This is a genomic window from Bacillus cereus group sp. MG9 (assembly GCF_040459995.1).
In the GTDB taxonomy this organism is placed as follows: Bacteria; Bacillota; Bacilli; order Bacillales; family Bacillaceae_G; genus Bacillus_A; species Bacillus_A mycoides.
Genome location: NZ_JARVHC010000001.1, coordinates 2966842 through 3197527 on the forward strand (window position 1 = coordinate 2966842; position 230686 = coordinate 3197527).

The following is a 230686-nucleotide window of genomic DNA, read 5'->3' on the forward strand; positions in this document are numbered from 1 at the left end:
ATGCATTTCATGTAAGTTTAAGTTATAAAATAAAGTATTTTTTTCATTTGTATTCAAACGTATTTACAATCAAAAATTAAATCATTTTAGAACTCGTTTAATAAACTCTGTTTTAGCTTTTGTGTATGCTTCTCTATCTTGGTTATATCTTTTAGCTAAATCTTGTTTCAGATTTGAATAATCATAAACTAATTGTGGATTTTCTCGTAAGCGGTTACGAAATAAAAGTTGTTGCTCCCATCGCTCAGTTCCTTTAACCATTAAATGCAGGTGAGCTACACGCCTATTATTCTTCACTTTCACAAAGAACCTTCTCCAAGGTCTTTCATCTAATTCCGGGCCTACATAATGCCAATCATATATAGACAATTTTGCTGAAATATCGAGCACTCTATCAAATGAGTCTGTTTCAGCCATTAGATCAATGATAGGTTTTGCAGGTAAACCAGGTATGGATGTACTTCCTATATGTATTACTTTGCTAATACCGAGAGGAGTAAGCAGTTCATAAAGTTGCTGTTCTTCACATCGTCCTTTATCTTGCCAATCAGGATTTGCATTAACTATCTCTACTGACTCATTCGCCCATACAGGCCAATCGTTCGGATTATCTTTTTTATCCACCCAACACATCCCCTTTCACGAACTTTTTGCTATATAAACGATTTTAAATTCATTTAAATACAACTACCGGATCATCAAAATTACTATTCTGAAATATAACATTCGCACATTCTTTCGGATTATGCTCATCTATATACATCTTACAAGCCGCATGATATCTGTTTATAAACATTTTCTCTGCTTCTTCATAACTTCCAAAAGCCTCAGTCTCGCGCTCTGCACCACGGTTTCTCGCAGTCTCAAAATCTGTATCTACGAAAATTTTATAGTCAAATAGATACTCAATTTCTTTTTTCAATAAAAATGTTCCATCTACTATTAGCACCATAGTTGGCGAGGCCACTAGCGGCGTATTATGTACAGGCATGTCCGTTATTAAGTTATGAGAAATCGTTTCATACTGTAAATTCCCGTTAGGTCCTAAAGGTTTTAATAGCCTTTCTTTGAAAGCTGTATAATCGTGTGCATCTTCATAATACCCTCTTGCAGACTCTTTTCCTTGTGCATAACGAATCACTCTCGGGTTATGAAAATCATCAATGCTGGTGCGTATTACTTGCACTCCCCGATTTTTCATTTCCTCTGCCAGTTCGTTTGCAAATGTTGTCTTTCCTGAAGCTGTTATACCATTTACTCCAACTCTTATTGGATGGGTTAATTTTAACGTTAAAATATGATCAGCAATTTCTTTCATGTATTGTTTTCGGAGCATGACATTCCCTCCTGTATGTTGTTTACATAATATAATTGCGGTAAATTAAATTTATCGCTATTTGTTGGTAAATCGATATATTAAAAAAATCGTTGAAATATTTTAAGTTATGATAGATATATTTTTATTGATTTATATTTTCCTTATTTCCCCTTAAAACCTCGATATAAAGCAGTCCGTAACTCTTGTTTGTATTCCTCAATTTCTGGCATATCCAACTCTTCAGCTAATCGGATGGCTAGTTCAATATCATATGGTACACGTACGAGTTGAATCGAAAAGCTTGCTGCTTCTTTTTCATTGTATGTTCCTTCAAAAATTAAATAGGAAGCTTGTGTAATTTCAAGTGGATTACCTACACTACCAGCATTACATAACGTTTTCCCTCTAAAATTTTGCACATACGCCTGATGAACGTCACCGTAACAAACGACATCTGGTTTTCTTTCCCCTTCTATATTCTCTGTGAGCTCACTATTTTCGAACATACTAATACACTCTTCTCTTGTTGCATGTGGTTGAATTCTTTCATACAAACTTCTCGGTGAAGCGTGGAACATACGAATCAGTTTCCCACTCATATAAAACTCGATTGAAAATGGTAAGCTTCTTAAATACTCATTTTGTTCTTCTGACAATTGTTTTTGATGCCATTTTAACGCTTCAAATTCAGTCGGTTTTGTAATGAAATCATCCCAGTTTCCCATTACGGTTCCTTCACATTCTTTACGAACGATTTCAATTACTTCGCTAGAATGCGGACCTTTTCCTACTAAATCTCCAAGACAAATAATACGTTCAATTCCTCTTAATTTAATATCTTTCAGTACTGATTCTAATGCCGGAATATTACCATGTATATCTGAAATTACCGCAATTTTATCCAAATGAATCCCTCCGTTATTTATTGTTTATTATATCCTCATGTTGTGATTGATACCATTTTGGAATATAAGATGAAAAATGATTATGATCTTCTATAATTCGGTTCAATCTTTCTTTCATATCCTCTACTAAATGTGGTGTAGTTCGGTTTGTCCATACGATATCCGCTGGGAATGTCATCGCTGCATATAATGAATACAGTTTCCAAAAGTGGATTGACGGATCGCCTCCGCAATAACCGTGAACTTGTCCAACCGCAAATGGTTTGCTTATTCTTGTAGTAAAAATCGCTACGTTATAAAAATCGTGTATTGGATCGCCAAAATCATATCCACTAAAATCGATAACGATAAATTCATTATTATGAATCATACTATTTGCTGGGTGGTAATCATCGTGTAAAAATGTGATAGGCCGATTTTTCAATAAGTCTTTATGATTTTCTACAAAGGTGAATACTGGCTTCAAATCCAGAAAATTCACCTCATAATCTGCTAATGCCTCTATGTACCTTTCATACTTATTCCACCTAAATATTTCCCATTTATTACTTGCACTTTCTCTTTCTATCGAGTGAATTCTCTTTAATATTTCCCCTGCTTTTCTTCCTGCATTATACTGTTCTTCCACCGATAGCTTGCTTAAGCTCTCTTCACCATTTACACCTTGGGTCCATTCAAATACTTGAACACATTTATTTAATCCCTCAAGTTTTATGAAATGAATTAACTTCGGCGTTGGAATATGTAATAACTCCAATTGTTTCATATACATATATTCTTCTTGTTTTCGTTCATAATTAGAAGAATCACACACTTTTACAAAATAAGTTTCTCGATTCTCTAGGTCAATTTTATACTTCTCTTCATGTGAAAAACCTTTTGTAATAGCTGTACATTTTACAATACGTGACCACTCTAGTTTTCTTTCTATCTCTCTTAACATTTCTTCCACAAAACTCACCTCTATCAATATACGAACAAACTACCTAACACTTCATACTCTCGTTTATTTTCCCCTTTAAACTCCACTGCAAATGGATATTCGCCATGATGCTTCAAACGTTCTAGTACTAGCCCTTCTCCAACTGGTTCACAAAACTGCACATGAACATCACCAAACGATACACTTTGACACTCAGCATTCCATTCTTCATTTTGTATGATTGAATTTGCAGTTAGCTGCATTACTTCTTTCCATTTCCGCACTGTTTCTCGAACATTTTTCACCGTATAATGAATCGTTTCAATTTCTTGTACTTTATTTTTATGTTCAGTGATCGTCCCTATTTTACGTAAATCGTTTCTTCTTTCTTCATCCGTTTCATTCCACTGTATAAAGAATGGTAATTTCGGTCCATTCTCTTCTTGCTTTACAAATAACATTTTCCATTCTAAAAGCCGGCCATCTTTTCTCATCCGTTTCCCTTCAAATGGTCCTATCGTATGTAAGCCGTGCTTACTAAATTTAACTGCTAGTTCTTCAATTGCATCTGTTCGAATTGCGATTTGTAGCATCCCTTCTCCATTTTTTAATTTCACCACTGTTTCTTGTACTAATGGATTTTCTGCTTCTTTCGCTTTTTCTTCATGCTGAACTGCTAAAAATTCTATATATGATAAATCAAAATAACATAAACTATTCCAAGTACCCCAAGTCGTATGCTCACCGCCTAATGCAGTATGAAATCCATGCTCCTGCATTTGTTTTGCCGCTTCCTCCGGTGTACAATGCACTGCGTGAACGAGATGATCAAATGCTAACATAGTCTTTCTCCCCTTTCTCTCCATCCTTTTATTGTATATTTTATTTTTCTTTCGTTCAATTCAAAAAACTTTAAAACCCAGTTGATTTATACGATTAATGTGTATTATAATAAAACAAATTTAATTATTGCTGATTGGAAAAACCAAAGGCACTTTTCTCATACGGGAAAAGTGTCTTTTTCATTTATTATTACAGGGGGATTATTTATGCAGAAATTAATTGTCTTTGCTATTATTGGATTTTTCGCTCAATTGATTGATGGCGCACTTGGTATGGCGTACGGGGTAACGTCTACCTCACTATTATTAATGTTTGGTATCGCACCAGCTGTAGCTTCCGCATCAGTTCATTTAGCTGAAGTCGTTACAACCGCCGCTTCTGGTGCATCTCATATCAAATTTGGAAACGTTGATAAATATACAGTTTCCAGACTTACATTACCAGGAGCAATTGGCGCATTTATTGGGGCATGTTTTTTAAGCAATTTACCTGGTGATGTAATTAAACCGTACATTTCCATATTTTTATTTACTTTAGGGGTTTATATTTTATTACGATTCATCATTCAAAAACAAATTGTTTCTTCAAATAAGCGTATGTCTACTAAACAACTTGTACCACTTGGCTTATTCGCTGGATTCGTCGATTCAACTGGCGGCGGTGGTTGGGGGCCGATTACGACACCTGTTCTTCTTGCAAGAGGAAATGAAGCTAGAAAAGTTATTGGATCTGTAGATACGAGTGAATTTCCTGTTTCACTCGCTGCAACGATTGGCTTTTTCATTTCACTTGGCTGGGAACAAGTAAGCTGGGTTTGGGTATTTGCCCTCATGCTTGGTGGTATTGTTGCCGCACCAATCGCCGCATGGTTAGTACGCATCGTTCCTTCTCATTTACTTGGCGTACTCGTTGGCGGACTTATTATCTTTACGAATATACGTACACTGCTTACTACATTTAAAGTAGATCCAACTATTATTTCACTTTCTTACGTTGCAGTTGGTCTTGTCGTTATTATATCTATTTTTATTGCTGTTCGTAATCATTCCAATCGTTCTAACGTATCGACAGCCGGCTATCCGAAAGATCAAAAACAAATGCTACCATAATTAATAATAATACCGCCCGATTTACTTCGAGCGGTATTTTTTATTTTTCTATTTTCCAATTGACCATCGTTTCAGTACTATTTACTCTTTTCATATGTAATTTCTCTAAGACACGAATAGAGCTATAATTATCAAGGAGTGTCTCCGCTATAATCATTTCCACTTCCCCTGTTTGAAAAGCCCATTTCATTAATTCACTAACTGCTTCTGTTGCATACCCTTTATTCCAATATTTCTCAATAAATCCGTAACCAATTTCTACCGTATGTTGCTCATTCGGTTTCCCTTTAAATCCTATATCACCTAGAACAACATCATCCTCTTTCCGAATAACATACCACGGTCCCCACGGTAATGAAGCCACATCTCGTTTCACATTTTCTATATGCCCTACAATATGTGGGCCACTATTGTATCCTTGATTATTCGCAATTTGAATCCATTCTTCTGTACACGGTACTATATGTAATCTTTCCGTTTCTAATTTCATAATGATATCCCCTTTTCAATTAAACAATACCTCAATTTTATCAGAAACAAAAAGAATATTCATTCTATTTATCGGATTTATACTTATTCTTTGAAACGAATTTAAGGAATAATCCCCTTTTAATAGTTATGTCGAATTATATTTTCTGAATTTTCTTTTAATTTTAAAGGGTTTTTCAATATTTTTTGCGAAACATTTGTATAACAATTTTTTCTTTGCTTATTGTTACATAAAAGTAGGTTCGGGTGGAGTTATGCAAGCGTTTCCTATACAATAACCGATATTTTTTGACTTTTCCTAACAAAATTCCTTGCAATATATTCAGAAAGTCATTACAATTGCCATATATTAAATATCTTAGCAATATATAAATCCTCATCAATCCGATGAGGTAGAGGTTGCGACTTTTAAAAGTAAAATGGACGAGACACAGCGAATGTCACTGACTCCGTTTGAAAGGAAAAGTTGCCGAAGTTTATATTTCTTCTCTGGAAATATGAGCTGGGGCTGTCTCCGAAAGGAACAGAACTGTCACGTTTACAAAATTACCGTGTAAACGTGGTGTGCTATCTTAACGGAAGGGTATGATGGGGTGGTTATTTGTGAAACGTTCCGCCTAATTCCTTTGGCGGTTTTTTGTATTTTTCTCCCCCGCTCCTTCCTAACCTACAAGAAAAGGAGTGTTGAACATGAATAGCGCAACAAATCAATCTACCTCTAAAACGCAAACTACACAAGGACAAGGTGAATTAAAACGCGGATTAAAATCTCGTCACCTTACGATGATTTCTCTCGGTGGTACAATTGGTACCGGATTATTTCTTGCCAGTGGTGGTGTTATCCATTCAGCTGGTCCTGGCGGTGCATTAGTCGCATATGCCGCAATTGGAATTATGGTTTATTTTTTAATGACAAGCTTAGCAGAACTCGCGGCTTACATGCCTGTTACTGGATCTTTTAGTACTTATGCAACAAAATTTGTTGATCCATCACTTGGTTTTGCACTTGGATGGAACTATTGGTATAACTGGGCGATTACGATTGCAGCTGAACTAGCGGCCGTAACATTAATTATGAAATTTTGGTTCCCAGATACCCCTTCTCTTATTTGGAGTGGACTTTGTTTAGCTATTATTTTTCTCTTAAACTATTTATCTGTTAAAGGTTTTGGTGAATCTGAATATTGGTTCGCACTTATTAAAGTAGTTACTATTATTATCTTTTTAATTGTCGGTTTTATGATGATTTTTGGAATTATGGGCGGCGAATCGGTCGGCTTTAAAAACTTCACTGTTGCAGATGCACCATTTAATGGCGGCATCATGGCAATTATCGGTGTATTTATGGCTGCTGGTTTCTCATTCCAAGGAACTGAATTATTAGGAGTAGCTGCTGGTGAAACTGCTGATCCAGAACGCAATATTCCAAAAGCAATTCGTTCTATCTTTTGGCGTATTATATTATTCTACATTTTAGCAATTCTCGTTATCGGTTTATTAATTCCTTATACGACTGATAGCCTTGCAGCAAGTGATGTTACAGTAAGTCCATTTACACTTGTATTTGAAAAAGCGGGCGTTGCCTTCGCTGCTTCTGTTATGAACGCTGTTATTTTAACTGCAGTACTTTCTGCTGGTAACTCTGGAATGTACGCATCAACTCGTATGCTTTGGGATTTAGCTCGCCAAGGAAAAGCACCAAAGTTCTTAGGAAAATTAGATAGCCGCGGTGTACCTGTTAACGCATTAATCGCAACATCAGTAGTTGGTAGCGTCGCTTTCATCGCTTCTTTATTCGGTGACGGTGTTGTATACATTTGGTTATTAAATGCTTCTGGGATGTCAGGATTTATTGCTTGGGTCGGGATTGCTATTAGTCATTACCGTTTCCGTAAAGCTTATATTGCACAAGGGAAAGATTTAAAAGATTTACCATATCAAGCGAAATGGTTCCCGTTCGGTCCAATCTTTGCATTTACACTTTGTGTTATCGTTATTTTAGGTCAAAACTACGGAGCATTTACAGGAGCATCTATCGACTGGAACGGTGTACTCGTTTCTTACATCGGTTTACCACTCTTCTTAGTACTATGGTTAGGCTATAAATTTACTAAGAAAACGAAAGTCATTCCACTTGATAAATGTGAACTGAAATAGAGTATAGCAAAACGAGCAAACAAATTTGTTTGCTCGTTTTTTTATTACAATTCCATTTACTTCCCTATTTCTTATCTTTTTGCAATAATAAAGTAAATACACTTAAAGGTTGGGATCACATGAACATTCGTATTACTGATGAAGCAAAAGCTGCTATACATAGACTAGAACGTGAAGACAAAAAGATCATTCGTATTAGAGGAACAATGACAAACTCTTGCAGCATTTTTGTTGATGTTGATTTAATTTGGGATACATATAATGCGGATGATGTTGTATATGAAGATGAACAGCTTATTATACAAATGGACTCATTCACGAAAGACTACACTGGTGGTACGTTAAAACTTGATTATAAAACAACTGGTTTTAGTATTACGACTCCAAGTGAGACGTTGGTGTATGGGTTGTCGATTAAAAAATAAACATTGTTTTTATCCGACCAATGGGGTGAAAAAATGGGTAAATATGTTCCGTTAAAATTTTTATTTAACGAAGAATTAGCAGAAAAAATGGCTGATTCTATTTCTAAACACGTTCCTAATTTCTCTAAAAAAAATTTTGTAGATTCCGTAACATATAAAGTTGAAAATTTAGAGTTAAAGCAACGTATAGAAGTAATAGCAGATGAATTACACAATGCATTACAAAAAGATTTTAATGAAGCAATACATATATTACTGAAAACATTAGGACCAGAAAATACAACAGAAGTCGGCACATTTACAAAGGGTTATATGTATATGCCTATCGCAAAATACGTTGAAAAATATGGACTTAACGATTTTGAATCCTCATTCAATGCAATGTATGAAATAACAAAAAGAAATACTGCTGAATATGCCATTCGTCCTTATCTTGAAAAATACCATGAAGGAACCTTGGACATATTGCAGCAATGGTTACGTGATGAAAACAGCCACATCAGGAGATTAGTTTCAGAAGGTACTAGACCAAGACTTCCTTGGGCAAAAAAAATAGGAGCTCTGAAAGGTGACTTCAGAAATAATTTAAAGCTTCTTGAGCCATTAATGAATGACCCTTCTAAGTATGTTCAAAAATCTGTAGCCAATCACATTAATGATATTACGAAAGAAGATAACGAACTCGTTTTTCAATGGTTGCGAGAATTACTCGATAAAAACCATCCTGTTAATCCTTGGATTATGAAACATGGATTAAGAACGGTAATAAAAAGTGGGACTTTGCCAAAAGATTTTTGTTTTTAAGTATTTGTAAAGAAAGCAACAATCTATATGAAAACAGCTAATAATAAAAACGTTTATACTTCATTTGGAAGTATAAACGTTTTTTCTTTTTTAAACATTAACCCTGCCTTAAAATCTTATGAAACATTTCCGGTTTATGTTGATCAAAAGCATCTATTAATTCTTTTCCAAATATCGTTATACTCTTCTCCCAAGGATGGCCTAAATACCCCCACTTAAAGTCCTTCTGAATAAAGAAATAATAATCTCCATTTGGAAAAATCGGGATTGTCCACTCATCAAATTCATTTCTATCAAACTTTAAATGTGGATTTACCCAGTAACATTCATGTTGCCAATCAAGTGCCATTATATATTCATCCGATACTGTATTCTCTTTAAAAACTAGTAATGCTTTTTCTTCCAGGTCGTCATATACATTTAAATCTACCGATTCTCCAAAGCAATGAGAAATATCATATGTCACAAAAGGACTTGGCACCTTAAATGATGGGAATATAGAAATACTTGGTGAAAACTCAAAATCACTATATACCCTATCCCATATTTGATCGCTCTCTTTGTCTGTAAACTTCATCCAATTTTTCATTAAACAACTGCCTTCCCTTATAATTCCAAAGGATTTTCACTCGATACTCCCGAATATATAAATAACCATTCTCGCAAGGAGCTAATTTATATGAATCTATTCGAACACGAAACATAAAACCGTTCCACTTTAATAAGAGGTCCTCCCTTTTTCTTTTCTTACTATATCATTTATTAACGAAATAGGAGGACAACAATATGAAACGTGATCCATTATTTTCAGCACTATTAGAAAGTGCAAAGACTAACTTTAGCGGCTGGGATTTCTCTTTCATTTCAGAAACTGGCCGTATGAATAGCGAGCCCCTATCATGGTCATACGGTAGCACTGCTTTCCAGCTTATGCAACGTGCAAAATCAATGCTAGATATGGGGACTGGTGGCGGAGAGTTTTTATCTATGTTACAACCGTTCCCGTCAACTATTTATGCGACTGAGGGCTATGCTCCGAATGTCCCAATTGCACGAAAGAAATTAGAACCTTTAGGAGTTATAGTCGTAGAAGTGACTGATGATACTGCTTTACCATTTCAAGATGGTCAGTTTGATTTAATTGTGAATCAACATGAATCCTATTCTGCTTCTGAAGTGAAAAGAAGTCTTTCCATCAATGGAACATTTCTTACACAACAAGTCGGTGGTCTTGATTGTGCGGAACTGAATGAGCAGTTTGGCACACCGCTGAATAGCGAATTTTCAAGTTGGTCACTCGAAACGGCATGTAGTGAATTGAGGAAAAATGGATTTACTATTTTAGAAGCGAAAGAAGAATTCCCTCTTCAGCGTTTTTATGATGTCGGTGCTGTTGTCTATTACTTGCAAGCAATTCCGTGGCAAATTCCTGATTTTACAGTAGAAAGCTATAACGAGGAATTATATCGCATACATGAGATTATCTTGCAAAAAGGATATTTCGATGTGAAGCAACACCGCTTTATTATTAAAGCAAATTATGAAGAGTAAAATTTGAATTAGCATTCCTTGTAAAAAGCCAAATTCCCATAAAGAATTTGGCTTTCTCTTCGTATTTTAACGTTTCTTCTCTTATTGAGAAACGAGATATTTTTCATATCGTTTTTTCGTATTATCTTCTATCAAAAGTGTAGTTTTGTAATCAATAATATTCCGATTATCATATATGAATATATGCTCTAAATTGTTGTCCTCACTTAATAATGTCGGTAAATATCTTTGCAAATTGCTAACTACACCTCTATTATCACCATCTAATATCCAATCAATTGACTTCCATTCTAATATACCTTCATGAGTGCTTACTGGCGTATCAATATGTACTCCATCTGGTAAATCAGCTAGGAATACATACATTCCTTCGCTACCCCGAGGTTCGTCTTTAACTTTAAAAATAACATTCCCTTTATACGTTACACTTGGAAGCTCTATTCCCGTTTCCTCAAAGGTTTCTCTAATGACTCCTTCGTATGGCGTTTCATACTCTTCTATTTTCCCTCCGACACCATTCCACATTCCCATTGTCGGCTTCTTGTTTCTATTTAGTAGAAGTATTCTATCTCCTTTTCTAATGAAGCAAATTGTGTACTTATACATACGATCATTTCCTTTCATTTACATCTTCTTTTGTAAGCAATTCATTTTCCACATGTGTTATTTGGCTTATTTTCACGTGAAAACACTCGCCTTATAATCCCTTACCACATAATATATAGTACAACTTTCATACGTAAACTCTTTACGTATGAAAGAATCCTTTTTAGAAAGGAGAATTCAAAATCGATAACATTAGTAGCGAATTTCTAAAACAATATTACGACAGCAACGTTTGGTTACATGGTACACACTGGTTCGGGGTTCCAATCTGCAAACTTCCTTCTGATCTCTTTTTGTATCAAGAAATATTATACGAATTAAAGCCTGATTTAATTATTGAATGCGGAACTTTTTACGGTGGTAGTGCACTGTTTTTAGCTTCTATGTTAGATTTAATTGGAAAAGGTCACGTACTTACTATCGATATAACTCCGCAACCAAATCGGCCATCCCATAATCGAATTACGTATTTAACAGCTTCATCTGTTTCTGTACAGGCCGTCCAATCAATATTAAGTATGCGCAAACCTGATGATGTGATTTTAGTTATTTTAGATTCTGATCATAGTAAAGAACATGTATCGAAAGAACTCTTACTTTATAAATCTATTGTAACCACTGGCAGTTACATTATTGTAGAAGATACAAGTATTAACGGAAATCCTCTCCTTCCTGATTGGGGCCCTGGCCCAATGGAAGCTGTGGAAGAGTTTTTAACTAAAAATAGCAATTTCATAATCGATGAATCTAAACATAAGTTTTTCATATCATTTAATCCAAAAGGTTTTTTAAAGAAGATAAAGTGAAACTTTAATAAGTGGGGTTTTGTGAATCCCCACTTATTTTATGATTTTCATTTTCGAAAAAGGATAGTACACAAATTCCACTTTTCCTATTATATTATCTTCTTCAATATATCCTAAACCATTTCGACTATCCTTACTTTGTTCACGATTGTCTCCCATTACAAATAACTTATTTGGCGGAATCTTTGTCTTTTGAAAATTATAAAACACTTGTGTATTGTTATATAAATCTTTATTTATATAAGGTTCATCTTGCTTTTTGTCATTTACGTATACAGTTCCATTCGTTATGTTAATTACGTCACCAGGAAGCCCTATTACACGTTTCACATAATATTTCGACTCATTCTCTTCCTTAATAATGACGATTTCTCCGTGCTGTAAGCTAGAAAAATGTACCGCAGCTTTATTTACAAATACGTAGTCTTCTTCATGTAAAGTTGGCTGCATTGATTTTCCTTCCACTTTACATAAAGTGAAAGACTGGTACGTTACTACTAGGACAAATATAAATAGTATGTACTTTCCCCAACCTCTCTTATTCTCCTCTTTCATATCCATTCCCACCTTATCAAAACACTTTTTAACTCAAAAATATATCACTGCACCTGTTCATTTGCGCAGTGATATACTACAATTTGAATTTTTTACTGTGCCTTACTCGGCTATTGTGTTACTGGGACTGGACTTACACCCGATCTCTGCGTTTTTAAATCAAAATATGCATCCAAAACCTCTTTACCAATTGCAGAATTAATACCTGATTTATCATTATTTACCCATGGCACAACAACAGAAAAAGCAACTTCCGGATCAGCATCATATGGCGCATACCCGGCGAGAGTTAAATTATAACATTTTTTTCGATAGTTGTTTTCATCTCTTCCAATATCACTTTCTCCACCGTACACTGTTTCTGCTGTCCCTGTTTTCCCAGCCGGTTTATAAGGTAATCCTTTAAAAGTTCCAGCACCGGTCCCATCTACCTCTTGGAAAACTCTTCTAAACCCTTCTTTCACATGATTTATATATGAAAGATCCATATCCACTCGATTTAACACGACTGGTTCCATCGATTGCATAACTTTCCCGACTTCCTCTGGTCTATTCGGTTGCTCTCTAATTTCTTGTACAATTTGTGGTTTCATTCGGTAACCACCATTTGCAATCGTTGACATATATTGCGCAAGCTGAAGCGGCGTATATGTATCATATTGTCCAATGGCGTAGTCAAGTAAAAAACCAGGTATATTATCTGTTCTACCCATTTGACCAATCGATTCATTTGGAAGGTCAATACCGGTTGGTACACCTAAACCAAATTGTCTAAAGTAATAGCGCATTTTATTGAATGTTTCTTGCCTAATATCTAACGGATTGTTTGGTACATAATCAATCCCCGCAATCTTTAACGCCGTATTAAACATGTAGACATTGGATGAAACTTGCAATGCTCTTAAATCATCAATATCTCCAAAGTCTTTCCACGATTTCTTCGGCTTCGAACTTCCTTTAAAGTACATTGGTGCATCAAAGAAATGCGTATATGGCTTAATAGCTTCTGTTTGATATCCCGCTAATACCGTAGCTCCTTTCACCGTTGATCCTAACTCGTAAGAACTTATCATCGTTCCTAAAGCGTAGTCTTCTATTTGAATCCCGCCATCTTTATTTACAATTTTCTTTCCTGCTAATGATAGAATTTGACCATTTTTCGGATTCATCATAACGACGAATGCACGATCCATCATCGGTTCAGAAGAATGAAATGCCCTTAAATTCCTTTCAAGACTTTCCTCCACCTTTTTCTGTAAATCCATATCAACTGTTAACATTAAATTATTTCCACTTTTTCCTTTTGTCACTTTTTCAGTCCGAATAATATTTCCAGCTTTATCCGTAATATTTTTAGACTGTTCTTTCGTTCCATGTAACACATCTTCGTATTGTTTTTCGATGTAACTCTTACCAATACGATCATTTCGGTTATAATCTCGCACTAAATAATAGTCTAATTGCTCCCTTGGTAATCCCTCATTCTCAGTAGAAACACTACCAAGTACAGAACGTAGTATTTTGTCATTTGGATATTCGCGCTCCCAATCCACAGTCGTATCTACGCCTGGCAAGCTCGATAATCCTTCACTCACTACTGCATATTCATTTTGACTTACATCTTTTTTGACGATTTGTGGCGTCATTTTATATCCCGCATTCATTTTGCTTTTAATTGCTAGTACTTCTATATCCTCTTTCGAAAGCTCGTTTAATTCTTCTTGTGTAATTCTTTCTCGTCTCAACTCTTCTACTTTCTTATCTAAGTCTTTCCCTTCTATTTCCTGTTTCCTAAATTTACTCTCATCTTCTTTCGTTACTTTTGTTGCTGCACGTTTTTCATTTAACTGCATCCAAAAATCTTTTTTATCTGTCTCTGTTAACTTGTCCATATCTTCTTGCGGCATTTCAATTAGCTTTGCTAAATTTCTTGCCACTATTAAAACCTCTTTTGAGTCCACTCCTTTCATCTTCGTATATGTAACAGTTCGTAACGGTTTATTATTTACAATAACTTTCCCTTCCCGGTCAAACATCTTCCCTCTCGGAACTGGAGTACTCACCGTTATATCTTCCTTTTTATTCACTTCATTTCGATACGTTTCTCCGTCGATGATTTGTACTTTACCTAATTGAATAATAATAGCTGAAAATAAAAGAAAAACGATAAAAAATAGTACATTTAACCGAAATGGAATATGAGTCTTTTTCTTTTTCGACTGTTTCTGTTTCTCCTTTTTCTGTCTCATTTTGCTCCCTCGCTTCATTCTATTAACATTTCTACGCATGAACCATTATGTATTAAATTTATTTATATGCTATATATAGAATTTTATATTAATTACAAAAGAAATAAAAGATTTAATTTTCAGTTTTCTATTTTATCATCCTATTTATTACCATTCCCCTTATACGCAATAACATGAATATAATTCATACAAAAAAACTGAGGTGGACATCATTCACCTCAGTTTCTTTACGAAAACAAAAACTTATTTAATCGAAGATAACCCTTTGGCAAATTCACCAATCTTATTTTGAAAAACAAAATCAAAATTGTATTCTTGCCCTGTTAACTCTTCATTTACTAAAATTGTTGTTGCGCCTATTTCTCTCTTTGCGATTTCTGGGAATGAAGCGACAGGCTGTACTTTGAGTGATGTTCCCATTACAAGAAGTACATCTGTTTCATATAAACGTTTGATCGCATTTTGATATTGAGGCAGTGTATCTCCGTATAAAACAACATCTGGATTTAGAATGAAATTACATTTTTCACAACGCGGCACTTCATGATCAATCATATATTGTAAATCATATCCCGCTTTACACTTCGGACAATGCGCAGTTTGAAGTGTTCCATGTAAATCAATTACATGTTTACTACCACCTACTTGATGCAAACCATCAATATTTTGCGTTAAAATCGTTATGTCTTTCCCTTGTTCTTCTAGCTCCGCTAAAAAGCGATGCCCTCGATTTGGTTTATATTGATGAAACGTATTAATTTGAAAGATTTCTTTATAATGCTTCCAAAACTCTTTCGGATTTCTATTATAATAGCCTCTCGACAAATACATCTCTACATTCGCATCAGCATATAATCCATTTGCTGAACGAAAATCTGGGATACCACTTTCCGTACTTGCACCAGCACCTGTTAACACTGTAATTTTCTTCGCTTTTTCTAAAATTGAACGTACTTCTTCAAATTGCACAAAAATCACCTCTAAGTATATTCCTAAACTTATTATACCAGTTGTTTACAATAGGTGTTGTACAATTCATTTTACTTACTTCATTGCATGAATTAACCCCCAACTTTTTGGGTGTAATTAAAGTTTCAAAGATAACTACTGTTCAATTAAGTCAACAATATACGTAGCATTCTTAGTAGCTAAAGCACTCTCACAATCAATTCTGGATTGTTTAGAGGTAGATTCAGTGAAAGGTGTGTCTAATGAGCAAATGACGATTTTTCAATTCATTTAGAAAGCAGCCAGAAGGCTGCTTTTCTTCATCGGTAGGCTTAGATAGTTATGGACTACTGGGAGCCTCTTAAGTTATACTTGTATAATATCAAAAATTAATAAGGGGTAATATTAACATTATGAAAGAAAAAAACGAACTTGTTCAAAGTATTCCTCAAACAGGATTTTTTGGGCATCCAAAAGGATTATTCTCTTTATTCTTCACTGAGTTTTGGGAAAGGTTTTCTCATTACGGAATGAGAGCTATTTTACTGTATTATATGTACTATTCAGTCGCAAAAGGTGGATTAGGAATTGAACAATCTACCGCAACCTCGATAATGGCAATTTACGGTTCCTTACTGTTCATGTCTAGTATTATCGGTGGATGGATATCGGATCGTTTATTTGGTCCAAGTAAAACCGTATTTTTTGGTGGCGTTTTAATTATGATTGGCCATCTTATTTTAGCTTTACCGGGTAGTAAAAGTGCGTTATTTATCTCTATGGTCTTCTTAGTTCTAGGAACAGGGTTGTTAAAGCCTAACATATCGAACATCGTAGGAAGTTTATACAGTGAAACAGATGCGCGTCGTGACTCAGGGTTCAGTATATTCTACATGGGTATTAACTTAGGTGCCTTACTTGCACCTTTAGTTGTCGGAACATTAGGTCAGCAATATAATTTCCACCTTGGTTTTGGAGTTGCGGCAATTGGTATGGCAATTGGGTTAGGGGTATTTGTTGGAACAAAACAGAAAAACCTTGGTCTAGTCGGTACGCAAGTACCTAATCCATTATCAGATTCGGAAAGAAAAAAGACTATTAAGTATTTCAGTGTTGGTCTAGTTGTATTAACATTGCTAGGTGTGGTTACAATTCCAACTGGGTTGTTAACTATAAATCGTTTTACATTCCTGATTAGTATCTTAGGGATTGTTATTCCAACCTATTATTTCATTTATATGTATCGTAGTCCTAAAACAACAAAAGTAGAGCAATCTCGTCTTCTTGCGTATATACCACTCTTTATTGCAGCTACAATATTTTGGTCTATACAAGAACAAGGTGCTATTATCTTAGCGACATACGCGGATCAACGAACTCAATTACAGTTCAATGGAATTACATTGCATTCCGCTTGGTTCCAATCATTAAGTCCAATCTTTATCGTAACGCTTGCCCCGATTTTTGCATGGGTTTGGATAAAGTTAGGCAAGAAGCAGCCTTCAACGGCAAAAAAATTCGCTATTGGATTGCTATTTGCAGGTTTATCATTCTTAGTTATGATTATTCCGGCTTTAATCAACGGTACTCACTCTTTAGTGAATCCTATGTGGTTAGTCCTTAGCTTCTTTTTAATTGTAATTGGAGAAGTTTGTTTATCTCCTTCAGGGTTATCAATAACGACGAAGCTGGCTCCAGCTGCTTTCTCTTCGCAAACCATGAGCTTATGGTTCTTATCAACTGCGTCTGCGCAAGCAATAAATGCCCAAGTTGTTAAACTGTATAATCCTGCAACAGAAGCAATTTACTTTGGTATTATTGGTGCTATCTCCATTTTAGTTAGCATCCTGCTGTTTACATTATCATCAAAAATCCAAAATTTCATGAAGGGACTTCAATAACGGTCTCTTATTGAAATGAACAAATACAAGTTTCTATGTGAAGAGTAGCCAAATGGGTTACTCTTTTTTGTAAAAGTTAGATAAATATCGCATTCTTACCGTACTTATATTTAAATTTATCAGTTTTGAAAAATCATAGTACAATTAACAATTCTGATGATTATCTCTTACCCAGTTATACTTTACTAATGGAAAAAATTCACTCTGTTTGTTTTACATAAAAATGGTGTGATATTTTTTATCACACCATTTTAAAATCATTACTTTGTATGTCTTTGAGTTTATCAGAACTTAACTTTTTATCCATTCATATAGACGAAAATTCTACATCATTAAGAAACTATTTAAAAAGTTTCCTTTTATTTGGAACAATTCCATATTTGTTAGAATACTCCCATTGCAACCTTTCTCTTTATATTCTATACTGCATCTTCAATTACAAAATACAAACACACAAAGAGGGCTGCATCAGCCCTCTTTAATTAACATGCTTTTTACTTAATGCGTCGCACCGCCGCACGCTACAATATCTACTTCCACTTCCGTCGTTACCTCGATTGCTAATTCTATCCCTTTACTAATAGTAGAAAGTGACATACTCGGTTGACCTGGATAGTTACTAGCTTGTTCTGGTAAAAACGGAATATGAACAAATCCACCTTTTATTTTCTTATCATGTTTCTCTAGTTCGTGCATGAGACCATAGAATAAATGATTACAAACGAATGTACCTGCAGTTTGTGAAACAGATGACGGTATACCTTCTTCGCGAAGTTTTTTGACGATTGCTTTCATCGGAAGTGTAGACCAATACGCGGTCGATCCTTCTTCTACAACCGGCATATCCACCGGCCTGTTCCCTTCATTATCAGCAATTCTAGCATCATCAATATTAATTGCTACACGCTCTATCGTAATATCTGGTCTGCCCCCAGCTTGTCCAATACATATAATAATGTCAGGTGTCAGTTCTTCTATATATGCTTTTAATATTTGTATTGATTTACGAAATACGGTTGGCACTTGTTTACTAATAATCTTGTACTCTCCGATTGTTTTTTCATGCAAACTTTTTGCGACTTCCCAAGCTGGGTTGATGCTTTCTCCGCCGAACGGATCAAATCCTGTTACTAATACTGTTTTCATAGTTTCACTCTCCTAATTAGAAACGATATACAAGGCCGTACATGATAAACATATTTATAATGAAAATGGAAAGAGCAATTGGTACTTGCGCCTTAATGACTGCATTCTTATCTTTCAATTCTAACAGCATCGCCGGAACGATGTTAAAGTTTGCTGCCATTGGAGTAAGCAATGTTCCGCAATATCCAGCAAACATACCGAGTGCTGCCATAATAGCTGGATTTCCTCCGTGCATTTGTACAATTAGAGGTAATCCGATTCCGCCAGTGATTACTGCAAACGCTGCGAATGCATTCCCCATTACGACTGTAAATAGCATCATTCCTAAACAATACGCCATAACAGCAACGAATGGATACTCTGTCGGTAACACTTGTCCGACTAAATCAGAAACAACTTGTCCAACGCCAGACTTCGCGAAAATACCGCCAAGTGCCGCTAACATTTGTGGTAAAATAACTGCCCAGCCAACAGCTTGTAATAACCTACTTCCTTCTTGAACAGGCGTTGTTATTTTCGCTTTTGTAATACGCATCGCTGCAATGAATGCGAGTAATGCCCCTAACGCTAATGCAACTAATGTTACTTTATCTGGATCAACAAGCGCGACATTTCCCCATTTAATTTTTCCTAACGTTAACGTACCGATAATTGTAAAAATAGGGATTAATATTGCAGGCATGAAAATTTTATTCTTTAATTTCTCAGCATGTTTCACACGTTCTTGTACTGGTACTTCTTTCTCCTCTGATTTTGTTACTTTATTTAATGAAGCTAACACGACCATAGTGAGCACAATACAGCCCGCATAAAATGAAGGTATTACATTTCCGAATAAAAATGTAACTGCAAACAATGCCCAAAATAAGCTAGAACCAAATCGGTTTGGATGTTCACGATCAAATGCAATACGAACAGCGATAAATGCAACGATGATACCTAATACATAATAAATTGTATCCATTGTTATGATGTTCATCTTATATAGCCTCCTTCTCTTGGTTTTCTTCTGCCTTCATTGTTTTCTCTATATACTTATCAAATCTTCTAAACCTAATCCAGCTCACAATAAGGGCAGATATCGCAGTTGGAATACCCCAAAGCGCCATATCCCATACACCGACATGCATACCTACTGAATCGAAGAACCCTTTCATTAATAAAATGGCACCAGTTGCGATAAAAATATCTTCTCCGAAAAACCAAGCTGTATTTTCCGCAGCTGCTGCATTTGCTTTTATCTTTTCTCTCAATTTTTCAGGGAGTTTACCATATTTACCTTGCGCAGCTCCTTCTGCCATTGGCGCAACAAGCGGTCTTACCGTTTGCGCATGACCACCAATATTTAGTCCAAGTGCTGCTGATGATTCTCTTATCGTAAAATATGACATTAATACTCTTCCAGTTGTTGCTCCTTTTGATTTCGTTATAAGTGCTTCTGCTCTTTCTTTTAATCCATAACGCTCTAAAATCCCAATTACCGGTAAAGTTAGTATGATTGGCATAGACATATATCTATTTTCTATGAAAAATTTACCGAACATGCTGATGACATCATAAAAACTTAATCCTGAAACCATCCCCGTAACAATACCCGCAACCATTACTACTAACAGTGTATTTAGCCTAAATAAAAATCCAACCGCAACAAGTAAAATTCCAATTAATTTCACCAATTTTAACACTTCCTCTCATATTTAATCCCGCTAATTAAAGTTTCACTTTATTTGGTGCGCATATAGAAATACCATTAAGTTCGAATGTTCTGTATATTTTTCCCGCAAATTGGACTGCTTTCTCTCCATCCCCGTGTAAACATATCGTTTGCGCTTGAACTGCTACTTTCCCCCCATTAACCGATTCTACATACCCTTCCTTCACCATTTGAAGTACTTGTTTTATCGCTTCATCTTCATTTTTTATAAGAGCATTTTCTTCTGTACGGCTCGTTAAAGTTCCATCCTGCTTATACGTGCGGTCAGCAAAAGCTTCTTGTACGAGAGTTATATTATATTTTTCTGTTGCCTTTATAAATGCCTCACTATTTGCTAATCCGTAAAGTAATAATCCAGGATTAATATGATAAATTGCCTTTGCGATTGCATCTGCAATTGCTGAATCAGTTGCCGCCATATTATATAAGGCACCGTGCGGTTTTACATGTTGCATTTTCCCTCCAGCAGCTTTAACAAATCCGTCTAATGCGCCAATTTGATATAAAACATAATCGTATACTTCACTTGCTGAAACGTTCATATTCCTTCTCCCAAATCCAATTAAATCAGGAAATCCAGGATGCGCCCCTATTGCTACGTTATGCTGCAGAGCTTTTTCAACCGTTTGCCGCATAACGGCCGGATCACCAGCATGAAAACCACAAGCAACGTTTATAGAGGAAACGAACGGAAGAATTTCATCATCATTCCCCATTTTATAAGCTCCAAAACTTTCTCCTAAATCACAGTTCAAATCGATTGTAGTCACGATGTTTTCCTCCTAATCTCAGCTTCGTAAAGCGATGAATTTATTTAATAGACTCATACTTGTTTCCTGCTTTATATATAATTGTGCAGCTTCTTCCATAGTTATTTTTTCAAAAGTTACATAGTCTCCTGGTTTCAGCTGCGCTAGAAGAGGTAAATCTACTGAAATTACATTTCCAATTCTCGGATAACCGCCTGTCGTTTGTCTATCCGCCATTAATATAATAGGCTGTCCACCATTTGGTACTTGAATTGTTCCGAATGTAACTGGGCTCGATAAAATTTCTATCTCTTCAACTCTATTTAAAACTTCTCCGTCAAGCCTATATCCCATGCGATCAGCATAATTGGACACTTTATACTCTTTCGTAAAAAATGACTTTATACTTTCTTCTGTAAATTGATCATATTCAAAGTCTGTTATAACGCGAAGAATAGGATGCTTCTTATATTTTGGTAAAGCATTGTTACAAATTGCCCACTTCGTTTTTATACGCCCTTCTTCTTGTAAATTTTGAATGAAACGACTCGCAACTTCTGCCCCTGTACCAATTTGAAAATAATCTCCCTTTTTCAGCATTCTCCCTTCAATACCGCCAAGAGCAGCACGTATGTAAGTACTTTTACTTCCCATCGTATGATCAATATTTATACCACCCGCAAAAGTCACATACGCCCTGCAACCGCTTTTCGCTTTTCCGAGACAAAGCATGCTTCCTTCTTCAGCTAATATGGGACGCCATAATGGAATGCGTTCTCCATTTAATAACGGTTCCATATCTGCTCCACCAATCGCGAGCAATGTCGTTTTCTTTATTAACAATTTAGGTCCCATTATTGTAATTTCGAGTCCCGCCTCATTCTCTTCATTACCTACTAACATATTAATCATCCTGAGCGCATTTTTATCCATAGCCCCGCCAACAGGTACACCGTATTGCTGATAATGAAATCGCCCTAAATCTTGGACTGTTGTAAACATTCCAGCATGTAAAACCTCTACATCCATTCTTTAGCCCCCTCAAGCGATACGTACTCTTCCTTTGTTATTGGTATAAAACGTAAATACATACCACTTTGAATATATGTTGGTGTTTCTTCTTTTGGATTAAATAGAGAAATAGGTGTTCGGCCGATAATATTCCAGCCTCCTGGTGTTTCAAGCGGATAAATACCCGTTTGATTTCCGCCAATCCCTACTGAGCCAGGAGCGATTTGTAACCGTGGTGTTTCTTTTCTAGGTGTTTCTAGTTCTTTCGGTAACCCTCCTAAATATGGGAACCCAGGTGTAAAACCTAACATATACACGAAATATGTTGTTTCACTATGTATTCGAATAATATCCTCTACTTGTAAGCCTTGATAATGCGCAACCTCTTCTAAATCAGGTCCATATTCTCCCCCGTAACACACTGGTATAGAAATATGTTTCTCATCTCGGTTTACTTCTTCTTTATATGAATCACACAGCTCCCGTATATACTGGCAAACATAATCATATGGTCTTATATTTCTATCATTTTTCATCCATACTTCGTACAAATTGTAGTACACCGCTAATGAAGTAAACGACGGAACGCATTCAACCATTCCTGCAAATGGATGCCGCCTTAGCGCTTGAAATAACCGTTGCACTTTTTCATATATATCCATCCCAATTTCTTCACCAAATGTAACAATAATTGCTTGATCCCCTAACGCAGAAAATTTCATCCCACTCCCTCTTTCTATGCCAAAAAGCCGAGTTCTTTCGAAATGCGGTATGCTGTTTCTTTCACTTTCGCAGTAAAATATGAAATGTTACTTTCGCTATACTCAATTGCTAATCCCGAAATACTAATGCCTGCTACAACCGTTCCATCACTTGCAAAAATTGGTGCTGCTATAGCCGCTGTATGATTTTCTAATTCAGAATAACTAATTGTGTACCCTTCTTTTTTCGCCATATGTAATACTTCTAACAAATGCTCCTTATTCACGATCGTCCCATCTGCAAACTGTTTTAAATCTATTTCCTCTACGTACTTTCTTTTCTCTTCCTCAGAAAAATACGATAATAAAATTCTCGGACATGCACCCGCATACAGTGGTGCTCTTCTTCCAACCGCCGTATAAACACGTACTGGCTGAACTCCCTCCATCTTCTCAACATAAATTGCGTCATTACCATCTTGAATAATTAAATTTACTGCTTGCCCTAAACTATCTCTAAGCTCTTTCATATAAGGTATCGCAATATTTCTTACGGATAACCTTTGTGAAACAAGTTGACCAAATCGTAAAAAAACGACTCCGAGACGATACTTTCCCTTTTCTGTTTTTTGTAAAAAGTCCATTTCTTCTAACGAGCCAATTAAACGATAAACAGATGTTTTCGGCATATTCGTAAGCTGAACCATCTCTGTTAAACTTAGCTCTTCATGCTCATAAAACAACTCTAAAATATCCATTGTCTTAACTGCCGTTTTATTTATACTCATCCTATCTCCTTTTTGTTCCGAATTTCGGAACTTAAATTCCGTTTTTCGAAACAACCATATAATTTAAAATTATAAAATATTCTTTCAATTCTATCAATATATTTTTCACAAACAAAAAAAGTATGGAAGAATATTTCTCCCATACTTTTACTTTACTTTATAACGCTCTCACTTGTTTCAATGGCCAGAAAACAGCTTGTCCTTTTCCGACAATTTCATCTTCTGAAATAAATCCAAACATACGACCATCTTTAGATACTTCACGATTATCTCCTAAAACAAACACTTGGCCCTCTGGCACTTTCGTTTTCCCTGTGATTTGTTCTAACGTAAAATCAGGAGTTAATACACGACCTGACGCCTTTTCTTTAAATTCTTTTAAATACGGTTCTTCCATCGCTTTTCCGTTTACATATAAAACATCATCTTTATACTCAACTGTATCACCTGGTAAACCAATTACTCGTTTTACTAAATCGTACCCTTCTTTTCCGTGGAAGACGATAACGTCAAAACGATCTAACCCGCTTATACTATAACCAATCTTATTCACGAGAACTCGCTCATTATTTTCTAAAGTTGGCATCATCGATTCACCTTGTACTAATGACGGCGTAAATAGCACCCCACGAACGATAAAGGCAATCGCAAGTGTAATACCTATCGTCTTAATCCATGAGATCAATTCTTTCTTCGTATTTGTCTTCATCGTCTCTCCTCTTTCTTACATACTTACTTTATTATTTCAACTAACTCTTGTACTAAATTTAGGTCAATTTCAGAAAAACATGACTTACCTTCTCTAACCGCTGTACCTACATGCGCCTGCGTAATTCCAGTTTCATCTAGCAATTGTTTTACATTCTTTTTCGTTACTCCGCTTCCGACAACAAGCTGTATATTCCCTTCACTTTCCTTTTGCATTGCTGCAAGAACCGGAATATTATCTACTACATTTCCTTGTCCGCCTGAAGTTAAAACGTGAGTAACTTTATTGAATTTCTTCAAAACTTTCATCGCTTCTACTGGATTTTCTGTATCATCTATCGCACGGTGATACGTTACATTTATTCCATCTACAACAGATAATAACTCTACTAATTTCTCTTCATCAACTTCATTTTGTTCATTTAACACACCTAATACAACACCAGCAGCTCCAAGATTTTGAGCAACTACAATATCTTCTTTCATCATTGCAATTTCTTCTTCCGTATATGTAAAAGACTTCGCATGCGGACGAATCATAACATGAACTGGTATTTGCACTGCTTCTACTGCTTTTTTTATAAAAGCATAGCTCGGTGTTAAACCACCTTCTGTATATGATGAAATGAGTTCAATTCGATTTCCACCAGCCTTTTCAATTCGCTTCACATCTTCTAAACAAGTTGCAATAACCTCTAGCATGAGATAACCTCTTTTCGTACTTTTTTCTTATTATACAGTAGGTGAAATAAGAAACATAGCATTCCACTATAAAACTATAAAAAGAAGAATGAAAAGAAAGATTTATTGAATTGATAATAAATATCATATATGTTATGTTTCCCTTAAAATTATACATTCTTATATCCTTATAAAAGGAAAGAAATATATGATTCTTACAAAAAAACGGTTCGTTATCTCTAGTTCATTTATTGTAATTGCATCACTTTGCGCGATTACTTTATTAACAAAACAAAATACAAAACTAGATTCCTCAACTTCAAGTATAGAAACAGAAACGATTACCCTTTCATCAAGCAATAAAGAAGAAACTCAAACCTTTCGTTCATCTTCATTTAATAACTCAACTGTATTCAGAGGCGATACTGGTACAGGCTTTGACTTTAGTGGCCAAGGTGACTTACATATTACAATTAAAAATACTAGTACAAACAGTTTTACCTATTCAATTAAATTCAAAGAAGATCGTTTAGTCAAACACACGTTACAGCCAAATGAAAGTGAATCCTTTCCTTTACGTTCACTCATCGCCAATCCTTTACCAGGTGAGTATTCATTATTTGCACATAATCAAGACGGTTCTGAAAGTAGTATGAATCTTGAAGTGCAGCCACAATAGAACAAAATAAAAAGGCTATCCTCTTATCAAAAGAATAGCCTTTTTATTTTGTAAAACGAGAATTCCCTCTTCTTTGAACAATGACATAATACATGGAATTATATCAACGATTCAACATAGAATACCGATTCACCGACAACGAAAAGCCTGTTCCTGAACGGAACAGACTTTATATTTCTTCATTACGACCGAAACGCCGCATCCGCCAGCATAGATAGTGTTGCATCATCCATCGGCGGATTGTGTAGTCCTGCTCTTACGTTTAAATAATAACGATGAAGCGGATTTTTTTCTGATAAACTTTTCGCCCCGACAATACGCATTGCTTTATCTACAATAGATATTGCCGCGTTCGTTACAACATATTTTGCAGCTGCTAGTTCGGCTTGCAATGATAATTTATCTTCTGCCTCATCGTATTTTTTCGCAATTTGATATAAAAAGACACGAGCTTGCATAAGCTCAAGTTCTAATTCTCCAACTAACCTTCTAACATTCGGTAATAAACTTATAGAATGATTTAAACTGTTTGGCTTGTATGATACCGCAAACTGAACTGCATAATTTCTTGCTGATTGTGCAATTCCTAAATAACATGCTGGTATATGTAGCAACCAGCCAATACCCTTAGCTTTAACTTTTGAACCCTTTATATCAGTGAAAAAGCGATCTGGTATCTCTACATTTTGTAAAACGAGATCATGGCTCGCAGTTCCTCGCATTGCGATGCTATCCCACGTTTCTTCAATTGTCACGCCTTGCGTATTCTTTGGAATGACAAACTCTCCGATATCTTCCTGGCCTTCAATACTTGCTGAAATGATAAAATAATCAAGTACTGGTGCCATTGTCGTAAACGTTTTTCTTCCATTTATAATCCACTTCTCACCTTTTTTGACAGCTAACGTCTCTGGTTTCCCGCCGCGAGTAGGACTACCTGTATTCGGCTCTGTCGCTGCTCGATTAAAAAGCGCACCATTACGTACTTCTTCACAAAACCAAGTGAACATTTCCTCATTCCAAGAACGATTTTCAGCTAATTCCTTTACAATGCCAAGGTGCCATCCAATCGATAATGCGGTAGCACCGCAGCCTTCTGCTATTTTCTCTTGAAATAAAACGAAGTCATATAAAGAAATCGCATTGCCTCCCAATTCTTTTGGCAACGTTAATTTCGTATATCCGATATCTTTCAAATTATTAATATTTTCATACGGAAATGATCCTAATTCACTTAGTTGATGCTCCCTTTCCATGAACTTCGGAATCAATTTATTTATTTGTTCAATAACTAAAGATTGTTCTTCTGTTTCAACAAATGAGAGTGCCATACATAATCTCCTTTATGTCCGATTCATAAACCGTTCATTTTGTCATTATGATTATATGAAGTTACTTCTCTATTGTTTCACTATTCCGATAAAAATACAATGCTTTTGAACAATAAGAAAAGTTCCTATAAAAAAGATAGGTTCTTTTCTTATATTAATCCCCTTTCAATGCCTTTAATGGCAAAGAGGTTACATATCCAATATACGAGCATAATTCTTTAAAAAAGAAAGGGATTTCTGTATCTAACGTTTTATACGCTGACGTTGGGGTTGGTGATGCATACGCTTCAATTTTAATATGTTTTGCAATTTTCATTGCACGTTTCATATGAAGTGGATCACTCACAATCGTATATGTGCGTATTCCGTTCTCTATTCCAACTTGCTTTGCATTCTTTAAATTGTCCTCTGTGAAAAGGGATTTTGTTTCAATTAGAATATCCTCTTCTTTCACACCATGTTTCAGTGCATACACTCTAGCAGTACGCGCTTCCTCAAGCTCTGCCTCAAACTTTGTACCACCTGTGAAAATAATCTTTTTAATATTACCGTTCTTATATAAGGAAATTGCATGATTAATTCTTTCTTTAAATACAGGAGATGGTTTTCCGTTCCATGAAGCTGCTCCCAGCACGATACCAGCATCTGTCTTCACACCATCATCTGTTTTAAAGCGATAACTCCAAATATCGTAAGCTGCATAACTTACATATAAAATAATAGAACAAATCATAAGCAAGAATACTTGCAAGATTCTTCTTTTCTTACTTTTCTTATTTTCTTTCATTTATAACTGCCTCCGTACATCATCCATACTTCTATATAAAAACGTATATATCAAATCATTTTGTTTGAATTTGTTTAAAAGAAGGAATTTTTCTTATCATATATATTCATTAAAGGGTTTTCATTTAAAATTGAGGATTATCAATTCATTTTTCGTTTGCGGTTTTCATTACATTTGTGTAATTTATAAGTTTATTACCATACAACTACATTGTAACGAATTTTTTATCATAATGGAATGATGAAACAAAAGAAGTAACTGTTTTGTAAGAAAAAAGGTATATTTTTCATCTTGACGATCAATACACCTTTCTTAATATGAATTATCGTTTTTCTTTATATGACTCTAATTTTTCTAATAACCTTTCCTTTACAGCTGGCCATTCATTTGCAATTACACTGTATACAACTGCATCTCTAACATGCCCACTCGGTAATTTTCTTTCGTTTCTAAGTACACCCTCTTTTACTGCGCCGAGTCTTTCAATTGCTCTTTGTGCTTTTTCATTTCGTGCATCCGTCTTAATTTGTACCCTCCGCATATGCAACTTTTCAAAAGCATATTGTAATAACATGTACTTACATTCCGTATTCATACTCGTACGTTGCACACTTGGGTCATACCACGTTTTCCCTAATTCCACCGTCTTATCTTCAACTGAAATGTTATATAAGCGTGTACTCCCTACTATTTCATTTGTCTTTTGATCAACAACAACAAATGGCAAATCCTTCCCTGCCCCATAAGCTTTTATCGCCTTTTGAACATATTGCTGCATATCTTGAACAGTATCCATTTTAGAGATTAAATACGCCCAAATATCTCGATTTCCTTCCACGATTGAAAACATTTTTTCGACATCATTGCTATCCATTAACCGTAACTTTGCTCTTTCGTGAATAATTTCCATTTGTAAGCCCCCTTTGTTGTAACTATATCACACTCCATTACCGTTATATTGTTATATAAGAACATATTTTTTTTTTTATGTTAAGGAACAAAATATATCTTTAAAATAAAAAATGCGATGCCTTTATTCAAGCATCGCACTCATAAATTGAATTGAAATTTACTTCTTTTCCATTACTGCAAAATAATTATTTTCACTATCTGCAAAATTAAATATTCTACCTGAAGGCATATTTACAATTTCTCCGACTGTAACGTTTTTGTTTACTAAATCACTATATAAACGATCGAATTCTTTTGAGAAGAACATTAAAGAAGGTGTGCCAAGATTTAACTCCGGCTGCATTTTAGCAATTAGCTCCTTATTATGGAGAATAATACTTGTTTCAGCTTCTTTAGTTGGAGCAATTTCAATCCATCGCATTCCTTGACCGTTATCTTCCTCTGAAATGACAATAAATCCTACTTTTTCTGTCCAGAATTCCTTCACTTCATCTTGGTTATTCACATATAACATGATTTGACCAACATTATTAATCATTTATTTTAACGCTCCTTTATAAACAATTTTTATTAAACTCCATACACTTATACCTAATTATCACCGAAAATAAAGTTGCGGTGCAAAAATCTATTTCAGCGACTCCAATCGCTCATTCAAACGATCCCAAGTTTCGGTGATACCTTGTAGCATGCCCATGTCCATAACGGTCTTAAGGGCTTCTTCGGAAACATATTCAGCACGGTTTATTAGCTTTGTCTTTCCACCTAAATCGATGAATTCCAATGTCATCTCGGTTGACGGCATAGAATCATTTACATTGCCTTCAGCATCTGAAAAGTAATCAGTGTAGACGATTTTCTCTGGCTCAATAATCTCTTTATAGACTGCTTTTCCCCATGATTCCATACCAAAAAATTGCTCCAAGTTCTGATTGACACACTTCATACAGTAGTGCCAAACGCCTCCCGAACGGAAGTCGACAGTGCATGCTGGAATTTCCCATCCCCTTGGCCCCCACCAGTGTTTCAAATGCTCTGCTTCTTTAAACATACTGAATACTAAATCACGCGGTGCATCGAAAACACGCTCCAGTACTAATATTCGATCGTTCTCTACTCTTGATACCATTGTATTGTTTGACATATTAATTCCTCCTTAAATATGAACTAATTTTATAACTTTTCCTTTTTTTGCAATTCCTTCAAATACTCATCTAAATTATCGAATCTCTCTTCCATCACACGCTTAAATGACTGCACCCAACAATCAAGTGCTTGGAAAGGCTCAGGTCGGAGCTTGTAAATCCGGCGATTAGCTTCAGCCTGCACTTCCACAATCCCTGTATCGCTTAACACTTTTAGGTGTTTCGAAGTTTGTGGTTGCCTTAATCCCAAATGTTCGGCGATTTCCCCAACGGTTAAGGGACCGTCACGCAAGAGTTCAACGATATTCATACGATTCGGTTCAGATAAAGCACTCAACGTCGTCATATTCACGCCCGGAATTTTCCCCGACATATCACTCACCTCGTTAAGTGATGGTCTCCGGTTATAACACATCAATATCATCACTAATATTATTTTCCTGTTGAATCGATTATAACCAAAGAGGAATATTCCCGTCAAGGAATATTCGAAAACTAAAGTAATACCACATCGTTACTTAATAATAAGAATGGATTAAAAACATTTCACAAACCTATGTTTTACGATAAAGTGATGCTTTAGTCAGTGGGTTTTGGAACGATTTTCGCGAAGGCTTTGTTTTTATTTGGTCCAAGAAAGCTTTAACACTTTTAATACTATTTAACGCTACAGTATTTTTTGTCACCTTTTTATTTGATAGTTTAGGCGTTTTATTGGTAGGTTCTTTCTACTTTCCACAAATTATCCCTTAAATTATATCAGTATAATTGTTATACTGAATATCGGAATATATTTAAGGAGTTGTTTTTATTTGTTAACTGTATTTATGTTTTTATTTTTGCTACTTTCTATTAGTGCGATAGTAGCTTTAGTGGTAGGTCTTATTAAGCCGGAAAAAGTGATCCGTTGGGGTGCTACTCGTACTCGCCCCCGGGTATTATTAATTACAGTACCTACTATTCTTGTTTCGTTTATATTCGCTAGTTATTTCGCTTCTAAATCTATTACACCGGAAGAAAAATTAGCTATGGATAAAAAAAGAGAAGAACAACTATTAGCTAAAGAGCAAGAAAAAAAGAAAAAAGCTGAAGAGAAAAAAATCCAGCAAGAAAACGAAAAGAAAGAAAAAAAGGCCCAAGAAGAAGCTGAAGATAAAGTAAAAAAAGAGGCTGAAGAACAACAAAAACAAGCCGAATTAGAAAAGAAAAAGCAAGAGCAACAAGAGAAGAAAGCTCAAGAAGAAGCTGAGGCTAAAGTTAAAAAAGAGGCTGAAGTACAACAAAAACTTGCTCAAATAGAGAAAGAAAAAGAACAACCCAAAACACCAGCTACTCCGAATGGCACTACAGCAGATGTAAATGGTGGCTCTTATTCGAAAGATGCGATTAAAACCACCCTTAATCGTTTAAATGATAATATTAATTCTTGGAAAACTATGAATGGTGGAAAGTTAAATACACATGATGTAGTAGCTATTAATAGTGATTTGAAATTTGTTCTTGAGCATGTTCAAGATTTAGAATCTGATATAGGTAGTAATAGTCAAATAGAACAATTTAAAAGGGCTATCAATGCTCATATCAATGCATTTGAACAAGGATCTGTAAATAACATTTCTAAGTTACTTATCCAAGCGAACGCTTTATAATAAAGAAGGACCCTTTATAGAAGGGTCCTTCTTTATTATAAATTTATCTCTTTAAAACTCAGAAATAACTGTTCCCACATTTATATAACACATGTATATTACTAATATTTTTATCACAAATATTAATTTTCAAATCTACTTTTTTTATAATTTTCCAGCTTTCCCCTTTTCATTCACTATACCCTTTTGATAATACTTTTTCTTTTTAAAGCAACAAATAAGCAATCGGCGTAATAATAAGCAACGTTAAAATCGTTCTTTGCACATATAGAATAATAAGCTCAGATACTTTTAACGGAATATCTGTTGATAATATACAAGGAATTGAAGCGGAGAAAAACAAAATAGATGATACCGAAACAACCGCAATAACAAACTTTGTCACAATTGGTGCACTTACAACTAAAAGAGAAGGTAAAAACATTTCTGCGATACCAACGGATGCCGCTTTAGCAGCTAGTTCTGCTTCTGGAAGCTGCAGTAACCATGTAAATGGATAGAAAATATAACTAATCCAATCAAATATTGGCGTAAACTTTGCTAAGACGATTCCAATTAGTCCTACTGACATAATCGATGGTAATATTCCCATCGTCATTATAAATCCGTCTTTTAAATTCACTGCGATATTTTTCATAATACTTGGCGCAGATTTCGATACTTCTAATGCATCTTCCCAAGCTCGCTCTAACATTTTCTCTTTATAAACGGGCTCTGGGAACCCTTCTTTCGTAATATATGTATCTGGTTTTCTACTAAGAGGCGGGATTCTTACGGTGATAGCGGTCACGATGAATGTTACAACAAGAGTAGTCCAAAAATAAACATTCCATAAATGCATAATGTCTAATGTTTTTGCGATGATGATCATAAATGTTGCGGATACTGTTGAAAAACCTGTAGCGATAATTGCTGCTTCTTTTGTCGTATACTTTCCTTCTTTATACACGCGATTCGTAATAAGAAGTGCAAGCGAATAACTCCCCACAAAGGAAGCGACCGCATCAATTGCTGACCGTCCTGGTGTTTTCCATAAAGGTCTCATAATTGGACGGCAAAACGTACCGATAAATTCAAGTAATCCGTACCCGACTAATAACGCTAAAAATGCCGAACCAATTGGTACGAGTAAACTTACTGATATAACTAACTTCTCATACAAAAACGGTCCAACATCTGGCGCAAAGAACCAAGCTGGTCCTACTTTCAAACAATATAATATGCCAAAAACAACACCAACTACTTTTAATAAAGAAAAACAAATGTCTACGATAGATGCATTCCACTTCTTCGTATAAAATGGATAAATCGCACCAATTACCATAACAAGCAGTGCATAATAAGGTACTACCGAAGGAACCGTAGCTCTTATCCACGATACGATATGATCAATCATAATAGACGAAGCACCGTTTATCGTAACTGGTACGAAAAACATAAACACACCTACTAAACTTGCGAGTATAAACCGAAGTATAATCCCCTTCTCTCGCCCTGTCTTAATTACATTACTTTTTAACTCAATTTCACTCAAAATTAGACACCTCCTATTATCTGAACATTCTGTATAATAACGTCGGATTCCTTCTTTTAATTCTGAATATTTAATCATGCAAAAAAGCCTATTTTGAAATATACAATCAAAATAAGCTTTTTCTATTACCTCTTATAATCATCCACAATTACTTGAATTACACGATAAGATTCTTCTGCCACTTTTTTATTACTATCCCTATTCGCATCATATGTAATTAACGCCTTCCAAAGCGCCCATCCTCTCGCCCTATTCCACGTTTCTTCATCTATGCGCAATACTTCTTTAAATACGTTTCTACTATTCTTATCAAAAAACGTCCATGCCATCGCTGCATCACAAGCAGGATCTCCTACTCCTAAAATACCAAAATCAATTACGGCACAAAGCTTTCCCTCTTTAACAAGTAAGTTCCCTGGCGCTACATCTCCATGAACCCAAACTGGTTTGCTATCCCATGTTGACCTAAGTGTTAAATCCCAAAGATGCTTTAATAATGTCTCATCAAAAACATCCTTATTATTTTCAATAGCCACTCTCGCTTCTTCATCGTATACAGATATAAGCCCGCCTCGGTAAAAATTATGTTCTCCAGCTATTGGCCCGTTACTCGCATCAATTGATTGTAACTCTATTAAAAACGAGCCTAAGTCCGCCGCAAATTCATCTAAGTCACGAACATTTTCTTTCGTGACTGTCTCTCCCTCGATCCACTTATTAATAGACCAAGGCCACGGATACTCTTCAGTCGGATTCCCTTTCGCAATTGGTGCAGAAATTTGTAAAGAAAGTCCCTTACTTAATATAGGTAACCAAGTGTTTTCTTTCTCTACTTGCGGTGCATATGCTACATCACTTGGTAATCTGACACTCATCTCGTCCCCTAAATGAAACGTTCTATTATCATGTCCGCTAAATTTTACCCGTTTCACTTCTAAGTGCGCCCATTCTGGAAATTGTGCCCCTATTAACCTTTTAACTAAATCAGCATTAATATGATTCATTTACTTCCCCCTTTATATACCTATCACGCGGATAAACGCGTTCTACCGTCATTTTCGTCTGTAACGTATTCAACATAATAACCTTGATTCTGTGCATTTTCATACAACGATTTGATTGCTTTTTGGTCTTTAGCGTAAACTGTGACGTATGTACAATCCGCAACTAGTAAAACTAATTCACACTTACTCTCTTTAAATTCTTCATATGTTTCAATATCTACTACTTCCTCTCCTTTTGGATACGCTTTTAAATCTGCAAAAATAACATAATATATATTGTCTTTAAATAATCTTTTCAAATCTGATCCTTCCACTATACTTGGTTCTTCTGGAAATAATGCCTCATCCAATCCACCACGTGCTACTAAGTATGACTCCTCACTCCCCACCCACCAATCAAATGAAGAAATATCAATCGGCTTTAACACTTTCCAAAGTAAATTATCATTTTCATTTGGAATATCTACTGTAATTCCTCTTTCATTTGTTTGCTCCTAGCTTATTTATTTTCGTTTTCATTCCATACATTATATACCTAATTCAACTACTATATTTTGTCGATACCTATGTAACTTGTATTTCACCGCGAAAAAACCGTCCCACTACTTATGAAACGGTTTCTTTCTACTTATATTTAAGTTTTCCATTCAATTATTGCACTGCGTTTTAAAATAATTTCTAATATGTTCAGCACATCAGCCATTCATTTTTAACACTCACTTCGACTTCACAAAATAATATAAAAACCACACCGCATGATTTTGTTCATCTGCAGCTATTCTGCGCAATAACTCTTTCATAGATGCATCTGCTGCTTCATCTGAAATTTCCAAGTAAAAATCTACGGTCTTTTGCTCATCTTGTATAGCGAACTCTAATCCCTGTAAGTACGTATTAGGACAATTTTCCGTAATCTGTGGTTTCGGCTGTCTGCCAGTTAAATTCGTATAGATTTGTACAAAATGATGAAAATGCCTTATTTCATCATTACGGATTTCAAGAATTTGTTTTTGTTCTACTTGATTTGGAGCCATGTTAGCTAATTTTGCATAGCAGCTTATAGCGCTATACTCTCCGTTTATAGCTTTTTCAATATCACTAATTAGCTTATCATTCTGTCTATACCAATCATCATAATTCGAATTATACATCGTATCCCCTCCATTATTTCGCATAACATTTTATGCATTTTGAAATAGTAGGAGCATGTATATATAAAGGGACAGCAAATACTAGTTCTTCACTCACCTTTAAAACATCGAAAAAGCCTATCTATCATTGAATTATTTCCCTATCGATTTCATCACAAAAAACCGTTTCACTACGAGTGAAACGGTTTTTATTTTTAAGCATTTAATTCCGTTTTATGCCCCTTTACTGCACTACGTTTTAAAGCTGTTCCAAGTATGATAACCATGCTTACTACACCAATCCAAACGAGTATAGTAAGAGGAGTATTCCAAGTTAACCCTTTCCCAAAGAAGAATATTTCTCGGAGACCTTCTATCATGAATCTCATTGGTAACCAAGAGTAAATCCAATCTTGATAAAACGAGGGCATCATTTCAGGCGCTAATGCTAATAGCGGTGCCCCAAAGAAAAGTAATAGAGCGAATATACCTATACCCTTTAGTCCAACTAATGAAAGCACCGCAGAAATCATTAAGAAGAAACAAAAAGAAGTAATGGATAAGAATAAAGCCGTATCCGTGAAATTCGGGATATTTAATCCTACCATTCCATCCGCAATCCATGTAAGACCAAATCCAATTACAAGTGTAGCAATTGCTCCTGTTACTATTTGTTTTAGTTTCAATACGAAGTTCTCTTTTCTTGTACCCACTTGCGTTTTACTTATCGCAATAAAGATAATTGCTGCGCTCGCTAAACTTGCAATCCATAACGGCTGGAATAAAGACATTGGCGAGTTACCGTTCGCACTATTTTTGCCGATTTCATTCACATTTGTCACTTTCTTCGTAATAGGTGTTACTACATTTGAAACTTGGTCTGCTGTTAATGTAGCTCCTTTTGCTTTCAATCCTTCTAATAGTTGTGTACGAACAGTATTGTTCATATTATCAACGATCGCATTTAACATTTGTCCTGCCATAGTTGATGCTGCTGTATTCATTCCTTGATTGATGAATATTTCTACCTCTGGCGAAGATGGCTGTGGTGTTCGTAATGATGCTTGTTTTGTGCTAAAGTCTTTCGGAATAACTAATGCTGCATAATAATCTTGATTATTTAAGCCTTTTTGAACTGCTTCTTTATTTTGCACTTCTACCCACTTTACCGCAGGTTCTTCCTCTGATTTTGATGTCTTTTTCATATTATCAACAATCGTTTGCCCCATATTCATCTTCGGTTGATTCGAAATTTCTACTCCTTGATCCTCATTTACAATTGCCATTGGTAAGTTTTTCGGCTTAGGTTGAACGGTTGGAAATAATGTTAATGAAAAAATAAAAACAACAAGTAGTGCAATAACTGGAGATAACAATAAAAGTTTGTTTTTAAACATTTTCTTTTCTCCTCCTTTAATTTGATTTATAATAACCAACAACGTGTTGTTTATTTATATTTGAATTATATGTTCGAGTTGAACCTTATACAATAATCAAAAATCGTGAATGTGTCGGTTATAAGACACATCCTTGAAATGTGTTGGCTAAAATTAAGGAGGGACATACTTTGCGCGATAGTAATTTAGATTTACGTGTTATTCGTACGAAAACTGCCATACGAAATGCATTAGTGGAATTAATTGAGGAAAAAGGTTTTGACGCCATTACAGTGAAAGATATTACTACGAAAGCAAACATAAATCGTGGTACATTTTATACACATTACCAAGATAAATTTGATTTAATGACAAAATGCCAAGAAGAAATTATGTATGAATTTTCTAGCATTGCTAAACAGAGATTACCGGAAGTTATTGCTGATCTTGGATCAAGCCCTTCCCCAACAATGCCATTTATACTTATCGCTTCTATTCTTGAATTTCTAAATGAAAATAGTGATTTTATGAAAGCTGTACTAAGCCCAAAAGGAGATTTATCTTTCCAAACGAAACTGAAAGACTTTATGTGGAAAACACTATTTGAAGATACGAATGGTCCTCTCATTAATAAGGAGAAGTTACTTGTCCCAAGCCAATACTTAGCTTCTTATATGGCATCTGCTCATATAGGTGTCATTCAACAATGGTTAAATAATGGACAAAAAGAAACACCTGAGGAGATTGCTCGTATTTTATCAACAATCGCAGTTCATGGACCTTTTTATGCGGCTGGTTTAAAGAAATAAGTCCGCTATATAATAAAAGATCATCCACTATAATAGCGGATGATCTTTTATTTCATTACAACACTTCAATATACCCTTCTGTTCCATGTACCCGAATTCGTTGTCCGTCTTTTATTAATTTCGTAGCATTCTCTACCCCGACGACTGCTGGTAATCCATATTCACGTGCAATAACTGCTCCATGTGTCATCAGTCCGCCAACTTCGGTGACTAACCCTTTTATAGACACAAACAATGGTGTCCATCCAGGGTCAGTAAAGGCAGTAACTAATATATCTCCATCTTCTAAATTCGCATCTTCCATATTTAAAATAACGCGTGCTCTCCCCTCAATCACTCCTGAAGAAACAGGCAAACCTACAATCGCGTCAGCCGGAAGATTTTCTCGTTTATATTTACCTGTAATGATTTCTCCATCAGACGTCATTACACGTGGAGGCGTTAGTTTTTCATATAATTTGTAATCATTTTTTTGTTTATGAATAAGCTCGTAATCTAGTTTTTTCGTGCGGACGACTTCGTGAAGTTCTTCAAAAGTTAGATAGTATATATCATCGACTACATGAATGACACCGCTCTGCACAAGTTGCTCGGCTTCTTTCAATATTGCCTGCTTATATATGAAATAGCGATTAATCATACCATATTTTGGATATTCACGATAACCGATAAAATTCCGGATGTTACGAATCATTCGCTTCGTCTCTTCTACTTTTTGTTTACCATCCGGCAAATGCTGCAATCGATCTACTAACTCCTCTTCTTTTTTCAAAGCTTCTTGCAACCCTTCTTCAAACTTCCGTTTACTAGCGCCAGCTTCAAAGTCTCTTATATTATTTAAAATCATTGGGATAATGGTTGTTGGCTTTTCACTCCAGCGCGTTTTCGTAATGTCGATTTCTCCGCTGCATCTCATTCCGTATTTATTTAGAAAAGTTAGAATGGCATCTCGAGCTTTTTCTCCGCCTTTAAATTGAACTAATTCATCTAAAAAGTTATCATTTTCTACATGTTGTAAATACGCAATAACTTCTGGATATGGCCGAATCACATCAGCAACATCTAGTAATGCTAGCCCCATTTCAGACGTAATATTATTTTGTACGGATTGAGAAAGTGTGTCTGCTGCATTCTTTTCGCCTAGCCATTGCTCCATTTTTTCATTGATCCATGTTGAAGCATCCATACCTGCCATAATGACAGCCATACTTTGCGGATGAAATAATATTTTTTTTAATTGCTGCATATCTTCCAAAATAAAATCAAGTACATTCACCCCTGATTTCGTTTGCATGTTTCGTTTTAACTCTTCGATTGATGCTTGATTCATTTTTATTAAATCCGTATCGATTGCTGGATTGTTTTCGATTTGTGGTTGTGAACTTACAGGTGGCCCACTTTTACGAATGCTCTTTTCTTTTTCATCATCTGGTAACAATGTAATAAAATCATCTCGCTCGATTACAGTCGTTAATGCATCTTTAATAAGCGGTTCCGAATTCCCTATCATATTTAATAAAAGTTCCCTACTAGTAGGCGAAGCCAACCTTTGTGCAACATCAACAAACAACCTTCCTCCAGCTTGAAACCTCTGTCCAAAAGATGTTAACTGGAATAAAGACATTCCTAATGGCTTCAAAGGATCGGTCATCATTTGCTGGTGACCAACCGATACATACACATGATTTTCCCCATCATTTACTTCTGGTATTGGATATAAAGTCGTGATCGGGCGACTTTGGACAATATAAAATGTATCATCCACTAAACACCATTCAATATCTTGCGGACAACCAAAATAAGCTTCAATCTGTCTTCCGATCTGTGCTAGTTGTAAAATTTGTTGTTCAGACAATGTTTGAATTTTTTGCTGAGCCGGCTCAATCTGTTTCGTCTCTGTTCCGCCCTTTTTTAAAGCATAAATAGCTAATTTTTTAGTTGCTATCACCTTTCCAGTAATTTCGCCTTCTTTTACTTTATAATTATCGGCAGAGACCAGTCCTGATACTAATGCCTCACCAAGTCCAAAACTGGCATCAATTGATACTACCTTTCGGTTAGAAGTAACCGGATCAGCAGTAAATAAAATTCCCGAAGCCTCAGGGAAAACCATTTTTTGAACGACAACACATATAGAAACTTGATTATGTTCAAAATCATTTTGCATGCGGTACATAACTGCTCGCTCTGTAAATAAAGAAGCCCAGCACTTTCTTACATGCTGCAAAATCGCTTCTTTACCGATAATATTTAAATACGTATCTTGTTGACCAGCAAATGAGGCATACGGTAAATCTTCAGCCGTAGCACTAGAACGCACGGCATACGCATGTTCATTTCCAAAACGTGAGAGATAATGAGCTACCGCTTCCACTACTTCAGAAGGGATTTCTACTGCCATAATGACTTCTCTAATCTTCTTACTAATTCCACCAATTTGAGCTCGCTCTTCCATTTTCAACTTTGTTAGCTGCTGCAACAAAGTTTGAAGCTCGTCATTTTGCTCGATGGCCTTTTCATACCCTACCGTTGTAACACAAAAACCTTCTGGCACTTGTATACCTTGAATGTTTGATAATGCTCCTAAATTCAATCCTTTTCCGCCAACGAGCGAAAGCTGCGTTTTTTCTATTTCCTGAAAATCGAGAACGAAAGAACTCATTTAACATCTCTCCTTACTGTGCATGTGTTCTTGATTGTAGCAGTAGTAAATAAGAATAAACAGTCTATTTCGAACGTGATTTACATGATATAATTAAGTTAGGAAGAGATATTCCTCCCCTCTAATTCACTTCAACTACATCACCAAACTTAAACATCCTTTGATTATGAAAAGCATCGGTACAAGTAATCGTCTTATTTAATGGATTTATATCAGCTACTGTTATGTAATTTTTATATAGATAGCCCTCTTTATAATATGTAAGTAAAACCTCTTCTTCACCTAAATATGAAATTAACAGCTTATTTTCAATCCTTTCTTTTGCATCTTGCGTTAAAATTGGACGCGGGACTTTTGTTTGCTCCTGTATCATTTCTTTAATACAGACGAACTGTTCTGGCATACTAGCAAACGGTTGCCACTTTACCATTCCTCTTCCTTTTGGCATATTAGCATTCTTCACGATTTGTGCCCTCCTAATAATGTGTTTCTATATCTTGCTGTTGCGACGCTTGTGTAAGAAATCCCACGTAAAATACTGTTCTTACCAAATCGTGTTCGAATTTCGTCCATCACCTTCGTTAATCGCATTTCTTTTTCTCTTTGTATAATGTTATCGAAAAGCGAAATTTGCTCTTCCCCTTCATTTATTAAATTTGTTAACGAAATACTTATCGATCGAATCGGCTCCCCTGTATGACGCTCGTATAAAAAATATGTACAAACATTGTAAATATCCATCGTTAAATTTGTTGCCCTATTTAACGTATGTGCTTTTTTTATTCCTCCTCCATATTCTTTGCTATATCCAACTGAAAAATGGATCGTTTGCGCGCATTTCTTTTCTCTTCTCAATCTGTAACAAACTTCTTCTATATGCTCTAATAAAATAACGATGAACTCTTCAATTGAATAATCACGAAATAATATTTGGCTTTTCGCTATAGATGTTGTCGCTGGAACATATTTCTCTGCTATTCTGCTAAAGTCAATCCCATTACCATGTAAATGTAATTCTTCCCCTATTACACCAAATGATTGTTTTAAATACTTCAACGGATACTGCGCTAAATCCCCAATCGTATGTATACCTTTTCGGTTCAATTTCATTTCAGTTTTATACGATATACCCCAAAATTTACTGAGCGGTCTAATACTCCATAACTTCTCGGGTATATCGTCATATGTCCAATACGCTATCCCATCTTTATTCTTTTTCGCTTCCACATCCATTGCTACTTTACTCAATAATAAGTTTGGACCGATACCAATCGTGCTTTCAATTCGCGTACGTTCATATATTTCTTGCTTGAACTTTAAGGCAAACTCGCATGGACTACTCGCAAATAAATGAATACTTGCGGTCATATCCATGAAAAATTCATCGATACTATATTGATGAAAATCTTCCGGCGCAACATACTGCAAAGCTAAACCTGTTATGTAAGTTGAACATTTCATATACGTATGCATAATTGGATTCACAATAATAATATCTGGCCGATTCGGTATTTCGTACAACCTTGCCATTTTCTTAATTCCTAACGCTTTTAATGGTGGTGTTGCTGCCAATACGATCGACCCACTCCGGTTTACATCTCCTACAACAGCCAATTTTGTATATCGTGGATCAAGTCCTTTTTTAATGCATGATACGCTTGCATAAAAGCTACGAAGATCTACACATAAAATAATGCGATTCGGTAAAAGAGAATAATCATACAAGGTTGTCACTCCTACTAAAAAGAACATTTGTTCTTATTATATACGAACTAACGTTCTTTTTGAAGGTATTTTCATGAAAATTTTGGTTAAAATACCCGTTATTAAAATCTTTTTAAGAAAAACTTAAAGAATTTCCCTCTATATTCATAAGAACTATTTTCTATACTCAAAAATGTAAATAGATAAAAGGAGAAACAACTGAATTCTTCGTGAATAAGCACCGTATTTTAGAACCCATTCTTTAGTATTCAAAAAAGCCCTGCATTTAAATAAATATTTCCATATTAGGAATACACTTACAATAAGGAAGACTTATTTCGAAAAAGAATACTATTTAGTAGTGCTTTTTTATAGAAAATAAAATATTATTGGTTATTTTCTCAACATTGTTTTTCTAGTTTTATCATTCAAATTTAGACACATATTTATCTAACCTACATAAACTAAAAGCGTATAATTGCATACTTTATCTATTTTTTATAACAATATCTCGAACGGACTATCATGAATCATAAATTTAATAAATCGGATACATTAATCTTTTTCAAGAAAGATTGTTTATCTGTGTTTCCCTTCTTTAAGAGAGACAGCAATTTTCCCTAATCGAATCTCTAATTACATAATTTTGTACGAGAAAGGAATTGAATTTATGCACAACTTTAATTTCATTTGTGAACAATTTGCTACAATACTTAAAGGGAAAAGTAAAATAAGTCATGTTGGTTGTTCGGTGTCTTTTCACCGCGATTTTAGAGTGCTTGTACAAGGAAAACCAAGTACCTATGTAGTCCCCGTCGGAGTAAGTTTTGAATCGTTGGATCAAAATGGTGATGCATTAAATTTAGGCGAAATCGCTGTTCTACAAGAAGAGATTCCTGCATTTATGAGATCCATTGTGCAACAAGGAATTATTGTTAGTGCTTTACATAATCACTGGCTGTACATGAATCCCTTAATTATGTACATTCATATCCAATCGGTAGAGCCCCCATTACATTTTGCAAAAAAGTTGGCGAATTCTTTTTTGTCCTTAAGTAGCTATCCTATCGCTAATAACGAGGGACATTAATTGGTGTTTGGGATGTATTTACATCTTATATTTCCCATATGTGTGAAGATAATAAAATCGTTTCACTTTGTACCCAAAAATAAAAAAGACTGCCTAACAAATTTTCAGATAGGCAGTTGTTCAAGTTAGTAAAATAAAGTATCGTACTGTTTTATAAACAAAAATATGTTAATCTACTTCAGCTTTATTTTCTCTTATTCATATATTCTTCTAAAGTTAGTTTTTCCTTGTATATTTTTTCAGCAACATCCCCTACATAGCGAATGTGCCAAGGTTCATACGCATAAACAGTTATATTTTCTTTTTCCTTCGGATAACGAATGATAAATCCCGCACGATGCGCATTTTCTTTCAGCCATTTCCCTTCCTTAGTCTTAGCAAACGATAGCTCTAGTTCATTATTTGCACTTTTTGAAGAAACATCCATCGTTAAGCCTGTTTGATGTTCGCTATGTCCCGTTTTTTCAAAAAAGGACTCCCTGTACGTTCAAGATATCGACTTTTGTTTACTTCATTGTTTTCGGCACTCTGCATCTAGACGGTATATCCATTGGCCACGGTAAGACTCTATTTCAAATCCACAAAAACTAGATTACCTGCACACTAAAAAGTATAGCGCACAGGTAATCTAGTTGTTTTTAAGATTAATAAAAAACTAATTTATTCTTTGAATTCTTCCATCAATAATAGGTTGAATTGGTTCTGTTGCTTGTTTTATATAATCTACTAATGCTTCAAAATCAGTTGGTCCTGTTTCAGCATCTTTCCCGTTTTTAAAGGACACAAATCCATCTCCTCCTGAAGCTAAAAATGCGTTCGCAACGACGCTGTAAGTTTTAGAAGGAATAATTTCTTCTCCATTTGTTAAGCGAATACTTGTTACTTTTTCTCCATTAGGCTTGTTCGCATCCCAAGTGTATTGGATCCCTGAAATTTGAAGCATTCTTGTTATGTCTTTTTGCCATTGTTGATTTAAAATATCACGAATGTCTTGACCCGTTAAATTTACTTTTATTAATTGATTTCCGAATGGTTGAATACCATATATCTCTCCCCATGTAATATCACCAGCATCTAAGTCATTACGAATACCACCAGGATTCATAAGAGCAATTTGGGATTGCATTGTTGTACGCTGGGCATCAGCAACTAAATTTCCGAGAGTAGATTCCCCAGACATATTTAGTTTGCGATCTAGTGGAGCAATAGATTTACCTACAACTTCATTGACAAGAGGTGCAATTTTTTCTTGATATTTCTCCATCTTCTTCTTTATTTTTTTATCAGGCTCTATGCCTTCATGGTAAGTTGTAACAATTTCTGCTTTCTTCTCAACAATATCTTGTGTCTTACGATCAATCTTTACATCAACATCAGCAAAAGCCATACCATAAGAATTTGCTTGTACGACAAGTTTATTATTAACAGTTCCATTTACATAGGTATGGCTATGCCCTCCAAAAATAACATCGACTTCTGGATCAGTCTCATTTGCTAATCGGACGATATCACCATTTGTTACGCCGTTCCCATCTGTTGTACCTCCGTTATGCGCAAGAACAACGATAGATTTAACGCCTAGTTTTTTTAATTGCTTTACGGATTTGTTAATAGCTTCAACTTCATCTGTAATTTCTACATTCTTTAGCATAGTAGGCATAACAAGGTTAGGAACATCTGTTGTTACGACTCCGATAAATCCAACAGGAACTCCTTGTACCTTTTTTATAGTAAATGGTGGTAAAAATAGACGACCGGTGGATTTATTATAGAAATTTGCGGCAACATATGGGAATTTTGCTCCTTTAAAATTCCCTGTTTTCTCATGGTATCCACCATAAATAAGACGGTGCATTTCTTCAACACCTTCATCAAATTCATGATTTCCTATGGTTCCAACATCAAATTTCAAATCATTTAGAAATTCAATCGTAGGTTCGTCTTGTAATAATGCTGAAACAGGAGTACTTGCTCCAACAACATCGCCAGCATGTACCTTTAATGTATTCGGATTTTGTTTTTCACGATCACGTAAATACGCCCCTAAATACTCAATTCCCCCTGCATCTTTATTGTTAATTTTTTTTACGGTGTCTATTTGCCCATGAAAATCGTTAATACCGAGCATTTGTACATCTATGTAGCGGTTTGGTTCTGTACTTGCTTGGGCTGAAGGCGCAGCAAATACACTAGTAAAAGTAACTGTACTTAATACTAAAGCAACTGGAATGATTTTTTTTAACATAAAATTTCTCTCCCCTAATTAAAATCTGACATAATACGATGTTATTTTAATATATTAAGAGAATTATTTCTATAAAAATTCTACTAATTATAAAAATTAATAAGATTTTATTATTTTCTGACAAAACACTCCTTCCTCAAAAATGTGAAGGTGTAAAACGACAATTTTAAGTGGGAGATGAATATTTGTAGGCTTAAGCCTACATTTTTTACTTAGGATATAAAGGCCCCCAATCAACTTAAGAAACTTCACTACACAAACAAGAAAATGTACATTTCTTTGTTTTGAGGATTATTCAAAATATTATCTTGATAGTAATGTAGCAATACACCTAAGAGACCTAAAAAAACTCTAATCAATAAATTTTAGCTGTTAAGAAGAATATTCAATTCGAAACTAATGAGTATTTATCAACTTAATATCTCAATATCAATATTTAAAAATGAACAGAAATTTCGTAATGGAAGATTACCGTGGTGCACTACTCCTAATTTAAAAAGATACTCCTGGATTTATCCAAGAGCATCTTTTATAAAGCTTTATTTTTACTTGTTTATAATTTATCGGTTAACAATTATATAGTTGTAATCAGTCCTTTAAAAATAATAGGAGTGCTTCATTAAATTCTTTGGCATGCGTTGCATTTAGCCCATGTGGACCACCCTTTATTAACGCTACTTTAGAATTAGGAATTGCTTCATGTGTTAACTTCCCACTATATTCAAATGGTACAGTTGCATCTGAATCACCATGAATAACAAGGGTAGGTATATTAACCTTGGCTAAATCGCCTCTGAAGTCTGTTTTGCTGAAAGCAGCGATACAATCTAGTGTTCCTTTAGGTGATGCACCCGCAGCGATATCCCTATTGTAAAGTCGAAATGGTTCACTAACTAAGTCAGTTCGATCTCCAGCAGCAAAAAATCCTTTCGTAAACTCATCAAGGAATGCTAGGCGATCACTTTTTACTCCATCTTCAAATCCTTGAATTGCTACATCATCTAATACACCCTCAGGATGATCTGCTGACTTGTAAAGGAATGGTGGTACAGCTCCTGCAAATACAGCCTTCTCTACTCTATTGGTTCCATATTTTCCAATATACCGAGCTACCTCGCCTCCACCCATAGAAAAACCAACAAGTGTGACATTTTGAAGCTCTAAATGTTCTAATAGTTGATGTAAATCAGAAGTAAAGGTATCATATTCATACCCTTCCCACGGCTGAGATGATTTTCCAAAGCCTCGACGATCATATGTTATAACTCTGTATCCAGCCTCAACAAGAGCGGGAACTTGGTATTCCCAAGATCGACCACTTAACGGCCAACCATGAATTAGTACAACTGGTTTTCCTATGCCATGATCCTCATAATATATCTCAATTGGTGCTTGATTTTCGGTTCCTACAGTAATTTTCGCCATTCTTCTACCTCCAAAAAATATTTTAATATATATCCTTTTCTTCAATAATCCGGATGAATCTCGTAACCTATTTATGCGTGTTTATGTTGTTAACTCTAAGCATGAAACTCTATTGTTCCAATGAATTCATTCTCTGTTTATGGAACAATTCCCCATCTAATAACTTTTTCATCACAAAATAATTGCTGAATATTCCTCATATTCAATTCTAGTAACAAAAATAGGTGACTATCAATACTGTTCTATCTATAGAATGTATAGGTAAAACCAATCAATTTTATGGTGAAAATAACTATAGTCACCATCTATCCGAATTATAGATAATTTAGAATTGATTAATGAATCGGTTTTCAAATACTATAAATTTGTATAGCGCTTCATATTCTGTGAATGCTGTTATAACTAATATTATCGTTCAGCTTAGTTACAAACTAATCGTAACAAACGAAGAAAATCATGATAATATTCGACTATTTAAACTTTCTTCGATTACTTAATTTTTAGGAGGAATACATAATGGCTGATCTCTATTCTCGTATTAACAAAGATGATGCTGTCGTTCTTTTAGTAGATCATCAAACTGGTCTTATGTCCGGGCTAGTACGTGACTATGGTGTTGATGAATTCAAGAACAATGTTTTAGCTCTTGCTCACACTGCTAAGTTTTTTGATTTACCAGTTATTTTAACAACAAGCTTTGAAAACGGACCTAACGGACCTTTAATGCAAGAATTGGTTGATCTCTTTCCTCACTCACAAAAAATAGCTCGACCTGGACAAATTAACGCATGGGATAATGATGATTTTGTAAAAGCAATCGAAGAAACTGGAAAAAAACAACTTATCATCGCGGGCGTAGTTACGGACGTTTGTGTTGCTTTCCCGGCACTTTCCGCTATAAAAGCTGGATATGAAGTATTTGCTGTTACTGATGCTTCAGGAACTTTCAGTAAACAAGTTGCACGCCATTATGTGCCAATACTCGTATGGCACATAATGGCGTGCAACTTATGAACTGGTTTAGCGTAGCTTGCGAATTACAACGCGATTGGCGCAACGATGTCGAAGGTTTTGGCAATTTGCTTGCTAGTAATCTTCCAGGCTATCAAAATATAATTGGAAGCTATATGGGAGCTCAGCGAGATCTTAGTAAACAAAATGCATAAATGTATTTCAAAGAAATAGCTTTAAATCACTTTCAAAAAAATGGATAGTATAAATTTAGTGCTGATTAAATCAGCACTCTCTTTTAAATTAAAAAGTATAGTAAAGCTTTTATTTTTACGATTACAGCTTATATTGACAGAAAATACATTACTTTCAAAATTTAATCTTAAATAATAAAAAAGGAGCGTTTTATTATGAGTAATTTAGAATTGTTAAACCCGGAGAACAGCGCCTTAATCTTGATTGATTTTCAGCCTCAAATGACTTTTGGTGTTGCAAGTATTGATAGACAAACATTAATTAATAACGTTATGCTGCTTGCTAAATCAGCAAAAACTTTTAACGTACCTACTATTCTTACTACAGTTGAAACACGCAGCTTTTCTGGTTATTTTTGGCCACAAATTCTTGACATATTCCCAAACCATGAAATTATAGAACGTAGTTCAATGAACTCTTGGGAAGATCCAAAATTTGTTGAGGCAGTTAAAGCAACAGGTAGAAAGAAATTAATATTTGCAGCACTTTGGACTGAAGTTTGCCTTGCATTCCCTGTGCTTGAAGCAATTAAAGCTGGATATGAGGTTTATGCAGTTGATGATGCTTCAGGTGGTACTAGTTTGACAGCGCATAACGCTGCTATGCCTCGTGTAGAACAAGCTGGTGCAATTCCAGTGACAGCGATTCAAGTTTTACTTGAATACCAACGCGACTGGGCACGCAAAGACACTTATGATGCTGTAATGGAAATTGTAAAGGAACACACTGGTGCTTATGGTCAAGGCGTAGAATACGCATATACTATGGTGCATGGCGCGCTTCCAAGCAGGAAAATATGAAACAAGAAGGAGTAGCTGTCGGAGAGACTCATACAGGGAACACGATGGATGCTGGCGATCCAGTAACAACGATTGTTACATGGGAAATTCAAGAAGGTAGAGAAAAACAGTTTGAAACATGGAGACATGAAATCGAAGCTGCTGCTACTAAATTCCCAGGGCATTTAGGCGTAAATCTAATAGTCCCCAATAACGAATCCAGGGAGTATACTGTTATTTTTCGTTTTGATACGTATGAGCATCTACGTGCTTGGCAAGAATCAGATGTTCGTCGAGATTTGTTAAAAACGGCAGAACAATTTCAAGCTACTAATCCAACTTACAAAACTGAAAGCAGTTTGGCTTATTGGTTTGTTACTCCGAAAACGCCAGTTCCACCGCCAAAATGGAAAATGTCTATTGTTACCCTTCTGGGTGTATGGCCTCTTAGCATGTTAGTTCCTAAAGTGATAGGACCTATAATAAAACATATGAATCCTATTATGTCAGCCTTTTTTGTTTCTGTATGTATAGTGTCCTTGCTATCATGGGTAGTTATGCCGATTTTCGGTAAATTATTTCATCCATGGTTACAAAATAATAGGAAGTAGACGAGGTGTGAACATGAATTTACCGGATATGATCTTATATAACGGAAAAATTACTACCCTTGATCCCTCTCAACCTGAGGTATCTGCTATCGCCATAACTGATGGTTTAATAACTGCAGTAGGTGGAGATGAGCTTCTTGATAGTGCCACAGAAAAAACAAAAAAAATAGACCTTAAAAGAAAGAGAGCTATTCCAGGCCTGAATGACTCTCATATACACGTTATTCGTGGCGGTCTTCATTATAATATGGAATTACGATGGGAAGGTGTCCCTTCACTTGCCATTGCTCTCGAAATGCTCAAAGAACAGGCAAGGCGTACACCTGCTCCTCAGTGGGTAAGAGTAGTTGGAGGTTGGTCTGAATTTCAATTTAAAGAGAGACGGCTGCCAACTTTGGAAGAGATTAATGCTGTTTCTGAAGACACACCTGTCTTTGTGCTACATCTTTACGATAGAGCACTTGTAAATCGTGCTGGGCTGCGTGCACTGGGATACACAAAAGATACCCCAGACCCTCCAGGCTGTTTAATTGAGCGGGATAAACAAGGTAATCCAACGGGCCTTTTAATTGCGAATCCTAACGCTTCTATTCTTTATTCAAGTTTGGGTAAAGCTCCAATACTTAATTTTGACGACCAGATTAATTCAACTCGCCATTTTATGCGCGAATTAAATAGATTAGGTATTACAAGTGCCATTGACGCAGGTGGTGGTTTCCAAAATTATCCTGATGATTACAAAGTTGTTGAACATTTAGCCGAGAAGGAACAATTAACTTTGCGTATTGCTTATAATCTATTTACGCAAAATCCTAATCATGAATATGAAGACTTTGCTTCATGGGCAAAAATTGTTTCTCCAGGTCAAGGAAATGATAAGTATAAAATGAATGGTGCCGGAGAAATGTTAGTATTCTCGGCAGCCGATTTTGAAAAATTTCAAATGCCACGGCCCGAACTAGCTATGATGATGGAAGCTGACTTAAAGAAAGTAATTTCTCTATTGGTAGAAAACCGTTGGCCATTTCGTTTACATGCAACTTATGACGAGTCAATAACACGTTTCTTAAATGTATTTGAGGAAGTCAACAAAGAAATTCCTTTTAATGGTCTACGATGGTGGTTTGACCATGCAGAAACAATCTCAGATCGCAGTATGGAACGTGCTAAGGCTTTAAATGGCGGTATTGCCATCCAAGACCGCATGGCTTTTCAAGGTGAATACTTTGTTGATTTATACGGAAAGGAAGCTGCAAAGCGTACTCCTCCGATTTATCGTATGTTAGACCTGGGTATACCAGTTGGTGCCGGTAGTGATGCAACCAGGGTTTCTAGCTATAATCCTTGGGTTGCTCTTTACTGGATGGTTGCCGGAAAAACCATTGGTGGTCTTTCGATATACGATGAAAAAAATAAACTTGATAGAAAAGTAGCCCTGGAATTATATTCAAAAGGAAGTGCATGGTTCTCTGGTGATGAAGGTAAAAAGGGAACCCTTGCAGTAGGTCAGTTTGCTGATATTGCTGTATTGTCTGCTGACTATTTTACTGTGCCAGAAGAAGAAATCAAAGACCTTGAATCATTACTCACCATTATGGGTGGGCAGGTTGTTTATGGAAATGATGAATTTAAAAATTTATCACCTGAATTGCCGCCAGCATCACCTGATTGGGCACCGACGGGAGTTTATGGTTATGGTGGTGCTAACCTAGCCCACACTATACTTTCTCACGATGCCCATGATCACAAGTTACATAGTTGCAGTAACCCTCTCCATCAACACACTCATACTGTAATAGGAAAAGATGGAACTAAATGGGGTATTGGTTGTACTTGCTTTGCTTTCTAAGTCAAAACCACCGGTATAATGCCGGTGGTTTTCTTTCTACAATAAGGGTTTGGAGCCGAAGACGGATCCAAATAGTATTGGTATTAAGATCATAATGGTAATATGGGCTCTATGTAGATTCGAAATAGCAGTATATGCCTAACGAAATCTATTACTATGCAATAAGACCGAATAGTTGATTGATTAACTTGATTTGTTTTTTGACAGACTTCTTTCCTTGCAAAGTTTGTCCTTTTTCCCTTAAGTAAAAGTCAATGGTATTCCCATTTGAATCGAATACACCACACATATAAATCCACTGCCCTTTGACTTTAATATAGGTCTTATCCCAAGAATTATGTATCATTTTTAATTCTCACACTATAATCATTATTGTTTCTATTATACTGATACTTTTTCAGGCTCATTTAACTTCTGCATAAAGATACGTGCTGCAAAACTTAAAAATTTATCATCAAAGTGAATAAGATTAATATCCTGACTTGGTGTCGGATCAGTAATACGAACCATGCTCAAATTATCATTATTAACAAAGTCAACCAGTGAAAGAGGTATTATGGCAACCCCATGTCCATTGTATACAAGGCTCAATAGAGAAATAGAAGATTTTGTTTCTATGTTTGCTTCAGATAAAGATAACCCTAAACTCTCAGAATATATCTTAATAGATTCACGACAACTACATGAAACCATTATTCTACTGAGCCCTGCTAATTCTCGAAAAGAAACAAATGATTTTTCATTCAAAGGATGGTTTTTTGGAATTACAAGGACGAGCTCTTCGCTATACAAAAGGGTGCTTGTTAATGTGTCTGGAATTTGAGCACTACGTGTGATCCCTAAATCAATATTTTTGTCAACGATTTGATTTACAGCAACTTCGGACTCTATAATTTTTACTACGATGTTGGGATAATGTTGTTGAAACTTCATAATATAAGGTGTTAAATAAGTGAGATCCTCTAATAAACCTCCTATAGTAATCACACCTCTTTTTACACCCTTTAATTCAAAAATTTCATTATAAACGTCATCAAATTGTTGCATGATAAATTTTCCTTTATCAAATAGCAGCTTACCCGCTTCAGTCATTTTGATCCCTCTTCCAACTCGATGAAACAAGGGTGTATCAAGTTCACCTTCTAAAACACGTATTTGTTGACTTAAAGTCGGCTGTGAAATACCTAGAACTTCCGCAGCTTTAGTAAAACTATTATTATTACAAACTTGAATAAAATACTCTAAATGACGTAATTCCATTCTTGATACCCACTCTCCGCTTTATGAAAGATTTATAATGAAAAGGATGATATGTATACGTTATACATAACAACTATCTTTCCTACTATATCAATTGCAATTACATGATTTATTCATTTTGTATTACAATAAATTTACTACCATTTATTAATTTTTCCTCCTATTTATTTAACTTATATTTAATTAGGATATTACTAAACAGAAATAATCTCCAAAAACTCACAATTCCTGTGCGTAATATCCTAACTTTTTCAACTGTTCAATTATCATTTTTTCTCCATATAGTCCAAACTACCAAATATTTGCCGAATCCCCTCTTTATGCTGAAGGAAAATAGTATCCATTAATTCACTACCTTCTAAAATAATTGACGCATACGTGACACGGCGGTCTTTAGGACATGGTTTTCACCTCTTCTTTTCCAACCTATCCACTACATACGTGATACTACTACTTGCAGGTAATATTTTGTCTCCAATTTTTTTATAGGCTGATTGCCTTTACTGTATAGTAGCTCAAGCAATGCAAAATTAGTTGGATTAAGTCCATAAATTTTTATATCCTTTTCAATACGCTTAGTAATTGACTGTACTGCCCTTGATAATATAACAAATAACTTTAAAGATAAGCTCTCATCGTTAATCACGCTCATAATTACCAATCCTTTACAAGTTATCTTGAATTCGAGATTCATTATATTATCGTCTAAATATTATGTCAATAATCCTTTTTAGTTTTATTACACCACTTATAATTTATTTCTCAACATGAGACATATGGAATTAGAAGAAAACAATTGTTAATATATAAGTATCTCAATTACGTTATTTCTTTTAAAGAGAGCTTGTTTTCTAACGCAAGTTCTCTTTTGTCATATTCTAAATTGAATCCGGACAAATTTCAGATGATGAGTCTGCCCCTGTATATAATATGGTTTTAAAAAAAAGATTAGAGCCCTCCTACAAGAAGGAGAACTCTAATCTTTCATATAAATATTCACCATTTTTATCATTGCGGGGACATCAAAACTTTAACTTGATGGGGATATGGCACTACCTCAATTAATAAATATTACTAACCATATACCTATGGTTAATATCTATCATATTTTTTATAAACAGGATTAATGAGATTTAAAAAAAGATTTCTTTTTCTTTACTCGTAATAAATCACCTGTCCATCCTTTAACTCGCATATAAAAATACATACCACCTGTTGTGAAAATAATAAATAAGAGAGCGATTAAATAGCTATATTTCCATTCTAGTTCAGGCATATATTTAAAATTCATCCCCCACAATGCTCCTAAGGCCGTCAAAGGCGTACTTACAGCAGTTAATACAGTAAGGGCTTTCATAATTTCATTCCCACGATGAGAAGAAACAACTTCTTGTAAATGAATCATCGTGTCTAATTCTTCTTGGTACTCTTTAACAAGTTGTAATCCACGCTCTAATTTTACGTGTGTTTGTTTATAACAAAGGGTGTTTGTTATGTTTTCTAACCAAGCTTCTTTCAGGCCTTGTAACACTTCTTGTATTAAGCGAAACACATGTGTGTTCATAAATAATTCATGACGAATATGATAAATTCTTTCTAAAACTGCTATGTTATTATGATGATAAAAATCCCATAATACATTTCTAAAATGGTTTTCAAAATAGTCAACCTCTCGCAAATAGTGAGATATAAACATTGATAAGATGGCACATAATCCTTCAACGGAACTATTACAATTTTTTATACCCATAGGGAAATTATGTATTAATTCTTGAAAATCCTCTTCCTCTTTTTCCTGGACCGTTATCAATATTCCATGAGCTACGAAATAATGAAGAAATTTTTGAATTTTGGCGTCCTTTTTATCTTGATCATATAAAAACGAACCATATACACAAGTTTGACTTGGTGATAACGTATAAACATATAATCCATTTTCACAAGGAGAACTTATTTTCTTTACAAATTGAGAGAAATAAGATGTTAAATCACGAGGGATTATAGAAGAAAGTTTTTCAAGCTCACTAGTTTTCACATGATACCAATTCCATTTCGGCATTTTTATGCATTCCATATTATTCTTCCTTTCTGAATAGTTTTATGTTTGATCGAATAATATCCGTAATATGAAATTTGTATGTAGGTATTCATGTCTTGGAGGAAAAGTTTTTAGATCATCTAAATTACAAACTAAATGGCATAGGAGGTCTTCTTCTGTTACAAGGAAGCCCCCCTATATATTAGTTATTTGTATTCTCAATTTTAAACATTTCCTCTATACAAGCACTTTTTATCTTTTCTTATTTATATGTGGAAAAGAAGCCACATAATTTGGCCGTCTATTCAACGAACTCCATTTCGGTCGTTATTATAATTTGGATTCATATGCAGATTGATTGGTGATGTCGTCAAATACTTGACTTCCAATCATATAGTATCCATGAAGTGCAGCCTCTTTCGAAGCGTCTACCATACGGAAAGAAGAAATTTCACCTTGCATTTTTTCAATTCGTTTTTTGTGGATATCTACTATTCCTCCTGTCCAAATAATAGTGTCATACTGGTCTAACTTAAATTGTTCTTGTAATACACGCATAACGTCTTGGAAGTGTGTATCCAACTCTTTTTGAATCAAAGTATCAACCTGACTTGTCTGAGGATTTTCTTCTCGACCCCCATATCCTTTTTCTAATATTTTTGGCATGTCGTTAATATGCAAGTGATTACTTTCACCCGCATGATTCTGTAGGATATTCTTAATATTTTTCAAAGGCTTGCTACATCCTAGTTCCGTCTCATAATGATTTAAAATGACATTCTGTTTCATATCTGTCATTTCTAATGTACGAAATCCACCATCAATAATTAAGATACGATCTCGTTCCTGAATGATTCCCTCTTTTAAGAAATAGGCATGTAAAGCGACCGGTTGCTGAAGAATCAAAGCATTTTTCACCGTAATATTAATAAATTTCCCATCAATTTGCACGGAATTTTCTTTTTTTAATACATTTTGTAATTGCTCATGCTGACTACCAAAACAAGTGACGGGAAGCCCGGTAACAACTAAAGGTAACACGACATTTTCTTTATAATCCTTTGCAATGCAACCAAATATTTGTTGTTTAAACCGTTCGCTTTCATAATAATTTTCTATTTCTTCGTCAAATGGAGGAAGAAATGAAGCGTCAGATTGATGTGCTTCATTTCCCATGTAGTATGCAAAGTCTAAGTCTATAAAACTTACCTTTGTTAAATCTTCACTTTCAGCATGATTAGGTACAGGGGCTAGTGTGGAAGCTTCACTCTTGATCGTCATCTCAGAATCTACATCCTGTCGATATGCCCGCTTGGTAAAGCCAATTCCTACATCAATCGCATACAGAGATTTCATACTTTTTTCCTCACTTTCTCTTTTTAGACTTAAATCTAGGCACTCTCTTCTTTCCCTTCTTTCATATATTTCTTTTCATTTTTCGTTTTTTCCCCGTCTATGTCCTTACTATTTTGATTTATTTCGTAATCCTTTTCATCTTTTTTCTTTTTGTTATTTTCGTTTTCTGTTAAATCTTTAATGGTAGAAATGACAACTGGTGTGGCTGTAAGCAGTTGTGGTAATGTTTGTTTTGCAACATTAGCTGCAGTTACAGAGAATTGTTTACTTGTCTCAGTTACCTTCTCCAATGTTTCCTTTATGTTTCCTTCTTGTAGTTTGTCTTTTACGCTTTTTCCTTTTGTTTGTATAGCTTTCCGATTTTCTTTTTTTAATAGGGAGACCATGACTCCGGTCATAATCCCAATCACAGCATATTTAAATATTGTATGTTTCATTTTCCTCATCCTTCTCTACTTTTATTTTCTTCAATGCTACAGCCTAAAATATAGTCTATTTCAATCTTTTCTTGAAATAGGAAATTAGCATTACCTTACCTATTTATCAGATGTTGCAATCTATTAGAGGGAATGATAGTTTTGCGGCTGCCTATCACTCGCCATTGGTGTTTCAGCTGTTACTAGGAGTAAAATTCTCCCTTGATCTAGTTTTTCTTCATATAAGTTAGCTTCCTCCTTCGACAACCCCATTTCTTCCATTTGATTTCGGAGTTCGTCCCCTTTTTTGGAGAAAAAGTTGATAATACTTGTGCCCAATCCTTGTTCTTTTACTCCAATCGTATTTGTGTTTGTATCATCCGCAATCCTTTTTGTTAGATGTTTTTCATGTGCTAAGACATAAATGTCATCTTGGCGAATCCCTTGCAATTCTAGCTCTTTTACTTTCATAACTACTTCCTGTTCATTTTGATATTCATGAACCACCGGTTTTCTTTCATTCTTATGCATGGTATCTTTCCTCCTTTAGATTTTTTATTTAGTTGTTATGTAATATGTAATACACCTATTTTAAAGATGTTAAACCTAAATTTTCAAAAAACTTAATACAATAGATTATTAATGTTTTTGAATATCAAAGCGATGTCACGAGAACTTTGCTTTAATAAAAGTGTTACAAATAACGATTTGTTTGGAAGGCAAGCCCCTTATTTTATAGAAAATTTCTATTTAGAAAAAGTTACAAAAGGAGTACAAGATATTTTTTTCGTTAATTAAATCAAAGGAAAATATAAAAACACTCCTTTTCAAAGAGTGCTTTTAAAAAACATATAACCTAATAAAAATGTTTCTATTTTGATTACAGAAAGAACGTCTTTATTAAAACATACGATTGCTAATTTAATTGCGATCTTCCTTGCACCCAAGCAGCAATATCATTTATAACATACTCAGGTATATTAGCAGGACTATAATATTCATCCGGCTTACTTATTTCCCCATCACCCTCTGTAAAGAAATGATTTAACTTTGGATATAGTCGATAATCAACGTTATCTCGTTCTTTTAATTGTTCTTTCCAAAGAGGAATTTCGATTTTTGATTGAACTTGATAGTCTCTTTCTCCTTGAATAATAAGAAGCGGTGTCTTTTGTTCTTTTGACATTTCTGCTGCTTTAATTTTCCGGATAGAATCCCAAAATACTGCTGATCCTAAGTAAAAATCTTTTGGGGGATTCTGACTAGAGAAATTGGGATCATTTAATAATTCAAATTGCGATTTGTAGAATTTATATTCCTCTAGGTTCATTGCTCCAATAGAAAAAAGGTACTCAAATTGATCTAAAACAACGTCTTGGATCGTACGAGCTGGCCCTCCCATTACAATTGCCCCAGCAATATTTTGATTTTGGTCTTTTTCAATCATTTTCGGAAGCATCATTCCACCTTGACTATGACCCAGAATATAAATTTGATTCTTATCTATTAGAGGCTCATTTTTAAGAAATTGAGTTACAAGAAGAGCATCATCTGTTGTCTCTTTATCAACTGTATAAAAGGGACTGAATTGTGTTTTCAACCCATGTTCATATGTTCGTTTATTATAGCGAAGGACAGCAATTCCCTTCGATGCAAGACCTTCAGCTAAATCGCGAAATGGTTTTAAAGCAAACGCTGTTTCATCCTGATCAGTTGCTCCAGATCCTTGAACAAGAATAACCGCTGGGAAAGGACCCTTTCCTTTTGGAACAGACAATGTTCCTGGTAATGGAAATGCACCACTTCCAACTACCACTTCTTTATCAACAAATGATTCAGGCTTACTATATGATGGACGCTCTGCAACAGGACTAAACGACATGCTGAGTTGAAAATCGTCTATTTTTCCAGATGGATCTAGTTTTATTAGTAAAGGTACAGTCATTTGTTCAAAAACTAATTGAATCTCCACATTTGTATGAACAGGATTTGTCTCTTTTTGTGTAACCTCTCCAATTTCTATAAAAGAACCTGCTTGTAATTGAACTGGCAGTCCCTCCCAATAGCTCTTCAACCATTCTTTGGATATTATTTTCTGTAATGACCTTGAGGTTAAATCAAATGCAGATTTATAATCTTCACTATTCATATGGCGAATAAATGAAAGAGTAGTAGATATAATAGGATTTTCATCATCACTATTGTCTACTTTTTTTATAGTTGTGTTTGCTTCCTTTAATTTCGAAATAAATTGGTGGTTAAACAGATAATTATATGTATCAGGATATAAGCTTGTTTTCAATACTTCCGTATTCCGTCCCTCATACAAACTTGAAGAACTCGTAAAATTTTCAGGTGAAATTACTTCCTCCGCATATGAGACTGAGGGAATTGTTATTGTACAAATTGCACTGACAAGTAATAACTTATTACTTATTCTTCTTTTCTTACCCATAATTATTGATTCTCCTTTCAAAATTAAAAATTTCTAATACAGTATGCCAATTATAAGGAAAATAAAAATTATCAAAGAGATTAATAATCTATTTTACGATCCCCCTCTCAAGTTAAAAAGCTATCATTAACAAACTTCAATAAAAAATGCCTTCCCCCTCTTTTTTTATCGTTGGATTTTCCAATGACCTAGAAGCACAGCGCTGAATTACATGTAACTGACCCATGGGATTCTCTATTCCAAAAGAAAAAAGCACCCCACTAGATGCTTTCTTTAATTGTTCTCACTATAATTTATTTAGATAATTCTCCTATTACTGTAAGATAAATTTATTCTAGTTCCTAAATCCCACTTATTTCTTAATTCACTCATACCAATATAACACCAAATAACCTACCATCAAAAAATAAAGAAAACAGGTTATTTAGCTATTCATTCCGTAAGCTTAATGCTCAAGTTAATCTTTTTTTCACACGGTTAAACTTTATTAAGAAAACCTTAAGGAATTTCCCTCTATATTTATAAGAATTTTTTTCTATACTGAATCATGTAAATGAACAAGAGGAGAAACGATCATGAAGAAATTTGTAATTTGCATACTAGGAATAGGCCTCCCTATATACTTACTACCTTTCATATTACGTGGAGATTTAGACAGATTTAATCCGATTGCTGAAGAAAAAAATGTATACGCTATTGCGGAGAGATATGACGTTCCAGATTACCATCATAAAGGAAGAGCTATGTACTCGCTAAAAGGTGTTGATGAATTAAGGAATGAGAAGGAATATAAAGTAGGAACGAACACTCCTAATGATTTTATAAGAAAAACTTACTTAAAAATTCATGTGAAAGGTAAGTATGTCTATTCCTACGACATTATTTCTGAAAAGGACATTCCGGAGAAAATAAGGGGACAATTGGAGATAGCAAATAAATAAAAGAGCCAATTCGTACGAGTTGGCTCTTTATTATCTCTCCCACCTACCGTTAGGCTATCTTCCTACACATGCTTGAGATGGGAGAATCCTTTCGGTAAATTTATTACATTCGCTATCATTGTTTTAATAACCATTCTTCAATTACTTTCACTGTTTCATCTTGTTGTGCTTTTGACGTAATTAAGCTCGCATTATCACCTTTTTGCTCACCATACATACCAAAATGAGCATGGTTTCCGCCTTTTATCATGTGCATAGTTGTATTCTTTGACATTAACTTTTTATTGTTCTCTATTTTTTCTACAGTTGCTAAAGCATCTACTTCCCCATAAATTGATAACATCGGAATTGATTTGGTAGAAAAATCATCTGCAGGATACGAACCTAAGAAAATGATCCCGTCTACCTTGTCTTCATGTTGAAAGGCATACTTAGAAATCATAGCTCCCCCCATTGAATGCCCCGCAACATACCATTTTTGAACTTCAGGATACTGTTCAATTACACTGTCTACCGCATTGATTCCAAGTATCGCTAAGTTTAATGGTAACTTAGGCATCACTACAAAATACCCATCTTTTGCAAGAGCTTCTCCTAAGTAACTATAAGCCTCAGCTTCTACTTTAGCTCCTTGATAAAAAATAACCCCTACTTTAGCATCTTTCGCTCCAAATACTATATTACCTTCATCTTTTTTATCATCTACTAACGACAAAGCCTCTTTCGTTTGTTTATAAGTAAACTGAGACCAAGTCAAAAACGTAATACTTCCTATAAGTAAAATACCTAGTAAAGAGTAAAGAACAATTTTCATCCACTTCTTCACATATATGCCCTCCCTAAGATGTGTATATTCTATATTCTATACTTTAAATTATCATTACTATACTTGTCGAATAATCTTAACTAATAAAGTGAAACTTTAATCAGTGGGGGTTTTGTTCATCCCCCACTGATTATTAGTTGAACCAATCGGGCTTTTACGGGCAGTTGATCCCCCACCTAACTTCTTTGCTTCCGCTGAATTTTGAGGTGGGGGTCTTACTGCCCGTTAATGCGGGATAAGTTTAGAAAAAATAATACAAGCCCTGAAATGCCGTTTTAACATAAATTCAATATATTATTTTAAAACGTAAGCTTCATAAGCTAAATAAAATTTTATAAAGAAAAAGCCGATTTCCTTATCGTATAGGAAATCGGCTTTTGGCTTAGTTATTGATTTAGTAATAAAAAATCACGATATGAAAATATTTTTATTTAATCACCTTTTTTTCAAATCTATATTACTTGAAAATTTCATCGAACGTTTTTTCAATTTTATCAGCATCCTTTGATATTGCTAAAAGGATATAATTATCTTTTGTTTTTAAGACACGTTTTTCTATTAAGAAATATTCTTCTGGAAGATAGTCTTTAAAACTTTTTGATTTTTTTTCAATTCTATTTGAAATTTTCTCTTTAATGCTTTCTACATTTTTCATATCTTTTATTTTAATCGCAGCAATTTCATCAGCTTTGATATTTGTAGGAGCAGTATATAGCACAAAACTTTCGACTTCATCAGCATTTATGTTATATAGCTTTTGAAGTTTTTTACTATCTCCTTCTTTCATTTCTTCTAAGTTAGTAACATGTTTAATTTTCTCCCCTATTTCTGTAGCTGAAAGGCTATTGACACTTTCTTTTTTTCCAAAACAACCACTTAAAGCTCCTAAGGTAATCGTACAAACAATAATAGTAATAACGAATTTTATATTAAAAGGTTTCAACAAATTTATCATTAGTTTAAATTCTCCTTTTCGTTTAGTTGGGTCAAACATTTAATTTGAACCAGGATTGTAACGATTTATATTTAATGAATACGGCCATTGACATAAATAATTTAAAGACGAGGATACTGCTCGTTATAGATAGGATATACATTAAATATAATCAATTCATTTATTCAGATAAATCATTTACGGATGCATCTTCAAAGAAAGTATTTCCATTATAAAGCACTAACATATCATTGATTTTATTTTTCTGTACCAACATTTTTAGACTATCTGTATAGTACCTAAGGTCGACTATATGGATTTCACTAAAATGCGGTAGTAAAAAAGGCAATAAAGAATTTGCATAAGAATCTTTAACAACTAATAATTTTTTCCCATTCGTATTATCAGTTTTTATTTTTATTAATGGATGATTCCCATTGAAAAATACAGTATATTTATCTTTTTTCTTAATGTTCTCCATTTCATAAAGCGATGTTGACGTTTTGCTTTCATCTATATACTCTACTTTATATTTGGTAGCTTTCTTTTGTTGATATAATTCAATACTATCAGGATCTATATTTTTAAAGCCTGCTTTTGAATATAGGGATCCATAAAAGCTATTTGTAATTTGTTTAATGTTGAATGAACCATCTTTATTAGGAGTAAAATTCATATTTTCACCTAGCTTTTGATAGGCATAATATGCACCTTTAGTAGTCCAATGATGATCAGTTTTATAATATATATATTCATCCTTTTTAGAGCTCAATACAGGATATACATCAATAAAGTTTATATCCTTATCTAAAGATTTTTTTACTTTATTAATATACGTAAGCTCATCACTATGAGAAACATAGTTTGGGAGTTTATTTTCTAAAATACTAGTTGCTGTAGGTACTAACATGACTTGCATTTTCACATTAGGATTTGCAAGATGAAAATCATTTATTGCTTCTATTTTGCTATTTACATCTTGTTCTTCAGGCTTACTAAACTTTTGAAGTAAAAAGCCATCTTTACCGATATACACACCATTATTCTCTTTCTTTCCTAGTGTGTAGTCCATATCAGATTTCACGTTTATCCAAAAGTCCCTGAATGCAAACTGATCAGAAATATATTTTTCGTAGCTAGAAGTGAACTTTTTTTCTATAAGATTTTGGAAAGAGAACGCCGGAAACTGTTCTAGCTTTCTATTCTCTTCATCTGAAAATGTTTTATTGGGAGTTAGTAAATTTACACTGAACATTCCCCCTATAAAGAGTGTCAATAACCCTGCCAATGTGTGTTTGTATATTTTTTCATACTGATTCAAGTAACTCACCCCTTTCAAACAAATACGATATCATTAAAACCTAAAGTATAAGAATGGATTATATGTGTCATTCACTAAATACGCCGTTGAAAGAACTGCTAGTATGACATACAAAACTGGAATGCCAATAGCACCTAGTAACTTCAGCTTTTCTCTAACATATACAATTGCCCTTTTTGGGAATGGTGTTGAACAACATGCAAGGACAATAAATAGTATAAAATTAGTTGTTAAATAATATAGAGTTTTATTATCCAAGAAAACGGATTGATTAAAGCCAAACATTGTTCCTATGAAATTCATTGCTACTGATAAGTTTTCAAATTCAAAAAATACCCATCCAATTAAAACAATGATAAGTGTATACACATGTCCGATAAAGCTCATTCTATTTTTAAGCCATTTTAAAAGAAATAGCTTTTCTAGTGTTACAAATAATCCAAAATACAATCCCCAAACAATAAAATTCCAGTTTGCTCCATGCCACAATCCTGTTAAGAACCAAACTATAAGTAAATTTCTAAGTTGCTTGATTAATCCAGTCCGATTTCCGCCGAAAGGAATATATACATACTCTCTAAACCATGAGCCTAACGATATGTGCCATCTACGCCAAAACTCAGTTACACTTTTTGATATATAGGGATAATTAAAGTTTTCTGGAAAATCAAACCCAAACATTTTGCCTAACCCTTGAGCCATAGCTGAATATCCTCTAAAGTCAAAATATATTTGGAAAGCAAAAGCAATAATCCCAATCCATGCTGTAAGGATCGTAAGTTCTGATATAGAAGTTGTTTTTACACTTGTCCAAAGAAGTCCTATATTATTAGCTAAAAGTACTTTTAACGCAAGGCCTCTAATAAACAATTCCATTCCTTCACCAAAACGATCAAATGTTACTTTTCTTTCTTGTAATTGTTTGTCAATATCACTGTATTTTACAATAGGTCCTGCAACAAGTTGAGGAAACATCGTAACATAAGTACCAAAAGAAATAATATTTTTTTGCGCTTGTACTTTCCCTAAATAAACATCAATCACATAAGACATCGTTTGGAAAGTATAGAATGAGATTCCCACCGGAAGAGGAAGCGTTTCGACCTGAATATTTAAATTGAAAAGAGTATTGATATTCTCTATTACGAAACCATAATATTTGAAGAATCCCAGTATTCCTAAATTTATTATTATGGAATTAATAAATATCGCTTTTGTAATCCCCTTTCTATCTCTATATTTATCTATAAGCACGCCATTAACATAGTCAAATATAGTAGAGAATATCATAATAACTATATAAACAGGCTCACCCCATGCATAAAAAATGAGACTGACGATAAATAATATAAAATTTCGAAGAACTTTAGGTGATACGTAATAAATAATAAGAGCTAATGGTAAGAACACGAAAAGAAAAGTTAAACTACTGAACACCATTGTTCTTTCACCTCCTACAATTATTTTTTCTTAAAAATTTACAGTCCTTACATAAGAACTGTAAATTTCAAATATAGATACTACTTAACAGAACCTTTCAATTGTTCAAGTAGCATCTTGTAATAATCAGCTTTAAAATGCACACCATCTTGATCATGTAAATCTTTGTTTTTTTCAAAGATTGGAGATAAATCGATGTACTCTGCTTTCTCAGCTTTTGCTAATTCTTTAAGTTTCTCGTTATATTCATCAATATGTTTATATTGTGGGTGTTCTTGTAATACCTTATCTGCAACTGGTGTAACAGATAAAAGGTGTATGCTTACATTTGGAAGTTTTTCTTTTATTTTTTGTATTAATTTGGAATAATTATCTATTGAAAACTTAACTGGATTGTCGATAGGTTTCCCCTCGAGATCCATAGGCATCAGTAAATCATTCGTTCCAAAACTCATAAAAATATGTTCAGGTTTTGTTTCTATTACTTTGTTAACATCTTCCTCTATAGCGATTGCTGTAACTTTCCCCTTGTCAGCCATAATATTTTTATCTTCGATTAATTCTTGATCAATCATTCCTTCAGTAATGGAATCTCCAAAGAATAAACTATTTTTAAAAATAGGTTTATACGCACTATCTTTCGATATTTTTTCATGCGTAGCATTTTGAGTAACCTTATTTGATGGTTTTTCAGTCTCGTTATTTACACAGGCTGCGGAGGTCAATGCAACGGCCCCCGTAAGTAGACAAACACATACTTTCTTTAACATTTCTATCTTCCTCTCAAGTCATTATTTCGTAAGCGATGGTGTATATAGCAATGCTATTTTTGTTTTCAATGCGAACCTTTCGTTTACAAAATATAGATTAATCGTTACAGGTAAAGATACGATGCAGATTATATAGATATAATTTAAAGAATCAACAGTTTGAAAATTAGTTATTAAATAACTTAACAGAAGAATAATTTGATGCTCATATTTCTGAGATTGAATATGAAATTTGATTGAAGAAAATATATTTAATAACCCATGAAATGGTTTATTAATGGTCGATTTCAAGGTAGGGAATATGTGTTGGTTTAAACAAAAAAGGAAGCGAATTATTGTAGCTAGCAATAGTTCACTTCCTTTTTGTATTAGCTATAAACATTAAACACATTAACAGTAATAACTTAATAATAAAAACGTTTTTGTTTATTTTAATTGATTTTTTAAATATTCTAACCAAATCGGGTAAAATTCAGATTTAAAATGGATGCCATCCTTAACATAGAGATCTGGATTATCTTTAAATATCGGAGACAAGTCGATAAAATTCACTTGTTCTTTCTTTGCTAACACTTTAAATCCTTCGTTAAAATCATTAATGTTTTTATAACGCTCTTCTTTTTGTGTACGTTCTGGTGTAACTGGTGTAATTGATAGGATATTTATTTTTGTATCAGGTAATTTTTCTTTTATTTTTTGAATCAGTTGAGAATATTGGGTTATTGCAGATTCTTTTGTTTCACTAAGATTACATAACCCAAGTAAAATAAATATATTTTTCGGTTTTTGATTAACTACTTGCTCTATATTTTTTTGAGCATCTCCAATTGATTTCCCTATACCACTTACAATGTTTTCTTCGTCTAATATATCAATATCATGAAGTCCATCTGTAATGGAATCCCCTAAAAATACACTTGATTTAAAAATAGATTTAAATGTCGAAGTATCTATATTAGACGAAGAGATGTGTTCTTTTTCAAAAGTGGTAGAAGAAGAGTCTATTTTAGAGACTGGACTAGTAATATCTCTCTGACTATCTGGATTTCCGCAAGCTGATAAAGCGATGATACCTATCAATGGGATTGTAATTATTTTTTTAATCATATACAATTTCCTTCCTTACAGTGCTTTTATTAGTAAAATTAGATAACATTTTTACTGATAAAAACCAATTTTTAAAGACAACCATGTATATACTATAAACGTTGATCTTTCTGGAAATTTAGACGAAAATGATCTGCATCATTGTATACACCAAATTCATACCCTTGCTCTTTATAAAATTTAATAATGTCAGGAAGTGCTTGTAATGTTTGCGCCTTTTCATGCATTAAAACAACTTCTACTTCTTCTGTTGTCTGTTTTTTTACATTTTCTATAATCTGAGTTGGATTATCTTTTAATTTCCAATCATTTGAGTCTACTGTCCAATCCCAAACTTTTATTGCTGCTTCTACAATTTGATTACGAATTTCCTCACCCTTTAATCCTGGTGCAGATCCATATGGTGGACGGACTAGTTTAGGAGTTGTGCCCGTAATATTATGGATAAGATCTAACGTTTCTTTCATCTCTGGTACAAATTGTCCCTTTTTGTATAGCTTATCACTATTATGTGTCATACTATGTGCACCAATATAATGTCCTTCTTTTACTGCTCGTTTTACATTTTCCTGAAAACCTGTATTTTGTAAATTACTACCTTGCATAAAAAATGTCGAAGCAACATTTTGCTCTTTTAGTACATCTAAAAATTTCCCAGTCAATTCGCTAGGACCGTCATCAAATGTTAAATAGACAACTTTTCCTACCGGTTTTCCATCAGGTCTTTTTTGTTTTGCTGGTGATGTTTCCTTTTTCTTTTCTTGTTGTTGCGTATTAACTTGTTTCATACTTTCATTAGCTACTCCCTTCGCTGGGATAGAGTGCCATTTTCCAATTAAAAAGAAAGTGAAAAAGGTCGTTGCTAAAACAACTCCTAGAGATATTATTACCTTAGTTAATCGACTTGTTTTTTTCTTACTTTGTGATTCTTTCATTATTTTTCGATCCTTTCCCTATTAATTTTCATATTCATTATTTATAAGGCTGAGCCTTTACTCGACTGAATCATTAGTTTCAACCGGTATCTACAATAAATAGATTAATAGAGACGGATAAAGATAAAATGCAGATAATGTCGAAATCAGTTAAAGAATAAAGTTAAGTTAATTCTTAAATTTGAAAACTGGATATACACCAAAAATAAAAAATGCTACTCTTCCTAATTAAGATTTAGAAAGAATAGTATTTTTCTATTTGCCTATTTTATTACATCGTAAAATAATTAATAATGCCATCCACAATTCCTTTTTGCGATTTTGCTTGGAATTCTTCTGAATTCATTCTTTTTTCATCACTCGCATTAGATGTAAACCCTAATTCTATTAGGATAGCCGGAGAAGGATTTTCTCGTAAGACAAGAAAATCACTGCCATGAACGCCTCTATCTCGGCTGTCTATATTTTGATCAAAAATAGCTTCTTGTACGATCTTAGCTAATTTTTTATCTTTCCTTTTATTAGATCCATAATGAGTTGTTATTCCTTTTACATTTGTATCCTCAAAAGCATCATGATGAATGCTAATATAAAGATCCGCCGCATGTTCTTTCACTACTTTGACACGCGCTTGCAATTCTTCCTTTTGTTTTGTTTCTGAAAGTAAACTCGCATCTTTTTCACGTGTTAATATAACTTTTGCATCCGTTCTTTCTTCTAATTCTTTCTTTATATTTTGTGCTACTTTTAAATTAAGCTCTTTTTCAATCGTTCCAAATTTCTTTCCTTTCGTCCCTCTATCTCCTCCACCATGCCCTGGATCAATTACAATTGTTTTTCCTCTTAATCGTAAATCCTCTTGTGATATATTTTTATGCCCCTTAGCATGTATGAAACTAACTCCTGTGCCCATTATTAATATTATAAATAAAAGCAATGTCGCTCTTTTTTTCATTTTAACAATCTCCTTATCAGCTTTTCATTCAGTTTCTAATGAAAATAGTAATGAATGCTGATAAAGATAAGATGCAGATAATGTCGATTTTGTTTAAAAATGATAAAAACGTGTAGAACGACAATTCTACACGTTTTTATTTAAATAGAAGAAAAATAATACTCCATCTTCTGTATTCGAAACACCATATTCCGCGCCATGCAGCTCTAATATATTTTTTGAAATAGCAAGGCCCAATCCTGTTCCGCCTTTGGAACGTTGACGAGACGTATCTCCTCGATAAAAACGATCCCATATTTTCTCTAAATGTTCTGGCGCGATATGAGCCCCTTTATTTTCTACACATACTTTTATACGTTCATTTTCTTCTAATGTAGAAATAATAATATTCTCATGTTCTGGTGTGTAACGAATCGCATTCGTAATAAAGTTAGTAACCACCTGTTCTATTCGATGTGGATTTGCAACTACCTCAATTTTAGAAAGTTGTTTATGGACATGTAATTGCTTAGCTGTTATATCCGAGGTTAATTGCTCACATATATAATCAATCATCTCATCAATATAGAAAACATCCATTTCCATTTTATACGTACCAGACTCGAATTTTGCTAACTCCAGCATATCAATAATGAGCATATCCATTTTATCTACTTCTTTTGACATTGCTTTAAAGTAATACTCCTTTTTATTACTAGCAACACCATCCTCCAAAATTGAAATACAGCTCTTCATAATACTTAAAGGTGTTTTTAACTCATGTGAAACACCAGCGATAAATTCTTTACGTGTATTTTCTAATTGCTTTTCTTTCTCTATATCTTGCTGCAATTGATTAATATACGAATGCAAAGCCTTAGAAAGTGTATTAATATTTTGTGATAAAGCACCTATTTCATCCTTTGTAGTAATAGGTATTGTCTCTGAGAAATCTAAACCAGCGATTTTTTTTGTAGTATCATTTATTTGTAATAGTGGTTTGGCAATTTTATTTGAATAATAGAACGATATCAAAACGATTAAAATCAAAACAAATATAATTAAATATACATAATAATCCTTTATCATTTGCACAGCTTCATCAACTGGCTGTAATGATGTCATAGCAAATATATAATTTACCTTACCATCTGCATCTATTGTTGGTTTGATTAATAGTTTATATTTAATATCATTTTCTTCATAATCCACTATTTCTGTAGAAGTAATATTATTTGGTTTTTGATTTAATATTAAATCAACCTGAAATTGTTTTATTCTATCTATTAACACACGATTTCCATAAATAGAGTTAGTTCCTACAGTACCCTCCGGTAACTGCACGTTCTTAATACTTCCTGCTAAATATAACTGTGAATTTCCTTTTGAAGATGCGACTTTTGGGCCATATAACCTCTCTGACAACTGCTTGTTCTCCAAACCAACATTCTTCTCTTTTATTGTTAACATCGCAGGGACTACTGCATCACCTTCCTGCACTCCATCGATAATAATATGATTCCCCTGTTCTAAACTATCTTTTATCCTTTGTATATCTTCTAAATTAACAAAACTATACAACGGTATCTGAATTAAACGTTCAGAAAAGGTCTTATTTTCGTTAGGATCTAACTGAATTTGTAAAGAAAAATCACTTGCATATTTTATATTCCCTACACTATCTAGCGTTGTAATCCATGTCGCATTATCTTGGTAGAAATTTCGTTCCAATTCTTGAATCCTTTTCGCGTCATCTCCAGCTTTTATATATGCCTTTTCAAAGGATTGAATATTCGTTTTAATATCATTAACTTTTCGATTCGAATAATATTGCTTAAAAAATATGGTTTGTCCAATAAAAATAGTCACTAAAATAAGTGTGCATAATGCCGTTGTTAATATAAATAACTTTAATACAATTCCTTTTTTCATACCTGTCCCTCAAATTTATAGCCAGTTCTAACAACGGTTACAATACAAGTCGCTTTTTGCCCTAATTTATGACGCAAATTACGGATATGACTATTAACAGTACGATCATCCCCAGCGAATTCATAACCCCAAATTTTAGTGATTAGTTGTTCTCTCGAAATTACAATCCCTTGATTTTGCATGAAATACGTTAATATTTCAAATTCTGTATGCGTCAGATTTATTTCTTCCTCATCTATATTTACTGTACGAGAAGGGAAATGTACATGGATACCACTACTAGTTAATGTGTCTTCCATAGATACATTAACAACAGTAGAAGTATATCGGCTTTCAATTAATCGTTTTGCTCTTGCCAATAAAATAGGAGGACTATATGGTTTTGTAACATAATCATCTGCTCCCAGTTCAAATCCGAGTAAGGTATCATCTTCATCCACCCGAGCCGTTAGCATAATAATAGGCACATTAGATTTCTTACGAATTCGCCGGCAGACCGCCCAACCATCTAATTCCGGTAACATAATGTCTAGAATAATTAAATGTACCTCATGTTCTTCAAATATAGATAATGCTTCTTTCCCATCAATCGCCTCTAAGACGTTATATCCTTCGTTTAGTAGGTAATCCTTCATTATTTCACGTAAAATATCTTCATCTTCTACAATTAAAATTGTTCTTTGCATATTTCATCTTCCCCACGATTAATTTTATTTTTATGAAGAAATAGTTCATTTTATATTTTAACCAATTAGAAATCTTTCACTATTTCTGTCACTACTAAATGCAACATAGTTATATCAAGATAACAGCATGCTGATATAAAGATAAAATGCAGAGATAACTGTAATTCTTCAGCAAATAATGAAACTCATCTTGAATCGAAAGATCCATACAAAAACGCCATCCTTTCTGTATATTTCTACAAACAGGATAGCGTTTTTTCATATTAAAGGTAGAATTATAAGGTAATATCAATTATACGTAATACTTAATATTTAATTGATATTAGAACTTATTACTTTATATTTATCTTCTTTTGCAACATCTATAATTGCATCAATTTTTTGTTGTTCATTATTCAGCTCATGTCCTTCGATCCAAACTTTATATCCTATTTCTCCCACTACTCCAACTTTAGTTATAACAACATCTAACTGTTTTTCTTTTTGAAAATATTCAATAGCAGTTGCCTTTGCTTTTTCTTGAGTTTTTGGAAATTCTTTGTCACTTAATGGATCTTTCGTTGTTAATGTAATGTAAGAGACAAAACCAATAATAATTAAAGTTATGGTAGAAAGTCCAACTAAAAATATTTTTTCATTCTTCTTCATCCTTGTCTATCTTTTTTTTTAAGATTAACATAGAATTTATCGTTTTTTAATAAATAAATATCGTATTTTACTATTTATTTATTGAAAATCTCTATAACTTAGACAAATATAAAAATCATTCCTCTAACTATCCTGATCTTTATCTCAATTAATCTATTAAATAATGTAGATTTATAAAAGAGGTTGATCATTATTAAAGAAATACAAAAATAAAAACCCCAATTTCTCTATATTAAAATCGAGAAATTGGGGTTTAGTTACTTAACAATATTTTTTATTTAAAACCAGTAACTGATTAATAATCCTGCTGATAATAAGAAGCCAAAAATCGTATTTGTCATCGCTGTTGATTTCATTGCGATGCGCATATACCCGGGATCCTTTGCTCCTTTTTGGAAGCTTTGAATAGCAGAGATTGGCTTTTTCAAACCTAGGAACATAACTAATGCCCAAGGGCTTATATAACCCATCAACACAATTACGGCAATCCATAAATAAGCAATTAAAAAGGCTACAGCTAGTGTTACCACTGCTTTTTCTCTCCCAAGGAGGATTACCAACGTCTTTCTTCCACCTTTAATATCTTCTTCGATATCTCGGATGTTATTCGACATGTTAATTGCACCTACTAAAATCCCAATTGGAATAGAAATCAATATACTTTCAATCGTTATAGTATTCGTTTGAATAAAGAAAGCAATGAGTACAAAACATGTCCCCATTAACAGTCCAGAAACTAATTCTCCAAATGGAGTGTACGCAATTGGTAATGGACCACCTGTATATAAATAGCCAACCGCCATCCCAATTAAACCAATGACGACTAACCACCAGCTGCTATTCATACAAATATAAATTCCAATAAATGCTGCTACTACATACAATAAAAGCGCAACTGTTAAAACATTTTTTGGTTTCAATCCATGACGGACAATTCCACCACCGATGCCAACAGAATCAGCGGTATCTAATCCACGTTTGAAATCATAGTACTCGTTAAATAAATTCGTTGCTATTTGCAAAGCTAAACATGCAACCATCATCGCAATAAATAAAAGCCAATGAATTTCTGCAACGTAAAGTGATGCCACTGTCCCTAAAATTACAGGAGAAAACGTCGCCGTTAATGTATGTGGGCGCGTCATCTTCCATATTAATTTAGCGGAACTAATTTCTTTTTCATTCCCCATAACTCTGTTCAATCTCCCTACATTTTAAGTATAAAATCACTAGAAGTATCTTTCTTTCTATTTCTTGATTCACATCCATTAATTATATCAAATAAATGATACCCCTTCTAACAAATCTAATAATAGTAAAGTGAAAAATTAAAAGTTGAATTACTATTAAGCTAACAAAACTAAATTTCTTTAAATGTGGTACCGTCACCTGCCCATCAACTTAAGAAAACAGATCCACCTTAAACGAAAAAATGAGCTTTTTTATTGCAAGTTAGGGCAAAACCTCATTCTGGAGGTAGCTCTATTTTCTTAGCTTGATAGCGATGTGATGTAAAATTAAGATTGTTCAAGTCGGAGCAAGGCACTCTATGATTGATTTCATTTTATAAGAAATCCACTGCAGAAAAAGAAAAATTTTATTTAGGAACTAATACCTCACATCCAAAAACAAGTGATACATGTACTAATTCTTATTTAATTTCATTTTTTATTAAGGCAGATTAAAAATGAATTAAAGGTGTGTGAAAAAACGGAGGAATTAAATCGAGTTTTAAACACTTCTGAAAAAATTCAGATAGATAATGAAAGTACATCAGATGTAGAACAATTATTAGACTGTTCTACTCCTTGTCAAAACGTCATAAATACTTCTGGGACAATTAGATTAACGGCCGGTACGAGTAATCCTTCATCAATTATTTTTCCAGAGCCATTACATGTTGGTGATACTTTCCCTGTAATTACAGATCCATTTTATTTAAAACTTAATGTTGCTCAATGTGATGCTCAAGCATCTGTAACTACTCCTTGTGGTGTTATAGAATGTAATGTTTCTGTATCTCAAATTACTGCAGTTGGAAATTTACCATTCTATTTTGGATTTCCAGCTCAATTTTTTCCATGTACAGGTCCAAGAACAGGATTTAGTGCATATTTAAATGATGTTGTACAAATAAACAATGTTCTTTGCTATAACTGTGATGGATCTTTACCTCTATTATGTGTAAATGGACTTTCACAAGTAAATGGTACAGCAACTTTAGTAAGCATTCGTCGAGATAGTTCTTATATATATTTTGATTTTAATGTGGAGATTGTTTTACCTGGTTGCTAAAAAATAAAAAGCACTTATCTTTTTTTGAAGTGACCCCCAAAATCGGAACACATATCAAAATACCTAAACCACCTGTTCCCTATATTCTTTAGGGGATAGGTCTTTTGATTTTTCTTGAATTCGCACATAATTGTAGTATTTTTAATTCCAAGTGTCTCTATAATGGTACGATTTGAATACCCATTCTTTTTCATTTGAATCACTTTCCACTTTATTTCTTCAGAGTAATGAACTCTTGTCTTCAAATGAAAAAGAATTCAAATTAACTCCACACAACACCTCGCCTCTCGTATTCCATTCTATATTCAACAGCAGCTGCAATTTTGGGACTTGCAAACCTTTCCGTGATCCAAAGACCTAAATCAATCCCTGAAGTAACTCCTCTTGCAGTAATAATATCGCCTTGATCCACAATTCTGTAATGAAGAAGTTCTGCCCCATATTGACTAATTTCACTCTGCGCCAAATGATGCATTGTTGCCTTTTTATCATTCAATATACCGGATGCAGCTAGTAACATACCTCCAGTACAAACTCCCGCAACAATCGTTCCTTCATTGTGCATCTCTCTAATCATTTTGGTCAAAGTTCCAATCTCTGCTTGCTTTCTCGCCCCATGTTCAGCTTTATGATTCCAGCCACCGCCGGGTACAATTAACAAATCTGGACGATTATCCATTCGTAAAAAATCATGTAGTTTAACCGTAACTCCAAACGAAGTAGTAACCTCTTGTTTTGGTTCACTAGAAACTAATTCAACCGTAAACGGAGCCCCTTCTTCTATCGCTCTTTTCAATACCTCAAAAGGTGCAAAGGAGACAAGCTCTCCGAATCCGTCAAACAATACAATTTGTATTTTCATTTTTAGAACACCTCATATGCTTTGTTTTATAAATCCCAAAAGAGAAGAAATGTTATCTACAAACTAAAACAATGAAGACAACCTTTCTCCCCTTACTCTATAAACTTTCAAATGTTCCTCTAATTCTCTCCCGTCACCTAATAGACTCATCGTCTTTTTAACGAAGTTCCAATTTAAACTACCGGATAACCATAGCAACGAAGAAAGTCTTTTATAATCATTTGAAGTTAAAATGTTATTAGCTTTATACCCTTCTAAAAATGCTCTAGCAACTTCCGGACATACTTTATGCGACTGTATTCCTTTCGTTCGAGAGTACCATTTTATTAAAAAGGCTAACCCTTCAATACGGTCAACATAACTAATAGATTCAAAATCTACAATTCCTTTTACCTGTTGACTTGAGCCCCATAAAACATTCAAAGGATTTAAGTCTGTTTGTACAATAAACTCTAATTCACTCGTATATGCGCAGTCTATATGATATTTAGCAAGATCTATATACTCCCGCAATTCCTTACATGCGCTTGTCTTGCTTTCTAACATATTAATAAACTCAACATACCCATCCAAATGAGATTTCTTCTGAAAAATCGCGCTTTGAAATGCACTAGAAATATCATGAACCTTTCTTGCTTCCTTTCCAAATGCTTCTGCGATAGCTTCTGTACAGAGTGTAATATGTTCTCCTTCAATCCAATTAGACAATATAAATCGGTATTGTTCATCATTCCAAGCGACTAATGTAAATGACTCCCCTGACCTATTTTTATTAATTTGCATAAAAAGGACTCCATGCTCGCGTAAATAATACGTAAAACGTACTTGCTCTATCAGTTGTTCGTTTGATAACGCCCCAAAAGCTGGATTGATTGTTCGCTTGCTATTGATAAACCGTGCGGAATATCGCTTTCCATTCACCATAATTTTATAGTGTAAATCTGTATTCCAGCTATTTTTATGTAGCTCTTCTTCCACTGCTAGTGAATGAATTTCTTTAAAACAATTTATTAATACGTCTTTTATTATGTGTTTCACCCTTTTTTCCTTTCATGTGAAAAAATTTTTATTACACGCTATTTTTTATGATTACTATCTCGATTACTCTAAAAAACCAAAATTTTATTCATTGTTAATTACCAATAGTGTTTTTTTTCTATATATAAATTTAATAGAGACAGACTACCATTCTAACTATATCATTCTTACATAATATTCTGCATTCGTTGAGATAGTTGTTGTAAACCAATGCAGTAGTGACTATGTATAGAAAAAGAGCCAATCCCCTATACGATAGAAGATTGGCTCTTTCCTTTATTTACTCCCCTGTTTCAGAAAATCGTTTCATACGTTCACCGATTTCATCGCGAACACGTTGAAATTCAGACCATTCTTTTCCTGCTGGATCATCGAATCCCCAGTGAACACGATTCACATGTGAAGGAGTAGATGGACACACAGCATCTGCATGACTACAAAGCGTAACGACTAAATCAGCGTTATTTAAAATATTTGAATCAATCATATCCGATGTTTGATTCGTTATATCGATATTTACTTCTTTCATCGCTTTAATAGCATTTGGATTTACTCCGTGTGCTTCAATTCCTGCAGAATATACATTCCACTTATCGCCTACATATTGTTTGCCCCATGCTTCTGCCATTTGGCTTCGGCATGAATTTCCTGTGCATAAGAAATAGATTGTCTTTTTGTTTTTCATGTTGTTTTCCGCCTTTATTTTTAAATTATACTGGTTGATCATTAAAATATTTACGCTTAAACCAAAAAGCAACGTTTACAAGTGCAATCATTACAGGTACTTCAACTAACGGCCCGATAACAGCTGCAAATGCCGCGCCTGAATGAATACCAAACACACCAACTGCTACAGCAATTGCTAACTCGAAGTTATTGCTACCTGCTGTAAATGCTAACGTTGTAGTCACCGGATAGTTTGCACCAATTTTTCTTCCCATAAAGAAAGAAACAAAAAACATTACAATAAAATAGATTAATAACGGAATTGCTATTCTTACTACATCTAATGGTACGCTAACAATCATTTCCCCTTTTAAAGAGAACATAACGATGATTGTAAATAATAATGCAAGTAATGTCAGTGGACTAATCTTCGGTATAAATACCTTTTCATACCACTGTCTTCCTTTTAACTTAACTAGTACAAAGCGTGTTAACATACCTGCTATAAAAGGAATTCCCAAATAGATAAATACTGATTTCGCTACTTCTATCATTGTAATATCGACAATAGCCCCTTCAATCCCTAACCATTCTGGAATTACTGTTACAAACACGTATGCATAAACGGAGAAGAATAACATTTGGAATACTGAGTTAAAAGCTACTAAACCTGCTGCATACTCTTTATCCCCATCAGCAAGGTCGTTCCAAACAATTACCATTGCAATACAACGTGCTAAACCAATCATAATGAGCCCGACCATGTATTCTGGCTTATCTGGAAGAAAAATAATTGCTAAAACAAACATAAGTACAGGACCAATAATCCAGTTTTGCACTAAAGATAAAACCAATACTTTTACATCTTTAAATACCCGGCCCATTTCCTCGTAACGAACTTTCGCCAACGGTGGATACATCATGACAATTAAACCAACAGCGAGCGGGATGGACGTCGTTCCAACTTGTAATGTATTTAGTCCGTCTACTACACTAGGAAACACAAACCCTAAACCAATCCCAACAGCCATAGCTAGAAAAATCCATAGTGTTAAATATCGATCTAGAAAAGATAAACGTTTCATTTTATTTTCCATCTCCTATTAACAACAAGAATTTTTTTCTACTACGTTAGAAGTCGTGCAACAAGATGGATCTTCAATTTTATGAACATCACTATGTGCTTTTGTATAAAAGAATTCCCACTCGTTCCCATCAGGATCCGTTACCCAAAACTTATCTTGAACCGCATAGCAACAAGTTGTATCCATCTCATCACGCGCAAAGAACCCTTCTTTTTCTAATCTTTCTTTATGAAATGTAATTTCTTCAGCTGTATCCACTTGGAAACCAAAATGATTTACCTGATTTCCCTTCACTTCATCTCGTACGTTTAGCGTAAAATTAAGTCCTGGCGTCTCTAATAAAAATTTTGCATAATCCATTTTCACCTTAACTGGTGACACACCAAATACCTTTTCGTAAAATTGAATAGACTTCTCTAAATCCGTAACATTTATACCAACGTGAACATATCTCATAGCTTATTCCTCCTCTTTAAATACTATTAATCAATTTTTTTTGATTAATAGTGCAAAATTTTAACAGCAACTACCTTTGCCTGTTTTTCTAAAGATACAGCATAATTCTTCTGATAATAAATTATTTACTTCCGCATCATTTAAATCATAATAACTCCACGTACCTTTTGTTTCTTTTACAATTAAACCTGCATCTAATAAAATCTTTAAATGATAGGACAACTTAGATTGCGTCATTTCAAAAATCTCTGTTAGATCACATACACAAGTCTGGCCCCGCTGGCAAAGTTCATACATAATCTCTAAACGCTTCTGATCCGCCAACGCTTTAAACTTTTTCTCATATAACTTAAAATCCAGTGCCACTGTAGTTTCCTCTCCCTTCATCAATTTTTTTTGATATTTATAGTATATACGCTGATTAATTTATTATGCAACTAATTAATCAATTTTTTTTGATTTACAAAAACCTCCTCACATCATATCTTTGCTACAACTAAAAAGGACCATAGCCTTTTCAAAAATAAAAAACTACGGTTCTTTTTACAACTTAATAGTTACAATGTTTCCGAGGAATAGAGTCTCTATAACTGTTTTAAATTTTAATTTGACCATTATAGCGTAGTGCCCCATCACCATCAAGCTAAGAAAAACAAATACCCCCAAATGAAAAAAATCGATATAACTCTTCGGCAAATAAAGATAACTCTTGTTTTTGGTACATATTCATAAAAAGCACGTCACCCTCTCTCATTAACATAAGAGAATAGTAATGTGCTTTTAATTTCAAAAATAGTCTAAATCCTTAAGTTGATCGTTATGGGGCGGGACCCCAATAAGAACGGTATCTAAAGTTGGATGAGAGGTGTTAGTTCCATTCCAAAGGCCTCAGCCGAAGATTAACTCAAGTACCGATTTCGGATGACCCCCATGTGATGAAGTTCGTGTCCTGCGATGCCGTACGCGAGGGCGCGCACCGTAATGCTTAGGTTGTTGGCTGTGCCCTTGCGGGTCCACGCCTCCGCCGGTAGCCCGCGCAGCAATGTGATCGTTGATTGCCGTACGGCCCGGTAGTCTTCGGCCAATTGCGCGGTTGTCCAGCTTCCGAAAGGAGGCATGAACAATTCCTGATCAAAACCAGTCAGAGGCGTCTGGTCCCCTCTTGCGAACCGGAGCAGGCGGTAGGTCATGACACGTTCCGAGTCTGCAATGTGGCCCACGACTTCTTTCAACGTCCATTTTCCTTCAGCATACCGATACACGTACTGGCTTTCGGTCAACGATGCCAGGAGCTCGGTCATTTGCTTTTCCTGGGCCAGCAGAATATCGATGATGTTACCGTCCGGTACCAAACGGATATATTCGCCGGAGTTCCCGGCGTATTCTTCTTCTGACGGTCTTTGATTCATGCGTAGTCACCTCTTATATGTAGATATAGAAAATTATAGCACTCGTCTATGTCTAATAAATTCGCGAAATGATAGAACTGTCCTTCTAATAATTGAGGATAAGCAACTATTTAGTTTGTCGGTCGCCACACTATCCTGATTCGTTAGCACAATAAGCAATGTTAATCAATAATGCATAAAAATTATCTGTTATACAATATTTCGAAGTTATTAATATATAAAGGTAACACCTTCTTTTTTAATTTAAAGATGGATTTTCAATTATATTTTGAAATGAATCGGAGTAAAACACACTAGTCTAACTACTTTTTTATAAACATCGTAACATTATTTCCCCCCATATTGCCATCAATTTGAGAAATGTATTCTTCTCAAAAATGAAAATCGACCTAAGATCCTATGGACAACTATGAAAGGATGAAATTTTCGTTTTGGGGATATTTCAGAAGTATAGCTTGATAGGTATGGGGTGGGACCCCATACAGTACGATTTTATTTCAAAGACACAACGATCTTACTACACACTGTTTATTTATCCCACACTCTCATCTGCTAGTATTACTATTTTTTATTACTAATGTTGCCGTTTCACTCGGATGGCTAAGAGGAAAATGATGGCCATATGGAACAAAATCAACCTTACCAAGATGCGATGGAGCAGAATAGCCTCTGTCATACTCCCCCCAAATAATGTGAAGATTATACTTTGTTACTTCATTGAAATCACCTTGATCGTTTTTCAGTAGTAAACTGTTAAGCTGAACCGTAGTATTTAAAATTCTAGGAGAAGTAAAACTGTTACTTATTTTTTCGATATAATGTTCAGGGATGCTCTCCATACTTTCAAACAAACCATTACTTAATAAATAACGCCCTATCAAATTAGTAGTTGCCAATTTTAATGTCCATTTGTTCATAAATTGGGGAACATTTAGCGATTTAGCATTTTTTTTAGCAACAGGTGGCTGAAGTAAAGTGATTGAATACTTCTTATCTATGTACTCTTGTACCAATGCTTCCAGAAGAATAAACGCACCAAATGAATGGCCAATTAGATGTGCACCATTAGTAGCTTTCTCCAATAACTTTTTCACTACATTCAAATAGATATCTAGAAGATTTTTCTCTTGTTTAAAAGGAGAACGTCCCAAACCTGGAAGATCCAAGATCCATACAGGTTGACCAGTTTTTTCATGAAGCTCTTGTGCTAAAGAAAATAAATCCTCTCCATCACTCAATAAACCATGTAATAAAATAAACGGTTTACCCTCTCCTTGTAATTGGTAAAGGGTAGTGTTATCGCATAATGTTCGTTTAAATAAATGATTATGCTGGCCATTTTGATACATCATTCGATAATCCAGATCAGCTACTACGGCAGGGGAAAATTTCATTACACTCGTCTTCTTAAACCAATCTCCTCCCATAATTTTTTTCGCTGAAACATTTGAAAATTTTCGTTTTGTAATAAAATTCAGTCCATCAGAAGGAATTTTTGTTATTTTACTTACTCCACTATTCATAATTGCTTTCATAAGTGGCATTGGGACAGAGATTTTTGGTGCCCTCATATTCATACTTTCCGACATAATACTTAATAATTCAGCAATGTTCTGATCGTGCTGTTTGTCTTCAACAAGTGTATATGTTTGAATAGTCGGTTGCTCCAATCTGAAAACCTGCACAATAAACTTCGCAAGCTCATCGTTTGAAATAAGTGGTAACCTATATCCCTTACCTCCAGGAATCACTGGCATGAGCCCTCTTCGCATACTCATCACAAGCAAACCTAATCCTGCTATCTGCTCTGTACTCCCTGTTTTACTACTACCGACTACAGTTGGCGGATTAATTACAGAAAGCGGATAACCTACTGCTGATGCCTGGTGACGGATATAAAGATCTGCTAAAAATTTTGTTCTCTCATATGGATTTTTCATTTTCAAATAATTGTTTCCTTCTTTAAACACATCAATTGCAATCTTGCTATTTTTATCATCAAAGGGACTCATATAACCTACAACATGAATAAATTGTTGCAAGCCCTTCAATTGATGAATACTTTTAGCTAATTCACTAATATGTTTGGCGCCATTTAAAAATACGGAAGCTGCCTCTTTACTTGTCACTTGAATATCCATGGGGCCTCCTGCGTGAATAATCACATCCGTTTTCAATATCCTCTCCTTATCTTCAGCACTTAGACCTAAATCTATTTTCGTCAAATCACCTTCAATAAAGTGCATAACTGCCTTTTTTAAGATGCCTCTTTCTTGAAAAAGGCGTGTTGCTTTACTTTTCGACCTCACTAAAAGAAGAATTTTAACATCCTCTTTGGCTAATTCTTTCACTAATTGCTTTCCAATAAAGCCTGTTCCACCAATTAAAAATACTGTTCTCATATAAAACCTCCTTTTTAGTACTATTCAGTACTAATTTGATGTAAAAAAAAAGCTTCTTTTATCGAAGCAAGTTAAATAAATGATCTGCTGTTTTCGTGATTACAGTTGCATCCTTCAATGTTTCTGAAATAAATAACGCTCCTTCAAGATTTGTAATAAAAAGTGATGCAACCTCATCAATATTAATCGTATTTCTGAATTCTCCATTCTCTACCCCTTGTTTAAGTAATAGAGAAACTTTCTTTTGTAATTCTGTAAAAAAAAGACCTATTTTTTCTTTTATTTGCGTGGCCTGTGTAGGACTTTGAATATAAAGAGTAATAAATGGACAGCTCCCCTTATACTCTCTCGACTGAACTCCTTGTGATAATTGCTTTAAAAACAGTTGGATACGATCTTCAACTAAAAATTGGTTCTGAGAAAGTACGTCATCAATTGCAGATTGATACATTCCAATCCAATAATCAACGACCCCTTCTAATAATACTTCCTTATTAGAAAAGTGATAATACACATTAGACTTTGAAACTTTGCTTACACGTACTAATTCATCCATACTTGTATAAGCAAACCCTTTTTCTAAAAATAATGTTGCAGCTACTTCAATCACACGTTTTTGATTCATTAATTTTACCTTTGTCATAACTAGAACTATATAGTACTAATTTAAATGTTGCAAGTATTTATGTTATTTAGAAAAAAGTTTGATTAAAAAAGTTCCACTAACATTGATTTTACTGCAAAAAAATCTTATTTTGAATAAAGTTGAACTGAACCCCGAAATTGTTAATTCACTATCGTCTAATAGGGGTCACCATACATACCCATCAACTTAAGAAAAAGAAATGCCCCCAAAACGAAAAAATGAGCGGCTTCTCAAAATAGCTATCTGTAGAGAAAGAAAATTTTAATTTAGGGGGATATGAAAATATTAGCTTGATGGGTATGAAGTAGTGCCCCTATAAACAAAATCCTCCAGAAACATCTAAAATTTGCCCTGTTACCCAGCGGCTATCAGAAGAAGCAAGGAATGCTACTACATCTGCAATATCTTCAACTTGCCCTATTCGTCCGAACACAGATGAATTCGTAGCAAAATTTCGTATTTCCGGATTATCTAGCAATTTCGCATTTATATCTGTCTTCGTATATCCAGGCATAATTGTATTCACTGTTATACCTCTTTCTCCAAGATGTTTAGCTAGAGGAAGTGTCATCGTATTTAGTGCACCTTTACTTAAACCATATGCAATGGACCCTGCAAAACCAAGTCTTACTTCAGCTGATGAAATGTTAATAACTCGCCCCTCCGCTCGTAATAACGGTAATGTTTGCTGAATTAAGAAGAACGGTGCTTTAATATTTACAGACATAATTTCATCAAAAACTTCTTCTGTCGTATTTTCAATTGTTCCTTGTGTACCTATCCCTGCATTGTTTACTAAAATATCAATCTCTGATGTACCAACTCTTATTTGTAATTCATTCTTCAATTGTTCTACTATCTTTTTGACACCATCAATTGAATTGAAATCCGCTTCAATTAAGAATGCCTTTCCTCCATTAGATTCAATCTCACTAATTGTTTCATCTGCAGCTGCTTTATTTCGGCCATAGTGAATTGCAACTAATGCACCGTCGTTTGCCAATCTCATCGCAATCGCACGACCAATACCGCGACTCGCCCCTGTTACTAACGCTACTTTCCCATCAAGATTCTTCATTTTTTCCACCCTTCCTAAATTTTCGTTTGATAAAGTGAAACTTTAATCAGTGGGGGTTTTCTTCATCCCCCACTGATTATCAGCCCTCACCAATCGGGCTTTTACAGGCAGTTAATCTCTCACCTAACCACTTTGCTCCAGCTGAATTTGGAGGTGGGAGTTTTACTGCCCGCAAATAGCGGGATAAAACCTATACTTATATTTCCATTCAAATACTACTAATTTTAAATATAGATTTATAGGTAATTTAGTTCGTTAACTTATGATATTATAGTTATAATTTGTGATTTACTTTAGAAAATAAAACGAGGAGGCTACACAATGCAAAACGCAGTAAAATTGGATGAAATTGATCATAAAATTATGAACTTGTTGTATGAAAATGCGAGAATTTCCGTTTCAGAAATAGGACGAATTATATCCATGACGCAACCTGCTGTAAAAGAACGCATTAACAAGCTTGAAGATCAAGGGGTTATAGCTGCTTACCGAACGAAATTTGAGCCTTCCAAAATTAATAAAAACATCCAAGCATTTATTATGTTCAAAACGAGTCAATGCTCTGATTTCATCCAATATTGTAATGCCGCTCCTGAAGTAACAGATTTATATCGAATTAGCGGGGAATTTAATTATATGATGAAAGTCATGAGCGATTCGATGGATTCTCTCGCTGCATTTTTAGACTCTTTAATGCAATTTGGATTATCATCTCCTTTAATTGTTTTAAAGAGTGAATTTGAAGAGAAATTGTCGTTCTGATAAGAGGGTACTAAGGTAGAAATATGAAGTGTATGTGGAAAAATTCTTTTATAATATAATAAAACCAGCCATAGGCTGGTTCTTTTTTCATTCAATTTCCTACTAAAAAATCCCGAGTATAATTCTCCTTCTTCCCTATCCTTGATTCTTCCGCGCCTCCCTAAACTCCTCCTTCACCTTCTCTAACAAACCTTCTTCTGTAATTAATCGATACGCTGTATTTGCTAGTGCTTTTGCCGATGTGATTAGCGCTTTATCTCCAAGTTCTGAACGTGCTGCTTCTCTAAATTCATTCGTATGCGCAATTAAATCGTCTGGACCGATTTTAATGTACGGATGAATTGTCGGTACGACTTGGCTTACGTTTCCTGCATCTGTTGAGCCAATTCCTACTCTTTCTTTACGGTTTACATCTTCACCTAGTAGTTCTAACTCTTCCGCTACGACGTCATTAAATGTTTTTGTTACGAGTAGTTCATCGATTTCATTTTGGAATTGATGAATTTTCACTTTTGTGCCTGTTGCTAACGCTGCCCCTTGTGCGATGTTTCTTACTTTCTCTGTTACTTCCGCACATCTTTTTCTCGTTGCTGCGCGGATGAAGAACCTTGCTGCGGCGTAGTCAGGAATAATATTAGGTGCTTTTCCGCCCTCAGTAATAACACCATGAATTCTCACATCTGACGGAAGTTGTTGGCGAAGTGCATTAATACCGTTATAAAGCTGGATAATCGCATCTAATGCGTTAATTCCTTCTTCTGGTGAGGCCGCTGCATGAGCTGTTTTTCCGTAAAAATGAAAATCAAGTGGATCGACCGCTAGTGATGGACTCGTTGGAGCTGTTTTTCCGCTCGGATGAATCATAAGCGCCGCATCAATGTTTTTAAATAAGCCAGCTTTCACATAACTCGATTTTGCGCTACCATTTGGCCCGCCCTCTTCTGCTGGTGTTCCGAACACGACAACTTCTCCGCCGATTTCCTCAAGCGTTTCTGATAACGCGATCGCTGCTGCAACGCTAATTGTTCCGATTAAATTGTGACCACACGCATGACCGAGTCCTGGTAAAGCGTCATACTCAGCTAAAAATGCGATAACTGGTCCTTGTTTCCCGGAACTTTTCCGCGCGATAAATCCTGTTTCATGACCAGCTATATTGTGCTGCAACTGAAATCCTGCGCTTCCTAACAACAAACTTAACGTTCTTGATGCGTAAAATTCTTGGTTACCAATCTCCGGATTCGCATGAATATTATGACTTGTTTCTATGTACTTTCCCTTATTTCTTTCTATACTCTCTTCAATTGTTTTTCTTTGTGACGTTACTCCTGTCGCTCCCATTTTTCTTCCTCCTTTTATTTTCACGTAAAAAAGCCTCTTTCTAAAAGATAGAAAGAGGCTTCTGTATATACAGTCAAAATGAGCTTCTTTCTTATCTTTCAAGTTACCTTGCTGGAATTGGCACAGTATTCATAAAGAATCCGCTGCCGAGGTGTCATAGGGCCAGTCCCTCAACCTCTCGTGATAAGAATTTTCATAAAATTGTATTAAATTATTTTCATTCTAAGTTCATTCCAGGCAAAAGTCAAGGAATTCCTATCTGAATTTACCGAATATCTAAAAACCCTTTTAATACGCCAATTGTTTCAGGTGCTTGTAATCTTGCACATATGTACGGAAATTCCATACTACCTTCAAACATCATTTGAGATGTAAGAGGTGCTCCTGCCCAAAAGATTTCATCATCGATTACGATAAACGGGAATGCTTTATTTTGTCTTTGTAACTTTACATTTTTTAACGGAACTGGTCCATCACTATACACTGTTATTTGCGCATTTGTACGCATTAACGCTTGCCAGACTCGCTTATCCACTTGCTTTGTACTTGGAAGTGAAATGATAATTTTTCGTTTTGCGGCTAAAATATCTTTCAATAACCCTTTCGGCTCTTCAAGATTCATTTCCATAAACCAGCGTAAACGTTTCGAAATTTTCCGCTCCCACAATTGTCTTGATGTCGTGCGATCATATACATCTCCGTGACGTTCTATATGAGCTGTTAATTGTGATAACGCTTGTTTTCTCGAAAGGTTTTTACGCATATAATGGCAATCTGATAATTGAATGAACTTCCCTCTCGCCCTTGTCACTGCAACGTTGACGAGGCGATGATTTTTATGGTCAAAGAATAACACGCCAGGTCGTTCTTGCGGATAACTATCAACCGTATCAAATATCATCATATCTCTTTCAGAACCTTGGAATTTATGAACCGTCGCCGCTAAAACTGGTATGTTTTGATATTTCGTTCTCTGCAACATTTCTCTAATGCACGTTGATAAAAAGCGGGACTGTGCCCTGTAAGGCGTAACTACACCGATAGATTGAACACCGTCTAACAATCCAATTAACATCATTTGGATCGCTACTAAACCAGACATAATATTAAAACGAGAACCGGAAGCAGCGTCTTTTAAAGAAAAGGCTCCCATTAAGCTCGTATCAAATAAAACACTCGCCTCATTTGCGAACGGTTGCAGTTTCGCAAGTTCTTTACGCTCTGAAACAGATGGATGATCGTACACTCTATTTTTATAAATAAATGAATTCGTAAACTTCGATATATCCGTATGCATACGTCTTTGCTCCTGCAGCATAAAAAGGTTCGGATGTGCTTCTGATTTATTTACAGAATCAACAATCCCTGCATGATAAAACATATCTTCACCGAGCCATTTTCGAACGAGTTCATGGTTCGCCATCGCAATCGGAGGTAACTGTAAAAAGTCACCACAAACGACAATACGTTTCCCAAGTGAAGCAGCTAATGCGATTTGCGGAACATAAGCCATACTTACTTCATCTACGACAACTAAATCAAATGTACGCTCATAAATAAGTGAATCAATTGCACATTTCGATAAAGTCGCACCGATTACTTTCGCATTTTCAATGTATTCTTTTTCTACTTCTTTAATTTTCGCTTTTTGCTTTCGAAGATCACTTTCAATCTCTTGTATACGCTTCTTATCAGCAGAAGTCGCTTTATATGATAAAATCTTTTCACGAAGATCTTGTCGTGTCTCTTCTAAATAGAGTCTTTCTTCTCCCCAAGATCCATTCGTCGTTTCAACTAACTTCGATGCAAGTAATGTTTCATGATTTCGTATATGTTCATGTTGACTATAACCGTAACGAACAATTTCTCCAGGCGTCCATTTCTTCTTCTTCTCAATTTGCTTCGTTACTTCACTCATTAATACGTCTACTGCCGCATTACTATGAGCTAACACAAGTATCGATTTTCCTTTTTGATAATGAGCAGAAATAATACGCGATAAATTGTACGACTTCCCTGTTCCAGGCGGTCCCCACACATACGTTGTCGGATTGTAAAATGAACGATACGCCAATTCATTTTTCGTATTTTTCATCTTTTCAATATGTTTCGGACTGCTCGTCCCATCAACAAGACGCTTTATACGATTACGTTTCAGCTTATCTTTATGTGCCTCTTTCAATCTCTCTTGCAGCTGCTCTAAAAGCTGCCACGGTTCACTATATAAAACCGCTTCTCTTATTTCACCTTGTATATAATCATTTAACTTCAGTTCTATTTCTAATCCATGTACAGATAATACTTCCCCCGTCGCTTCCTCACCATCGAACTCAATTCGAATTGGTGAACCTTCAGGTAAGCTTACTTCCGAAATAAGCTGAAATACGTATACTGTACTTTCATAATCTGTATATAAGAAACGACCGTTAATGATAGAAATTTTACTACCACCTATCGTCTTCCAATGTTTAATTTCATATGCTAATGCATAATGCCACTCTTTCATCGTTTCCGATAATGAAGGAGTTTGAGTAGTTGTATTCATAGTATAATCTCCTTCCTTCTCCCCAAACATACTTTCTCACTATACCATATTACACGTTAAAATTTGTAAGGTTTTTATCTTGCTTATTTTCTTAATTTTCAATATTATTTTATATATAATTTTCAGAAAGAAGGAGTGCACATGCCAGTCAGAAGAATTGAACACGTCGGACTTATGGTCGCAAACTTAGAAACATCTATATCATTTTATGAAGAAGTAGTCGGCTTACAGCTCATTAAACGGATGGGGCATCCAAACCCAGACTTAAAACTCGCTTTTTTAGGTGTAGAAGAATCAAAAGAAACGACACTCGAACTAATTGAAGGTTACAACTCTTCTCTTCCGGCAGAAGGAAAAGTGCATCACATTTGCTTTAAAGTAGATTCATTAGAAGATGAAATCAAGAGACTAGAAACCCACAAAGTAACGTTTTTACTAGGTGAAGAAATTGAAACATTACCAGATGGAACACGTTACATATTCTTCGCTGGTCCTGATGGGGAATGGATTGAGTTTTTTGAGACGGAGAGATAAAGTGAAACTTTAATCAGGTGGGTGTCCATTCCTCCTTTTTTATCCCACACCAATCGGGCTTTTGTGGGATAAAAAAGAGCCGGAATTTGGTCTTATCCCTGTCAAGTAGACAGTATTAAAAACCCCTTTAACCTGAAGACTCACCTAGATTAAAAAACAATCATTTTGTTAGGAGTAAGGAATGATAAATACAATCTATATTATTGTTTTTTGGATACTTATACTATTCCCAATCCTGTATGTAATCATGATAAAGCATTGGAATATAAAAGTAGTTGCCGTATTTATTGGAAGGATTCTATTAAGTATCGTCTTTTTCTTAAATGGAATGTATGTAGGACTGCAACGAAATTGGGCAGAGCCCCCTATGAAACAGAATGGGATTTCTTTATAAAGTCTTTATTAAATGGAAAAACTGATGCACTTATACACTTGTTACTTCTAATTATTATCGTTACTTTCGGCTTAATAATTATATTTCTTTCTTTACTGGGGTACCGCCCATAACCATCAAGCTAAGAAAAGCGAATACCCCAAAACGAAAAAAATGACCTGAATTCTCATAAATAACTGTTGTAGTGATATAAAATTTTCGTTTTAGGGATACTTCAAAATATTAGCTTGATGAACATGGGGACGAGCCACTAAAATACAATTCCGCTAGAAATTTCCGCTCTATATTCCCTTTTATTTATGATAGTTGATTAACAACACTTTCTAAAAATTTGTCTACCTCTTCTTTTGATGTATCCGGTGTATGATAACCAATCGTAAATGTAAGTCTCCCATTATAAAAGCTTGCACCCATTGAAAAGAATGGCGCATACATAATGGGTGATGTCATATACCCGTCCTCAGCTTGAACTTCACCAAACTGAATAGGTTCATCAGCGATCACCCCGAAATTTGTCAGTAACGGCAACGCCATCCCCATCTGTAAAGCCTGCTCGTATTGCTGATTATACATTTCCTTCACCACAGATAGCTTCATACCTGCCAGTAGCTCCATTCCTGCTGCTGAAGACAGACCTGGATTTTGAGACTTTATTTTATCCATTGATTGTTTAATTCGAACGAGAGTCTGATTAAATGATTCATTATCCTCCATTTTAATCACTGGCATTTCCATGCCGGATAAGTTGCAAATAGCACCAGTTGTATAATTAGGCAGATATCGACGTAAATCAATTGTTAAACCGATCATTTTTTCTGCGGTGCGAGGTTCTGCATACACAGTGAAATGTGATAAAGCTCGGAAGTAGGCAGTCATGATTACATCATTCAAGGTAGCCTGTTGTGCTTTTGTCCATTGGGTTAGACGTAGAGATTGCTCATGGCTCAACCGCCGTACAGACATTTGAGGGGATTTATTTTTGTTGGGTTGAGATGGAAAAGACCATAACGATGCCTGTTGTTCTTGGCTAGGACGATACGCGCTTTTTATGTCCGATATTCCAGCATATTTGAATACACGTGATTGATCTCGAAAACTCTCATTTCCCTCACCAAATTCCTTCATAATTTGATTCTTAGATTGTCCCAAGGAAAGTTGAGTATAAATTGCTCCAAGCAAATTAATATATTCCTTGACCCCTGCGCCATCTGAACATAGATGAGATAATTTCACAACTAACATATCTGTTGTAGTGCCTCGTAATAATTTTGTTTGAACCATAGGCCCCTGAATACGATCACCAGGTTCCTTAATAAAATCTATTGCCATTATTTCAAGTTCTTGATTATTTCCTTCTGCAAAAAGGCAAATAGGTGAGTTAGTGGCAGATGAATGTTCCTCCCAGTAAGGGATATCATTTTCTACAAACCGGCTGTTCAAAACCGGCTGCAATTGTAACGTTATCCTTACTGATTGTTCAAGTATTTCCTTTGATATACCTACAGGAAAATAAAGAACTGCATTAATTTGTTGATCTGCAGAATAAAGACCTAATACATAATTCATTCGATCTTGAGGTGTTACTGAAAACTTTCTTTGTTCCATAATTCCGTCCCCCTTTTAAGACTTTTTTTGCATAACCTTATTCTCCATATGGTTGTAAATTTTCTTCAAGAGTAAATAATTATTATTTTTTGAACTTTTCACAAAAGTATCTTTTCCGTACTGGTTCCATTCTTTTTACGGCTCTTTGTAGGTGATATAACCATTATTTTATTATTATTAACACTTCCTACCCCCCTCTTAAAATCAAACGTAAATCGATTTAGTTTATATATATACAAACATTTTACAATGATGTTTAGTAATTATCAATAAAACAAATATTTTTTTATGTCTGTTAATAAAAAACAATAATTTAATACGTTCAGGTGTTACTTCATAATAAAAGGTTGATGGGCATGGAGACCACCAACCTTTTATCATATTGCTTTAGATGTTTGTATTCATTATTACATTGTTTACAAATAACTCCTGTTTGCACTTGTATCACCTCATCATTTTCAAACTTCCAAACTAACTAGGTCTTCATAAAGTGAAACTTTAATCAGTGGGGGGTTTTGTTCATCCCCCACTGATTATTAGCCTTCCCAATCGGGCTTTTACGGGCAGCAGGGCTCCCACCTAACTTCTTTGTTCCAGCTGAATTTTGAGGTGGGAGTTTTACTGCCACACAAATAGCGGGATAAAAAAGGAGCCGGAATTTTGGCCCCTTTTTTCGCAAGTGCAGCAACGGTTTGAAGAACCGTAACCTTCAACCTAAAAATTTACCCAGATTAAGAAACAATCATTTTGTGAGGAGTAGAAAATGATGAATACAGTCTATATTTTTGTTTTTTAGATGAGTGTATTTCTTAACTTGATAGCGATGTAGCTGGCCCCCTTTTAGAATAGTAGAGTATAAACGTAAAAAAACTTCTAACAAATTTTGTTAGAAGTTTTTTAAAATACGTGATATTTTATTTATCAATATTTCTTCAGTCTTCATTATTGATTTCTATTGTGCCTGTTCTAGCACTAACCTTTAAAATATTTAATAGATTCTCAGGTGTCTTGATTTCCACTTCATATTCAAATTTAGATTGTGCTAAGTTGTCATCTTCTAATTCGAATTCTTTTTTTACATTAATAATTTCTCCATTTGTATGAGCTAAAGAAATTTCACGAACTTGTTTCTCTGTATAGTTTTCATTCTTTTTCGCATAATTGTAGCCCATACCATAATATCCACCAACAATAGCAATACCACTTACTAAAATAGCAATTACACTTATAATTATTTTCTTTTTATGTTTTAACATTTTCATCCACTCCTTAATAATTAATCATTTATTCCAAATCTTGCTTCAAGTACATTTTCTGCTTGCTCTAATTGATCTTCAAGTATATCTTGTTCTCTTTCTTGTATTTGATATTGTTCAACAGTTATCGTTCCAGCGTGAAAATCTGCTTCTAGCTGATCATCAGATAGATCTATCTTGTCATCTAATTGGTCAATTTCTTTTTTTGCTGCTAAGTACGTATTTAAGTTATCTTCTTTTGCTCCAACTGGTTTCGTGTTATTTGCCTTTTCTACAATAGATGTGACTTCGTTTTTGAAATCTTGTGTTTGCTTAGTATCATTCATAGCAGGCCCTGTTTTGTTTGGTTCTTGTTGTAGTTGAGCACCTTCTTTTTGTAATTTATCATTTTCCACTTTCAGTTGTTGTATTTCTGTATCGTTATCAGCTTGAGTAGAACAAGCTGTTAAGAATAAACAAGACATTGCTCCAATCATCATCCATTTTCCCATTATGTTCTCCTCCCTTTACATGTGCACCTTATCCATGTCCTTATATTACTGAACAAACATTAAAGGAAGATTAATGTGCAAAAAAATAAAGTGAAACTTTAATCAGCCCTCACCAATCGGGCTTTTACGGGCAGCCCGACTCCCACCTAACTCTCTCGCATTCGCCGAATTTTGAGGTAGGAGTCTTACTGCCCGTTAATGCGGGATAAAATGATATAATTAAATAGTTTCTAATCTTTCTTTAATGTTTCGGAATTATAGTGATACATATAAATAAGAAGAAAAGGAGAATGTTAATGCGAGTTCTTATTGTCGAAGATGAAAAAGACTTACAAAATATATTGGTAAAACGATTAAATGCAGAATATTATAGTGTCGATGGATGTGGGAATGGAGAAGATGCTTTGGATTATATAAGCATGGCTACCTACGATTTGATTGTGCTTGACATTATGATTCCCGGAATAGATGGTTTACAAGTATTACAAAGATTACGTGCGGACAATAATACAACTCCTGTCTTGCTTCTTACAGCTAAAGATACAATTGATGATCGCGTAACAGGACTCGACTTAGGTGCGGACGATTATTTAGTAAAGCCCTTTGCTTTTGATGAGCTGTTAGCAAGAATTCGAGTGTTGATGCGAAGAAAAACAGGAAATACATCTAATGTGTTTGAAATCGCTGACCTAGTGGTGGATTGCAATATGCATAAAGTAACAAGAGGAGGTCAAGTTATCAATCTTTCCAGTAAAGAATTTGCTATTTTAGAATATATGATTCGTAAGAAAGAAGTTGTGTTGACACGAGATAAAATTGAGCAACATGTGTGGAATTACGACTATGAAGGTGGCTCGAATATTATTGATGTTTACGTCCGCTATCTTCGCAAAAAAATTGATAGCCAGTTTGAAACGAAGTTAATTCATACAGTACGAGGAACTGGTTACGTATTGCGAGTAGAATCATGAAAAGACTATCAATAAAAATGAGAGTGACCCTATGGTATACGGGGCTAGTTGTAATTATTATGGCACTCGTGTTAGCTTTTATTTTAACTTCTTCAGATAAAGTTTTGCTTTTTAATATGAAAAATCAATTGAAGAGCACAGTAAAAGAAAGCATTGAAGATATCGAATATAAGCATGGACAGTTAAAGATTGCCGATGAATTTGAAGCCTTAGAAGATGGAGTAAATATCATCATTTATAGTAAACAAGGTGAGCTGCTGGCAGGACATAATCCAACAACCTTTAATAAAAAGGTATCGCTTAAATCCGATGAAATACAAACCATTAAAGACGGTAATAAGGAATGGATAGTATATGATTTTCTCCATAATGTAGGCGGCGATGAGCAAGTCTGGATTCGTGGCATAATGACCATGAATCAATTATCATCGACCATGAATACGCTTATTGTGGTAACACTCATCTCATTTCCATTACTTATTCTCATTGCAGCAGCGGGAGGATATTTTATTACGCAAAGAGCGTTTCGACCTGTGCAACAAATGAGTGATTCAGCCAGTGAAATTGGTGATGGTAAAGACCTTTCGAAGAGAATTAATTTACAAGGTTCATCGAAAGACGAAATGTATCATTTAGCACAAACTTTTGACAAAATGTTTGAGCGATTGGAGACATCATTCGAAAGTGAAAAACAATTTACATCTGACGCATCTCATGAATTAAGAACACCAACATCTGTTATTATTTCGCAATGCGAATACGCTTTATCGCAGAGGAATAATCCGAAAGAAATGGAAGAATCGTTAGAAGTAATTTTAAGGCAATCGCGTAAAATGTCCGCGTTAATCTCGCAACTCTTATTATTAGCACGAGTTGACCAAGAAAAGCATAATACTTTTCAATTTGAATGTATCAATATGAGTGAATTAACGGAAATCGTTGTAGAAGAGCTTTCATTAATGGTTCAAGAAGCTTCGATTAATATAACAACACATATAGAGGAAGACCTGTTTATTAAAGCAGATCAAACATTGATGATGCGTTTATTAATGAATTTACTAACGAATGCGATTGCTTATAGCAAAGCGAACGGCACTGTGAATATGCAACTGTTCCGGGATGAAACCAATATAATAGGTAAAGTCTCCGATAATGGCATAGGCATCAGCGAGCAACATATTGTGAAAATATGTGACCGCTTCTATCGAGTTGACGCAGCACGAACATCTTCAAACAATGGAAACACAGGTTTAGGATTGTCGATGGTAAAATGGATTATAGAACTACACGGAGGAGAAATTACCGTTGAAAGTGAATTAGGAGAAGGCAGTACTTTTACATTTAAACTACCCATTGAAAACCGAGCATAATGTATGCTCGATTTTAGCTTTAGAATAAAGATTGATTAAAAAGCTCTCTTCAGTCCTTATTTAAAAGTAAATACAAAAACTCCATTTTGAAAAAAAGCGATCAAAATGGAGTTACTCTTTTTAGCTATATATGAGATTTTATAAAACCATCTACTTAAATCTATTTTCCAAGTATACCATTCAACAATCTGAAATATTCTAATCAACACAATCACTCATTTAACTAAAAAAATTGGTTAATTGCATAACGCTCTTCTGACTTTCCTTGCGAAAATTAGTGGATCATCAACGTCTTCGATATTAACGTAAATTAAATTTGGATCATCACATAACCACTCATTGTGTATAGACGAAACGATTATTCCTTGTTTAATAATTGTAGCAACAAATTCAGTGACTTCCTTTTGTAAGAGTGCTATCCGCCCTAGACATAATGCCCGTCCAGTTTTATTATCTCGTGATTCGAATGAGAAGGAAGTTGTTACTCTAAAACGTTTCCCCAAGATTGTTGCTTGTATTTCATCCCGATTTATTGTTGCCACGCATTTTCCACCGGCGAATCCTTCTTGGCCACCGATAATTCTTGCAAACTGTTGACAAATTAATTCATCATTAAACGCCATACCTTTAATCATCCCCCCTTTTACTGTTAGGTTATGAATGAATACATCGGTCTGAAACGGTAATGAATCTATTCTATTACAAAAAAGATGATGGCAATCTAACGAAATCTATTAGCTCAATTATTCTTGATTATTTGAATTAACTCGGCTATATATGTTAAGACATTTTTAGAGAGCATAAAAAAGACACCCTAAGGTGCCATCCTCCGACTTGAGAATCATATCTATGTATGGAGAAATTTAGAAAAGAGAAACTTCTAACTATAACTTATAGAGCTCTTATACCATGAATTACTTACATACATATTTCCTTATTTACCCGAAGAAGAATCCCGTTATATTACTTTCTGATCAGTCTCGTTAAAGCCATCCCAATAAATCCAGCACCCATCCCTATTAGCCATCCAGCATGAGTATCACCTAATATAGATCCCACTCCTCCGCCAAGAAACATGCAGCCAACGAATACTAATCCTCCAATTCCCCAATTCGGCCGTTCCATAATTCAATCACATCCCTTCAATAAAACATATGCAATTAACTAGCCTAACTTTCTTGCATAGGATAGTTAATTATTTTGCTTAGGTTTAGCACTTTCAGGGAATTCAAAAGATGCGGAAATTGAGCCATTTGAATGGATTGCAGAAGGTGAATTTAATTTTTTTATATTATAATAACTTAACGAAATCTGTTAGCTCAATTATTCTTGATCATATGAATTGTTACCAGAGTTTAAATGGTGCAGAATTTTTTTGTTATAAGGTGTTTTTCCTTTTCAGCTTGATGGGTATGGGGTACTACTCTATCGCTATTAAGTTAAGAAACACATTCTTTCCTAAATGTTCAGTTAAAAAATGTCTTAGACTGCATTTAGTTGGTATAACTAGATTCCTCTATTCTAGTTTTCTAAATGTAATACTGGAAAAGATTTAACCTTGTCATTGGAGGGCACATATATTCATGACAATTAATTAAAATAGATCCTGCACTATGAAATAAATTTTTAGATAAACCAAAATAACAAGCAAAAAGCCCCTTCAAATTTGAAGGGGCTTTTTAGTATATAGAAATTAGCTTAAATCAAAGATAACATTTCTTGAAAGGGGGCATTTTTATATTATTCAGGTTTATTGAGGAGCCTTCGTTTGAAGCAACTTTAACCCCATACCAATAAAAATCATTCCAGTTACTTTATTTAGAATCATCCCTACCTTTTGATTTCCTCTTAATTTTTTTGTGACATATGAAGAGAAATAAGCAACAAATAAACACCACAATAATCCAGTGACTGTAAAAGTAATTCCTAAAATGATAAAAGGCATAGGGCCTGAAGCCTTTGTATCTATAAATTGCGGAAGAAACGCAATAAAGAATAAAGAGACTTTTGGATTCGTGAGACTTGTTAAGAGTCCTTGTAAATATATCTTTCTAATGTTCAATTTATTGGATGAGGCTTGGAAAGCTACATTTGTTTTATCAAGTATCATTTTAATCCCTAAATATACAAGATAGATAACACCTATAACCTTAATGGTGTTAAATAACACAATGGATTTGGTAAGTATAATAGATAAACCAAAAGCAACCAATAATGTATGAACTAAAGAACCAGTAATAATACCAAAAACAGAATACACACCTGCTTTTCTACCTTGTGAAATACTTCTTCCCACAATATACATGGTGTCTGCGCCAGGAATTAGATTTAATAAAATCCCTGTTAGTAAAAACACTTCGTAATTAATAATACCGTACATTCTAGCACCCCTATCTATTTTTTTGGTGCCCTTATTGATATTAAATTAAATAAAAGAAAAAGAAAAGTGTTTTCTATTTATTCAATAAAATTAATGTTTTTTTAATTTACAACCAATAAAACTGATGGAGTGTATCATTCGTATCGCGGACCTAAAACTCACTATTGAATAAGTAAAACCCCAGAAATCCAAAGGTCTCTGGGGCTTCATTATATATTTAGCTCTTTTTGCTTTTTGTTTTGTTTATGTCTATGCAGCAATTTTCGACTTATGAGAGAAATCAGTAATAAGATCAGTATTAGTACGAAAAGTTGCATAAATGATAAATCAAAATATTTAGCACCTGTAACTATTAAAAGTGTAGAAATCGTACCTTTTACAATGAAAAAAATAATAATCCATAATCCGCCTTTTTTCCAGTTCATTTTTATTTTACCCTTTCCTACGCTTAAATTCTTAAATGGGACACCTTAATAGAAATCTATTATATTAATAAAAAAGTAAACTTTTTCACAAAAATCATGTCCAATTACATGCGACGATTTCATAATAAATGAAAATGATATTCAGTGTCAATTTTATTGACTATTTGAATATCTATTTATCATCTCAATCTCTTTCTACTTCGTTTCTTATAGGCAATGAACTCTTGTTTTCAAACAAAAAACACCTCAATTGAATTTGCACACTAAATATGCGAATTCAAGAGGTGTTTTTTCATGTACCATCAGATAAGATTTCCTGCTTTATTTATTTCTTGATACGTAGCTATTTTCTAGTACACAATAACTGGATCATTAGTGTTCAAACTATCATATACAGTTTTTGCAACATTAGGAAGAAGGTTTACACACCCGCCTGATCCCCCTGTTAAATAAGCATTATTTGCCCAGTCTTTTCGCCAGCCGGCATCATGGAACCCTTGACCGCTATTTGTGAATGGAACCCAGTAATCTACTTTAACTGCATAATCAGCTTTACCTACTGCGCTGCCTTTGAGCGTGTATGGTGTTCGTTTATATAAGACGTACCACACACCTGGTGATGTATCTTCACTCGTGCTATGTTTACCAGTTACTACATTTGTTGTAACTACTAATTTCCCATCTTTGTAAATCCAAATTTGTTGATCCGCAATTGAAACTTCCGCATACGTGTCTCCGATACCATTATTCGATGTTGTTTCATAACCGATACCTTCCTTCTCCCAACCATTTCCGTGAATATTAGAAGCAGAAAGCGATTTTTCGCCTTTCTCAAAGGCTTGTTGAACTTGTTTTGTTTCTTTTTCCACATCTAGTGCCCAGCCGTAGCCTTGTCCTTTTACTTGTATAACCGAACCGGAATGAGTTTTAAATGTGAAATCTTTATTTAATGTTGATTTAGCGTTATTAATTTCAGCAATCTTATTTTTAATGTCGCTCGCATCGATTGTAACTTTCATATCCTTTGACATAGAGGCATTTTGAATTAAATCTTTCGCTTTTAAAGGATACACTTCATTCTGCACTTTATACTCAACAGACTGCCCAAGAAGATTCTGTAGTGCTTTCTCCTCTTTTTTGACAATCGGATCGTCTTCTTTAATAGGCTTTATGTATGTAGACTTCAGATGAATTTCACTTTTATACTTCTGCTTGTCGTAATCTTTCAGTAGACTAGTAACGTCATACTGTTTTCCATCAACGCTCTTCGAAATAACAACTTTTCCTTGTTCAAGCTTCGCCATAGCATCTTGAGGCGCTTTTAATTTTTCATTCATAGAGATGAGCTTTTCTTCTACAAGTTTTTTCATCGTTTCACTACGATACTGATCCGCCTTTTCCGGTAGCACTGAATATTTTTTTTCCTTTGAGGAAGGGAAAAATGTCCACTGGCTTTTTAATAGTTTCTTAACTTGAGGAAAATCTTTTTCCGTAAGTTCCGTTTTTGTATCTTTTTCATCTAAAATTTGTTGTTGATCAACATAGACTTTGTTTTCTAGTCCAGATGCTTTTAATTTCTGTATTGCCTGATCAGCGTTCAGACCACCGACTTTTGTGTCATTAATCGTAACATTTGAATTGAAGTGAGTTGTCTGATAATAACTCATTCCTCCAATGAGAAGTACAATTACACCAACACCCGCTGCAATAAGCTTCCAATTTGTAAAACGTTTGCTTGATCTTACTCGTTTTCTCTCAACTTCTTCAACTGATTCATTTATTGGATTATTGTTCATCAATCTTTCCCCCGTATACATTAACGTCAATCGATTTTAAACTAAAACCATTGACTAGTGTACCTTATTTTTCCTAAAATTTCATTATTTTTAAAAAGATTTTATCGCATTTAATTAAATTCGGATTTTTCAATAGTACGATACATTGAATAACCCTTTACAAGTAATAAAGTGAAACTTTAATCAACTGTTACACCAAGGGATTTAGCTAAATCTCTTGTGAAAGCTTTTTCTCTTTACGTAAAATACGAAGTATGTTCTCCATTTTTATGAACATCACCCCTAATTTTGCCAAAAACTTTTACATTATTAGTTTATATAATTCTGTTATTAATATTAATTTTTTTTTACATTTCAAAAAAAATAAACGATAATCCTTCTACATCTTAGATAGAAAGAATACCATTTTTTCGTTTAGAGTATTTGTATATACTTCCAAATATTAAGACGCTAGCATGGATGATGCCCCCAGGTATGAGAATCTAAAGTATTTGAATAAGAAACTTTACTCCGTTCGTTATAGTTATTTACATCATAATATAATTATATATATTTCTATCTTAAGGACTGAAAATAGCTATTTTAAAATATAGTTGCTAATTTTATTTCAATCTTCCTTGCACCCAAGTAGCAATATCATTTATAACATACTCAGGGATATTAGCAGGACTATAATATTCATCCGATTTACTTAATTCTCCATCTACTTCTGTAAAGAAGTGATTTAACTTTGGATATAGTCGATAATCAATGTTATCTCTCTCTTTTAATTGTTCTTTCCAAAAAGGAATTTCAATTTTTGATGGAACTCGATCGTCTCTTTCTCCTTGAAGAATAAGAAGCGGTGTTTTTTGTTCTTTTGACATTTCTGCTGCTTTAATTTTACGGATAGAATCCCAATATACTGGTGGTCCTAAAGAAAAATCCTTTGGAGGATTCTGACTAGAGAAATTAGGATCCTTTAATAATTTAAATTGCGATTTGTAAAATTTATATTCTTCTGGTTTCATTTCTCCAATAGAAAGACGATACTCAAGTTGATCTAAAACATTGTCTGTGAATGCCTGGGCCGCTCCTCCCATCACAATTGCCCCAGCAATATTTTGATTTTGATTTTGATTTTTTTCAATTATCCTCGGAATCATCATTCCACCTTGACTATGACCAAGAATATAAATTTGATTCTTATCTATCATAGGTTCATTTTGAAGAAAATGATTCACAAGAAGAGCATCATCTGTTGTCTCTTTATCAACTGTATAAAAAGGACTAAGTTCTGTTTTCAATCCATGTTCATAGGTTCGTTTATTATAGCGAAGGACAGCAATGCCTTTCGAGGCAAGACCTTCAGCTAAATCGCGAAATGGTTTTAAAGCATACGTTGCTGAATCCTGATCGGCTGCTCCAGCTCCATGAACAAGAATAACCGCTGGAAAAGGACCCTTTCCCTTTGGAATAGATAATGTTCCTGGTAATGGAAATGCACCACTTCCAACTACTACTTCTTTATCAATAAATGATTCAGGCTTACTATATGATGGCCGATCTGCAACAGGACTAAACGACATACTGAGTTGAAAATCATCTATTTTTCCAGATGGATCTAGTTTTATTAGTAAAGGTACAGTCATTTGTTCAAAAACTAATTTAATCTCTACATTTGTATGAACAGGATTTGTCTCTTTTTTGTGTAACCTCTCCAATTTCTATAAAAGAACCTTTTTGTAATTGCGTAGGAAGTTCCTCCCAATAGTTCTTCAGCCATTTTTCGGATATTATTTTCTGTAATGATCGAGAAGTTAAACCAAATGCAGATTTATAATCTTCAGCATGCATAGAACGGATAAATGAAAGAGTAGTAGATATAACAGAATTTTCATCTTCAATATTGTCTATTTTTTTTATATTTGTGTTTGTTTCCTTTAATGTCGATTTAAATGGGTGGCTGAAGGGGGTATTATATGTATTTGGATATAAACTTGTTTTCAACACGTCCTTATTCCGTCCCTCGAACAAGTTTGAATAATCCTCGAAATTTTTAGGTGAAATTACTTCCTCCGCATATGAAACCGAAGGAATAGTTATCGCACAAATTGCACTGACAAGTAATAATTTACTCCCTATTCTTTTTTTCGTGCTCATATTTATTAATTCTCCCTTCACAATTAAAATTTTTAATACAGCATGCCTAGTACTATAAGGAAATAGAAATTTTCAAGGTAATTAATAATTTACTTTACGATCCCCCCTAACAGGTTAAAAAGCTATTATAAACAAACTTTAATATAAAATGCCTTCTCCCTCTTTTTCCACATGTATGTTAACTCTAGAAATTACTTCTTTTCTTTAAAACACTCTTTTTACTGGTTTGTTTTTCATATATAAGTCGTACCTGTTTTCCCCTTCGCGCTACTTTATATTTTTATCATATACAATGAAAATCTCTTTTTCCTTACCTATTCCTTACAAATCCCTTACATCCAGAATCACTTTTATAATAGTGCTGTAGGAACCTCTGTGCCCGAAAGCGCAAAAAAAGAAACACCGATGTTATTTGCTTTGGTGCTTCTTTTTCTCGCTTTAAATTTTGATTATTTTTCTTGCTATGTAACACAAATTACATTGTGCTGTCTGGAACACTCCTAACGTTGTTAAAATCACTTGTTTCAATAGTAAAATTTATACTAGAGGGTACTCATATCCAACAGTTTAAGAAAAAGAAACGCCTCAAAACAAAAAATGAGCTGACTTCTCAAAATAACTAAATGTAGAGACAGAAAATTTTCATTTAAGGGTGACTTCAAAACCATTAACTTAAGAAACGGATATTCTCCAGAACGAAAAATAAGAAGATTTCTTTCAAAATACTAGCTTGATGTACATTAATTGGCACCATAATATGATTGAATTAAACTCATTACAAACAGCTAAGAAAGTGATTGCTGGAATAGAAGTTATGCTTATAATCAAAAAAGGACAAACTCCCCAAGGGGAAAAGTTTGTCCAATACCATAATCGCTCTTGTTTAATAATATTTAATTCAGTTCCGCTAGGAATTTTTCATTCTTTTTTCATATCCCACTATTTTTGCATCAGAACTAACAATAGTAAATTAGAATAACGACTTAATACTCGCTAGGACAGTAAGGATACCTATAACAATAACAAATACATTGCTCATCTTCCCTCTATATTTAGCTAGTACAGGCACTTTACGAATTGCATACATTGGTAATAGACATAAGATAGCAGCAACTAACGGACCGCTAAGGGCATCAATGATTCCAAGAATACTTGGATTTGTATAAGCAACATACCAGCATGTTAATACGACAAAAGTAAGAATCATTGTCTTAACTGTTTTTTCTCCTATATCTTTCCCACGTTTTTTACCGGACTTGATAATCATGTCACGCATTACCTCATACGCCCCTATATAATGGCCAAGGAAAGACTTTGTAATAGCCACAAATGCAATGATAGGAGCCGCAATAGTGATTACTGGTGAATTAAGCTCATTAGCAAGATATGATAGGATTGACAAGTTCTGTTCTTTTGCCACCTTAAGATCATCTGGAGTCAAACTTAAAGTACTGCTCCAAACAAAGAACATAACAACAGCGAATGTCATGATATAACAAACTTTTTGTATTTGAGCACACTTGGCATCAGTAGCATCTATTCCATACGTAGCTCTCTGTTTCATAACGAATGACGAAATCATAGGAGAATGATTAAACGAGAATACTATGATTGGTAGTATCATCCATATTGTTCCAAAATATCCTGTTCCAGTTGAAGCAGTAGAAACACTTGAAAAACTTAGCATTGACGTATTCCACTGTGGAATTAAAGATATTGCGATAAAAAGTAGAGAAACAATGAAAGGATATACTAGCATGCTCATTATCTTTACAGTAATATCTTGACCAAAATTTAGTATAGCGATAAGACCGAGTACTAATACAAGCGATAAAATGGCCCTTGGAGGCTCCTGCATGTGCAATTGATGCACGATAAAACTATTTGCAGTATTTGTAAGTGCAACCGAATACATCAGCACGATCGTATAAATTGAGACGAAATATACTATGTTAAAAATGATACTTGCCTTATTTCCGAAATACTCTCTTATAGTACCCGTAATCCCCTCATCAGCAGAATTAGAAGCGTATATCATTTTAGCAAGCGCCCTATGTGAGTAATACATAACTGGATATGCAAGTATGGTAATTAACAGTAATGATAATAAACCACCTGAACCTGCATTAATAGGTAAGAAGAGTACTCCTGCTCCAATTGCTGTTCCAAATAGACTCAATGCCCAGGTAGTATCCTGTTTATGCCACTTTTTAGGGTCTAGATATTTCTCATTTTTTACTGCAGTATTATCAACTTGAAATTCTATGTTTTTTGCAGTATTCCCATTCATATAATAATTCCTCCTAGTTTTCTATTCTTACTTCTCTATTTAAGGCATCGGAATATAGACCGTTCTTGAAAAATGAATTGCTTATAAAGTGCGCCACATCGTATATCCTTCTTCTAAGTTAATCAAAATCAAAAAATTGGCGAAGCATCAACCTGACGGGGTTGTTACAAATTATAAAATATCCCAATTATATAGTGGTATATTTTATTAGTAATTCCCCCAATATACAGACATCCTTAGGCGAGCAATAGAGAATATATTGTTAACTATTTCACAATATACCCGATGATTGTTCATTGATTTGATTGTTTCTCTCCAAAGATTTTATTTTTAATGGCAATCCCTGTAGGTGTAGCTGCAATTCCACCTAAACCTGTCTCTCTTAATTCGCGAGGCATTTGTCTTCCAACTCTATACATCGCTTCAATAACTTCGTCAGCATTGATGATATTGTTTACGCCGGCTAATGCGATGTCCGCTGCTGCTAAAGCATTTGCCGTTCCAATGGCGTTTCTCTTTACACAAGGAATTTCTACCAAGCCAGCGACCGGATCACAAACTAAACCGAGTAAATTTTGTAATGCAATCGAAAAAGCTACAGAAGATTGCTGTGGCGTTCCACCTGCAGCTTCTACCGCAGCTGCAGCCGCCATCGCTGAGGCACTGCCTACTTCAGCTTGACATCCTCCGTACGCTCCTGAAATACAAGCGTTGTTTGCGACTATCGTTCCAAATAACGCTGAAGTAAATAGAAAATGAATCATATCTTCATGACTTAACTGCAACGTATCTTTAATACTAAATAGGACTCCCGGAATCGTCCCACTCGCACCTGCTGTTGGAGTTGCACAAATAGCTCCTAATGCAGCATTTACTTCATTAACACCGATAGCACTTTGGATCCCTAACACCATCAAATCTCCAGAAAGGGTTTTCCTATTTTCTCGATAGTTTTTAATTTTAACAGCATCACCTCCGGTTAAACCAGTTGGAGAAAATACACCGTCGCCCTCGATACTTTTATTTATAGCATTTTGCATAGTCGCTAAATTTCGTTCCATTTTACTCCAAACTTCTTCATAAGTAGATTTAGTTTGTTCAATTTCCTGTTCAATTGCTAATTCATAAATTGTCTTTTGGCTTTTATTAGCTGCATCCACAATTTCTTTTATGGCCATATACATATTTTTTCACTCCCTAATGTAACTAAAGAATAATGAGCTTAGCTATATTGCTTAAATTTCCTAATTCCTCCTGGAGATTACCAGGCAATAGCGAATCCAATGCGAATGCATATAAATATTTCCTATTTCCTTCTAAACTATGAAAGTTATTAATTTCTACATCATATTGTTTAAAGATCCTGCGTAAAACAAATTCAAAGTCAGCTCTTTCGGAAATTGCAATAATGACTGGCAATGGCCCCTGCAGATCTAAACTAAATCCGTCAATTTCAACATGTTTGATTTCAATTAATCCACCGCCGACAGAAATACCCATCGTTCTAATACTTCGACTTTCATCCTCTAAATATACATCTGCCGTATTTGGATGATCAGCAGGACTATCACCCGCTTTTTCAATAAAGGTAATGTCGATCCCTTTAGATTCTGCTATTTTAATAGCATCTGGCACTTTGCTGTCATCGGCTGCAAATCCTAGTATCCCAGCAATAATCGCAAAATCAGTTCCATGTCCTTTATGGGTTTCAGCAAATGATTCATAATACCTTACCACGACTTTTTTTGGAAGACCTTGAAATAATTTATTGGCTACTGTTCCAATAGCCAAAGCACCTGCAGTATGTGAACTTGAAGGACCTATCATTATGGGCCCAATCACATCAAAACAACTTTTGTATTTAACAACCTTTTTTTCCTTGATAGATGCTACATTCATGTTCATATAAGCACCCCCATAATTTATTATTTTTAATTGCAGTTGAATCTACGTTATTAAAATGACTGATTCAAAACGAGGCCTCGTTGAAGGCGCTTTCATTATCGTGTCAAATACACTTTTCCTTTTGATCACATACCTTTCTTAGAGTAATCATGTCAGTATGTCCAAATTTAAAAGGTTACTTACAATGTCATTAGGATTTTTGCAAAAAAACTAGGTTTGATACTTTCTCTAGAGGTAATAAATTCTTTCTCGACGCCCTCATTATAGCTTGTATATTTATGAGTGCAATATTTTTTTATTTTTAGAAAGATTGAATAAACAGAATCTTGAATGGGTAATAGATTACACTTAGCATGTAGCAATTGTGTCCTTTGTTTGAAGCTGTATTAGTTAGTAGAAAAGCAAAAATAACACAGAGTTCCTTTCATTAACACATTGATTATATTGGAAAATCATTATAATGATACTTATATTATCCTTTGTTGAAACATTTAATTTTGGACATGAAAGCTGTTGCAATAAATGATTAATATAGATAGCAAGTAATAAATTAATGAACTATAAAATCATTTTTGAATATTAATCATTAATTTTTCATTAATATTCATTTTTCAGAAAAAAGGAACTTCTTTTTTTATAATCTTAACTTAAAGTAATATTTTGGTAATACCCAACAATTTACACCATCCCCTTTACAGTTATGGAAACCCTAATTAGATTTAAAAAGAGAGAAGAGCTCATCGATGCTCCTCTCTCTTTTTTATTTACTTAAGATTACTATTCAAATTGCTTATTGCATCTTTAAGCTGACTTTTAAATTATAAACTTTAATTTCCATACTTCTTTACAAGCCGATAAATGAAAAAAGTATATGTTCCTTCAAAATTAAGTTATAAAAGAGTTATGTTTTCCTGTAACATATTATTCATCCTTCTATTCACAGACAGTACGCTTCCACACTAAATAAAATCTCTCCGTAAACGTCCAATAGCTCTAAAATATACAAATATTGAAGCATATGAAAAAAACACTCTTATGAGTGCCCTTCTTAGCAACTAAGTCCGCTGCAACTATTATCATTACCCCGATGAATTTTGCCTGTAAGAGGAAATTTTAAGTTCATATTTAATTATTAAAATAAACCGCACCAAAGTTTTCATTAAATCTTTTACACCAAACAGAAACCGAACCATATTCACTTACATCTATCCCTTCAGGAATTTCATAGTTTTGGTCTCCTTTATTTCCCTTTAATTTTCCTAATTCAATATACTGATAGTTTTTCACGTCTTCATTATTTTTTAAGCGATTTGTAGGAACTAATACAACTCGTACATCTGGCCCATTAGATGTTGCAAAATCAGAAAGTCGTAAAACACTTTTTCCATCCGCTAATTGGTAAATTTTTGCCGTTCCAGTTGTTTCATGGACACCGTTTTGAAACTGACCTTCCCTTATTACTCGATCACTTTGTTGCCTTACTTCAGTTGATTGTATCTCTGCTTGTGGCAATGATTCATTTACGTGCTTATCAATAAATAATTTCTCTGGTCGGAACAATGACCATAAAATCCCCAATACAATTATCAAACCACCTATAAGCCATACATATTTTCTTTTCATAAAGTAAAAAACCTCCTGTAACATACTGTGTAGTAGTATGTTAACAAGAAGGTCTTTCATTTTTCTAACGTAAATGTTACAAAAGTCTTTCAGCCGTCTTATTTTTTTACTGATGTGATGGGAAGAGTGAACCAAAATTCACTTCCCTGCTTACCATCTGCGCGATTCCTTACACCAATTTCCCCTTTGTGCATTTCAATCAATGATTTTGCAATAGCTAATCCAAGTCCGGAACCTCCAGATTGTGAACTTCTTGATCGATCTGTTCTAAAAAAACGTTCAAATACGCGTAATTGATCATTTGGAGAAATTCCCATTCCTTCATCCCGCAAAGTGAATTGGACCTGTTGAGTTGGTTTATTTTCCACTACAGTCAATTCAATTGTTCCAGAGATAGGAGAATATCGAATTGCATTATGTAATAAATTACCTATGACCCTTTCTATTTTACAAGGCATAATCAAAAGTCGAGGTAATGTATCAGGGACATCCAATTGCACATGGATTTGTTTGTCTCCTAATAAGACAGAATGTGACTCTAATACATCTAATAGAACTTTATCTAAATGTGTGAAACTTGGGTGAAAATCTACTTGCTCAAACTCTAACTTTGAAAGATCAAATAAGTCGTTAATTAATCCATTTAATCTTTCTATTTCTTTTAAAACCGTTGCTAAGTATTGCTTTTTCATTTCAGGATCTTCAATCAGGTTATCTTGTAATGCTTCTATCATCATTTGCATGCTAGTCATAGGTGTTCGTAAGTCGTGTGAGATATTGGTAATTAGCTCCTTACGAGAGTTTTCCTGTTCCTCTAACTTAGTAAACCCTTCTTCTAATTTTTTTGCCATCTGTTGAAAGGCTGTTGCCAATTCTTTAAACTCACGTGGTTCTTGCCCAATTATATACATCGTTTCAAAGTGTCTATCACTAAATTGTTTCGTCAATTTTATTAAATTTTGTATAGATCTCATGATAGGACGTGTCATTAACCAATAAATAAACGTTGAAATAATGAATGCCACAAATGCAATTACTGTTAATAACCGCGTTTGTTCCGGTTCAAGTAACATTTTCGTATCACTATACCATATAGCAATTACCATAATACTAGTACTTAATAGATTCATGAGTAACAATTGAATACGTAATCTCATGTTTCATTTCCTCCATTTGGCTCAAAGCGATATCCTATACCCCAAACCGTATGAATCCAACGATTCTTTATCGTATGCTTCTCGAGCTTTTCACGTAAACGACTCACTAACACGGTAACTGTGTTTGATGCTCCTTCATGTCCAAAATCCCAAATTAATTCAAGAAGCTGCGAGCGAGAAAATACTTGTTTTGGATGCTTTGCCATGAGATAAAGTACCTCAAACTCTTTCACCGTTAACTCCACTTCCTTATTACAAACAAGTACATATCTTGTCTTTGGATATATTTTTAAATCTGGAAACTCTATCACTTCCAATAAGGATTCTTTCGCTTGTATTTGTACATGGCTTCCTCTTCTTAGTATAATTTGAACCCTTAATACTAATTCACGAGGGGAAAATGGCTTTGTTAAATAATCATCTGCCCCCATTGTTAAGCCTAAAATTCGATCCCTTTCCTCTCCCTTAGCAGTTAACATAATAATAGGGACATTTGATTGTTGACGAATTTCCTCGCATAATTCCCATCCATCTTTTTTTGGCATCATCAAATCTAATATAATTAAATCTGGTTGATGTGTAAGAAATAAATCCCAACCTTCTTTACCATTTACAGCGGTATAAACTTCATATTCTTCTCTTTCTAAATACCGTTTGCATACTTCTCGAATATTTTCTTCATCTTCTACGATTAAAATTCTTTTCTTCATATACTATCCTCACTTCTTTTTCACCAATAACAAAAAATTTATTTTTTCTATTATCCAATAAAAATATCTTTATAGGTAAAGATATAAAAACTAATCACATAAATAAATCAGAATTCCACATTTCACCCTCGAAACGAATGAAAATTCGGAAAATAAATCATGTAATACAGATAGTAATCTTAACATTTGATTACTTATATGACTAGATAAGTATTTAAAATAGTAGTTTCTAAATCATATATAAATTAAAAGGAATGAGTCCGATTCAACATCGAACTCATTCCTTACTAGTAACCTAAATTTTTGTATCTAACTTTTCAGATGCAATTCATTTCCGGTTCTCTTTTCAAACTTAGCAACAGAACTGTTACCTATCACTGAGCTCTTGATAGATTCCATGCTATAGTATCAGTCCCATTCTCTCCATTACCATATTTCATATAATCGATTAAATATCCTACCTTTAACTTATTACCATTAGATAGTATGTTCCATTGCTTATGGTGTCCAGTGAAATTCTTTGGATATGCATGATTAAATTTAAAAGTACTTGCGTTCTGTTTTTGATCTAAATGGATATAACTATCTTGAAGTTTTAAATATGCATAATCTGAATAAATAGGATTTTGAAATTTAATTAATACCTCTTCATCCTTTTTAATTGGTTTTCCAGGTTTAGGTTGACCTACTCTTTCAATAATTACATTCACTTTTTCATCGCTAGATTTTTCAGCCCAAAGATACTCCCATTTATTCCCTGCATGATGACTTCCCAAATAAGCTGTATTTCCATATGAAGCCACGGTATAAGGAACTCCTTCTGTAACAAATTCACCTGAATTATCTACTACATAATCTTCAAATTCTTTATTAGCTTTAATTTCAGTATCAATCTTTTGTGTAGGCGTTAGATTGTGTGCGTCATTGATTTCAAATGTAACTTTTCTGTGCGCAGCAATTTCAGATTTAATAGGGTGTATATTTTCTCTAGACTCATATGTAAATCCATTTTCACGTTTAACCAGTGTTACTGTTTGTGACGGAGCATTCCATTTCTTACTATAAGTAGTAGGAATATCTTTACTCACTCCAAATAAACCAGGTAAAATTGTTGCCCTAATCTTTTGCGTCACAGAATCATAACTACCTTCTACTAATGTTGGTTGCTGTAGTTTTGCAAAAGCTCCGTGTACAGAGTCTTTATGTAAATAACCGCGATCTCCCTGTCCCGCTTTTAAATCGTTCAATGCATCAGTTCCATTATTAGCTGAAACCACTGATACGTTATTAGTACTTTTAGCCTTGTTTACAATATGATTTACTTTTTTCGTATCTATATTTACCTGTTGAAAAACTTCGTTATAGGATAAAACTGGCTTATCAGCAAGAGATTTGTCTTTAGGAGTATATACCCTAAACTTTGGTATATTTCCTATATCTGTTTCTAATTGTTCAGTAGCTGCATTTACTCTAGACTCATATCTCCCTGAATCCCCCAAATGCATAATTTCTTCACCTTTTTCAATAGATAAATCCATTGTACTTGTAGGTAAAACTTCAATCGAAAGAAGTTCCCCTTGTTCAACAGCTTTCAATTCATCCAAAGATAAGACAATATTCGCATCTGCTTGTCCTTCTAAACTGTCAATTACTACTTCTGTTTTATTCCGTCCACCTTTTTCTGTACTTAAATAGTTTGCTTTATAACGATCTTGTGTTGCCTTTACAGTATTAATAATTTTGTTTCCTAAACGAATATTAAAATGAGGCGATACATTTTCAGCGGATGCTGTGCCTACATTCTTATATTCCAGATGTACTCGTACTTTTGCTGCGTTCGCTGTATCCACAGTTGTTGCGGTAGACCAATCAAAATTATTTGTATAACTCTCCGTTTCAGTAGTTGTTTTTGAATATCCGTATCCCACGTTTGCTGAAACACTTCCGGAAGGAACAGGACCGGCTGCTGAGCCTTCTACACCACCTGAACCACTTAAACCTACATTAAATGAATGTTGTGTAGATACACTTTTTTCCCATCCTCTACTAACTGATCCGCCATTATTATCCGTAATGGTTGCAATAGGAATTACTTCAATTCGTTTGACACCAATTTGCAAATTCGGCATGTTGGCAACTATCGGATTGAAATTAGTATCAGAATCGTTGTTATAATTCTCAACCTCATACATATCAGTAAAAGGATCACCATCCGTATTTGCATTCATAGGATTCGATATAAATTTTGGTTTCCCTTTATCCTTCTCGGGATCCCATGCTTTCGCTTCATTTTTTCCAGTTTGTGAATTGAATTCAATTTTATATCCATTAATCTCTAAGTCGTTGGAAATACCATCTTTATCCCAATCGTTGTTTGCCATTTCAATGTTTTGTGTAATGAGTGAACCTATTTCCCCATCAGATCCGAGCGTGAAATTCTTATCTTCTTTTTTTACATTTGCATTCTCTTTGAATATTTCAACTGTACCTCCTGGATTCGGTTGTTTTACATCTGCTAAAGCAGGAGATGCTAAAGTCAGTGCCATCGATACACTACCTAATACACTAATTGCTGGCTTCAATTGTTTCATTGTTATTTTTCCTCCTTGGTTTCTAGGTCCATTAGAACACCTACTAGTAAGATTAATTTCATCATATATAACAAATCTTTCTTTTCTCTCTCATAACTGTTAAAAAAGTCTCTCGTAAATATTACAAAACACTTACAGAGTTTATAAAATCTATATATGAAACATCAAAAAGCCGTAATATGAAGAATCGATTACAATATATACAAAAAAGCAGCTAGCCAAAGCTAACTGCTCACTAACTTATAAAATTTCAGTAAAAGAATGTATTAATTTTGAAGTGTGCAAATTGGGAGAGTGACTTCAACTATAGTCCCCTTATTCACTTCACTCTCAATAAATACCTTCCCCTGGTGTGTTTCAATAATTTTATAACAGACCATTAATCCTAAGCCGATTCCCTCTTCCTTAATACTGTAAAAAGGTTCTCCTAAATATGGTATACGTTCTTTTGGAATCCCACATCCTTGATCGATAAAGCGAATCCTTATTTGATTATTATCAAGTTTATCAAATTGAATCAAAATTTCTCCTCCTGTTGGCATGGATTCAATTGCATTTTTTATAATATTAACAAATACTTGTTTTAATTGATTTCCTTCACATGGAATCAGTGGAATACCAGGTGTAAAATCAATTCTAATTTTTATATTATTCATCATTGCTTGAGGTTGCAGTAGCATTAAAACTTGATCCATTAGCACACTAATATCATTAGGTTGTATCTTTACCACCTGTGGTTTGGCTACCGCCATAAATTCATTAGTAATACTTTCTATACGCTCAATCTCTGATGATACTATATTTATATAACCCCGATTATTCTCAGTTTCCGTTGATTTTAGTAATTGCATAAACCCTTTCATTGCGGTTAATGGATTATTAATTTCATGAGCCATTGCAGTCGCTAATTGTCCTACGACAGCAAGTTTTTCAGATTTCCGTAGTAATTCTTCTGTTTTTAGCCGTTCAGTGATATCACGAGAAATACTTAGGAAAACTTTTTTACCATTTAAGTTAAAAACACCGACACTAAACTCAGTTGTTATTATTTTTCCTGTTGGAAAAACATATTCATCTTGCAAAGTGAAGGAAGTTTGTCCCTCTCTAATTTTTTCTAACAACCTTACAATCATTTTAGAATCTTGTGGTACTACATTTGGAAATGGTAACGAGAGCAGCTCTTCTCTACTATATCCAAATCTTTTACAACCAACAGGGTTTACCTCAATGAATCGACTTGGAACATGATTTTCATTCAGCTCTACTACATATACTGCATCAGTTGCTTGTTCGATTAGTGCACGGTACTTCATTTCACTATCTTTTAATTGTTGGTGTAATCGATGTCGTTCTCTTTCTGCTTGTTTTCTTTCAGAGATGTCTCTACATATTGCAGATAAAGCTATCACATTTCCTCTTACGTCTAGTATAGGAGAAACTGTCAGACTGACATCAAGAAGACTTCCATCGTTACGTCGTCTAAAAGTTTCTAATCTGGTAACTACGGATTCCCCTGTTAGAATTTTCTGAATATTTTTAAGTGATTCTTCCATTAAGAAATCTGGTACACAGGGTAATCTCTTACCTATGATTTCTTGTAATGACCATCCAAATATCTTTTCATAAGCTTTATTTGCTTGTAAAATATGCCCTTCTCGATCAGAAATGGTAATAGCATCTACATTATGCTTTATAAATGATTCTAGTAATTCTTTGGTAGCTCTTAATTCTGATTCTACCTTTTTCCTTTCGGTTATATCGACTATAGAACCAACAACTTCCATAACTTGTCCATTTCGTTTAATCGGCCTAAGTGCAATAAGAATAATCGTTTTATCATCTGGCCAGGGTAATTCGAATATAATTTCTTTCCCTTCCCATGCCTGAAGATAATACTTCATCAATTGTGGAACTAAATGTGGTGGAACAATAGAAGCATCAATAGTCCGTAAGCTTTTCCCTACCACCTGTTCAGAATAAAATCCTTTTTGATAATAAAACTGTCCATCACATAAAGTGTGTATAAAGTGCTTACCCACTTTTTTAAATTTAAAAATCCCTCCTTGAAGCTCATGTACGGTATCTGTGAGTTCTTGCTTGGATTTTTTTAATTCCCGATTCATTTTAGATAAGTCCTGTGTTAAATAATATAATCTCTGGTAGGCTTCCATAAGAAATAGCCCAATTAAAAGCCCTAAAGCTATATATAATAAGCCTCCAGTGTAAAGTAACTTAGTATTAAAGAATACACCAACTAACCACTTTATTCCGACAAAAACAGAAAAATATAAAGATGCACTTTTAAAAGGATGAAGGTTTTTAAAATATGTTTTAAAAGTAACAAATAGGATACCCAAACCTAAATAAGCAATCACAGGAGGTTCCCAGTAACCTCCAATGTAAAAGATACGCATGATAATAATGCTAATTAATGTAATCCAACCAGCAATGCGACCAAAGTAAATAAAAGATAGAATAAGAGGAACAACTCGAAGATCGTAGGAAAATCCCATGTATGGAAAAGAAAAGAGCATCAAAGTAACTGCAATAATCCCTCCATAGAATTTTTCGAAATATCGCCTGGAATGAATCAAAAACACTTGAATAAATATCGCTGCGCTAACTAATAAAGAAAAAATAGAAAGATTGATGAAATAGTCTTTAATAATCATGTAATGTCCCTCCTTGCATTAAAGATATATTCGACAAAAAAACAGAAAATCCTACAAATAGTACAAACAGTTCAGGTGTAAAAAATATAATTCCCTACATGACAGTACATGTAAATAGTATCATATTGATTCAAATCGAAAACCAAGGAATCTTCCATTTGAACCTTCAAATACCCCAAAAATAAGGTGTTTATTTAAATGTTATGTACAAAAAAACGTAGGAATATTTAATTCCTACGTTTTTTATAAATTAATCAATTCCTTCACTATTACAATTCTTCAAATTCCTCAATTTCGGCTTTTCGCTTTAAAAATATTGCAATATCTTTATTCTCTCTTTTTATTGTATTTGCAATCTTTTGGTTAAGCCATACACATAAAGCAACCAGCACCTTGATTCAATATTCACTTTTTTGCTGTACAAATTCTTTTGCTTTAGCTAGGTGTTCTAGTAAATAAGGAGCCTTATGCCGTTCAATTTTTCACTTAACTTGGTGTCTAGTTTAGTGTACCATGCCCATCAACTTAAGAAAATAGATTCACCCCAAAACGAAAATTCTATCCATTGTTGTCTATTAATAACGAGAATTATGTAAATGAGCTGTCCATATGGGCAGCCTATTGTATTTTTTGCTTAGGGTGTTTTTATGTAGTGCTTGATGAAAAAGTAAGAAATAATCTTTAATTATGTACATCGCTTTATATTCACTTAGTTCTTTCTGTTTCTTACGTAACAGGAGTTCTCTCATTTTAAACATAGTAGAAGAACATAATAGGATACTAATGAGTTGTCCATAAAGGTGGCATTCTAATCGCTCTTGTTTTTGATGCATATTCATAAAAAGCACGTCACCCTTTCTCATTAACATAAGAGAATAGTAACGTGCTTTTAAGTTTAAGAATAGTCTAAATCCTTAAGTTGATGGGTACGGGGGGGTACTCCTATTAAAGAAAATTCCCATTCTAAAATTGAAGATACTTGTAAATTTAGTACGAATCTCAGTTGAACTCCTGTTACTTAATTGTCCCCATCCCACCAATTTTCACATTTACCTTGACGTTTACATCGCCCTTTGCTAATTCATTATTCCATTTATTTTGGACTTTTTTCCATTCTGGATATGTGTAAGTTCTTGCATATCTCCCAAGCCCAATAGGATCAATATTGGCAGTTTGTATTTTCTTTATTAATTGCTTGAAATCAGCTTCCAGCTTAGTTTCAATCGCCTTTTGTAATTTTACTCCATCCTTTCTTGTATTGAACGAAAAAAGCTGTTCTGTAATGCCGACCTTCATCTTTATATCTGTATTAAATATAAATTTATTATCATATCTTGCCTTTGTCTTTACTTTAATGTTATAGGCAGCAAAGCTTATCCAATCTTTATCCTGGCTATCCGACTTTAGTTTAATTGGGATTGTAAATGAAAAATCACCTGTAGTTCCTTGTTGCAAAATGCGTAATAGTTTGTTTTCATCAGGTTTTAGCGTTAATTTATGCCTTCCTTTTTCATCTAACAAAGCTGTACCTGCCACAAATATTTTATTCGTTTTTTTCATTTCAGTAATATTCGCTGTTACCCCTTTGTCTGCCATTTGTTCATGTAGTTCTTGAAGATTTGTTTTTACTGTGATATTTCTTAAAGAGGCTGTATCAACTAGTTTTGTTAAATATAGAGGAAGACGCGGCTTATCTTTTGGGTTATAAAAGATGACGTCCGAAACAGGTCCATCAACAGCAACAACCCTTGTAGTAACTGTATTTTTGGGGTCTCGTTGAAATGGATCGAGATATTTCATCCAATTTTTTTGTTTCAATAGCCGTTTTCCAACTAAAATCACCTGTGTTTTACTTCCCGAGGTAAGTGCCATAACAGTAGCATCAAATTTGTCTCTAGAATTTCGAATCGTAGCAGATTTCACACCCGTAACTTCTTCTTTTACCTTGGCTTCTTTATTAAAAACAGGACTTGACATGTACACCAATAGATTATTATTACGATCTAAATCGATACCAAGTACAAGAGTAAGGGAAACATCTTCAATATTTGTTTGATCAAAGCATCCAGTCATCATGAACACCGATAACAAAATACAACATAGTACTTTTCTTTTCAATGTATCTTCCCCCAATGAGACTTCTCATATAGCCAGCCATACATCCATAAAATGATAGGTAATATATAGGTTAACCCAATCCCAGCATTCGATAACACCTGTAGTCCCGTTTCGGCTTGATTCCAACTAGGACTAATCCAGAATACGAAGCCGATAATGAGTAATAAGAGAATAACTACATGAGAGCTGTGATCTTGTTTCCCAAGTAATCGGCTTGAACAAAATACAGAACAGAATATGGCAGGAATCCAGCATGTAGAAACAACGGGCAAGTAAGTAGCCAATAAAATCATGTCAAAACGTTCTAAAAACCGAAATTCAATTACTTTAAGTAAATTTAGTACCGGTTGGTTAAATTGCGTAATGCTATCAGGGCTAAAATAGGCAAAGCAAACAATAGTAGCGAATAAATAAAATAACATCGTTAAAGTGTTTGCAATAACCATTCCATGGACTGCATACTGTTTTTTTCGTAAAAAGGGATATAAAAAGAACGCAATGTCAAATCCTAAATAAGCATAGATAGTGGTCGGCACAGCCGTTAATATAGGCTTCCACCCCTCTTTTAAGAGCGGAAAGAATGGCATCCAACTTCCGTTCTCTTTAAGAGGTACCAAAAAAAATAACGGAATCCAAAGCAACATATAAAAAGTAAGTTCGGAGTACCGCCCTATAATACGAGGGCCGTTACGTGCGACAAGAAAGGTAGGAATCGAAAACAAAAAGATAACTAGATAATCAGGCGTTTTTGGAAGAAGCCATCCCTTAAGATAAAGCATAGCGTTCACAAGAACAGTACAAGAATAAAAAGCGAAGTACATCATGTAAATAACAACAAGTGTTTTCCCTATTATTTTCCCGAAAAATCGTATAAGAATTTCGTAAAGTGTGTCCTCGGGATATTTTGCAGCTGTTTTCACAATAAAAACACCTGATATTGTGGAGAATATCCAGCCAATCAATATAGCTATCCATCCATCTGTTCCAGCTTTTTCTGCAAGCACACGTGGAAGAGATAGAACGCCAGTGCCGACCTGCATTCCATTGATTAAAACAATATACTGCATAAGAGTGATGTCATTATAGGCATATTTTTTCATAATTTCACCTTTTGTTATGATTCTTACCTTGTCGAATAGATTGAATAGCTCCTGTACCCTTAGGACGCCTTCTGATTGCCCATAAAGGAAAGCGTATAAAAGTATCTTTCATATCTGCAAAGCGAAACGGTGCTAACGGTGTTCCATAAGGAGTTCCTAGCGATTCAAGACTGATAAGATGTCCAATTAATGTCATCCACCCGATAACCAGTCCTACAATTCCAAATAATGCAGCTAAGATCATCATGGGGAATCGTAAAAGTCTAACTGCAGATCCCATATCATAGTTAGGGATAATAAAAGAAGAGATGGCTGTAACAGCAACAACAATAATCATAATGTTACTTACAATTCCGGCCTGAACAGCTGCTTGTCCAATGATAATACCTCCTACCATTCCAACTGTCTGACCAATCGGGGTAGGCAGGCGTAAGGCCCCTTCTCTCATCATTTCCAGCGTTATTTCCATAAGTAATGCTTCCATTACTGGAGCAAAAGGTACGCTTGTTCTTGACTCTGCAATAGATAAATAAAGCTCTACAGGAATAACTTCGAAATTAAAGGAAATAAACGCAACATAACTCGCTGGCAAAAATAGAGCAACCAAAAAGGCGATAAAACGAAGTATACGAATAAACGAAGCAACTAGCCATCTTGTACCGTAATCATCCACCCCTTGAAAAAAAGAGATGAAATTTGTTGGAGCAATTAATACATTTGGCGAATGATCCACTACAGTCACAAATCTGCCCTGTAGAATGTGCGATACGGCTAAATCAGGTCTTTCTGTTAACATAAATTGTGGAAATGGTGAGTACGGGTTATCTTCAATGAATTCAATAAGTTCACCTGTACTAGTAACAGCATCAACTGTTATACTTTGAATCCGTGTTTCTAATTCCTTTAGCACATCCTCAGAAGTTACATCTTTTAAATATAAAATAGAAATCTTTGTTTTGCTTCGTAAACCAATTGTTATCTCTTTTATCATTAATTGGCGATGTGGAATATACCTTCGAATCATTGTGATATTTTGAGCTCCGGTTTCTACAAATCCTTGATGCCCACCTTTTAGAGATATTTCGTTATGAGCATCTTCAATACTTCTTTGCGGCCATCCTTTTGTGTCTAATTGATACGCTGTAGTTCGACCGTGAATTAATAAAACACTATCTCCTTCTAAAATAGCATTTTCACTCTGACTCCACGTATTAATAATTTTAATTTGTCCTAATGTAATGGGAAGTTCTGTATTGGTATCAAAATCACTATTCATCAAAGGACTTAGAACATGATTTTGAATCAATTCTTTATCTGTTAATCCAGACAAATATACTAAAGCGGCTTCTAGTCCAGCTTCTGTCATTTGAAACCGTCGAATCACTAGATCAGGTGATTGATGAAATACATTCTGAAGCTCAGCTATATTCTTCGATAAACTAGCTTCTAAGAGAGAGTCTTCTATATTTTTTTGGGGAACAGGAGTATCGTCTCGTATTGAACATGATTTAGGATTTTCTCTATATTTTAACCATTTCAGAAATTTAGTCATGGCTTCCTCACCTTCTATGCACCTTCTATAGTATGTTTAGTATGCATATATGAAGAAAAAATATCCTAATAATTAGAGAGATAACGCCAGACTTATTACTATAAAGTTTTTGGTGCATATTTCATAAAGGCAGGTTGCAATTCTCATTAACATAAGAAAATAGTAACCTGCTTTTAACTTCAAGAATAGTGTAAATCCTTAAGTTGATGGATGTGGGGTACCGCCACATGCCCATCAAGCTAAGATTTTGAGATACCCCCCATGCCCATCAACTTAAGAAAATAGATTCACCCCAAAACGAAAAAATGAGCTTTTCTGTTAAAAGTTAGCACAAAATTTCGTTCTGGGGGTATTTGTTTTTCTTAGCTTGATAGCGATGTGTACCATCCCCAATTAATGCATTTTTTTGGGTTCAGTTCATTATATTTTCTACTTTGTCTTTATACACAACATATTCTTTCCCATCCACTACTGCTACCACCGCAAATTCATCATTTGGATTGAATGAAAGCCAGTCAGCCCACATGCTTGTATTAGCACCTCCACTCCACATATGATGAACAGTGTTTTTAGTTAAATTCATAACTTTATAAGACGCATTTGGTGCATTTGTTCCAGTCTTTATTTCAAAAGTGTATGCGTTATGGATTTTTTTATAAAAGTAAAAAACGTTTGATGGACGAAGTAGATTCATAAAATCCTGTTCTTTCTTCTCTGCAATTTTTATGCCTTCTAGTAATGTGACAACATCTGTTCTTAATGTTTTCCAACTATCTTTAGCTGAATTCAAGTTAGGCTTTAAAAATTTATATCTATTTTGATCAGCTTTTTCATCAGCTTTATCAATATGCCCCAGTACGCCCGAATATTGAGAGTCTAAATCATCCCATTGTGTGGACATATAAGTAAGAGCAGTAATAGCACTATCAATCGTACTATGCATATCACTAATATTATGAAATGCAACTCCGACTACACGATTTAATGTAATTTTATAATCAACAGTTTTACGTAATTCTGCTAAAGCAGGCTCTAATCGACCTAAATTATCTCTAGCAGTACCTATCATTATGCCACCAGAAATAAGCGTGGGGATAAAAGGTATTTTCACCATTATTAATCCATCAGATTCTAATTTCTTATAATAGTTTACTTGTCCTAAAACTTCATCTAAACGCTTTTGATCAGTCTCCACATCAGCTCCTTGGTTTTTTAAAATCGATTGCAAGGTCTTTTTATGGCTTCCAAATACTCTAATATCTTCTCCAATAGCGTTTTTAAATTTAGTTAATTCTTCTATTAATGCTTTTGCAGACTTTTGGTTTCGTTGAATTCCCCCCCTTAAATCAGTAATCCCCTTTTTTAAAGTATCCCCATTTCCATTGTTGATCGCCTCTACTAATGTTTCATAATAATTTTCAAACTTTGTATCGTATTCAATAATGCCGGTCAATGTATCTAAAAGCTGTTTTTTTACTTTTGTATTCCATGTAACAGCATGTGCTCTTGCATTCTTTTGATCCTGTACAATTTTACTAGGTAAATCTGCATACCCATTAATAGAAATTCCTTCAAAACTCACATCCGGATTATTAATTAGCAAATAAGAATATTCATTCATAGCTTTTGCAAATAACCCAGCATCTTGTACAGTTTTTTTCATCTTTTCTTCATTTGCTGAAAGAGACATATCTTCAGTGTTCGTTTGTTCAGTTTCAATTGCAAAGGTTGCTACTGGTGTGACTGCATAGGTAGTTGTCATAATTAAAAATGCTGATACAGCCAGTATTTTATAAGGTTTTTTTTTCATCTTTTCTTATTCCTCCTGTATAGAGTATGATTTCAAGTCCTATTCTTATTAAAAGACGATGTAGTTGCATAGATTCGATATTATTAAGCGAATCTATATAAACTGTTCCCTATTAATCGATTCTGTTACAAATTTTTAAAAACAAGTAAACTACATGGCTATCTTTTTATTTGGATAAAACTTATATATAAGTGAAAGGCGAAGTCTTTAATGAGACTCCGCCTTTTTAATATATAAGGATTTATTAATTATCGCTTTACTGTTTAACAGTGTAATCATAGACTCTCTATGTTATGGTTCACTTTGCAACAGAATTAATATTTCCCTATTTTTGTGGAGTAACAGTTTCCACTTTTAATTCCTTTATCCCTTCTTTTAATGTAACAGCATCTGTTCTTAATGTTTTCCAACTGTCTTTCGCTGCATTTAAATTAGGTTTTAAGAATTTAAATTTATTTTGATCCGCTTTTTGAGCTGCATTCTCAATATGCCCTAGAACGCCCGAATATTGAGAATCTAAATCATGCCACTGCGTGGACATATAAGTAAGAGCGTTAATAGCATCATCAAGTGCCTTGTGCATTTCATTAATATTACTATAAGCAACTCCAACTACGCGATTTAATGTTACTTTATAATCCACGGTCTGACGTAATTCTGCTAATAAAGGCTCTAACTTACCTAAATTATCTCTTGCTACTCCCACTATAATACCGCCAATTATCGGTAGACCCAAAATAGCACCCTTCATTACATTAAACCCATCAGATTCTAATTGTTTATAATAGTTTACTGATCCTAATACTTCTTCTAGACGCTTTTGATCGGCTTCAACATCTGCACCTTGGTTTTTTAAAATCGACTGCAAGAGATCTTTATTGCTTCCAAATGCTCTAACATCTTGTCCAATAGAGTCTCTTAATTTAGTTAATTCTTCTATTAGTTGTTGTGCAACCTTTTGATTTTGTTGAATTTCACCTCGTAAATCTGTAATCCCTTCTTTTAAAGTTTCTCCATCCCCTGTATTAATCGCCTCTACCATTGTTTCATAATAATTGTCAAATGTTGTATCATATTCAACAATACCAGTCAATGTATCTAAAAGCTGTTTTTTTACTTTTGTATCCCAAGTAACAGCATGTGCTCTTGCATTCTTTTGATCTTGTACAATTCTACCAGGTAAATCCACATATCCATTAATAGTAATTCCTTCAAAGTTCACATCTGGATTTTTAATTAACATATAAGAATAGGCATTCATAGATTTTGCAAATAAACCGGCCTTTTGCAAGGTCTCTTTCATTCTCGCTTCATTTGCAGAAAGAGCCGTATCTCCATTGTTCGTTTGTTCAATTTCACTTGCAAAAGTTGTTACTGGTGAAACTACATTAGCGGTTGTAATAGTTAATAACGTCGATACAGCGAGTAATTTGTAAGGGATTTTTTTTATCATTTCATTTTCCTCCAATTTAGGTTTTAATTTTCAGTTCTATTCCTGTTTAAAAGCAATATCTTTTGAAATGAATTCTGCATCTTTATGAATATCATTCCAACTTTCTTTAGCAGCTTTTAAATCATCCGGTATTAAAGAGAATTTGTGGTCTTGCATAGAATCGATATTATCCAGTAAATCTGTATAATTTGCGCCCATTGTATTCCATTGCTTTTGAATATTTGTTAGAGATAATATCGCTTGATCTACAGTCTGATATAGATATGCCAATGTTTCTTTCGCGTTAGTAAGCGAAAGAACTGCTTGATTAGCACGATCTGCTTTCATACTTAATTCTCCGATTTTGTTAGAAATTTCGTTATAGGAGTCCATATGCTTAGATGCCGTGACACCCGCCGCAGTTCCTAGACCGATACCAGCTGCTCCAAGAGCTGAAAGTCCACCAACAACAGCTGGTGTTGCTGTACCACCAGTTACAACAATTACAACTGCTCCTCCAATAGCTGCAATAACTAAAATAGCTGCTCCCAATCCACCACCAATTGACCATGCTAATACATCATCAAAATGTTTTTTCTGAGTAGAACGAAGTTGCTCAATTTCAGCTTGAAGTTGCGGAATCGTTGCCTGTTGACCTGCTAATATTGCAGTTAATCCACCTTTGCCATCTGGACCACCAACATTATTTTTAAAATCTGTAGAATTTTGATATAGTTTCCCTTTGAAGTCTTGTAGCATCTTAATTACATCTGTAACCTCCTTTGAATTTGTATTAATTGTAGTAATTAAATCACTTATGCCCTCTTTTAGACCTGCCTTATCTTTCTTTTGTACAGTATCTACTAAAGTGTCGTAATAATTTTGAAATTGTTCATCGTAATTTACAATATTACGAGCTGTTTTTTGAATCTGTGGCTTCGCTTTATCTAACCAATAATTCGCATTGATTCGTGACAGTTCTTGATTAAGGTGAATATTTTTGAGCAACTCCCCTCCTTCTGATCCTAAATCGATATTAGATAAATTTACATTCGGTTGCTTAATCATTGTTTTTGCGTACAAATCCATTACAAGAATATGAGACCCTGTTTCAGCCAATGCTTTCTTCAGTCCCTCGGGACCTAAAGCATAATTGCCTACTTTTTGTTCTTGAGCGGTCGTTTCTTGTGCAAATGCATGAATAGTGTTACCAGTAGTAGCAGTTATAACCGTTGCCAGAGTGGCTAAAGTTAGCACTTTGAATGGGAATTTTTTCATAACTATTCTCCTTCTTTCGCTAGATTCTTATAATCTTTATAGTTTTTTCAAAAACGTAATATCAAAATTTATATACCTGTTCTTCAAGGTAACTTATTACATTTTTTAATTGTCTTAATGTATCTTTTTGAGACTGCTCGTTAGTTGCATTAACATTAGTAGATAATTTTGTAATGTTATTTTTTATTAGATCCAAATCTTCTTTATAGCGCTTTAATAGGTCAAGTTCTACATCTACTTGATTTGCAAACGTATGCAAATCATTTTGTGAAAGAAGAAGCATTGATTTTTGTAAATCTGCTATTGATAGTTTCGTTGTTAAATCATATATTTTTTGGTTTTGTTTCTCTAAGTCATCTAAATATGCTCGCTGCTCTGCTGTTAGTTTATTTATTTCTGCGAAGACACCAAATGTTTTCTTAATCTTTTCAGTATCAATGGCTTTCATCAGGTCATATTCTTGCGTTTTTGCGGCTGCAGCTGCAGCTATTTCACCTTGTTTGCTTTTCTCAATTGCTTCACGAGCTGCTTTTTTTGCCGATTCAATCTCTAGAGCAGTTTTACCTTGTTCTGTCGCTTCTTGCGCCGCTTTTTTCTCCGCTTCTAGAATAGAGTTGTTAATTTCTTTTCCTTTGTTATACGCTGCCATCCCTGCTTGAGCAGCCGGTTCAATAATTTCTTTTGAAAGACTATAAACTTCTTTGAATATAGCAAATCCCTGCTCATTTAAAGCTCCTGGTATTAATGCAATTTGTTGTAAATCATTTTGAATTGCTTTTTTAGTATTTAATATTTCATTTTTTAACTGATCTATTTTTCCTGTTCCATCTGTACCTAATATGCCTTGCGCAGTTGCCACATTAGTATCGAAATCTTTTAATTTTTTATCAAGCTGTAATTTAAGATCTGTTAATTCATTAATTTGTCGTTGCGCATTTTCTTGATTCGTCATAGCCATTTCTTGAAGAACTTCAAGTCTATCCGAAAACCCTTCTCTATCTTCTTTATTGTCTACATACGATTTTAATGTCGGGTAATAGCTATTAAATTTCGTTACAAATCCTTTACTTTTTGAATTTAATAGAATTAACTGTGGATAGAGTTCCGATGACCATTCCTTCATATCTTGTTTGATTAGGAATTGATTTGTATTTAAAGCTGGGACTTCCTCTAGCTGTACATTAGGACTCATTAAAGATTGATCAATATACGTTTGGATTAATTTAGATTGCGCACCTAATTTTCGTAATGATGAAGAAATATCCATGTTTTCTTGTTGAGTTTCTGCTTGAACGATTGGTGTTGCGAGAGTATTGATAGGAATAGTTGCTCCAGTTACAATGGATGTTATTAAAAATCCTGTCATTATTTTATTTTTCATTCCGTACACTCCTTTACCATTGTTTTTTATAACTTGATTCATATAACTTGTACGCCCTAGCGCTAGGCTCTCTCCTTGCACACGCATGGGGAATGGGAAGTCTTTCGGATAGGGTGTTATCGTTATTATTTACTTCTAAGAGGATCTAAGGATTTTACTTCCCTCTCATTTAGATACTCTATTTTTCAAATAGTAAACGATAAAAATTCATCAGCTATATTTGAATTAGCTGCCCAATGAGTAGTAAAATACTTCCCCCTAGAGCTGCTGTTTAACTTACAGAACCGTGAAGATAAATAAACCATTGATTCTTGAGTTAATCCCGTCATGACTTTTTTAATATCAATTTCATAATATGGGTTTTAGTTTTGTCAGCAAGAGCCTTACAAGACTACAAAAGATGAAATTACACTGTACATTGCTTATACTTTTATTGCGGAATAAATTCACTTTTGCTATGTAGAAACTTAAAACCCATTTTTACAAAAATACTACTTTTGAGATTCTAAATACCTTAAAAATAAACTGATTATTAAGAAAATTATCCACAACATAGTGTTACTTGCAAATTTAATAACCTCTATTAGCTTGCTCTTCCCCCTTCTGTGTGGTCATACCAGTTATGTTGTTCATTAAAACATTAAATTTCCAATGCGTAAATAGCAAAATTTTGTCGATTGAGCTCGATAATTTAGCTATTAAGTAAAAATACGAGCCTGAAAAATTATACCGATATAATTAATTAGGAATTACAGCTCTGTAATTGTAATGATTACAAATTAAAGTGTATACGGTTAATAACTAACCATTTTAGCTCAACCAAGCAATTTTATTTTTAAAAAAATACTTATAGAATAATTTAATAGGTTTTTTTACACTTTTTTACCTTTATTTGGTTATGTATAATTGCATATAATATAGATATATCAAGTGATATATGTTATATTGTTAAACTTTATGTAATAGTCCCTAATATCACCATTATTAAATACTTAACATGAAGATATTAATCTATAAACTTATTCCTCGTTATAACTATGGGTTTTAAAATATAAAAAAAGCCGCAAAGCTTTCTCGAAAAGAACCTTTGCAGCCTTCTGTTTTTTTGTCTCCTTAGAAAAATAATGGATAGTGTACTCTTTAAAATTAACAACATGTTATAAATCTTACCCTTGTCCTTTGGCTTCACTAAATGGTTCATGGACTCTTCAAGATCTATTTGAATACATATTCCTTTTCTAGATCAATCACATACCCTTTCTAGAGTAAAAGAAACAGTATGCTCAAGTTTTAGAGTTACTTGCGCGTATATTAAAGTTTTTTCACAAGAAACTGATACTAAGCTTATATTACGGTATATTTTTCACGATACTGTCTAGGTGTCATGTTAGTTGATTTTTTGAAAACCCTTGTAAAATAACTTTGGTCGTTAAAATTAAGCCAAGCACAAATATCTGATAGTGGATATGTAGTGAGTGTTAATAATTTTTTTGCTTCTTCCACTCGTTCCCTTTGAATAAATTCACTTAAAGGAATTCCCACTTCTTTTTTAAATAATTTAGATAAATAAGTAGGCGTAATATCCAAATGATTAGCGAGTTCATTGAGAGATATTCCATCGTAAACATTTTTACTAATATGGTTCATACATGTAATAACCGCATTTGAAAATTTTTGCGCATTGAATTCTTTTACTCGATCTGCAAAAGTACGTAAAGCATCTCCTGACAATCGCCTTACAGAGTCCACGTTCTCTAGTTGTTCCATGGTTTGGATATACAAAATACTAAGAGCAAAAGCAATGTCTGGTGGGAGATTACCTTCTATCGCATATCGAGTAGCTAAAGTAATCGCAATAATCCCATGGTTTTTTTGGTTTCTGAGTGGATCCGCTGTTAAAATTAATTCAGTATCTTCCTGCGATACTGCATACATATATTGCAACAACTTCTTTTTATTTCCCTCTTTGATTGCTGAAAAATAATTATGTACTAATGCCATGTTGTGAGTTTTTGGTTTATTTTGTTGACGTTTTAAAATATATAGATCAGGTTTCACAATTTTATAGGGAACTTCCTCTAACACTTTATTTTTTTCTACAACAATATCAACATCTAACTTTTCATTGAAAATCATGTAATGCAATAAAATTCCCATATCAATTAAAGAAGTTTTTTTAACCTCAGTTAGGGATTGAAAATAGGTTAGTCTTTCTTGAATATTATTATTTGAGTTAAATTCTTTTCGAAGTTTAAATGTCACATCATCTGATTCCTTTGGATGTATAGTGGGGCCAATTATTATAGTCCCTTTTATATAATCATGATTCGCTATATGAATTAGGATGAAATTTTCAAGATAACTGTTACATCTGAAAAGGGGCAAATTATCGGGATCATTTTCTTGATAAATGTCACTAAGGTGTTCTTCTTTAGAAGAATAAAAAGGACTACAAATATCATCAGAAATAGACTGATATAAAATTTTTTTGTCTGTAGATAAAATATGAACAGGTACATTAAAGGCTTTATGTGCGAGATCACACAAGTGTTGTATATCGATAGAATTATTCATTACCTTCTCCTCTTAATTAGATTAACTGATAAATTTTTACATCTTTACGGTATAAATTCATAAATTATTTTCCGTCAGGTATAACTTACGACAAAATATTACTATAAAATATCAAAATAGTACAATTCACGACAAAATATTACTATATCTTTTTTATGAAAATCATATATTATTTAATTGTAATTAGCATCTAAATATCAGAGTAGATAGGATAAGTAAATGAAATGAGCGAAGGTCTTTTCTTAATTCTACAAGATCTAATCATTGAACTTGAGAAAACAGTGAAGAACCTACAAAATACAGTGGTTTTCCATGCGAGGAACAAGCTGAAAAAAGATTCAAAATACAGCGAAAGTAACAGGAGATACTGTACCACTGCAAGAACCAACAGTCAAAATTCCAATTCAATTACTTGTACAAATTGAATTTTTAAAAATGGATACTGCTAATTTAAATGTAAAACTGAAAAATTACTGTGCTTCAAATTTTAGATAAAGATAACAAAAAGTCGGGAAATTAACAACAGAGGAAAATGATAAGGCTATTTATGAACCACTATGCTTTGAAAAGTACAAGCTGGGGGAATTTCAAGCATCAAACAGATACATGTTACTTAAAGATTTAATTGAGAGAAAGGTCTTTTCATCAGTACAAAAATAAAAATAGAAAACACAAAAATCGAATGGAATATTAGAAATACCGGCAATATATGGACAACTATTTTTATCTAATTGGTACTATATTACTGGTCGCAACATTAGTTTTACTTTCCACAAAAGAGGAAGAAATATATATAGATTGTAAAAGTACTAAGAATAGCAGACGAGATAGAACATATGAATAATCTATTTATTGGTTATTCATCTTTGTATTATTAGTCTTTATACTACCTAGTTTTATTATCGTATCACATAAACTTATTATTAAATTTCCAAATACAATAGTTGTTAGTTAACAAAAACAACATCCATAATTAAGATGCACAGTAAATTGACCTCAAAGCAATAATTTTTAAGTATTATGGAATTAAAATTACGGATAATAACAAAACGATTTTAAACACCCCTACACTGCTCATGTCTAATTTATTTTCCATCGATACATATGTCATCAATAAGGTTGGAAAAGGTTATTAAAAAAGAATCTGAGAGGTTGTTTTTTAACTACAAAATTATTTTTTTGAAGTTTTTGTAAATAAAAGGAAGAAGAATCCATTTGCACATGAATTCTTCTTATTTACTGCTTTAACTTAGTGTAATCTGTATTGACCTGTTAACTGTTCTTCAGCCATTCGAACTAAGCGTTTTGTAATTTCTCCACCAACCGAACCATTTGCACGTGATGATGTATCAGATCCTAGTGTGACTCCGAATTCACGAGCAATTTCATACTTCATTTGCTCAATAGCACTTGCAGCAGCAGAAATAAGAATTTCATTTGTATTACTTTCGTGTCTTTGAATATTCATAATTGCACCTCCACTATATTTGTATATAACATGTGCTTAATTATGATATTTATACGTAAGTAAACTATTTTCTTCTAGTATTTTTTAGGAAAACTCTTTTTCTTTCTCTCTTTCCCATATTCCACTAACTGAATTTGAAACACATCTGAATCCTGAATTCCTAACACATTAATTTCTTCTCTAAATGAACGCCAGGACTCTACCTTTATTGATTTTTCTTGGCCATTTCTTAATGTGTAGATTATTGAGTAACTCTAACTCGATAATCAACCCTCCTCACACGTTAAATAATGTACATTTAATTATGTAAAAAAGAAATAATTAAATATTTTTTTATGAAAGTTTCACACCAGCATATCCGCAAATGAAGTACCCACATTATTCTTCCGTTTCATATGCTTCTCTAAATAGATTTTTATTATTTGGATATTTTCATGCCCAAGCGTTTGCATTAAATGATATAAATCCGCATTTCCTTGTTCAACTGCCATGATTGCAAAAGCATGACGGAATGTATGTGCCGTTACAGGATTTTCACGATACTTTAGAAAATCTAAATTTGTCTTTTTTATCATATCTGTTACCTGATTTGATAACGTTTTTGGATTATAAAAATTTCCTCTTTGATTTACGAATAAAGGACATTCATCTCCCCGATCCAATATAGTTTGGAATCCTCTTCTCCGTCTCATTTCGCTAATACATTGGTATAAATATTCAGGAATGAAAAGTTCACGCACTTTATCCCCTTTTCCCTTGACCCTTAGCCAATACTTTCCGTCATAATGTAAATCTTTCACTCTCGCGGTGCACAATTCTTGAATTCTTGCACCGGTACTTGCCAGAGCTAGTAAAATTGCATAGTTTACTACATGCCCTCTTTCTTTATAAAATCCTAGAATTTTCATCACTTCATCATAAGAAAGGTCTCGATTCGGCCGATCTTGTTCATTTACATTAGCGCGCTGCAGTTCTTCATGAAGAGGCTTTTCAATATAAGAAAATACATGAAGATGTTTTAGAAAAGAACGAATGAGTACTGTTTTCTTCCCAAGTGTTGCGACCGCATATGTGCTACCGTTCCTACCGTTCTCTACCTGCTTCAACCAAGCATTATATTTACGAATATGCCAAGGCTGTAATGTTTTCAATAACGAGTCATTTTGCTGAACCTCTTCCCCATTCAATTCGAATTCTTCCGCATGCTGCACCATGCACTGACAAAATGACAAGATTTCAGATATATAACTCTTTTTCGTATCCTCTTTTCTATTTTTGTTCTCATCCATATCTTTTTGTAAATGTACGAAATGATAAATGACTTCCAGGTCACTTAAATATGTAGATAGCTATAATTGGTACAATTTAGGTACGTATGCCTTTGATGGAAACAAAGACACATTTTGGCATACAAACTGGAGCCCCGTAGCTCCAATGCCGCACGAGATTCAAATTGATTTAGGTGCAACCTATAACCTCTCCAAATTTAGCTATCTGCCAAGGCAAGATGGCCAAATCAACGGAACGATTAAGGACTATGAGTTTTACGTTAGTAGTGATGGAGTGAATTGGGGAACAGCTGTATCCATAGGTGCTTTTGCCAATAATACTAATTTGAAAGAAATCAGCTTTGCAAACAAGACAGGTCGTTATATTAGAATACGTGCATTAAGCGAGGTGAACAATAATCCATGGACAAGTGCGGCTGAAATCAATGTATTTGGAGTGGCTCAATAATATATTTGTGAGGATATCTATTTAAATCATTGACACGCTATTTCAGAAGGTTATCATCCGCTGAGAGTTTCGTTCAGCCTTTGATAACCTCCTTATTCTTCCAATATGTAAAAACACACAGATTGATAAAATTGAATTGCTTAGCTTAGCCTAAATTTGAAACTTGTTAGGGTTTATTTCTTATGCAAATATTTCACTCACCTATACTTGTCTTTTAGAAAAAAGAAACAATCTCGCCTAAAATTGAATTTGCATGAGCTTAGCTTGAAAGCAATGGGGTAACACAAATAAAACGCAAATTTCGTGCGCTAAGGGGTAATCGGCTTTTTACTGTTAACTCGTTTGTAGTAATCGAAGGAAGATTACATTTATAAGTATGGGTTGAATTCATATATTTGTTACTGTCTGTATTGAACTAATTGATAATATGAGATACCAAAAACATCCTGCATGTTTGAACCATGCAGGATGTTTTTTAGTCTTTGTTTTTCATAATGTAAGAAACCAGACGAAGGATCTCCAGGTATAGCCATACTAATGTCATCATAAGCCCTACTGCGCTGTACCATTCCATATACTTCGGCGCTCCACTATGAGTACCATTTTCAATTGAATCAAAATCTAGTAATAAATCTAATGCAGCAACAATAATTACAATTGTACTTATGATGATACTAATTGTCCCACCTTGGTGAATATATGGAACAGTCACCCCTAAGATGCCCAGTGAGAAAACAATAAAATACATAATAAGAATTCCAAGTGTTGCAACCGTTACAACCGCACGAAACTTTTTAGTTACTTTTACTATTCGAGTTGCGTATAACACTAACATGGCAAATAAAATCGAAATTGTTAGTAATATGGCAGTTAAAGCGATAGAATCACCAAATCGCATTGTATAATATCCTGAAATACTTCCTAATAAAATCCCTTGTAATACTGCGTAAATCGGTGCGCAAATTGGGGATATGCGAGGAATGAATATAACTAAAAATGCGACAATTAGAGTAATTATTATAATTCCAATTAACACAGGTATTTTCATTGTCTCTTGTGTCATCTGTACGTATGAATAGACAGACGCTGCAAGAAGTAAGATAAGCAAAATGAATGTTTTTGCTATCGTTCCGCCAATAGTCATCGTAGAAGCATTTGTCTTCTCTTTATGAAATTTTTCTTTTTTTAATATTGGATTAGTTGTTCTCATTTTTTTCCTCCTAAATACACTCTACCTTTAAAATGGGACTTTATATTTCTAATTTTTTATCAATGATACGACCTGTAATAGCTGTTAGGACAATTATGAATAAGCAAGTAAAACAAATATCTAAAATAGTGAACCCTTCACTAGGATACAATGATGTGTCAATAAAACCATTTTTATCTATGAACCCCGTACTCTTTATGGTGATTACATATTTCTCTAATTTACTTAAAACATCCAGTACGAATGTTTGAATTGTTAAAAATACAGCAAGGAAAATAACTGATAAAACCATCTTACTCATTGATGACTTTATAGGAATCAGCTTTGTAATTACCATGATGAAATAGCAGGAGATTAATATACTCATGAAATCGATTCCCCATAATAAAACAGAAAGTATGTGATGAAGAAATCCATATGCATATAACTCATGAAATTCTTGTTGGTATCCCCCGACTACTTTTCCACCGTAGGTACTTTGGGAGAAATAGTATAGAAAAATTAAGCCTATTACTAGTAAAAGAATAAACATTAACGTGAAAAAGAATAAATTTGCATATATATATTTTTTTCCTGAGATGGCTGTATAACGTATCATAGTATTTTTTAACATTTTATTGAAAGATGGCAAGGCTATTAAAATCAGTAAAAATGCAGTGCTACCTATTATTGAAATAAATATACCTAATGTTATATCCTTTGTAAGCTGATTTGTAACCTTCGATAGTCCCATCATATTAAATAAAAGAAGTAACGAAATAGTAATAAATCCAAAATAAAAGACGGCTATCTTTTTTCTATTACAATTAAATAAATAACGAAAAAGTGGATTCATTTCTCAAAAACCTCCTTAAATAACTCATGTACTGCTTTTCCATGGTGAAAACGAATTTCTTCTACATTTTCATGCAATACAATACTCCCGTCTTTTAAAAAGATTACCTCATCAAATATATTTTCAATTTCCTCTATTAAATGAGTCGAAATAAGAATGGTACTATCTTCACGATAAAAGTTAAGAATTAAATCTAATACATGCTTTCTAGAAACAAGATCAATTCCACCTAATGGCTCGTCTAATACATATACCTTTACTTTCCTTGAAAAGGTTAATATTAGCTGTAATATCCCTGTTTTCCCTTTTGATAAGATGCTTATATTCTCCTCTAGCGGGATTTTAAAGTTAGCTATTAATTCTATTGCTTGTTGTAGATCAAAATCAACATACATATCTCGATAGAACAGCACAGCATCTTTTACAGTCATCCATTTTTCAAAAACAGGACTATCGGGCATAAATGAAACGATTTTTTTCGTTTCTAATCCCACCTTTTTATCTTTAATTGTAATACTTCCTTTAGAAGGAAACCTTAAACCAGAAATCATTTTTAAAAATGTCGTTTTTCCACTACCATTTTCACCAACAAGACCGATAATCTTTCCTTCTGATATTGTTAAGCTTACATCTTGAATCACTGTTTTTAAATCATATCTTTTTGATAGATTTTCAATTTTCAATAATTCTTTCATTCATTTCCCTCCTTTTTCTTTTCCAAAGAAGAACTGAGTATTGAGAGAACCTCTTCTTCCATAAATCCTAAGTTATTCATTCCATTTATAAAATTATCAAGCAACTCTTTTGCCATTTCTTTGCGTAGCTCTGTAATTTTTTCTTCATCCATTGTTACAAATCTTCCTGTTCCTCTACGTGTCTCAGCAATACCTTCCCGTTCTAGCTCTTGAAATGTACGTTGAATTGTATTTGGATTCACCTGTAATTCACCCGCTAATTCACGTACAGCAGGAATTTTTTCACCTGGCGCCAAACGTCCTGTTACAATTTCTTTTTTGATGTATTCCATTACCTGAACATAAATGGGGATATTAGGAGAAAACTCAGTTTTCATTTCTTTCCTCCTCTGTATTAGTGTACTAGACAAATAGTACACTAATGCAAATTATATGTAAATAGTTATTTTGAAAACTATAATAAATAGTAGGAATGTATAAAAAAATAAATAGAGTCATAGAAAAGGAGAAAGGCGGATTCCTTATGAGAGTAGGGATCTGCCTTTTTCTTGCTACCGATAACGGTAATTATATAAATGAGCTGTCCATATGGACAGCTTATTGTATTTTTGCTTAGCGTGGTTTTTTTGATGCATGTTGATCGTTTTTATCGTTTTGGGGTAACTCGTCCTTGTTAGCTTGATGGATATGTGGGCTACCCCATCGCTATCAAGCTAAGATTATGCAAAGTCAATTTTAGGCGAGATTGTTTCTTTTTTCTAAAGGGCAAGTGTAGGTGATTGAAAGATTTGCATACGAAATAAACCCTAACGGGTTTCACTTTTTTGAATTAAGCGGCTTGATTATCAGACATGGTACAATTGTAAACGACACCTAATATATCAAAGACTGTTTTCTTCTCATATCGATGAGATTTTCTCCCGTTTTGCTGTAAGAGGTTGAACAGGCGAATTAAAATCTTTGATAGCTCTTGGGCGTCTTTCTGTATAGCTTGGAAAAGAAGAAGAAAATAATCTTTAATCATATATATGGCCTTATATTCACTCAGTTCTCGTTTCTTCTTCATAAGAAGTAATTGCCGCATTTGAAACATGGTAGAAGAACAGAGTAGAATGGCAATCAGTTGTCCATACAAATGGCATTCCAATCGTTCGCGTTTTATCTTTTTACAATGATGAATATGAAAGAATGATTTCCATGTTTTAAATAAAATCTGTCGGGTAAAGAACTGGCGCGGTATCAGTTATGACCCGTTTCCAGCCCCTCCCCATAAGAACTGCTCGTGAGGTTTTCCCTCAAGCAGCTCACCCCATAAACTTCATCAAAAGGGTTATGAGACCTATCAAATGGCAGGCACTTTCATCGGTATCCCTCTGCACTTTTGAGGGAATGGACTTTCCAGTCCCAGTAGAGCCCCAGTACACCATAGAGATATTCATTACTCCATCTCTGCCATCCGATGCTACGCTTTCGTCGCCGTTTCCTTCTCGTCAGCAGTGTACGGATTTTCATCTCCGTATAGTCACGCACTTCGCTAAATGCTCCGCTGGAATTTCCAACCCGAAAGTAGTTCACCCATCCTCTTAGTACGGCATTGATTTGTTTTACTAAATCTTGTGCTGGTTTAGCTCCTGCGTTTTGAATGAGTTCGCGGATTCTTGCTTTCACTGCCGTACGGGCTTTCTTCTTTGGGATCATGCATATGAAGTATCGGGTCTTATTTCGGTTCAGTACTCGCCTGAAATCAAATCCGAGAAATGCAAAAGACTCTCCCTGTAAGACATCGACCATCCGTGTTTTCTCAAGATTCAGTTCAACCCCCAAAGGCTCCAATTGTTCCTGCAGTCGTCGCAGTGCCAGTTCAGCCCACCCCCGTTTACTGGAGTGCCCACTTACGGTGATAACCATATCATCGGCAAATCGGTGATAGTTCACAGCTTCATAGTTGCCATTCGTCGTTTTACGCCGAATGGCATCAAATGTCCAATCTACCTCATTCAAGTAGATGTTTGCCGCGAGTGGTGAGAACGGCCCCCCTTGCGGGACTCCAATCTTTCCTGCGGCTTTTACCACCTGTTTTACTAGGTGCATAACTTGGTGGTCTTGGACACGATTTGCGATTTTCCTCAGTAGGATGTTATGCCGGATTGTATCAAAGTAACGTGACAAATCAACATCAATGACTGTGGTCATACGACGCAGCACACTACGTCGTACTTCTGCCAGCGCTTGATGCGGGGAGCGTTTTGGTCGGAATCCGTAGGAATTTGGGCAGAAATCAGCCTCAAAGATAGCTTCCAATATGAGTTTTAGCGCTCCTTGGACCACACGGTCCCGTATACACGGGATTTGCAGTGTCCGCATTTTGCCGTTTGCTTTTGGGATTTCTACTTTACGATTAGCTTGTGGTTGATATGTTCCAGCCTGCAGTTCTGCTTGGATGTTCTTTAAAAACGGTATAACTCCCTCTAGTTCTATATCAGCGAAACTTTGACCGTCGATACCTGGGGCACCGCCGTTTTTCCTCGCATGCTGATATGCTTCATGGAGGGTTATTAGTTTGGTAATGTGGGAAAATAGTCCCCAAAACCGATGCGTAGGTTCAGACTTCGCCTTTTGATAGATTCGTCGCCTTAGTTCCTGCAAAGTAATAGGTGTTTTTGTCATGGCACCCTTGCCTCCTTTGGTCGTACGAAATATTTACAGGTTCGGACCCTTCCCTCCCCGCGCGTTTTGCTGCACGCAGATCTCTGGTACTACGATCCGTTCCGTCACCCTGACACCTACCATTCTCACTTCCCGATCGCGGTTATAGAGACGGTCTCCTCGATGAGGTTTCTTCATCGGGTGTCGAGGGCTTCTCCAGTTTCCACATTATCTTTCTCTCCATGTCGCCGCTGATACCCCGCCGGTGAGAACTGCCGTTCCAGACTCGTTTCGGTCAGTTCTTGCTGCTTTCGCACGTTATCGACCGTCTCAGCCACCGGAATTGCGTGTAACGAGGCTACGTCTACGTTCACTGTACGTTACAACCTGGAGATTTGCCCACATGCCTTTTGCATGTGATGTCAGAGGGCTTCGCCATGTCGTTTTCACTTCATGGCGCCTCTCAGGCTACGGGAGTGGAGTCTATTCTCCCGATTGGACTTTCACCAACTAGATAATGTGTCCTTATCTGGACACGCCAATTTGCCAACGCAGTGAATATAAATCATAGATTTTCTCTTTCGGTACCCATTCCGTAGGAATGTTTGTCATATATACCGTAATTCCTTGTAAAAGTTTCGTACGCTCTGTATATGTAATCCCTTTTTTCTTTTCACGAATAGCTCGATCATGTAGACGTTTCTGTTTTTGCTCCTCTGTACATCTATAAACCACAATGCGAGTGGGTAGTTTGTCTTTGCTCCCTACATATACATCATGTAATTCATACACTTGGCCAGGTTGTAATTGGTTCATGATGTCTTCCAAATGAATTTGTATATATACCGGTCTCAATTGAGCAGGTTTTGTTTTAAATACCACTGTTTCGAATTCTTTTCTATATATTTTAGTTGGTAATTTAAGACGTGATAAATAATACCCTTCCTTATCTTGGATCGATTTAAAGTCTTGTAAACGAAAGTACCCTAAGTCACGAATATACAGTTCATTCTTTTGTGTCATGTCCATTCGAGTCGCCCCATATGCCTGATCACTTCGTTTTCCTGGTTCAATTTTCACATCAGAAAACTCTCCACTCAACAAGTCATACTCTAATTGAATTTTTACACCAGCTGTATGACTACAGCCTCCGGCACCAGGATAAGTAGCTGCGAATCGATCTGGAACTTGAAAGGTTGTAGAATCAAGGATGCGAATCCGCTCAAAGTAAGCAGAAAGAGAATGAGAAATTGTAGATGATCCTCCAATTTTAGCTTGTAGAAGTGTAGTAAATACATTTCGAAAGAAGGCTACAGAAGCCGAGTTAAATCGTCGATTCAGTCCCTCAGGACTTAATAAAATTCCTGTTGAAGTTTCTAATTGACTACAAAGTTGAGTAAGAGAGGTTGTAGCGATTTGTTGATTTAACCATACACACAAAGATAAAAAATGGTGCCCATGGCACTTACGTTTTCGTTTCATTCCGCCTGCTTCTATAGCTAATTGATTCAGTGTAGCGGGAGACATATAGCGATATAACTCTTCGGCAAATAAAGACAACTCTTGTTTTTGATGCATATTCATAAAAAGCACGTCACCCTTTCTCATTAACATAAGAGAATAGTAACGTGCTTTTAACTTCAAGAATAGTCTAAATCCTTAAGTTGATGGATGTGGGGTACCGCCACATGCCCATCAACTTAAGAATTCAGAATTACCCCAAAACAAAAAAATGAGCTTTTTTGCTACAAATTAGCACAAAATTTCGTTCTGGGGGTATTTACTTTTCTTAGCTTGATAGCGATGTGGTAGGGCCCTATATTTGACTCTTTTTCTACACCTAGATATTCTAGAGTTCGTTCTAACATAAGTGCAGCCTGTTGACGTGTGAGTGTGCCATATGGCGTAAACTTAATAGCTGAAACACCTCGGATAATTCCTGTATCGTATAGGGCTTGTACATCATAATACCGGCTGCGAACGTATTTACATCAAGAAGATTAATGGAGCAAATGATGATTGCCCTGAATTGGTATGATAGCTGTTTTTGCAGATTTTGAGCGTGATATTATTCGTTGAAACTCTCTTCTTAAAGATAATACGTAAATACAAACAAAACCAGCAAAACACCGTTCCTGTGTCGTACTGGTTTTGTTGAAATCCATCTTGAATTGTAGCTAGTTCAACGTAATTGCAAATTCTGAGTTCGGTGCCCCAGCAATTACAACCGTTCCATTCTTCGGCAGTTTTACTTTGTTATTGCCGCTCACGATGGTAAAGTTGACGCATACTCCATTTTCATCATACACCGCGAACGCACCCTTCGATGGCAATGTCACGGTCATCCTTTTTCCTGCTGCCGCTTGCGGGATCGTAAACCATTTAGCATGCCCATTTGCTTGCAGCGTAACTTTGGATGATTGGCCAGCATCAAGTGGTTTTACGTTGGTTCCACTTACGTATAACAACCCGGCCATTTCCATATATTCATTGCCGCCTTCTGTATAGAAATGAGTTTCCGTCGTATCACGTCCATTCATCACGGGGATCTGGAGCTGATGCGTCGCGGTGTTCGGACCTGTAATTTTTCTGCCCTCCCAATAGCCCGCCAGGCCTTCCTTACGAGTAATTTGTGTGGTAATAAGTTTCGGTTGTACGAGATATTCAATAGAACTAAATTTCTCATTCACGAGATAGAACTTGACACCTTCCCGCTTCTCCCATGCGGCAGCGGTTTTCTTCGATAACACATTGTCTTCTAGTTTCTCGGCTAAATAGTGAGTCATCGCACCTTGCCCTAAGTCTGGTGTCGATTTATATGTGCTCTCCCTCAAATAAGTTCTTCCATTCTTCTCGGTGACAAAGTTGAGCTTAGAAGTACCCTTCTCATTAATAAAGCTTCCATCCGCAGTATATACATATTTTTCTTCTCGATTAGATGGTAATAACAGTTCTCCATTCTTCGTAATTTCAATTTTGAAATGAGTTTCGCTATTGCCATAAAAGCCCGCTTTCTTTGCCACATCTTGAGGCATCTTGACCTTTACCGGCTTGCCAAAAGATTTGTTCGGCTTGATGCTCTTAATTGTACCCTTCTCTTTAAGCACCGCGAGCAGCAATTCAGTTGCCAGCAGTTGATTTGTAGAACTTCGTCCACCGGATGACAACACAGCCGCTGCCATTTTCTGTTCCGGAAGTACGACCAGTATAGCATGTTGCAGTGCCGTGTCGCCGCCCTTAGCCAAGCCTTTTATCCCATATTCACTGAATGGGTATAGTTTCACACTATCCCAGCCAAGACCATAGTTAAAAATATTATCTCCATCCCCCGGCCACATTCCTTTTTTATATTCCTCTTGCTCCATTGCCTTGACTACCTTATCAGAGAGGATCCCTTTTCCCTGTCCCATAAATAATTGTGAGAATCGTACCATATCTTCTGCCGTGGAAGAGACCCCTCCCGTGCCAATCACATTCACCGATTCAATTGGAAGCTGCCCTTGGTACGTCGGAAAATAAAGTCCAGCCCGCTTTTCGTCTCTCCATTTGTCCTGCGGCGTTTTTGTATGATTCATCTTTAAGGGTTCTGTAAACCGTTGATGTAGAAATTCGGTAAAGCTCATACCGCTGACTCTTTCCACCAAAATTTCGGCCAGCGTAAAGCCATCGTTGCAGTATACCGAGAACGCACCAGGGTCTGCTTTCAGGCTCTGGTTGGACAATTGCTGCAACAAGAAATCATGGGAATAGGTATCATTATCGTTAAATAAAAATGCATTACTTAACGTGGAACCTTGCAAACCGGAGGAGTGATTCAACAACATACGCGGGGTAATGCGTTTGTACCGCCCATCTTTCATCTTAAAATCAGGAACATAGTTGACCACAGGAGCATCCAAATCGACTTTTCCTTCGTCGACCAATTTCATTACAGCCACTGTTGCATACATTTTACTGACTGAACCAATCCCGTATAGAGTATCTTTTGTTAGTGGCTGTTCCCCTTCCATATCGTTCTTTCCAGCCTGCCCCGACAAAGTAAGCTTGCCATTATCAATTAGCGCATACTGCACGCTAGTCGTCCCATGGGACTTCGTGAGTAGCGCAGCCTTCTCTGCTGCAATCTTCTTCAGCTCTTGGCTAGCTACTTCTGTGTTAGATACAACTGTAGTCTTACTGTCAGAAAATGCTTTCGCCCCTGTTGGTAGAATCATAGTTAGCGCTAATGTAGCGGCTAATACACCAGTTAGTTTATTTTTCATGAGGGAATTGCCTCCTTAGATAAGTGATCAATTTCATCATTTATTTGTTTAACTATGAAAATATGATAAAATTTATCCGTTCTTCCTTTTGGCCTACTTGCTAAATTCAGCAAGTAAAATATTTTTAAAAGGATCAGGACTATCAGCATTAAGGCTGTTCAAATTGACAGCTAATGTATGCTTGCCTCCAAGTGTGCCTCCAGAAAAAGTAACAAACCCTGGAATGCTACCTCCGTGTCCCCATATTGAGACACCGTTTGGAAGCTTAGTTTCATAGATTCCAAGACCATATCTGCCAAGTGCAGCTTCTCCTGTTGGAACTGTAGTAAGCATTTGTTTTAGTTGCTGTTCTTTTAGTAATTTACCCCCAAGTAAGTAAGAGAAGAATTTGTTTAAATCATCAGCAGTAGAAATCATATCTCCAGCCGAGCTCCCCATACTTGGGTTATAATAAGTAACATCTTTTGGCTCACTTGCTCCGTCTAGTTGGATATATCCACGGGCATGCTTGGTTCCTGGAATCACGCTTGAATTGCCTGGTAAGAATGTATTCAATAATTCAAGCGGTTCAATAATCCGATTTTCAATTTCTTCCGCATAGCTGTTCCCGGTTACTGTTTCAATAAGGATCCCTAGTAATACGTATCCTGTATTTGAATAAGACCAGCTCTTTCCTGGAGCAAAATCTGGGGGCATCGAAATCCCCATCTTTACTAATTCTTCAGCCCTATACGATTTTTTAGTATCCATAAGATTAAAGCCTTTTGACCTTGTGTATTCAGCGATACCACTTGTGTGGTTCAATAATTGCCGGATAGTAATCTGTTTATCATCATACCCGTTTCCTTGAATGACACCAGGCAACCATTTTTCAATAGAGTCGTCTAGATTCAAGCTGTTCTCTTCGGCTAATTGAAGTACAACTGTTGCCGTGAACGTCTTCGTCACGCTACCAATGCGAAAGCGAAAATCTGTTTTCATTGGTTTCTTGCTGCTCAGATTCGCTACCCCAGCGGCATAACTCCATGTTTTTCCACCCTCAGAAGTTTTAGCAAGTACCCCCGGGAATCCAAGTTGCAATGTATCCCGCACTGCTTGCTTGACAGAATTACGATCTCGTTGAGTACTTGATTGTAACGAACTAGATACACTTTGAGTAGGTTCTGCTTTTACAATTAAGGTTGGCGTTGTGTATAACAGGGAACTTCCAGCTATTAAAAGGGCAAGACTTGCAAATGTAATTTGACTATGTGTTTTCATAGGGCATTCCTCTCCTCTATTCATATTGTATAGGTGGTTTCTTGCTATTTCGTATTAACCACACAGCTACCATCTCAACCAATGAAAAAAGGTCAACATTGAATTCGTAATCATCTTCATAATTATTATTTTTACAAACGCCATTCTGTCCTGGATAAATCCCTCTTTTTCCACATATATGTTAACCACAGAAATTACTTCTTTTCTTTGAAACACTCTTGTTACTGGTCCGTTTTTCATATATAAGTCATATCTGTTCCGCCTTTTACGCCTCTTTATATTTTTATCATACACAATGAAAATTTCTTTTTTCTTACCCATTTCTTACAAATTACTTACGTTCAAAATCGCTTTTATAATAGGGTAGAAGGAGCATCTGTGCCGGAAGGTTCAGTAAATATATTAATCAAAAAGAAACACAGAGGTTTTTTACTTCTGTGTTTCTTTTTTCCATCCTTTTAAATATTAAGAGTCGATTTACCCTTAACAGGATGAATTCTGGCTCTTTTCTAATGTAATTTTTCTTCTTGCAATACAACACAAATGACATTGTGCTGCATGAAACACTCCTAACGTTGTTAAAATCACTTGTTTTTAAGTCAAAATTTATTTAACTTAGGGCAGATACTCCATATCCATCAGCTTAAGAAAAATAAACGCCACCAAAACAAAAAAGCCCCAAATGTTTCTTGAAAATAAGTTGGGGCTTTTGAACCAGAAAAGTATATTTTCAACTATGAAAACTACAATGAATTTTTCCTTTTTTCCTACTTGCTAAATTCAGCAAGTAAAATATTTTCAAAAGGATTAGGGCTGTCAGTTCTACCCAAACTATTCCAATTGACGACCAACGTATGCTTGCCTCCAAGTTTACCTCCAACAAGAGTTGTAAACCCTAGAATGCCACCGGTGTGTCCCCATATCGAGACACCGCTTGGAAGCTTAGTTTCATAGATTCCAAGACCATATCCATCGATTCCTTCTTTTCCTGTAGGAACTGTAGTAAGCATTTGTTTTAGTTGCTGTTCCTTCAGTAATTTGCCACCGAGCAAGTAAGAGAAGAATTTGTTTAAGTCGTCAGCAGTAGAAATCATATCTCCAGCAGAGCTACCTGCACTTGGGTTATAATAAGTAACGTCTTTTAGCTCACTTGCTCCGTCTGGTTGGACATATCCACGGGCATGGTTAGTGCCTGGAATAACACTTGAATTGCCTGGTAGGAATGTATTCGACAATTCAAGTGGCTCAATAATCCGATTTTCAATCTCTTCCGCATAGCTGTTTCTGGTTACTTTTTCAATAAGAATGCCCAGTAATACGTATCCTGTGTTTGAATAAGACCAACCCTTTCCTGGGGCAAAGTCTGGAGGCAGAGAAACCCCCATCTTCACTAACTCTTCAGCCGTATACGATTTTTTTGTATCCGTAAAATCAGCGTCTTTTGACCTTGAGTATTCAGCGATACCACTTGTATGGTTCAATATCTGCCGGATAGTAATCTGGTTACCATCATATCCATTTCCTTGAATGACACCAGGCAACCAGTCTTCGATGTAGTCGTCTAGATTCAGGCGATTCTCTCCAGCTAATTGAAGTACAACTGTTGCGGTGAACGTCTTCGTCACACTCCCAATGCGAAAGCGAAAATCTGTTTTCATTGGTTTCTTGGTTCTCAGATCCGCTATTCCAGCGGCATACCCCCACGTTTTTCCACCCTCAGAAGTTTTAGCAAGTATCCCCGGGTATCCAAGTTGCAATGTATCCCGCATTGCTTGCTTGACGGAAGTACGATCTCTTTGAGTATTTGTTTGTAACGAACTGGATACATTTTGAGTGGGCTCTGCTTTTACAATTGAGGCTGGCGTTGTATATAACAGGGAACTTCCAGCTATTAAAAGGGCAAGACTTGCACATGTAATTTGACTACGTATTTTCATAAGGCATTTCTCTCCTCTATGCATATTGTATAAGTGTTTGCTTACTGTTCCTTACTTCCTGACAAGACTTAGGGAAAGGCCCTCACTCATATAGATTAAAGCCCCAGTACAAAGGTATCTATCAATACCAACAATTTGAGCCATTTAAATCTCCATCCCTTCTATAACAAAATTATTCAAAGGTATGAAAGCATATTATGTACCCTTAGTTATTGTTAGGATTAACACAACATGAGACATAACCCCAACCCATATTTCACTTTATTTATCCATAATATGTATTGAGAAAGAATGTAAATTCGAATCCTTTCCGTACCCCAACTATTGATCGTTTTTTTCACCTATTATAATTAGCTATTTAGAATTTCATAATAAAAAACTGTAAAAAAAATAACGAGTCCCTTAACGTATAACGAATTGTAAGTAGCGAATCTGCTGCCTTATTATCCTGTAAAAGAAAAAATAAGTTAAATTCCCATAGATATCTATCTTTTAGTTAATTACATACACTACTCCGTGATATAATTACATCTATATATTTTGTTTAAAGGGTGATAATAATGAATTCATACACAAATAAGCAAAAAACAATATCCCTTATAATAGCTTCATTTATCTTTTTCAGTTTTATATTAACTGGTATATACAATTTTACACAACCAAATTTCTTTTACTTAAATTTAGGAGGTTTAGTCCTCAACAGTTTCATGTTATTTGTGGCAGCTAAAGCATTAATGAAACAAATTAAAGACTAAGTATATACAACGATAAAATAAATTTAAGCTTATTTGAGGTATCGCCACATCACGATCAAGCTAATAAAAACAAATACCACATGCCCATCAACTTAAGAAATTGGTTGTTCCCCAAAACGAAAAAATGAGTTTTTTTGTTACAAGTTAGCGCAAAATTCCGTTCTGGGGGTACTATAATTTTTTAGCTTGATGGCGATGTGACGCTACCCCTATAAGGGTAACAAGGCAAATATTATATAAAATGATAACGAAAATAATAGATATGTCTGAATCACTTGGATGAAATCACTAGTTTCAAAAAAGCCTTCACGCAATGATGATTGCATGAAGGCTTTTGATGTTTTCTTATTTTTTTGTCTCATTGACCCATGTAATAATGTCCTGGATGACGTACTCGGGAACATTTGCAGGGATTTCGTACTCACTTGGAAGACTCAATTCCCCGTCACCCTCCGTTAAGAAATGATTCAATTTCGGGTATTCTTTGAACTGAACATTCCCGCGGTTTGAAAGTCCTTCCTGCCATTTTGTATATTCATCTTTTACGGTTACTTGATAATCGCGTGCCCCTTGCAGAATCAGTAAAGGCTCTTTTCGTGATTTTGCCTCCTCAACTGGACGCCACCTAGAAACATCATACATAAAATGAGGAGACGGAAAATTGTAGCCAGCTGGCGGATGGTCAGGATTGAAAGTAGGATCCTGGATAAAAGCGAGCTGTCTTTTTAGTTCATCGATTACTTCCTTTGGTGCCCCAAGGTATTGATTCTAATCAATGGCAATGTCAGTCAAAGGACGTGCAGGTGGTGCGAGTAAGATACTTCCTCGGACAAGTGAGGAAGGCGCTTTGCTCAGTATACGCGGTATTGTGCCAGCTCCTAGGCTATGTCCGAGAATGAAAATATTATTTGGATCAATGCCTTCCTGCTGCGCTGCTGATTTTGCTGCATATATGGCATCATCTGTAGTATCACGGTCTAACGTACCAGGTTCTGCACTCATCTTTAATGCGTGTTCTAAGGTACGTTTTTCATAGCGCAACACTGCAATTCCGTTGGATGAAAGGCCCACCGCAAGGTCTCGTAAGATTTTTGTTCCCATATATGTACTATCGCGATCATGGATGTCAGCACCATGAACAAGAACAACTACAGGTACCTTTTCACCAGGCTTATGTTTCGGAACCGTTAATGTGGCTGGTAACGGATATGTAGAATTTCCAATGACGATTTCACGTTCTTGATAGGAAGTAGGTTGATCATAGCTAGGATGCGGGATGGTATAAGATTCCTGGGGCTGCCTTTCCCCAACTTCATCTACTTTCCCGCCAGGTGTGAATTTAATGAGTAGCGGGATGGTAGTTCCTTCAATAGCTCCTGGAATTTCCACCGTCTGATGGACCAAGTTTCGTTCTTTTATTACAGGTGTTCCCATGCTTTTTATCCCGCTCCAGCCACTTTGTGTCCACCAGTTTTGTAATGTGTTTGCTGTAAACTTGGATTGAAAAGCAGCAGACGTCAACTAGAGTGCCTCTGCATACTTACCTTGCTGGAGATATTCAAAAAATAATGATGTACGCTCCGTTAAAGAGACTAGATTCTTTTCTGCAGATTGTTCCTCACGTGTATCTGCGTGAATAGCTGTTGTAAGTGGGAAAGATGAAACTCCTAAAGAAAAGAGTAGGGTAAAGGAAAGTGCTGATTTTTGTATTTTCTTTTTTTATTCATGTTTTACCCTCCAATATGTGAAAGATATATTTTTAAATATAAAAACTATGACAAAATTTATCCTTTTTGCCTACTTGCTAAATTCAGCAAGTAAAATATTTTTAAAAGGATCAGGATTGTCAGCTTTTCCTAAACTGTTAAAATTGACGGCTAACGTATGCTTACCTCCAAGTGTACCTCCAGCAAAAGAACTAAACCCTGGAATGCCACCTGAGTGTCCCCATATCGAGACACCGTTTGGAAGCCTAGTTTCATAGATTCCAAGACCATATCCACCGAGTTCAGCACTTCCTGTAGGAACTGTAGTAAGCATTTGTTTTAGTTGCTGTTCCTTCAGTAATTTACCACTGAGTAAGTAAGAGAAGAATTTGTTTAAGTCGTCAGCAGTAGAAATCATATCTCCAGCCGAGCTACCTATACTTGGGTTATAATAAGTAATGTCTTTTAGCTCACTTGCTCCGTCTGGTTGGAAATATCCACGGGCATGGTTGGTGCCTGGAATAACGCTTGAATTGCCAGGTAGAAATGTATTCGACAATTTAAGTGGTTCAATAATTCGATTTTCAATCTCTTCCGCATAGCTGTTTTCAGTTACTTTTTCAATAAGGATACCCAGTAATACGTATCCTGTGTTTGAATAAGACCAGCCCTTTCCTGGGGCAAAGTCTGGGGGCAGCGAAAGTCCCAACTTCACTAGATCTTCAGCAGTAAACGATTTATTTCTATTCTTAAAAAAATCAGCTTCTTTTGTCCTTGAGTATTCAGCGATACCACTTGTATGGTTCAATATCTGCCGGATAGTAATCTGTTTAGCATCATATCCGTTTCCTTGAATAACACCAGGCAACCATTTTTCGATGGAATCGTCTAGATTCAGGCGGTTCTCTCCAGCTAATTGAAGTACAACCGTTGCGGTGAACGTCTTCGTTACGCTGGCAATACGAAAGCGAAAATCTGTTTCCATTGGTTTCTTGGTGCTCAGATTCGCTACCCCAGCGGCATAACCCCAAGTTTTTCCACCCTCAGAGGTTTTAACAAGTATCCCCGGGAATCCAAGATGCAATGTATCCTGCATTGCTTGTTTGACGGAATTACGATCTCGTTGAGTGCTTGTGTGTGACGAAATAGATACATTTTCAGTGGACTCTGCTTTTACAATTGATGTTGGTGTTGTGTATAGCAGGGAGCTCCCAGCTATTAAAATGGCAAGACTTGCAAATGTAATTTGACTACGTGTTTTCATAAGGCATTCCTCTCTTCTATTCATATTGTATGGGCGGTTGCTTGTTGTTTCATATTAACTACACAGCTATTATCTCCACCAATGACAAAGGGACAACACAGAATTCGTAATTATCTTCATAATGATTATTTTTGTCCTAACAAACGGTGAATCCCTCTTTTTTACAAGTATGTTAACCCAGAAATTACTTCCTTTCCCTAGAACACTCTTATTACTAGTTTGTTTTTCACATAAATATATCTTATCTAATCCCCCTTTCACTTTTCTTTATGTTTTTATCCTACACAATAAAAATTTCTTTTTTCTTATCCATTCCTTACAAATTTCTTACGCTCAAAATAGATTCTATAATAGGATGGCAGAAGCATCTGTGAAAATGCCTTTCCAATAAATATATTAATCAAAAAGAAACACAGAAGTTTTTCACTTCTATGCTTCTTTTTTCGTCCTTTAATTATTAAAGATTCGATTTACTCCGAACAGGGTGAATTCCGGCTCTTTTTTATTGTAATTTTTTTCTTGCGATACAACACAAATGACATTGTGCTGCATGAAACACTCCGAACATTGTTAAAATCACTTGTTTCTAAGCCGAAATTTATTTAACCTAAGGGGTACTCCATATCCATCAGCTGAAGAAAAATAAACGCCATCAAAACGAAAAAATAAGCTGACTTTTCAAAGTAACTACCTGTAGAAAAAGAAAATGTTCATTTAGGGGGTATATTAAAACCTTAGCTTGATGGCGATGGGGTCACCATATCATGCCCATCAACTTAAGAGTGTAAACAAACTGAAATTGCGTTCAGCTGGTTTAAAACATTCTTAAAATAGAAGTATATTCTTAAAAATACGCATACTAAATAACCCCTAACGGGTTTCACTTTTTTAATTATGCAACCTTCTTTTGTTTTCTCAATCCATTATATTCATAGACAACACCCATGATATCAAAGACAGTCTTCTTCTCGTATCTGTGAGATTTTCGTCCATTCTTCTGTAGAAGATCGAACAGGCGGATTAAAATCTTTGCTATTTCCTGGGTGCCTTTCTGTATGGCTTGATACAAAAGAGATAAATGATCTTGAATCATACCAATCGCTTTATATTCACTTAACTCCTTTTTCTTCTTTTGTAAAAGAAGTTGGCGCATTTTAAACATTGTAGAGGAACATAGGAAAATAGCGATTAGCTTTCCATATAATTGGCACTCCAACCGTTCCTGTTTTACATGACGATGATGGTCTATTTTGAAGAGTGATTTCCACGTTTTAAAGATAATCTCTATTTGCCAACGTAAAGTATATAATTCATGTACCTGTTCCATCGGAACCCATTCCCAAGGTGTATTCGTCACGTACACGTTTAACCCAGCTACCAATTTACTTTTCTCTGAGTATGTTCTATTTTTAGACTTTTCTTTTTCCGCAATCTTTGCTCGTCGTTTTTGAAGTTGCTTTTCTGTTAATCGATTAAAAATAACACGTGCAAATAGTTGCTGTTTATCACCGATATAAGCATGTTTTAATTCAAATATTTCTCCAGGCTGTAGTTGTTTCAAAATCTGTTTCACATCGATTTGTATGTATTCCGATTGTTTCTTAATGGCACCATTCTTAAAGTATTCTGGAGCTGGATTTTTCACATATACATTCGTATTTAATTTTAAACGAGAAATATAGTATGTACCTCGTTGATCCATTTGATCTAAGTCTTCTAATGAAAAATAACCCAAATCACGAATACATAAATCTCCTGGTCGTAAAGTATTTAAGCACTCCGTGCCAAATGTTTTGTCATTATTTTTTCCTGGTCCAACTTGAAAGTTAAGAAATTCTCCACTGTGCAGGTCATATTCTAATTGAATTTTAATTCCAGCTGCTTGGGCACATCCTCCAGAGCCTGGATATACATTCTTTAAAGCATTTGGCACTTGAAATACGGTGGCATCTAGGATACGGATTCGTTGGAAATAAGAAAAGAGACGGTTAGAAATTTGCGTTTGTTCACATACCTTTTGTTGTAATAGTAAAGAAAAAATATGTTTTAAAAACAAAACTGCTTTCACATTTAAACGTTTATTTAAGCCCTCAGGGCTGAGTAAAGTACCTGTAGCTGCATGAAGCCTACTACATAATCGGACTAAGGGATCACTTGCCACCCGTTGACTAATCCAAATACAAATATTAGCTAAATCTGAGCCAGAAAACTTACGTTGTCGCTTTATAAATCCGATTTCTCTTGCAAGTTCTTCTAAAAATACAGGTTTAACATATCGCTGTAATTCTTTCGCAAATGCTTGTAGCTCATCTTGAATCGAGAGATTCATAAGAAAACGTCATCCTTTCTAATCTAGCTTGTTTAGAAAGAATAACGTTTTTTGGTACTTAAGAGTATTAAAATTTTTTAAGTTTATGGGCATGGAACTAAAAAAAGATTAATCAAAATGGATTCCTCACTTTTGGGATGAACTTTCCCCCTTTTATAAAAAAGTTGGATTAAAAATCCCTTGGAATTCTTTAATTGAAAGAAGCAAAGTAACAAACATCGTATCTTTATTTTAAAGCCACAAATAGTGATTTTATAAGTGTTAAAATGCCGTCACAAAACACCATTAAAATGGTATAATTGGTTTATAATAACATTTTATGGAGGTGATTAAAATGATATACAGTCTTGTGAATATAGGAGTAAGTCTGTTAATTGGGATTATCTTTATATCAACTTCATTACTATTGAAAAAAAGACCACCAACAGATATTAATGCAATATATGGCTATCGAACAACTAGGTCTATGAAAAACATGAAACTTTGGGAAGCTGGAAATAGGTATAGCGCTGAAATCATGACACAAAATGGATTTATAATTATTATACTAGGAAGTATTATCAGCCTATTTTTAAATAACCCTTCCACTGCAATACTTTTAATTATGGGATCTATGCTATTACTAATAATCAGTATGATTATTAGAGTGGAGAATAAGCTAAAAAAACTGGAAGAACCATGTAGCTAAAATTTTTGTATGGAGTATTTGTGAATCTTTATAAAAAAGTTCGATTAAAAATACTTTGCAAACTTATATTGTACGATAAAAAAACGAATCTATTTTGAAAAATGATTCGTTTTTTTGAATAGGCATTAGAAAGAAATATATTTTTTTTGTACTTAGGGGTAGTGAAAATTCTTAAGTTGATGGGCATGGGTCACCATATCAAAAAATGAAAATTGTACGTTTAGACACATTTTAGACACAAATTAACCGATTCCCTGTACGTTAAGGAATTAGTTTGTATATTTGAGAAGATGTGCGACACAGGTGTGATTTTAGGGGAATCCAATATTTTCTATTCAAATATGATAGAATAGAAATATATCCAAAACGGAGGAACAACAAATGAACTCAAACACAGAACAGTTTATTTATGATATCCAGCAAAGAAAGAACAATTATATAGAAAATGTATTAATAGCCATACAACACCCTAAAAAAGAGCAATCTGAACAGGTCATTCAAAATATAGTAGAGAAGATGGATATGATGATCAGTTTAGTTACTACTTACATGGCTATTGAATCAGAATCTATGAAAGAATTAAAAGAGCTTCAGGAAGAAATTATTCATGCTCAAGCATATATTCAAAAACGAAAATTTGAAGAAATACAGAGATAAAACCCTGTGTTTTTATTTGGTCGTCTATGACGCCAATCTGTTATAAATCAAATTAGATGTAATTTGATCATTGTTTTGGCATAATCCATACAATTTGTTGAATACGTACAATATACGGCACCGTATCTTCAATGAGTGGTAAGTTCACTGGTAATATAAAGTGTATAGACATGAAGGATATAGAAAGTGTGAAAGTTAAGAAAGGTTTGTTTAGGACTAAGATAACTGTCACTTCAACAGGTAACAGGGGAGATATTGTAATTAAAGCAAATAGTTTTACTATAGGCTTATCGAATCAGAAGAAAAACCTAATAAAATTAGAAAAGAAGTATAGTTAAAGATAAGAGACAAATAGATTTTTATTTGAAGAAGGCTTACGCCTACTGATATTCACCTCCCACCTAAAATTGGTGTTTCACACCTTTATATTTTTGAGGAAGGAGTCTTCTGTCAGAAACCGAAAAAAATGAGATACCCCCATTTTTTTCGGTTTTGGAGTATTTCGTTTTCATTAGCTTGATAGTGATGTTTCCGTATCCCCTAAAAATAGAAAAAGAAGATTGAGACATCTCATCTTCTTTTCAGGCAGAGTTAGAGAAAGCATTTTATTGGATAAAATGCTTTCTCTAAGAACTAGCTCTGCAAAAATCGCTGTATTTCTATTTCTGGTAATCCTGTAAGCTTTGCAATGTCTTCTACAGACACACCATTTTTATGCATGCCTCGAATGAGTTGCATCTTTCCTTGCTCAACACCTTGTTCAATTCCCTTTTTAATTCCCTTTTTAATTCCTTGTTGTTCTGCATGAGCAAATTTTGCTGCCTCATCCATTAAGGCCTTTTCTCTTGCTTCATATGCTTGACGGAAAGAAGAATCTTGACTCATACGTTCCCATTTATTCATTGCTTTTTGTAAAATCGGATCTCGGTTGATGGCAATATCCTCCAATGTTTGAGTGAGATGTTCATCTTCATTCGCAGGTAATAATAATAACCAACGAACAAATGAATCTTCCCACGGATTGACTTTCTCTTCGCGCCATTGCTGCATTAACTTTGGAATCTCTACTATATGAACTTCTATATCATCACTTAATAGCTTTTGTTGTTCCTGATTCCAAAGGATGCCTGTTGTATGAAATGCTTCATATTCAGGAAACATCGCAAAGTTTAACAGGTTAATTGTAATCGTTTTATGAAGTGAACTATATGGCATGCCCTTTTGCAATTGAGAAGTGTACAACCTTCCCCAATAATACAAACTGCGTTTAATCATATCATGATTGTTATTCAGCTGTATTTCTACATTTACCTTTGTTCCTATATCTAATGTAGCCGAAATATCTAAAATCGATAATTTATCTTCTTCATGTTCTCGATGTAAATGTGGATTTTCTAACTGTAGGGAAACTTTAGTTTACTTTCACCATCTATCAGTTTATTTCAACATAACATTCCGAGTCTCTAAAAAAAGAGAAGCTAATATTCTTTTACGAATGGCTTCTCTGAAAAAAAATGTTACTCATTTCTTTTTCAAACGAAGTTACACCCACCACATCTGTGAAGGATTTTCTTCAATTAAAATAGATTGAAGATTTTTTGTGGCACGTTTAAATCCTTCTTGAACAGACATGAGTGGATCTTCATGTTCAATACTTACAACATAATCATATCCATATGTACGAAGTGCACTCATCATTTGCGACCATTCTTCTAAGCTATGGCCACAGCCAACAGAACGGAACGTCCAGGCTCTTGTTTCCACTTTATCGTAGGGCTGCATGTCTGTTAAACCATACATATTTACATTCTCTTGATCGATGTAAGTGTCTTTTGCATGAAAGTGATAAATTGCATTTTCTTTCATTAATAACTTAATAGCAGCGACAGGGTCAATTCCTTGCCACCATAAATGACTAGGGTCTAAGTTAGCACCTATCGCATTGCATGTCTCTTCACGTAGTTTTAGTAATGTATATGGAGTATGTACTAAGAAACCACCGTGAAGTTCTAAACCAATTTTCACACCATGTTCTTTTGCAAATTCACCAACTTGTTTCCAATAAGGAATGAGCTTTTCTTCCCATTGCCATTTTAAAATATCATTGTATTCATTTGGCCATGGTGCAACAGGCCAATTCGGGTATTTTGCGCTTTCATGGTCACCTGCTACACCTGAAAAACAATTCACAACAGGTACGTCTAGTAGTGAAGCTAGTTGAATGGTTTTTAACAATGTTTCATGAGATTCTGTTGCAAAAGCAGCATCTGGGGATAACGGATTTCCGTGACAACTAAAAGCGCTAATGATTAAGTCTCTTTTTTGTACATGTTCTATATATGCGCTTCTGGCCTGTTCACTTTCTAATAATACATCTAAGTTACAGTGCGAACCTCCAGGATAACAACCTGTACCAATTTCTACTGCATGCAAACCGGCTGCTTGTACATAATCTAACATTTCTTCAAATTCCATGTGAGAGAAAAGTGTTGTAAATACTCCTAATTTCATTTATCTTCCCGTCCCTTCTTCGTGTGTGTTACTACTTTCGTAAATTGCATCAATAATTTGCGATACTTGCAGCGATTCCTCAGACTTTACAATTAATTCTTCATCGTATAAGCAAGCTTTTACAAAGTTTTCTGCTTGCAAAATTCCAGGATCGCCGTTATTTGCTATCCAAACAGGTTCACTATTTAATATCATATTATGTTTTGTTGTATATAATTCAATTGGAAAAACATTTATTCCACCGTTTACTCCGGAGATACTCAAATATTCTTCATCATTTTTAATATTTGCTGCCCAAGAAGCTTCAAATAACAATGATGCCCCAGTTTCAAACTTTATGTATGCGGTAACATGATCATCAACTTGAAATGTTTTATAATCATATTTCCCCCACATGTTTACTTGATTTGGTAGCTTACTAACGGCATTATAGACACTACCAATGACTTCCGTTTGTTTTGGATTTCCAATTAACCAAAGTGCTAAATCAAGAAGATGACAACCGTAATCTATTAAACTTCCTCCGCCTTGTAATTCTTTATTTGTGAAAACGCCCCAGCCTGGTACTTTTCGGCGACGGAGTGCTTTTACACGAACAACAAGAGGTGTGCCAATCTCACCTATCATCATTTGTTTTGCAACTTGCGATTCTTTCATATAACGATAATGATAAGCAATAGTAAGTTTTTTGCCGCTGTTTTTTGCAGATTCTATCATTTTTTCGCATTCTGCCGCTGTTAAAGCCATCGGTTTTTCGCATAATACATGTTTCCCTGCTTGTAATGCTGCGATAGAAATCTCAGCATGAAACTTATTCGGTGTACAAATACAAACAGCATCAACTTCTTTAAAGACTTCTTCATACGTTTCAAATACATAAGGAATGTTATATGTTTCAGCGATTTGTTTTGCGCGTTCTATGTTTCTATCATGTATAGCCGTAATCGTACAATATTCATGTAACTTTACAAATGCAGGGATATGGCGACCTTGTGCAATTCCTCCGGCCCCTATTATTCCAATGCGTAGTTTCTTCACGTCTTCACCTTTTCTCATAATGGAATTGTAACAATTTGTTTTGTTTCACTAGATTGTATGGCTGCTAAAATGACTTCTAGCGATTTCATTCCTTCTACACCATTAATTAACGGCTCTTTATCAGAAAGGATAGACTCTACAAACTGCTCAATCACATGTGAATTACTTTGACCAACTGCAGCATTCGAATGAATTTTATCAAGCTCATATTTTACAACTTCACCATTTTTATATTGAAGAATGAGTGAGTAAGTTGGATCATCTTCTAAGCGAAGAGTGGCCTTTTCACCATAAATAATTGTTGAATTATCTTCTTTGCTAACGTAAGACCAACTTGCTGCAAGTGATCCGATAATGCCACTTTCGGTTTTCAACATACATACTGCACAATCATCTACATTCGAAAATGTTTTTGCACTCGTCTCAACAAAGGCACCAACTTCCGTAATTTCTTCATTAAGAATATACCGAATTAAATCCGCCTTATGTACACCCAAATCACCCATTGCACCAAGAAACGCTTCATCTTTTTTAAAGAACCAGCTCTCTTTTCCATCTACACTCCAATTTTCAGGACCACTATGACCAAATGCTGTACGGAAGCTATATATTTTTCCGATTTCTCCATTTTCAATCAATTGTTTTGCCTTTTGGTGAGAAGCAACAAAACGCTGGTTATGACCAATCATTAACTTTTTACCACTTTTTTCAGCAGCTTCAATCATCATTTCTGCATCTTTTTTTGACGTCGCCATTGGCTTTTCACATAGTACATGGATACCTGATTGTAAAACAGCGATAGAAATTGATGCATGTAAATTATTTGGTGTACAGACACTAACTGCATCTAACTCTTCACAATTGATAAGCTCGTTATAGTCAGTGTACATATTTACACCATACTTATTGGCAATTTCCTTTGCGCGTTTTTTATTACTGTCACAAACAGCTACAATCTGTACATATGGGTTTGCTTCATATTCTGGTAAATGACGATACTGCGCGATGCTTCCACAGCCAATAACACCTACTTTTAAAATATTCACTATCATATCCTCCTTTTGCTCGATTTGAAATTATTATAGAAATTTTTTCACTGAAAAAATATGCTATATATCGTTATGTTTTTATCAAAAGTTGCCTTTTTCTATAAGAAATAAGGAAACTTACTTATCGCATTTTAATAAAGGTGTTATATTGCTAATAAGGAGGTGTAAACGTCTATGACGGAAGGAGTTTGTAATAAGCTTGCTAAAGCAATTGAAGAAAAGGTTATTTATCAAAATCCATTACTATTTTTAAAGGTATGGGACATTGTTATGGAAACTTCTTATTGTGATCAAATTAAGAGTGCCCCTTGGCATTATCATGAAGAGATTGAGTTTCTAGCAATTATAGAAGGATATTTAGGTATACAAAATAAGGATAAGTATATTGTTCTTGGCCCTGGAGATGTTTTTATTTTAGGGAAATCTGAGTTGCATCGGTCACATAAACCTTCTGCAGGTTCGTTACACTACGTTGTGTTTCAAGTAAATTTAAAACAACACTTTGACCGAAGCATTATACAATATTTACATTGCTTTTCAGAACAAACAAAACCCTTAAATGAGTTAAACTATATTTTTGAACAAAATGAAGTTGTGAAACATGAGGCTTATGCTCTTATTATAGAAATCTTTACAGAATCAAAAATGAAAATGAACGGATATGAAATCGCAATTAGTGCTGCCATTAAGAAATTACTTTTATTACTAGTAAGAAACGACACACATAACATATTAACTTATAGTGAACAAGACGACTTCGCTCGTTTAAAACCAGTACTTGATTATGTAGAAGATCATTTAGGAGAAAAGATAACCGTAACCAAAGCATGTGCATTAATAAATTTAAGCTATCATTATTTCATAAAATACTTTAAAAGAATTATGGGTATTTCCTTTTTAGATTATGTGAATTATAAGCGTATCAAACAAGCTGAAAGTTTATTAATAACAAGTGACCTTAGTATTACAGATGTCGGATGCGAAGTTGGAATTGCAAACATGTCACAGTTTTATAAGTTGTTTAAAAAAGAAAATAATTGTTTACCGAAAAAGTTTAAACAGCGAATACAAAGCAATAAAGAGTGAGGTAAGAACATGAAATATACATGTTCATGCTATAGATTTGAACTACCCTCACTTTCACTTTGTTTAGAAGAGGGGGATTCCTAAGTAAAAAGTTCTATCGAACTCTAATTTATTAGGCTATCTCCACAGTCCTTGCGGTTAGAAGCCTTATCGCTTCATTCTTTAGATTGATACTTGCGTTAATATCCCTATCATGGTGTGTAAGGCAAGAAGGGCAGTCCCATTTACGTAGGTTTAGATTTTTAACGTCTTTGTTTTGATATCCACAACAAGAACATAATTGGCTGGAAGCAAATGTTTTCGATACGACAATGATTTGTTTGCCGTACCATTTCGCTTTATATTCCAACATGGCTCGAAACTGTGACCATGTTACCTCACTAATCGCTTTTGCTAACTTATGATTCTTTAACATATTCGATACTTGCAAATCTTCTATACCGATAACATCGTGGTTTTTGATGATTTCAGTTGAGATTTTGTCCAAGTAATCTTTTCTGGCATTTGCCATGTATTCATGAATTCTAGCTACCTTTACTCGTTGTTTATTCCAGCGAGAAGATCCTTTCATTCTTCTAGAAAGAACACGCTGTGCTTTTACCAACTTCTCTTCTAACGATCGAAAAAACTTCGGATTTTTATAGGTTGTTCCATCTGACAAAATGGCGAAATCTTTTAGTCCCACATCCATTCCAATGTAAGAATTTATTTTCGGAAGTTCTTGTACTTCTGTTTCAACTAACAATGACACAAAGTATCTGCCAGAAGAGTTCCGTCTAACCGTAGCATTTAAAATACGTCCTTTTACTTCACGACTTTTGGCAAATCGAACAAGACCTAGTTTTGGCAATTTTATTTTGTTTCCTACAACGGCAATGTTTTCATTTGTTTGTTTTGTGGTATAAGATTGTATGTTGTTCTTCTTAGATTTGAAACGCGGGGCATTGTTTTGTTTTTTGAAAAGGCGTGTATAAGCATCCGCAAGGTTGCGAACAGACGACTGAATCGCAATACTATCCACTTCTTTTAGCCAAACAAACTCTTTCTTCATGGCAGGAAGTTTGGCAGAGCATGTACCATATGTCAAACCTTTTCCTGTTTCTTTGTATGCATTATCCCATAGAGATAGGAAATGATTGAATACAAAACGAGAACAGCCAATCGTTTTATTGATTAGGGTCGTTTGTGCTTTATTTGGATAGATACGAAATTTATATGCTTTATTGATCATCATTCGTTTCACCCCCATTTCGATATGTATCTATTATACAACAAACGTACATTCGATAGGTAGTGAAGTAACAGTTTATATATGTCGAACAATTAAGATGGCTTCCTGCCATCCCTTATTCGAAGCCAATTCATCCCCCACCTACTCACTTCGCGTTCCTTGAGGAAGGAGTCTTCTTGGCTAAAATGATAAAAAGGTGAAAGAAATTAATCTACTAACCTCCTTTCACCTTCTCTCTAACTCTCTAACGATACCCAATTCTGGTTCAAAAATAAGCCCAAAGAATTAAATAATTCTTTGGGCTTATTTTTAAAGTTAGGAAGCTACATTCTTTCTTCCTATTAATAATTTCACTGAACATGACCATCGACATGTATAGCGACAGACACTTTTCCAAATCCACAGGATTTCAAAGCCTACGTCATGACTCACGTATAGTAACAGGCATCGAAACCATTCATTATTGATGACTGTAAAAAATTTGTCTTTCTCAACCATAAATCTTTTATATTTCAATTAACTTTGCAACAGAAGTTTATAAAGCATATCGAATTATTGATTCACAGCTTTGACTACAAGTGCTGCGTATGCTTCTGCACCTACTTTGGTTAAATGCACACCATCAGGTGCAAAGTAGTCTCTCTTTCCAGCACTTGCTGCATACCAATCGACTAGAGTTACATTCGGATATTTAGATACTGTCACTTTCAATCTCTCATTCACGATTGATTCCCACGGACGTGGTACCCTCGTATTAATAAATATCATTTTACGTTCATTTCCAATTAATTCTATTAATGATACAAGTTGCTCCGTAGTAAAGGCTCCATTTGTGCCTAACCCAATAATGACATAGTTTCCTAAATTCCCTTCATTCTTTAACTGTTCAACTACAGGAATCGCTTTTGACAGCTGGCGACCAATCTGTGCATCAATCCTAATATCAGGAAAAGTATTTTTTAAATATGGAGCAATATCAATCATAACGGAATCGCCTATCGCTGTAATGTTGGGAGAATTTTTAGGTTGCGCAGAATCTACTTCTTTTAATTCTTCTTGATTCTTGGGCGTCTCTTGAATTGGATTTTCCCAAACTGCAACTGGATGTTTCGCTGGTTGTGTTTGTACTGCTTCCACCTTATCTAGTTGAGGATTCTCCTTAGCCTTACTAACTTTTGATAACCCAAAAACGGCTATTGACGAAACGAATACTGCACAAATTAAAGCTAACTTAACACTTAAAGCGACATTTTGAAGTCTTAAATTCTTAAACTGAATATTTCGGAGCGCACCTTGTCGAATTGGTTTTTCAATATATTTCCATGAAACTTGCGCAATCATTATAATTAGAAGAAATTGAAGAATTGCTCTTATTAGTGAAAAATCTCCAACATTTACTTTTGGAGTCGTCAATGTAAGAATCGGATAATGCCAAAGGTATATGCCATACGACCTTATTCCTATCCAACGTAAAGGTCTAAATCGTAAAAATTGAGCGATACGGCTCGCTGGATGAGCAAGATTTGCTACTAACAACGCTGTTGCAATTGATAAGAGAACCATTCCTCCATTGTATAGAAACGGATCATATTGATTCGTCTTCCAAAACATAAGCAAAATAATAATAAGAGCAGTTCCTCCCACTACATCAAGAATGAGACGCGCCTTTGGAATAATTTTATTTGCAAGCCTATTGCTTGGCCAAATTAAGGCAAGTGCTGCTCCAATAAGTAAAGAAAAGGCCCTCGTATCTGTACCATAATAAATTCTACTCGGATCAGCTCCAGGTTCATACAAAATTGCCATCGCTAAAGCTGAAGCAACAGCTCCCAGACAAATCAATAAAATCATACGGGATTGTTTTTTTATGTAGTAAAGTCCTAAACTAATGATAAACGGCCAAACAACATAGAATTGTTCCTCAACTGCTAACGACCAAAAATGATTCAATGGAGAAAGCTGGTCAAAATTATCAAAGTACGATAATTTATGATAAATATACCACCAGTTACTAACATAAAATAACGCCGCTAATGAATCTCCGCGCATTTTTTCAAGTAAAGAACTATGAAAAATCGTAATCCATGCCAACGTTATAACGAGCATAACAAGCATTCCAGGAAGTAATCTCCTTGCCCTACTAAGCCAGAATTTTTTTAAATCAATTCTCTTATTTCTCTTCCACTCCATCGCTAGAATATCTGTAATTAAATAACCTGAAAGTACAAAAAATACAGTAACTCCTAAAAACCCTCCAGGCATCCAATTAAAATTAATATGATACAAAATTACACCTAGTATAGCTAGGCCCCTTAGACTGTCCAATCCAACCATATAACGACTATTTTTTTCAAAAGGTTTAGTCACCCTACAATCACCTCTATTTCTTGGAAATTAGGTAAATAATAGTGGTATAATATGCTATTAATTTCCTAAAATCGTATATTATACCACTATTAAATGCACCATTTGGGAAGGCTCTTTTATTATAATTACATGCACAGTAATCAATACTTTATCATGTTATCTGTTTCTGTTGTAAAAATTTTTAAATTGGGTGTTTTTGCTCATCTCCCCGAAAAAGGGACATTTACTTAATTAAAAAGTACACTTTTTGATACGTTTTTACAGACGTATCAAGGACTGACATTGTGAATATGATCTATAATGAATATATAAAAGATTTCCCATAAAGAAACTTTATAAAAAAGGTCTACTCATTACGAGCAGGCTCTCTATTTTCCTCACCCAGCCTACTTTATTTTAAGCTTCGGCTGCTTCTGTAAACGTTGGTACATAAGTAGAAAATAATAATACTATAAGTCCTATGATTTTCTTCATACTCGCATCTCCTTATCAATTCATTAAAAAACCTTTTAATTACATATTAAGTTTTGATACTACCGAAATAATAAAAAAAGATATGCATAATTACATATTTCTCTTATTGATAGAATGTATGGTTCTGGTGTGAAAAATGATAAGTAAAAAAGAATCAAGGATTCCTAACGGAATCACCTGTTAAGCAGTTAATCCAAACAGCCGGCTCATAAAAATATTCCGATTTTGGACAGACTGATCCTGCAAATCAATTTGTTCTTTTTTGAGCATATGCATGGCTTCAACACCACTCAATATAGCGGCTGATGTTTTGTATGATTTAAATCCCAACATAGAGCGTATACGTTTTTTAATAAAACGATGATCTTGTTCTACTATATTTTTCAAATATTTTATCCTTCGGATTTTGGTGCCCATTGGTATCCTTTTTCTTCCCCCAACTGTTCGATAGCAATTGGATAAGCAGGATTCTTATCGACTGTTATAACACGAGGCTTTGAAACATGAAAAGACTGCAAAGCTTTCTTGAAAAAGCGCTTTGCAGCCTTATGATTTCTAGATTTACTCAAATAAAAGTCAATCGTGTTTCCTTCAGAATCAACGGCACGATATAAATACATCCATTGTCCTTTTATTTTTATGTATGTTTCGTCCACTCTCCATGAGTTATTCATTTGTTTGAGATGACGCCGAATTCATGCTACTGGTAAAATGTGATATGTGTCGTCAAGAACAAGACGCTAAACATCTGAACACGAACCTGTACGGTATGGTGATAGTACCGTAGCTCCCGAACCTATACGGTCTGTCGTGAGAGTGGTGATGACACACCGCAACCTTGCACGTCAGCGATACCAGAAATGGACTTCTCCTTTGGTAGCAAGAACACCACTGATGTTAGTCAGCTTGCCCCTTTAGGGGTGGGGGTGTCAAATAATTCAAACATCATATAGAACCAAGTTTATTTTACTACTTGAACAGATACTGGTTTCCAGCCCTGATTCTCTACCCAATCAATATCAACCTTATATTTTTTATTACTTTGCTTATCTCGTACATTACCGTAGGCTTTATTTTCACCATTATTTCCAATAAAATCAAAAATCAATTGACCCTCTGGAGCATCAACAGCATAAGAAATTGCTTTTTTCATCTCATTCCAATCTACTGTTCCTTCTTTAAATTGCATTGCAGGTTTTGCTCCTTGCTTTGTACCAATTGGCTTCCAAGAAGGATTAGTTTGAGAACCCTTTTCTTGAGATACCGATTTTTCTGCTTTTTGTTTCTCTTCTAACAGTGCTGCTTCTTTCTCTTCATTTTTCTTCTCTTCTAACAGTGCTGCTTCTCTCTCTTCACGTTTCTTCTCTTCTAACAGTGTTGCTTCTCTCTCCTCACGTTCCTTCTCTTCTAACTGCGCTGCTTCTTTCACTTCACGTTTCTTCTCTTCTAACTGCGCTGCTTCTTTCTCTTTATGTTTCTTCTCTTCTATCTTTGTTGCTTTCTTTTCTTGAGCAATTGCTTTCTTTGATGTATCAGAAGGGGAAAACAACTGGTATGTCACTATACCAACTGTCACTAATACCAAAGTAAATGCAATATTAAAAATCACCTTTTTACGACGATTTTGTTGTTTTTCTTGAAACCTGCTTCCTTGTCCCATTTTTTAAACCTCCGAGTTTATTTTCTCTTCTAATCTTTATGCATTATCCTTATAATTCTTAATATTTTCATTAAACAATGGAAATGAATTACAATTCCCATACAAGATTTCATATCATAATAAAATTTGTGTTGTTTCAAGCATCTGACATATGTTATTCAAAAATATTTTAATACATTAAAAATTGATAAGCATCTGTTCGTAAGAAACCTTCAATTTTATTCAAAGGTGATTCCAATTACGTCCACATTAGATCTCCTGTAGAAATCTTTTTAACAATTAAGCCCCTTCTTCCCTTATTTATAATTTTCAAATTAAACTGCCCTCTATGGTACAATAAAGATGTGTTGTTTTCTACTGGGGTATGTCGTAAAATCAAAAGGGATTTTATCTCTTTTACCTTTTTTTCAGAGTAACTTTCACCACTAGGAGACTCTATTATTCCTAATGTAATCTTTAATTCGCTTTCATCAAAAATCCAATCTTTATTAAGTTCCCTTATCTTTTGTATAAAGCTTCTTTTGGTTTTTCCTATATAGATCAATGTTTCATTCTTAGCATATACTCTAGAGATTGCAAATATTCCCTTCTTAAAAGCTTCTTCTCTATTATAAAAATCATTTAAACTATACAATCCATACCATTTAATATGTACTGTTTCTATTAACCTCACCTCATTTTTATGATTAATATTATAATTTCTGAATGTTCAAATTATTATGGATACATAGCCTTGATTACTTGAATTATAAATAGTGCTTTTCAATAATACATTTTATTATTACTAATTTCAATAATGAATATGTACATATTCATTATTGAATGGCTGCAAAAAAACATGGGAATTTAATTCAAGCCCTATATCAAAATGAAAATAAAAAACACCTGTGATATACACAAAGTGCTTTTCTCTTGTCAATTTATCTATTTTCTTTTTATAACCCAAACTCCTTCGAATCGTACTTTTCTAGAGTTTGCTGCAATTCATTTTTTTTCATATGGAATATGTTTATCTGCCTGTACATCTTCAACATTTTCTCCACCTGCTAATAATCTCCTGTACTTAAAAGAGTGCCCTGTTAATAATGGTGTAATTATGTTGTATGGCCCTCCTTTTGTTTGATTACTTGTATCATAAAACAAGTATCTGAAGCTGATATGTGGTCTACTTTACTGATAAAAATAACAAATAAAAAAGGAAACCTGCATGTTCGTTATAGTGATTTTCATGTTATATATACTCATATAAATTTATTAATATGCAATATTACATATTAGGTTCCTCTATCTTCATGATATTGATGTATTTATAATACTTATATCTTCATATTTAGAAAGGAATAAAAAATGAAAAAAATCACATCAACACTATGTATAGCTGGAATGACTTTAACTATTTTAGGAGTAGCTCCTCAAAGTAGTTATGCTCATCTCGATCAAATTGATTTAACTGACAATGATCCTATTACCGCTCGATGGTCTGCAGAAGCTCCGTATCATTCTGATAAAAGTACACATTTATGGATTGCAAAACAAGCTATTGAAATTATGAAAACAGAATCTAATGTTGAAGCAAATAAGCAGGCTGTGGACTTTTTAAATTATCCGCAATATAAAGATCTATTTTCTAAAGGATTATATGATGCAGATTATAATGCAGAGTTTAACGATGGCGGAACAGGAATAGGCGGTGTTTTTAAAGGCGGATGGAAATCTCATTTTTATGACCCTGATACTAAAGAAAATTATAGAGGAGAAACAAATCCAACGGCTCTTACACAAGGCAAGAAATACTTTTATGAATCTGGAGAACATTTAAGAAATAAAGACTATGAAAAAGCTTTCTATTACTTAGGAGTAGCCACGCACTACTTTACAGATGCTACCCAACCTATGCATGCAGCAAATTTTACCGCAATTGATACGAGAGCTATAAAATATCATAGCTACTTTGAAAATTATGTTACAACCATTCAAAATCAATTTGCAGTCAATATTGGAGGGAATTATAACGACTCTCTATCCACACCTGAAGAATGGATTGATTATGCAGCCCGAGTAGCTAAACCTGAAATCCAAAATATTACTAATGATAAAACATTTAAGTATTATAATAGTGGTAAGGCGCAATTGTGGCAAGAAATGGTTACCCCAGCTGTGCAGCGAAGCTTAGGAGAAGCTCAACGCAATACAGCAGGTTTCTTAAATCTTTGGTTTAAAACTTTTACTAAAAATGTGAAAGCTCCAAGTATAGAGACCGCATTAATCTATGATATAGAAGGAAACGTCATAGAAGCAGGGAAAAACTATTATATCGTACCAAGTGAATCTCCTTATCAAGGTCTAACATTTGAATGGTATGTAGCAAATCGTTACGATTATGTTTTACTTGCAAATAATAAGGACAATGCTTTATCTGGTACACCTATAGAATTTGAATTCTACAAAGAAAATGATGCAAAGCTACACCACGGGGAGAGTATATATCTTCGCATGAAGCACTCAAATTACGATCAGTTTCAATATTTAAATTGGTCTAATTATTCTAGTTGGATTCACCTTGCTCAAAAATCTGATAGTTTAGCTGACTTTAAAATTCAAATTAACCCGGATAAACCTACAGAATATAATATTTTTACAGATGACTATCCATTAAATTATAAGAATATAAATGCAGAGAAAAGTTGGATTGTACTAGGGGGAAAAACACAAAAACCTAGCTCATGGAAGTTTGTACCTTTCAGATAACCTAAACACACTCGTTCCTAATCAGAACGAGTGTGTTTTTTGTTTTGAGGTATTTGCTTTTCTTAAGTTCATGGATGTGGGATCACCATACATGTCCATCAACTTAGGGGAAACAATCTTGTTGAATCAGATGTTGACACTCCCACGGCTAAAGCCACAAGCTGACTAACGTCAGTGGAATTCTTGCTACCAAAGGCGAAGTCTATTTCTAGTATCGCTGACGTGTAAGATTGCGGTGTGCCATCACCACTCCGTATCCAGTGCATATAGCAGATACGGCACTCGTTCTATTACCAAACGAGTCAGATTGTGAGTTCTCAAATGTGTTTTAGCGTCTTGTGCTTGACGACTCAATACATTTTACAGAGTAGAAGAATTTGTTACTCCAACCTCATATGTATTCTGTTTTCAGAGAACAAGATTGTTTTAGAGATTTTTACTTGTCTATTATGAAAATTATACCATTTCAAATCCTCGATGTACAGAACGTACATTCGGTGTTTTATTTGTACATCGCATTTGACCTCACTCTCATCCCACCCCTAAAGTGGGTGCTATCGCACCGTAGTGGGCTTTCCCGTTCGGAAAATCTGTAATTGTTGAAGTCTATTGTACGTTGAAAAGGCGGAGTCTCTTTGAAGACTTCGCCGTTGTTTATATAGGGCATGAATGGTCTCGATACCTTTTATTGTACGTGAAGCATGACGAAGATTTTGAAATCCTGCAGATTTAGCAAAACGTCTCTTGACATGCCTATGATCCTGGTCAATAAGATGGATAAAATTTTTGATTCTACAATGGATTGTAGTTTGATAAACCGAGAGACCCTTTAGAATAGAAATCACTTTTGACACAAAACAATGATTTTATATGGTGTAGTTTGAGCTGGTATACTCATTGTTGTAAAACTATAAATAGCTATTAAATTTCGATTTACAAGATTACCTGTAAAGAATTGACCATTTGTTAATAAAATTTGAGTAGAAGGAGAAATATTTAATTTTAATTTTCCATCACTACTCTCCAACTGTTCATTAAAATAGTCTACTTTTACATTTTGATGCGGTGTATATTTTGCCATAACAATCGCTTGAAATTGTGGTGGGAAAATAAGAGGAGCAGGAGCGTTGGCATCGTAAAACCCAGTTACTTTATCTCCTACTACTACCGTTGCATAGTCGATAAAATACGTATTTGGTTTCACTACAAAATTTATTAGATTCCCATAACCATTATCTACAGACATTAATTTATTACATCCTATATCTTCGTTTGACCCTGTTACAAAATCGTTAATCATAGTTATTGTACCATCAAATGATTGAAATTTTTTCATTCAAATACCTCTTTTGTTTATATAATTAAACCTCTATCGTTACTCTATAATTTTTAAAAACATGTAAATGAAATAATCCTTCTCGTATCAATTCCAAAAATAACCCAAAACCTACCGTTCCATCTAAAACCAGCAACAGACCTTGGTCCTACAAAAATTGGGAAATACCAAAATTGTTCACCATTACTAAGCCATATATAAGTATTTCGAAATAAACATAATGAAATTGCTCCTGGATCAACAGCAAATGGTGAAGCTGTTGATTGTTGAGGAATAAATGATGGGGGGGGAGATGTTGGAGCTTGTGAGCTTTGCTGTCCTGGAATACTTGGTACGCCCGGAAAGCCTGGTACACCCGGAAAACCTGGCATTCCAGGTATACCTGGAATCTGAGGACCAGAGAATTGACGATCGAAGTATTGATCATAATTTATATAAGGATAATATATTGACTCATTATACATTTAAAAACCACCTCTTTCTTTTTAAAACCCTCTAAATTATTAATATGTAATGTTGTTCGTATAGGAAGCTTATTCGCTTCCTATACGAACAATATTTTAAACAGGAAAGTATACCTATACCCTTTTTTTTCGGTATGGGGTAATGGAAATTCCAGTGTCATCTTTGCTACTACACCCTGTTACCAATCAAACATGCACAATGTAGAAATGAACCATAAAAATTTCTTCATCGTATGCCTCCCTCTCTTCTTGTTTTTCTTCCCCTACATCATAACGGGATTGGAATCATTATTGGAAAAACGATCGATTTCTATGATTTAGCAAAGATTTATGTATAAATCCATTGCTTAACTCCTCCACTCTTTCAAACGGGCTTTTTATGATATGTATGCAGGATTCCCCCTTACATGTAACGAAACCCCAATAGGGAAACATTCCACTAATTACCATACCCATTTCATACCATTACATTTTGGAGGTTAAACAGGATGAAAAAAAAGAAGTTACAAAAATCAGCACTTTCTTTTACCCTACTCTTTTCTTTAGGTGTTTCTTCTTTTCCGCTTACAACAGCTATTCATGGGGATACACAAGGGGCACAAACTGCAGAAAAGAAACAAGTCTCATTAACGGAGCGTACGTCTTTATTTTTTGCATATCTCCAACAAGGTAAATATGCAGAGGCACTCCAGTTGACGTCTGCAGCTTTTCAATCCAAGTTTACGGCAAACATATTACAAAGCTGGTGGACACAAAGTGGCGGGAGCAGGAATTCAATATTACGGGTAGTACCAGCGAAGCTGCCACTACCCGTAATAAGGTGAAAAGATCATTATCATGGCTAGTGTTGAACACCTTATTAATGTTCACATAAAAAAACGTAGAGGAATCCCCTACGTTTTTCACTCACTCCTATTTTCAATATTTTTCAATGCAAATTTCACTGGAAGTTTCTTTGATTTGATAACTACCAGATAAAAGCTTCCTTGTCTAACTAATCAGCAAAAAAACTTGTAGGAATCATTATCTAGAGTTTTATTTTTCTCTATCGATTTAACCTCTCGACAGCTTCCGCGCTTGTATCTACACGTTTAACGAAAAAAACTAATAGCAGTGCAACAACATTCATGCCAAGCGCTACATAGAATGAATATTGAATTCCCGATAATAAAGCCTTCTGAGTTAATACTGCCTTCGTAGCTTCTGTGAAGGTCGTTGAATCTACATCCGACATTAGACTTTCAGCTTTTGTTGTTGTTACAGAATTCATAATCGTAACAAGAATAGCAGTACCAATCGAACCGGACACTTGTTGAGCTGTATTATTAACAGCCGTACCGTGCGGATTTAAGCGAGTTGGCAATTGATTAAGGCCATTTGTCATAAGTGGCATCATCACCATTGCCATCCCAAACATCCGCAGTGTGTAAATAAGAATAATATGTGTGTGACTAGAGTCAATTTGCAGGTTTGCCAACATATAAGTTGAAACAGCTGTAATGGAAAGTCCTACTATGCCAAGAATCCGAGGGCCATATTTATCAAATAGTTTACCTGTAATTGGTGACATAACCCCCATTATTACCGCACCTGGAAGCATCATCAGCCCAGAGTTCAGCGGCGAAATACCACGGACGTTTTGTACATAAGCTGGTGTTAAAATCATACCCGAAAACATGGCCACCGCGTTGACAATTGCAATTACAGACGCAAGTGCAAACATTGGGTACTTGTAAACACGTAAATCCAATAACGGCTCATTCATTTTTAATTGACGGATAATGAAAGTAATTAGGGCAATAGCGCCTATGATTAAGGTTGTTAAGACAACTTTATTCGTCCAACCATCGGAGCTTGCAGAACTGAATCCATATAACAAACCGCCAAAACCGACAGAAGATAATAGTAATGAGAGATAATCAAGTTTTGCATTTTTGTTTTGCCTCATGACATTCTCAGATTTCCAAATCCCTAACAGTAAACTAATGATTGCTAACGGTAAAATCATTTCAAAAAGCAAACGCCAGTCATAATACTCTACAATATAACCTGATAGTGTCGGTCCAATTGCTGGAGCTGTAATCATAACTAATCCAAAAATCCCCATTGCGGTTCCCCTTTTTTCTCTTGGAAAGCTTACTAGCATAATATTCATTAACAAAGGCCCCATGACTGAAGAACCTGCTGCTTGAACCATCCGGCCAGTAAGTAATAAACCAAAGTTCGGTGCTAAAGCCGCTAAGGCCGTACCAAGAATAAAAATCACCATAGATGTAATAAATAAGCTCCTATTGGAGAAGCGGGTTATTAAAAATGCTGATGCCGGAATTAATATACCACTTACAAGCATATACCCTGTAGAAAGCCACTGGATCGTTGAATAATCTTTAATGTCTAAATCCTTCATTATTGATGGCAAGGCTACATTTAAAAGCGAGTTGTTTAGAAATGAAACAAATGCCCCAATAAAAAGTATTACAAGCATTAAATATGGTGGTTTTCTTTTATGTAATGTTTCACTCATATATTTATTTGCCCCTTCATTATAAATTCATTGATTAGTTTAAATCGTTTGCATATCTGCACAAGAATACATTATCCTTGCAGTATTTTGCCAAACTCTTCGAATGGATATTCTCTTTTTAGCAATTCTATTTGCTCAACATAACATTTTAAAATCTTTTTTATTGATTAAACCTTTATAAACATTTAAATAAGATTTTGAATGTTTATTTAAACACATTTGTTAACCGAAATTAAATTAGGCTGAAATAAACAAAAGGAGCAACTGAAAATACCCTTCTAAAATAAAGTGAAACTTTACTCAGTGGGACTTTTACAGGCAGTCCCCCCTCAAACTTCTTTGCTTTCGCTGAATTTTGAGGGGGGACTGCCCGCAAATAGCGGGATAAATCAACAAGACCACACACCCATTCTTTTAAATACGGGCTTGTAAATCTAGTTATGTAACCATCCATAAAAAGGAATATTACATAGGCTAAGTCTAACATTACATTTTTAAAGTGAGGGGAATAAGCTTATGCACCAATATTGGTATTTGGATTCAAAGGGAATCGGGGGGCAATATAATAACCAAATTTCAATGTCATCATTATATTCACAGCCCCAAATAACTAAAGCTGAGGAAATGAATGGTCTGAAGATTCCTGGGAATTGGAGTTGTCGAGTCTATCCATTTGGTTGGGATTCACCAACCAATTATACGGGTTTCAATCCCCAACCCCCTCCCTTCTCTTGGGGTCAGCCAATCCATTATGCAGGGATGATGCCCCAAGGACATCCTGCTAATTGGATTCCATTACCAGGCCATGCAGGTTTTAATTTTCAAAAACATCCCTTCCCCTGGGCCCAACCATTCAATCATACAGGGATGTTCGCACAAGGTCATCTTGCCGCTTTACTATCGCCGCCAGCCAAGGCTTTTAACTTTAGTACCAATAACTCGGGTGTTTTTGGAAACCCTCCAGGGTGGGGAGGACAGGTAAGTCCCATGGGATGGGGGAATAACGGAGGTAACGGTCAGGCAGGAATGCTTGGAAACTTACTTACAGTAGGAAAAGGCACCATGAATGGAATAGGAATGCTTAGTAGTCTAATCGGTATGGGGAAGTTCTTCTTTTAGTTAATTAGAACGGGAGAATAGGTCCATAGCCCAGACTTAAGAATCATTTCCTTTTCCATTGATTTAATCTTCTCAAACATGCCCCCTCAATGTATTTATTGTATGCTTCCAATACTCCCTCCAAGTTCGTTTCCTCGTCTTTCAAATTATAAAAACATCTGTTACCTTGTATCTGATAAGGGATAGTTGAAGGTGATTGCATCTGTTAGCTTAATAGAGATGTGGTAGCACCAACAAAACGCGAATTTCGTACGCTAAGATTCTTTCAACATAAAGATTGTTGATAACTTGTACGTGTCAGTAATACCATCTAGCTGTAGAGTGCCGAAAAAAAGTGAAGCAAACAAAATATTAATCTCTTTCTCCCTATTTTAGAAAGAGTTGGAGTAGATTACGTAGCTCCTTTCGTATACTTCATATTAACTTCCGCTGGTATAGCAATTATATTAGCAGTTATCTCATTTTGTAGTCGCACCGAAAAGAAAATTTTATCTATTATCGGTTTAACCTTTACGTTATTTAATACAGCAATTATTTTATCTTTCCTTTGGTTCAGTTATCATTTCACTTAAAATACAAATATAATCCGTAACCTAAAAGAAGTATTAGTATTATAGAAATGCTGAGTATCGTGTATATGACCCATCTTAATGTTGTACTCATATAATCACCCCTCTCACGTTTCGATAATTCCATTATATAACAAATGATTCATTGAAAGTTTAGAACATGTTTTAAACCTAAATTAAGCGAAGTAAGGGAAGCCATTTAGCTTCCCTTACTTCGCCTTTAAAGAATAATGAGTAAGCGTGAATAGCTTACTCATCCGGCTTATTAAGTAATCTTTCACTATTTTTTACACAATTGTAATTATAGTGTTTTTTGACATTTGATCATTATAAATTTAAATGGAGGTTTACTTTCCATATTTTTATGCGGTTCAACAATTTCCGTAGTTTCTATCAGTCCATATTTTCCAAAGTCTTGTTTTACCGAGTCAATATCATAGAAATACATTTTTACCCCTTCCATGATCTCGAAGTAGTCTTTACCCAGTTGTTTACCCTTCCCAAACATTGGGGCATCTTTTGAAATAGTAGTAAAAATCATATATCCGTTTGGTTTTAACTGACTATAGCAATCTTTAATAAACTTCTCTCTCTCATCCTTATTCAATAAATGAATAAGTGCATAACAAAATATACCGTCATACAGTTTGTTATCAAAAGGCATATCTGTTACTGAACCATGGAAGAAATCAGCAGTGAGTTCATTTGCCCTCGCCAATTCAATCGCTGTTTTTGAAATTTCAATACCTGTTACATGTATTCCGTTATCAATAAAAACCTTTGCATTTCTACCATATCCAATACCAGGAATCAATATATCCTTCACTTTCTTTTCAAGGAAAAAGTCCTTCGTTAAAATTGCGGAGTCTGAAGGTTCAAATCCCCACATCATTTGATTTTCTATAAAACTCGCTTCCCAAAATTCTGTCATAGTTCAATCTCCTTTATATATATATATCGTTATTTACCATTGCATATTCACGAAATTGTATCAAATTTCAACATTAATTCAAAACAAAAAGCATTGGATATCCAATGCTTTTTCACACTTACGCAAACAGAGATGTATTCGCATATAAAGCTGGCGAGCCACCTGAATGTACGAATAAAATGTTGTCTTCTTTATTAAATTTACCTTTTCTAATTAAGTCGATTAGTCCCGCTACTGCTTTACCTGTATAAACTGGGTCAAGTAAAATCCCTTCAGTTTTCGCAAGTAACTGTACTGCTTCAACCATTTCTGGTGTTGGTAAAGCGTATCCTGGTCCTACATATTCATCAAAGCATGTAACTGCTTCGCGTGAAATAGAGTTTGGGATACCAACGTGAGCTGAAGTTTCATCTACAAGTTTTGCTACTTTCTCTTCTTGCTCCGCTTTTCCTCTACTTACATTTATTCCGATTACAGGAATTTTACTTTGTGTTCCGGAAAAACCAGTAATTAAACCAGCATGCATACCAGCGCTACCACTTACACAAACAACTGAACTGAAATCAATTCCTTGCTCAAATGATTGAGCCATAATTTCTTGCGCACAAGCAATATATCCCATTGCGCCAGTAGGATTCGATCCACCAACTGGAATGACATATGGTGTATTTCCTTTTTCACTTACTTCTTTCGCTACTTTATGCATCTCTTCCATAAGGTCTGTTCCGTTTGGCACAACAATTACGTTTTCAGCACCTAATAAATGATATAAGAAATAGTTTCCGTTAAAGTCTGGCTTTTCTTCTGGCTCAAGCCCTTCTTCTAACACAAGAATACATTTCATTTTTTCTTTTACTGCAGCTGCAAGTGTGAGACGACAATGGTTTGACTGAATACCACCAGCTGTAATTAACGTATCTGCACCTTTTGCCTGTGCATCCGCAACTAGAAACTCTAACTTTCTCGTCTTATTACCGCCAGCTGTTAAACCAAGTAAATCATCTCGTTTAAAATAAATAGTCGGCCCACCAAGTGCTTCAGAAAAATTGTTTAATTTTTCAATTGGTGTATATGATTCTGTATATTTTTTTCTCGGAAATTTAGCTAAATTCATCAATAACGCTCCTTTTATACTCTTTCACTGTAAATGTAACCATACTATTATTACATGGAAAAATGATGAAGTCACCTTTCTGGATTAAAAATGTATTAGATTTCGGTTTCGGTGAATGAAATTGCATTAACGATTTTAACTTTATTGCGGTACCTGAAATTTTTATCGGCGATTTTTCAAATATATCGACTTACCGACAAAAACCGACAAAACAAAAAGAGCCCACACATTTAAATGCGGGCTCTCTCCAATCACTTATTTGCCGAAAAACGAAGAAGCTGTGTTAATCCTGGCTCTAAATTCATTTCTCCTTTGTGACGTACGTATACGATTTTGTCGCCATCAAACTTTTGGGGTTTTGATGAATTATACGTATGCCACTCGTTCGTTCCTTCTATAGAGTACTCCATATATTCTGTTGCACCAACGATTACGTTTTTACTATCATCAGCCGTTACATCTGGTGCCATTTGTGCAATTTTCGCATCACTAATTGATAATTTCTTTATGCCCTTATCTCGTTTATAATCATAAGCTGTTACGATTACATCGTTACCGTATGCTTTTATTTGTAATCCTTGTTTAAATGAATATCCATCTGGAGCTGTCTTCTCTCCGCCATTTGGTCCAGCTGACATCCAGCCTGTTTCAATACCGCCTGTATTTACAACAGTGAAACCTTTTTCATCTCCGCCTGCAATTTTCTTTTTACCAGCCCAGTCTGGTAAGTTTAAATCCCAATGTGTATGGCTCGTGAAGAAAACAACTTGCGGATAGTCTTTTAATATATCGTACAATTTATCAACATTTAAATAGTCTTGTAAATACGGATTTTGTCTTGATCCAGATACCGTATCAGGTAATACGTGATGAGAGAAAATGAAAATTGGTTTATTTTTATCTTTTTGACTGTAGTCTTCTAAATTTTGTTTTAACCATCCTAATTGCTCATCACTCATATATACTTCATCCCACATTTTTGAATCGTGGTATTTCATATATTTCTCTGTTCCTAAAAATAAAAGCGGATAACCGTCTAATTCTTTTTTATGATATACCTTTTCTTGCCCGCTAAATTGCAAATAGCGGTTGAATAGTGTTTCCTCAGTTACACCATTTGGCCATGTATTTTGAGCTAACGTTCCATCAGCTTTCCATTTCCCAGCATAAAACTCATGATTCCCAACCGTTGACCATACATTCTCCGGGTGCTTATTTTTGTTTAACACACGCTTCACATCATCATATTGTGACTGCTGTCCAGTTGACGTTATATCCCCATTCATAATAAGCGCTCTAGAAAGTGGTGTTACTTTATTCATATCTTTTAATACGTGATCAAAATCCCCTAAGTCCCCTTGAATATCACTAATTACATTAAACATCGTAGCTGTTTTTCTTACTCGCTCTTTCTCTTCCGCATGCATTGTAAATGTCGGTAATAATACCGCCATAACAGCTAATGAAGCAACTGCCTTTTTCATACAATTTCTCCCCCTAATAATAGAATGTATAAACTGACATGTTCTGCGTTCTCTTAGGTGCTTGTCCAATTCATATTATAAGGAAGGATTGTAAAGATAGATGGAGTAAAAATTTAAGTATTTTTTAAGAGATTTTGTCTTTTTTACACTATCCGTTTAACAATTGGCGTCAATTTTTCTATTTACCTATTAATATTAAATGAATGTAAAATCACACGATTAATCTCGTAGTTTGATATGTTGTCTTTTAATCTACTTTACACAAACTCAATAAAATACTTTACCTTTTCAAATTTTCTTCATTTAATCCGAACAACTCCGGTAAAATAAAACGTCCATCTTTTCTGTATATTTTTACAAAAACAATTACGTTTTTTCCGTTTTATAGATACAATCTCATTTATTTTTCTTGGTGTTCCGCATCCCATTCACTTAAATAGGATGCATATTCTAATTCATCTGGATCATCATGTAACATAGAAATAAACTCTAATTTATTTCCATCACAATCCAGAAAGTATACACTTGCAGCTGGCATCCATCTTTGGACAATTGGCTCTTGATTTCCTTTTCCTTGGCTTCCTATCACTTCTATTCCACGATTCTCTAACCACAATTTAGAAGTCTTTAGAAATTCTAAATCTACACCAAAAGCAAAGTGTTTTATCTCAAAATCTTCAATATTATGTACTTCCCATAATCCAAGCATTTGCTTTTTACTTTCTCCTACCCAAAAGAAAGCCACCTTTCTTTTGGATAGTTTTCTTGCTAATGCTAACCCTAACTTATTTTGATAGAAATCTATCGCCTTTTCTAAATCCCTTACGTGTAAATGCGTTTCATATATGTTCTGTATCATTCTACTTGTTCCTTTCTTTATTGGTAACAACGGGTTAAGTAGTTACTGTAATTCTAAGTCTGGAGTGCGTATAATCATTGTAATGTATCTCCATATCCGATATATTTATTTACTATTCTATCGAAATTGAAATATGATAAATCCAACTGAGGTAGTAAATCCAAATGAAATTTCTAATACTTTTGCAGGAGAAATCTCCAATACATTCAGATGAAATCATATTTAAATAATGAAAAAACGCTATTCTTTTAGTAAGAATAGCGTTCTTTACTCTTGGGGGAGTTAATATTTTTAAGTTGATGGATGTATAGCGATATCCCTATCAGTAATCTTTGTATTAACAGTTATGCGTAACTTCTGCTCCGTTAGTTGCATAAGAAAAAGCGACCCTTCCATAAGAAGAATCACTTTCATTAGTACATAACTTGCCCCCTCATTAAGCCTCAATTTCAATTCCAGCTTCCTTAAATGGTTCTAATACATTTGGATAACACAGTGAAATATATTCCACTGTTTTTAAATTTTTCAGATTCTGAAATCCTTCAACAGATACTACATCAAATAAACTGTCTTCGCCATCCCAATCTGGCTTTAAGATATGATAAATTTCATTCCCCCCATCAAAGCAAAGGGATTCAATCTTTTCCAAATCACTTATTTCCAAAGGTAACTCTTCTAAAAAACCTCTGATTTCAATAATTTGTCCAGCTCCTGAATACCATTCAAAATTATTCGTATACTTATCTATTAAGTCTTTTAATTCTTTTAGAAATAGTGGCTCTTTATCTAATAAAGCTTCAATTACCACTAATTTAAAATTAAAATCCTGAAACATCTCACTCTTTCCCATTTTAACTTCCTCCCATATTATCCCTGTCCTAGGGTTTTAATCTCCTTTACACAATCTCAATAAAGTACTTTACCTTTTCCAATTCTCTTCATTTAATCCGAACAACTCTGGTAAAATAAAACGTCCATCTTTTCTAATTAGTACGTCATCAAACCAAATTTCACCCCCGCCATACTCTAGCCTTTGAATGTTTACTAAATCCCAATGTATTGCTGATTTATTCCCGTTGTCTGCACCTTGTAACGAATCTCCAATTGCTAGATGAAAACTACCATTTATTTTTTCATCAAATAACGTATTATTCATCGGGTGTAATATATAAGGATTAAAAGCTAGTGCAAATTCTCCAATATATCTTGCTCCCTCATCCGTATCAAGAATTTGATTTATTCGCTCTGTATCCTTTGCGTATACCTCTATTATTTTTCCATGCTTAATATGTAACTTTATATTTTGAAACGCATAACCTTGTTGAACAGATACTGTATTAAATGTTATTACTCCATTTACTGAATCTTTGACAGGTGCTGTATATATTTCACCATCAGGTATATTATCTGTGCCATCTCCTTTTAAAACACCAATTCCTTCAATTGAAAATTTCAAATCTGTACCTTCCCCAATAATCTTTACTTGTTTTGTCTTTTCCATTAATTCTTTTAGCGGATCCATTGCTTTCGACATCTTATTATAATCTAGCGTACATACATCAAAATAAAATTTTTCATAAGCCTCAGTACTCATATTCGCTTCTTGCGCAGAAGCTGCATTCGGAATTCGAGTTGTCACCCATCTTGTTTTATACACTGCTTCACTATGAGCTTTTCCAAATATCTTTTGATATAATTTCATTTTTTCTGATGGTACATCTGCTAATTCATATGCATTTCTAGGGCTACGGAGATTAATATATACTTGCATCTTACTTAAACGATAATATTCCCAATCTGCAAATAACTTAAATTGTTCTTCAGATCCTGATAGAATTAATTGCCTCGTAACAGAAACATCACGCATTGATACATGCGCATATCCCCCTGCTTTTTCCACAGACTTAATAATTTCACGAACTACTACGGGATCTATTTCAGTAACACTTTGAATCAACACTTGATCACCAGGCTGCACTTTAGTTGAATGATTGACTAACACATCTGCTAATTTAGATAATTCTCTCCTCATTAGACTCTTCACCCCTTGTTCATCCAAACAATCGTTACAAAATAAAAAATTAGAAATACAATATATAAATTCCAAATACTTGGAATCGTTGCTACACCTAAATAAAGAGTTCCTGGTAACAACCAAATGCTACAAGCAATCATAAAAGTCTTTTTCCTAGCAACTGCCGCAATTACTGCTAAAAAAGAAGGAAGTAAAAACATGAAAAATACAGTGATATATACCTCCTTATCAATCATCTGATTGCTATACGGGTTGAAATATAGAAAAACAATCGAAAGGATAAAAATACTTATAGCAGCGACTCCCCCTATATAAACACTTATATAATTTTTCATAATTCCCCACCTTCCCATAGCGATATACTTAATACTTTCCATCACTATATCTCATTACAATAAAGTGAAACTTTATCGTTAGGGTTCTCAGTCAATTGAGTGAGTAGTTTAAAGTCTGAGCCGATTAGTTAACCCCGGCTAAATTAGGAACGATTTTATCTTGAATTGTCATTGTTGTCCCAATAGTGCAACCTGCGCCCGCATGTGTATCTGGCATAATACGAATCTTACTATCCTTTGCGAACTCTTGGTTACAAAGATCAATAATTTGACCTGCTGCTGTCTCTTCAACATTAGTAGTAAACACCTTCGCTTCATTGAATTTCCCTTGTAATTTCAACATCTTCTATTTCTACTTTCCTTCCATACAGTACTCTCTTTGGATTTATAACAATCATAAAAACTGCAACTACTAAATAAAAAATCGCGTTATACATAATTAAATCGATTAAATTCCCGTTTATTATGCCAATAAAAAAATTAAAGAATTGGTGGATAATGATTGGAATGATTAAATTTTGATTTAAGTTATAAAATGCTGTCATGACAATTTTAATGGATATGATAGAAATCATAAAAAATAAAATATATTTAAATAAATCAATTCCTACAAATCCTGTAGTAAACCATATAGGTAGATGCCACATCCCCCACCAAAATCCTATAATTAGCGAAGCTTTTAATGGTGAATGCCTCTTTTGGAGTTCAATTTGTGCAAAACCTCTCCATCCTATTTCTTCTCCCAATGGCCCCGCAAGAAAGTTTTTAACAAAGAAATAGATTAGCATTCCCCATGAAGAGACAGTAAAAATAGAGTCTACTTCACTATTTTTAGACACGATAAACAAAATCATTAAAAATATGAAAGTTTGAATCATACTCACAATAAGAATTACAGAAACTTTAAGTTTATTCTTGAACTTGTCTTTTACAAATTGTATAAAACTCTGCCCTGGATAGATTTTTTTAAATAGCACAGCAAAAGCAAAAGTTGAGGACCAAGACGATATACAAAACATTACATCAAAAACCCATGCAGGGAATCCCAACATACTTATAGCTCCTACAAGCAAAAAAAGTGGCAGAAAAATGATATTGGTTAGTACAATAAAACTCGCTACTGGTTTTTTTAGTTTCTTTTCCCTGTTCATGCACAATCCCCATTTCAAACTAAGTATTTCGTAAACATAATAGTATTTATATTTACGAATATCTTCAGCTTAAACCTAGGAGTTACTCACAGGTCAATACATGTCTGCATTATTTTATAGGTGCATAAATTTCTAAAAATATACGTTCTAGCCCATCTTCATAAGTGGTAAGTAATAGATTTATATAAACTAGTCCCAAAAGTTCATACCCTTTTTCTATTGCTACCTTTCTTAAACTTGCTTCCACGCTATGATCAATACTTTTCCCACCAGTTGCCCATCTTCCATCTTCAATAACTGTATAAATACATTTTGGATGAGATAGAACTTCACCTTCTATTTCTTTATCAAAGTCCTCTACTTTTCTTCCAATTATAAATTTATCTTCTATAATACCTTCTTCATTAAAACTTATGACTCTTCGTAAAGATGTTAGAGTAACCGCTTTTTTTAAGCTATCTGGGTTCTTTTTTAGAGTTTCATATTCATCATACGCAGTAAAATGTTCTATCTCTCCTTTTATTTCTAAAGGCTCCATTTCTTTTACTATGTATTCCCCTAAGAATTTCTTTATTTTTTCACAATCTTCTTTTACACTTTGAAGCTTTTTTAAAAGAATCTTTTTATATTCTATTTCCTCTAATACCTCTTGTTCTTTCTCCTCTAACAATGATTTTATTCCCTCTACACTCTTACTTTTTCTTAATTCCTGGATTTTTTTTATTTCGATATCCATTTCCCTATAGAAATTTACCGCTGTTATATCATATATATCAAAATGATTATATTTTCTATACCCATTCTCAATATTTTGCTTAGGCTTGACCAAATCCTTTTCTTCATAAAATTTCAAAGTATCCCTAGATACACCTAAAAATTTAGCGACTTGTCCAATTGTGTACATTATATTCTCCTCTAATGTATCTAAAGATACATGTATTCTTCATCAAAGTAGAAAAGTAGAAGTGTATATTTTTCCTTTACTATTGTGCACTCTATATTGCTGTGAATCGTTGACCTTTACTTTTTCGTCAATTATAAACCCTTTACCTATATTTACAGTTCCAGCGACATCTTTACCCTGCCAAGAAGGGTATTATTGAAACTTAGATTATTAACCTTAGCAACAACACGCTTACCTACAAAGGGACTCCACAGTAATTTCTCCTATTATATATATAAATCATGCTTAGTTAAATTGGGTTGATTTTATAAGGAGCCAAAAACCTCTAAATGTTTATTTTATAATTACATAAATAATCCTAACATCTCCAAAAATTGATATAATGATACAGTTATTAATAGCAGTTAGGGAGATATACAGCATGAACTATACACATATGCCAAAAGGAATAGGAATGGTTAAGCGGACTCCATTCGCTCCGATACCGAAGAAATTCATCGGTATTGGTAAGATTGTTAAAAAACAAACAAAAGTGGAGCGCCCTACATTAACCCAAAACGAACAAGAAATTATTGAAAACAAGTTATTATGTTCATTTCTTTCTGAAGAGAAAATATTGATTACTTATTATAGAGATGGTCATTTGCTTACTAGATATGTGACTGTAACTGACATAAATCCGATAAAGAATTTAATAACTTGCACTGATGCATCTTATAACAGAATTTCCCTTAAATTTATAGATATAATTGATTTGAGATAAAAAGCATACAGTTTTTCAAATATAGCCGGGAATAAAAATGAAAGAATCTTGTATTCTAGGTTAAATACAGATAGAGCAAAAGTGCAAGTTCTTGTGAGAGTTAGCAAGATAAAGGCTGTTTGTTTATGTTTTGGACTGTCTGTTATGGTTATCGAATTTACAAATACAAAAGAGGAACAGAACTCAATAGAGAAAGCTAAGGAAGCATTTAGATAATAGTTGAAGACGCCCGATTAAGGACGGCTTCAACTATTATCTCACTTTGATATATTCATACCACCATTTACCACCTGGTCTAGTATCCATCCACCAAGTAATCTTATCTAACTCTGCATTAGGTAGGACATCGGTTTGGATATAACATAGTCCAGAAAGCAGATCAACATTAACGCTACCTTTTATTCCTCGTTCTGCCATAGCTTGAATAGCTTCATCTAAGGAGTTAGTACCGAATCCACCTGACTTAACGTATTGATATCCACCATTCCCAACAGTTTGTCCCGTTAGAGCGTATACGTAGGAAGTAACTCGTCATAACTCCTCCTTATGGTAATTCCTTTTGTAAATCTTTTTATTTAAATGTATAATTGTATAAAAAGTTCTAAAACCTTGAATCGAGGTGAAAATCATGAGAAGTTTTGGCTCATTAATGACCTCTACTATCTGCTCAGTAATCCTTATAATTTGGAATGCCTATTCCTTCTATGATGGATTCACAATGGGACATACGTACTACTGGGTTAATGGCATCGCAGCTGTTATCTTCTTTCTATTCTTTATCGTAAACATGCGAGAGATCAACAAGAAAAACTATAGAACCTCAGAACAATAGGAGTTGATACATATGTGGAAAAAAATCAATAATTACAAATATCATTTAAAAGATTTAAAATTTATGATTTGGCTATTCCCTATAATTGGGCTAATATACGCTTGTGAATTCTTCTATGGACTAATGTCCCATCAAGAATTTCATTGGACTAAATTAGTATTGGTAACAATTATGCTTATAGGATTTTTAGATATAAAAAAGAAAATTAGAAACAATGATTTTAGAACAGATTGAATTAACAAACGCTCTTGAATTCATTTTCGAATCATTATATTTTCGAGTCTCAATTGTAGTTCTTCTCTGTTTGTTGTTGCTCCGCTTGTTTTCTCTTCATACACATGATCACATCCATAATCATTTAGCCGTTTCAACTGCCTAGCTAAATTTTGTTCTTGTGTAGAAACACGAGCATAACCAATTATCATAATATCTTCCCCTTCGTCCGTTAACGTGTTCGGAAATTAATTCTAAGTACATAATTTTTTTCCGTATATGTAAACAGGACGTTGAGAAGTATGATAAATCCGTTCACTCTTTTACGTCCGTATAGGGTAGACCTAAACAGGACATTTAACTATCTCTATTTTCGTTCGTTGTGTTCGTTTCTTTTGTTAGACCTTAAATCGAATTGCAACTACATTCTTCGTATTTAATACGTATTAATTTAGAAAACCCATAAACAAAAAAAGAGTGCTGTGAAGAAGCACACTCATTCAAAGGAATTTACCAATCTCGACGATTATCGCGATCACAGTCACAGTCACGATCATGATTACGTCTGCGACGGCATTCATCACAATCGCAGTCACGGTCACGTCTACAACGACGGTCATCACAATCTCTATGTCTGCGTCTGCAAAACATTAAATCATCCCAAAATCTATTACAATCTCTGCAATGTCTGAAATTACAATTACATCCCATAAATATGATTACCTCCTCTCAACTCTAGGATTCATCATATTCTATGCTAAAAAACAAAAACAGCTTGTTTACTAGTCTATTTTCTGCATTTTAAAGTAACAATATTATTATCTAATCTTTAAGTTTCAAATCAATTTCACCCTTATCTTTCCTTAACAACAAACAAGACGCTACCCAGATCACGGCAGCGCCTAACATAACGAACTAATAAGACGTAAATGTTTCTTCCGACGCCTTGTTTGAACCAACACATAAGACTGAGGGGAAGGTTCAGCTGTATTGGCTCAAACAAAGTGCGGAAGCTCTCTGCTCGTTTAGGCCTATATTTTTATAACGCTACAGTTCATCCAATCGAACGAACCATCACCACATTTGTAAAACAATCCATCTCGAAATCAAGACCTTGAAAGTAGTTTCTGCTACCTCTCAGTAATAATAGTGTATCACCTAAATATCAAGAGCAATGTGTCATCGTTGTGGCATGATTGTGGCTTCTTTTCATTTTGCTGCTCACTCTTCTAATATGGTCATAGCTATAACCTAGCTCACTAGCAACCTGTTTTAAATGGAATCCCATTACATCTCGCAAATAAATAATCTGTTGTTCTAGTCCCTTCTTCTTACTCATCACAAACTGTGCTTCTCCCATTAATACTTTCTTATCAGCAATACGTTGTTTTAATCTTTCTGACTTCTCCACAATGCGATCATGACGACCTGCTATTTCATCTAATGCTAATGGAATTTGTCCACCTGTTACACGGTCCTTGCTATAGTCTGTTACTCCATTAAATTTAGGAGCGTTCATATGCATGTTTTTCATCAGATATTTATGCTCCAATTTAAGGTCCTTTAATTCAATCTCCATTAATTCGATTTCTTCTCCTAAGTTTCGATAAATGTTTGTCATGGTAAATCCCCCTATTTCTGAATTTGTCTTTTTAACATTACATAAGGTACGTGAAATTTTAATATATAACTACTGAATAAGGGAACGATGACTACAATACAGCCCCCACTACACTGTTAGTCATTGTTCAGTTATCCATTACGCCTTTAATAATTTACGTTTCTTGTTGTTCATTTTCTCTTTCGCTGCTTCAATTTTATTCGCTACCTTTTTATGGTCCTGATCAATTTGAATCATAATATCTAACATAACTGGAATTAATCCTTGTTCATCGATGTATTGTAAATAGTCAACTGGTGCTCGCTCCGTCTGATTTACCAGGTACCCATAAATATCAAAGTCTGCTCTTGGTATCGACTTCTTACCCTTTGGCTGTTGTGACATCCTTACATAAGATTGGATGACTGATAGTGGTACTACGAATACTGACTTATCCTTGCTAAACTCTATAAGGAAGAAGCAAATCGCTCCCATCTTCTCTGCTTTCTCCAGGTAATCCAGTTGATGCTGCGCAATGTTACTTAAATCGAATCGTGTAAGACTTTGTGTTGACTTCGCTTCAAATGCAATAGCTCGTCCCTTATACACGCCGTCATAATCTACTGTACTTTTAGCTTCATAGAATCCATTTAATACACGGCCACCTTTACTCTTTAACACCTTTACAGGAGTTGGACGCTTGTTTATAAGCGCCACTCCCCCTCTTTGATACATTTCATTCGCTAGATTGATAAGCATTTCAAATGCCATCCCACGGTTTCCTAGTCCCATTGTTATTCCTCGCTTTCCACTTGTGAATTTCTATTTCAATTGAATATGCAATATTTCATATTTTATTATTTTAATATCTCTTTATTAACTATCATTTTCTAGTACATTATTAAATTCCATTGATAAATCAACATTTGTAATTTAATTCCTTATATTAAACCCCGACAGGATACTTTTAAACACTTTATTCGAATAATTATATTGGAATTTCTTGTTCTACACATCTATACGTGTTTTGTGTATTATATAGCGGAAGAGTAAGGTAAGAGTTACTCTTTGCCATTTTAGGAAAGGTTCTGTTGGAGACAACAGGACCTTTTTTCGTAGTTGCGATAGGTAAGACTTTGAAGTTATCTCCATCTTTTCCCCCGCTTAGCACTGTACGTGCGACTTTCATCGCATACAGCGCCCCATCTTATCCTTTTATACTAAAGTAACTAGATTACAAGCTTTACGGAGTTTGTTTATTTTCTTCAATTGTTTATCGTTCAATTGAAGAATTCTCATATATGTTCTAATCGTCTCGTCATTTGTAGCGTGAATCAATCTGTGGACAAATTCATGTACAATAATCAGGTTATTAAACTCGTCAGTTCCTCCCATACCTTTCGGTATTTTATGGTGACAGTGCACATCTTCAGCTATTAAGAAGATTCCGATGACAGCGCATTTACCATTTTGCATGGAATACCTGGATATTCTGTTATCTGTATACTCCATGCTTTGTCCTTTATTGGAGGATAGCAACATCTTTTGCATTTCATTGGCAATGTTACCTTTTAGGCTTTTGATGAGTTTTTGTCTTCCTTGCTTAGTATAATTGCATATGTCTTGACTAAAACTTTGAGGGAATCGTGTTTGTATGTCCGCTAGTGGATATACATGATTGCCTGCTATTTCAAAGGTTCTATAATTGTTCCTATGAGTTCTTTTGTATAATGCATTCGCATTGGTAGGAACCTTATATTTCCCTATTGATTTTAGACGATTAAACAAAGTTTTCGAGAGACGAAAGGCTATTTCAGCAAAGTCTATAGTTACATGTGTTGCAATTTTGTAATAATTTTTTATACCAAGCACATAAGAGTTATAGTCCTGTACTGTTTTCCCTGATGGGCTTTTTTGAATTGCTTTAATCCTTGTCTTTGCTTTTTCAAGGATATCCTTTTTCTTTTTCTCGCTTACATGTGTGTTTGCCACATATCTTTCGCGCTTTTTAACAGATTTGATAGAGAACCCCAGAAAATCGGAAGATTTTCTTTTTAGGTTAGTTATAGTCGATTTTTCATTAGATATATTAAGGTTTAATTGATTTTTAAGATAACCTTCTACTGCATGGAATATTTTGATTGCAGATTGATGATTGTTAGTAAATATTTTAAAATCATCTGCGTATCTAACGATATGCATTTTCTTCAATTTTGTTTTTATCAGCAATGGATTTTTGGTTGCTGTTGTGTATGGTCTTCTTGTTTTAATATTCTCCCATTGCCTAGATATCCACCAATCCAAATCGTTTAATACAACATTACTAAGTAATGGGCTTAGGATTCCTCCTTGCGGAGTTCCTTTTGTAGGAATACCTTTTCCTTTGATTGGTGCTTTTAACATTTTAGAGATAATTGTCAGCACCCTTTTATCAGTTATGCCTATGTTGTATAGTTGTTTTAATAACTTGGAATGGTTCACATTGTCAAAGAAACCTTGTATATCAATGTCTACTACGTGACTAAATCTTCCTCTGTTTATCAGATATTGACACCTAGCCATTGCATGGTGTGTTGACCTGTTAGGTCTGAATCCATATGAATGCTTGTGGAATTTTGCCTCGCATATTGGTTCTAGAACCTGTTTGAACATTTGTTGAATCAATCTATCTCTCATTGTAGGGATTCCTAATGGGCGTTTCTTCCCATTAGGTTTAGGTATTTCTACCCTACGTACCGTATTTGGTTTGTAATTTGTGAGAGTTTTTCTAATATCGTCAACGAAGGAATTTACATCTTCCATTTTATAATGGTCGATTGTGATACCATCTGTTCCTTCAGTTTTAGAACCACTGTTAGCCTTTATACTTCTATATGCCAATAGAATATTTTCTTTTGATATGATGTATTTATATAGATTTACACCTTTAGTAGCGTTATTTTCACTACGTTGGTATAAATCATCGAACACTTTTTGTATATCGTAATATTCTGCATGTCGTAATGTTGTACTCACCGATGTATTATTTCCCCTTTCTTACGAAAAGTCCCATCATCTTACTCGATCCTGTGAGTTACATCTAGTTAATTTAGTTTTCAAAGAACAAGACTAGGGACTATCCCTCCACATTCGTTACATGCTTCGTCGGTACTTTGTCCCCACCTTCACAAGAATGAAGCAATTTCGGTTCGTTAGAACCTTATATGCATCTGTCCGCTAGTAGGCGTTGGTGACAGTTTCTTGCTTACCACGTTCCGATTGACTTAGCTATACATATATCCTTAGGTGCTTGCTTTAAGCCTGTTATCTTTACACCCTCATCGTTAGATGTTCCGAATTTCGTATCCTTTACTCTTACTTTTCGGTAGATAACGTCATCATTGACGACATACAAATTTCTATTGTATTAATAATTTAGACCCGTACATTCGCAAGTTCGCCAGTCCGTTATTTTAGACATTCTCACCATAGATATTTTGTAGCATCCCGACCTATCCATTACCATATGATTTCTCACTTAGGTTTTGTTCAGCCGACTTCACCTAGCTTCATACAATTTGTGACTACTATCACGCCTTGCATGTAGGAGTATTAGATAAGTAGTTTCAGCTCAACCTGACGGCTTTCATTCCTACTTTCAGTCAAACAGTTGTTGTTATCAAATTAATAACCCTCCTACTTCGTGTTTGCACACTTATGAGGAAACGTGTCGCACAAAGGATTATTTTGTTATGTTTTCTAACAAACTTCATTTCAAAGTTTTCAGATCCAGATGAACCTCTAGACGCATACACCATATACTAATTTAAATACTTCCTAGGAAAGCAGGTGAAAACTATGCCATCTGTTGTTGGAAATCTGGTTGTACAAAATAGTAACGGTTCTTTCAATTTAGGTGATTTTTATAACGTTTCTCCAAAGGAAAATACAAAAGCTTATAATGGTTCAGGATCATCAACTGTTGCTTTTGTTGCCAATACCTTTAGCGGTGTTAGTGCAACAAACACATACGATTCTGATATTGCAGATCAAAACCAAGTTGGAACAGTCTAGAATTGTTCATTTTCCTCTTCCTCCCCTGAATAAAACTCAATATTCCGTAAATAATGTAGATAGGCTGTTAAACAGCCGGAAATCTCTTATGTGTAACCGTACTAATCGAGACTTCCTTGGAGATGAGCAGTTAGCTTTTGCTAGCTGCTCTTTTATTCGCTTCGTCAATTGCAAAAGTTATACTGTCTGGAGCCCATCCTGAGTAATTATCCATAAAGTTATAAACCGCTTGTTCCGTCCATCCCCTTGAAAGTATTTCTTTGCAATGTGTTACTAAATCTTCATAGGTATGTATATTTTTTCTCGTTGTAACTATGTCCTGAATTTCTTCAAGACTAATATCTAATTCCTCACACAACCGATCTAAATGATAATTATCGGTATCATACATCCACGAATAATCTTTCCCTCGTTCAGAAGCATCCACTATTGTTTTAGCTATCAATTCAATTACTTTTGTTTTATCCATCGCTTATTCCCCTTTTCGAATAATCTTTTTTATATTACACATACTACCTGCAAGCCGACTTCCCACCGGCTTCACTCTTTCAAATCGGAGCTCTCTCCTCCGTATCGTTTAAAAACATGGCGGGTAAATTAGTCAATTACCTGCCGTTTTTACGTATAATCGTAAAATTCCTTGTCCATACTGCTTAGAGAAAACATCTTAAGCCATTTGTGTCAAACTCCAGCACAAGGCATTCGTAAGGCCGTTCCGATAAAAGGTGCGGCATTATTTTATCCCCGTATTCCCCTTTTCGATTAAAATAATGCTTTTATTCAGAAATACAATCCATGTCTATTACACTTTCATAACTACACTTTTTATTCGAACAGTTAAGGAATATTAAATCCTCGCTCGTATCTATATCTAATTTTTCATTACAATTTGGACATATTAATTCACTTTTCATCTTTTTCCCTCTTTCTTATAAAATTCAAATTTGATATTAAATCTTTGTAAAGATTATTAGAATTCATTCCTTTTAACCAAAAAACTTTATATACTAAAAGTACAAATAATTGATTTGCAAATATCTCATTTATGTATGACATACCTTTTATTGCTAGGAGAAATCCTAGCTTTTTATTTTCCCCTTTGAATAAAACTTAATATTCCGTCAATAATATAGGTAGGCGATAGCCAGAACTCATTTAATGAAGTCCCTAGCCTTTCTCCATTCCCCCTTGGAGAACCAGCCGAGCAGTTAGCTTTTGCTAGCTGCTTTTTTACAAATACTAATTAATTTATCCAAGCACGTTTTGAAAAATCCCGTATGATATGGTGTATTCCTTTCTTTGAGAAAACGAAACTCGTCACAAGGGCACTTTTATGAAGTGCTCTTATTGTGTTTCAAATACATACAAAATGAAATTTTTATTAAGTTCACTTCCGAATAACTTTTCCAATCTTGTTTACACTATAACCGTAACTTAAAGTTACACATCATTACTTGTAGGGCCTAATTTCTTTTGTACAACAAGTAGTTAGTTAATTGAGCTAGCTGCTTTGTTTTTTAACCATTTTTGTATGAATACAATTTATATACATAATTTCTGAAGTGAGATCCATACTATATATTAGGTCCTAGGTCTTAACATCTAAAACCCTTATTTCAGCCTTAGACCTAATAAAGCGCTCCTCTCTCTTACTTGGGGCTAAGCAGTTAGCTTTTGCTAGCTGCTTTGTTGTGCCAAATGTAGTTTTTATTAGGTATTTGCACCTCAATGAATAACTCACATATACTATCATGTGTGCCACACTACTCTCTGAGGGCCCAACTTACTGAGAGCACTACTTGAAGGTGCTCTTTTTAGTTTTGTCTGAATAAATCCCCAATTTATGTCCATACTTTGAATACGCCAATCTGTAACAATTGATTTTCCTCCAAAATGGGGCAGTTAGCTTTTGCTGACTGTTCTTTTGTTTGAAATTAAAATAGCGTTTTTGTTCCAAATGATGCCCTCATTCATTTGGACACATTTACCAGTATTTTTACCAAAAAATTCATGATATCGTTAATTAGTCGAGTACGTCATTACTTGATGATTACCCTTAGGAGCCCCGCAGACAATCGGGGTTTCTTTTATTTAAATAATGACTTTATTAAGTTTTCTTTTTTACACCAATAGTACATCCTTTATTAACCTGTTATTTTCATATTCCATAGAAAAAAATAATAAAGTTTGCTTATGATTTTTTATTACTACCCATTTCCTCTTATTCTGCATTCCTATAAATAGACAACAGCATAGGATAAAAGGTAAATGATAAAATCATGAGAGGAGCTTGGATATGCAACATAATCCACGTTTTTACTATCAATGTCAAAGCTCAATGGATAGCATCTGGAATAACAATAATTGGATTTATGATTGGAATCCTTATTATTACAGTAACAACAATAACGCCTGGAATCACAACCGGAATCCTTATTGTGAAAACATTAGATTAACAGATTATGGAGCTAGACCATTTGTATTGAATATTAACCAGGCCACTAAACAAAACCATACTTACCGCACCGCTTTATGGACAGGAAAAAACTTACAAGTAACTTTAATGAGTATTAATGTTGGAGATGACATAGGTTTAGAAGTACACCCTACAACTGATCAATTCATACGTATTGAAGAAGGACAGGGACTTGTTCAAATGGGTGATAACAAAGATAAATTATATTTTCAAGAAATGGCCTATGATGACTATGCAATTATGATACCTGCTGGAAAATGGCATAATGTAATCAATACGGGGAATAAACCACTTAAAATTTACTCTATATATGCACCTCCAGAGCATCCATATGGTACAGTTCATGAAACAAAAGCAATTGCCATGTCTACTGAAGCAAGTCGGTATTACTAATAAGAAATTATCTTTGTCTTAAACTAAATTATTGTTCAAATACTCCACAAACCTAAAAAGATCACAATAAACCTTGGTCATAGAGCGCCTTAAAAAGCGCTCTTTAATTTTCAAATAACTATTTTGTTCAAATTTTAGATAGATGTTAATATTCTTACTAAAGAAGGTTTACTGATGAAAAATTCATGGATAAAGATTTCTTTAATCATTTTCATAGCACTTGTCCCTTTAATAATTTTATATTTTGTTGGTATGTCACTTTTTTGGAACCAGCCATAAGTGAATGGTTATTTAATAAACAGCCTGTCAATACTGTATATGACATTAGATTTTCTCCTTGTTCCCCCTTGGAGAGCCGAGCAGTTAGCTTTTGCTAGCTGCTCTTTTATTCTTATTAGCTTGTCACACTAAAATAAGCTATACATATATTGAATTACTGAACGAAACTCACTGATTTCCATAAAAGAGCCTCCGACCAGTAGACGGAGCTCTTTTTACTTTTAAAGCTGGCTACCAAATAGCGGTTTTATTAAGAACTAATGATTTTTATATTTTTTAAGTTTGTCATCACAAGTAATTTTTATAATTAGTTAATTTCTCAATATAGTTTGTGTATATAATTCCATTCAAAAATACATAATACCCACGTAACTATTTAAAAATACATCGTTTTTATATCTAAGTTCAAAAAGGAGCTATATAACATGGATAAAAAAAATCTATTAAGTCAACAACTTGATCATGTGTCATTGGATGCGCTGAATACTCCTAGTAAGGCCCAAGAGCAAATGCAAGAAACATCTCAGGAGGCACATGATTCAAGTACTCAAGCTTTACGTGGCGAAGATTTACCAATTTCAGACGTATATAGAACAACGAACAAACAGTAAATTTCAAAGGGAAAAATCTTAAGAACGAGTGAACTTAATTCTTTTCCCTTTTCCTATTCAAATAACGCTTTTATATGAAATTCGTACACATTTTTGACACATCAACCATCACAATTACTTGAAAACTCGTGATAATATTAATTCGTCGAATACGCCAAATTTCGACACCGCACGACAATAATATCTCTCCTATAAAATCCCTGTCCCCGCAGGGATTTTCTCTTTTATTCATTACTTTTTGTTGCACTGAATTCCCATCCTAAATAAAATAACTTAACATGGTAAAATATTATTTGGATGGGAGTCCAATACATATTATTAAAATTAAGTTGGTTCAAGTCGGAGGAAGGCACCTTAGGGTGTCTTTTTTTACGGTAAGGCATTAATGTTTTCTATGTCTCGATTAGTGAATAATTTCACATTTTGTAATGACATCAAAAGCTTTTATCATGAAGACGGTTATTTACTCACTAGCTATATGACTATTGTTGATATTGATCTGCTAAATAGTGCTGTGATATGCACGGATTCTTTTTATAACAAGATGAAGCTTATGTTTCTATCTAAAATGAGTGCATTTTGGTACATTATGTTATTTATACATATTGCAACTAGTGTAGTAGCATTAGTAATTGGTCCTTTTACATTATCCACAAAATTTAGAGAAAAGAATATCAGTCGTCATCGAATGATTGGAAAAATCTATATGATTGGTATATTATTTGGCGGCGTTTCAGGACTTTATTTATCCTTTTACGCTACGGGAGGATTGGTAGGAAAGCTTGGTTTCGGTTTGTTATCCGTATTTTGGCTAACATCGGCATATCAAGCATTAAACAGAGTTAAGAATAAAAAAATTCAAGACCATCGGAATTGGATGATCAGAAATTATTCCTTAACCTTTGCGGCAGTTACATTAAGAATTTGGCTACCTTTATTTGTATTGCTATTTGGACTGAAGCATTTCGAACTTAGTTATGCTGTTATTGCTTGGTTAGCGTGGGTGCCAAATTTAATCATTGCAGAATTATTTATAAGACAAAGTCTTAATAAAGGACAACAACAGAAAAATGCTGATTTACATTTTTGATGCAATTTATACGTAACTCGGCTGAATCCCTTAGGGTGTTTTTCTTTATTTTCAAAAGGACCTGCTCAATTCATGCGTAAAAACATAAAGTAAATTGAATCCGTTAAAATACATGAGTGACCCCTTGTTTTATCCTCTTATCTAAAGGAGGAACTATTATGGGCTTTGGTGGTAGTTGCAGTAGTTGTGGCGGTGGCTTTGCTTTATTAGTTGTATTATTTATTCTATTAATCATAGTTGGAGCTTCTTGCTTCTGCTAAAAAAACTATCAGAAAAGACACTCCTATGTGAGTGTCTTTTCTTTCTCTAAAGTTAGTTACTTAGAGAAATCAACTCATTTTTTTCGTATTGGGGAAGAATGTATTTCTTAACTTGATGGGCATGTGCAACTACCCCATCACTATCAAGCTAACAAAATAAAATACCCCCAAGTGTAAAAATACGCATTCTTTCTGTAGACTTATAGGAACGAATGACGTTTTTTCACACTTGGGGGGAAAGCAAATTCTTAAGTTGATAGGTACGTGATAAAATTCCTTTATCCATATACAAAGTTTACTAAATTTAAAGGTGTTTTGAATTACATTCAAAACTTGTTTATGTGTAAAACCATATTTCTCTACATACGATCACTTCACCAAAAGTGAAAAATTTTACGTTCGGATACTATTTGGAAATATTTAATTCAGCTACTAGAACATTAAGATTTTTTACTAATTTAACCAATTTAAGTAAATACATAGTACTGAGGGAAAGAAAATAAAGAATGAACCCCAATAAGGACTAGTGACAAGATGTAAATCAAAAAGTAACATGAATCTACTTTTCAATTCACAGTATAGGTGCTCCTTTTATTTGGTATGTAAATCTTTCAATAACCTGTAAAATGACAATAAAGTTATTTAATTTTAAAAGCTCAAACAAGTATAACCCCGTTCTAAATACAGGACGGGGTTAAAAATATAGTTGTTCAATCTTGATGTAAGATACTTTACTACACTTAAAAATATATCAATAAAGTCGTTTGAAAATCTAAGTTTTATTCAGCAATAGCGCCCGATTGCGGAAAATATGTAACTTCCTTTTATATGTTGATCCAAAGAAAGTAACTGAATTATTGATTTATATCCATATATTATTTTCAGCAGTTAGTTTGGAATTAGTTTCACCAGCGTTGACTACACCTTTAGGCTCTACCAGCATTATATGGCATTCCTTTTCAGCATAAGGCTTATGCTCCACACCTTTTGGTATCACATACATTTCTCCTTTGGAAAGTTTAACCTGTCCATCGCGGAATGCGATGGACATCTCGCCGTCTATCACGATGAATACCTCATCGGTGTCTTTATGATCATGCCATACAAAATCTCCTAGAATCTTAACTAACTTAAACTGATAGTCATTCATTTCACCAATTACTTTGGGCGACCAGTGTTCACTGAATTTGGACAGTTTCTCGCTTAGATTAATAGCATTATAATTGATATAAATCCCCCCAGAACTATTCTTACCCTTATTTTACAACTTCGATAGATTAATTACTATTTTGATTAAGATTTCAAAAGTTTCTGCTGATCTTCCACAAAATGGCCCGATTGCGGAATAATGATTTAACTTAGTTGCCACCATATTAATTCCTGAAAATCCACTGTTTATTGAATGATCAAAATCTCTTATTGCGATCTTAGATATTTTTCTTTGAAGATGGGACTTAATTCACTCCAAACATCAAATTTATTACCATCTAAATCATAAAAAACAAAGTTCTTTCCAGTGTGTCCTCTGTTCTCGATTTCTCCAACTTTTATTTCTTCTTTAATAAAATCACTATGGATTGATTCAAGTGCATTTAAACCATTAACTTCAAATGTTAAAGAGAAGCGCTCTTCATCACAAAAATCGTAAAAATTTAAGCTTTGATTTGCTTGGGATTTAACCAGAAAAAAACTTTGGTTTGCAAAGTTCAGAATAGCCTTGTCTTCATCTTTATAGCTTAACTCTGCACCCAATTTGTTTACATACCATTTTGAAGAAAGTTCTACATTGGTAACAGGAATATAAATAGTTCCAACCCTCAATAATTTATCTTTCATTCTACCCTCTCCTTTCAGTAATTCAAATAGCATTAATAAATATGTTCTCTTTTTATGTAACTATTGCCTTTGAAAATTCCACAATTTTCTTTATGATGTTTCTTTAGTTCCACAAACTTACTCCATTAAATGGCCCACATTTTTTAACAACTTTATTGTAAACTAAACAATTTTTTTATTACTTAACAAGAAGACAATAAATAGGTCGTCTTTTTTTCTTCAAAACATAAATAAAAGTTTTATTTTTTCTCCTGATTTTCTACTTTTTCAGTTTTAGAACTGACTCCATCTTTAAATCCATCCCAAAGGTCACAATCATTATATATATAACTTAATATAATGATTATATTATACATTTAAAAGACTATAAACAAAGGGGTTAAAAATCCCCTTGGAAATATTTAATAAAATAACGTATGAATCCATCACAAGGAAAAGAAGCTAACAATAAATTGTTAACTTCTCAGCTTAAGGCAAAATAGTATCTTTCCTTATCTTCTACTATCTAGATTGTGATTTAATATTTGTAAGATGAGCATCAAACATATCAATTATTTCAAGAAATCTATCAGCTTCACGAAAAACATGGTCTGCTAATAATGGATGAATGATACTCTTTATTTTACATTGTTCAATTAAATCACGTGCCGTTTTCTTAAAATCCCGAAGAGATGTAACTGACACACGATTTTGATCTAAAAATTGATCTAAAAGAGGAACTGTTTGGGATTGTGGTTTCATAGATTCTAAGTCAATTGCTTGATACATCAATTCATCAAAATCATTGCTAAAATTCCGGGCTGTATCTACAAGCTTTCTTTCCGATGGATCAAGAAGATGACCAATAAATTTAGCATGGTCTGCCATAATCCTTAAAAAGAAAACATTTTCTTTAATAATAGCATCAGGAAGGGCATCTAATTTACCTTCATTTAATTCAATTAAACGTTTTCTAAAATAATTAGCTTCCCTACTTGTATGGTCAACTAACAGTGGGAAATTATTTTGTCCTGGCAATTTACATGTGAGAATTAATCCTAGAATTTTTCGTTTAAATCCCCAAATATTAGTTGCGGCTTGTTGTACTTCTGAATTAAATCTTTTTATTTGTCCAGGATCTGTTTCATTTGTATAGGAATTCGCTATTTGTTCGATATGTTCAAACAATCTATAAAATTGATTAGCCTCTTCGATTAGTTGGGTATCCTCGCATCTAAACCCCAATCGAAGAAAAAAAGAATGCTCCTTCATGATTCTAGACCAAAAACGAATTTCATTTAATGAACGTTCAACAAACATTACAGACGTAACACCCGTATCAGGATGTAATGAGGTTTCATCCCTATTCATTCTAAACCCCCCCAGTAAATACTAAGCTAGTTCTATTCTTATGAGTAAATATGTATAAAAATACCATCAATAAAAGTTCATGATGAATAATGACAAATCTCGTAAACATGTAAAATTAACCTATCATTATCGATAGCCAAAAAAAGCTCCCTCTTTATCTATTTTTATATAAGGAGTGAGCTTTTCTTCTGAAGTTTTCCTGGTGCAACCTTAGCTTGATAGCGATGTGATGCAACTACTCCTATATAAACATTTATATTATTTTTCATAATCCCCCTACTTCCAATAGCAATATACTTAATACTTTCCATCACTACATCTCATTTCCTTTTTTCATAAAGCGAAACTTTAATCAGTGGGGGTTTTGTCCATCCCCCACTGATTATTAGCCTTCACCAATCGGGCTTTTACGGGCAGTTGATCTCCCACCTAACTCCCTCGCATTCGCCGAAATTTGAGGTGGGAGTCTTACTGCCCGGCAAATAGCGGGATAAAAAAAGAGACACAGAGATTTCTCTCCATGTCTACTAATTATCTACTTCTTCACCGCATGAACATAATGCACCGTCTCAAAAGCTTCTAAATAATCGTTTCGTCCCTCAAAATACATTTTATTAATATCCTCTGGTGATAAGTGCTCATAAATGAGTAAGTCCGATTTCTCTAACAGTGCTTCCATTTCTCCGTGAGAAAAACATGATTTCATCGGTTCTCCGCCTACCGTAGCCATTGCCCTGCACACTACTCGTCCTTGCAAACGCCATTCTCGCAAACTGGACCGGCTTCGTCTGAAGTAGTATTCAGCACGGCCAGTGACTGTGATTCAGCCCATGTTTTCTCAAGCGCTTCGAGAAACACATTCGCCGGCTGCGCACCAGAAACAGCATATTTGCGATCGATAACGTAAAACGGCACGCCACTTACACCCAAACGAATGCCCTCGAGATGATCCGCTCGCACTTCAGCCGTGAACTGATCGCTTTTCAGCATCTCTTCTGTAGCTTTCGGATCAAGTCCTACTTCAGCGGCAATCGTAATCAACGTTTCATGACGGCCGACATGCTTACATTCGGTAAAATAAACTTTGAACAACAGCTCAGCTACCTCATTATTTTTTCCATGCTGCGCCGCAAAGTGAAGCAGACGGTGAGCGTCTAACGTATTTGTCAGCTGAATCGTATCAAATCTAAGGTCCAAACCATCTTCTTCAGCCTGTTTGGCAAGATTCTCGTGTATCTCCTTTGCTGCTTCACGGCTCATTCCAGACCTAGTGGAAAGCGCATCGTACGCATCATATTCCGTATCTTTCTTCGCATTTTCATTCAGTTGAAAGCTTTTATAAACAATTTGCACTTGATCTTTATGAGCAAATTTCTCAAGCCCTGCTTCAATACGACGTTTCCCAATATAACAGAATGGACAAGCAATGTCTGACCACACTTCTACTTTCATTTAAAAACCCCCTTTATACTGCAACCACGTCTCAACTTGGTTGACTATATTATGCATAGTACAATAACCTCTTGAATAAAGTCAACTTAGTTGACTTTATTCAAGAGGTTATTATGGATTTTGGTGCGAATAATTAAAAAAGATATATAAAGACGTAGATTTTTCGTTTCGCTATATTTTATATTCTCCATTTTTATCACTCGAATTTTAGCTCTGCAACTGGATATAGGGCTGTTTTTCAACAAAAACCGAAATTCACTGAAAGCCTACCCTTCGTCCGTTGATAATTGTAAAGTGACCTTTTAACCCCCTACCCCATAACAAAAAAAGAAAGTTTCATAATCATAGATTATTATGAAAATAATTCCTTCAAGCCTCCAGATGGTATATAATGATATAATAATCTGCTTTTATATGCTCAATTTTACACAATAGAGGTTATTCATAGGAAAGAGGTACAAAAATATGAAAACAAAACAAACAATCGCTGCGTCTACACTAGCTTTAGCAATGATTACTGGCGCGAACTCAGCTCATGCGGAAGTAAATGATGCTACTCCCCAGCAAAGTACTGGAGATCGATTAGCTGAAATTAAGCAACATAGACAAGAGTTAGATGCGAAATTACAGCAGCACAAAGAAAATGTGGATCAAACATTAAATGAACTTAACCAAGTTAAGGAAAATGTTGATACAAAGGTTAATGAACTACATCAACGTAAACAAGTTGCTGATGAAAAAATCAGCGAGATTAAACAACAGAAACAAGAGTTAGATGCAAAACTTCAGCAAGACAAACAAATCGCCGAAGATAAAATTGCTGAAATTAAAGAGCATAAAAAGCAAGTAGATGAAAAAGTTGCTGAAATTAAAGAGCATAAGCAAACTGTTGATGAAAAGGTTAATGAGATTAAAGAACATAAACAAACTGTTGATGAAAAAGTGAATGAAATTAAGCAGCATAAAGAAAATATCGATGCAAAGGTTAATGAGCTTAAGGAAGTAAAAAAACAGGTAGATGACAAATTAGCTGAGTTAAAGAAAGCGAAACAAACTGCTGAGGACAAACTTGCTGAAATTAAAGAAAATAAACCGAATACAGGTAACACATTAGAAGAACTTAAGAAAATTAAAGGCAATTTAGATAGTCTTTCATCTAACTTAGAACTAGCTAAACAAGATGTGAAAAACAAATTAGCTGAGTTACAAGAAGCTAGACAAGATTTACTAAATAAAATAAACGAAATGAAACAAGCGAAACAAACTGTTTCAGACGATTTAACTAAGAAAAAACAAGACTTAGATATTAAAATAAATGATTTTAAACATACTGAGAAAAAAATTGATGACAAATTAGCTGAGTTACATACAACGAAGCAAAATGTAGATAACAAAATTAATGAAGTATCACAACCTAAACACACGACAGTGAATAATAACACTACAACTACTACTGTTCCAGCGAACAACAATGCTAGAGAACTTCCTAACGCTGGTAGTGAACAATCAAATAATATGACTTTAGGTATGTTATCTGTATTAGGCGGGGTTTTATTAATAACACGAAATAAAATTAAAACGTTATTCTCAAAATAAAGCCATTATATCTATTTTAAAATAATCATACAAAGGCCAACTGCACATATATGTACGGTTGGCCTTTTTTCTTTATATTAACTGCCCATCTCTAAGCGTCAATATACGATCACATACATCAAGCATTCTTTCATCATGTGTAATCATAATTGCTGCTTTTTGACTTTCTTTCACTTCACGTTTCATCATTTCCACAACTTCACGTGCGCGTTTTGAGTCTAAGCTTGCAGTTGGTTCATCCGCTAATATTAAATCTGGGTTGTTCATGAAAGCACGAGTGATTGCTACCCTTTGTTTTTCCCCGCCCGATAGTTGATTTGGATAATGAGTTTTTCTTTCAGATAATCCAAATGCTGCTAGCAAGTGATCCGCACGCTTTTCAGATTCTTGTTTGTTTTCTTTTTTTAGCTTTGCAATGTAAAGCAATTGTTCTTTTACATTTAAATATGGAACAAGATTTGCGAACTGGAAAATGAAGCCGATTTTTTTCAAACGAATGTCTGTCATTTCCTTTTCTGATAACTTCGTAATATTTTGCTCACGAATGTAAATATCCCCTTTTGACGGTGATAGTAAAGCACCTGCGATTGATAATAACGTACTTTTCCCTGATCCAGAAGGACCGACGATTCCGATAAATTCTCCAGCTTTCACATCAAGCGACATCGGATGAAGGGCTGTTACTTCTGTATTCCCTTCTCCGTACACTTTACTTACTTTGTCTAATTTTAATAATGAAGTCATTACATCCCGCCTCCAATTGCTTCTAATGCATCAACTTTTAATACTTGATATAACGAAATAAGTGTTCCTAAAATACTAATGACGATAAAGATTGCTGCATATTGTGCAATCATCGGTGTTGTTAATAAGAACGGCATACCCGCTGGTAAAATTTGTTCTAATCCTTGTACAAGAACTATACTGATTATCATCGCAACGACTGATAAGAATAACGCCTGCACGACTAAGCTATTTGCTAAATAAGAATTTTTCGTACCGATTGCTTTTAGTACACCTAATTGCTGTGTTTTTTGCAATGTAATTACGTAGAAGAATACACCGATCAGTAACGCAGCGATAACAAGTAAGAACGCAATGATCATCGTTAATGTTCCTTGCTCTTCTTTAAATCCTGGAATACTTTGCAGTACTTCTTTTTTGTCGATAACATGTGCATTTTTAATTTCTTTATCTGTATTAAGCGCAATTGCACTATAATCTTTTTGGTTTGGTTGTGAAATAGCACCCCATACGTCTTCATTTACATAAACGACTGGTGTATGGCTAAACATTTGATCTTTCGTAAATCCAACGATTGTAAATTCTTTCTTTGAAACAGGATCAATAATTGTATCCCCAATATCAATTCCTTTTTCTTTAATTGATTCATCAGCAACCATTTCGTTGTTTGCTGTACCTAATTTCTCACCTTTTACAATGTTTGGTTCTAAAAATGAATCACGTTCACTTGAGAAAATAGCAACATCCACTTTTTTCGAACTATCTTTCTTTTCATACGTTGAAACTTTCACACGAAACGGAACGGCCTCTTTCTCGCCTACTTGATTTACTACGTTATCTACATCATCTTTCTTAATTTGTGAACGAAGTAATTTATTTTCCGCATCATCTGCTAAAACGAACTTATTTGCCTCCATATTTTGAATCGATGAAGCATTATCATATGATAGTCCATTTGCTAATCCTGAAATAACAAGGACTAAAAATGATAATAACACCATAATAAGTCCGATTAATCCGTATCTTAATTTTGATTGTTTTAATTCACGCAGAGCTAAAAACATTTCGCTCGCTCCTTCCTCTTTCTTTCTATGCACTTATCATAAAAAAGAAATATGAACGGAATATGAACAGAAGATTACAGAGTGTAAGATTTAATTTTCAGAAAGTATTGAAAACAATTAAAATCCTTGATACAATTCAGTCAAATAATCTTGACCGAATAATTTTATTTAAGGAGTTGATCATGTTGAAGCCCATGTTAACACTAACTACTTATAGCCAACTAAAAGCAATAAGCGATCCACTACGTGCCGAAATGATGATGCGTCTATGCGAACGTCCTTATACAGGACAACTGCTATCTGAGAAATTCGGCATTTCAAGGGCGAAAATTCATTATCATTTAAAAGAATTAGAGAAGAATGGCCTTATAGAAATCGTATATACAGAAGAAAAGAATGGCATCGTTCAAAAGTTTTATCAATCTGTCGCTAAAGGATTTACCCCTGCCGCGGACCTATTACCTCATTTAGAAATATTAAGCGAATCAGGTCGCCAAATCTTTTTACAAATGACGGAAAGAACGAAAAGCCATATTCTCGCTGCACCAGAAGAATCTTTTACATTACGAAATGCAAGTGAAGACCCAGCTGAGTGGAATTACGTTTCATCCTGCTGGGAATTTGATGCTACGCCAGAACAATTTCAAGTGTGGGTGAAAAAGTTTCATGAATTAATGGCTGAATTAAACGAAATCACAAAAAGTGCGGATAAAGATCCAAATAGTAAAGCTTATTATATTTCTACTACTGCACTTCAAATCGCTGAGAGAACAATGCAGCAATTTGTAAAAAAAGAAGAAAAATCGTAATGCGATTTTTTTTTACATAAACGGTCAAATTTATTTTACCGAATAAATTTTTTATAAAGGAGTAGATAAAGTGGACATATTAAAAAACCGAAATTTCCTCTTACTATTTTTAGGGAGAATTTTTACAAACATAGGAGATAGTTTGTATTATGTAGCAGCGATGTGGCTCGTATATGAGCTGAGTGGTAATCCTTTTTATTCTGGATTGGCTGGTTTCCTTACATTATTACCTTCTGCATTACAATTTCTTACCGGTCCATTCGTTGATAGATGGTCAATCAAAAACACCCTTGTAATCACACAAGTCCTGCAATGCATTCTTATATTAATCATTCCTATTACACACTACTTCGATCTATTAACAGTTCAACTACTACTCATCATTATGCCCATCGTAGCCTTTATCGAACAATTCGCCTATCCCGCACAATCAAAAGCTTTACCACTTCTACTGCATAAAACACAATTATTAAAGGGAAACTCACTCTTTTCCTTTGCTTATCAAGGCATTGATTTAGTTTGTACAACTCTTTCCGGAATATTAGTAGCATTACTTGGCGCAATCACTTTATATATAATCGACTCTTTCACATTCGCGATTACTGCGATTTTGTTTATTTCATTAAAAATACCGACACAAACCGAAACAGGCACATCACTTTCAACAAAGCAATATTTCTCTGATTTAAAAGAAGGCTTTTCAATCGTCTTTCGTTCATTAATGGGCATCTTCTTAATCGGTTCAGTTGTCGCTAATTTTTCAATCGGTATGACGATGGCAATACTCCCTTCTTTCGCCGATTCTTTAGGAGGGGTTAAATTATACGGTTTCTTTTTAGCCGCTATATCCGCCGGTAGTTTAATTGGAGCACTATTCAGTTCATGGGTTGGTAAACATAATATTAGCCATGTCTCCATTATTAGCTTTGCGACTAGCGCTTTCTTTTGGTTTCTCTCTACGTTTGTACCGTTTCAATGGTTATCAATTTTTTTATTCGGCTTAGCTTGGATACCAATTGGTGCGACCAACATATTATTTGCGACAATTAGTCAAACTTTAATTCCAAATCAATATCTTGGACGCATCAATTCAGTCACACGAAGCATGGGTACAATCGCTATGCCGTTCGGCTCTTTAATTGGCGGATACACCGCAAATGTATTTAGTAGCCAACTCATTTTCGCGCTCGCTAGCATCGGAATTTTATTCATTTCTCTCGTATGGCTACTTCATCCGAAATTACGTTCATTGCCGAAAGCTGATGAAATTACAGCGGATACTTTCGGGCTTCGGTTTAAGGAAGAGCGCGGGAAAGGTGCGGCTTTATAGCAGGAACAAATTTAACCCCGTTCTAAATTTGAGACGGGGTTATAATTATAGTTATTTAATTTTGAATGTAAAATACCTCACTAAAAATATAACAATAGCACCAACTAAAACGTTCAATTATCGATTTGATGGCCAAGACCCCTGCATTTTCCTTAATTGAATAATTTGACCTGTATGATAAGCATCATGAAGCATAATGTCCAGTAATTTCCCCTCAAGTGAATTTTGCTCAAGTTCTTTTTCGGAAATTGCACTCAATGCCTGTCTTAAATTACGTTGGGCATTTTCACAACGTTCAACGACTTTCTTCCATTCCTTATCATCATTAGATTGATTGGTAAGATAAAAGGTTTCATCACCGTCGAGATTATGTATCCATTCACGGTCTTCCAAGTTTGCAGCAAGTCTCTCTTTGTAATAAATGAGATGATTAACGTTCTCCCAAATGGTTTTAGTTGCCTCTCCATATGGTTTCCAGATAGCCTGTTCGGCTGTAAGTCCTTCTATAGCATGTTTAAACGGTGCATACCAACTCTCTTTATCGAATGTGGAATCTAGTCCGTTTAAAAACAAGTCTATTCGTTTCAAAGTAATCGCCTCCCTAAATAGTTAAAGTTTCAATAAAATCCTTATAACTCTGTAGAAATTCTACATTTTTAAATAAACTTCCTGCTAATCTTATTCCACAAACTGACCCAATTGTGAAATAGAATGACTCGCATTTTTTCAAACAACTTTTTATCACTTTACACGTAAGTGATAATATATTGACCAATTGACAAAAATAAGAAGAGGCTGTTCTAAAAACAGCCTCTTCCTTTCCATCTATTTCGGAAGCTCCACCTGAACAGTAGTCCCTTCCCCTTTCGTGCTATATACTGAAACGTTTCCGTTATGCAGTTCCACAATTTTCTGTACAATCGATAATCCTAAACCACTACCTTCTATGTTTCTTGCCCTTGCCGTATCTACTTTGTAAAAACGATCAAATATACGATCCATTTCTTCTTTTTCCATACCGATTCCGTTATCTGATATAGAAATGACAATACCGGATTCTAATTCTTCTACAACAAATTCAATCGTCCCGCCATCGTTTGAAAACTTAATGCTATTCGTAAAAATATTACTCCATACTTGATGTAGTAGGTTTTCATCACCTTCTATAAATATGTCCGGTACATCAAATTCAACAGCTATATCTTTTTCACGCCATTTCCATTCGAGCATAAAAATGACGTCTTTAATTTGCTTCTGCAGATTGAATTCTTTTATCTGTAAAACCTTCTCTTCTTTATCTAAAGAAGCAAGCGTAAGTAACTGTTTACATAAACTAGACATCCGCTTACTTTCACCCTCAATAATTTTCAAGTAACGTTTTCTTTCCTCTTCACTCATATTCTCCGATTGTAATGTTTTCGAAAAACCTTGTATCGAAGAAAGTGGAGATTGGAATTCATGAGAAACGTTAGAAACGAACTCTTGTCTCATTTGGTCTAATTCTTTAATGCTCTTTGTCATCTTTTGAAAATTAGTCGCTAGTGTACCAATTTCATCTTTTCGATTTTCATCTAATTCGATATCATATTCACCACTTGCAATCTTTTGAGTCGCTTTCGTAAATGTTCGAATAGGACGAACAATATACCCTGCTGCGATCGCTATAAAAATGATACTTAATACAACGATGAAACCAAGTAATACCGCTAGAAAAATTCTCATTTCACCAAATTGTTGCTGAATATCAGGGCGAATGAATAAAGCGTACTGTTTATCATCGTGTTTTAGCGGTACACCGACACTATTAATTAATTCATTATCGAAAAATCCTGTAATAAAGAGGCGCGTTGGATATGTGGAAACGCCATTAAACGTTTCACCTTGCAATACTTTATGAACGGTATCATCACTAATTGTTATCTTACGAAACGCATTCCCAATACGCTTTCCATGATTTTCGTCATCTACAATATAAATTTCATACCCTAACTTCGCAATAGACTGTAAGTATGCCTCTTTATTCTCTTCACTTTGCTTTTCATATAATGATTTTACTTCTTTAGCATACATTAAAATCTTTTCACTATTGTACGGTTTTAACTTCACTTGATAATATACGTTCGTTAATAAAAAACCGATAATACTACTAAGAAGCATAATACCGACTGTCATAAAAACAAATCTAGAATATAGTGATTTCATTTTATTTCAACTCCAACTTATAACCGAGTCCGCGTACTGTCGTAATTTGAAAATCATCTGTTCGTTTTGAAAAACGATCTCTCAGTCGCTTCACATGAACGTCAACTGTTCGTTCATCTCCTTCAAAATCCATTCCCCATACTAATTCAATTAATTCTTCTCTCGAGAATGTTCTTCCAGGATAACTAGCAAGTTGTGATAATAATTCAAATTCCTTTAATGGAAGCAAAATCGTCTGACCGTTACACTTCACTTCAAACCCTTTTCGGTCAATTGTTGTACCGTGCAGCGTAATAATATCAGCATTAAGCATTTGATAACGACGCAATAATGCTTTCATACGGAAAATGACTTCAGCTGGCTCAAACGGTTTTACAATATAATCGTCCGTACCAGAAATGAATCCTTTTTCTTTATCTACTAGCTGATCTTTTGCAGTTAATAAAATAACAGGTATATCATGATACTTCCGGATTTCTTCGCATAACGTATAGCCATCAACAAACGGCATCATAATGTCTACTATCGCAAGATGAATATTTTCTTTCTCTAAAACGCCTTGCGCTACCTTTCCATCTTCCGCTTCAAAAACTTTAAAGCCCTCTTTTTGTAAATGGTAATGCAATAACTCTCTAATATGTTTATCATCATCAGCTAATAAAATATGTATCATCTTCATTAAACCCTCTCTTGTTCATCCTTCTACATTCTTACATTAAGAAACAATTGGATTTTTTGCAAGAAAAAGAAAAACAAACCAACATTTTAAGATAAATAAAAAGAATCTATTTTGAAAAAAATTATTCAAAATAGATTCTTTCGTTTTAGTATTAAGATTATTTTAATAAAAACAATTTCTACTCCTACTAAGCTTTAGAAATATCAACAAATCCTTCTCCGAACACATCACGAACATCGTGTATAGCGATGAACGCAGCCGGATCCGTAGTTTGAACAATCCGTTTTAGCTTCACTACTTCTTGCTTATTAATAACAATATAAAGAATTTCCTTCGGAGTTTTCGTGTAATAGCCATGACCTGAGTACACGGTAACCCCTCTGCCCATTAAGGTAGTCACCTTCCCGGCAATTTCATTCGGGTTATCAGAAATAATCGTAATAGCCTTTTTCGGATTTAAACCTTCAATTACAAACTCCATCACTTTCGTTGCTACATATAGCATAATAATTGTTATCATCAGTTTTTCTGCACCAATGATGAAATAAGATGAAAACGCAACGATTAAATCGAAGAACAGTAGACCGTAGCTAATGCTCCAGCCTAAATATTTATGCGTCATCCTTGCTAAGATGGTAGTACCTGCTGTTGTTCCGCCAACACGAATGATGAGGCCAATCCCGCACCCGATAAATATTCCTCCGAAAATGGCATTAACGAGCATTTCATCCGAAGCAATCGTCCAACCTTCTGTTAAATGAAGGAATAGCGAGTTCGTAACTACAGCGATAATCGTATAAATTGTTGTAATCTTATTTAAAAATTTATAACCAGCTATTAACAAAATCGCATTTAAAATTAAGTTAACTAAGCCTGGTGACCATTCAAATAAATAGTACGTAATAATCGTGATACCTGTTACCCCGCCCTCACCAAACTCGTTCGGAATAACAAACAAATTGACACCTAACGCAAAAAGAAATGCACCAATAATAATAAAAATAATGTCTGTCGTTCTTTTTTTCATACCGTACCTCACTTCTTATGTAAATATTTATTCTGCCATAAACTCTCACCATTATATCGTGGAATATTCAAATCGAACAGTGGTTTATTTTTATTTTAATATAGGGTAATAAATCAACTTCATCCTATATCCACATGTAATTTAAATAGGGTAACAACTTTATTTATCCTTTTCGGCAAGAAGACTCCATCTGAATTGTGTTAGGGGTGAAACCCAACAATTCAGGTGGAGATGAATTGCCGTCAGAAGGTAGACTGAACTCTTTTGTTTCCTTCATAACAATTTTTTGAGGACGAATATTTGTTTCTTTTTGTCTTACGATATGTCGTAGATAAAGAGGGCTTATATCGTAAGACAACGAAATTGGATAATAATAATCATTCGGTCACTTGAGCCAAAAGGAATTACTGTAGAAGAATGGAATTACGCTGAAGAACATGTTCATATTTTGTTCCGTTTCGTTCCAAATATTGATTTATCAAAAATAATTTTAATGAAATCTCTAAGAAAGGTGGTGAAAACGATGGTTAAAAAGAAAGCAGTGAAAGTATTACGTAAACAAAAGAAAAGAGAAAACATACAACGATTCACGCAGAAACAGAATATCGGACAGGCTTGCCTCACAGCTAAAGAATTTCGTTTACTGCAACGCATGTCACATAGTTCAAAAGCATTGCGAAATGTTGGATTGTACACGATTAAACAAAGTTATTTGAACCATAATAAAATGGCTACTGTAAAAGAAGTGGACAATGCCATGCAGGCTGATATGAACTACTGGGGCATTCAATCAAACTCTGTTCAAGCGATTCGTAGAGCCTTATTTACAGAAGTGAAGAGCTTTTTTAAAGCATGGGAACAGTGGAAGAAAAATCCTGAAACCTTCACAGGTCGTCCTAAGTTTCCAAATTATTCTCGTTCAACGGACAAACGAATTATTGAAATCTATCAAGTTCCAAAAGTGGATGATAACGGGTATTGGATGATTCCGATGAATGTTGCATTCAGGAAAAAATTCGGTTCCATTAAAATACGTATGCCAAAGAACTTAAGAAATAAAAAATCTCCTACATTGAGATTGTACCGAAGCAAAAAGGTCGGTTCTTTGAGGTGCATTACACATATGAAATGCACGTTTCTCAAATGAAGCAACAATCCACGACTACTAGTAACGCTTTGAGTTGCGATTTAGGGGTAGACAGATTATTAAGTTGCGTAACAAATACAGGTGATGCATTTTTAATTGATGGAAAAAAACTAAAATCCATTAACCAGTACTTCAACAAAATGATAGGTAATCTGAAGCAAAAAAATGTGGAAAACGGACTTTCAAAACGTGTTGTAACGAACAAAATGGCCGCACTTTGGCATAAACGAGAAAGACAAGTAAACGGTTATATTTCACAAACTGTAGGCTTGTTGTTCAAAAAAGTGAAAGCATTCGATATAGATACTATTGTCGTAGGGTATAACACGGGTTGGAAACAAAAATCTGATATGGGAAAAAAGAATAATCAAAAGTTTGTTCAAATTCCATTTCATAAACTAATTGCAGCGATTGAGAATAAATGTATAAAAGAAGGCATCCGTTTTTTGAAACAAGAAGAAAGCTATACTTCAAAAGCTAGTTTTCTGGATAAAGATCCGATTCCAGTTTGGTCTAAGGATGATAGGGCGCATTATCGCTTTAGTGGCAGACGAATCACTCGTGGCCTGTACCAAAGTAAAGCAGGAACATGTATCCATGCTGATATTAATGGTGCGTTGAATACATTGGAAAAATCAAGAGTTGTAGAATTGGATGACAACCTCAAAGTGAAAACGCCGATTCTATTAGAAGTGCAAAAACGTAAGGCTGTTGCTTCGCGCATAGCTTAGTGGGTGCGTCAACCATCCATGTGTACTCGACTTGTCGGGGCTTGTAGCACACGCCGGAGTCATCTGAGTGGTGGCTTCTTCCACAAGGAAGAACTGCTCTTTTTCGAAAGGGTGGTGCAGGTGGGAAAACAATCGTTCGTTGCCGGTACCAACCAAAAACTTACTTGGGGTGTTACCGTAAGGTGGCATGAATTCTAGAGCGTCAAACTGTCTAGCGATAGATGAAAAGACCTAGAGTTCTAACTCAAGCCCCCACTGAAACGCTTCATCTCAGTGGGGGTAGTTGACTATGTACTGCAAATAAAGTTTTGATTTCACATGCAATTCACGCTAAAAAATGAATATGAACACTTACTCGCACAAACTTCGAATAAAAAACAAATAGGCGAAGCTATAGAATAGACTTCGCATCAAGCGTGTGAGCACAGAGATTTATATAAATTTTTATATTCATACATTACAGAAATAAATTTACTTATCTTTCTCCATATATTCTTTAATCTTTCGTTCTTCCCACTCTTTTCCGAATATCCCAAATGGAAAAGTTGTCAAACCGTGTATAACGATACCGATCCCCCAACCTCCAAGTGGATATAAAAACCATAATTTGCTTGAATCAGAGCTTATATTTATAAAAAAAAGCATTAAGTTAACTAGTATATAGACCGTTAAATGAATGTAAAACGCTTTTAAATTCTCCATCCTTTTTTTAGCTCGTAAATAAACCTCATCTCGCTCCATCCTTAAACACCTCTTTCATTATTGTATTTTTTAAACTCGCTCCGATTTAAACATCATATTCTAATCGAAAATCCCTTATTCTCAAAAAAAACACAAAATAAAAAATACCCATCAAATTGTCATACACATGATAATTTGATAGGTACTGCGTGATACATTTGTTATTTACAGAAGTCTAATTAAGACCAAATCCAAACATCCTCATTATTTTCAACGTTGCTCTTTACTTCATGAACTTTTTCGATATGATCCGTTGTGTTGTAGTTAATAGAAATTCCGCCCCAGCCTACATACTTCATATCAATTTTTACTTTCTCACCCGTATTAAATACTTGTCCTTTAGTTAAGTACACTTCAATAATAGCTTTCTTCCCATTTACTGATGGATACTGCACTACAACATATTTAGTAGAACCGTCCCCCTCATCTTCCATCGTTCCTATTTTTGATACTTCCCCAATCACATAATCAGGAGAACCGTCTTCTTTCATGTGCATACCTAATTTATTTGAAGTATTTTCAACTGCATTTGCAATCATATATTCAGTAAAATTACGCATCATAGATCCAGTAGCTTTAACCTCATCCCCTACTTTCACATTTGAAAGGGAATCTATATACACACTAACAGGTTCCTCATATTGCTTAGATTTTACAACAATTACACCGTTATCTACTTCTACTACTCGCCCTTCTAACGTCGAGAAATTTGATTCAATAGAAGCGGCACTCGCTTTTGACAGTTCTAATCCTGGTAAATTCGTTCCTGATAATGCTGCGATCCCTAAAGCACCTGCTAAAATTAATTTTTTCATACCCATATGTAACCTCTCCATTCATGATGATTTTATTTGTTTGATTGGTATCGACCGACCTGTAACCATTATAGTTACAGGTTATAGAAAATAGCAACCACCTTTCGCATGCAATGTTGCATACTGTAATTTTTAAATATAAAGTTTGATAAAAAGATTTATTGTATCTTATTCATATAATCAACAATAGTGTTAGGTTCATAAATAACAGCAGGTGTATTTGTTAATGGTGGCGAAATTAAATGTCATGTACTATGTTCTTCAACTCTACGGTTTGTATAGTCGTAGTTAATTACATTATGTAGGAGCGGAATTAATATGTTAATGAAACCAAAAAGATTACAGCCAGGAGATATTGTGGCGACAGTAAGTTCTTCATGGGGAGGTGCTGGTGATTCTAAGCTAAGATGGCGATATGAGCAAGGAGTAAAAAGATTAGAAGACGTCTTCGGTCTTAAGGTTGTCCCAATGCCAAATAGTTTAAAAGGTAGCGAATACCTTTACAACAACCCTGAGGCTCGTGCAGAAGATTTAATGACAGCATTTAAAGATACTCGTATTAAAGGAATTATTACGAATATCGGTGGAGAAGATAGCATCCGTTTACTTCCTTATATAGATTTTAATGTTATACGCGAAAATCCGAAAATCTTTATGGGCTACTCTGACGATACCGTTTCACATTTGTTTTGTCATAAAGCAGGAATTCCCTCTTTTTACGGTCCAGCAATCTTAACTGATTTTGCCGAAAATGTGGAGATGGATCCATATACAATTGAAATGGTGAATCGAACTCTCTTTTCAAATGAGAATATTGGCGAGATTCAACCAGCTCATGAATGGACGAGTGAGCGTTTAGAATGGATAGAGGCGAATAAGGATCAACGGCGTACGATGCAGCAAAACAATGGATATGAGCTACTTCAAGGCTCTACTACTGTACAAGGGCGTTTAATTGGTGGTTGTATGGAAGTACTGGAATTTGCAAAAGGAACGGAACTTTGGCCTAAGAAAAAACATTGGGAGAATAGTATCCTTTTCTTTGAAACTTCTGAAGACCATCCAGAACCAAGTTATATAAAGTATTGGTTACGGAATTATGCAGCGCAAGGCATTCTACAAAAAGCAAAAGGCATCATTTTTGGTAAACCAAAAGACGAAAAGTATTATGAAGAATATAAACACGAAATACTGCAAGTTATGAAAGAACATAACTTAGAAGATTTGCCGATTCTTTATAATTTAAATTTTGGCCATACCGAACCGAAGTTTATTTTGCCTTACGGTGCGTTGGCAGAAATTGATTGTGAAAATGGATCTTTCTCTATTTTAGAGAGTGGCGTGGAATAAAGGAAAACTTTAAATAAGTATAGCCATTTTCCTGATCCTACAGAAAAAATAGCGTGTTTTTTCATTTTAGAGAGTATTTTATTTTGGTTAGCTTGATAGCGACATGAAAGGACCCCAATAAATAAAATCACTCCTATGAGATATGACTGTGAATTGATACTTTTTAAAAGTATATAATTGGAGGGAGATTACGTTTATGGAAGTAACATTTACAGTAAGTAAATGGGATGAAAAACTAATCGATGATACTAGAAAAGATTTCCCTATTAATATTGCCCATGTTGAATATGATATTGATGGTGAATTAAAAGGAAAAGCTTTTGTTGAATACTTATTATATTATTTAGACTCAAATATAAATGATGGTCACTTGGCTACTGCTAAAATTTCTGGATTTTTACACTTTGAAGGAATTTATAAGGGGCAACAAGGGACATTTACAGCTATAGAGCAAGGAATATTTGATAAAGGAAATCTAGATTCCCCAGGAACAATTATTAAAGCTACTGGTAACTTAGAAAATCTGAGAGGGTCCTATAATTATCAGTTTACAGGTCAAACCAGTAAACTAATTTTAGAGTTTGAATTTTAGCAAAATATCCTATAATTTAGTGGAAAGGACATTTCTTGTAATACTAGGAATGTCCTTTTTTTGTTGACGAGCTTATTCAACTATTCTTCTATTAGTTAAGAAAAGAACAGAGTATATTACATAACGTCTTATTATCAGTATTCAGCAATGTGTAAAATTTTAATTATGGAGGGAATTAAAAATCTAAGCCCGAGAGACATGGCCCCCACCTATTCATTACTTTTCCTACTTACTAAAGAATAATCCCCGAAAAACTCCCCTTCATAACTTCTTTTTCAAGTTGGTTCCTACATATAAACATCGCAATAATTTTTGTACGATGTTTTTCATCGGGTTCAAATTGTTCAATGGTTACGTCACAACGAATTGTTACTATTAATTTGTGACTTTTGATTAAATGAAAATTGCCTCTTATAGAGCGCAGTTTTACTTATATTCATTCTTATGCAAATTCTGAAGCATATTCTTCGTATGTCTTTAATGTATTAAGCAATCGAGCTGATTCAATCATGATTTCGTTCGATGAATCAGTTACACAAATGACAATAAATCGATTATCATCTCTGTCTCCAAACAAGCCTTCTGATTCAAGTTCCATTAACACATTTAACGTTTCTTTCAACAGTGTATTTACTCGTATGTTAAAGTCATCTTCGACGATATCATGATATTTCTTGATAATTTTGTTCACTTCATCAAACATTCCAAAATCGTCCCATTCGCTCCACTCAACAGCTCCGTATCTATAATAATTGTATAAAGGGTCCGACTTATTAACTTTGATTAGTCTTTCTTTATTAGCCACTGGTCCAATGCTATTGACACAATCGTCTGTTAATATGGAGTACCCATATATCGTGTCAACACCGCACCTAGTTATAAGTTCGTTATAATGACAACGAATTGCATTTTTCAACTCAACATAAAAACTTTCTTGCAGTTGCACTTTCATCGTATTTCCTCCGTTTTTTGTAGCGACCTGTCGTTACATATTTCAATCTTAACATGAAAATCAACATGTAACGTTAACTGAGCCAAAATAAGAAAAACCGAAACTATAATCATTTCGGTTTTTCAATCTAAAGAAGTCTATATTTATTTTAACGAATGAACAAACAACCCACTGCGCAGTTTCGGTTCAAACCACGTTGATTTTGGCGGCATAACTTCCCCTGCGTCTGCGATTGATAATAAAGCTTCCATTGATGTCGGATATAATGAAAACGCTGCTTTATATTCACCGCTATTTACAAGGCGTTCTAATTCTTCTAATCCGCGGATTCCTCCGACAAAATCAATGCGTGAATCAGATCGTGGATCATGTATTTCAAGTACTTGGCTTAATAAATGATCTTGCAGAATAGATACATCTAAACCTTTAACGAGATCATTCGCATCAAACGTTTCCTCTTTCACAGTGAGCTTATACCACTTCTCGTTTACATACATTCCAAATGATTTTGGCTCATTTGGTTTATACGGTGAAACCCCTGCTTCTTCCACATAAAAATATTGCGCAACTTGCTTTAAAAATTGCTCTACTGATAAGCCATTTAAATCTTTCACAACCCGGTTATAGTCCCAAATTGATAATTCATCATGAGGGAATAAAACAGATAGGAAGAAATTGAATTCCTCTTCTCCTGTGTAATTCGGATATTGCTCTCTTCGCATTAGCCCTACTTTTGCAGCTGATGCAGAGCGGTGATGTCCATCTGCAATATAAAGATTGGGAATGTCTTCAAATGCATTTACTAAAGTCGTAATTACCTCTTCATCTGCAATCTTCCACGCAACATGCCTAACGCCATCTTCTGCTGTAAATGTAAAGATTGGCGCATGTTCTTCTTTCCAGCTTGCAATGAAACGTTTCACTTCTTCTTTTGTACGATACGTTAAAAAGATTGGCCCCGTATTTGCGTCACACACATCTACGTGGCGAATACGATCAAGTTCTTTTTCATGACGCGTTCTTTCATGTTTTTTAATTGTATCATCTTCATACTCGTCAATCGATGTACAAACGACAAGGCCTGACTGCGTTCTTCCTTGCATCGTCAGTTCATAAATGTAAAGCGCTGGCTCCTCATCTTGAACGAACACTTCTTTTTGTATAAATTGCTTTAAATTTTCACCCGCTTTTTCATATACGCGATCATCGTACGGTGAAAGTGCCGGGTCTAAATCAATTTCTGCTTTATCAACGTGTAAGAAAGAATATGGATTCCCTTTTACAACTTCTCTTGCCTCTTCACTATTTAATACGTCATACGGTAAAGCTGCTACTTGTGCTGCTTTACCTTCTACTGGACGAATAGCACGAAACGGTCGGATTTTTGCCAAGTTTCTCTCTCCTTTACACAATCATTCGAACAGCTACAACACCTGTGATTTTGCTTATATTTTCCACAATATTCTCTTTCATTATATCATCAATTCCGTTATCAATATCAATCATTGTGTACGCCCAAGAATGTTTACTACGATTAATCATATCCGCAATATTAATATGATGTTCTGCTAAGCATCCTGTAATTTGTCCTACCATGTTCGGAACGTTTTGATGCATAATTGTAATTCGTTTTTTTCCAATGTACGGAAGTTCTACGTTTGGATAGTTTACTGAATTACGAATATTACCTGTCTCTAAATATTCACGTAATTGACGTGCAGCCATTACTGCACAATTTTCTTCAGATTCAGACGTAGATGCACCAAGATGAGGCGTTGCTGTTACATTTTTCATCTTTATCACATTTTCATTCGGGAAATCCGTTACGTAATGTGTAATAATATCTTCTTCTAACGCTTTTTGAAGAGCTGTTTCATCTACAAGTTCTCCTCTTGAGAAATTGAATAGACGCATTCCTTTTTTCATCGTCTCTATAGCGTGTTCACCAATAATCCCCTTCGTTTGGTTCGTAAGAGGAATATGCAGTGTAATATAATCACACGTTGCAAAGATTTCATCTAGGCTAAACGCTCTTTGTACTTGCGTAGAAAGACGCCATGCTGTTTCAACAGATATATATGGGTCGTATCCGACAACGTCCATCCCTAAAGATAACGCATCGTTCGCAACTAAAGCACCAATTGCGCCAAGACCGATAACACCTAAACGTTTCCCTGCAATTTCTGACCCAACGAATTGCTTTTTCCCTGCTTCAACAAGCTGTGGTACTTCTTCTCCATCCAACTCTTTCGTCCAGCTCACTCCATTTATAATATTACGGGAAGACATAATAAGGCTTGCGATAATAAGTTCCTTCACTGCATTCGCATTAGCCCCTGGCGTATTAAATACTACAATCCCTTTTTCCGTACAACGCTCAACAGGAATATTATTTACACCGGCACCAGCTCTTGCAATCGCCTTTAAATCTTCTGAAAACTCTTCTTGGTGTAAAGAATAGCTGCGAAGTAAAATACCATCTGGATGACCTACTTTGTCTCCAATTTCATAGCGATTCCCATCAAAAATTTGCAAACCCTTTTCGGCAATTTGATTTAACGTCTGAACACGAAACATATCCCCATCTCCCTATCTATTTTCAAGCTCAAATTCCTTCATATAGTCTACTAATTCTTGTACACCTTGGGTTGGCATCGCATTGTAAACACTAGCGCGCATACCACCGACTGAACGATGTCCTTTTAACGTAACAAGGCCGCGTTCTTTCGATTTTTGTAAAAACTGATTGTTAAGCTCTTCTGACGGTGTTGTAAACGGAATATTCATAAGTGATCGATACGTAGGGTCAACTGGTGAAGTAAACAATTTAGATTCATCTAAAAAATTGTAAAGAAGTGAAGATTTCATTCTATTTTGTTCTTCAATCGCAGATACCCCGCCTTGTTCTTTCAACCACTCTAGTACAAGTTTTGCTACATAAATACTAAAGGTTGGCGGTGTATTATATAGGGAGTTATTTTTACTGTAAGTTTCATAGTTTAACATCGTAGGACAAGCACTATTTGCACTGCCAATTAAATCTCTTTTTATAATTACAATCGTTAAACCCGCTGGCCCTAAATTCTTTTGCGCACCCGCATATATGAGACCAAACTTCGTAACATCATATTGTTCTGATAAAATATTTGAGGACATATCCGCAACAAGCGGCACTCTTTCTAACTGTGGAATATCCACATATTTTGTCCCCTCAATTGTATTGTTCGTTGTAATATGTACATAATCTAGTTCTTCATCATTTGGTAAATCATCCATTTTAGGAATTGTAGTAAACTTCTCTTTTTCAGAAGAAGCAATCACTTGTACTTCTCCTACTTTTCCGGCTTCTTGCAGCGCCTTTTTAGACCATGAACCTGTCAGTACGTACCCAGCTTTTTTATACGTACTCATTAAATTTAACGGTATCATAGAAAATTGTAATGACGCACCGCCCTGTAAAAATAAAACTTCATACTCATCAGGAATGTTCATTAATTCACGAAGTAAGCTACTTGCTTCATCAATAATACTTTGGAAATAAGAAGATCTATGGCTCATTTCCATAACAGACATGCCTGTCCCGTTATAATTTACAAGCTCCTTTTGCACTTTCTCTAAAACTGGCAAAGGGAGTATAGATGGTCCTGCTGAAAAATTATGCACTCTCTCCATCACCCAGATAACCTCCCTATTTCTCATTTTTATTATTTTTTAAACTTTCTGAATTATAACCTATATACAATACACGGTCAATTTGTTTTCCGTTATTACGGTGCAAGACGCAATGGAATCGCTTGCATGTGCACCCTGCTTTTTATAAACATACAAAAAAGTGTTAAGTACATAATCGTACTTAACACTCTAGTAATTAAGTATAATAGCTACTTACTCGTAAAGAACCGATCGAAAATTTGATAAATAGCTGAAAGACCAAAGAGCCAATAAATAGTATCCACAAGCGCCGGCATAGAACCAAACCATTTCTCAACTACATTATAATCTAACGCCACAAACAACCAATTCAAACCGCCAAGAATCACCAAAATTACTGTAAGGTATGACAAAAATTTCATTATGATTGCCCCCTAGGTGATAAGATGGTGAAAGGCCTTTCACTAAAATATATGTAATAGATTCTAAAACTTACCTATTTTATAAAATTTATTTTCGATACCAGCCATTAATAACTGTCTCTGCTTCTTTACTATGTATTTGATATGAATGATTACTATCATTAGATCCGATAAACCAAATTGAAAAACCTTTAAAATATGGCTTCGCTTCTAATACATCTCGGTAAGCACGCCACCCGTTAAGTTGTACATCTTTCGAAAACACATTCGTAACATCTGGGTTCCACGGGCTTTGTAGTCCAAGTTCACGTGCTGGCACATTAAATCCACCAAAATAAACTGGCTTTCCAGTTGTTTTATGTAATGTCTCAAGTTGCTGAACGACATTTTGGCCACGATTGTATACTGTCGTCGCAAATAAGCTTTGTTTTACTTCTTCGTATGATGGATTTCTTTTTCCTGAAACTTCAAACCAACTATCAATACTTACAATGTCCACCTTTTTTAAATACGGGCGATTTATTTTCTCTTTAAATTTCGCCTCAAAATAAGGATCAAAGCTTGCAGTTAACCACCAATTCATTTGATACAAAACATTTCCTTTATACTGCTGGCGAACAAAATTAATCGTATCATTCCAATATCCTTCTGCATATTCCATATTCACGAAATTTGAAGCGATTTTCAGCCCATAAACATTGTACTTACTTGTAATGGAATTAAAAATATCTTGTAAAACAACCGTTTTCCAATTCCAGAAGAAATCGTTAATATTACTAGGGTTCCACTCTGTTTCTCCAATATTTCCTTGCTGAATAAACGGAAACGGCTCCAATATAACTTGTATATTACGCTTTAATAATTCTTGAATTAAAATAATAGCTTGTTTCTTTTGCGCCTGATTAATTATCATATTAGCCGAATTCACATCCGAAATATCTACTTGAATAGGTACATTCACCGTATTTAAATTCAAGCGCTCTACATCTGCTAACACTTTCGCTACATTGCCTACTTCCCATACCGTTACGTTTCCTGATTTTATTTTTCCAGATTGAACAGTATTTACATCTGCCTGTACATTTCCCTGGAAACAAAAAGAAAACAACATGATACACACTCCTAAAAAACTTATTAAACTCTTATTTTTTTTCACAACTTCCCCCCATAATTTTTGACTTTCTTGATTATTTTATACAACATTTCACATATATTCCAGAAAAAAATTAAATACATTTCCATTAATAAAAGTGTTATCCATATAATTCCCCTAAAAATAGTAAGGTAAATAAAAAAGGAGCGTATTTCCGCTCCTTTTTTATCTTTTCACAATTGAAGTTATTGAATTTTCTCTGATAATCTAATCACATCTATTTTTTTCGTATAAATAAATTTTTATCTATATTCGCTTTTGTTTGTATTACTTTTATATTTACTTCATTATTTACCTTTATAGTTAATAATTTCTTTGTTCTTTTTTCAAAAATCACACCATCATACAAATAAATTCATAACTGTGTACAAAGTAATAATTACTTCATGAATATTATACCTATAATTAATTCTTTTAGTTAAAAAATAAAGAAGGGAGAGATACGTATATTATCCAAGTGTTCATTAAATCGGAATTTAACGAAAACTTGAAAGAATGGAAGTTAACCTCCCTTCTTATCACAGATATTGATTTTCTTGGATCCATGTTGTTTCCGTATCTCCAGTAATCTTGTTCAAAGCTCGTTCAGCTACAGTAACTGTTGATGCTGTAATATAAAGGTAATCCAAAAAAGTAATCGTAATTAAACTTGAGAAAGCGGATGATGGTTAGAAAATTAGTAAATCATAAAAAAACGTCCTAGAATTCTAGGACGTTTTTTTAGTTCCCTCAATCTTCTTCTTCGAAATCACGTAGACTAGCAAGCAATTCTGTAAATGTTGAGCAAACAGGATATATTGCTTCCTCTATGTTTTCTTCCTCATGCTCCCAAAATACTACTGTCGGTGATTCAGGATTGCTACGGTAGTCAAAACACAGATGATTTCCAAATGAATCCTTACCAAAGGGATATACTTTATTTGCTAATCTATCTTTTATATCATCATAAACTTGAATGATTGAATTTCTATTTTCTAAATCAAAAGTTAAAAGCTTACTAAATACATTCTCATCCTGTCCTGGTACATCAAATATTTTTGGTCTTGGATAACCACTATCATATTTTTTCACACATTCTACAAAATCCATAGGGAATTTAATATTGAAATATTGTTCTACTTTCTGAATGTTTTCGTCTGTAATTTCTTTTTTATTTACTCCAATCCAAGTAACGTTGCTCATATATACTCCTCCTTACTTATCGCTGTCTTTTCCCCAAATTTTATATCCACCAGTGTGACCTGTTTTCCTATGTGTTTCATAATCAACAAGTTGCATTCGTCCTGCTTCTTGATGATGATGCCATGTATAATTTTCTGGTACCTCGCCTAGCTTAAATAACTCTATTTCTTCTTCAGTGAATTTTGCAGCTAACTTAGGATCTTTCCTTATTTGTTCATATAATGCTTTACTACATATTCTATCATGTGTTGGTCTAGATTTTTTAAACTCAGCTTCTTTTAATTTAATTTCAGAAACAGGTTTAAAAATAGGGAAACCATCTAAATCATACGGAATTCCTGTAACTGGATGTTTATTTCCCGCTAACTCACCCAATCTTACTCTTATTGTTTTCGGACCATTTGGACCCTCATAAGTATATGGAGCTGCTTTCTGCAAGTACTTTTGAATACTTCCGACTCCCGCATATGAAAGGTGATTACCAGCTTTAAATTCATAGTTATTTAATATGTGTAGTGCATTTCTGTATGCCGGAGAATTAGTCACAAGTGATTTCCCTTTAGTAAAACCTGTAATAGCAGCAACCTTACCTGCTTGCCCTACTTTATCTAGACCTTTGCTACCAACAAAGCCTGTGAGTAGCGTAGTGACTGCGTAAGCTGCATAATGTTCTCTGCTTTCCAGATCTCCATTCCAAAAATTATTCATAAATGTATCTGATACAGTGTTCCATGCAGCAGGAATAGTCTCTCTATAGTTTACAATCGCATCTCGCATATTTAACCAAGTTTCTTTATCTCCTAAAGCTACGAATCCTTTCCATGCATCTACAACACCATCTACAAAACCAGTAGAAATACCAGTCCACGCAGCATTTAAATCCTTTTTATTGAAAAATGACTCTTCTGATTTTGGAGGGAGTTTTCCACACATGGCTCCTTCTTGAATATCAGAGTCAACTAAATTTCCGTCATACGATTCATCCGCTTCTCGGAATTTAACAGCTGCACGTTCTAATTCTACTGCGATTTTATCTAATTCTTGCAAAATGTTAAACATCATTGGTTTTGCTTCATTAAACATCTGATAGAAACGATCACTGCTTGCTCCGCTCCACTGAGAAGCTATATATTCAATTTGAGAGTATAAATCTTTATGTATATATTCTAATGATGATCTCGTATTGCTTACGGTTTTAGCAGCTTGTTCTAATTGTTCCGGTGTTACCTTTATTTGTGTGCTTATTCCATCCCTTCTTTGCATATATATTATGAAAATTATAACATATCATTATTTCATTAAGGGTTAGCATTTGAAAATATCCGTTCCTAAAAGTGAAAGTATATTCCATCATAAAAACAGCTCCAATTCCTCATTAGAAAAATGAACTGCCCCCTTAAATAACCCTCGTTGTTATAAAAGACATCACGTTTTTATACTGATAGTATTATAAAATAAGCGGTTTATTAATTTTGCAATGAAATTCATTTTATAGACCCCTCTCTTTGTCAATAATTTATCTATTCAATGAAATTATATATTCAGATAGATAATTAATAATAAAAAAAAAAAAAAAAATTTCCGAAAAATATATTTCGGTCATTATATAATTTTTGATATTCGATTGATAGTCATAAGAAAAACATAATAGGGTAACGCCACATGCTCATCAAGCGAAGTTAAAATTATATCCTCAAAATAAAAAAACGCTATACTTATTGTAAAAACTTTCAACTGGAGTACTGATGAAATCAGAAGGATTGAATCCATGCTTTAATTCAGTATCCGTTGTATTTCTTCCAGAAGTCCTTACTCCTCTTTTTACACAAAAACAGACTGTGGAGAAGATTTTCTCCACAGTCTGAAAAGAATCCATATATGTTTTTTTATTTATCACCTTAACTTACTGTAACCTATATTGTCCTGTTAATTGTTCTTCTGTCATTCGAACTAAGCGTTTTGTAATTTCTCCACCGACAGAACCATTTGCACGTGCTGATGTATCCGGTCCTAATGTGACTCCTAATTCACGAGCAATCACGTACTTCATCTGCTCAATAGTTCTCAGCAGAAATAAGAATCTCATTTGTATTACTTTCATGTCTTTGAGCATCCATAATTGCGCCTCGTCATATTTCACTAATTGAATTTAAAACACATCCGTATGCTATTTAGTAAGATTTACTATTCGAGACGTAATTATTGCAGTAATTAAGATAATAATAGCAGTTATCAAGCCAGATTCTCCAATCCAAATCTCAGTTTGATATCCTGTACTTGCACGTGCGAAAGGTCCTTGAATAATGGCATTCCAAGTAGTATGGATGATAACCGAAGGCCAAACGCTACCTGTGATAAGTCGTAAATAAGCTGTAATATAACTGAATGGCACAATACAAAAATAGATGCCAAGTACTGAAAGAAGGACAGATGTTCCCTCTACATATAGACCAGCAATAACAATTGGAACATGCCACGTTGCCCAAATCAATCCACTAATAAGGATGGGCCGTGAAAACTCTGCATCGACTAGCCTTGTGAGCATATAACCTCGCCAACCCATTTCTTCTCCCAAAACTGGGATTAAGTTAAGCAAACTCCCTAAAATGCCGCTCAATACTACTAGATAAATGAAACTGAATGGTGCCGTTAGATACTGAAGCCCAAGTATATTGTAGATTGGTTCTAACATACCACCTTCGGGATGCTGAAACCCCGCAATCCCGCTCAACCAGGCGATAGAATAAGTAATTCCACAAATAATCATAGGTATTAGCAGAGCAAAACCAATCCCCTTCCATATCTTTAAGTTACCGAGACTAAAAGATACATCTTTAAACCCTTCTTTCAGTATTATGCGAGTCAAAATAGAAGAAAATGCTGGGATAAACATATATACCACAATAAGCGGCATACTTTTAGTAATTATTACTACTACATTTAGGATAATAGAAGTAATGATTAAGATACTCAGAAAGAGTTGCAGTCCTATTTTAGCACGTTGGATTTTATCTTTATTGTGGAACGATTTTGCGTGTAATATCATTGTAATCCGCCCTTCCCCTTTAATTCACTTGTTTATCGAATTTACTTCTTGTCATTTCCACAGACACAACTTAGAATAAAAATATTTTGGCATACAGATTAATTCATCTTTAAAATCCCTCCCAAATTTATAATCTAGTCTTACTTGCGACTCATCAATGTAATTATTATTTATAAGTTGTCATAGCCGATAGTACAAAAGTGTAATGATTAGTCTATGACCTGTGTCAATTAACCTTATGACAATATGTAACTAGAAAATATGATATGGGATAGATAACAATTGAATTAAGGCAATTGATTCGTGCAAGTACATGAATCAATCTCGCTTTTAAAACAATTCAATTGAGGTGGAAAAAAATGAATAAGAAAAGAATAATTGCAATGGTTAGTACAGCTTTATTAGTCACAGGATGTGGAGAAGTAGGAAACGCTCAAACAGTAGCAGTCGAAAATTCAGGTCAATCAATCCAAAAAAATATAGTTAAATCAATACAATCACAGGCTTACCCATTAAAAACGATAGAACCGTCAAAATCATTTGAGGATTTAAAACCACTTAAGAAAATGATTGGGAGTGCACAATATGTAGGATTAGGAGAGAATACTCATGGAAGCTCTGAAATTTTCACTATGAAGTTTCGACTTGTGAAATATTTGGTTACTGAGATGGGTTTTACGAATTTCGCAATGGAAGAAGATTGGGGAAACGGCTTAAAGCTAAATGAATATATCCAAACAGGAAAAGGAAACCCTAGGGAATTTTTAAAATTGTTATATCCTACTGATGAAATTATAGCCATGATTGAGTGGATGAAAGATTATAATGCTGATCCATCCAATAAAAAAAAGATCCAATTTATTGGGCTCGACTTAAAGGAGTTGGACCAAGGTAGCTTTAATAAAGTAATTGATTATGTAAGGCTGCATCGACCAGATTTGCTGGCAGAAGTAGAAGAAAATTATAAAGAATTGCCGTCTTTTACTGGAAGTATACAGGAATATATGAAACTTGCTCCTGAAATGAAAGAGAAGTTCAAAGCAAACGCTGAGAGAGTAGCCCGATTACTGAAAGATGAGAATGAGCAAGCCAACACAGAAATAGTTTCACCCGAGTACATCTGGGCGAAAGCAACGGCAAGTGCAATAGAGAAATTTACCACAATGCTGCTTTCTAATGACTACCCAAATGTAATAAAGCTACACGAGCAATACATGGCCGATCATGCAATGTGGGCACAAGAGGCATTGGGTGGTAAAACTATGGTATGGGGACACAATATTCATATAGCTAAAGAAATTATCGATGAGGAATTATACCCTTATGCTGCGGGGCAGTTTTTGAAGGAACGTTTAGACAATAATTATGTCACAATTGGTAGTACAACTACGGAGGGGAATTTTACCTTATACAGCGAATATGATCCTTCCACCGGAGGTAAGATTACAACGGGTACGATTCCACAAGATGTAAATAGTTTCAATTATACCCTCGGAAAAGTACCATATAAAATGTTTTTATTGGATAACCGTCACCTTAAAGGACAAGCAGAGAAATGGGTTAAAGCAAAAAGGCCATTACTAAGTATAGGGGGACAACTCCTCCCGGGCAGTTCTTTATACTTTGATACTTCATTGCTTGAGCAATTTGATATTATTTTTCACATTCGAAAAACAAGTCCATCTCATATTAAATAAAAGTACAAAACAATCCCGTTCTTGCATCTGCAAGAACGGGATTGTTTTATGGAGATTAATATAAGCATCTTTTTTAACCAGAAGTAGGTTACTCTCCCCTTTTTAGCATCATTTAGAGATGTCATATGACACTTTTACACTAGTGAGAATGACAAAAAAAGCAATATAATTCGTTTATTACATAGATAGGAGCGATGAGCTTTATGAAATCAAGATTCATCCAGAATGGTTATTTTTTATTACTAACTTTCATTACAGGTTTGTTTTATTTTTGTTTTTATCTAATAGCTCTGCTATTCAGTTTCACCCTTTCATTTACGGTAGTTGGGATTCCATTAGTTATACGCGTACTACAAACTACCACACCCTTTATCCAATTTGAGCGCATACAAACGAAAATTTATACTGATATTTCGACAGAATCTTACGATAGAAGTGTAACAACGGATACATCGGACTGGGCGCAAGTAAAATTAGGACTTACGGATCGCCACACCTGGTCTGCTGTCTTTTGGTTAATGCAGAAATTTGTGATTGGCATTTTCAGTCTCATTAGTGCAATCATTTTTTATGTAATGCCACTTATGTTCCTGTTAGCACCACTATTGTATCGATACATCGATATGAATATTATTTTCATACAGATAGATACTTTTCCCAAGTCACTTCTTGTAATGTCTATCGGTATAGTGTTTACCGCCATAAGTATTAAAATAGTAGATGGTTTAACGAAAAAATTTGGAGGTTATACACGCAGTATGATTCAGCAACTAAATCGATAGAAGTTTGTAGTCTACGAATAGTAGGCAGTTTAAACTTAAAAATATAACAATGTAAGAAGGATTATTCTATAATATAGGAAATGAGAAAGAAGGCTACTTAGGGGGTAAATAAATTGTTTGATATGGTTAAATATTGGTTTTGGTATGATTGGATTATGTTAGGAATCCGTCTACTTGTTAGTGTGTCTACCCTCCTAGCAACATTAAATTTCCAGGATGGTTTAACATTACCACTTTGGATTATTATTATTTGGGAAATTATTGCCTTCTCTATTCCATGGGTAGCCTTACTATTCAATTATAAATATTACTTATTCACAGAAATATTGCTATATGGTGGACTATGTATATTCTTAACCTCTTTATTTCCAGAAGCTTACAATATCTTTCTTATATCGGTATTTCTTATCGCAGCAAATAGTAAGCATTTGTCCTATTATTGGACAGCTCCAACAACAGTTTTTATAACAACTGGAATTTTCTATGCGGTTGCGCCAAGTAATAGCTATTGGGTTATGGTCACCTATTATGGATTCGCTTATGTAATGGGATTCGCCTTTCATTTATTAATCGTCAATCATAAGCAAAATGAAGCAATTCGTAAACAAAACGCAGTACTTGAGCAATATATGTCTCAGATTGAACGCATAACACTGGCAGAGGAACGAAACAGACTGTCGGGTGAGCTTCATGATACAGTTGGTCACGCTTATACTTCTATTATTATGGGGATGGAAACGTTGCGCACCGAACTTGCTACTGAAATGGGTATACAGAGGCTAGATTCTCTGCTTGAAATGGGACGTAAAAGCATCGAGGACGTGAGAGGTTACCTACATCAAATGGAGTCTCCGTGTCAATCGCCCTCCTTAATTCAATCTCTACAAAATCTTGGAGCCGAATTTCAGGAGCACGCTCAGGTTACTGTAAGTTTTCGGGCATACGGAGAGGAATATCAATTGTCTCGGCAAGCGAAGATAGCGTTCGTTCGTTGCTTACAAGAATCTCTTACAAATGCAGTACGTCATGGTCAGGGGACTGAAATTATAGTTTCATTGCAGTTTGAACAACAATATACGAGGTTAGAAGTTCAAGATAACGGAAAAGGAAATGTAGAATGGCAGGAAGGCTTCGGTATGAATGCGATGAAAGAACGGGCAATGAATTTGCAAGGTCAATTGTCTGTATATACAAAGCCAGAGGAAGGAATGCTTGTTACATGTACCATACCGCGACAAACTGAAATAAAAGATGGACTTATTCGTTTGTTAATTGTAGACGACCAGCCATTTGTTCGGGAAAGTTTGAGGACACTACTCGATAGATATGAAGATTTAAATGTAGTCGGTTTGGCTGAGGATGGCAATCAAGCCATCGATTTGTGTGGGCGCCTTCAACCCCACGTTATACTTATGGATTTAGATATGCAGCACATGGATGGAGTCGAAGCAACCAAAAAGATTAAGCAACAATGGCCACATATCCGCGTATTGATTTTTACAACTTTTCAGGATACCGAACAGGCGTTGGAATCACTTCGCAACGGTGCGGATGGTTTTTTACTCAAATCTATTGAAACATTGGAGCTAGCTAATACGATCCGACTTATTCACAAAGGTGGGACACTGATTGATCAGGGAATGTCTCACAAAATATTTGAGAAGTTTGATGAGCAAATCGAGACACCACAATCAAAAGCAACTGCTTATGAGCTAACAGCTAGAGAGATAGAAATATTGCAGCTAGTAGCAAAAGGACTTCGATACACTACCATAGCATCAAGGTTATATTTATCGAATGGTACGGTCAGAAATTATGCTTCCACAGCTTATACAAAGCTAGGAGTCCGTAACAAAGAAGAAGCTGTTCAAAAGGCTCTAGAAATTGGAATTATTGAATAACAAAATGTTTTGCGGTATATACCAATGAGTAACAAAAAAACAGAACGCTTTGTGTGGTTTCTTTTGTAACAGAGTAAATAAGGTCCGTTATCGTATAAGTAAATGTTAAAACACTTACTGTTTTGTCATAATAAAATCATTGAATCTTATTCTCTAAAATACAATAGCCTACTATCAATTTAACTGATAGTAGGCTTTTAAAATTATTTAAGAACTTGGTTATGTTCTAATTTAACAGTTTTCATCAGTGGAAATATTATCACTTCGGCTCTAAAGTTAACACCTTCCCCTCTATTCCATCCATATTCAATGTAGTCGTATGATACGTTCCGTTTACCCAATCATCTATTTGATCATGGTACCAATCGCTTCTAAAATGTCCCGATTGTCCTGGCCCTACGATATGATAACCGTTTGACATATCTTTCGTATCAATAACGAATCGCCAAGAAGCTCCGTGATTGACAATACCGTTATCTCCGTAACTTGCTGCTTGAACGGTAACTTGGCTTCCGCCAATTGGAACTGGTTTCTCACGATTAAATGCAAGTAATGCTAACATACTAGATGATCTCGAAATCGGATGTGTAAAAGCAAGTTGATGGTAATCGCCCCACTTCCACTCTGCAACATCGGGTCCATATTCCTTCTGTAATTTTTTCATTACATTCTCGTACGATGTATGCACAACTTTCGTGAACCCTCCGTACTTCGTAAACCAAGCGCTATTTTCTCCTGCTACTTCTTTTCGAATCAATTCATCAACTACTTGTGACTTCCCTTCAAATAACTCCATCACATCTTTCGGTATTTCTTTTGAAAATAGCGTATTCGAAATCTCTTTCATTAACAAATGGAATATTAATGGTGCAGCTTCATCTTTACTATCGTAAAAATTCCACTTTGTTAATTGTTTTACGCCTTCTTTCTCTACTTCATTTAAAGATGCTTTATTTAACTCTTTTAAAAATATAGGAGCAAATTCTTTCCCGTATAAATTTTTTTGATCCATCTGTAACTCTTCTAAATCTTTTACCGTATACTTATCCTTCTCTTGCAAAAACTCTTGAATACGCATTTGCCTGTAGGGTTGCGCCCACGTATTACTGATATGGTACGGATAATTATCATCAACAATTTTATTATTTGCAGTTGAAATAAACCCTTGTTTTGGATTTATTACTTTCGGTAGCTGATCAAACGGAATATACCCTTCCCATTCATATTCATCTGTCCATCCTGGCACTGGCAAACTACCATCACCTTTTTTACGCACTGGTATATTTCCATTCGCTTTATAAGCAATTGTGCCGTCGTTTGATGCAAACAAAAAGTTTTGAGTCGGTGTGTGAAAATCTTGAAGAGCAGTTTCAAACTCATTCCAGTTTTTTGCTTTATTCATATTTAATACAGCCTTTAACTCAGCTGAAGGCTCTAAAGCAGTCCATTTCAAAGCGAATACTGTTTTTGTTTTCTCTTTTCCTTTATCCGCAAACTCTGAAATAACTGGACCATGCCTCGTAACCGTAACGTTATACGGAATTGTTTTCCCGCCTTTTACTTTAATAGATTCATCAACAACCGTAGCCTTTTCCCATTTATCGTTATACAAAAATTCATTTTCATTATTAGGATTTCGCTTCTCAATATATAAATCTTGCACATCAGGACCTGTATTCGTAACGCCCCATGCTATTTTGTCATTGTGTCCTAATATAACGCCTGGTACTCCTGCGAAAATAACGCCACTCACATGTAAATCTTTCATTTCAAGTTGCGATTGATACCAAATAGAAGGTGTCGCAAGAGATAAATGAGGATCATCCGCTAAAATCGGCTTACCAGATACACTCTTTTCACCACTCACAACCCAGTTATTACTACCGTTAAACTCTGGTGGAATAACTGTCTTTGAAAAACTTTGTGCTACATCCACATTTGTATTTTTCAATTCAGCTAGCAATCTAGGCGCATCTTTCGGATATGTAGGAAATAGCTCATTTGCTTGCTCTTTCGGTAAATTTTTCAGCGCCCAATATCGAAATGCCTGTCCGTGCCAATGTCCTCCTAAATCAAACGCCATATACTTTCCAATCGTTAAAGAATCCACGATTGACCATTCAGCAGGTTCATAGCCTAATAAAGTAAACTCAACCGGCAATTTCTTTTCCTCTTTTGCCTCACGTATAAAAGTATTCACCCCATCAGCAAATGACTGCAGGGCATATTTCGCTTCTCCATCATATTGACTAACAGACGCTTCGGCTGCTCGCCGTAAACCGAGCGTTCGAAACAATTTATCTCGATCAACAGCTGCTTCCCCTACAACTTCACTTAACATACCAGAAGCTTGTCTTCTACTTAAATCCATTTGAAACAAACGATCTTGCGCTTGTACATACCCTTGCGAGAAATATAAATCATGCGCATTTTCCGCTTTAATATGTGGTACACCTTTACTATCTCGTTTCACCGCAACAGCATGTTGTAAATCCTCAAGTTTTATCGTTCCATCTACCTTTGGCACAGAACTAAGCGTATATATGTTCAAAAAAATCATAGCGCAAATAAACAAAAAAAGAACGATACTACTAGACCAAATAAAAATTCTTTTTCCCCTATTTCGTTTCTTTTTTATGACGACTTCCATACAATCCCTCCTCTCTCAATCTATTCGCTTCTATTGTGAAAGAACCTTTTAGAAAAGAAGAAATCATTACTTGCTCATGCTATGGATCATACAAACTAAATACTTCTCTCTTACGCACTATTTCCTTTCCTTTATTGAAGCTTACTCGTCCTTTCTTACACCAATTCCTCAAAATCCCCTTCACATAAGCGAGCGTTCGCTTATTATGTTCAAACGCAATTTTAAGTGCCTCTAGTACTTTATCTCCTGAAATTCTTTGCATCCATTCCTTTAATTCCTTCGCGATATATGGAGATAGACTACTAATGTTTTGTTCGTAAAATTTATAAACTTCACTATGCGGAGTGGCATCCTCTACTCTTTCTACCTCTTCCTTCTCTTGAATAATTACTTGTTGTGAATTACTATCAACCTCTTCCTCTGGCATACCAAAATACTGAAGTAATAATGGAATCTTGCATTCTTCTTCAAGACATTTACGTAAAAACTTATGTAGGAACTCTTTACTTTTCACCATTTTCAGCTCACGTAATACACATTTCTCTATGTTCGTATTAAAAATAGGATTATAGTGTAACCAATTTATAATGAATAACTCTTTCGTTTCCGCATCATATAAAATCTTCCCGTATTCCACAAACCGGTTCAATAACTTCTCAACAGTCTCCATACTGTAACCAGTTTCAAGCTCTGCCAAACGCTTCGGTAATATGTAAATACCACTTTGCTTCGTTTTCGTACCAGTTAACAAATATATGTAAAAATAACGCTCCTCTGGCGTTAAATCTAATATGAATTCATCTTGCCAAAAGTTCACCTGCACATTACGGTACACCGCCATATATTTACCTCCTCCTTTTATTCATAAAAAGGCAGAATTCAATCCTTCAATATACATATAGGAATGAGGGCTTTGTTTTTTGCATTTGAATTCCAAATTTTTTTAACTACTACAACGCCGGTTTTATTTTTTCGCGCTTTTTTGTTCTTGTAGTTGTTTTTGTTTTGTTTTTTCTTTTCTTAGTGATTTATTACTTGGTAGGTGCTTATGAAGGGCTTGGAAGGGGCTTCATAGGGGCTAAAATAAAAAGGAGCTGTTCCAAATCCTCATTTTGGATAGCTCCTTTAAAATCCTTATCACTATTTTTTGCATTAGTACAAACTTCTACATACCATTCATTTATTTATGCATAGAGTCCAGCATCTTCACTAAAAAGGCAGCTGCCTCACCACGAGTTGTTGTACCTTTAGGATTAAACTCATTATTTCCAACGCCAGTAACTACCTGTAAGCTGTATAATCGTTGAACAGGCTGTTTGTATGTGATCAAATGTTTATCCCTAAATGGTAATGCGACTAATTCACCTGTAACACCTTTATACTGTAATGCGTTGTCAATCATGATCGATGCTTCTTCACGAGTGATTGGTGCATTCGGGTCAAAAACCCCCCCGCCACGACCGCTAATAATTCCTGCACTTGCACTACGTTTAATACCGCTATGAAGTGATGAATGCGCTTTGTTAATATCTACAAATGACTTATTTCCTTCTGGTAGTTGAAGAGCATTTGCGATTAATGTCGCAAACTCCGCTCTCGTTACATTACGGTAAGGCGCAAATA

The 230686-nt window shown here is 34.7% G+C and carries 198 protein-coding genes, 27 pseudogenes and 2 riboswitches (1 of these 227 cut by a window edge); of the genes and pseudogenes, 52 read left to right on the plus strand and 173 right to left on the minus strand.

Going from position 1 to position 230686, the window contains the following annotated elements:
- Positions 1 to 81 precede the first annotated feature (81 nt).
- The 5 genes from QCI77_RS15260 to QCI77_RS15280 form a co-directional block, all read right to left on the minus strand.
- The gene (locus tag QCI77_RS15260; protein ID WP_002142334.1) at positions 82 to 624 is read right to left on the minus strand and encodes a GrpB family protein; all 543 of its coding nucleotides are present in this window, start codon (positions 622 to 624) and stop codon (positions 82 to 84) included.
- 49 nt (positions 625 to 673) lie between these two features.
- On the minus strand, positions 674 to 1336 hold the full coding sequence (locus tag QCI77_RS15265; RefSeq protein ID WP_002142335.1) for an AAA family ATPase: 663 nt from the start codon (positions 1334 to 1336) through the stop codon (positions 674 to 676).
- Positions 1337 to 1479: 143 nt separating this feature from the next.
- On the minus strand, positions 1480 to 2223 hold the full coding sequence (locus tag QCI77_RS15270) for a metallophosphoesterase family protein (protein ID WP_353825168.1): 744 nt from the start codon (positions 2221 to 2223) through the stop codon (positions 1480 to 1482).
- A gap of 13 nt (positions 2224 to 2236) precedes the next feature.
- Positions 2237 to 3175, minus strand: a complete 939-nt coding sequence (locus QCI77_RS15275) for an aminoglycoside phosphotransferase family protein (RefSeq protein WP_215589840.1) — start codon at positions 3173 to 3175, stop codon at positions 2237 to 2239.
- Between the two features lie 14 nt (positions 3176 to 3189).
- Positions 3190 to 3987, minus strand: coding sequence for a VOC family protein (locus tag QCI77_RS15280; RefSeq protein ID WP_353825169.1), 798 nt, complete (start codon positions 3985 to 3987; stop codon positions 3190 to 3192).
- 207 nt (positions 3988 to 4194) lie between these two features.
- Here QCI77_RS15280 and QCI77_RS15285 point away from each other — a divergent pair, with 207 nt between their 5' ends.
- Positions 4195 to 5097, plus strand: a complete 903-nt coding sequence (locus QCI77_RS15285; RefSeq protein ID WP_002185506.1) for a sulfite exporter TauE/SafE family protein — start codon at positions 4195 to 4197, stop codon at positions 5095 to 5097.
- A 40-nt stretch (positions 5098 to 5137) separates the two neighbouring features.
- On the opposite strand, the gene QCI77_RS15290 is transcribed toward QCI77_RS15285, so the two are convergent.
- Positions 5138 to 5587, minus strand: a complete 450-nt coding sequence (locus QCI77_RS15290) for a GNAT family N-acetyltransferase (protein ID WP_113935796.1) — start codon at positions 5585 to 5587, stop codon at positions 5138 to 5140.
- Positions 5588 to 5971: 384 nt separating this feature from the next.
- A riboswitch (Lysine riboswitch) is annotated at positions 5972 to 6164 on the plus strand.
- A gap of 112 nt (positions 6165 to 6276) precedes the next feature.
- On the opposite strand from QCI77_RS15290, the gene QCI77_RS15295 reads away from it, so the two are divergent.
- From QCI77_RS15295 to QCI77_RS15305, 3 genes are all read left to right on the plus strand, one after another.
- A complete protein-coding gene (locus QCI77_RS15295; protein WP_016095732.1) occupies positions 6277 to 7743 on the plus strand; it encodes an amino acid permease in 1467 nt (488 codons plus the stop codon).
- Positions 7744 to 7862: 119 nt separating this feature from the next.
- The gene (locus QCI77_RS15300; RefSeq protein WP_002013598.1) at positions 7863 to 8168 is read left to right on the plus strand and encodes an iron-sulfur cluster biosynthesis family protein; all 306 of its coding nucleotides are present in this window, start codon (positions 7863 to 7865) and stop codon (positions 8166 to 8168) included.
- A gap of 33 nt (positions 8169 to 8201) precedes the next feature.
- A complete protein-coding gene (locus QCI77_RS15305) occupies positions 8202 to 8972 on the plus strand; it encodes a DNA alkylation repair protein (protein WP_353825170.1) in 771 nt (256 codons plus the stop codon).
- A 97-nt stretch (positions 8973 to 9069) separates the two neighbouring features.
- On the opposite strand, the gene QCI77_RS15310 is transcribed toward QCI77_RS15305, so the two are convergent.
- The gene (locus tag QCI77_RS15310; protein WP_193653747.1) at positions 9070 to 9561 is read right to left on the minus strand and encodes a DUF2716 domain-containing protein; all 492 of its coding nucleotides are present in this window, start codon (positions 9559 to 9561) and stop codon (positions 9070 to 9072) included.
- Positions 9562 to 9758: 197 nt separating this feature from the next.
- On the opposite strand from QCI77_RS15310, the gene QCI77_RS15315 reads away from it, so the two are divergent.
- On the plus strand, positions 9759 to 10523 hold the full coding sequence (locus QCI77_RS15315) for a class I SAM-dependent methyltransferase (protein WP_201031324.1): 765 nt from the start codon (positions 9759 to 9761) through the stop codon (positions 10521 to 10523).
- 81 nt (positions 10524 to 10604) lie between these two features.
- Here QCI77_RS15315 and QCI77_RS15320 read toward each other — a convergent pair whose 3' ends face one another.
- Positions 10605 to 11129, minus strand: coding sequence for an NUDIX hydrolase (locus tag QCI77_RS15320; protein ID WP_341114643.1), 525 nt, complete (start codon positions 11127 to 11129; stop codon positions 10605 to 10607).
- 182 nt (positions 11130 to 11311) lie between these two features.
- On the opposite strand from QCI77_RS15320, the gene QCI77_RS15325 reads away from it, so the two are divergent.
- Positions 11312 to 11935, plus strand: a complete 624-nt coding sequence (locus QCI77_RS15325; protein WP_078178857.1) for a cephalosporin hydroxylase family protein — start codon at positions 11312 to 11314, stop codon at positions 11933 to 11935.
- Positions 11936 to 11968: 33 nt separating this feature from the next.
- Here the strand turns inward: QCI77_RS15325 and lepB (QCI77_RS15330) are convergent, their stop codons facing one another.
- The 3 genes from lepB (QCI77_RS15330) to QCI77_RS15340 all read right to left on the minus strand — a co-directional run bounded on the left by lepB (QCI77_RS15330) (position 11969) and on the right by QCI77_RS15340 (position 15708).
- On the minus strand, positions 11969 to 12490 hold the full coding sequence (gene lepB / locus QCI77_RS15330) for a signal peptidase I (RefSeq protein WP_044443120.1): 522 nt from the start codon (positions 12488 to 12490) through the stop codon (positions 11969 to 11971).
- A gap of 110 nt (positions 12491 to 12600) precedes the next feature.
- Positions 12601 to 14757, minus strand: a complete 2157-nt coding sequence (locus tag QCI77_RS15335) for a peptidoglycan D,D-transpeptidase FtsI family protein (protein ID WP_353825171.1) — start codon at positions 14755 to 14757, stop codon at positions 12601 to 12603.
- A gap of 225 nt (positions 14758 to 14982) precedes the next feature.
- Positions 14983 to 15708 carry an NAD-dependent protein deacylase gene (locus tag QCI77_RS15340; protein WP_353825172.1) on the minus strand — a complete coding sequence of 242 codons (726 nt, stop codon included), beginning with the start codon at positions 15706 to 15708 and terminating at the stop codon, positions 14983 to 14985.
- A 392-nt stretch (positions 15709 to 16100) separates the two neighbouring features.
- Here QCI77_RS15340 and QCI77_RS15345 point away from each other — a divergent pair, with 392 nt between their 5' ends.
- Positions 16101 to 17588, plus strand: coding sequence for a peptide MFS transporter (locus QCI77_RS15345; RefSeq protein WP_016101120.1), 1488 nt, complete (start codon positions 16101 to 16103; stop codon positions 17586 to 17588).
- 498 nt (positions 17589 to 18086) lie between these two features.
- On the opposite strand, the gene pcp is transcribed toward QCI77_RS15345, so the two are convergent.
- The 9 genes from pcp to QCI77_RS15390 all read right to left on the minus strand — a co-directional run bounded on the left by pcp (position 18087) and on the right by QCI77_RS15390 (position 25107).
- Positions 18087 to 18734 carry a pyroglutamyl-peptidase I gene (pcp, locus tag QCI77_RS15350; RefSeq protein ID WP_353825173.1) on the minus strand — a complete coding sequence of 216 codons (648 nt, stop codon included), beginning with the start codon at positions 18732 to 18734 and terminating at the stop codon, positions 18087 to 18089.
- A 16-nt stretch (positions 18735 to 18750) separates the two neighbouring features.
- Positions 18751 to 19713 (minus strand): DUF979 domain-containing protein, encoded by a 963-nt coding sequence (locus QCI77_RS15355; protein WP_353825174.1) that lies wholly within the window; start codon positions 19711 to 19713, stop codon positions 18751 to 18753.
- Between the two features lies 1 nt (position 19714).
- Positions 19715 to 20410, minus strand: coding sequence for a DUF969 domain-containing protein (locus QCI77_RS15360; protein WP_002127994.1), 696 nt, complete (start codon positions 20408 to 20410; stop codon positions 19715 to 19717).
- 34 nt (positions 20411 to 20444) lie between these two features.
- Positions 20445 to 21218 carry a 5-oxoprolinase subunit PxpA gene (gene pxpA, locus QCI77_RS15365; protein ID WP_353825175.1) on the minus strand — a complete coding sequence of 258 codons (774 nt, stop codon included), beginning with the start codon at positions 21216 to 21218 and terminating at the stop codon, positions 20445 to 20447.
- A gap of 18 nt (positions 21219 to 21236) precedes the next feature.
- The gene (locus tag QCI77_RS15370; RefSeq protein ID WP_113770525.1) at positions 21237 to 22226 is read right to left on the minus strand and encodes a 5-oxoprolinase subunit C family protein; all 990 of its coding nucleotides are present in this window, start codon (positions 22224 to 22226) and stop codon (positions 21237 to 21239) included.
- Positions 22217 to 22930, minus strand: a complete 714-nt coding sequence (gene pxpB, locus QCI77_RS15375) for a 5-oxoprolinase subunit PxpB (protein ID WP_088292170.1) — start codon at positions 22928 to 22930, stop codon at positions 22217 to 22219. Before pxpB ends, QCI77_RS15370 begins: the two co-directional genes overlap by 10 nt.
- A 14-nt stretch (positions 22931 to 22944) precedes the next feature.
- Positions 22945 to 23697, minus strand: a complete 753-nt coding sequence (locus QCI77_RS15380) for an IclR family transcriptional regulator (RefSeq protein ID WP_113770526.1) — start codon at positions 23695 to 23697, stop codon at positions 22945 to 22947.
- Between the two features lie 157 nt (positions 23698 to 23854).
- On the minus strand, positions 23855 to 24406 hold the full coding sequence (gene lepB, locus QCI77_RS15385; RefSeq protein WP_002084707.1) for a signal peptidase I: 552 nt from the start codon (positions 24404 to 24406) through the stop codon (positions 23855 to 23857).
- A 23-nt stretch (positions 24407 to 24429) separates the two neighbouring features.
- Positions 24430 to 25107 carry a copper homeostasis protein CutC gene (locus QCI77_RS15390; protein WP_353825176.1) on the minus strand — a complete coding sequence of 226 codons (678 nt, stop codon included), beginning with the start codon at positions 25105 to 25107 and terminating at the stop codon, positions 24430 to 24432.
- A 187-nt stretch (positions 25108 to 25294) separates the two neighbouring features.
- Here QCI77_RS15390 and QCI77_RS15395 point away from each other — a divergent pair, with 187 nt between their 5' ends.
- Positions 25295 to 25765, plus strand: coding sequence for a hypothetical protein (locus QCI77_RS15395; RefSeq protein WP_088039689.1), 471 nt, complete (start codon positions 25295 to 25297; stop codon positions 25763 to 25765).
- Between the two features lie 182 nt (positions 25766 to 25947).
- On the opposite strand, the gene QCI77_RS15400 is transcribed toward QCI77_RS15395, so the two are convergent.
- The 6 genes from QCI77_RS15400 to QCI77_RS15425 all read right to left on the minus strand — a co-directional run bounded on the left by QCI77_RS15400 (position 25948) and on the right by QCI77_RS15425 (position 30313).
- Positions 25948 to 27096: an acyl-CoA dehydrogenase family protein gene (locus tag QCI77_RS15400; RefSeq protein WP_088292176.1), complete on the minus strand. Its 1149-nt coding sequence runs from the start codon at positions 27094 to 27096 to the stop codon at positions 25948 to 25950.
- Between the two features lie 154 nt (positions 27097 to 27250).
- Positions 27251 to 27883: a YdcF family protein gene (locus QCI77_RS15405; RefSeq protein ID WP_002033016.1), complete on the minus strand. Its 633-nt coding sequence runs from the start codon at positions 27881 to 27883 to the stop codon at positions 27251 to 27253.
- A 322-nt stretch (positions 27884 to 28205) separates the two neighbouring features.
- Positions 28206 to 28793: a GNAT family N-acetyltransferase gene (locus QCI77_RS15410; protein WP_002185500.1), complete on the minus strand. Its 588-nt coding sequence runs from the start codon at positions 28791 to 28793 to the stop codon at positions 28206 to 28208.
- A gap of 159 nt (positions 28794 to 28952) precedes the next feature.
- Positions 28953 to 29333, minus strand: coding sequence for a VOC family protein (locus QCI77_RS15415; protein ID WP_002033018.1), 381 nt, complete (start codon positions 29331 to 29333; stop codon positions 28953 to 28955).
- A 90-nt stretch (positions 29334 to 29423) separates the two neighbouring features.
- Positions 29424 to 29939, minus strand: coding sequence for an SRPBCC domain-containing protein (locus QCI77_RS15420; protein WP_353825177.1), 516 nt, complete (start codon positions 29937 to 29939; stop codon positions 29424 to 29426).
- Between the two features lie 29 nt (positions 29940 to 29968).
- Positions 29969 to 30313 (minus strand): ArsR/SmtB family transcription factor, encoded by a 345-nt coding sequence (locus QCI77_RS15425; protein ID WP_012261209.1) that lies wholly within the window; start codon positions 30311 to 30313, stop codon positions 29969 to 29971.
- A 439-nt stretch (positions 30314 to 30752) separates the two neighbouring features.
- On the opposite strand from QCI77_RS15425, the gene QCI77_RS15430 reads away from it, so the two are divergent.
- Positions 30753 to 31589, plus strand: coding sequence for a hypothetical protein (locus tag QCI77_RS15430; RefSeq protein WP_353825179.1), 837 nt, complete (start codon positions 30753 to 30755; stop codon positions 31587 to 31589).
- A gap of 205 nt (positions 31590 to 31794) precedes the next feature.
- Here the strand turns inward: QCI77_RS15430 and QCI77_RS15435 are convergent, their stop codons facing one another.
- The 5 genes from QCI77_RS15435 to QCI77_RS15455 form a co-directional block, all read right to left on the minus strand.
- Entirely contained in the window at positions 31795 to 33123 is a 1329-nt protein-coding gene (locus tag QCI77_RS15435) for a YjiH family protein (protein WP_353825180.1), read from the minus strand.
- Between the two features lie 125 nt (positions 33124 to 33248).
- Positions 33249 to 34127, minus strand: coding sequence for an aminoglycoside phosphotransferase family protein (locus QCI77_RS15440; protein WP_113770529.1), 879 nt, complete (start codon positions 34125 to 34127; stop codon positions 33249 to 33251).
- Positions 34128 to 34150: 23 nt separating this feature from the next.
- The gene (locus tag QCI77_RS15445; RefSeq protein ID WP_113770530.1) at positions 34151 to 34600 is read right to left on the minus strand and encodes a DUF2691 family protein; all 450 of its coding nucleotides are present in this window, start codon (positions 34598 to 34600) and stop codon (positions 34151 to 34153) included.
- Positions 34601 to 34843: 243 nt separating this feature from the next.
- On the minus strand, positions 34844 to 35278 hold the full coding sequence (locus QCI77_RS15450; RefSeq protein ID WP_002142369.1) for a ferritin-like domain-containing protein: 435 nt from the start codon (positions 35276 to 35278) through the stop codon (positions 34844 to 34846).
- Between the two features lie 194 nt (positions 35279 to 35472).
- Entirely contained in the window at positions 35473 to 36654 is a 1182-nt protein-coding gene (locus QCI77_RS15455; RefSeq protein WP_353825181.1) for a YhgE/Pip domain-containing protein, read from the minus strand.
- Positions 36655 to 36824: 170 nt separating this feature from the next.
- Here QCI77_RS15455 and QCI77_RS15460 point away from each other — a divergent pair, with 170 nt between their 5' ends.
- The gene (locus QCI77_RS15460) at positions 36825 to 37442 is read left to right on the plus strand and encodes a TetR/AcrR family transcriptional regulator (RefSeq protein WP_353825182.1); all 618 of its coding nucleotides are present in this window, start codon (positions 36825 to 36827) and stop codon (positions 37440 to 37442) included.
- Positions 37443 to 37497: 55 nt separating this feature from the next.
- On the opposite strand, the gene ppsA is transcribed toward QCI77_RS15460, so the two are convergent.
- The 3 genes from ppsA to QCI77_RS15475 form a co-directional block, all read right to left on the minus strand.
- Positions 37498 to 40104, minus strand: coding sequence for a phosphoenolpyruvate synthase (gene ppsA / locus QCI77_RS15465; protein WP_353825183.1), 2607 nt, complete (start codon positions 40102 to 40104; stop codon positions 37498 to 37500).
- A 121-nt stretch (positions 40105 to 40225) separates the two neighbouring features.
- The gene (locus QCI77_RS15470; protein ID WP_353825184.1) at positions 40226 to 40567 is read right to left on the minus strand and encodes a YolD-like family protein; all 342 of its coding nucleotides are present in this window, start codon (positions 40565 to 40567) and stop codon (positions 40226 to 40228) included.
- Entirely contained in the window at positions 40564 to 41829 is a 1266-nt protein-coding gene (locus QCI77_RS15475) for a Y-family DNA polymerase (RefSeq protein WP_113770537.1), read from the minus strand. The genes QCI77_RS15470 and QCI77_RS15475 overlap by 4 nt, the downstream gene beginning before the upstream one ends.
- A 649-nt stretch (positions 41830 to 42478) precedes the next feature.
- Here QCI77_RS15475 and QCI77_RS15480 point away from each other — a divergent pair.
- Complete coding sequence (locus QCI77_RS15480; protein ID WP_113770538.1) at positions 42479 to 42898, plus strand: DUF1259 domain-containing protein; 420 nt, start codon at positions 42479 to 42481, stop codon at positions 42896 to 42898.
- 184 nt (positions 42899 to 43082) lie between these two features.
- On the opposite strand, the pseudogene QCI77_RS15485 reads toward QCI77_RS15480, so the two are convergent.
- The 3 genes and pseudogenes from QCI77_RS15485 to QCI77_RS15495 all read right to left on the minus strand — a co-directional run.
- Positions 43083 to 43364: pseudogene (locus tag QCI77_RS15485) on the minus strand (M15 family metallopeptidase); the annotation flags it as partial.
- Positions 43365 to 43553: 189 nt separating this feature from the next.
- Positions 43554 to 45143, minus strand: a complete 1590-nt coding sequence (locus tag QCI77_RS15490; protein WP_353825185.1) for a bifunctional metallophosphatase/5'-nucleotidase — start codon at positions 45141 to 45143, stop codon at positions 43554 to 43556.
- 588 nt (positions 45144 to 45731) lie between these two features.
- A complete protein-coding gene (locus tag QCI77_RS15495) occupies positions 45732 to 46568 on the minus strand; it encodes an alpha/beta fold hydrolase (RefSeq protein WP_353825186.1) in 837 nt (278 codons plus the stop codon).
- 516 nt (positions 46569 to 47084) lie between these two features.
- On the opposite strand from QCI77_RS15495, the pseudogene ycaC reads away from it, so the two are divergent.
- From ycaC to QCI77_RS15515, 4 genes and pseudogenes are all read left to right on the plus strand, one after another.
- A pseudogene (gene ycaC, locus QCI77_RS15500) lies at positions 47085 to 47734 on the plus strand (isochorismate family cysteine hydrolase YcaC).
- 195 nt (positions 47735 to 47929) lie between these two features.
- A complete protein-coding gene (locus QCI77_RS15505) occupies positions 47930 to 48574 on the plus strand; it encodes a hydrolase (protein ID WP_353825187.1) in 645 nt (214 codons plus the stop codon).
- Positions 48571 to 49164: an antibiotic biosynthesis monooxygenase gene (locus QCI77_RS15510; protein WP_088031536.1), complete on the plus strand. Its 594-nt coding sequence runs from the start codon at positions 48571 to 48573 to the stop codon at positions 49162 to 49164. Before QCI77_RS15505 ends, QCI77_RS15510 begins: the two co-directional genes overlap by 4 nt.
- Positions 49165 to 49177: 13 nt before the next feature.
- Positions 49178 to 51013 carry an amidohydrolase gene (locus QCI77_RS15515; RefSeq protein WP_353825188.1) on the plus strand — a complete coding sequence of 612 codons (1836 nt, stop codon included), beginning with the start codon at positions 49178 to 49180 and terminating at the stop codon, positions 51011 to 51013.
- Between the two features lie 154 nt (positions 51014 to 51167).
- Here the strand turns inward: QCI77_RS15515 and QCI77_RS30945 are convergent, their stop codons facing one another.
- The 7 genes and pseudogenes from QCI77_RS30945 to QCI77_RS15550 all read right to left on the minus strand — a co-directional run bounded on the left by QCI77_RS30945 (position 51168) and on the right by QCI77_RS15550 (position 56614).
- Complete coding sequence (locus tag QCI77_RS30945) at positions 51168 to 51359, minus strand: DDE-type integrase/transposase/recombinase (RefSeq protein ID WP_431187148.1); 192 nt, start codon at positions 51357 to 51359, stop codon at positions 51168 to 51170.
- A gap of 35 nt (positions 51360 to 51394) precedes the next feature.
- Positions 51395 to 52273 carry a LysR family transcriptional regulator gene (locus QCI77_RS15525; RefSeq protein ID WP_044441733.1) on the minus strand — a complete coding sequence of 293 codons (879 nt, stop codon included), beginning with the start codon at positions 52271 to 52273 and terminating at the stop codon, positions 51395 to 51397.
- Positions 52274 to 52492: 219 nt separating this feature from the next.
- Positions 52493 to 52925: pseudogene (locus QCI77_RS15530) on the minus strand (MarR family winged helix-turn-helix transcriptional regulator).
- Between the two features lie 471 nt (positions 52926 to 53396).
- Positions 53397 to 54347 (minus strand): magnesium transporter CorA family protein, encoded by a 951-nt coding sequence (locus QCI77_RS15535; protein ID WP_353825189.1) that lies wholly within the window; start codon positions 54345 to 54347, stop codon positions 53397 to 53399.
- Positions 54348 to 54641: 294 nt separating this feature from the next.
- Positions 54642 to 55667 carry a ParM/StbA family protein gene (locus tag QCI77_RS15540; RefSeq protein ID WP_353825190.1) on the minus strand — a complete coding sequence of 342 codons (1026 nt, stop codon included), beginning with the start codon at positions 55665 to 55667 and terminating at the stop codon, positions 54642 to 54644.
- Positions 55668 to 55702: 35 nt separating this feature from the next.
- On the minus strand, positions 55703 to 56104 hold the full coding sequence (locus QCI77_RS15545) for a peptidase U61 (protein WP_353825191.1): 402 nt from the start codon (positions 56102 to 56104) through the stop codon (positions 55703 to 55705).
- Positions 56105 to 56227: 123 nt separating this feature from the next.
- Entirely contained in the window at positions 56228 to 56614 is a 387-nt protein-coding gene (locus tag QCI77_RS15550; RefSeq protein WP_044441740.1) for a YflT domain-containing protein, read from the minus strand.
- 111 nt (positions 56615 to 56725) lie between these two features.
- Between QCI77_RS15550 and QCI77_RS15555 the strand changes: the two genes are divergently transcribed.
- Positions 56726 to 56881 carry an acyl dehydratase gene (locus QCI77_RS15555; RefSeq protein WP_088031541.1) on the plus strand — a complete coding sequence of 52 codons (156 nt, stop codon included), beginning with the start codon at positions 56726 to 56728 and terminating at the stop codon, positions 56879 to 56881.
- A 118-nt stretch (positions 56882 to 56999) separates the two neighbouring features.
- Here QCI77_RS15555 and QCI77_RS15560 read toward each other — a convergent pair whose 3' ends face one another.
- On the minus strand, positions 57000 to 58538 hold the full coding sequence (locus tag QCI77_RS15560; RefSeq protein WP_002165492.1) for an alpha/beta hydrolase: 1539 nt from the start codon (positions 58536 to 58538) through the stop codon (positions 57000 to 57002).
- 575 nt (positions 58539 to 59113) lie between these two features.
- Here QCI77_RS15560 and QCI77_RS15565 point away from each other — a divergent pair.
- Positions 59114 to 59479, plus strand: a complete 366-nt coding sequence (locus tag QCI77_RS15565; protein WP_353825192.1) for a YxeA family protein — start codon at positions 59114 to 59116, stop codon at positions 59477 to 59479.
- A gap of 115 nt (positions 59480 to 59594) precedes the next feature.
- On the opposite strand, the gene QCI77_RS15570 is transcribed toward QCI77_RS15565, so the two are convergent.
- From QCI77_RS15570 to menA, 12 genes are all read right to left on the minus strand, one after another.
- Positions 59595 to 60305, minus strand: a complete 711-nt coding sequence (locus QCI77_RS15570) for an alpha/beta hydrolase (RefSeq protein WP_353825193.1) — start codon at positions 60303 to 60305, stop codon at positions 59595 to 59597.
- Positions 60306 to 60762: 457 nt separating this feature from the next.
- Positions 60763 to 61260: a DUF4358 domain-containing protein gene (locus tag QCI77_RS15575; protein WP_060752009.1), complete on the minus strand. Its 498-nt coding sequence runs from the start codon at positions 61258 to 61260 to the stop codon at positions 60763 to 60765.
- Between the two features lie 160 nt (positions 61261 to 61420).
- A complete protein-coding gene (locus QCI77_RS15580) occupies positions 61421 to 62560 on the minus strand; it encodes a DHHW family protein (RefSeq protein ID WP_353825194.1) in 1140 nt (379 codons plus the stop codon).
- Positions 62561 to 62593: 33 nt separating this feature from the next.
- Positions 62594 to 64000, minus strand: coding sequence for an MBOAT family O-acyltransferase (locus QCI77_RS15585; RefSeq protein ID WP_353825195.1), 1407 nt, complete (start codon positions 63998 to 64000; stop codon positions 62594 to 62596).
- Between the two features lie 80 nt (positions 64001 to 64080).
- Positions 64081 to 64770, minus strand: coding sequence for a GDSL-type esterase/lipase family protein (locus QCI77_RS15590; RefSeq protein WP_353825196.1), 690 nt, complete (start codon positions 64768 to 64770; stop codon positions 64081 to 64083).
- 426 nt (positions 64771 to 65196) lie between these two features.
- Positions 65197 to 65877, minus strand: a complete 681-nt coding sequence (locus tag QCI77_RS15595; RefSeq protein WP_002137131.1) for a GDSL-type esterase/lipase family protein — start codon at positions 65875 to 65877, stop codon at positions 65197 to 65199.
- A 92-nt stretch (positions 65878 to 65969) separates the two neighbouring features.
- A complete protein-coding gene (locus QCI77_RS15600) occupies positions 65970 to 66812 on the minus strand; it encodes a polysaccharide deacetylase family protein (protein WP_353825197.1) in 843 nt (280 codons plus the stop codon).
- Positions 66813 to 67083: 271 nt separating this feature from the next.
- Entirely contained in the window at positions 67084 to 67767 is a 684-nt protein-coding gene (locus QCI77_RS15605; RefSeq protein WP_113735225.1) for an N-acetylmuramoyl-L-alanine amidase family protein, read from the minus strand.
- A 126-nt stretch (positions 67768 to 67893) separates the two neighbouring features.
- Entirely contained in the window at positions 67894 to 69678 is a 1785-nt protein-coding gene (locus QCI77_RS15610; protein WP_353825198.1) for a sensor histidine kinase, read from the minus strand.
- Positions 69675 to 70364, minus strand: a complete 690-nt coding sequence (locus QCI77_RS15615) for a response regulator transcription factor (protein ID WP_353825199.1) — start codon at positions 70362 to 70364, stop codon at positions 69675 to 69677. Before QCI77_RS15615 ends, QCI77_RS15610 begins: the two co-directional genes overlap by 4 nt.
- A gap of 312 nt (positions 70365 to 70676) precedes the next feature.
- On the minus strand, positions 70677 to 71012 hold the full coding sequence (locus QCI77_RS15620) for a hypothetical protein (RefSeq protein WP_353825200.1): 336 nt from the start codon (positions 71010 to 71012) through the stop codon (positions 70677 to 70679).
- A gap of 278 nt (positions 71013 to 71290) precedes the next feature.
- Positions 71291 to 72202: a 1,4-dihydroxy-2-naphthoate polyprenyltransferase gene (menA, locus tag QCI77_RS15625; RefSeq protein ID WP_002013623.1), complete on the minus strand. Its 912-nt coding sequence runs from the start codon at positions 72200 to 72202 to the stop codon at positions 71291 to 71293.
- Between the two features lie 508 nt (positions 72203 to 72710).
- On the opposite strand from menA, the gene QCI77_RS15630 reads away from it, so the two are divergent.
- Positions 72711 to 73307, plus strand: coding sequence for a hypothetical protein (locus QCI77_RS15630; protein ID WP_353825201.1), 597 nt, complete (start codon positions 72711 to 72713; stop codon positions 73305 to 73307).
- A gap of 98 nt (positions 73308 to 73405) precedes the next feature.
- Here QCI77_RS15630 and QCI77_RS30950 read toward each other — a convergent pair.
- The 11 genes and pseudogenes from QCI77_RS30950 to QCI77_RS15685 all read right to left on the minus strand — a co-directional run.
- Positions 73406 to 73552: pseudogene (locus QCI77_RS30950) on the minus strand (IS3-like element ISBt2 family transposase); the annotation flags it as partial.
- 17 nt (positions 73553 to 73569) lie between these two features.
- Positions 73570 to 74169, minus strand: coding sequence for a DJ-1/PfpI family protein (locus QCI77_RS15640; RefSeq protein WP_002142393.1), 600 nt, complete (start codon positions 74167 to 74169; stop codon positions 73570 to 73572).
- Between the two features lie 63 nt (positions 74170 to 74232).
- Complete coding sequence (locus QCI77_RS15645; RefSeq protein WP_353825202.1) at positions 74233 to 75207, minus strand: phosphotransferase enzyme family protein; 975 nt, start codon at positions 75205 to 75207, stop codon at positions 74233 to 74235.
- A 280-nt stretch (positions 75208 to 75487) separates the two neighbouring features.
- Entirely contained in the window at positions 75488 to 75892 is a 405-nt protein-coding gene (arsC, locus tag QCI77_RS15650) for an arsenate reductase (thioredoxin) (protein WP_353825203.1), read from the minus strand.
- Between the two features lie 25 nt (positions 75893 to 75917).
- Positions 75918 to 76958: an ACR3 family arsenite efflux transporter gene (arsB, locus tag QCI77_RS15655; RefSeq protein WP_000826571.1), complete on the minus strand. Its 1041-nt coding sequence runs from the start codon at positions 76956 to 76958 to the stop codon at positions 75918 to 75920.
- A gap of 18 nt (positions 76959 to 76976) precedes the next feature.
- Positions 76977 to 77414: an ArsI/CadI family heavy metal resistance metalloenzyme gene (locus tag QCI77_RS15660; RefSeq protein WP_353825204.1), complete on the minus strand. Its 438-nt coding sequence runs from the start codon at positions 77412 to 77414 to the stop codon at positions 76977 to 76979.
- A 60-nt stretch (positions 77415 to 77474) separates the two neighbouring features.
- Complete coding sequence (gene arsR, locus QCI77_RS15665; RefSeq protein WP_353825205.1) at positions 77475 to 77801, minus strand: arsenical resistance operon transcriptional regulator ArsR; 327 nt, start codon at positions 77799 to 77801, stop codon at positions 77475 to 77477.
- Positions 77802 to 78313: 512 nt separating this feature from the next.
- On the minus strand, positions 78314 to 78823 hold the full coding sequence (locus tag QCI77_RS15670) for a DinB family protein (protein ID WP_353825206.1): 510 nt from the start codon (positions 78821 to 78823) through the stop codon (positions 78314 to 78316).
- Positions 78824 to 79368: 545 nt separating this feature from the next.
- A complete protein-coding gene (locus tag QCI77_RS15675) occupies positions 79369 to 81225 on the minus strand; it encodes an alpha/beta fold hydrolase (RefSeq protein WP_353825207.1) in 1857 nt (618 codons plus the stop codon).
- A gap of 58 nt (positions 81226 to 81283) precedes the next feature.
- Positions 81284 to 81850 (minus strand): TetR/AcrR family transcriptional regulator, encoded by a 567-nt coding sequence (locus QCI77_RS15680; protein ID WP_002128043.1) that lies wholly within the window; start codon positions 81848 to 81850, stop codon positions 81284 to 81286.
- Between the two features lie 334 nt (positions 81851 to 82184).
- Entirely contained in the window at positions 82185 to 82949 is a 765-nt protein-coding gene (locus tag QCI77_RS15685) for an SDR family oxidoreductase (RefSeq protein ID WP_002168061.1), read from the minus strand.
- A 321-nt stretch (positions 82950 to 83270) separates the two neighbouring features.
- Here QCI77_RS15685 and QCI77_RS15690 point away from each other — a divergent pair, with 321 nt between their 5' ends.
- Positions 83271 to 83711 carry an Lrp/AsnC family transcriptional regulator gene (locus QCI77_RS15690; RefSeq protein WP_001178569.1) on the plus strand — a complete coding sequence of 147 codons (441 nt, stop codon included), beginning with the start codon at positions 83271 to 83273 and terminating at the stop codon, positions 83709 to 83711.
- A 135-nt stretch (positions 83712 to 83846) separates the two neighbouring features.
- On the opposite strand, the gene QCI77_RS15695 is transcribed toward QCI77_RS15690, so the two are convergent.
- Positions 83847 to 85052, minus strand: a complete 1206-nt coding sequence (locus QCI77_RS15695) for a M20 family metallopeptidase (protein ID WP_353825208.1) — start codon at positions 85050 to 85052, stop codon at positions 83847 to 83849.
- Positions 85053 to 85140: 88 nt separating this feature from the next.
- Positions 85141 to 85242, minus strand: a riboswitch (SAM riboswitch).
- A gap of 75 nt (positions 85243 to 85317) precedes the next feature.
- Positions 85318 to 87627, minus strand: coding sequence for an AAA domain-containing protein (locus QCI77_RS15700; protein ID WP_353825209.1), 2310 nt, complete (start codon positions 87625 to 87627; stop codon positions 85318 to 85320).
- 111 nt (positions 87628 to 87738) lie between these two features.
- Here QCI77_RS15700 and QCI77_RS15705 point away from each other — a divergent pair, with 111 nt between their 5' ends.
- Together QCI77_RS15705 and QCI77_RS15710 are read left to right on the plus strand one after the other, a co-directional pair.
- Entirely contained in the window at positions 87739 to 88131 is a 393-nt protein-coding gene (locus QCI77_RS15705) for a VOC family protein (protein WP_353825210.1), read from the plus strand.
- A gap of 181 nt (positions 88132 to 88312) precedes the next feature.
- Positions 88313 to 88638 (plus strand): annotated as a pseudogene (locus tag QCI77_RS15710) (hypothetical protein).
- Positions 88639 to 88822: 184 nt separating this feature from the next.
- On the opposite strand, the gene QCI77_RS15715 reads toward QCI77_RS15710, so the two are convergent.
- The 3 genes from QCI77_RS15715 to QCI77_RS15725 all read right to left on the minus strand — a co-directional run bounded on the left by QCI77_RS15715 (position 88823) and on the right by QCI77_RS15725 (position 91877).
- Entirely contained in the window at positions 88823 to 90130 is a 1308-nt protein-coding gene (locus QCI77_RS15715; protein ID WP_353825211.1) for a condensation domain-containing protein, read from the minus strand.
- 932 nt (positions 90131 to 91062) lie between these two features.
- The gene (locus QCI77_RS15720; protein ID WP_002161193.1) at positions 91063 to 91386 is read right to left on the minus strand and encodes a PepSY domain-containing protein; all 324 of its coding nucleotides are present in this window, start codon (positions 91384 to 91386) and stop codon (positions 91063 to 91065) included.
- Between the two features lie 20 nt (positions 91387 to 91406).
- On the minus strand, positions 91407 to 91877 hold the full coding sequence (locus tag QCI77_RS15725) for a hypothetical protein (RefSeq protein WP_016127238.1): 471 nt from the start codon (positions 91875 to 91877) through the stop codon (positions 91407 to 91409).
- Between the two features lie 296 nt (positions 91878 to 92173).
- On the opposite strand from QCI77_RS15725, the gene QCI77_RS15730 reads away from it, so the two are divergent.
- Together QCI77_RS15730 and QCI77_RS15735 are read left to right on the plus strand one after the other, a co-directional pair.
- A complete protein-coding gene (locus QCI77_RS15730; protein WP_353825212.1) occupies positions 92174 to 92848 on the plus strand; it encodes a response regulator transcription factor in 675 nt (224 codons plus the stop codon).
- Positions 92845 to 94218: a sensor histidine kinase gene (locus QCI77_RS15735; protein ID WP_353825213.1), complete on the plus strand. Its 1374-nt coding sequence runs from the start codon at positions 92845 to 92847 to the stop codon at positions 94216 to 94218. Before QCI77_RS15730 ends, QCI77_RS15735 begins: the two co-directional genes overlap by 4 nt.
- A 236-nt stretch (positions 94219 to 94454) precedes the next feature.
- Here the strand turns inward: QCI77_RS15735 and QCI77_RS15740 are convergent, their stop codons facing one another.
- From QCI77_RS15740 to QCI77_RS15765, 6 genes and pseudogenes are all read right to left on the minus strand, one after another.
- Positions 94455 to 94853 (minus strand): DUF1259 domain-containing protein, encoded by a 399-nt coding sequence (locus tag QCI77_RS15740; RefSeq protein WP_353825214.1) that lies wholly within the window; start codon positions 94851 to 94853, stop codon positions 94455 to 94457.
- A gap of 328 nt (positions 94854 to 95181) precedes the next feature.
- Complete coding sequence (locus QCI77_RS15745) at positions 95182 to 95343, minus strand: hypothetical protein (protein WP_000441003.1); 162 nt, start codon at positions 95341 to 95343, stop codon at positions 95182 to 95184.
- 625 nt (positions 95344 to 95968) lie between these two features.
- Positions 95969 to 96598 carry a LysE family translocator gene (locus tag QCI77_RS15750; RefSeq protein WP_000274249.1) on the minus strand — a complete coding sequence of 210 codons (630 nt, stop codon included), beginning with the start codon at positions 96596 to 96598 and terminating at the stop codon, positions 95969 to 95971.
- 209 nt (positions 96599 to 96807) lie between these two features.
- Positions 96808 to 97023: a hypothetical protein gene (locus QCI77_RS15755; protein ID WP_002017170.1), complete on the minus strand. Its 216-nt coding sequence runs from the start codon at positions 97021 to 97023 to the stop codon at positions 96808 to 96810.
- A gap of 350 nt (positions 97024 to 97373) precedes the next feature.
- Entirely contained in the window at positions 97374 to 98819 is a 1446-nt protein-coding gene (locus tag QCI77_RS15760) for a L,D-transpeptidase family protein (protein WP_353825215.1), read from the minus strand.
- Positions 98820 to 99421: 602 nt separating this feature from the next.
- Positions 99422 to 100961 (minus strand): annotated as a pseudogene (locus tag QCI77_RS15765) (alpha/beta hydrolase).
- A 754-nt stretch (positions 100962 to 101715) separates the two neighbouring features.
- Between QCI77_RS15765 and QCI77_RS15770 the strand changes: the two are divergent.
- A pseudogene (locus QCI77_RS15770) lies at positions 101716 to 101826 on the plus strand (IS6 family transposase); the annotation flags it as partial.
- Positions 101827 to 101931: 105 nt separating this feature from the next.
- On the opposite strand, the gene QCI77_RS15775 reads toward QCI77_RS15770, so the two are convergent.
- The 19 genes and pseudogenes from QCI77_RS15775 to QCI77_RS15865 form a co-directional block, all read right to left on the minus strand.
- Entirely contained in the window at positions 101932 to 103251 is a 1320-nt protein-coding gene (locus QCI77_RS15775; RefSeq protein WP_060749931.1) for an aromatic amino acid transport family protein, read from the minus strand.
- A 293-nt stretch (positions 103252 to 103544) separates the two neighbouring features.
- Positions 103545 to 104435 (minus strand): L-serine ammonia-lyase, iron-sulfur-dependent, subunit alpha, encoded by an 891-nt coding sequence (gene sdaAA / locus QCI77_RS15780; RefSeq protein WP_002128063.1) that lies wholly within the window; start codon positions 104433 to 104435, stop codon positions 103545 to 103547.
- Positions 104436 to 104457: 22 nt separating this feature from the next.
- The gene (gene sdaAB / locus QCI77_RS15785; RefSeq protein WP_060749929.1) at positions 104458 to 105156 is read right to left on the minus strand and encodes an L-serine ammonia-lyase, iron-sulfur-dependent subunit beta; all 699 of its coding nucleotides are present in this window, start codon (positions 105154 to 105156) and stop codon (positions 104458 to 104460) included.
- 1125 nt (positions 105157 to 106281) lie between these two features.
- Complete coding sequence (locus QCI77_RS15790; RefSeq protein WP_060749928.1) at positions 106282 to 106779, minus strand: DM13 domain-containing protein; 498 nt, start codon at positions 106777 to 106779, stop codon at positions 106282 to 106284.
- Between the two features lie 98 nt (positions 106780 to 106877).
- A complete protein-coding gene (locus tag QCI77_RS15795; protein ID WP_002128066.1) occupies positions 106878 to 107936 on the minus strand; it encodes a sensor histidine kinase in 1059 nt (352 codons plus the stop codon).
- Positions 107933 to 108646 (minus strand): response regulator transcription factor, encoded by a 714-nt coding sequence (locus QCI77_RS15800; protein WP_002017159.1) that lies wholly within the window; start codon positions 108644 to 108646, stop codon positions 107933 to 107935. The genes QCI77_RS15795 and QCI77_RS15800 overlap by 4 nt, the downstream gene beginning before the upstream one ends.
- A 374-nt stretch (positions 108647 to 109020) precedes the next feature.
- Complete coding sequence (locus tag QCI77_RS15805) at positions 109021 to 111237, minus strand: binary toxin-like calcium binding domain-containing protein (RefSeq protein WP_353825216.1); 2217 nt, start codon at positions 111235 to 111237, stop codon at positions 109021 to 109023.
- Between the two features lie 266 nt (positions 111238 to 111503).
- Complete coding sequence (locus tag QCI77_RS15810; protein WP_353825217.1) at positions 111504 to 113909, minus strand: PAS domain S-box protein; 2406 nt, start codon at positions 113907 to 113909, stop codon at positions 111504 to 111506.
- Positions 113910 to 114523: 614 nt separating this feature from the next.
- Positions 114524 to 114733: pseudogene (locus QCI77_RS15815) on the minus strand (IS4 family transposase); the annotation flags it as partial.
- 190 nt (positions 114734 to 114923) lie between these two features.
- On the minus strand, positions 114924 to 116027 hold the full coding sequence (locus QCI77_RS15820) for a Ger(x)C family spore germination protein (RefSeq protein ID WP_044444146.1): 1104 nt from the start codon (positions 116025 to 116027) through the stop codon (positions 114924 to 114926).
- Complete coding sequence (locus tag QCI77_RS15825) at positions 116024 to 117127, minus strand: GerAB/ArcD/ProY family transporter (RefSeq protein WP_044444145.1); 1104 nt, start codon at positions 117125 to 117127, stop codon at positions 116024 to 116026. The genes QCI77_RS15820 and QCI77_RS15825 overlap by 4 nt, the downstream gene beginning before the upstream one ends.
- A 4-nt stretch (positions 117128 to 117131) precedes the next feature.
- Positions 117132 to 118679: a spore germination protein gene (locus QCI77_RS15830; RefSeq protein WP_044444144.1), complete on the minus strand. Its 1548-nt coding sequence runs from the start codon at positions 118677 to 118679 to the stop codon at positions 117132 to 117134.
- Between the two features lie 412 nt (positions 118680 to 119091).
- Positions 119092 to 120489 carry a hemolysin BL regulatory component HblB gene (gene hblB, locus QCI77_RS15835; RefSeq protein ID WP_353825218.1) on the minus strand — a complete coding sequence of 466 codons (1398 nt, stop codon included), beginning with the start codon at positions 120487 to 120489 and terminating at the stop codon, positions 119092 to 119094.
- Positions 120490 to 120814: 325 nt separating this feature from the next.
- Positions 120815 to 121942: a hemolysin BL binding component B gene (gene hblA, locus QCI77_RS15840; protein ID WP_000591974.1), complete on the minus strand. Its 1128-nt coding sequence runs from the start codon at positions 121940 to 121942 to the stop codon at positions 120815 to 120817.
- Positions 121943 to 121978: 36 nt separating this feature from the next.
- Positions 121979 to 123199, minus strand: a complete 1221-nt coding sequence (gene hblD, locus QCI77_RS15845) for a hemolytic enterotoxin HBL lytic component L1 (RefSeq protein WP_002128070.1) — start codon at positions 123197 to 123199, stop codon at positions 121979 to 121981.
- A 61-nt stretch (positions 123200 to 123260) separates the two neighbouring features.
- Positions 123261 to 124580, minus strand: coding sequence for a hemolytic enterotoxin HBL lytic component L2 (gene hblC, locus QCI77_RS15850; protein WP_113770575.1), 1320 nt, complete (start codon positions 124578 to 124580; stop codon positions 123261 to 123263).
- A gap of 1344 nt (positions 124581 to 125924) precedes the next feature.
- On the minus strand, positions 125925 to 127154 hold the full coding sequence (locus tag QCI77_RS15855) for a helix-turn-helix domain-containing protein (RefSeq protein ID WP_113770568.1): 1230 nt from the start codon (positions 127152 to 127154) through the stop codon (positions 125925 to 125927).
- Positions 127155 to 128403: 1249 nt separating this feature from the next.
- Entirely contained in the window at positions 128404 to 128622 is a 219-nt protein-coding gene (locus QCI77_RS15860) for an alpha/beta-type small acid-soluble spore protein (protein ID WP_353825219.1), read from the minus strand.
- 344 nt (positions 128623 to 128966) lie between these two features.
- Positions 128967 to 129965: pseudogene (locus QCI77_RS15865) on the minus strand (tyrosine-type recombinase/integrase); the annotation flags it as partial.
- On the opposite strand from QCI77_RS15865, the pseudogene QCI77_RS15870 reads away from it, so the two are divergent.
- Positions 129943 to 130359, plus strand: a pseudogene (locus QCI77_RS15870) (discoidin domain-containing protein); the annotation flags it as partial. The pseudogenes QCI77_RS15865 and QCI77_RS15870 sit on opposite strands and share 23 nt — an antisense overlap.
- Before the next feature lie 475 nt (positions 130360 to 130834).
- On the opposite strand, the gene QCI77_RS15875 reads toward QCI77_RS15870, so the two are convergent.
- The 10 genes and pseudogenes from QCI77_RS15875 to QCI77_RS15920 form a co-directional block, all read right to left on the minus strand.
- Positions 130835 to 131569 carry a Bax inhibitor-1/YccA family protein gene (locus QCI77_RS15875; RefSeq protein WP_353825220.1) on the minus strand — a complete coding sequence of 245 codons (735 nt, stop codon included), beginning with the start codon at positions 131567 to 131569 and terminating at the stop codon, positions 130835 to 130837.
- 40 nt (positions 131570 to 131609) lie between these two features.
- Positions 131610 to 132404 carry an ABC transporter permease gene (locus QCI77_RS15880; RefSeq protein WP_113770571.1) on the minus strand — a complete coding sequence of 265 codons (795 nt, stop codon included), beginning with the start codon at positions 132402 to 132404 and terminating at the stop codon, positions 131610 to 131612.
- Positions 132401 to 133099 carry an ABC transporter ATP-binding protein gene (locus QCI77_RS15885; RefSeq protein ID WP_113770572.1) on the minus strand — a complete coding sequence of 233 codons (699 nt, stop codon included), beginning with the start codon at positions 133097 to 133099 and terminating at the stop codon, positions 132401 to 132403. Before QCI77_RS15885 ends, QCI77_RS15880 begins: the two co-directional genes overlap by 4 nt.
- Entirely contained in the window at positions 133096 to 133476 is a 381-nt protein-coding gene (locus QCI77_RS15890; RefSeq protein ID WP_113770573.1) for a GntR family transcriptional regulator, read from the minus strand. Before QCI77_RS15890 ends, QCI77_RS15885 begins: the two co-directional genes overlap by 4 nt.
- Positions 133477 to 133928: 452 nt before the next feature.
- Positions 133929 to 134315: pseudogene (locus QCI77_RS15895) on the minus strand (IS4 family transposase); the annotation flags it as partial.
- 143 nt (positions 134316 to 134458) lie between these two features.
- Positions 134459 to 135766: a group II intron reverse transcriptase/maturase gene (gene ltrA / locus QCI77_RS15900; protein ID WP_113736055.1), complete on the minus strand. Its 1308-nt coding sequence runs from the start codon at positions 135764 to 135766 to the stop codon at positions 134459 to 134461.
- A 519-nt stretch (positions 135767 to 136285) separates the two neighbouring features.
- A pseudogene (locus QCI77_RS15905) lies at positions 136286 to 137329 on the minus strand (IS4-like element ISBce2 family transposase); the annotation flags it as partial.
- A gap of 593 nt (positions 137330 to 137922) precedes the next feature.
- A complete protein-coding gene (locus QCI77_RS15910) occupies positions 137923 to 140007 on the minus strand; it encodes a serine hydrolase domain-containing protein (RefSeq protein WP_113769985.1) in 2085 nt (694 codons plus the stop codon).
- A 93-nt stretch (positions 140008 to 140100) separates the two neighbouring features.
- Entirely contained in the window at positions 140101 to 141267 is a 1167-nt protein-coding gene (locus tag QCI77_RS15915) for a serine hydrolase domain-containing protein (protein WP_113769984.1), read from the minus strand.
- Positions 141268 to 142034: 767 nt separating this feature from the next.
- Positions 142035 to 143204 (minus strand): serine hydrolase domain-containing protein, encoded by a 1170-nt coding sequence (locus tag QCI77_RS15920; RefSeq protein ID WP_113769982.1) that lies wholly within the window; start codon positions 143202 to 143204, stop codon positions 142035 to 142037.
- Between the two features lie 560 nt (positions 143205 to 143764).
- Here QCI77_RS15920 and QCI77_RS15925 point away from each other — a divergent pair.
- Positions 143765 to 143959, plus strand: coding sequence for a hypothetical protein (locus QCI77_RS15925; protein ID WP_113769981.1), 195 nt, complete (start codon positions 143765 to 143767; stop codon positions 143957 to 143959).
- A 345-nt stretch (positions 143960 to 144304) separates the two neighbouring features.
- Here the strand turns inward: QCI77_RS15925 and QCI77_RS15930 are convergent.
- From QCI77_RS15930 to QCI77_RS15940, 3 genes and pseudogenes are all read right to left on the minus strand, one after another.
- Positions 144305 to 145669, minus strand: a pseudogene (locus QCI77_RS15930) (alpha/beta hydrolase).
- A gap of 87 nt (positions 145670 to 145756) precedes the next feature.
- Complete coding sequence (locus tag QCI77_RS15935; RefSeq protein ID WP_353825221.1) at positions 145757 to 146929, minus strand: serine hydrolase domain-containing protein; 1173 nt, start codon at positions 146927 to 146929, stop codon at positions 145757 to 145759.
- Between the two features lie 892 nt (positions 146930 to 147821).
- Positions 147822 to 149258, minus strand: coding sequence for an IS4 family transposase (locus QCI77_RS15940; protein WP_353825222.1), 1437 nt, complete (start codon positions 149256 to 149258; stop codon positions 147822 to 147824).
- Between the two features lie 334 nt (positions 149259 to 149592).
- On the opposite strand from QCI77_RS15940, the gene QCI77_RS15945 reads away from it, so the two are divergent.
- The 3 genes and pseudogenes from QCI77_RS15945 to QCI77_RS30955 all read left to right on the plus strand — a co-directional run.
- Positions 149593 to 149946: an SdpI family protein gene (locus QCI77_RS15945; protein ID WP_061530306.1), complete on the plus strand. Its 354-nt coding sequence runs from the start codon at positions 149593 to 149595 to the stop codon at positions 149944 to 149946.
- Between the two features lie 381 nt (positions 149947 to 150327).
- Entirely contained in the window at positions 150328 to 150603 is a 276-nt protein-coding gene (locus QCI77_RS15950; protein ID WP_113769978.1) for a hypothetical protein, read from the plus strand.
- A 128-nt stretch (positions 150604 to 150731) separates the two neighbouring features.
- A pseudogene (locus QCI77_RS30955) lies at positions 150732 to 150941 on the plus strand (PH domain-containing protein); the annotation flags it as partial.
- 295 nt (positions 150942 to 151236) lie between these two features.
- On the opposite strand, the pseudogene QCI77_RS15960 reads toward QCI77_RS30955, so the two are convergent.
- From QCI77_RS15960 to QCI77_RS15975, 4 genes and pseudogenes are all read right to left on the minus strand, one after another.
- A pseudogene (locus QCI77_RS15960) lies at positions 151237 to 152013 on the minus strand (Rpn family recombination-promoting nuclease/putative transposase); the annotation flags it as partial.
- Between the two features lie 132 nt (positions 152014 to 152145).
- Positions 152146 to 153114, minus strand: a complete 969-nt coding sequence (locus QCI77_RS15965) for a sugar phosphate isomerase/epimerase family protein (RefSeq protein ID WP_113769976.1) — start codon at positions 153112 to 153114, stop codon at positions 152146 to 152148.
- A complete protein-coding gene (locus tag QCI77_RS15970; protein WP_353825223.1) occupies positions 153115 to 154170 on the minus strand; it encodes a Gfo/Idh/MocA family protein in 1056 nt (351 codons plus the stop codon).
- Entirely contained in the window at positions 154167 to 155198 is a 1032-nt protein-coding gene (locus QCI77_RS15975) for a Gfo/Idh/MocA family protein (RefSeq protein WP_241138476.1), read from the minus strand. Before QCI77_RS15975 ends, QCI77_RS15970 begins: the two co-directional genes overlap by 4 nt.
- 177 nt (positions 155199 to 155375) lie before the next feature.
- Here QCI77_RS15975 and QCI77_RS15980 point away from each other — a divergent pair, with 177 nt between their 5' ends.
- A complete protein-coding gene (locus tag QCI77_RS15980) occupies positions 155376 to 156287 on the plus strand; it encodes a helix-turn-helix domain-containing protein (protein ID WP_113769973.1) in 912 nt (303 codons plus the stop codon).
- 112 nt (positions 156288 to 156399) lie between these two features.
- Here the strand turns inward: QCI77_RS15980 and tnpB are convergent, their stop codons facing one another.
- Positions 156400 to 157521, minus strand: a complete 1122-nt coding sequence (gene tnpB, locus QCI77_RS15985) for an IS200/IS605 family element RNA-guided endonuclease TnpB (protein ID WP_353825224.1) — start codon at positions 157519 to 157521, stop codon at positions 156400 to 156402.
- Positions 157522 to 157858: 337 nt separating this feature from the next.
- Here tnpB and QCI77_RS15990 point away from each other — a divergent pair.
- A pseudogene (locus QCI77_RS15990) lies at positions 157859 to 157979 on the plus strand (IS6 family transposase); the annotation flags it as partial.
- Positions 157980 to 158070: 91 nt separating this feature from the next.
- Here QCI77_RS15990 and QCI77_RS15995 read toward each other — a convergent pair.
- From QCI77_RS15995 to QCI77_RS16015, 5 genes and pseudogenes are all read right to left on the minus strand, one after another.
- Entirely contained in the window at positions 158071 to 159885 is a 1815-nt protein-coding gene (locus tag QCI77_RS15995; RefSeq protein WP_353825225.1) for an acyltransferase family protein, read from the minus strand.
- Between the two features lie 654 nt (positions 159886 to 160539).
- Positions 160540 to 161054 (minus strand): annotated as a pseudogene (locus tag QCI77_RS16000) (IS6 family transposase); the annotation flags it as partial.
- A gap of 266 nt (positions 161055 to 161320) precedes the next feature.
- Positions 161321 to 162019: a YrrS family protein gene (locus QCI77_RS16005; RefSeq protein WP_353825226.1), complete on the minus strand. Its 699-nt coding sequence runs from the start codon at positions 162017 to 162019 to the stop codon at positions 161321 to 161323.
- A gap of 238 nt (positions 162020 to 162257) precedes the next feature.
- A complete protein-coding gene (locus QCI77_RS16010) occupies positions 162258 to 162692 on the minus strand; it encodes a hypothetical protein (protein ID WP_002013690.1) in 435 nt (144 codons plus the stop codon).
- 311 nt (positions 162693 to 163003) lie between these two features.
- On the minus strand, positions 163004 to 163162 hold the full coding sequence (locus QCI77_RS16015; protein WP_341087674.1) for a histidine kinase: 159 nt from the start codon (positions 163160 to 163162) through the stop codon (positions 163004 to 163006).
- A gap of 204 nt (positions 163163 to 163366) precedes the next feature.
- Here QCI77_RS16015 and QCI77_RS16020 point away from each other — a divergent pair, with 204 nt between their 5' ends.
- Positions 163367 to 164767: a zinc dependent phospholipase C family protein gene (locus QCI77_RS16020; protein WP_113769969.1), complete on the plus strand. Its 1401-nt coding sequence runs from the start codon at positions 163367 to 163369 to the stop codon at positions 164765 to 164767.
- 554 nt (positions 164768 to 165321) lie between these two features.
- On the opposite strand, the pseudogene QCI77_RS16025 reads toward QCI77_RS16020, so the two are convergent.
- From QCI77_RS16025 to QCI77_RS16035, 3 genes and pseudogenes are all read right to left on the minus strand, one after another.
- Positions 165322 to 165585 (minus strand): annotated as a pseudogene (locus tag QCI77_RS16025) (DDE-type integrase/transposase/recombinase); the annotation flags it as partial.
- 23 nt (positions 165586 to 165608) lie between these two features.
- Entirely contained in the window at positions 165609 to 166103 is a 495-nt protein-coding gene (locus QCI77_RS16030; RefSeq protein WP_002013693.1) for a hypothetical protein, read from the minus strand.
- A 53-nt stretch (positions 166104 to 166156) separates the two neighbouring features.
- Positions 166157 to 166567, minus strand: coding sequence for a hypothetical protein (locus QCI77_RS16035; protein ID WP_002165437.1), 411 nt, complete (start codon positions 166565 to 166567; stop codon positions 166157 to 166159).
- Between the two features lie 488 nt (positions 166568 to 167055).
- On the opposite strand from QCI77_RS16035, the pseudogene QCI77_RS16040 reads away from it, so the two are divergent.
- Positions 167056 to 167337: pseudogene (locus QCI77_RS16040) on the plus strand (hydrolase); the annotation flags it as partial.
- Between the two features lie 275 nt (positions 167338 to 167612).
- On the opposite strand, the gene QCI77_RS16045 reads toward QCI77_RS16040, so the two are convergent.
- Together QCI77_RS16045 and QCI77_RS16050 are read right to left on the minus strand one after the other, a co-directional pair.
- Positions 167613 to 169091: a DHA2 family efflux MFS transporter permease subunit gene (locus QCI77_RS16045; RefSeq protein ID WP_113769966.1), complete on the minus strand. Its 1479-nt coding sequence runs from the start codon at positions 169089 to 169091 to the stop codon at positions 167613 to 167615.
- A 232-nt stretch (positions 169092 to 169323) separates the two neighbouring features.
- The gene (locus tag QCI77_RS16050) at positions 169324 to 169545 is read right to left on the minus strand and encodes a hypothetical protein (protein ID WP_353825227.1); all 222 of its coding nucleotides are present in this window, start codon (positions 169543 to 169545) and stop codon (positions 169324 to 169326) included.
- 62 nt (positions 169546 to 169607) lie between these two features.
- Here QCI77_RS16050 and QCI77_RS16055 point away from each other — a divergent pair, with 62 nt between their 5' ends.
- Positions 169608 to 170210, plus strand: a complete 603-nt coding sequence (locus QCI77_RS16055; protein WP_353825228.1) for a hypothetical protein — start codon at positions 169608 to 169610, stop codon at positions 170208 to 170210.
- Between the two features lie 870 nt (positions 170211 to 171080).
- Here the strand turns inward: QCI77_RS16055 and QCI77_RS16060 are convergent.
- The 11 genes and pseudogenes from QCI77_RS16060 to QCI77_RS16110 form a co-directional block, all read right to left on the minus strand.
- Positions 171081 to 171710 (minus strand): class I SAM-dependent methyltransferase, encoded by a 630-nt coding sequence (locus QCI77_RS16060; protein ID WP_353825229.1) that lies wholly within the window; start codon positions 171708 to 171710, stop codon positions 171081 to 171083.
- 118 nt (positions 171711 to 171828) lie between these two features.
- Positions 171829 to 172824, minus strand: coding sequence for a D-cysteate sulfo-lyase (gene cuyA / locus QCI77_RS16065; RefSeq protein WP_002013704.1), 996 nt, complete (start codon positions 172822 to 172824; stop codon positions 171829 to 171831).
- 251 nt (positions 172825 to 173075) lie between these two features.
- The gene (locus tag QCI77_RS16070) at positions 173076 to 174308 is read right to left on the minus strand and encodes a DUF4073 domain-containing protein (protein WP_113769963.1); all 1233 of its coding nucleotides are present in this window, start codon (positions 174306 to 174308) and stop codon (positions 173076 to 173078) included.
- A 400-nt stretch (positions 174309 to 174708) separates the two neighbouring features.
- A complete protein-coding gene (locus tag QCI77_RS16075; RefSeq protein WP_113769962.1) occupies positions 174709 to 175167 on the minus strand; it encodes a VOC family protein in 459 nt (152 codons plus the stop codon).
- A gap of 436 nt (positions 175168 to 175603) precedes the next feature.
- Positions 175604 to 176017 carry a DUF6892 domain-containing protein gene (locus QCI77_RS16080; RefSeq protein ID WP_113769961.1) on the minus strand — a complete coding sequence of 138 codons (414 nt, stop codon included), beginning with the start codon at positions 176015 to 176017 and terminating at the stop codon, positions 175604 to 175606.
- A gap of 69 nt (positions 176018 to 176086) precedes the next feature.
- On the minus strand, positions 176087 to 177199 hold the full coding sequence (locus QCI77_RS16085; RefSeq protein WP_113769960.1) for an aminopeptidase: 1113 nt from the start codon (positions 177197 to 177199) through the stop codon (positions 176087 to 176089).
- A gap of 8 nt (positions 177200 to 177207) precedes the next feature.
- A complete protein-coding gene (locus QCI77_RS16090; protein ID WP_002084615.1) occupies positions 177208 to 177537 on the minus strand; it encodes a hypothetical protein in 330 nt (109 codons plus the stop codon).
- Positions 177538 to 177664: 127 nt separating this feature from the next.
- Positions 177665 to 177880 (minus strand): annotated as a pseudogene (locus QCI77_RS16095) (RtcB family protein); the annotation flags it as partial.
- Entirely contained in the window at positions 177852 to 178688 is an 837-nt protein-coding gene (locus QCI77_RS16100) for a CPBP family intramembrane glutamic endopeptidase (protein WP_113769958.1), read from the minus strand. The gene QCI77_RS16100 and the pseudogene QCI77_RS16095, both read right to left, overlap by 29 nt.
- 109 nt (positions 178689 to 178797) lie before the next feature.
- On the minus strand, positions 178798 to 179592 hold the full coding sequence (locus QCI77_RS16105) for a MerR family transcriptional regulator (RefSeq protein ID WP_002084610.1): 795 nt from the start codon (positions 179590 to 179592) through the stop codon (positions 178798 to 178800).
- 42 nt (positions 179593 to 179634) lie between these two features.
- Positions 179635 to 179840 (minus strand): annotated as a pseudogene (locus tag QCI77_RS16110) (N-acetylmuramoyl-L-alanine amidase); the annotation flags it as partial.
- 173 nt (positions 179841 to 180013) lie between these two features.
- Between QCI77_RS16110 and QCI77_RS16115 the strand changes: the two are divergent.
- Positions 180014 to 180355 (plus strand): YolD-like family protein, encoded by a 342-nt coding sequence (locus QCI77_RS16115; RefSeq protein ID WP_113769957.1) that lies wholly within the window; start codon positions 180014 to 180016, stop codon positions 180353 to 180355.
- A 48-nt stretch (positions 180356 to 180403) separates the two neighbouring features.
- Positions 180404 to 180571 carry a hypothetical protein gene (locus QCI77_RS16120; protein ID WP_353825230.1) on the plus strand — a complete coding sequence of 56 codons (168 nt, stop codon included), beginning with the start codon at positions 180404 to 180406 and terminating at the stop codon, positions 180569 to 180571.
- A 36-nt stretch (positions 180572 to 180607) separates the two neighbouring features.
- Here the strand turns inward: QCI77_RS16120 and QCI77_RS16125 are convergent.
- Positions 180608 to 180877 (minus strand): annotated as a pseudogene (locus QCI77_RS16125) (N-acetylmuramoyl-L-alanine amidase C-terminal domain-containing protein); the annotation flags it as partial.
- 106 nt (positions 180878 to 180983) lie between these two features.
- Between QCI77_RS16125 and QCI77_RS16130 the strand changes: the two are divergent.
- Positions 180984 to 181187, plus strand: a complete 204-nt coding sequence (locus tag QCI77_RS16130; protein ID WP_081339990.1) for a hypothetical protein — start codon at positions 180984 to 180986, stop codon at positions 181185 to 181187.
- Positions 181188 to 181199: 12 nt separating this feature from the next.
- Positions 181200 to 181421 (plus strand): hypothetical protein, encoded by a 222-nt coding sequence (locus QCI77_RS16135; protein ID WP_113769956.1) that lies wholly within the window; start codon positions 181200 to 181202, stop codon positions 181419 to 181421.
- Between the two features lie 35 nt (positions 181422 to 181456).
- Here QCI77_RS16135 and QCI77_RS16140 read toward each other — a convergent pair.
- From QCI77_RS16140 to ltrA (QCI77_RS16165), 6 genes and pseudogenes are all read right to left on the minus strand, one after another.
- Positions 181457 to 181612: pseudogene (locus tag QCI77_RS16140) on the minus strand (recombinase family protein); the annotation flags it as partial.
- Positions 181613 to 181910: 298 nt separating this feature from the next.
- Positions 181911 to 182111: a hypothetical protein gene (locus QCI77_RS16145; RefSeq protein ID WP_071772484.1), complete on the minus strand. Its 201-nt coding sequence runs from the start codon at positions 182109 to 182111 to the stop codon at positions 181911 to 181913.
- 454 nt (positions 182112 to 182565) lie between these two features.
- A complete protein-coding gene (locus QCI77_RS16150) occupies positions 182566 to 183021 on the minus strand; it encodes a hypothetical protein (RefSeq protein WP_113769955.1) in 456 nt (151 codons plus the stop codon).
- Positions 183022 to 183159: 138 nt separating this feature from the next.
- Complete coding sequence (locus QCI77_RS16155) at positions 183160 to 183792, minus strand: Holliday junction resolvase RecU (RefSeq protein ID WP_353825231.1); 633 nt, start codon at positions 183790 to 183792, stop codon at positions 183160 to 183162.
- A gap of 196 nt (positions 183793 to 183988) precedes the next feature.
- On the minus strand, positions 183989 to 184189 hold the full coding sequence (locus QCI77_RS16160) for a hypothetical protein (RefSeq protein ID WP_353825232.1): 201 nt from the start codon (positions 184187 to 184189) through the stop codon (positions 183989 to 183991).
- Positions 184190 to 184215: 26 nt separating this feature from the next.
- On the minus strand, positions 184216 to 186015 hold the full coding sequence (gene ltrA, locus QCI77_RS16165; protein ID WP_193653901.1) for a group II intron reverse transcriptase/maturase: 1800 nt from the start codon (positions 186013 to 186015) through the stop codon (positions 184216 to 184218).
- Positions 186016 to 186837: 822 nt separating this feature from the next.
- Between ltrA (QCI77_RS16165) and QCI77_RS16170 the strand changes: the two genes are divergently transcribed.
- Complete coding sequence (locus tag QCI77_RS16170) at positions 186838 to 187053, plus strand: spore germination protein (protein WP_002084597.1); 216 nt, start codon at positions 186838 to 186840, stop codon at positions 187051 to 187053.
- Between the two features lie 130 nt (positions 187054 to 187183).
- Here the strand turns inward: QCI77_RS16170 and QCI77_RS16175 are convergent, their stop codons facing one another.
- Positions 187184 to 187522 carry a hypothetical protein gene (locus tag QCI77_RS16175; protein ID WP_002084596.1) on the minus strand — a complete coding sequence of 113 codons (339 nt, stop codon included), beginning with the start codon at positions 187520 to 187522 and terminating at the stop codon, positions 187184 to 187186.
- 1827 nt (positions 187523 to 189349) lie between these two features.
- On the opposite strand from QCI77_RS16175, the gene QCI77_RS16180 reads away from it, so the two are divergent.
- The 4 genes from QCI77_RS16180 to QCI77_RS16195 all read left to right on the plus strand — a co-directional run bounded on the left by QCI77_RS16180 (position 189350) and on the right by QCI77_RS16195 (position 192162).
- Positions 189350 to 189922, plus strand: a complete 573-nt coding sequence (locus QCI77_RS16180; protein ID WP_002084594.1) for a cupin domain-containing protein — start codon at positions 189350 to 189352, stop codon at positions 189920 to 189922.
- Between the two features lie 704 nt (positions 189923 to 190626).
- A complete protein-coding gene (locus QCI77_RS16185) occupies positions 190627 to 190812 on the plus strand; it encodes a hypothetical protein (RefSeq protein WP_113769953.1) in 186 nt (61 codons plus the stop codon).
- 544 nt (positions 190813 to 191356) lie between these two features.
- Positions 191357 to 191902 (plus strand): DUF2306 domain-containing protein, encoded by a 546-nt coding sequence (locus QCI77_RS16190; RefSeq protein WP_113769993.1) that lies wholly within the window; start codon positions 191357 to 191359, stop codon positions 191900 to 191902.
- 158 nt (positions 191903 to 192060) lie between these two features.
- Positions 192061 to 192162, plus strand: coding sequence for a YjcZ family sporulation protein (locus QCI77_RS16195; protein ID WP_000505688.1), 102 nt, complete (start codon positions 192061 to 192063; stop codon positions 192160 to 192162).
- Positions 192163 to 193024: 862 nt separating this feature from the next.
- Here the strand turns inward: QCI77_RS16195 and QCI77_RS16200 are convergent.
- The 6 genes and pseudogenes from QCI77_RS16200 to QCI77_RS16225 form a co-directional block, all read right to left on the minus strand.
- The gene (locus QCI77_RS16200) at positions 193025 to 193390 is read right to left on the minus strand and encodes a cupin domain-containing protein (protein ID WP_113769952.1); all 366 of its coding nucleotides are present in this window, start codon (positions 193388 to 193390) and stop codon (positions 193025 to 193027) included.
- A 188-nt stretch (positions 193391 to 193578) separates the two neighbouring features.
- A complete protein-coding gene (locus QCI77_RS16205; RefSeq protein WP_353825233.1) occupies positions 193579 to 193998 on the minus strand; it encodes a VOC family protein in 420 nt (139 codons plus the stop codon).
- Between the two features lie 501 nt (positions 193999 to 194499).
- The gene (locus QCI77_RS16210; protein ID WP_113769950.1) at positions 194500 to 195348 is read right to left on the minus strand and encodes a DUF2935 domain-containing protein; all 849 of its coding nucleotides are present in this window, start codon (positions 195346 to 195348) and stop codon (positions 194500 to 194502) included.
- Positions 195349 to 195512: 164 nt separating this feature from the next.
- The gene (locus QCI77_RS16215; RefSeq protein ID WP_353825234.1) at positions 195513 to 195659 is read right to left on the minus strand and encodes a hypothetical protein; all 147 of its coding nucleotides are present in this window, start codon (positions 195657 to 195659) and stop codon (positions 195513 to 195515) included.
- Between the two features lie 224 nt (positions 195660 to 195883).
- A pseudogene (locus QCI77_RS16220) lies at positions 195884 to 196078 on the minus strand (class I SAM-dependent methyltransferase); the annotation flags it as partial.
- Positions 196079 to 196089: 11 nt separating this feature from the next.
- On the minus strand, positions 196090 to 196800 hold the full coding sequence (locus QCI77_RS16225; protein WP_113769949.1) for a DsbA family oxidoreductase: 711 nt from the start codon (positions 196798 to 196800) through the stop codon (positions 196090 to 196092).
- 465 nt (positions 196801 to 197265) lie between these two features.
- Here QCI77_RS16225 and QCI77_RS16230 point away from each other — a divergent pair, with 465 nt between their 5' ends.
- Positions 197266 to 198396: an LPXTG cell wall anchor domain-containing protein gene (locus QCI77_RS16230; protein WP_353825235.1), complete on the plus strand. Its 1131-nt coding sequence runs from the start codon at positions 197266 to 197268 to the stop codon at positions 198394 to 198396.
- Positions 198397 to 198468: 72 nt separating this feature from the next.
- Here the strand turns inward: QCI77_RS16230 and QCI77_RS16235 are convergent, their stop codons facing one another.
- On the minus strand, positions 198469 to 199140 hold the full coding sequence (locus tag QCI77_RS16235; RefSeq protein ID WP_002084586.1) for an ABC transporter ATP-binding protein: 672 nt from the start codon (positions 199138 to 199140) through the stop codon (positions 198469 to 198471).
- Entirely contained in the window at positions 199140 to 200204 is a 1065-nt protein-coding gene (locus QCI77_RS16240; RefSeq protein WP_002190134.1) for an ABC transporter permease, read from the minus strand. Before QCI77_RS16240 ends, QCI77_RS16235 begins: the two co-directional genes overlap by 1 nt.
- Before the next feature lie 185 nt (positions 200205 to 200389).
- Here QCI77_RS16240 and QCI77_RS16245 point away from each other — a divergent pair, with 185 nt between their 5' ends.
- Positions 200390 to 201013, plus strand: a complete 624-nt coding sequence (locus tag QCI77_RS16245; RefSeq protein WP_002190135.1) for an ArsR/SmtB family transcription factor — start codon at positions 200390 to 200392, stop codon at positions 201011 to 201013.
- A 70-nt stretch (positions 201014 to 201083) separates the two neighbouring features.
- The gene (locus QCI77_RS16250; RefSeq protein WP_002192784.1) at positions 201084 to 202343 is read left to right on the plus strand and encodes an MFS transporter; all 1260 of its coding nucleotides are present in this window, start codon (positions 201084 to 201086) and stop codon (positions 202341 to 202343) included.
- A gap of 117 nt (positions 202344 to 202460) precedes the next feature.
- On the opposite strand, the gene QCI77_RS16255 is transcribed toward QCI77_RS16250, so the two are convergent.
- The 4 genes from QCI77_RS16255 to QCI77_RS16270 form a co-directional block, all read right to left on the minus strand.
- Entirely contained in the window at positions 202461 to 202931 is a 471-nt protein-coding gene (locus tag QCI77_RS16255; protein ID WP_002128104.1) for a DinB family protein, read from the minus strand.
- Positions 202932 to 203168: 237 nt separating this feature from the next.
- Positions 203169 to 204545, minus strand: a complete 1377-nt coding sequence (locus QCI77_RS16260; protein WP_340776288.1) for a sensor histidine kinase — start codon at positions 204543 to 204545, stop codon at positions 203169 to 203171.
- 1 nt (position 204546) lies between these two features.
- The gene (locus QCI77_RS16265) at positions 204547 to 205224 is read right to left on the minus strand and encodes a response regulator transcription factor (RefSeq protein WP_002033085.1); all 678 of its coding nucleotides are present in this window, start codon (positions 205222 to 205224) and stop codon (positions 204547 to 204549) included.
- 187 nt (positions 205225 to 205411) lie between these two features.
- Entirely contained in the window at positions 205412 to 206251 is an 840-nt protein-coding gene (locus QCI77_RS16270; protein WP_000747487.1) for a YitT family protein, read from the minus strand.
- A 403-nt stretch (positions 206252 to 206654) separates the two neighbouring features.
- Here QCI77_RS16270 and QCI77_RS16275 point away from each other — a divergent pair.
- Positions 206655 to 208129: pseudogene (locus QCI77_RS16275) on the plus strand (RNA-guided endonuclease TnpB family protein).
- A 471-nt stretch (positions 208130 to 208600) separates the two neighbouring features.
- On the opposite strand, the gene QCI77_RS16280 reads toward QCI77_RS16275, so the two are convergent.
- Both QCI77_RS16280 and QCI77_RS16285 read right to left on the minus strand, forming a co-directional pair.
- On the minus strand, positions 208601 to 208870 hold the full coding sequence (locus tag QCI77_RS16280; protein WP_002128109.1) for a 2TM domain-containing protein: 270 nt from the start codon (positions 208868 to 208870) through the stop codon (positions 208601 to 208603).
- A 179-nt stretch (positions 208871 to 209049) separates the two neighbouring features.
- Positions 209050 to 209691, minus strand: a complete 642-nt coding sequence (locus tag QCI77_RS16285; protein WP_113769942.1) for an ATP F0F1 synthase subunit alpha — start codon at positions 209689 to 209691, stop codon at positions 209050 to 209052.
- 312 nt (positions 209692 to 210003) lie between these two features.
- Here QCI77_RS16285 and QCI77_RS16290 point away from each other — a divergent pair, with 312 nt between their 5' ends.
- Both QCI77_RS16290 and QCI77_RS16295 read left to right on the plus strand, forming a co-directional pair.
- Entirely contained in the window at positions 210004 to 211035 is a 1032-nt protein-coding gene (locus QCI77_RS16290; protein WP_113769941.1) for a S66 family peptidase, read from the plus strand.
- Between the two features lie 196 nt (positions 211036 to 211231).
- Positions 211232 to 211627 (plus strand): DUF3224 domain-containing protein, encoded by a 396-nt coding sequence (locus QCI77_RS16295; protein ID WP_000454079.1) that lies wholly within the window; start codon positions 211232 to 211234, stop codon positions 211625 to 211627.
- A 232-nt stretch (positions 211628 to 211859) separates the two neighbouring features.
- Here the strand turns inward: QCI77_RS16295 and QCI77_RS16300 are convergent.
- From QCI77_RS16300 to QCI77_RS16350, 11 genes and pseudogenes are all read right to left on the minus strand, one after another.
- Positions 211860 to 211997 (minus strand): annotated as a pseudogene (locus QCI77_RS16300) (enoyl-CoA hydratase); the annotation flags it as partial.
- A 72-nt stretch (positions 211998 to 212069) separates the two neighbouring features.
- Positions 212070 to 212579 (minus strand): DUF4303 domain-containing protein, encoded by a 510-nt coding sequence (locus tag QCI77_RS16305; protein WP_016101046.1) that lies wholly within the window; start codon positions 212577 to 212579, stop codon positions 212070 to 212072.
- Between the two features lie 143 nt (positions 212580 to 212722).
- Positions 212723 to 213970: a DUF1015 domain-containing protein gene (locus QCI77_RS16310; protein WP_353825236.1), complete on the minus strand. Its 1248-nt coding sequence runs from the start codon at positions 213968 to 213970 to the stop codon at positions 212723 to 212725.
- Between the two features lie 13 nt (positions 213971 to 213983).
- Positions 213984 to 215156 carry a 3-phosphoglycerate dehydrogenase family protein gene (locus QCI77_RS16315; protein ID WP_002185427.1) on the minus strand — a complete coding sequence of 391 codons (1173 nt, stop codon included), beginning with the start codon at positions 215154 to 215156 and terminating at the stop codon, positions 213984 to 213986.
- 12 nt (positions 215157 to 215168) lie between these two features.
- Entirely contained in the window at positions 215169 to 216251 is a 1083-nt protein-coding gene (gene serC, locus QCI77_RS16320; RefSeq protein WP_113769992.1) for a 3-phosphoserine/phosphohydroxythreonine transaminase, read from the minus strand.
- A gap of 209 nt (positions 216252 to 216460) precedes the next feature.
- Entirely contained in the window at positions 216461 to 216652 is a 192-nt protein-coding gene (locus QCI77_RS16325; protein ID WP_002084566.1) for a DUF378 domain-containing protein, read from the minus strand.
- An 88-nt stretch (positions 216653 to 216740) separates the two neighbouring features.
- Entirely contained in the window at positions 216741 to 217808 is a 1068-nt protein-coding gene (locus tag QCI77_RS16330; protein ID WP_353825237.1) for a glycoside hydrolase family 113, read from the minus strand.
- A 726-nt stretch (positions 217809 to 218534) separates the two neighbouring features.
- On the minus strand, positions 218535 to 218987 hold the full coding sequence (locus QCI77_RS16335; protein ID WP_012261254.1) for an SMI1/KNR4 family protein: 453 nt from the start codon (positions 218985 to 218987) through the stop codon (positions 218535 to 218537).
- Positions 218988 to 218999: 12 nt separating this feature from the next.
- The gene (locus QCI77_RS16340; RefSeq protein WP_012261255.1) at positions 219000 to 220232 is read right to left on the minus strand and encodes a WXG100 family type VII secretion target; all 1233 of its coding nucleotides are present in this window, start codon (positions 220230 to 220232) and stop codon (positions 219000 to 219002) included.
- A gap of 658 nt (positions 220233 to 220890) precedes the next feature.
- Positions 220891 to 221104 (minus strand): annotated as a pseudogene (locus QCI77_RS16345) (alpha/beta-type small acid-soluble spore protein).
- 50 nt (positions 221105 to 221154) lie between these two features.
- Positions 221155 to 222033 (minus strand): CPBP family intramembrane glutamic endopeptidase, encoded by an 879-nt coding sequence (locus QCI77_RS16350; RefSeq protein ID WP_061675249.1) that lies wholly within the window; start codon positions 222031 to 222033, stop codon positions 221155 to 221157.
- Positions 222034 to 222392: 359 nt separating this feature from the next.
- On the opposite strand from QCI77_RS16350, the gene QCI77_RS16355 reads away from it, so the two are divergent.
- The 3 genes from QCI77_RS16355 to QCI77_RS16365 all read left to right on the plus strand — a co-directional run bounded on the left by QCI77_RS16355 (position 222393) and on the right by QCI77_RS16365 (position 226413).
- Positions 222393 to 223730, plus strand: coding sequence for an erythromycin esterase family protein (locus tag QCI77_RS16355; protein ID WP_113769937.1), 1338 nt, complete (start codon positions 222393 to 222395; stop codon positions 223728 to 223730).
- Positions 223731 to 223933: 203 nt separating this feature from the next.
- The gene (locus QCI77_RS16360; protein ID WP_002084562.1) at positions 223934 to 224512 is read left to right on the plus strand and encodes a sensor domain-containing protein; all 579 of its coding nucleotides are present in this window, start codon (positions 223934 to 223936) and stop codon (positions 224510 to 224512) included.
- A gap of 113 nt (positions 224513 to 224625) precedes the next feature.
- Positions 224626 to 226413, plus strand: a complete 1788-nt coding sequence (locus QCI77_RS16365; RefSeq protein ID WP_002084561.1) for a helix-turn-helix transcriptional regulator — start codon at positions 224626 to 224628, stop codon at positions 226411 to 226413.
- Between the two features lie 259 nt (positions 226414 to 226672).
- Here QCI77_RS16365 and QCI77_RS16370 read toward each other — a convergent pair whose 3' ends face one another.
- From QCI77_RS16370 to QCI77_RS16380, 3 genes are all read right to left on the minus strand, one after another.
- Positions 226673 to 229063 carry a penicillin acylase family protein gene (locus QCI77_RS16370; protein ID WP_353825238.1) on the minus strand — a complete coding sequence of 797 codons (2391 nt, stop codon included), beginning with the start codon at positions 229061 to 229063 and terminating at the stop codon, positions 226673 to 226675.
- A gap of 79 nt (positions 229064 to 229142) precedes the next feature.
- A complete protein-coding gene (locus tag QCI77_RS16375; RefSeq protein ID WP_353825239.1) occupies positions 229143 to 229904 on the minus strand; it encodes a DnaD domain-containing protein in 762 nt (253 codons plus the stop codon).
- A 339-nt stretch (positions 229905 to 230243) separates the two neighbouring features.
- Positions 230244 to 230686: the end of an S-layer homology domain-containing protein gene (locus QCI77_RS16380; protein WP_353825240.1), read on the minus strand. 1339 nt of this gene lie beyond the right edge of the window; 443 of the gene's 1782 nt are visible here — the last part of the coding sequence; its start codon lies beyond the right edge, outside the window — the gene reads right to left on this strand; its stop codon occupies positions 230244 to 230246.

Excerpts from the sequence above, each read along its gene's own strand:
- QCI77_RS15480 (WP_113770538.1), top strand. The coding sequence starts at position 42,479 with ATGCACAACTTTAATTTCATTTGTGAACAATTTGCTACAATACTTAAA.
- QCI77_RS15970 (WP_353825223.1), bottom strand. The coding sequence starts at position 154,170 with ATGAGAAAAGGTGAAGACGTGAAGAAACTACGCATTGGAATAATAGGG.
- QCI77_RS16090 (WP_002084615.1), bottom strand. The coding sequence starts at position 177,537 with ATGAAAAATTATATAAGTGTTTATATAGGGGGAGTCGCTGCTATAAGT.
- QCI77_RS16195 (WP_000505688.1), top strand. The coding sequence starts at position 192,061 with ATGGGCTTTGGTGGTAGTTGCAGTAGTTGTGGCGGTGGCTTTGCTTTA.
- QCI77_RS15825 (WP_044444145.1), bottom strand. The coding sequence starts at position 117,127 with ATGAAAAAATATGCCTATAATGACATCACTCTTATGCAGTATATTGTT.
- QCI77_RS15315 (WP_201031324.1), top strand. The coding sequence starts at position 9,759 with ATGAAACGTGATCCATTATTTTCAGCACTATTAGAAAGTGCAAAGACT.
- QCI77_RS16055 (WP_353825228.1), top strand. The coding sequence starts at position 169,608 with ATGCACCAATATTGGTATTTGGATTCAAAGGGAATCGGGGGGCAATAT.
- QCI77_RS15585 (WP_353825195.1), bottom strand. The coding sequence starts at position 64,000 with ATGGTGTTCAGTAGTTTAACTTTTCTTTTCGTGTTCTTACCATTAGCT.
- QCI77_RS15355 (WP_353825174.1), bottom strand. The coding sequence starts at position 19,713 with ATGAACATCATAACAATGGATACAATTTATTATGTATTAGGTATCATC.
- QCI77_RS16130 (WP_081339990.1), top strand. The coding sequence starts at position 180,984 with ATGAGAAGTTTTGGCTCATTAATGACCTCTACTATCTGCTCAGTAATC.
- QCI77_RS15610 (WP_353825198.1), bottom strand. The coding sequence starts at position 69,678 with ATGAAAAAAGGAATTGTATTAAAGTTATTTATATTAACAACGGCATTA.
- QCI77_RS16210 (WP_113769950.1), bottom strand. The coding sequence starts at position 195,348 with ATGAATAGGGATGAAACCTCATTACATCCTGATACGGGTGTTACGTCT.
- QCI77_RS15295 (WP_016095732.1), top strand. The coding sequence starts at position 6,277 with ATGAATAGCGCAACAAATCAATCTACCTCTAAAACGCAAACTACACAA.
- QCI77_RS30945 (WP_431187148.1), bottom strand. The coding sequence starts at position 51,359 with ATGATACATAATTCTTGGGATAAGACCTATATTAAAGTCAAAGGGCAG.
- QCI77_RS15510 (WP_088031536.1), top strand. The coding sequence starts at position 48,571 with ATGAAACAAGAAGGAGTAGCTGTCGGAGAGACTCATACAGGGAACACG.
- QCI77_RS16285 (WP_113769942.1), bottom strand. The coding sequence starts at position 209,691 with ATGGGTATGAAAAAATTAATTTTAGCAGGTGCTTTAGGGATCGCAGCA.
- QCI77_RS15415 (WP_002033018.1), bottom strand. The coding sequence starts at position 29,333 with ATGATTAATAATGTTGGTCAAATCATGTTATATGTGAATAACCAAGAT.
- QCI77_RS15310 (WP_193653747.1), bottom strand. The coding sequence starts at position 9,561 with ATGAAAAATTGGATGAAGTTTACAGACAAAGAGAGCGATCAAATATGG.
- ppsA (WP_353825183.1), bottom strand. The coding sequence starts at position 40,104 with ATGAGTTCTTTCGTTCTCGATTTTCAGGAAATAGAAAAAACGCAGCTT.
- QCI77_RS16290 (WP_113769941.1), top strand. The coding sequence starts at position 210,004 with ATGTTAATGAAACCAAAAAGATTACAGCCAGGAGATATTGTGGCGACA.
- QCI77_RS16360 (WP_002084562.1), top strand. The coding sequence starts at position 223,934 with ATGAAATCAAGATTCATCCAGAATGGTTATTTTTTATTACTAACTTTC.
- QCI77_RS16145 (WP_071772484.1), bottom strand. The coding sequence starts at position 182,111 with ATGGGATGTAATTGTAATTTCAGACATTGCAGAGATTGTAATAGATTT.
- QCI77_RS15810 (WP_353825217.1), bottom strand. The coding sequence starts at position 113,909 with ATGATTATTAAAGACTATTTCATCAATCTTTCTATTTTTTCTTTATTA.
- QCI77_RS15725 (WP_016127238.1), bottom strand. The coding sequence starts at position 91,877 with ATGGGAAAATGGATGATGATTGGAGCAATGTCTTGTTTATTCTTAACA.
- QCI77_RS16270 (WP_000747487.1), bottom strand. The coding sequence starts at position 206,251 with ATGAAAAAAAGAACGACAGACATTATTTTTATTATTATTGGTGCATTT.
- QCI77_RS15540 (WP_353825190.1), bottom strand. The coding sequence starts at position 55,667 with ATGAAATCTCTGTATGCGATTGATGTAGGAATTGGCTTTACCAAGCGG.
- QCI77_RS15515 (WP_353825188.1), top strand. The coding sequence starts at position 49,178 with ATGAATTTACCGGATATGATCTTATATAACGGAAAAATTACTACCCTT.
- QCI77_RS15945 (WP_061530306.1), top strand. The coding sequence starts at position 149,593 with ATGATATACAGTCTTGTGAATATAGGAGTAAGTCTGTTAATTGGGATT.
- QCI77_RS15680 (WP_002128043.1), bottom strand. The coding sequence starts at position 81,850 with ATGAATCAAAAACGTGTGATTGAAGTAGCTGCAACATTATTTTTAGAA.
- QCI77_RS16225 (WP_113769949.1), bottom strand. The coding sequence starts at position 196,800 with ATGAAAGTAGAAGTGTGGTCAGACATTGCTTGTCCATTCTGTTATATT.
- QCI77_RS15280 (WP_353825169.1), bottom strand. The coding sequence starts at position 3,987 with ATGTTAGCATTTGATCATCTCGTTCACGCAGTGCATTGTACACCGGAG.
- QCI77_RS15565 (WP_353825192.1), top strand. The coding sequence starts at position 59,114 with ATGAAGAAATTTGTAATTTGCATACTAGGAATAGGCCTCCCTATATAC.
- QCI77_RS15535 (WP_353825189.1), bottom strand. The coding sequence starts at position 54,347 with ATGGAATGCATAAAAATGCCGAAATGGAATTGGTATCATGTGAAAACT.
- QCI77_RS15555 (WP_088031541.1), top strand. The coding sequence starts at position 56,726 with ATGTTTTTGAATATCAAAGCGATGTCACGAGAACTTTGCTTTAATAAA.
- QCI77_RS15760 (WP_353825215.1), bottom strand. The coding sequence starts at position 98,819 with ATGAACAATAATCCAATAAATGAATCAGTTGAAGAAGTTGAGAGAAAA.
- sdaAB (WP_060749929.1), bottom strand. The coding sequence starts at position 105,156 with ATGAACATGAATGTAGCATCTATCAAGGAAAAAAAGGTTGTTAAATAC.
- QCI77_RS16175 (WP_002084596.1), bottom strand. The coding sequence starts at position 187,522 with ATGGATAAAACAAAAGTAATTGAATTGATAGCTAAAACAATAGTGGAT.
- QCI77_RS15860 (WP_353825219.1), bottom strand. The coding sequence starts at position 128,622 with ATGAATATTCAAAGACACGAAAGTAATACAAATGAAATTCTTATTTCT.
- QCI77_RS16160 (WP_353825232.1), bottom strand. The coding sequence starts at position 184,189 with ATGAAAGTCGCACGTACAGTGCTAAGCGGGGGAAAAGATGGAGATAAC.
- ltrA (WP_113736055.1), bottom strand. The coding sequence starts at position 135,766 with ATGACAAAAACACCTATTACTTTGCAGGAACTAAGGCGACGAATCTAT.
- QCI77_RS15740 (WP_353825214.1), bottom strand. The coding sequence starts at position 94,853 with ATGATTAAAGGTATGGCGTTTAATGATGAATTAATTTGTCAACAGTTT.
- QCI77_RS15775 (WP_060749931.1), bottom strand. The coding sequence starts at position 103,251 with ATGAATGGGAATACTGCAAAAAACATAGAATTTCAAGTTGATAATACT.
- QCI77_RS15450 (WP_002142369.1), bottom strand. The coding sequence starts at position 35,278 with ATGTATAATTCGAATTATGATGATTGGTATAGACAGAATGATAAGCTA.
- QCI77_RS15805 (WP_353825216.1), bottom strand. The coding sequence starts at position 111,237 with ATGAAACAATTGAAGCCAGCAATTAGTGTATTAGGTAGTGTATCGATG.
- QCI77_RS16035 (WP_002165437.1), bottom strand. The coding sequence starts at position 166,567 with ATGTATAATGAGTCAATATATTATCCTTATATAAATTATGATCAATAC.
- QCI77_RS15575 (WP_060752009.1), bottom strand. The coding sequence starts at position 61,260 with ATGATAAATTTGTTGAAACCTTTTAATATAAAATTCGTTATTACTATT.
- QCI77_RS15265 (WP_002142335.1), bottom strand. The coding sequence starts at position 1,336 with ATGCTCCGAAAACAATACATGAAAGAAATTGCTGATCATATTTTAACG.
- QCI77_RS16085 (WP_113769960.1), bottom strand. The coding sequence starts at position 177,199 with ATGAGGAGAGAATTATCTAAATTAGCAGATGTGTTAGTCAATCATTCA.
- QCI77_RS16135 (WP_113769956.1), top strand. The coding sequence starts at position 181,200 with ATGTGGAAAAAAATCAATAATTACAAATATCATTTAAAAGATTTAAAA.
- QCI77_RS15440 (WP_113770529.1), bottom strand. The coding sequence starts at position 34,127 with ATGAATCATATTAATGCTGATTTAGTTAAAAGGTTAATAGGGGCACAA.
- QCI77_RS16205 (WP_353825233.1), bottom strand. The coding sequence starts at position 193,998 with ATGAAAGATAAATTATTGAGGGTTGGAACTATTTATATTCCTGTTACC.
- QCI77_RS16170 (WP_002084597.1), top strand. The coding sequence starts at position 186,838 with ATGCCATCTGTTGTTGGAAATCTGGTTGTACAAAATAGTAACGGTTCT.
- QCI77_RS15370 (WP_113770525.1), bottom strand. The coding sequence starts at position 22,226 with ATGGATGTAGAGGTTTTACATGCTGGAATGTTTACAACAGTCCAAGAT.
- QCI77_RS15345 (WP_016101120.1), top strand. The coding sequence starts at position 16,101 with ATGAAAGAAAAAAACGAACTTGTTCAAAGTATTCCTCAAACAGGATTT.
- QCI77_RS16295 (WP_000454079.1), top strand. The coding sequence starts at position 211,232 with ATGGAAGTAACATTTACAGTAAGTAAATGGGATGAAAAACTAATCGAT.
- QCI77_RS16005 (WP_353825226.1), bottom strand. The coding sequence starts at position 162,019 with ATGGGACAAGGAAGCAGGTTTCAAGAAAAACAACAAAATCGTCGTAAA.
- QCI77_RS15915 (WP_113769984.1), bottom strand. The coding sequence starts at position 141,267 with ATGAAAACACATAGTCAAATTACATTTGCAAGTCTTGCCCTTTTAATA.
- QCI77_RS15390 (WP_353825176.1), bottom strand. The coding sequence starts at position 25,107 with ATGCTAGAGGTTATTGCAACTTGTTTAGAAGATGTGAAGCGAATTGAA.
- serC (WP_113769992.1), bottom strand. The coding sequence starts at position 216,251 with ATGGAGAGAGTGCATAATTTTTCAGCAGGACCATCTATACTCCCTTTG.
- QCI77_RS15695 (WP_353825208.1), bottom strand. The coding sequence starts at position 85,052 with ATGGGAGCGACAGGAGTAACGTCACAAAGAAAAACAATTGAAGAGAGT.
- QCI77_RS15640 (WP_002142393.1), bottom strand. The coding sequence starts at position 74,169 with ATGAAAATACAAATTGTATTGTTTGACGGATTCGGAGAGCTTGTCTCC.
- QCI77_RS15950 (WP_113769978.1), top strand. The coding sequence starts at position 150,328 with ATGAACTCAAACACAGAACAGTTTATTTATGATATCCAGCAAAGAAAG.
- QCI77_RS15670 (WP_353825206.1), bottom strand. The coding sequence starts at position 78,823 with ATGAATCAAAGACCGTCAGAAGAAGAATACGCCGGGAACTCCGGCGAA.
- QCI77_RS15425 (WP_012261209.1), bottom strand. The coding sequence starts at position 30,313 with ATGTCGGGGAAAATTCCGGGCGTGAATATGACGACGTTGAGTGCTTTA.
- QCI77_RS15795 (WP_002128066.1), bottom strand. The coding sequence starts at position 107,936 with ATGAGATTACGTATTCAATTGTTACTCATGAATCTATTAAGTACTAGT.
- QCI77_RS15505 (WP_353825187.1), top strand. The coding sequence starts at position 47,930 with ATGAGTAATTTAGAATTGTTAAACCCGGAGAACAGCGCCTTAATCTTG.
- QCI77_RS16060 (WP_353825229.1), bottom strand. The coding sequence starts at position 171,710 with ATGACAGAATTTTGGGAAGCGAGTTTTATAGAAAATCAAATGATGTGG.
- QCI77_RS15420 (WP_353825177.1), bottom strand. The coding sequence starts at position 29,939 with ATGTCAAACAATACAATGGTATCAAGAGTAGAGAACGATCGAATATTA.
- QCI77_RS16045 (WP_113769966.1), bottom strand. The coding sequence starts at position 169,091 with ATGAGTGAAACATTACATAAAAGAAAACCACCATATTTAATGCTTGTA.
- QCI77_RS15590 (WP_353825196.1), bottom strand. The coding sequence starts at position 64,770 with ATGTTAAAGAAAGTATGTGTTTGTCTACTTACGGGGGCCGTTGCATTG.
- QCI77_RS15880 (WP_113770571.1), bottom strand. The coding sequence starts at position 132,404 with ATGAATCCACTTTTTCGTTATTTATTTAATTGTAATAGAAAAAAGATA.
- QCI77_RS15620 (WP_353825200.1), bottom strand. The coding sequence starts at position 71,012 with ATGAAGAAGAATGAAAAAATATTTTTAGTTGGACTTTCTACCATAACT.
- QCI77_RS15305 (WP_353825170.1), top strand. The coding sequence starts at position 8,202 with ATGGGTAAATATGTTCCGTTAAAATTTTTATTTAACGAAGAATTAGCA.
- lepB (WP_002084707.1), bottom strand. The coding sequence starts at position 24,406 with ATGAAGACAAATACGAAGAAAGAATTGATCTCATGGATTAAGACGATA.
- QCI77_RS15455 (WP_353825181.1), bottom strand. The coding sequence starts at position 36,654 with ATGTTTAAAAACAAACTTTTATTGTTATCTCCAGTTATTGCACTACTT.
- QCI77_RS16280 (WP_002128109.1), bottom strand. The coding sequence starts at position 208,870 with ATGGAGCGAGATGAGGTTTATTTACGAGCTAAAAAAAGGATGGAGAAT.
- QCI77_RS15600 (WP_353825197.1), bottom strand. The coding sequence starts at position 66,812 with ATGAAAGAATCACAAAGTAAGAAAAAAACAAGTCGATTAACTAAGGTA.
- QCI77_RS15615 (WP_353825199.1), bottom strand. The coding sequence starts at position 70,364 with ATGCAAAGAACAATTTTAATTGTAGAAGATGAAGATATTTTACGTGAA.
- QCI77_RS16325 (WP_002084566.1), bottom strand. The coding sequence starts at position 216,652 with ATGAAATTTTTGTCATACCTTACAGTAATTTTGGTGATTCTTGGCGGT.
- QCI77_RS15410 (WP_002185500.1), bottom strand. The coding sequence starts at position 28,793 with ATGGAAATTATTCACGAAAGAGCAAAGTTACGGTTAATGGATAGCAAT.
- QCI77_RS15965 (WP_113769976.1), bottom strand. The coding sequence starts at position 153,114 with ATGAAATTAGGAGTATTTACAACACTTTTCTCTCACATGGAATTTGAA.
- QCI77_RS16180 (WP_002084594.1), top strand. The coding sequence starts at position 189,350 with ATGCAACATAATCCACGTTTTTACTATCAATGTCAAAGCTCAATGGAT.
- QCI77_RS15400 (WP_088292176.1), bottom strand. The coding sequence starts at position 27,096 with ATGGCACTCTCATTTGTTGAAACAGAAGAACAATCTTTAGTTATTGAA.
- QCI77_RS15830 (WP_044444144.1), bottom strand. The coding sequence starts at position 118,679 with ATGACTAAATTTCTGAAATGGTTAAAATATAGAGAAAATCCTAAATCA.
- QCI77_RS15890 (WP_113770573.1), bottom strand. The coding sequence starts at position 133,476 with ATGAAAACTGAGTTTTCTCCTAATATCCCCATTTATGTTCAGGTAATG.
- QCI77_RS15920 (WP_113769982.1), bottom strand. The coding sequence starts at position 143,204 with ATGAAAATACGTAGTCAAATTACATGTGCAAGTCTTGCCCTTTTAATA.
- QCI77_RS15700 (WP_353825209.1), bottom strand. The coding sequence starts at position 87,627 with ATGTTTGGGGAGAAGGAAGGAGATTATACTATGAATACAACTACTCAA.
- hblD (WP_002128070.1), bottom strand. The coding sequence starts at position 123,199 with ATGAAAAAATTCCCATTCAAAGTGCTAACTTTAGCCACTCTGGCAACG.
- QCI77_RS16375 (WP_353825239.1), bottom strand. The coding sequence starts at position 229,904 with ATGGCGGTGTACCGTAATGTGCAGGTGAACTTTTGGCAAGATGAATTC.
- QCI77_RS16230 (WP_353825235.1), top strand. The coding sequence starts at position 197,266 with ATGAAAACAAAACAAACAATCGCTGCGTCTACACTAGCTTTAGCAATG.
- QCI77_RS15595 (WP_002137131.1), bottom strand. The coding sequence starts at position 65,877 with ATGATTAAAAAAATAATTACAATCCCATTGATAGGTATCATCGCTTTA.
- QCI77_RS15705 (WP_353825210.1), top strand. The coding sequence starts at position 87,739 with ATGCCAGTCAGAAGAATTGAACACGTCGGACTTATGGTCGCAAACTTA.
- pxpB (WP_088292170.1), bottom strand. The coding sequence starts at position 22,930 with ATGAAATTTTCTGCGTTAGGGGATCAAGCAATTATTGTTACATTTGGT.
- QCI77_RS15800 (WP_002017159.1), bottom strand. The coding sequence starts at position 108,646 with ATGAAGAAAAGAATTTTAATCGTAGAAGATGAAGAAAATATTCGAGAA.
- QCI77_RS15940 (WP_353825222.1), bottom strand. The coding sequence starts at position 149,258 with ATGAATCTCTCGATTCAAGATGAGCTACAAGCATTTGCGAAAGAATTA.
- cuyA (WP_002013704.1), bottom strand. The coding sequence starts at position 172,824 with ATGAATTTAGCTAAATTTCCGAGAAAAAAATATACAGAATCATATACA.
- QCI77_RS15335 (WP_353825171.1), bottom strand. The coding sequence starts at position 14,757 with ATGAAGCGAGGGAGCAAAATGAGACAGAAAAAGGAGAAACAGAAACAG.
- QCI77_RS16185 (WP_113769953.1), top strand. The coding sequence starts at position 190,627 with ATGGATAAAAAAAATCTATTAAGTCAACAACTTGATCATGTGTCATTG.
- QCI77_RS16265 (WP_002033085.1), bottom strand. The coding sequence starts at position 205,224 with ATGAAGATGATACATATTTTATTAGCTGATGATGATAAACATATTAGA.
- QCI77_RS15685 (WP_002168061.1), bottom strand. The coding sequence starts at position 82,949 with ATGAAGAATCTTGATGGGAAAGTAGCGTTAGTAACAGGGGCGAGTCGC.
- QCI77_RS16070 (WP_113769963.1), bottom strand. The coding sequence starts at position 174,308 with ATGAAAAAGGCAGTTGCTTCATTAGCTGTTATGGCGGTATTATTACCG.
- QCI77_RS16115 (WP_113769957.1), top strand. The coding sequence starts at position 180,014 with ATGAACTATACACATATGCCAAAAGGAATAGGAATGGTTAAGCGGACT.
- QCI77_RS15925 (WP_113769981.1), top strand. The coding sequence starts at position 143,765 with ATGAATTCATACACAAATAAGCAAAAAACAATATCCCTTATAATAGCT.
- lepB (WP_044443120.1), bottom strand. The coding sequence starts at position 12,490 with ATGAAAGAGGAGAATAAGAGAGGTTGGGGAAAGTACATACTATTTATA.
- QCI77_RS15320 (WP_341114643.1), bottom strand. The coding sequence starts at position 11,129 with ATGTATAAGTACACAATTTGCTTCATTAGAAAAGGAGATAGAATACTT.
- QCI77_RS15720 (WP_002161193.1), bottom strand. The coding sequence starts at position 91,386 with ATGTTAAAACATAAAAAGAAAATAATTATAAGTGTAATTGCTATTTTA.
- QCI77_RS15855 (WP_113770568.1), bottom strand. The coding sequence starts at position 127,154 with ATGAATAATTCTATCGATATACAACACTTGTGTGATCTCGCACATAAA.
- QCI77_RS16305 (WP_016101046.1), bottom strand. The coding sequence starts at position 212,579 with ATGAAAGTGCAACTGCAAGAAAGTTTTTATGTTGAGTTGAAAAATGCA.
- QCI77_RS16080 (WP_113769961.1), bottom strand. The coding sequence starts at position 176,017 with ATGGGAAAGAGTGAGATGTTTCAGGATTTTAATTTTAAATTAGTGGTA.
- QCI77_RS16215 (WP_353825234.1), bottom strand. The coding sequence starts at position 195,659 with ATGGAAAGTATTAAGTATATTGCTATTGGAAGTAGGGGGATTATGAAA.
- QCI77_RS16315 (WP_002185427.1), bottom strand. The coding sequence starts at position 215,156 with ATGTTTCGTGTTCAGACGTTAAATCAAATTGCCGAAAAGGGTTTGCAA.
- QCI77_RS16235 (WP_002084586.1), bottom strand. The coding sequence starts at position 199,140 with ATGACTTCATTATTAAAATTAGACAAAGTAAGTAAAGTGTACGGAGAA.
- QCI77_RS15690 (WP_001178569.1), top strand. The coding sequence starts at position 83,271 with ATGCAAAACGCAGTAAAATTGGATGAAATTGATCATAAAATTATGAAC.
- QCI77_RS15525 (WP_044441733.1), bottom strand. The coding sequence starts at position 52,273 with ATGGAATTACGTCATTTAGAGTATTTTATTCAAGTTTGTAATAATAAT.
- QCI77_RS15605 (WP_113735225.1), bottom strand. The coding sequence starts at position 67,767 with ATGAAAAAAAGAGCGACATTGCTTTTATTTATAATATTAATAATGGGC.
- arsR (WP_353825205.1), bottom strand. The coding sequence starts at position 77,801 with ATGAAGGGAGAGGAAACTACAGTGGCACTGGATTTTAAGTTATATGAG.
- hblA (WP_000591974.1), bottom strand. The coding sequence starts at position 121,942 with ATGATAAAAAAAATCCCTTACAAATTACTCGCTGTATCGACGTTATTA.
- QCI77_RS15300 (WP_002013598.1), top strand. The coding sequence starts at position 7,863 with ATGAACATTCGTATTACTGATGAAGCAAAAGCTGCTATACATAGACTA.
- QCI77_RS16050 (WP_353825227.1), bottom strand. The coding sequence starts at position 169,545 with ATGGATGGTTACATAACTAGATTTACAAGCCCGTATTTAAAAGAATGG.
- QCI77_RS15675 (WP_353825207.1), bottom strand. The coding sequence starts at position 81,225 with ATGAGAACAGTATTTTTAATTGGTGGAACAGGCTTTATTGGAAAGCAA.
- QCI77_RS15750 (WP_000274249.1), bottom strand. The coding sequence starts at position 96,598 with ATGTACGGTATTATTAATTACGAAGTGTTTTTACTAACAGGGATTTTA.
- QCI77_RS16150 (WP_113769955.1), bottom strand. The coding sequence starts at position 183,021 with ATGACAAACATTTATCGAAACTTAGGAGAAGAAATCGAATTAATGGAG.
- QCI77_RS15560 (WP_002165492.1), bottom strand. The coding sequence starts at position 58,538 with ATGGGTAAGAAAAGAAGAATAAGTAATAAGTTATTACTTGTCAGTGCA.
- QCI77_RS16260 (WP_340776288.1), bottom strand. The coding sequence starts at position 204,545 with ATGAAATCACTATATTCTAGATTTGTTTTTATGACAGTCGGTATTATG.
- QCI77_RS15745 (WP_000441003.1), bottom strand. The coding sequence starts at position 95,343 with ATGGAACGGCCGAATTGGGGAATTGGAGGATTAGTATTCGTTGGCTGC.
- arsC (WP_353825203.1), bottom strand. The coding sequence starts at position 75,892 with ATGAAAAACAAAAAGACAATCTATTTCTTATGCACAGGAAATTCATGC.
- QCI77_RS16020 (WP_113769969.1), top strand. The coding sequence starts at position 163,367 with ATGAAAAAAATCACATCAACACTATGTATAGCTGGAATGACTTTAACT.
- QCI77_RS16240 (WP_002190134.1), bottom strand. The coding sequence starts at position 200,204 with ATGTTTTTAGCTCTGCGTGAATTAAAACAATCAAAATTAAGATACGGA.
- QCI77_RS15885 (WP_113770572.1), bottom strand. The coding sequence starts at position 133,099 with ATGAAAGAATTATTGAAAATTGAAAATCTATCAAAAAGATATGATTTA.
- tnpB (WP_353825224.1), bottom strand. The coding sequence starts at position 157,521 with ATGATGATCAATAAAGCATATAAATTTCGTATCTATCCAAATAAAGCA.
- sdaAA (WP_002128063.1), bottom strand. The coding sequence starts at position 104,435 with ATGTATATGGCCATAAAAGAAATTGTGGATGCAGCTAATAAAAGCCAA.
- QCI77_RS15875 (WP_353825220.1), bottom strand. The coding sequence starts at position 131,569 with ATGAGAACAACTAATCCAATATTAAAAAAAGAAAAATTTCATAAAGAG.
- QCI77_RS15405 (WP_002033016.1), bottom strand. The coding sequence starts at position 27,883 with ATGAAAGAAAATAAGAAAAGTAAGAAAAGAAGAATCTTGCAAGTATTC.
- QCI77_RS15545 (WP_353825191.1), bottom strand. The coding sequence starts at position 56,104 with ATGAAACATACAATATTTAAATATGCTGTGATTGGGATTATGACCGGA.
- QCI77_RS15730 (WP_353825212.1), top strand. The coding sequence starts at position 92,174 with ATGCGAGTTCTTATTGTCGAAGATGAAAAAGACTTACAAAATATATTG.
- arsB (WP_000826571.1), bottom strand. The coding sequence starts at position 76,958 with ATGAAACGTTTATCTTTTCTAGATCGATATTTAACACTATGGATTTTT.
- QCI77_RS15715 (WP_353825211.1), bottom strand. The coding sequence starts at position 90,130 with ATGGAACAAAGAAAGTTTTCAGTAACACCTCAAGATCGAATGAATTAT.
- QCI77_RS15495 (WP_353825186.1), bottom strand. The coding sequence starts at position 46,568 with ATGGCGAAAATTACTGTAGGAACCGAAAATCAAGCACCAATTGAGATA.
- QCI77_RS15290 (WP_113935796.1), bottom strand. The coding sequence starts at position 5,587 with ATGAAATTAGAAACGGAAAGATTACATATAGTACCGTGTACAGAAGAA.
- QCI77_RS16155 (WP_353825231.1), bottom strand. The coding sequence starts at position 183,792 with ATGGGACTAGGAAACCGTGGGATGGCATTTGAAATGCTTATCAATCTA.
- QCI77_RS16190 (WP_113769993.1), top strand. The coding sequence starts at position 191,357 with ATGAAGCTTATGTTTCTATCTAAAATGAGTGCATTTTGGTACATTATG.
- QCI77_RS15660 (WP_353825204.1), bottom strand. The coding sequence starts at position 77,414 with ATGAGATATGTTCACGTTGGTATAAATGTTACGGATTTAGAGAAGTCT.
- QCI77_RS15735 (WP_353825213.1), top strand. The coding sequence starts at position 92,845 with ATGAAAAGACTATCAATAAAAATGAGAGTGACCCTATGGTATACGGGG.
- QCI77_RS16100 (WP_113769958.1), bottom strand. The coding sequence starts at position 178,688 with ATGAACAGGGAAAAGAAACTAAAAAAACCAGTAGCGAGTTTTATTGTA.
- QCI77_RS15550 (WP_044441740.1), bottom strand. The coding sequence starts at position 56,614 with ATGCATAAGAATGAAAGAAAACCGGTGGTTCATGAATATCAAAATGAA.
- menA (WP_002013623.1), bottom strand. The coding sequence starts at position 72,202 with ATGGGGAATGAAAAAGAAATTAGTTCCGCTAAATTAATATGGAAGATG.
- QCI77_RS15980 (WP_113769973.1), top strand. The coding sequence starts at position 155,376 with ATGACGGAAGGAGTTTGTAATAAGCTTGCTAAAGCAATTGAAGAAAAG.
- QCI77_RS15395 (WP_088039689.1), top strand. The coding sequence starts at position 25,295 with ATGATTCTTACAAAAAAACGGTTCGTTATCTCTAGTTCATTTATTGTA.
- QCI77_RS16105 (WP_002084610.1), bottom strand. The coding sequence starts at position 179,592 with ATGTACACAATTGGACAAGTCGCTAAATTTTTAGGTGTATCTAGGGAT.
- hblB (WP_353825218.1), bottom strand. The coding sequence starts at position 120,489 with ATGAAAAAAAAACCTTATAAAATACTGGCTGTATCAGCATTTTTAATT.
- QCI77_RS15755 (WP_002017170.1), bottom strand. The coding sequence starts at position 97,023 with ATGAACTGGAAAAAAGGCGGATTATGGATTATTATTTTTTTCATTGTA.
- QCI77_RS16370 (WP_353825238.1), bottom strand. The coding sequence starts at position 229,063 with ATGGAAGTCGTCATAAAAAAGAAACGAAATAGGGGAAAAAGAATTTTT.
- QCI77_RS16030 (WP_002013693.1), bottom strand. The coding sequence starts at position 166,103 with ATGAAAAAATTTCAATCATTTGATGGTACAATAACTATGATTAACGAT.
- QCI77_RS15935 (WP_353825221.1), bottom strand. The coding sequence starts at position 146,929 with ATGAAAACACGTAGTCAAATTACATTTGCAAGTCTTGCCATTTTAATA.
- QCI77_RS16335 (WP_012261254.1), bottom strand. The coding sequence starts at position 218,987 with ATGAGCAACGTTACTTGGATTGGAGTAAATAAAAAAGAAATTACAGAC.
- QCI77_RS15380 (WP_113770526.1), bottom strand. The coding sequence starts at position 23,697 with ATGAGTATAAATAAAACGGCAGTTAAGACAATGGATATTTTAGAGTTG.
- QCI77_RS15910 (WP_113769985.1), bottom strand. The coding sequence starts at position 140,007 with ATGAAAAATAAACTAACTGGTGTATTAGCCGCTACATTAGCGCTAACT.
- QCI77_RS16355 (WP_113769937.1), top strand. The coding sequence starts at position 222,393 with ATGAATAAGAAAAGAATAATTGCAATGGTTAGTACAGCTTTATTAGTC.
- pcp (WP_353825173.1), bottom strand. The coding sequence starts at position 18,734 with ATGAAAACAGTATTAGTAACAGGATTTGATCCGTTCGGCGGAGAAAGC.
- QCI77_RS15285 (WP_002185506.1), top strand. The coding sequence starts at position 4,195 with ATGCAGAAATTAATTGTCTTTGCTATTATTGGATTTTTCGCTCAATTG.
- hblC (WP_113770575.1), bottom strand. The coding sequence starts at position 124,580 with ATGAAAAATAAAATAATGACAGGATTTTTAATAACATCCATTGTAACT.
- QCI77_RS15490 (WP_353825185.1), bottom strand. The coding sequence starts at position 45,143 with ATGTTAAAAAAAATCATTCCAGTTGCTTTAGTATTAAGTACAGTTACT.
- QCI77_RS15790 (WP_060749928.1), bottom strand. The coding sequence starts at position 106,779 with ATGAAAAGAAAATATGTATGGCTTATAGGTGGTTTGATAATTGTATTG.
- QCI77_RS16350 (WP_061675249.1), bottom strand. The coding sequence starts at position 222,033 with ATGATATTACACGCAAAATCGTTCCACAATAAAGATAAAATCCAACGT.
- QCI77_RS16075 (WP_113769962.1), bottom strand. The coding sequence starts at position 175,167 with ATGATACAGAACATATATGAAACGCATTTACACGTAAGGGATTTAGAA.